Origin of the sequence: Burkholderia sp. NLJ2 (assembly GCF_049487195.1) — a bacterium.
GTDB lineage: Bacteria > Pseudomonadota > Gammaproteobacteria > Burkholderiales > Burkholderiaceae > Burkholderia > Burkholderia pyrrocinia.
This window is the reverse complement of sequence record NZ_CP137810.1, coordinates 2,794,238-3,021,492: the sequence shown is the minus strand read 5'-3', so window position 1 is coordinate 3,021,492 and position 227,255 is coordinate 2,794,238. Positions and strand designations below refer to the sequence as shown.

Here is a 227,255-nt window from a genome sequence, read left to right as displayed (position 1 = left end):
ATTCGCAGCAGGAAGTCGTGCACGCGGGCAAGCTCGCGGTGCTCGGGCAGATGGCCGCCGGCCTCACGCACGAGCTGAACCAGCCGCTCGTCGCGATCCGCACGCTGTGCGACAACGCACGCACGTTCTTCGAGCGCGGCCAGCCGGCGCCGGCGTATGCCAATCTCGAACGGATCGGCAAGCTCGTCGACAGCATGGCGGTGCTCACCGGCGAGTTGAAAACCTTCGCGCGCAAGCCCGATGTCGAGCGCGTCGCGGTGTCGCTGAACGAGGCCGTCGCGCATGCGCGGCTCATCTACGACGCGCGGATCCGCGACGAAGGCGTGCGGCTCGACGTGAACATCGCGCCCGGCACGGCGGTGTCGGCCGAATCGAGCCAGTTGCAGCAGGTGATCGTGAACCTGCTCGGCAACGCGCTCGACGCGGTGCACGACGCGCCCGTGCGCCGCATCGTCATCGAAGCGGCCGGGCCGGACGAAGCCGGCCGCGTGCGCTTCACGATCGCCGACAGCGGCGCCGGCATCGCGCCCGAGGTGCTGCCGCACCTGTTCGAGCCGTTCGTCACGACCAAGCCGCGCGGCCAGGGCCTCGGGCTCGGCCTCGCGATCACGTCGCGCATCGTCGAGGCGTTCGGCGCGAAGATCGCCGCGACGAACCGCGACGAAGGCGGCGCGCAGTTCAGTATCGAATTCGCGGCGGCGACGCTGCAAAGGACAGAGCATGGAAGATGAGATTCGGGTGCTGGTCGTCGAGGACGATGAAAACGTCCGGATCGGCGTCGAGCAGGCCGTCGCGCTCGCCGGGTTCCCGGTCGACGCGTTCGCGTCGGCCGCCGACGCGCTCGCGCACGTCGCGCCCGGCGCGCCGGTGGTGATCGTGTCGGACGTGCGGATGCCGGGCATCGACGGGCTGCAGTTGCTCGACCGCGTGATGGCCGTCGATGCGCAGATCCCGGTCGTGCTGATCAGCGGCCACGCGGATATCTCGACGGCCGTCGGCGCGATGCAGGTCGGCGCGTACGACTTCATCGAGAAGCCGTTCTCGTCCGACGTGATCGCCGGCCGCGTCGCGCGCGCGGTCGAGAAGCGCCGCCTGACGCTCGAGGTGCAGGGGCTGCGCGCGGCGCTCAACAACTGGCAGGGCATCGAGGCGTTCGTGCTCGGCAAGTCGCCCGCGATGGCCGACGTGCGCAAGAAGATCCTGCGCCTCGCCGATACGTCGGTATCGGTGCTGATCACCGGCGAAACCGGCACCGGCAAGGAACTGATCGCGCGCAGCCTGCACGACTTCGGCGGCCGGCGCGACGCGCATTTCGTCGCGCTGAACTGCGGCGGCCTGCCCGAGCAGATCTTCGAGAGCGAACTGTTCGGCCACGAGGCCGGCGCGTTTACCGGCGCGATCAAGAAGCGCATCGGCAAGATCGAATGGGCGCAGGGCGGCACGCTGTTCCTCGACGAGATCGAGACGATGCCGATTCAGTTGCAGATCAAGATGCTGCGCGTGCTGCAGGAGCGCGTGGTCGAACGGCTCGGCGCGAACGAATTGATTCCGGTCGATTGCCGCGTGGTCGCCGCATCGAAAGCCGATCTCGCGGAACTCGCGGCCGACGGGCGCTTTCGCGCGGACCTGCTGTATCGCCTCAACGTCGCGCAGATCGAACTGCCGCCGCTGCGCGAGCGGCGCGAGGACGTGCCGCTGCTGTTCGAGCATTTCGTGCTCGCGGCCGCGCGGCGCTTCGGGCAGCCGGCGCCGGTCGTCACGGCTGCGCAGGTGTCCGAACTGATGACGCACGCGTGGCCCGGCAACGTGCGCGAACTGCAGAACGTGGCCGACCGCTTCGTGCTCGGGCTGACCGGCGACAGCCTGCTGTCGTCGGGCGACGCACCAGCCGTGGGCGGCACGCTCGCGGAACAGCTCGCGTATTTCGAACGGATGCTGATCGAGGACATGCTGCAGCGTCACCACGGCAACGTTTCGGACGCCAGCGTCGCGCTCGGCATGCCGAAGAAGACGCTCTATCACAAGCTGCGCAATCTGCGGATTCCCGCGCGCGGCGACGCGGCGGCCGACGGCGGCGAATGACGCGAACGAGGACACGCACAACAGCATGGATCGCATCGAAGTCTCCGAACACGGCCGCATCCACGGCCACCTGATCCGCGGCGTCACGCGCGCGCAGAAGACCTTCCGCCCGAGCGACTGGCCCGAACGCCTCGCGGGCGTCATCACGCTGTTCGTCGGCGAACGGCGGCCCGGCTATCCGTGCGCGCTGTCGCGGCTTGCGATGCCGGTCGTCGACGGCGGCGCCAAATGCCTGTTCGTGTCGGACGAATTGCGCGACGTATGCGCGGACGCGTTCGACTTCGCGATGCAGTTCGCGGCCGACAACGACCTACCCGTCGAGCTTCAGGCCGCGCCGGCGTTGGCGGTGCGGTGATTCACGCGAAACCTGGAATAACGATTGCAAGTCGTTTCATCTGTTACCCGTACGACCAATCGATCAGACCACGTAGGTAGCGAGATGAAACAGAATCGCTAACAAGGTCACGATGACGAACGCGATGCGCCATTTGCGTAATGACCAACGTCTATAAGCAATAGCATTGAGCACAGCGCAGGCGATCGATGGCCATAGAAGAATGAAGAGCATAGTCGCGACCAAACCAACGTGAAATGCGCAGGACTCTCCGCAACCGGCTGCAGGGAGTGATGGCTTGGGCCAATCCATGCGGTTGAAGACATAGAATGATGCCCCCGTCACTAGAAGTCCCCACACGAAGCCTAGAACAGCGAAAGCTATACGCTTCATTTCACTTCCCAAAATAAAATCTCTTTGGATTCCGCAAGGTCCGATATCCAGTTCTCGTTCCTGCCGGGACGAAACCAGGACCGTAGGTCCGGCATCGTTCGCCTACCCAGGCGAAACCGCCAGAACGACGCAAAGGACGGCGTAAGCGTGTCCTTGTTCCATAGGTCGATATGGCCGCCGCTCAGTGCATCGGCGGAATCTCCCTCCTGACGCCAATATCCGAAGAAGTAGATGATACCGGTTCGACCATCAATCTTTTCTTGCCAATCCGGACCGGTAATGTTTTCGGGTTTTCCAAGCCCAAGGAACGGGCGAAGCTTCAACCATTCCGCCAGTTCGTAAGCGCGCGTCGCCGTTGCTCTGCCGCCAAGTATCAGACGGCCCAGCGTCTTCTTGCCCGGCATCGGCTTCAACACGTTTTGAGAAAACGACTTCATGTCGCTTCCGATGCTGTGAAACGTGACGCTCATGCGAATGGCGCATTGATTCTCATATTCGCCAGTGGGGTCATCGTAGGGGTCTTTCTTCGGGTACGCGTTCCAAAGCGCTTGAAAGGACAGGGCTTGTAGTTGTACGGACTTCTTTGAATTTGGTGTGTCGTTCGTGCGGACCTTCGTGGGAGGATTAGGCATGGCTTACCTCGCCGTGTTTTTTTCGATGGCTTCGTCACCCCAATAGACGGTGTAGTCTCCTGATCCGTCGCCGGTGTTGACGCGCGGTAGCTCGCCGCTTGCATCGAGTGCCCCAGAATGGATGCGGCCGTCTGCCGTCTCGATGTAATAGCGATAGCCCTCATGGCCGTCGGTAGCACTGCCGCGAGTCGCCGCCTCGATCTGTTCATCAAATGCGTCCTTCTTGAGCAACGTGACCCCGCCCGTTGCCGTGCGGCTCGAAACGACTTCCCCGAGACTCTTTAGCCCATCGTCACACCACGCTTCGCCCGCAAGTACCGCGACGATGCTCGGTGACGTGGAGCAGCCACACAGGACAATATCGCGGTCGAGTGCAACCTCTCCCTGAAACTTGAGTCGATATGGTCCGCCAGCCTTTGCGATGATGCCGATGCTCTGACACGCGGTGCAGAAGGCACTACCGCCAATCAGGGCTGCCTGATGTCCGCGAACCAGGAATCGTGGTCCGTTATATGAGCTGATTGTTCCGCCGCTTGAAAGACTATCTCCAACAACCGCAATTCTTCTATTCATTGACCGGCCCTCTTAGAAAGCCGTCATCGTAACTTCGCTGCGCGATTGTATATCTCGATATTATTCGGATATCTTAATAAATCGAACTTAGAATCACCAATTTTCTGGTGAGAAGCTGTCTTTTCCTTCATTAACGTGCGGCGCTCGGCTTTGTATTACCCCAATTCTCGCTCTCGTTCTGCATCCATCAACGCAATGCGTGATTTTGTGGCCGACACAGCGAGCCGGGCAGGCCGAAACGTCGAACCAGATCCGGATGAGGTCCGTGATCGGCAAGCCGTTGCGGTAGACGACGCCTCGCCCCGAGGACCGGGGAAAGCCGGACTGCTGCAAGAAGAGCACCGTCACGAGATCGGCGCGACCCTCGTTGAACGTCTTGAGGTTCGCAACGTGCGTTTGATTTTGATCGTTGCTCAGGATGAACTCCCGACATGCTCCGGTGCGGTCATCTCCTCCATCACGCGGCACCCATCTGCTTTTTCGAACTGCGTTCAGAAGCATCAAGCATCAGACGCCGCGACATTTGGTTCCGCAAAGATCCCATTTGTGTTCACTTGGCCATGTGAAATCACCCGGCCGCGTTAAATAACACGCCCACGTCATGCCGATCTCCGGCGCGCCCCAAGCCTCGCCCGACCAAGTGCCACTTCCACACTGTCACCGTTGCCGATAGGCATCCGGCCGGAGTCTTCACATATAGGGGCTGAACATCGCCACGTCGATGCTGTAAGCAGATCGTGCTGCCTCGCTCCGACAAGGGTTTTCAGCCGAGCCATCAATAAAATTGATCGTCACGATGAAAATTATGCGTTTTCCTTGCAGGTCGCCGTGATGCATAGTTGCGTCGTGTTGACGCACCTTTGAGTCTTTCAGTCATGAACATGCGAATCGAGCCGTCCGTGCTCGCGAACCCCGACCTGCAATTTGCGACGCTTTCGTCAGGCATCAGCCTGCCGTATGTCGAGCGGGGCAGCGGCGCGCCGATGGTGTTCGTGCACGGCTCGCTGTGCGACTACCGCTACTGGGATCCGCAGCTTGCGTCGCTGTCGGCCCACTACCGCTGCATCGCGCCGAGCCTCAGCCATTACTGGCCGGCCGTCGAAGCGGGCATCCAGGACGAGTTCAGCTGGCAGAACCACGTTGACGAGCTCGCCGAATTCATCGACGCGCTCGATCTCGGCCCCGTGCATCTGGTCGGCCATTCGCGTGGCGGCAGCGTCACGTTCAACGTCGCACGCCAGCATCCCCATCTCGTCGAATCGCTGACGCTCGCCGATCCGGGCGGCCCGCTGCAGCAGCCGGGCGTGCGCGAAGCCGCGCTGCCGGCCGCCGCGCTCGCGCTGCGCACGAAGGCCGTGAACCTGATCGGGCAAGGCGACGTCGAATCCGGCCTCGAGATGTTCGTCGATTCGGTGAGCCTGCCGGGCGCATGGAAGAAGAGCACGTCGCGCTTCCGCACGATGGCGATCGACAACGCGAGCACGCTGCCGAAGCAGCTGCGCGACCCGCTGCCCGCGTATTCGCAGCACACGGCCGGCGATATCGCATGCCGCACGCTGCTGATCGACGGCCAGCGCAGCCCGAAGATGTTCCGCAACAACGTCGACACGCTGTCGCAGTGGATCGGCGATGCGCAACGGCAGACCGTCGCCGGTGCGTCGCACGGGATGAATGCGGCGAGCCCCGCCGTGTTCAACCGCTACGTGCACGAGTTCATCGCCGCGTAATTTCCTGGGCGGCGTTCGTTCCGCCCGGTTGTCCTGCTTCATCCGGAGACGGTGCGGGCCTGGTCCGCGTCGCCTTCCTGCCGCTCGCTGTCCCGCATCGGCGCATCCGCTGCGTTGATTCGAATTCCTCTGCACCCTCCGCATCCGCGCGCCGGACACCGGCGACGCGCGTCGCGTCATGCGGTCGCGTTGGCCTTGCGCGTGACCGCATCCGGCAGCCCGAACACGCTGTCGAACGACCAGTTGTACACGAACGTGAAGATCGGGAAGAACACGATCAGCACCGCGTCGAACAGGAACGCCTGCACCAGCGACACGTCGAGCCACCACGCGATCAGCGGGATCAGGAACGTCACGAGCGCGACCTGGAACCCGACCGCATGCACCACGCGCCGCCCGACGGTGCGCGTCGTCGCCGCGCGCCGCCGCTCCCACGCCTCGAATGCGAGGTTGTACAGGAAATTGACGGTGACGCCCGTCGTCGAGATCATCACGCCCAGCAGGCCGCTCGTTTCGGCGCTCGCGCCGCTCAGCATGCCGAGCACCGACGATGCGATCAGGATGCCGAGCACCTCGAACATCACGACGTAGACTATGCGTCTCTTCCATCCTTGCATGACCATCCACCTTCTATCGAACAAGGTGGCGAGACTAGCAGCGGGTACCCTGTCCGCAAAAGTCAGGTCCTTTCAATTTTTCTGACAGGAGGCAACGCATGCTGACCAGCGACCACATCGACATGCTGCTGACCGTCATCGACAAAGGCTCGTTCTCGGCGGCCGCACGCGCGCTCGGCCGCACGCCGTCGGCGGTCAGCATGGCGATCGCGAACCTCGAGGCCGAACTCGATCTCGTGCTGTTCGACCGCGGCACGCGCGAGCCGACGCCGACCGCCGCGATGGCCGCGCTGTTGCCCGACGCGCGGTCGATCGCCGAACGGCTGCACGCGCTGCGCGCGCATGCGCAGCACCTGTCGGAAGGCGTCGAGGACACGCTGCGGCTCGGGCTCGCGGCAGAACTCGACGGCGCACCCGTCGCCCGCGCGCTGACGGCCGTCGCCGCGAAATATCCGGCGCTCGCGATCAGCATCGTCACGGCACCGCAAGACGCGATCGTCGACGCGCTGCATCGTGGCGCCATCGACCTGTGCGTCGCATACGGCGGGCTCGACCTGCATCCGCAGGAACAGATCCACGCGCTGTGGACCGAGACGCTCGTCGCGGTCGCTGCGCCGAGCCATCCACTGATCGCCGAAGCCGCGCATCCTGAAGCGATCGAGCGACTGTCGGGTTTCCGGCAGATCGTGATCGCCGATCCGGAGCGGCCGCTGACCGACGTGCGGCCGTTGATCGGCAACCGCACGTGGAAGGTGACCGACATGGCCACGGCGATCGCGCTCGTGACAGCCGGTCACGGCTGGGCGAACCTGCCCGCATCGATGATCGGCCGCTACGTCGCGGCAGGCGAACTCGCGCCGCTCGCGTTTGCGAACATCCGCAACGGGCTGCCGCTGCCCGTGTACTTGCGGCGGCCGAAACACACGGGGCTCGGCAAGGCGGCGAGCGAACTCGTGCGGGCGCTGCGCGCTGCCGGCGACAACCAATAATCGGCGCGGCGGCGATCGCCGCCGCGCCGTCGGTCAACGCACGACCGCTCGACCGTTAGTTGCAGTTACTGCGCAGCCGCCGCACTCTGGATCGAATCGACAAGCGATGCGTTGTCGTAGCGTCGTCCGGCAATGCCCCATCCACCATCGACGGCATGGACGACATTCACCCACACTTGCGCCGGAGTCAGCCGCCCGCCGGCCCGGCGCAGCACGATCGCGGTCGCCCGTTCGACGAATTGCCGCTGTGTGTCGGGCGCCGCGAGCGCCACGGCGGGAAGCTTCAGTTCGACGAATGCGGCGGGCTGTGCCCGTCCGTGCACGAAGGTCCGGTGCCGCGGCAGCACGTTGAGCGTGCCAACCACGTTCGGCGCCAGGAACGCATTCCCGGTCAACCCTTCGACATCCAGCAGCGCATCGGTCAGCTCGGCAAACACCGGCCCTTCGTCGTCCGGCGTGAAAACCCCTTCAGTCACTGTCAGCGTGATCGGCATCGCACTTTCTCCTGGTCAGGTCATCGGAATCGTGACGTGATATAAATATCAATCACTCTCTATACATTAGACACTGATTGCTCTCTATGCAAGCGTTAAAGAGCAGTCGCTCTGAAGCGAGCCTGTCATGCGTTATTCCGTCGAGCACAAGCACGAAACCCGCGCGCGCATCCTCGATGCCGCGAGTCGCCTGTTCCGTCAGGAGGGGTATGGCGGTTCCGGCATCGGTCCGCTGACGAAAGCGGCCGGCGTCACCAACGGTGCGTTCTACGGGCATTTCAAATCGAAGGGCGAAGCGTTCCGCAGCGTCGTCCTCGCGGGCCTCGACCAGCTCCGCCAGGGTATCGCCACGCTCAAGGCCGAGCATGGCGCGCGCTGGCGGCGCCCGTTCGTGTCGTTCTACCTCGGGCCGCGGCGCACCTGCGAACTCGGCGAAAGCTGTGCGCTGCCGAGCCTGTCCCCGGAAGTGATGCGCGCCGACGACGACACCCGCGACGCGTATGAACAGGCATTGCGGCAGATCGTCGACGAAGTGTCGTCCGGACTGGGCGACACACCCGACGACGACCGTGCGATCGCATTCCTCGCGCTGCTTTCAGGCGGCGTCACGCTCGCCCGCGCGGTGCGCGACCCCGTGCTGGCGGAACGCATCGCCGATGCGGTCGGCCGATATGCGGTGGTGATCGCGGAACGCACGGACGTGCAACCGGAGCAGCAGGCATAGCAAACGGCCGATAAAAGCCCAATAAAAAAAAACCCGATCCGCGTCATCGCGGATCGGGGTTTTTCGAGCGACCACCTGTTACGGCGGCCCGTCGCGGGCCGGCATCTCAACGCACGGCAACTTCCTGCCTGGCCGTCGCCGCATCGCCGACCGCCGTCGGCGCCGCCCCCCACCCGCCGCCCAACGCACGGATCAGGTTCACGGTCGACACGGCCTGCGCGCCGGTCAACTGGTTCGCCTGCAACTGCGACAACAGCACCGACCGCTCGCTGTCGATCACGTCGAGATAGGCAACCTCGCCCTCCTGATACTGCGTGCGCGACAGCGTCGCCGCGCGGCGCGACGCATTGACGGCCGCATCCTGCGCGCGGATCTGGTCGTCGAGCAGGCGCAGATCGGCGAGATTGTCCTCGACCTCGCGGAATGCGACGAGCACCTGCTGCCGGTAGTTCGCGACCTGCTCGTCGTACTGCGCGTTTGCCTGCTGCACGCCGGCCGCACGGCGCCCGCCGTCGAACAGCGGCAGCGTCAGCGCGGTGCCAGCGAACGGCCCGAGCAGGAACGTGCGGCTCGACCACAGGAACAGGTTACCGAGCGTCGACGCCTCATAGCCGAACGCCCCCGTGATGTCGAGCTTCGGGAAATACGCCGACTTCGCGAGGCCGATCCGCGCATTCGCGGCCGCCATCGCGCGCTCGGCCGCCGACACGTCCGGACGGCGTTCGAGCAGCGCGGACGGCAGGCCCGGCGGAATCTTCACGCCGACCGGCACGATCGGCGTTTCCTTGAACGCGAAATCCGCGGGCGCCTTGCCGAGCAGGATCGCGAGCGCATGCTCGGAGGCCGCGCGCCGGCGCGCGACGCCGACCGCATCGGCCTGCGCGGTGGCCAGCTCGTTCTTCGCACGCGACACGTCGAGCTCGCTGATGTCGCCTTCGTTGAAGCGGCGCTGCACGAGCTTGAGCGCCTGATCGCGCAGTTCCACCGTGCGGCGGTACAGGTCCTGGTCCGAGTCGAGCTGGCGCAGTTCGAAGTAGTTCTGCGCGACGTCCGCCTGCAGCGCGAGCTGCACCGAACGGAACAGCGCTTCGCTCTGCGCCTGGTCGGCACGCGACGCCTCGACGTTGCGGCCGACGCGGCCAAACAGGTCGGCCTCGTAGGACACCGTGCCCTGCGCGCGCCACAGCGTCGCGTTGGTCGGGCCCGTGCCTTGCGGCTGGAGCTGCGACGCCGACGACAGCCCTTCGCGCGTCGGCCCGAAACCGGCGCCGATCTGCGGGAACCATTGCGAGCGCGCCGAACGCGTCGCCGCGCGTGCTTCCTCGACACGCGCAGCCGCGGCCTTCAGGTTCTGGTTCGCGGCGAGCGCCTGCGTCTCGAGCGAATCGAGCACCGGGTCGCCGAACACCGTCCACCATTCGCCGCGATGCGCGCCGTCCGACGGCTCGGCCGTCTTCCACGTGCCGGCCTGCTCGCCCTGGGCGAGTGTCGGCGCTTCCTTGAACGCGGCGGGCGTCGACGCATCCGGGCGCTTGTAGTCGGGGCCCACCGCGCACGCGGCGAGCAGCGTCGCGAGCAGGGTGCTCGCGGCCGCCACCTTCGCGAAGCGCATCAGGCCATTCGAGTTGTGCATGTTGTTCATCTTTCTATCCTCAAGCATCCGTTGCCGGCACGCCCGGAGCCGGTACGCCCGGAGGCGTCACGCCATAACCCGCCGAGTCCTTGCCGGCGACGTGGATCTTGCCGCCCGCGAGCGTACGCAGCACGACGTAGAACACCGGTGTCAGCATCAGCCCGAACAGCGTCACGCCGAGCATCCCGAAGAACACCGCGACGCCCATCGCGTGCCGCATCTCCGAACCCGCGCCGGTCGACGTGACCAGCGGCACGACGCCCATGATGAACGCGATCGACGTCATCAGGATCGGGCGCAGCCGCATCCGGCTCGCCTCGATCGCGGCCTGGAGCGGCGTCCTGCCGTCGTGCTCCAGTTCACGCGCGAATTCGACGATCAGGATCGCGTTCTTCGCGGACAGCCCCACCAGCACCATCAGGCCGATCTGCGTGAAGATGTTGTTGTCGCCCTGCGTGAGCCACACGCCTGTGAGCGCCGACAGGATGCTCATCGGCACGATCAGGATCACCGCGAGCGGCAGCGTCAGGCTTTCATACAACGCGGCGAGCACGAGGAACACGAGCAGCACGCTGATCGGGAACACGACGATCGCCGCGTTGCCCGCGAGAATCTGCTGGTACGTGAGATCGGTCCATTCGAACCGCACGCCGCGCGGCAGCGTCTCGTGCGCGATCCGCTCGATCGCGGCCTGCGCCTGGCCCGACGAGAAGCCGGGCGCCGGGCCGCCGTTGATGTCGGCCGCCGTGTAGCCGTTGTAGCGCACCACCATTTCCGGGCCGAACGTCGGCGTCACCGTGACGAGCGACGACAGCGGCACCATCTCGCCCTTGTCGTTGCGCGTCTTCAACTGCAGGATGTCGTCCGCGCGCTGGCGGAACGGCGCATCGGCCTGCACGCGCACCTGGTACACGCGCCCGAAGCGGTTGAAGTCGTTCACGTACAGCGAGCCGAGATACACCTGCATCGTGTTGAACACATCGGTAACCGGCACGCCGAGCTGCTTCGCCTTCACGCGGTCGAGATCGACGTTGAGCTGCGGCACGTTGATCTGGTAGCTCGTAAACAGCGGGCCAAGCTCCGGTGCCTGCTGCGCGCGCTTGATGAAGTCGTTGGTCGCATCCGCGAGCCGCGCATAACCGACCGCGCCGCGATCCTCGATCTGCATCTTGAAACCGCCGAGCGTGCCGAGACCAAGCACCGGCGGCGGCGGGAACACCGCGACGAACGAGTCCTTGATCGCGCCGTACTGCTGGTTCAGCGCACCCGCGATCGCGCCGGCCGACAGCGCCTTGCCGTGCCGTTCGGAGAACGGCTTCAGCGTGACGAACACGATGCCCGCGCTCGAGCTGTTCGTGAAGCCGTTCACCGACAGCCCCGGGAACGCCACCGCGCTCTCGACGCCCGGCTGCTTCAACGCGATCGAGCCCATGTCGCGGATCACCTTCTCGGTGCGGTCGAGCGATGCACCGTTAGGCAATTGCGCGAACGCGATCAGGTATTCCTTGTCCTGCGCCGGCACGAAACCGCCCGGCACGACCTTCGTCACCAGCACGGTCGCGCCCACCAGCACGAGGTACACGCCCAGCATCAGCGTCTTGCGCGACAGCACGCCGCGCACGCCGCGGCCATAGTTCTCCGCGCCGCGATGGAACACCTTGTTGAAGCCGCGGAAGAAGCCGCCGAGCACGCGGTTCATCACGCGCGTGAGCCAGTCTTCCTTGTCGCCATGGCCCTTCAGCAGGATCGCGGACAGCGCCGGCGACAGCGTCAGCGAGTTGAACGCCGAGATCACCGTCGAGATCGCGATGGTCATCGCGAACTGCTTGTAGAACTGGCCGGTCAGGCCCGACATGAACGCGAGCGGCACGAACACGGCGACGAGCGTCAGCGCGATCGCGATGATCGGCCCGCTCACTTCCTGCATCGCCTTGTAGGTCGCCTGCCGCGCGTTCATCCCGCTCTCGATGTTGCGCTCGACGTTCTCGACGACGACGATCGCATCGTCGACCACGATCCCGATCGCCAGCACCATCCCGAACAATGACAACGCGTTGATCGAATACCCGAACGCGAGCAGCAGCGAGAACGTGCCGATGATCGACACCGGCACCGCGATCAGCGGAATCAGCGACGCGCGCCAGGTCTGCAGGAACACGATCACGACGATCACGACCAGCGCGATCGCTTCGAGCAGCGTGTGCACGACGGCCTTGATCGACGAACGCACGAACTGCGTCGGGTCATAGACGATCTTGTAGTCGATGCCCGCCGGCATGTCCTGCTTCAGCTCGGCCATCGTCTTGCGCACTTCGTCCGAGATCTGCAGCGAGTTCGCGCCCGGCGACTGGTTGATCGCCATCGCGACCGCCGGCTTGTTGTCGAGCAGCGAGCGCAGCCCGTATTCGGACGCATCGAGCTCGATCCGGGCGATGTCGCGCAGGCGCGTGACGCCGCCGTCCGGCGTCGTCTTCACGACGATGTCGCCGAACTCGTCTTCCGTCTGCAGACGGCCGCGCGCGTTCACCGACAACTGCAGCGGCGTGCCGGGCAACGACGGCGACGCGCCGATCACGCCGGCCGCGACCTGCACGTTCTGCTCGCGGATCGCCTGCACGACGTCCTCGGCCGACAGCCCGCGCTGCGCGACCTTCTGCGGATCGAGCCACACGCGCATCGCGTAGTCGCCCGAACCCCACAGCTGCACCTGGCCGACGCCCTGGATCCGCGACAGGCGATCCTTCACGTTGATCAGCGCGTAGTTGCGCAGGTAGGTCATGTCGTAGCGGTTGTCCGGCGAGATCAGGTGGACCACCATCGTCAGCGTCGGCGAGCTCTTCACCGTGGTGATGCCGAGCCGCTGCACGTCTTCCGGCAGGCGCGGCAGCGCCTGGTTCACGCGGTTCTGCACGAGCTGCGTGGCCTTGTCCGGATCGGTGCCGAGCTTGAACGTGACGGTGATCGTCATGTTGCCGTCGCTGTTCGCCTGCGACTGCATGTAGAGCATGTCCTCGACGCCGTTGATCTGCTCTTCAAGCGGCGACGCGACCGTCTCGGCGATCACTTTCGGGTTCGCACCCGGGTACTGCGCCTTCACGATCACGGAAGGCGGCACGACTTCCGGATATTCCGAAATCGGCAGCAGGAACATCGCGATCACCCCGCCGAGCAGGACGATCACCGATAGGACTCCTGCAAAGATCGGTCGGTCGATAAAGAATTTGGAAATGTTCATGTGTGGCTCTGTCTGGTTGAACGCGGAAAACGTAGCGGCGGGCCGCTTACGAATCCGCCTTCGCCGGCGCGGCCGGCTTCGCGTTGTCCGCCAACGGCGCGGACGGCGCATCGCCTCCCGTCATCGGGACCATGTGCGGCTTCACCTGTTCGCCGGGGCGCACGCGCTGCGTACCGTTCACGACCACGCGATCGCCGGCGGAAAGCCCGCTCACGATCACGCGCCGGTTGCCGTGCTGCATTCCTTGCTGCACTTCGCGGTACGACACGCGGCCCTGCTGGTCGACGACGAACACGAACTTCTTGTCCTGGTCGGTGTTGATCGCCGCGTCGTCCACGAGCAGCGCCGGGTGCGGCGCGCTGCCGCCCACCTTCACGCGCGCGTAGAGGCCCGGGACGAGCGCGCCGTCCGCGTTGTCGAAGCGCGCGCGCACGCGGATCGTGCCCGACGACGTGTCGAGCCGGTTGTCGACCGAATCGATCGCGCCGCTGCGCGAGTAGCCGGTTTCGTTCGCGAGGCCGAGCTCGACCGGCACCTTGCGGCCGTCGCGCGCGCCGTTGATGTATTGCAGGTAGGTCTGCTCGTCCGCATCGAACGACGCATAGATCGGCGACACCGAAACCAGCGTCGTCAGCGGCGCGGCCGATGCGCCGGCCGACACGACGTTGCCGACCGTGATCTCCGCGCGCGACACGCGGCCCGACACCGGTGCGGTGATCCGCGTATAGCCGAGGTTGATGCGCGCCGTTTCCAGCGCGGCATCGCCCGCCTTCACGTTCGCCGCCGCCTCGCGGGCCGCGTTCTGCTTCTCGTCGTAATCGCGCTTCGCGATCGCGTTGTCGCCGATCAGCCGCTGCGCGCGCTGCCAGTCGGTCTGCGCATAACCGTTGCGTGCCTGGGCAGCCGCGAGCTGCGCAGCCGCGCGGTCGACTTCGGCCTGGTACGGGCGCGGGTCGATCACGAACAGCACGTCGCCCTTCTTCACGAGCGCGCCGTCCTTGAAATTCACCGCGACGATCGTGCCCGACACCTGCGGGCGTACGTCGACCTTCTCGATCGCTTCGAGGCGGCCCGAATAACTTTGCCAATCGGTCACGGTCTGCGGCACGACGGTCGCGACATCGACTTCGGGCAGCGGCGCGGCCGCCTTTTCGGGTGCGTTTGCGTTCACGCGCATTGCGCCGAACGTTCCGAGGCCGACGACGGCGAGCGTCACGATCGCCGCTGTCGCGATTCGGGAACGGGAGGTGCGTAGGATGGCCATGTGGATCTCCAATAAACGTGGATTGGTTCTGGTTATTCGGAACGGTTCGGCTGGCGCGCCTGGAAGCGGCACTGGAAGAAGCGCACGGCTTCCTCGAATGCGGCTTCGTGCGTCGCGAGCGCGGCATGCGTGATATCCGGATAGCGGATCACCTGCGTCAGCACGCCCGACGAAATCAGGCAGCCCGCATATTTCTCCGCTTCGACGTGCAACACGTCGTTCTGCGCGGTGACGACGAGCGTCGGCGGCAGCCCCGCGAGGCGCACCGATTCGAGCGGCGCCGCGTACGGGTGCATGCGCTGCGCCGCCTGCGGCAGATACGCGCGATAACATGCCGCGCATTCGCGCGCGGTGATGTCCGACGCGAGGCGCTCGGCGTCGCCGATGCGCGTCATGCTCGGGTCGAGCATCGGCCCGAACAGCGCTTGCGCGGCGATCGACACTTCGCCGCGGTCGCGTGCGATGAATGCCAGACAGTTCGCGAGCTGACCGCCCGCGTCGTGGCCCGCGACACCGATCTTCTTCGGATTGCCGCCGAACGCGCGGGCACGCGTCGCGGCCCACACGGCCGCGCGATACGCATCCTCCGGCGCAGCCGGAAAAGGAAAGGCCGGCGCGAGCGAATAATCGACCGACACTACGAGAGCTGGTAAGCGTTCTGCTAAAAAACGCGCGGCGAAATCGGCGTCTTCGAGCGAACCGCGGACGAAACCACCACCGTGGAAATAAAGCACTACTGGCAGCCCGGTCTTGTCCGGGCGGCGATAGAGGCGCAGCACGATGTCCTGCGCGTAGCCGGGAATTTCCACTTCGGCGACCGTCAGCGCCGCGCCCGCCAAGGCTTGGGCGGGCAACGCGGCTTTCAGGAATTTGCTGAATTCAGAAGCGTCCATGACGATGCAGCATCCATTTCGAGATGGAACGAATTCTGGGTCCGGCAGACATTGGGATAAATGCCTATAATCCGGCAACACAATTCAACGCCCCCGAACAATCCGAGGCTGCGTTCACCCACGAGGTAGCGCAGCCTTGTTGTTCCGGCGGCAAATTAGATTGCGGAGGTTGTGATGGACCGGCTTCAGGCCATGCAGGTGTTTACTCGCGTCGTCGATACAAGCAGCTTCACCAAGGCAGCAGAAACGCTCGGCTTGCCGCGGGCGTCCGTCACGACGATCATCCAGAATCTAGAAGCGTTCCTCGGCGTGCGGCTGATGCACCGGACCACGCGCCGGCTGTCGCTGACGCCGGACGGCGCCGCGTACTACGAAAGATGCGTGCGGATCCTCGCGGACGTCGAGGAAACCGAAGCGAGCTTCCAGGCCAACAACCGGAAGCCGCACGGAAAGTTGCGTATCGACATGCCGGGTTCGATCGGGCGGCTGCTCGTGATTCCGTCGCTGTGCGAATTTCACACGCGCTATCCGGACATCGACCTGCAGCTCGGGCTGTCCGATCGCCCGGTCGACCTGCTGCAGGAAGGCGTCGACTGCGTGATTCGCGTCGGCGCGCTGCAGGACTCGTCGCTCGTCGCGCGCCGGGTCGGCCTGTTCGAAGGCGTGACGGTCGCCGCGCCGTCGTATCTCGAGCACTTCGGCGAGCCGAAGACGATCGAGGACCTGAGCCAGCACAAGGCCGTCAACTATTTCTCGAGCCGCACCGGCCGCACGATCGACTGGTCGTTCCTGATCGACGGCAAGGAAACCGAGATCAAGATGGAAAGCATCGTGTCGGTGAACGACGCGGATGCGTACGTGACCTGCGGGGTCGAAGGCTTCGGGCTGATCCAGCCGCCGCTCTTCATGGTGCTGCCGCACCTGCGCGAAGGCCGGCTCAAGGAAGTGCTGCCCGGCATCAAGCCGCTGCCGATGCCGATTTCGGTCGTGTATCCGCACAGCCGCCATCTGTCGCCGAAGGTGCGCGTGTTCGTCGACTGGATCGCCGAAGTGTTCGACCGCTGCCCGCTGCTGAGCGGCAAGGGCAGCCTCGACGCGACGTGCAGCAAGCGCACGTTCGAGGAAGCCGAACGCGCACCGGCGCTCGATACGCCGGTCATCAACGAGTGGGTCGCGTAATCGTCTGAACCAGCACGCGCGGGCTGCGAGGCCCGCGCGTCGTCCCGCCTTCGTGCCGCGCTCCCGCGCGGCGCCCGCCATCTTTCCCGAATCCGCAGCAATCCTTTGTGCCGAACGCGGCAATCGTCCGCGTGCGTCGCGGCGCGCCGTCGTCGCATCCGCGTGAGCCCCGCTGCATGGGGCTAGCGGCGATTTCCGCATAACCCTGCCGGCCATGCGGATGACGATTGTTCCACTGACACGACAATTCAATTCGCGTCTGCCGCATTTATCGCGACGGAACAGATACCTAGAGTAAACCCTGTCGCGCACCTCGTTGCGCATCGGACAGATCCCACTTGATGGGACCGGAGTCAGCGCTCAAGCGCCAGCTCCGACATCTCTAGGAGTCATGCCATGAACCGCCGCCACCTTCTCTCCGCCCTGGCCCTCGCACTCGCCGTGTCCGCACCGGCCTTCGCCGATTCGGGCACACCGCACGCCGGCGACTACGGCAACACGTCGTGGTACTCGCAGCACAACGGCCCGCGCACGCGCGCCGAAGTGAGCGCGGAAGTCGAACAGGCTCGCCGCGACGGCACGCTCGCGTACCTGCGCAAGGCGACTTCGTATCCGCAAGGGCTCGAACTCGCGCAAGGCCCGTATCGCTCGATGCCGGAAAGCAACCAGCTCGCCGGCGGAGGCCGGTAAACGCGCAACGCCGCGCAGCGGGTCGCCCCGTGCGCGGCGTCGCGAAACACCCATCGACGACTCGCTGAGTCAGCTAGTTGCAGGAGCACATGATGAACGACCAACTTCCTTCGCCGCTCGATCACTGGGACGACACCACGCCGGTCTGGACGCCGTTCCGTTCGGCCCCGCACCCGCATTGACCGCCGGCTGAGTCATCGTCCGGCCATCAGCGGCGCGGCACGCCGTCGCGCCATTCGCCCCAGTGCGTCACGATGTCCTGCACGAGCGGGTTGCCCGCGCGGTACAAGTTCTCGGTCGCCGGCGCGAAACCGCCCTGGTCCGCGTAGTTCAGCAGGTTGTCGACGCTCGTCTGCCCCGCATACGGCCGGTCGAAATCGGACCCCGTGCGCAGCACCGCAACGCGCGACAGGTCGACCCGCTTCACGCTCGCCGCGCGCTTGAGCGCTTCGTACGTCGCGTTGTCTTCCTGCGCGGTCATGCAGTAGGTGCCCTTGCCGTCCGTCAGGATCTTCGTCCACTGGCGCGCGCGCTCGCCGATCAGCGTGCCCGAGAACCACGTGTTGCCCGATGATGTGTCGCACTGGATCACCGTCGGCGGCCGGTTCGCCGGCGCATACGTGAACTTCGCGCGCGCGGCCTGCGCCTGTGCACTGTCGGCGAGCACGACGTTGCGCGACAGCGCGTACGCGGCGTCGGTCAGCTGCGGATTGAGCTGGAACACTTCGGTGCGGTAGTCGAGCGGCGGCTTGTCGTTCGGGCTCTTCGTGTTGATGCCGAGAAAGCCCGTGTTCCAGCCGGCCGGAATCTCGCGTGCATCGAGCTCCCACTGCAGGCTGAAATCGACGAGATATTTCGACCACGCGGCCGAACCGACCGTGCCTTGGGCAGGGTCGACGCCCGCGATGCCCGAGATCAGGAAATATGTTCGGCGCAAATCGAAGCGCTGCGAGAACGTGAGCGCCATGATCGTCGCCGACGCGTTCGCATAGCCCATGCCGGTCGTCACCACGCACACGTCCTGCTTGTTGCAGTGAACGGCCGGATAGTCGGGCGACAGGCCCGGCACGGCAATGTCGCGCCACGGGCCGATCCGGTCGAGCCAGGCCTGGCCCTCCGGACCGAACATCGTGATGATCATGACCTTGACCGGGCGGCCCTGTGCACCGGTCTCGGCAAATGCAGCGTTGCCCGCGTTGTTGCCCTGGTTGTCCTGCGCGATCGACGGCGCGGTCGCACAGGCCGCGAGCGAGAAGGCGGCGGCGGAAAGAATGGAGCGAGTCAGCATCGGCGTTCCTTGTTTCGATGATGTTGGGTGAGAACGGCTCTCGGAGACTGCGCGAGGGAGTATAGAACGGGCCCGCGCGATGCGGAACCCGACTACGAAACGACGTCCAATGTTTCGTGCGACCGTGCGCGTGTTGCGCAATGCGATGTGTTCCGTTGGATTCGCACCGTCGCCGTGCATGACAACCGTCAGGAATGCTATCCGGTTGGCAGGAGCGAATGCCCGGCGACATACCGCTGCGTATCGCACCCGTCGACGTCGCCTTCTACTTCGGCCAGCTCCCGAACCGCTACACGCGAACGAGCCCCGCGACGCCGTAACCGAGCACGACCAGCGCGGCGACGACATGGCTCGCCGCGAGCCACCCCGGCGATTTCACGATGCGCCCGATCGTGCTGCCGCCGAACGCGAACACGAGCTGCCCCGCGAGGCTGCCGGCAAACACGCACGCGGCGCCGAACAACCAGTGCCGATGCGCACCGGCGGCAGCCGTCGCATAGCCATAAAACAGCAGGATGGTGAGCGGGTTCGCGAGCGTGACGAAGAACATCGACGTGAACGGGCGATTCCCCAGCGGCGGCGCATCGCCGTCGAGCGTCCGGCGCCGATCCCGCAGCGCCTGCCACAGCATCCGTGTGCCCATCGCGAGCAACACGAACGCGCCGACGACACGGAACAGCGACAGGTGCGACGCGAGCGTGCTCGCGAGCATCGCGCCGATCGTGAACGCGACGACCGCATAACAGCCGTCGGCAGCGGCGACGCCCACCGCCGCGCGCACGCCGGTGGCGGTGCCGGCGCGCATGCCGTAGTTCGCGATCATCAGCGCGACGGGCCCGACCGACAGCGCGATCATCAGCCCGAACAGGAAGTCGTTCATCGGTCGTCGACGCCTTCGAGGGAAGGCATCGATTCTAGCGACCGCACAATAATCCGGCGTGGAAAATCCGCGTCAGGCGACGTCGACGCGCGCGGGCCCGTCCACCATCTCGCCGATCACGGCCGCGCGGTCGAAGCCGTCGGCGCGGAAGCACGCGAGGACTTCGTCGACCGCTTCCGGCGCGCACGCGACGAGCAGGCCGCCCGACGTTTGCGGATCGGTCAGCAGCGCCTGTGCGACGGGCGGCAGGCCGTCGGCGAGCCGCACGTCCGTGCCGTACGCGGCCCAGTTGCGACCCGATGCGCCGGTGAACACGCCGTCGGCGACGAACGCCTCGACGCCCGCGAGCCACGGCAGCGACGCGTAATGCACGCGCGCGGTGAGATGCGCGCCGCGCGCCAGTTCGAGCGTATGGCCGAGCAACCCGAAGCCCGTGACGTCGGTCAGCGCATGCACGCCCGGCAACGCGGCAAGCTCGGTGCCCGGCCGGTTCAGCTTGGTGGTCGTCGCGACCATCTGCGCGTAGCCCGCGGCATCGAGCTGGCTCTTCTTCAGCGCGGCCGACAGCACGCCGACGCCGAGCGGCTTGCCGAGCACGAGCACGTCGCCCGCGCGCGCGGCTGCGTTGCGCTTCACGCGCGACGGATGCACGACGCCGATCGCCGCGAGCCCGTAGATCGGCTCGACCGAATCGATTGAATGGCCGCCCGCGACCGGAATGCCGGCGTCCGCGCATACCGCTTCGCCGCCGCGCAGCACGGCCGCGATCGTCTCGTGCGGCAGCACGTTGATCGGCATCCCGACCAGCGCGAGCGCAAGGATCGGCTTGCCGCCCATCGCATAGACATCGGACAGCGCGTTGGTCGCCGCGATGCGGCCGAAGTCGAACGGATCGTCGACGATCGGCATGAAGAAATCGGTGGTCGCGACGATCGCCTGCTCGTCGTTGAGCCGGTACACGGCTGCGTCGTCGGACGTCTCGGTGCCGACCAGCAGATCCGGGAACAGCGCGGGCGGCGTCGCGCGCTTCAGCAGCTCGGACAGCACGCCCGGCGCGATCTTGCAGCCGCAGCCGCCCCCGTGCGACAGGCTCGTGAGGCGCGGAACGGCAGGCTGGGCTTGGGTGGCTTCGGTCATCGTCGGCATCCGGTGAATAACAACACTCCATTATCGACAATTCCGCGCGAGCGCGCCCGATACCCACATAATCGTCGGCGCCCGCCCTCGTCCGCCCCCTCGTTCATGGATCACCTGTTCATCGGCCTCGTGCTGTGCTCGGCGCTGCTGCACGCCATCTGGAATGCGTTCCTGCACGTCAGCGAAGACCGGCTCGTCCAGCTCGGCACGATGTCGCTGCCGTATCTCGCGTTCGGCGTCGCCGGCACCGTCATGCTGCCCGCGCCGGCGCCCGCCGCGTGGCCGTACGTCGCCGCATCGGCCGCGCTCGAGGTCGCGTACTGCTTCACGCTCGCGCGCGCTTACCGCAGCGGCGAGTTCGGGCAGATCTACCCGATCGCGCGCGGGATGTCGCCGCTGCTCGTGTCGGTGCTCGCGTTCGCGATGCTGCACGAGCAGCCGACGCCGTTCGGCTTCGCCGGCATCGCGCTCGTGTCGTTCGGCATCATGTCGCTCGCGCTGCGCCGCGGCTTCCGGTTCTCCGGGGAAGGCGTGCCGTATGCGCTGCTCACGGGCGTGTTCATCGCCGCGTATTCGATCTGCGACGGCGTCGGCTCGCGCGTGTCCGGCAGCGCACTCGGCTACATCGCGTGGGTGTACCTGCTGTGGAGCGTGCCGCAGCTCGTGCTCGTCTGCGCGGTGCGCGGCGGCCCGCGCGCGGTGCTCGGCTCGCGCGCCGCGCTCACGCAGGGCGCGATCGCCGGCACGATCTCGCTCGCCGCGTATGGGATCGTGATCCTCGCGTACCGGCACCTGCCGGTCGCGACCGTGTCGGCGCTGCGCGAAACGAGTTCGATCTTCGCGGTCGCGATCGGCTGGTTCGTGATGCGCGAGCGGCCCGGCGCGCAGCGGCTCGCCGCCTGCGCGCTCGTGGTCGCGGGCGCGGTGCTGATCCGGCTGTAAGCCGCACGCGCGCACGCGGCGTGCCGCATCAGAACTTGTGGCGGATGCCCGTCACCGCGACGATCTGCGTGCGCGTGCTCGACGGATTCGAGATCCCTTCGATCGCGGCCACCGTGTTCGACGACGCGCGCTGGTAGAACGCATTCACGTAGATATCGGTACGCTTCGACAGGAAATACTGCGCGCCGACGCTCGTCTGCAGGTAGTGCGAACTCGGCTTCGGCCCCTGCGACGCGAGCACCTGCGTGTAGGTTTCGCCGAGCGCGAACTGCAGCGCAGGCGTCATCATGTAGCGCACGCTGCCCTCGTAGTTGTTGAAGCGTAGCGCGCCGCCCGTCTGCAGATTGAACAGCGAGCTGGTGTACAGCACCCCGAACGTCGCGACGCCCCATGCATACGCGCCACCCGCGCCCCAGATCTGCTGGCGCGTCACGCCCTTGATGAACGTGTAGTAGTTGTCGGATGCTGCCGCGCCAGTGGTGTCGAGCGCCGGATGATCGACGCGCACATAGGCCGCGCCGAGTTGCAGCGGCCCGTTCTCGTAGCTCGCGCCGAGGCTCCACACGCGGTTTTCCGCGAACGACGTCGAATTCGAGAAGCCGTACAGGCCGACCGCGCGCAGCCCGTACCACGTGGGTGTCTGGTACTGCACCGAGTTGTTGGTGCGGAACGTGTTGTTCAGGTCGTCGGTGTCGAACGGATGCAGCGCGTACTGCGTGAGCGCGGTGGTCGCGCCGATCTGCAGCGGCTCCAGCACCTCCTGCGCCGCGTTGTACTGGCGGCCCATCGTCAGCGTGCCCCAGCGGTCGTTTTCCAGCCCCACGTACGCGCGGCGCCCGAAGATCCGGCCGCCCTGGCTCGCGGCGCCGCTCTCGATGTTGAAGCCGTTCTCGAGCCGGAACACCGCGCGCGTGCCGCCGCCGAGTTCCTCCTTGCCGAGCAGCCCCCAGCGCGTGCCCTGCTCGTTGCCGCCGGTCGCCTGCCACGCAGCGTGCCCTTTCTGGTTGTTCGTGTACGTGATCCCCGAATCGACGACGCCATACAGCGTCACGCTCGACTGCGCCTGCGCGTACGTCGCGCCCGCCGCGATTGCGACGCCTGCCAGCGCGACCGCCATCTCTTTCCGCTTCATCTCCGACCCCTTTTGTCGATTGAATATGGGGAGCGATTTATTTCGCCCGCAACGTGTTTTATTGAATAAAACATCGTCTTATTCATTGTCGAATTCGGTGATTTTAAGCGTCAAGCCATACCAAAAATCGCACGAGGGAGTCGAAACGACCTCACTCGCAACGCGTTTCGAAGAATGAAACAAACTCAATAACGGCGGGCATCACAAGCCGATCGCAACGCGTAATGCCCTCGTCGAAAAAAGCCCTTGACCGCAATTTTCTGCCGTTGTGAAATATTGATACGCTGTTTTAATGATTAAAACAAACGAGCAAAACGCTTCGAGACACTAGGTAAAGAACCTGATCCCCATGCTGACGTTTAATTGCAACAACGCGACCGACGGCGAATCGCCCGCGTATTTCGTCGCAGCGCCGACGGCGCCCGCGCTGCCGATCGTCGTGGATTCGCCGCACAGCGGCATCGCGTATCCGCCCGACTTCTCCCCCGTCGCGCCGCACGATGCGATCCGCACGACGTGGGACGCATACATCGACGAACTGTGGGCCGGCGCCCCCGCGCGCGGCGGCACGCTGCTCGGCGCGACGTTTCCGCGCGCGTACATCGATCCGAACCGCGCGGAAACCGACATCGACGCGACGCTGCTCGCCGAGCCTTGGCCCGCACCGCTTTCGCCGCAGCCGTACACGCAGCGCGGGATGGGGCTGATCCGGCGCGACGCGCTGCCCGGCGTGCCGCTGTACGACCGCAAGCTGTCGCTCGCCGAAGTGCGCCACCGGATCGACGCGTACTACCGGCCGTACCGCCGCGCGCTCGGCGGCATCGCCGAGCCGCTGCACACCGCGCACGGCGCGCTGTGGCACATCGACTGTCATTCGATGAAGTCGCGCGGCAACGCGATGAACGTCGACGCGGGCGCGCTGCGGCCGGACGTGGTCGTCAGCGACCGGCGCGGCACGACCGCCGACCCGGCCTTCACCGCGTGGACCGCGCAGTGGTTCGCCGACGCCGGCTACCGCGTGCAGATCAACGACCCGTACCAGGGCGGCGACCTGCTGACCGCGCTCGCCGATCCCGCGCGGCAGCGTTACAGCATCCAGATCGAATTCAACCGCGCGCTCTACATGGACGAAGCCGCGTTCGCGAAACACGCGGGCTTCGCCGCGTTGAAGCGCTCGGTCGACGCGTATCTCGACGCGCTCGCCGATTACGTGCGTGCGCGCGTCGCATCGCCGGGAGATGCCGCATGACGACCTATATCGTCGACGCCGTCGACAGCGCGCTGAAGTTGCTGACCTACGTGGCCGAGCATCCGCACCTCGGCGTGACCGAACTGGCGTCGCAACTCGGCATCAACAAGTCGCGCACGTACCGGATGCTGTGCACGCTCGAACTGCACCGCTTCGTCGTGCAGGACGCTCGCACGTCCACCTATGCGCTCGGCCCGCAGGCGTTCGTGATCGGCGTGGCCGCATCGCAGCAGAACGCGCTGGTGCGCGCCGCACACCGGCACATGCTCGCGCTCAACCAGGCGATCAACGAAACCGTCGTGCTGCGCGTGCGCGAAGGGCTCGAATCGGTGTGCGTCGCACGTTGCGAAACGACGCACGCGGTGCGCACCGTCGGCTCGGTCGGCAACCGCCGGCCGATCAATTTCGGCGCATCGGGCAAGGTGCTGCTCGCGTTCGCGCCCGATGCGGTGCGCGACGAATATCTCGCGCAACTGCGCAGGAGCGGGCTGGCCGACGACCTGCCGAAACTCGCCGGCGAACTCGACGCGGTCGCGCGCAAGGGCTACGCGGTGAGCAGCGGCGAGGTAACGCCCGGCGCGGTCGGGATCGCGGTGCCGGTGCGCGACCTGACGGGCGCGACGGTTGCGTCGGTCAGCGTGACGGGCCCCGAGGTGCGCGTGAGCCACGCGGACATCCCCGACTATCTCGAACGCCTGCAGGCGTGCAGCCACGCGATTTCCGCCGAACTCGGCTATGTCCCGGCGCGCGCCGCGCTGCAACCGGCATGACGGCCCCGCTTCCTTCACCGACGAACCGACCCGACGAGGATCCGATGTCCGCCTCTTCCCCGAACCCCGTCGGCGCGCACGGCGCCGACGCTACCGCAATCGCGGCCGGCGATCCGGCGGCCGGCGACCCGGCGGCGCCCGCCGGCCACGCGCCGCATCCGCACGGCAAGATGCTGCACCCGGTCGTGATGATGCTGTGGGTGCTGGCCGCCGCGATCGCGCTCACGTGGAGCGTCGACTCCGGCCACTTCGCGCGCAACGGCCGGCTCGTCATCCCGGGCACCTATCAGGTGGTGCCGAAGACGACCTCGCTCGCGACGCTCGTCGCGCCGGCCGTCAGCCACAGCACGCCCGCGCACGCGCTGCCGGCAAGCCTCGTGTCCGCGTTCGTCGCGGTGCCGGAAGGCCTGCTGAAGAACGCGCCGCTGATCGTGATGGTGATGTTCGTCGGCGGGATGTTCGGCGTGATGCGCCGCACGGGCGTCGTCGATGCCGGCATCGACCGGCTGCTGCAGCTCACCGGCAACAACGCGTACCTGCTGACGCCGATGCTGATGATCCTGATCGGGCTCGGCAGCACGCTGCTCGGCTTCATCTCCGAATACCTCGTGATCATTCCGATGGTCGTCGTGATCGCGCGGCGCCTCGGGCTGTCCGACCTGTTCGCGGTCGCGCTCGTCGCGATCGCCGCGAAGATCGGTTATATCGCGTCGGTCACGAACCCGCTCGCGCTCGCCGTCGCGCAGCCGCTCGTCGGCGTGCCGCTGTTCAGCGGCGTTGCGCTGCGCGCGGCCGTATTCGTCGTATTCCTGACGATCGGCATCCTGTACTTGCTGCGCTACGTGCGCAACACCGGCTACCGGGCGGGGCAAACCGCGGCGGGCAACACCACGCACGCAACCGCGAAACTGTCGCTGCGCCATAAGGCAACGCTGGTCGTATTTGCCGCGGCCGTCGCGATGCTGATCTACGGCACGCGCGAACTGAAATGGGGCAACGTCGAACTCGCGGCGTTCTACGCGGCCGTGAGCATCGCGACGGCCGTGATCGGCCGGCTCGATTCGCGCAGCGCGGCCGATGCGTTCGTCGACGGGATGAAGAACATGATGCTCGCCGCGCTGCTGATGGGGCTCGCCGCATCGGTCGAGCTGCTGCTGCAGAACAGCCTCGTGCTCGACACGCTGATCCACTTCTTCACGCGGCTCGCGGACGGGCAGTCGCCGGTGTGGGTCGCGAACGGTCTGATGGGCGTGCAGATGCTGCTCGACGTGTTCATCCCGTCGGTGTCGGGCAAGGCCGCGGTCAGCATGCCGATCATCGGGCCGATCGCGCAGCTTTCCGGCGTGAGCGGCCAGACGTCGGTGCTTGCGTTCGTGCTCGGCGGCGGACTGACGAACCTCGTCACGCCGACGTCCGGGATGCTGCTCGCGTATCTCGCGACCGCGCGCGTCGACTTCGGCGCGTGGATCCGCTTCGTGTTGCCGCTGTTCCTGACGCTGCTCGCGCTGTCATGCGTCGTGCTGACGTTCGCGGTGTGGATCGGGTATTGAACGACGGGAAAGACGGGGTCGCACGTCAGGTGCGATCGTCCAGCCGCCCCCCATCCGAGGCCCCGCCGTGCAGGCGCTCATCGTCGAACATCGTTTACCCGAATCGCCCTGTGCTTCTTCGCCGCGTCCGCATATAACGTCTACTCAGAAGCCTGTTCGACGACACGCGCGCACGACGATCACGCGGCGCATCGAACAAAAAGACGAAAAACAGCACGGGGGCGCGCATTCGGTGGCGATGCTGAATCCGGGGGATTGTTGCGGGTTCCGTTTCGACGCATCGGGCATTCGTTCGCCTCCGTTCCGGATCGGGGGAAGCCATGTCGAACGAAGCCGTCGAGGAGTTGCGACTCGCACTCGTGATGAATGGTGGCATCAGTCTCGCCGTATGGATGGGCGGAGTCACCAACGAGATCCACCGGATCGTCACGCGCAGCCATCCCGTCTATGCGGCCCTGCTGGACATGACGCGCACCACCGCGCGCGTCGACGTCATCAGCGGCACGAGCGCGGGCGGGATCAACGGCGCGGCGCTCGCGATCGCGCTCGCATACGGCGGACGCTTTGCGCAACTGCGGGACGTCTGGAAGGAAATCGGCGCGTTCGACCGCCTGTTGCGCCCGCCGCTCGCCCGCAATCCCGGCTCGCTGCTGATGGGCGACGACTATTTCCTGCCGGAATTGACGAAGGCATTCCAGTCGCTCGCGCACGGCACCGGCACGCCGGTCGATGCGCCGCTCGATCTCTATCTCACGACGACACTGCTGCAAGGTCGCCCCGCCTGTACGGTCGACGATCTGGGATCGCAAGTCGGCGACGTCGACCACCGTGCCCGCTTCCATTTCGTCCGTTCCCCGCGACGCGACGATTTCCGGGAAGCCGACCCGCTGCTCGCCGCGCTGTCGCGCGCGGCACGCTCCACGGCGTCGTTTCCGCTGGCATTCGAGCCGTCGAGGATCGAGACCGACGACATCGCCGGGCACCCCACGTTCGTCGACGTCGCCGGCGAGCCGCTCGACACGCCGCGCTACGTGATCGACGGCGGCGTCCTCGACAACAAGCCGTTCGACGGCGCCCTGCAGTCGATCTTCTCCATGCCGGCCGAACGCGGCGTGCGACGCGTGCTCGCCTACATCAATCCCGATCCGGGCAATGGCACGCGCGATGCGTCGGATGCGTCGCCGCCCGATGCGGCAGGCGACATGCCGCCGCTCGGCTCGGTGCTCGCATCGAGTGTGTGGAGCATCCCGCAATCGCAGACGATCGCGGACCAGCTCGCGGCGATCCAGCGGCACAACCATACAGTCCGGGAACGACGCAACGACGTGCTCGACCTGGTCCGTTCGAGGTCCGCACCCGAGCTCGAAGACCTGGCCACGCAATTGTTCGATCTTTATCGAAAGCGCCGCATCGCCAACACGTTCGAGTCGTTCGTCTATTCGTCCTTCCCTGCAGCTGCGGCCGGCAATCCGGCCGCCAGCGCAGGACAGCAGTTGATCGGCAAGCACGGCAAGGAAGCGATGCGCATCATGTTCGGCAAGATCGCGTGGGACCAGTGGATTCCGCCGGCATGGCCGCAAGCCTCCACGAACGACGCGTTCGAACGATCGTCGCAGTGGGCGTGGGGACTGGCGCCCGTCGATTTCGCGGCGAAGGTGCTGCTCGACATGTTGCGCCTCATGCAGCGGTTTCATGCCCTGATCGCATTGCGCGAGTCCGAGGATGCGCCGCTCGCGGACACGCCGAACGTCGACCAGCCGTGTGACGACTGGTCCGATCCGGACGTGCCCGTCTCGCCGCCACACCTGTCGACGGAACGGCAGGAAAACGAATCGTCGAATCTCCTCACATCGCTTTGGCAGGATGCCTACCACGAAGTGACGGCCGTCACCCGGTTCCGGCACGCCGAGGAGTCGCGCTGGAAATCGCATGCACAAACACTGCTCGCGACGATCGGCAAGCGCGCCGGGCCTGCTGCGCGCAAGAAGATGGAACAGCCCGAAGCAAAACAGGCGATGCCCGATTCGACCTTGTTTGCGCCCGATGACCTCGAGGCAATGCTCGCCTTCGTGACGACGCCGCTGCGCCGCGCGCGATGTGCGCGGATCGTCCACCGAATCGCAAGCATCATCTGCGAGGCAGGCGACCTGGCGAAGCTCATCCTGAGCGAGCTCGACGCGCTCGAGCTGAACGCGGCCGATACCGAACGCGCGCTCGGCCTGCGGCGCCTGGTTGAATTCCTGGCGCCCGAGCGCACACCCAGGTTCCTGCTTTCACGCACGCGACAAGCGCCGGACAATGTCAGGCGCGGTACGTTGTTCCGCCTGATGCAGCTCGAGGTCATCCAATATGCGTTCAACGATCGAGATGCACTGTCTGAAGATTCACTGATCGAGCTCGTGCAGATCAGCGGCAATGCATCGAGCCCGCTCGCGCCTGACCGGGCCGATGCGCACAAGAAGCTGCTGGGTTTGCAACTCGCGCATTTCGGTGGCTTCTACAAGAAATCGTGGCGCATCAACGACTGGATCTACGGGCGGCTCGACGGAGCGGAACGCCTGGTCAAGGTGCTGCTCAATCCCGAGCGACTGCAATATGTCTACGCCAACCGGCCGGATGCCGCCCGGCTCGCCGCACAGGACATCCGGCGAATCGCCGTGGATTCCGCGCCTTCGAGCGTGCTGCGGAACGTGCTCGACAAGGCCTGGCAGCGCAACGGCTGCCGGGAACTGATCGCCACCGAGCTGGTGTTTCTCGACCACCCGGACAGCTCGCCGCCCGACATGCTGCGCGCATGCGCGGATGCCATCACGCTGCGACTGCATTACGGAATCCTGCAGGAGGAACTCGACGTGCTGTCGCAAGCGATCACGGAAGACGTGAGCGACGGTGCGGAAGATCTCGGCCCCGGACGGACGATCCACCAGATCTGGGCTCCGCCCGCCCCGCGCCGGCGGATCCCGACCCCGCCCCCGCGCCATACCCCGCAAGCGGCCGAGGCATGCCTGCGGCTCGGGCTGCTCGCCGACGAGAGCCTGCCGACCGAGGCGGGATCGGACCTGTTTACGCGCACGATGTCGCACACGGCAGCCGCCTTGCAGAGCACGCTGGCCAGCAAGGGGGCGAAGCTCGGGCCGATCAGCGCACTGTTCGCGTCGCTGCGCGTGCCGATCCTGGGTTTTTATTTCGTCGTCCAAGGGCTGCTGCACCGCTCGCGCACGAGCGCGGCGCTCAACGGCGCGCTGCTCGCGGTGGGTTTCGCGATCGTCGTGCTGCAATTCGCCTGGTCGCAGCAAGAGCTCGGCGACGCGGCCCGGCTGCCGCACGCGATCGTGTTGCTTGGCTGGGCCCTGTTCGCCTATGGCATCGTCCTCTCGATGCTGCGCACGCCGATGCTGTTTGTGGCACTGCTGCTGGTCGTCGCGCTTGGCGTCTTCACGGCCATGCCCGGCGCCCTGATCTGGGCTATCGCGATCCTCGTATTTGCGCTCGCGCTCTCCTTGAGCCCCCCGGTTTCCGTGGCTGCAGTGGACGATCGGGATCGCAGCGATCGTGTTCGCCGGCCTGCTGGGAAGCGGTCAGTTCGACGTCGTCAGGGATCAGGTATCGAACAAGTTGCACGGCGCGCCGTTCACGCGCGCACTCGCCGCGTCGACCTCGCCCGGCGACCGGCCGGTCACGCCGATGCATCCGGATCGCGAAAAATGCGCCGCAGCCCCGCTCGGGACGCTCGACGACTGTCGAACGTGCGCGCGGCTGACGGCCGCTGCCGTGCCGGCGGCGTCGGCCTGCTTGAACGTGCAGGCTGCCGCGCGTGAACGCCGGTTCGACTGGCGGCACCCCGTGTTTGCGCTGAGCCTGCTCGTCGCGCTGTCGACGCTGCTCGCCATGTGCCAGGCAACGACGGTCTGGTCCCGGTTCGAGTGGCGCGTGAAGCATGCGTTCGGGTGGTTTGCGCGGCGCAGGTAGACCCGCCGGCCGTGCCGCGTCAGACCACCAGCGGGTCCGCGCGAAACGCCCGCTCGTCGATCGCCTCGGCGAGCGTCGCGAACGCCGTCGCGATCTCGTCCTCCGGCACGCACGCATAACCGAGCAGCAGCCCCGGCGCCGCGCGCTCGCGATCCGCGTAATAGCCGGACAGCGGCCGCACGACGATATTGCGTTCGAGCGCGGCCTGCGCAACCGTGCGATCGTCGACGCCGTCCGGCAATCGCGTGACGAGATGCAGCCCCGCGTCGCTGCCGAGCGCCTGCAGCGTGTCGCCGTAGCGGCGCGCGACCGCATCGAGCAGCACTTCGCGGCGTTGCCCGTACAGCGTGCGCATCTTGCGGATATGCGACACGAAATGCCCTTCCGCGATGAACTCGGCGAGCACCGCCTGCTGCAGCAACTGCCCTTCGCGATACAGCTCGGCGCTCGCGGTCGCGAAGCTTTCCGCGAGCGGTTCCGGCGCGACCAGGTAGCCGACCCGCAGCCCGGGGAACAGCGTCTTGCCGAAACTGCCGACGTAGATCACCTGCCCGGCCGTGTCGAGCCCCTGCAGCGACGCGAGCGGCCGGCTGCCGTAGCGGAATTCGCTGTCGTAGTCGTCCTCGATGATCCAGCAGCCGTGCTGGCGCGCGTATTCGAGCAGCATCCGGCGCCGCGCGAGGCTCATCACCATCCCGAGCGGATACTGGTGCGACGGCGTGACGAGCATCAGCTTCGGCGGTTCGGCGAGATCGGCAGCCGACGGCGCGATGCCTTCCTCGTCGACCGGGATCGGCCGCGTGGTCAGCCCCGACACGTTCAGCACGCTGCGCACGCCCCAGTAGCACGGGTCCTCGGTCCAGATCGCGTCGCCGGGATCGGTCAGGAGCCGCACCGCGAGGTCGATCGACTGGTGGATGCCGGTCGTGATCACGATCTGCTCGGGCGTGCAGCGCACCGAGCGCGACGTGCGCAGGTAGTCGGCCAGCGCCTCGCGCAGCAGCGCGAGCCCGCCGCCCGGCGCATAGGTCAGCAGGTCGGGGCGCAGGCGCCGCCAGTACTTGTTGTGCAGCCGCGTCCACACGCGCGCCGGAAATCGCGACACATCGGGCACGCCCGGCATGAACGCGCCGCCCTGGCGCTTCGACACGCCAGCCCCTTCGACGAGCCGCGTGCCGCGCGCGGACAGCCGCCGCGCGGACGGCAGCACCACGGCCGGGCCGGCCGCCGCGTCGGGCGGCGCACCGACGATCTCGTCCGGCGCGCTGTCGGCGACGAACGTGCCGCGGCCCGTCGCCGAGTTCACATAACCTTCGAGCGCAAGCTGTTCGTAAACCTGCGTGACCGTGTTGCGCGCGATCCCGAGCTCGGCGGCCAGGAGCCGCGACGACGGCACGCGCGTGCCGGCCGGCAGTTCGCGCGACAGGATCGCCTGTTGCAGCAGCCGGTGAAGCTGCCGGTAGATCGGCTGTTCGCCGCCGCGCACGAGGCGCTGCGCCAGCCAGTCCGACAACACGCTCGCGCGCATGATTGGCTCCTGAATATTTATTGAAATGGCTCTGATTGTCAGAGCCAAATGTGATTATAGTCGCCTCCATGGGCTGCCAACGCGCCCGATTTTCTACCCACCGGACAGAACATCAAGGAGATGACCGTGAAGAATGCCGACCTGCAGGCCCGCAAGAACGCCGCCACCCCGCGCGGCGTCGGTGTGATGTGTGATTTCTACGCAGCCCGCGCCGAGAACGCGGAACTGTGGGATGTCGAAGGCCGCCGCTTCATCGATTTCGCCGCCGGCATCGCGGTGCTGAACACGGGCCACCGCCACCCGAAGATCGTCAAGGCGATCGCGGATCAACTGAACAACTTCACGCACACCGCTTACCAGATCGTCCCGTACGCGTCGTACGTCGAGCTGGCCGAGAAGATCAACGCACGCGCGCCGGGCGATTTCCCGAAGAAGACTGCGTTCTTCACGACCGGCGCCGAAGCCGTCGAGAACGCGATCAAGATCGCGCGCGCTTCGACCGGCCGTCCGGGCGTCATCGCGTTCTCGGGCGGCTTCCACGGCCGCACGATGATGGGCATGGCGCTGACCGGCAAGGTCGCCCCGTACAAGCTGAACTTCGGCCCGTTCCCGGGCGACGTGTTCCACGCGCCGTACCCGAACGCGCTGCACGGCGTGACGACGGCCGACTCGATCAAGGCGATCGAGATGCTGTTCAAGGCCGACATCGATCCGAAGCGCGTCGCCGCGATCATCTTCGAACCGGTCCAGGGCGAAGGCGGCTTCTACGCGGCGCCGGCGGAATTCGTGCGCGCGCTGCGCAAGATCTGTAACGAACACGGCATCCTGCTGATCGCCGACGAAGTGCAAACGGGCTTCGCGCGTACCGGCAAGCTGTTCGCGATGCAGCACTACGACGTGCTGGCCGACCTGATCACGATGGCGAAGAGCCTCGCGGGCGGCATGCCGCTGTCGGGCGTCGTCGGCCGTGCCGACGTGATGGACGCGGCAGCGCCCGGCGGCCTCGGCGGCACGTATGCGGGCAACCCGCTGGCGGTTGCGTCGGCGCACGCGGTGCTCGAGATCATCGACGAAGAGAAGCTGTGCGACCGCGCCACGCAACTCGGCGACGTGCTGAAGGCGAAGCTGAGCGCGCTGCAGGCCGACGTGCCGCAGATCGCCGACGTGCGCGGCCCGGGCGCGATGATCGCGGTCGAGTTCCTGAAGCCGGGTTCGGGCGAGCCGGATGCGGAATTCACGAAGCGCGTGCAGACGCGTGCGCTCGAGCGCGGCCTGCTGCTGCTCGTGTGCGGCGTGTACTCGAACGTCGTGCGCTTCCTGTTCCCGCTGACGATTCCCGAGGCCGTGTTCGACGAAGCGCTCGTGATCCTCGAGGAAGTGCTGAAGGAAACGGTCGGCGTGCCGGCCTGAGTTCCCGTCCACTGAATGCGCCGCCGCCGTCGTCGAGACGGCGGCGGCCTTTTCATCCGTCATCTTCAAAGCAGACACCGGCATGAGCATTGTTCAAGAATCCCTGGCACTGAAGGACCCGTCGCTGTTCCGACAGCAGGCGTACGTCAACGGCGAATGGCAAGGCGCAACGAACGGCGAGACGTTCGAAGTCCGCAACCCGGCAACGGGCGGCCTGCTCGGCACCGTGCCGGCGATGGGCACGGCCGAGACGCGTCACGCGATCGACGCCGCGAACGCCGCATGGCCGGCGTGGCGCAAGAAGACCGCGAAGGAACGCGCGGTCATCCTGCGCAAGTGGCACGACCTGATGATGGAAAACGCCGACGATCTCGCGCTGATCCTGACGACCGAGCAAGGCAAGTCGCTGGCCGAAGCGAAGGGCGAGATCGGCTACGCGGCGTCGTTCCTCGAATGGTTCGCGGAAGAAGGCAAGCGCGTGTACGGCGACACGATCCCGACGCCGGCGAGCGACAAGCGCATCGTCGTGACGAAGGAAGCGATCGGCGTGTGCGCGGCAATCACGCCGTGGAACTTCCCGGCGGCGATGATCACGCGCAAGGTCGGCCCCGCGCTCGCCGCAGGCTGCCCGATCGTCGTGAAACCCGCCGAGGCAACGCCGTTCTCCGCGCTCGCGATGGCCGTGCTGGCCGAGCGTGCGGGCGTGCCGGCCGGCGTGTTCAGCGTCGTCACCGGCGACCCGAAGGCGATCGGCGGCGAACTGACGTCGAACCCGATCGTGCGCAAGCTGTCGTTCACCGGCTCGACGCCGGTCGGTCGCCTGCTGATGGCGCAATGCGCGGCGACGGTCAAGAAGGTCTCGCTCGAGCTCGGCGGCAACGCGCCGTTCATCGTGTTCGACGACGCCGATCTCGATGCGGCCGTGCAGGGTGCGATCGCGTCGAAGTACCGCAACAGCGGCCAGACGTGCGTGTGCACGAACCGTTTCTACGTGCATGAAGCCGTGTACGACCAGTTCGCGCAGAAGCTCGCGACGGCGGTCGGCCAGCTGAAGGTCGGTCGCGGCACCGAGCCGGGCGTGACGCAAGGCCCGCTGATCAACGAAGCGGCCGTGCTGAAGGTCGAGGCGCACATCGAGGACGCGCTCGCGAAGGGCGCGACTGTCGTGACGGGCGGCAAGCGCCACGCGCTCGGCCACGGCTTCTTCGAGCCGACCGTGCTGACGGGTGTCACGCCGGCGATGAAGGTCGCGAAGGAAGAGACGTTCGGGCCGCTCGCGCCGCTGTTCAAGTTCGGCAGCGACGACGAGGTGATCCGCCTCGCGAACGACACCGAATTCGGTCTTGCCGCGTACTTCTACAGCCGCGACATCGGTCGCGTGTGGAAGGTCGCCGAAGCGCTCGAATACGGGATGGTCGGCGTGAACACGGGCCTGATCTCGAACGAAGTCGCGCCGTTCGGCGGCGTCAAGCAGTCGGGCCTCGGCCGCGAAGGCTCGCACTACGGCATCGACGACTACGTCGTGATCAAGTACCTCTGCCTCGCCGTGTAACGGTTCAGGGCCTGCCGCTTACGTGACAGGCCCTGACCGCCCGGCCGGAACCGGGCGGTCCAACGCGGGCCGGTACCCCTCTCCGCCGCACCCGCGTCACCTCGCGTCTCCTCAATCACCGAAACACGTTCACCGCATCGACGAGCCGCGTCGCCTGCTGCTTCAGGCTCTCCGACGCCGCCGTGCTCTGCTCGACGAGCGCCGCGTTCTGCTGCGTGATGTTGTCCAGGTGCACGACCGCCTGATCGACCTGCGCAACCCCCGTGCTCTGCTCGGCCGTCGACGAGCTGATCTCCGCGATCAGGTCCGACACGCGCTTCACCTGCGTGACGATGTCCTCCATCGTCTTGCCCGCGCCGTCGACGATCCGCGCGCCCGACTCGACCCGCTCGACGCTCGCGCCGATCAGCGTCTTGATCTCCTTCGCCGCGTTCGCGCTGCGCTGCGCGAGCGCCCGCACTTCGCCCGCGACCACCGCGAAGCCGCGCCCCTGTTCGCCCGCACGCGCGGCTTCGACCGCCGCATTCAGCGCGAGGATGTTGGTCTGGAATGCGATGCCATCGATCACGCCGATGATGTCGGCGATCTTGCGCGAGCTGTCGGTGATGTCGTTCATCGTCGTGACCACTTCGCTCACCGCCTTTCCGCCGCGCTCGGCCACATCGCTCGCCGACACCGCGAGCCGGTTTGCCTGCAGCGCGGTTTCCGCGTTGCTGTCGACCGTCGCCGTCATCTCGGCCATCGACGCGGCCGTCTCCTGCACGCTCGACGCGGCCTGCTCGGTGCGCGCGCTCAGGTCGTTGTTGCCCTGCGCGATCTCGTTGCTCGCGCGCTGCACGTTGTGCACCTGTTCGCTGACGTCGTCGACGAGCCAGCGGAACATCAGCCCGAGCTGGTTGATCGTGCGCAGCGTCATCCCGATCTCGTCGACGCGGTTCATCCGCACGCCGCGCCGGCTCTCGCCGGTCGCGACGTTCAGCGCCTGGTCGTGCAGCCGCTTCAGCGGACGCACGATCTGCGTGTCGAGCCATAGTCCGGCCGCAGCCGTCACGCCGACCGTCACGCCGGCAAATGCGGCAAGCCCGCCGCCGGCCAGCCCGCATGCCCAGCCCGCGCCGACGACAACCGGCGCCAGCACGCACAGCGCCGCATGAACGCGCGCACGCACCGACATCGTCTGCGACAGCGACGCGATGCGCAGCAGCCCGGTGCGGATGACCAGCCCCTTGTGGAACCGGCGCTGGCCCGCCTTGCCTTCGCGAAACGCGCGATACACCGCGTCGGCAGCCTCGGACTCGTCGCGCGGCGCCTTCGTGCGCACCGACATGTAGCCTTGCGGCTCGCCGTTGCGCATCACCGGGATCGCGTTCGCGCGCACCCAGTAATGATCGCCGTTCTTGCGGCGGTTCTTGACGAGCGCGGTCCATGGCTCGCCGCGCCGGAGCGTCGCCCACATGTCGGCGAATGCCTCGCGCGGCATGTCCGGGTGGCGCACCACGTTGTGCGGCTGGCCGACGAGCGCCTCGTTCGAGAAGCCGCTCACCTGCGCGAACGTCGTGTTCGCGTACGTGATGGTGCCGTCTGCATCGGTCGTCGACATCAGCGTGACGTCGTCGGGAAAATCGAATTCTTGTTGGGTAACAGGCTGGTTATTGCGCATGCAAGGCTCCGAAAGGCGGATCTGTCGTCCGCGCCGCGCTGAAATCACGCTCAGTAGCCGAAAAACGGTTGATCGCTTTACGACGGTCTTCATCTTTACTGTCGGCAATCCGGCGGAAAACCTTACCCTTGCCGCGCATAAAATAAGCAATTCGGCCGCCGCTATGATTTCGATCAAATAATCCGTCGATAATCGCCGCGCGCGTTTATCCGCATGTCACAACGCGCTGTCCGGAAACGCCGCATGGCGCGCCAATGCCGGCAGCCATTGCGCGCGGCGAAACGATTCGATCTATCCTGCTCCATTCAACCGGTATTCGAATTCGATGAAAAAGGCATTGCACGAACTGAATCGGCTGTCCTGGAATACGGCGACGGTCGCGCATAACAGCCATAAAGGCGATCAGGCCGCATTTTTCCGCGATGGCGGCTCGACGCTGTTTCCGGAAGAACGCGAACTGCTCGGCGACGTCACGCACCTGCAGTGCAACGCGGGGCAGGACACGCCGAGCCTCGTGCGCGACGGCGCGGATGCGACGGGCGTCGAAAACTCCGACAAAGCGATCGGCTTCGCGCGGTTCGAGCGCGCCGACGTGCCGCGCCTGCCGCTGATGTACGCGATCGCCGCGCACCGGGCGGCCGCATGATGCGCCGTACCGCCGCCGAACGCGACGCGCTTTGCGCACGCGCGCTCGCGCGCGACGAGGTGCCGCTCGTGTGGACCATCGACCGGCGCGAGATCATCGAGCACCTGTATGTGCTGCGCGACGGCGCGCTGCATCTCGTTCCGGCGTTCTACGATGTCGCCGGCTGGCCCGCCGGCGAAGCCGATCACTACACGCCGATCCTGCTCGACTGCCATGATCGCGGCGGCTGGTTCCTCGGCATGTTCGACGGCGCACGGCTCGTCGCGGCGGTCGTCGTCGACAGCCGCCCGCTCGGCCCGCGACACGACATGCTGCAGTTGAAGTTCCTGCATGTGAGCCGCGACTGGCGCGGCTGCGGGCTCGGCGAACAGCTCTATCGCGCGGCCCACGCGCAGGCGCGCGCGATGGGCGCGGAACGCCTGTATGTGTCGGCGACGCCGTCGCAGCGCACGATCGACTTCTACCTGCGGCTCGGCTTTACGGTCAGCACATCGCCCGACCCGGCGCTGTACGCACTCGAGCCGGAAGACATTCATCTGGAAGGGCAGACGGCCTGACGCACCGGCATGCGGGTGACGCGTAGAATTTCCCGCGTCGCCGCGGCTGCCATCAGCCAACACGGAGAGCGAAATTGCAAAACGAACCGCCGCCGCAAGCCATGCCGAAGATCCTCGTGAGCATGTGCGTGGTCGGTCATCCAGTGCGTTACAACGGCTCGGCCAAGACCGCCGCGCACGAGGCGCTCGAACGGTGGCAGCGCGAAGGGCGTCTCGTGCCCGTCTGCCCCGAACTGGCGGGCGGCTTCAGCGTGCCGCGCCCGCCCGCCGAAATCGCGGATGGCGAATCCGGGCAGCAGGTTCTGTCAGGCGCCGCACGCATCGTCGACGTGAACGGCACCGACGTGACGGCGCTGTTCGTCTCCGGCGCGCAAACCGCGCTGGCACTCGCGCGTGCGCACGATTGCCGCTTCGCGATCCTGGCCGACGGCAGTCCGTCGTGCGGCAGCACCTTCATTTATGACGGGAGTTTCGCGAACCGGCGGCATGCGGGCGCCGGTGTCACGGCGGCGTTGCTGCGCGAGCACGGCATCGAGGTGTTCGCGGACACCGAGATCGACGCGCTCGACGCGCGCCTCAGGCAGATATCGCAGGCCGGTTAACGACGATGCGCGACACGACGATTGTCGTGCCGCGCATCGTTTGGGGAACGGCGAAGCGGAAAAACAGCGAAGCGGCGCAAGTCCGGCCGCTTCTCCGCGTCACGCGTATCAGACGCGTTCGATCGCGATCGCGATGCCCTGGCCGACGCCGATGCACATCGTGCACAGCGCAAAGCGGCCGTTCGTGCGATGCAGCTGGTACATCGCGGTCGTCACGAGACGCGCACCCGATGCGCCAAGCGGATGGCCAAGTGCGATCGCGCCGCCGTTCGGGTTCACGCGCGGATCGTCGTCGGCGACGCCGAGCATGCGCAGCACCGCGAGACCCTGCGACGCGAACGCCTCGTTCAGCTCGATCACGTCGAACTGGTCGATCGTCATCCCGAGCCGCGCGAGCAGCTTCTGCGTAGCCGGCGCGGGGCCGATACCCATCACGCGCGGCGCGACGCCGGCCGTCGCGATGCCGAGTACGCGCGCACGCGGCGTCAGACCGAAGCGCTTCGCGGTTTCTTCGTTCGCGAGCAGCAGCGCGGCGGCGCCGTCGTTGACGCCCGACGCGTTGCCGGCCGTCACCGAGCCGTCCGGGCGCACGACGCCCTTCAGCTTCGCGAGCGTTTCGAGCGACGTCTCGCGCGGATGTTCGTCGCGCGACACGACCACCGGATCGCCCTTCTTCTGCGGAATCGTGACCGACACGATTTCCTCGGCGAGCGTGCCGTCCTGCTGCGCGCGCGCGGCCTTCTGCTGGCTGCGCAGCGCGAACAGGTCCTGGTCGGCGCGGCTGATGTTGTAGTCGACCGCGACGTTCTCGGCCGTCTCCGGCATCGAATCGACGCCGTGAAGCTGTTTCATCAGCGGATTGACGAAGCGCCAGCCGATCGTCGTATCGTAGATGTCGGCCTGGCGTGCGAACGCGCTCGCGGCCTTGCCCATCACGAACGGCGCGCGCGTCATGCTCTCGACGCCGCCCGCGACCATCAGCGCGGCCTCGCCCGACTTGATCGCCCGCGCGGCCACGCCGACCGCATCCATCCCCGAACCGCACAGCCGGTTGATCGTCGAACCCGGCACGCCCTGCGGCAGGCCCGCGAGCAGCGCCGACATGCGCGCGACGTTGCGGTTGTCCTCGCCGGCCTGGTTCGCGCAGCCGTAGATCACGTCGTCGATCGCCGTCCAGTCGACGTCGCGGTTGCGCTCGACGAGCGCCTTGAGCGGCACCGCGCCGAGATCGTCGGCGCGCACGCCGGACAACGCACCGCCGTAACGCCCGATCGGCGTACGGATCGCATCACACAGAAAAGCTTCGGTCATCAGTGTCTCCAGTCGGCCGGAGGTGGCGCTTTGGCGCTTACTCCGGTCCCATGCTTCGCGGTCGGCCGGCGTGGGCGCGCTAGCGCTGGCTCCGGCCACATGCAAGGCTGGGAAATGAACGGGGCGCGCCCCTTGCATTGCCCGCCGGGATGCGCTTAAATGTTCTATATACGAACATAAGATCGTGTATCGAACGTTCAACGCATCATAGGGAGTGCGGGGACGACCTGTCAAGCGCCCGGTCCGCCGTGCGGTTGGCGTGTCAGGCCCCATGCGCTATCTTCTCGGCTGCACGACATTCCAACCGCTCATGACACCCGAAGACACCCAGACAAAACCCGGCGACTCCTATGTGCAGTCGTTCGCGCGCGGCCTCGCGGTGATCCGCGCTTTCGACGCGGCACGCCCGGAGCAGACGCTCACCGAGGTCGCGTCGGCGACCGGCCTGACGCGCGCGGGCGCACGCCGGATCCTGCTCACGCTGCAGACGCTCGGCTACGTCGAGGCCGACGGCCGGTTGTTCCGGCTCACGCCGAAGATCCTCGAGCTCGGCTTCGCGTACCTGACGTCGATGCCGTTCTGGAATCTCGCCGATCCCGTGATGGAACAATTGTCCGCGCAGATCCACGAAAGCTGCTCGGCCGCCGTGCTCGACCGCACCGAAATCGTCTATGTGCTGCGCGTGCCGACGCACAAGATCATGACGATCAACCTGTCGATCGGCAGCCGGCTGCCCGCGTACTGTACGTCGATGGGCCGCGTGCTGCTGTCCGCGCTCGACGACGCGGCGCTCGACGAAACGCTCGCGCAGAGCAGCATCCGCGCACATACGCCGCGCACGATCACGGACCTCGGCGAACTGAAGGCGACGATCGCGCAGGTGCGCCAGCAGGGCTGGGCCGTGGTCGACCAGGAGCTCGAAGTAGGCCTGATGTCGATCTCCGCGCCGATCCGCAACCGGCGGGGGCAGATCATCGCGGCGATGAACATCAGCGGCAACGCGCAGCGGCATACCGCGAAGCAGATGGTGAAGGAGTTTCTCGGGCCGCTGCAGCAGGCCGCGCAGACGGTGTCGGAGCTGGTGGCGCGACGGGGGTGAGCGTCCAGCTCGATTGTCGTATCAGCGATACGACAATCCACTCATGAAAAAAGGCGGGCAGCACAAGCTGCCCGCCAACTCTGACTCTTTTTCAACGTTCTTCTCACGGAACACGGAGCAAACTCCGCGCCGCACAATTTAGTGACGCGCTGAAGCCCGGTCAATTTGACGAGAACGAAATTGCACGGAGCCTATCGGACTCGGTGCCAGCCGCACCCGTCACGCGCCGAGCAACAGCCCCGTGCGCACCGGCACCGTGCCCGTCACGCGGCCGAGCGGCGCACCGGCCGTCACGAAACGGATCGCGCGCCGCATATAGAACACCCCATCGGTCCCGCTCGAGATTGTCGTGATCGCATCCGTCAGCGGATCGACGATGTCGAACAGCGGATCGCCAGTGCGGATCGTCGCGCCGATCGCCGCACGGTGCACGAGAATCCCGCTCACCGGCGCGTAGAACTGCTCGCTGCCCGCGAGCGGCGTGGCCGGCGCGGCAAGCGGCGGCAGCGGCGCGCGTTCGCCCCGCACCGCGCCGCGCCACACCAGATAGTCGACGAGCGCATCGGCATCGCGTTCCGCATATTCATACGTCACGTCGCGCTGGCCGCGGCACTCGACCGTCACGGCCACGGTGCCGGCCGCCATCGGCGTGCCGTCCGGCAAGTGCTGCCGCAACTGCGACCACAGCAGGTGATGCGCATCGTCGAACGCATGCCCGCCGGAATCCTCGGCGAGCAGCGATACGTCCGCGCCGAGATAGTGCGCCAGCGGCTCGACCTCCGGCCACGCGGTGTCGCTCGTGTACACGTGCATCACCGCTTCGAGCGAACAATGCAGGTCGATCACGACATCGGCGTCATGCGACAGCTTCAGCAGCGCGCGCTGCAGCGCGTCGAATTCGGTGCGCGGCGCGATATCGTCGAGCGCCGCGCCGACGCATTCGCGCACGATCGCGCGATTGCGTTCGGGGTCATCGCCTAGCCGGTCGCGCGCACGCGCGGCGATTTCCGCGAGCGGCAGGAAGCCGCGATTGAAGTTGCGGCCGCTCGCGAGGTCGAAACGGCCGATGAATTGCCCGAGCAGATGATGATTGAGGCCGACCGGGTTCGCGACCGGCACGAGCACGATCCCGGCCGCGAGCCGGCCTTCGGCATCGAGCTGCGCGAGACGCTGCTTCAGCACGAACGCCGCGAGCATCGCAGGCGTCTCGTCCGCGTGCAGCGCGGCCTGCAGGTAGATCTTGCGGCCGGTATCGGCCGGCCCGAAATGAAAGCTCGTCAGCGTGCGCTGCGTGCCGATCGACGGCGACAGGAGCGGCGTGGTGCGAATCTGCATCGATGGTCTCGAACGGTTGAAAGCGAAGAAATCGGAGGAATCGGCGCGCACGGCACTCAGTCGCCGTACGGGTTGAAATCGAAGTACTGCTTCGCGATCCTGTCGTAGGTGCCGTCCTTCAGCATCGACGCGATCGCGCCGTCGATCGACGCCTTGAGCGCCGTGTCGGACTGCCGCATGCCGATACCGACACCGCGATCGCCCATGTCGAGCGGCGCGCCGACAAACGCGAAGCCCTTGCCGCGCGGCTGGCGCAGGAACCCGTAATCGGCTTCCACCGTGCCGAGCAGCGCGGCGTCGAGCCGGCCGTTGACGAGATCGGCGAACACGTCGTCCTGGCTCTTGTACGGCACCACGCCGACGCCGGCCGGCGCCCAGTGCGCAAGTGCCCACGATTCGAACTGCGTGCCCGACTGCACGCCGACGCGCTTGCCGGCCAGCGACGCCGCCGCGCTGTCGAGCCCGGTCCCGGGCCGCGCGACGAGCCGCGACTTGAAACGGAACAGCTTCGACGAGAACAGGATCTGCTTCTCGCGCTTCTCGGTGATCGCCATCGACGACAGGATCGCATCGATCTTGCGCGCCTGCAGCGCGGGGATCATCCCGGAGAACTCGAGCTCGACCCACTGGCAGCGCAGTTGCGCGCGACGGCAGATTTCGTTGCCGAGATCGACGTCGAAGCCCTTCAGGCTGCCGTCGGGCGCCTTCGCGTCCATCGGCGGATAGGTCGGGTCGATACCGAGGCGCACGACATGCGCGTCGAGCGCGCTGGCGGACGTGGCCGCCAATCCGATGCACAGGGAAACGAGCGGGACGAGGAAGCGTTTCATGGTCGACGGGAGGCAGGAAGAGGGGCAAACGGCATGAGCCGGACTGCCAGCGATCGTAGTGCGCACGCGCCGCCGCCGGAATCATCGGCTGCCTTATCATGATCACCAATTTCGATCACCGGCATCGCGCTTGCCCATGGCGTTCACGCTATCCCAGCTTCGCATCTTCCAGGCCGTCGTCGAGCACGGCAGCCTGCGCGCCGCGGCGCGCGCACTCGATCTCGCGCAAAGCGGCGTCACGCAGCAACTGCAAAGCCTCGAGGCGACGCTCGGCGCGACGCTGTTCACACGCACCAATCGCGGCATCGTGCCGACGGCCGTCGGCCAGCGACTGCTCGCGCGCTCCGGTTCGATCCTCGGCGAATGCGAGCAGGTCGAGCGGGAAATCCGGCAACTGAGCGGCGCATACGAAGGCACCGTCACGCTCGGACTCGTCACCGAACCCCTGATCGACGCGTTCGCGCCCGTGCTGACCGCGTTTCGCGCGCGCTTCGACAAGGTCGACGTGCACCTGCGCACCGGCACGTCGAGAATGATGATCGGCTGGCTGCGCGAAAGTGCGATCGATTTCGCGATCTCGCACGTCGCGAAGCAGACCGACACGACCGACCTCGCGGTCACGCCGCTGCATGCGTCGGCGCCGGTGGTCGTGTGCCGCACCGGGCATCCGGCGATGCACGCGCAATCGCTCGCCGAACTGGCCGGCTACGCGTGGGTGTCCACGCGCTCGCCGAACCTGAGCGCCGACCCGGTCGTCAACCGGCTGCTCGCGTACTTCGACGCGCATGGCCAGCCACCGCCGAAGATTCTCGCGACCGTCGAAGGGATGTTCGAGACGCTGCAGCTCGTCACGCAGACCGATTGCCTTGCGCTCGAAACCGAAGCCATCACGCGGCATGGGCCGTTCGCCGGCGCGCTCGCCAAGGTGCCCGTGCGCGAGCAGGCGGAATCGCAGGACGTCTGCCTGCTGCAGCGCGCGGCCGTGCCGCTGGCGCCGGCCGCGCAGGAACTGGCGACGATGCTCGCGTCGTATCTGAGGATGGTGCGCGGGCGGTAGGCGCGTATTGCCGCTTGCCTCCGCCGCCCGTCGCCGGACGCCCGAGGCACCGCACGTCAGTCCATCGACTCCTGCGCCGTCTCGCGCAGCATCGCGACCGCGATCAGCGACAGCACCACGCACGCGGCCACGTAGCCGGCCGGCGCGAGCTTGCTGCCGGTCGTCTTCACGAGCCCGGTCGCGATCAGCTGCGCGGTGCCGCCGAAGATCGTCACCGCGAGCGCATACGCGATCGAGATGCCCGTCGCGCGCACATGGCGCGGCAGCGACTCGCACATCAGCGCCATCTCCGACGCCGAGCCGAGCGAATAGAACAGCAGCATCAGTGCGGTCAGCGGCAGGATCACCGACAGCGTCGGATGATGGTTCATCAGCCAGAACGCCGGGAACAGCAGCACGACCAGCACGCCGCGGCCGACGAAGATCGGCACGCGCCGGCTGCCGATCCGGTCCGACAGCAAGCCGAACAGCGGGCACGTGACCAGCATCACGCAACCCGATGCAACGCCGACGAACATCGACAGCTTCATCGGCAGGCCGAGCGTGTGGATCGCATAGGTCGGCATGTAGAAGGTCAGGATGTAGGTCGACACCGTGCCGCCCATCACCGTGAGCATCAGCAGCAGCACCGTGCGCGTGTGCTTCGAGAACAGCTCGTGCAGCACGCCGCGCTCGATGCCGTGATGGCTGTCGCCGGGCGCATCGTCCGCGAGCCGGCGGCGCAGATACATGCCGACCGGCGCGATCAGCACGCCGACGAGGAACGGCAGCCGCCAGCCCCAGCTTTCCAGCGCATCCTTGGTCATCGTGTTCGACAGCAGCGCCGCGAAACCCGAGCCCATCAGCGCGGCGCCGCCCTGCGTCGCGAGCTGCCAGCTTGCGCGGAACGCGCGGCGGGACGTGCCGCCCTGTTCGAGCAGCGTCGTGGTCGCCGCGCCGAATTCGCCGCCCTGCGAGAAGCCCTGCATCAGCCGCGCGAACACGACGAGCAGCGGCGCGGCCATGCCGACCTGCGCATACGTCGGCGCGATCGCGATCAGGCCCGTGCCGAGCGCCATCAGCATGATCGTCAGGTTCAGCGCGGCCTTGCGCCCCTTGCGGTCCGCGTAGACGCCGAGCACGACGCTGCCGAGCGGCCGCGTGAAGAAGCCGGCGGCGAACGTCGCGACCGACAGCAGCAGCGACGTGGTCGGATCGCTCGACGGGAAGAACAGCTTGCCGATCAGCACCGCAAAAAAGCCGTACACGGTGAAATCGAAGAATTCCAGCCAGTTGCCGATCACGGCCGCCGCGATCGCACCGCGCCGCGTGACGGCGGGCGCGCCGGTTGCGCCGGTTTCGACGGCCCTCGTCGATGCGGGGTGCAGCGCGAGATGGTCTTTCTGCATCGTTTTATGCTCCTCTCAATGCGGCCGGAAGCGCCGGCCGCGCGCCACCGCGATCACTGCCCCAGGTAACGCTCCACGAGACGCGTCCAGAACGCCGCGCCGATCGGCAGGTTGCGATCGTTGAAGTCGTATTTCGGGTTGTGCACCATGCAGCCGTCCTCGCCTTCGCCGTTGCCGAGCCGCACGAACGAGCCCGGCCGCTGCTGCAGCATGAACGCGAAATCCTCGCTGCCCATCAGCAGGTCGGTCTGCTCGACCACGTGCGCATCGCCGACGAGCTCGCGCGCGACCTGCGCGGCGAAATCCGTTTCGGCATCCGTATTGACGACGACCGGGTAGCCTTCGATGTACTCGACGTTCGCGCTCGCGCCGTAGCTCGCGGCCTGCGTTTCGGCCAGCTCGACGATGCGGCGCTTGAGCAGCGCGCGCACGTCGGGGCTGAACGAGCGCACGCTGAGTTCGAGGCGCGCGCCGTTCGGAATCACGTTGTTCGCGGTGCCCGCGTGCATCGAGCCGACCGTGACGACCGCCGGCTGCGCGGGGTCGACGTTGCGCGCGACGATCGTCTGCAGCGCCATCACGATGCTCGCCGCGACGACGACCGGGTCGACCGTCAGGTGCGGCCGCGCCGCGTGGCCGCCGACGCCTTCGATCGTGATGATCGCCTTGTCGCCGGCCGACATGAACGGGCCGCGCCGCGTGAGGAAGACGCCGGGCGCCGCGCCCGGATGGTTGTGCATGCCGAACACGGCGTCGCACGGGAAGCGTTCGAACAGGCCGTCGTCGATCATCTTCTTCGCGCCGCTGTCGACGCCGTGTTCTTCCGCCGGCTGGAAATACAGGTGCACGGTGCCGGAGAAGTTGCGCGTCTTCGCCAGATGCTGCGCGGCGCCGAGCAGCATCGTCGTGTGGCCGTCGTGGCCGCACGCGTGCATCTTGCCGTGCGTGCCGCTTGCATAAGGCAGGCCCGTCGCCTCGACGATCGGCAGCGCATCCATGTCGGCGCGAATGCCGATGCTGCGCGTGCCGTCGCCCACGCGCAGCGTGCCGACGACGCCCGTCTTGCCGACCCCGCGCGTCACCTGCCAGCCCCATTGCTCGAGCTTGTCCGCGACGAGCGCGGCGGTGTCATGCTCTTCGTACGCGAGTTCGGGATGGTGATGGATGTGGTGACGGATCTCGCGCAGCCCGCCGGCGGCGGGCAGCAGATCCTCGATTTCGGTGAAACGGACGTCGGTGGTCATCAAGCGGCTCCTGCTGAGTGTCAGCGTGTCAGCCGCACGCGGACGGTGCGTGCGGGAAAGCGAGCCACTATATCGAGCCGATATCCGTTCAATAAGATGCGGAATTTTTCACCGCGATAAGGTTTATTAATCAGGGTTAGTACGGGGGGGCGATCGCGTATCGCGCCCCGTCACGGTGGCCGGTATCTGCTTGTCCGGCTGCTCGCATCGGACCTGCCGCTACGCACGGCCCGCGCCGCCGCGCGGGCAGCGCACTGCCGCGCTCACTACACGCGCTTCAACGCCTCCAGCCCCGCCGGCAGTTGCGCATCCGGAAACTGTGTCGACAGCGTCGCATCGCGCCACCGCGCCGCTTCTTCCGCGCGCTGCGTTTCCGCCTGTTCGCACACGAACAGCGCATCGCCGCCGAGCAGCAGACGCATCGGCACGTCGTCGCGACGCGACAGCTCGACGATCAGCTTCGCGATCCGCACCGGATCGCCGACCTCGCGGCCGCCATACGCGCCGAGCAGCTCGAGAATCTTCCCGACCGACGGCTCATAGTCGGGCAGCAGGTCGTCGATGCCACGCTTCGCCTGCGCGGCCCAGTCGGTCCGCATCCCACCGGGCTCGAGCGTGCACACGCGCACGCCGAACGGCGCGACTTCCTTCGACAGCACGTCGCTGAACCCGCCGACCGCCCACTTCGCCGCCTGGTACGCGGACAAACCGGGCGTCGACGTGCGCCCGCCGACCGACGACACCTGGAAGATGTGCCCCGCGCGCTGCGCGCGCATCGTCGGCAGCACCGCGCGCGTCAGGTTGATCACACCGAACAGGTTCGTTTCGATCTGGTCGCGGAAGTCATCGGCGCCCATCTGCTCGAACGGCGCCGTATGGCCGTAACCCGCGTTGTTCACCAGCACGTCGATGCGGCCGAACGCTTCGCGTGCCGCCGCGACAGCCTGCGCGGCCGCCGCTTCGTCGGTGACGTCGAGCGCGACCTGCAGCAGCCGGTCGCCATGACGCTCGGCCAGATCGGCCAGCCGCACGGGATCGCGCGCACCGGCCACCAGCCGGTCTCCCGCCGCCAGCACCGCTTCCGAAATCGCTCGCCCAAGACCGCGCGCGGCCCCTGTTACCAGCCAGACTTTCGACATTTTTCCGCTCCTCGAAAAGATGAAACCACCAAAATGAATGATTACTCACTCATTAATATCGACGATGCATCGATGATTCGCGCGATGCGTCGTCCTGCCTGAAACCGTCCTGCCTTCCGTCGCACGGCACACGGCACACGCACTGCCTATGCCGTCACGACTGCCAACCCTTCCGTCACATCGTTCGCCTCACGCTCACACCACGTGCAGCACAGCCCACAACGCCCGAAACCCGGCTTCCCGGTACGCATCGGCCCGCGCAGGATCGCGCGCGACCGACTCCATCGCCGTTTCCGCAATCGACGTAAACAGCGCCGCGCAGAACGCATGCGCCTCGTCGGGTTCCAGCCCGCGCGACGCGACGATCTGCTCGCGCAGCAGCGAGCGGATCGTGCCGAAGCCTTCGGCGCCGGCCGCGCGATGCGCGTCGTCGATGCGCCCGCTCACGCCGAGCTGCTGCAGCGCGCGCCGCCCGTCCGGATTCGCAACGCCCCACGACACATAGCCGTTCCACGCATGCCGCACGGCCTGCTCGGCCGCCGCGCCCTCCGGAAAGCCGGTCATCATCGCTTCGCGCATCCCGGCCTTCAGGCTCAGATACAGCGCGTTCAGCAACGCGTCCTTGGTCTCGAAGTACGTGAACACCGTGCCTTCCGCCACGCCGGCAAGCCGCGCAATGCGCGCGGTCGTCGCGGTCGCGCCGTCCTCCGCGAGCGCGCGGGCGGCGGCGGCGAGGATGGCGTCGTGCTTGTCGGGACTGCGCGGTCGGGCCACGTTCGATTCCTTTAATGAGTGAGCGCTCAATCATAATCAAGCCGCCCGACGGAATGCAAGCCCTGTTACATCTGGGGGAACGCATACGCAATCCATCAAAACCGTGCACTATTATCGTTTTGCCGTACCGGTGCCGGCACATCGGCGCCCGATGCCCTCGACGTTCGTTTCACGTTCACCGTTTCAAACCGCGAACCTCCCATGACGAATCAACCTACCCAGACCGCGGCCGACCGGCCCGTCGACATGATCATCTTCGGCGGCGGCGGCGACCTGGCCGCCCGCAAGCTGTTGCCCGCGCTGTACATGGCGCACCTGCACTGCAACCTTCCGCCCGAAACGCGCATCATCGCCGTCGGCCGCCGCGACTGGGGCATCGACGGTTATCGCAAGTTCATGGAAGAGCAGTCGCGCCCGTTCATCGACGAGAAGGCGTTCAACGCCGACGCGTGGAGCCGTTTCCTCGACCTGTTCAAGTACGTGCTGATCGACGTGAGCGCACCGGACGACTACCTGCGGCTCGCCGAAGCGGCGCGCGGCGATGCGATCCGCGTGTTCTACCTGTCGACGTCGCCGGAGCTGTTCACGACGATCTGCGACAACCTGTCGGCCGCGCGCCTCGTCGACGCGCGCTCGCGCGTCGTCCTCGAAAAGCCGCTCGGCCACGATCTCGCATCCGCGAAGGCGATCAACGATGCGGTCGGCAAGCACTTCGAGGAATCGCAGATCTATCGGATCGACCACTATCTCGGCAAGGAAACCGTGCAGAACCTGATGGTGCTGCGCTTCGGCAATCCGATCTTCGGGCCGCTGTGGCAGGCGCCGAACATCCGCAGCGTGCAGATCACGGTCGCGGAAACGGTCGGCGTCGGCAGCCGCGCGGGCTTCTACGACCATACGGGCGCGCTGCGCGACATGGTGCAGAACCACCTGCTGCAGCTGCTGTGCATCGTCGCGATGGAGCCGCCCGTGTCGCTCGACCCGGACGCGGTGCGCGACGAGAAGCTGAAGGTGCTGCGCTCGCTGCGGCCGATGGCGCTGTCGGACGTCGCGCGCGAAACGGTGCGCGGCCAGTACACGGCCGGCGCGGTCGACGGCCAGCCGGTCAAGGGCTATCTCGAGGAAGACAACGTGCCGGCGGACAGCCGCGCGGAAACCTTCGTCGCGCTGCGCGCGCACATCAACAACTGGCGCTGGGCGAACGTGCCGTTCTTCCTGCGCACGGGCAAGCGGCTGCAGCGCCGCCAGTCGGAAATCGTGATCGAGTTCGCGGACATGCCGTTCTCGATCATCCCGACCGGGCCGCGCCATTACGGCAACCGCCTCGTGATCCAGCTCCAGCCGGAAGAGTCGATCCAGTTGCAGATGCTCGCGAAGGAACCGGGCAGCGGGATGAACATGGTGCCCGTGAGCCTGAACCTCGACCTGCAGCAGGCGATTCCGGAGCGGCGCGCGGAAGCGTACGAACGGCTGCTGATCGACGTGATCCGCGGCCGCCTCACGCACTTCATGCGCCGCGACGAACTCGAAGCCGCATGGTCGTGGGTCGAGCCGATCCTCGACGGCTGGAAGCAGCTCGGCGACCGGCCGCGCCTGTACACGTCCGGCACGTTCGGGCCTGCGGCCTCGTCGGCGCTGCTCGCACGCGACGGCATGTCCTGGTCCGAAGAGGCGTAACCGACGTACGACGGCGTGCCGCCACGCGGCACGCCGGGCCAATCGGGGCGTATGCCCGCCCCGCCTTTCTCCGTCTTCCTCCGTCTCCCCCCGCAGGCCGCCCGCCGCCGCTACCGCGGCGCCAGCCACGCGGCCTTGCGCCGCGCCGGCGCATCGCTGCCGCTGCCGCCGCCCAGCACCTCGATCATGTAGTCGACGAACGACGCGATCCGCGACGAGATCGCGGTATTGCGGTAGTACACCGCATGGATCGGCTGCTCGACGTCGAGCGTCTGGCGCGCGAGCACCTGCACGAGCCGCCCGGCTTCGCGATCCTGCGCGGTCATGAAATCCGACAGGCAGACGATGCCCGCGCCGTCCAGCGCGAGCTGCCGCAGCGTCTCGCCGCTCGACGACCAGATGCCCGGCTCGATGCGGCACGGCTCGCCGTCGGTGCCGAGGATCGGCCACACGTTCAGCGATTCGGGCTGCGTGAAGCCGACCAGCGTGTGCTTGCCGAGATCCTCGACCTTGCGCGGCTGGCCGTGCGCTTCGACATACGCGGGGCTCGCGAGGATGCGCAGCCGGCTGTTGCCGATGCGCCGGCTGTGCAGCGTCGAATCCTTCAACCGGCCGATCCGGATCGCGACATCGGTGCGCCGCTCGAGCAGGTCGATGATCCCTTCGTTGCTGTTCAGCTCCAGTTCGACTTTCGGGAAGCGTTCGCGGTAGCCGCGCACGAGCGGCACGATCACGTGCAGCATGAACGGCGTCGCGGCGTCGACGCGCAGGCGCCCCGACGGCATCTCGCGGCGCGCGAGCATCTGCTCCTCAGCGTTCTCGACCGATTCGATGATCGCGCGCGCGTCCTGCAGGAACGCGCGCCCTTCCTCGGTCAGTTCGAGCCGCCGCGTGGTCCGGCGCAGCAGCGTGGTCTTCAGCTTCTCCTCGAGCCGCGCGAGCGTGCGGCTGGTGGCCGAAACCGTGAGGTCGAGCTGCTGCGCGGCAGCGGTGATCGAACCGGTGTCGACCACGGCCGCAAAGGCCTGGAGTTCGTCGAGCGTGACTTTCATTGTTGATTTGAAATCAAAACAATTTGGTTTATAGACCAGTTTTTCCGCAAAAGTAAAGGCGCCACACTGCGATCCGTCCTCACTGGAACCCGGATCCCATCATGCCACTCGCCCTGCTTGCGCTGACCATCAGCGCGTTTGCCATCGGCACCACCGAATTCGTGATCGTCGGGCTGATTCCGACGATGGGCGCCGACCTCGGCGTCAGCCTGCCGTCGGCCGGCCTGCTCGTCAGCCTGTACGCGCTGAGCGTCGCCATCGGCGCGCCGCTCCTCACCGCGCTCACCGGCCGCGTGCCGCGCAAGACGCTGCTCGCCGCACTGATGGCGCTCTTCACCGTCGGCAACCTCGTCGCATGGCAGGCGCCCGGCTACGAATCGCTGATCGTCGCGCGCATCCTCACCGGCCTCGCACACGGCGTGTTCTTCTCGGTCGGGTCGATCATCGCGACCACGCTCGTGCCGAAGGACAAGGCGGCCAGCGCGATCGCGACGATGTTCAGCGGGATGACCGTCGCGTTCGTCGCCGGCATTCCGCTCGGCACCTTCATCGGCCAGCACTTCGGCTGGCGCGCGACGTTCCTGATCGTCGCGCTGTTCGGCCTCGTCGCGTTCCTTGGCGCGGTCGCATTCGTGCCGCGCGGGCTGCCGCAAACGCCGCCGGCGCCGCTCGCCCGCCAGCTCCGCGTGCTCGCGCAGCCGCGCCTGCTGCTCGTCTTTGCGATGACGGCCGTCGGCTACGGCGGCTCGCTGATCGCGTTCACGTACATGGCACCGCTGCTCGAACAGATCGCCGGCTTCACGCCGTCGCAGGTCAGCCTCGTGCTCGTCGGCTACGGCGTGTCGGTCGCGTTCGGCAACGTGTGGGGCGGCAAGCTCGCGGACGCCGTCGGCCCCGTGAAGGCGCTCAAGCGGATCTTCCTGCTGCTCGCGATCGTGCTGCTCGCGCTGACCTTCACGATCCACGTCAAATGGCTCGCGGTGCTGACGATGCTCGCGTGGGGCGCGGTCGCGTTCGGCAACGTGCCGGGGCTGCAGGTGTACGTCGTCAAGCAGGCGCGCCACTTCGCGCCGGACGCCACCGACGTCGCATCGGGCTTCAACATCGCCGCGTTCAACCTCGGCGTTGCCGGCGGCTCGTCGCTCGGCGGCCTGATCGTCGCGAACGTCGGCCTCGGCCACACGCCGTGGATCGCCGCGGTCGTCACGCTCGGCGCGTTCGCGCTCACCGCACTGAGCGGCCGTCTCGACCGCCACCACGGGCTGCCGGAACGCACGGCCGAACCCGTCGAACTCGCCCATTGAACGTCACCTTTTGCAGGAGCTGATCAGCATGAACGCATCGACCCAGCGTCCGCCGTTCGCCGGCAGGACCTTCGAAGTCCGTTACGACGGCCTCGCCGCGCTCAACGCGTACGACGAGGACGGCCGCCGCATGCGCTACGAAATCACCGAAGGCGCCTACGCCGGCGCGAAGGGCGAAGTCGCCTGCACGTGGCAGCACATCGCCGGCGAAACCTACGCGATCTCGTGGCAGGAAGCCGACCGCGCGACGGTCGTGCACATCGACGATTTTGCCGCCGGCACGTCGCGCGCGTTCTTCACCGCGTCGTCGCTCGATTTCCATCGGCTCGAAGGCAGCCTGCGCGCGGTTTGAACGGAGCCCGACCATGTCCACTTCTCTCGACACACTCGCCGACGGCGGCTTCAGCGTCGGCATCGAACTGCCGCTCGACAACGACTGGTCGCCGGCCGGCGACGCAAAGCGCCAGCATGACGGCCGCCGCCCCGGCGTGCCCGACCTCGCCATCCACGCGGAGCTCGCGCAACTGGCCGACACGCTCGGCTTCCGCGCGCTCTGGGTGCGCGACGTGCCGGTGTACGACCCGTCGTTCGGCGACGCCGCGCAGGTGTTCGAAACGTTCTCGTATCTCGGCTACCTCGCCGGCATCACGCGCGACATCCTGCTCGGCACGGCGGCCGTCGTGCTGCCGCTGCGCGAACCGCTGCTGACGCTGAAATCGGCCGCGACGATCCAGGAACTGAGCGGCGGCCGCCTGCTGCTCGGCGTCGCGAGCGGCGACCGTCCCGTCGAATATCCGCTGTTCGGCCGCGACTTCGCGTCGCGCGGCGCGAATTTCCGCGACCAGATCGCACTGCTGCGCGACGGCGCGCGCGGACACCTGCCGCCCGGCCTCGACGTGCTGCCCGCGGCCCGTTCGCCGGTGCCGCTGCTCGTCGCGGGCCTCGCGCAGCAGACGCCCGCATGGATCGGCGAGCACATGGACGGCTGCCTCGCGTATCCGGGCACGCCGGCCGACCACGCGCAGCGCGCCGCGAACTGGCGCGCGGTGGCAGGCGACAAGCCGTACGTGAGCTTCATCCACCTCGACCTCGCGGAAGACCCGCACGAACCGCTGCAGCGGCACCGCTTCGGCGCCCGCGCGGGACGCATCGCGCTGACCGAGGAACTCGCGGCGATGCGCGACGCCGGCGTGCGGCACATCGGCCTGCATTTCCGCCGCAACCGCCGCCCACTCGACGAGACGATGGCCGAGATCGCAGCGGAGGTGCTGCCGGCGTTCCATGCGAATGCGAGCACGCAAACGCGCGTCGCATAAGGCCGGCGACGGCCCGCTGCGGGCCCGGTTCACGACCGATATTTGAATTCAAATCAAATATTTTTGACCTCTAAAGGCGTTTATCTCATCAGTCCCAAGCGCCAGAATGACTCGCATACCGCAACCGTTCCCCTCTCCCAGGAGCACACGATGAGCAAGATTCCCGCATTCGGCCTCGGCACTTTCCGCCTGCAAGGCCAGGTCGTCATCGACTCGGTCCTCAACGGCCTCGACGTCGGCTACCGCGCGATCGACACCGCGCAGATCTACGGCAACGAAGCCGAAGTCGGCGAAGCGATCGCCGCATCGGGCGTGCGCCGCGAAGACCTGTTCCTCACGACGAAGATCTGGGTCGACAACTACGCACCGGACAAGCTCGCGCCGAGCCTCGAAGAGAGCCTGCGCAAGCTGCGCACCGACCATGTCGACCTGACGCTGATCCACTGGCCGGCCCCGGGCAACGACATGTCGATCGACGCGTTCATGACCGCGCTGGCCGATGCGAAGGCCAAGGGCCTCACGCGCCGGATCGGCATCTCGAACTTCAACATCGCACTGACGAAGGAAGCGATCGCGGCCGTCGGCAAGGAGGCGATCGCAACGAACCAGATCGAACTGAGCCCGTACCTGCAGAACCGCAAGCTCGTCGAGTTCCTGAACGGCGAAGGCATCCACGTGACGTCGTACATGACGCTCGCGTACGGCAAGGTGCTCGGCGACCCGGTGATCGGCGCGATCGCGCAACGTCACGACGCGACGCCCGCACAGGTCGCACTCGCATGGGCGCTGCAGCTCGGCTTCTCGGTGATTCCGTCGTCGACGAAGCGCGAGAACCTCGCGAGCAACCTGCTCGCGCAGACGCTGCGCCTGACCGACGAAGACATGGCGCAGATCGCCGCGCTCGAACGCAACGGCCGCGAAGTCGACCCGGCCGGCCTCGCGCCGACGTGGGACTGACACGCCGCCCGCCATTCGACATTCGACCCGTCCGCGGCCAGCCGGCCGCGGCACCGACAGGAATTCATCATGACCCAGGACCCGCTTTTCCAACCGCTGCGACTCGGCGCGCTGACGCTGCCGAACCGCATCGTGATGCCGCCGATGACGCGTTCGCGCGCGAGCCAGCCCGGCGACGAAGCCAACGAACTGATGGCCGCGTATTACGCGCAGCGCGCGAGCGCGGGCCTGATCGTCAGCGAAGGCACCTATATCGCGCCGCTCGGCAAGGGCTACGCGTGGACGCCCGGCATCCACACGCCGTCGCAGGTCGCCGGCTGGCGCAAGGTGACGGACGCCGTGCATGCCGCGCACGGCCGCATCTTCGCGCAGCTGTGGCACGTCGGCCGGCTGAGCCACACGAGCCTGCTCGGCGGCCGGCAACCCGTGTCGTCGTCGCCGATCCAGGCGAAGGGCGTGAACGTGTTCGTCGCCGCGGAAGACGGCAGCACGCCGGGCTTCGTGCAGGCGTCCGAGCCGCGCGCGCTGACGATCGACGAGATCCGCGAGATCGTCGGCCAGTACCGCGCCGCCGCGCGCCACGCGATCGAAGCCGGCTTCGACGGCGTCGAGCTGCATGGCGCGAACGGCTATCTCGTGAACCAGTTCATCGACTCGAACGCGAACACGCGCACCGACGCGTACGGCGGCTCGCTGGAAAACCGGCTGCGCTTCCTGCGCGAAGTCGCGCAGGCGCTGATCGAAGGCACCGGCGACGCGTCGCGCGTCGGCATCCGCCTCGCGCCGCTGACCACGCTGAACGGCTGCGTCGACGACGATCCGGAAACGACCTACCTCGCCGCCGCGACGCTGCTCGGCGAACTCGGCGTCGGTTACCTGCACATCGCGGAAGCCGACTGGGACGACGCACCGCTGATGCCGGTCGAGTTCAAGCGGCAACTGCGCGCCGCGTACCCTGGCGTGCTGATCTATGCCGGCGCCTACACCGCCGAGCGAGCGCGCGATGCGATCGCCGCCGGCTGGGCCGACCTCGTCGCATTCGGCCGCCCGTTCGTCGCGAACCCCGACCTGCCCGAGCGCCTGCGCACCGGCGCGGTGCTCGCACCGCACGACCGCAACACGCTGTTCGGCGGCGGCGCACCGGGCCTCACCGACTATCCGACGCTCGCGCAAGCCGCCGCGTGAACGATCCACAGGAATCCGACATGAGAATCACGCTCCCTTCCCGCCTGGGTTTCGGCACGGCGCCGCTGGGCAACATGTATCGCGACATCCCGAACGAAGAAGCATTGGCCACGGTCGACGCGGCATGGGCAAGCGGTATCCGCTACTTCGACGCGGCACCGCTGTACGGCGCCGGCCTCGCCGAACTGCGCCTCGGCGAAGCGCTCGCCGGCCGTCCGCGCGACGAATATTCGCTCGGCACCAAGGTCGGCCGGCTGGTCCTCGACGAACACGAGGATGCGTCGCAACGCGATCTCGGCGAAAAGGGCGGCCTGTTCCGCCATGGCCTGCCGAACAAGATCGTCTACGACTACACCGAGGACGGTACGCTGCGCTCGATCGAAGCGAGCCTCGAGCGGCTGCGCACCGACCGGCTCGACACCGTGTGGATCCACGATCCGGCCATCGACTTTCATGGCGAGCGCTGGCTCGACGTGTTCGACGTCGCGATGTCGGGCGCGGCCAAGGCGCTCACGCGACTGCGCGACGAGAAGGTCATCAAGGGCTGGGGCCTCGGCGTGAACCGGATCGAACCGTGCGAGCTCGCACTCGAACGCGCGGATCCCGACGGCTTCCTGCTGGCCGGCCGCTACACGCTGCTCGACCATGCAGGCGCGCTCGAACGGCTGATGCCGGCAAGCGCCGCACGCGGGCTCGGCATCATCGTCGGCGGTCCGTACAACTCCGGCGTGCTCGCCGGCGGCACCCACTTCGAGTATCAGCCGGCGACGCAGGACATGCTCGATCGCGTCGCGCGCATCCGGCAGATCAGCGAACGGTTCGGTGTCGACGTCCGCGCGGTGGCGCTACAGTTCTCGCTCGCGCACCCGGCCGTCGCGGCCGTGATCCCCGGCGCGAGCCGGCCCGATCGCATCGACGAAAACCTGCGGCTCGCGTCGGCGCCGATTCCGGCCGCGCTGTGGGACGCGCTGAAGGCCGAGCGCCTGATCGCCGAACACGCGCCGACGCCGGCCGGCGCGGCCTGAGCCGGTTCCGCGCGACCGCCGCGACGAGCGGTCGCGCAGATCCATTTCGTGGCAATCGTGGCGACTATCGCCGCGATTGCCATTTCCGAATTGCAGCCTGCGCAATCGCCGTCTAACGTTTACGGGATCGACTCCGCACGACCGTCACCCGACCTGAAAGGACGCCCCGCGATGCCAAGCCGCTCCCCGAAACGCGACATGCTGCGGGCCCTTGTGGCCAGCCTATCCTTCGCCGCTTGCACCGTGCCGGCTTACGCCGACGATGCAGCCGGTCTCGCGCCGCCCCAGCCGGCGTCGCCGGTGCTGTCGACGACCGCGACCGGCGTGCAGATCTACTCATGCGAATACGACGCCGAACACCGGCTCGCGTGGGCGTTCCAGCGCCCGGAAGCGATGCTGTTCGACGCCAGCGGCGCGCTCGTCGTCCGGCACGGCGCGGGGCCGTCGTGGGAAACGCTCGACGGCAGCCGCATCACCGGCAAGAAGCTCGCGGAAGCGCCGAGCGCGCGCCCGGGCAGCATTCCGCAGCTCCTGCTCGCCGCGACGCCGGCCGCAACCGGCACGCTCGCCGGCGTGCGCTTCGTACAGCGGCTCGATACCGCGGGCGGCACGCCGCCGGAAGCGACGTGTGCGACCGAGCATGCGATCGGCCGCTTCCCGTATTTCGCGCGATACGTGTTCCTGAAGTAACGCGCGGCGGCGTCCCGAAGCGCGGACGCAGCCATCTCGTCGCTCGCCGCGCGTCCATTTGATCAGTTATCCTGCATTTACCGATCGGATGCCCGGCGTCTTCATCGTCATCGTTCCGGCTATGACACGATGCGCGCGCGTCAGCGCGTCCGCATCGACAGCTCGACGTCGCCGCCGAACGGGACCGACAGATAGCCGTTTTCCGGCGCGCGCACGTAGGCGAGGTAGTCGGGGCTGTATTCCGCGTTGTCGGCAATGACGAACGCGCCGGGCCGCAGCCGGCGCTCGACCAGCGCGAGCACGTCGGGATACAGCGCCTTCGCACCGTCGAGCAGCAGCAGGTCGACCGTGTCCGGGAGATCGGCGGCCAGCGTGCGCAGCGCATCGCCTTCGCGGATCTCGACGAGATCGGCCAGCCCGCCGGCCGCCAGGTTCTCGCGCGCCCGCGCGACCTTCGACGCTTCGAACTCGCTCGTGATCAGCCGGCCACCGCCGTTGTCGCGCAGCGCGGCCGCGAGATGCAGCGTCGAGATGCCGAACGACATGCCGAATTCGACGATCGCACGCGCGCCGCTGCTGCGCGCCAGCATGTACAGCAGCGTGCCCGTGTCGCGCGACACAGCCAGCGGAAAGTCCTTCAGGCGCGCATAGAAATCGACGTAGTCGGTCTTGCTGCACATCAGCCGCGCATGCTCGTCGTGCGTCATGCCGGCGAACGCCGGGCTCGTCGCGGGCGACGACGCGTCGGCCTCGTCGAACAGGCGGTCCAGCAGCGAGGCAAGCGGGTCGAGAATCAGGGTGGTCATGCGAATCTCCGGGATCGGGTTGAGTGCGTCGTTGCACCCGATTAGAATATGACGAACTATTCAGGTTTTACTATTCGCATTGGCAAACCGCTCATGACCGACCGCCGAAATGCCCGGATCGCCACGCGCAAACAGCCCCAGCAGGCGCGTTCGACCCGTCTCGTCGAAGACGTCCTCCAGGCCGCTGTTCAGGTTTTGGCGAGCGAAGGCGCGCAGCGCTTCACGATGGCGCGCGTCGCCGAGCGCGCCGGCGTGAGCGTCGGCTCGCTGTACCAGTACTTCCCGAACAAGGCGGCCGTGCTGTTCCGGCTGCAGCACGACGAATGGCGGCAGACGTCCGAGATGCTGTGCGGAATGCTGCAAGACACGCAGAAGACGCCGCCCGAGCGGCTGCGCACTGCCGTCCACGCGTTCATCCGTTCGGAATGCAACGAGGCGAGCATGCGCATCGCACTCGACGACGCCGCACCGCTCTATCGCGACGCCCCCGAGGCGCAGGCAGTGAAGGCCGAGAGCAACCGGATCTTCAGCGCGTTCATGCGCGAAGCGCTGCCCGGCGTGTCCGACACCACCCATGCGCTCGCCTGCGAGCTGATCAAGACGACGCTCACGACGGCCGGCAAGGCGTTCTCCGAAACCGAGCGCACGCCGGCGGAAATCGATGCCTATTCGACCGCGATGGCCGACATGTTCTGCGCGTATCTCGAGCATCTCGCCCGCCGTTAACGCCCGGACGAACGCGAGCGCCGCGCGCGCGACGCGCCGTATCGTCCGGATGCAGGTTGCGTGCGGCCGCGACGCGCGTCACGCACGCCCTGTTCCACCGGCCTTCACCGTCACAATGAAAGATTTTCGTAATACCCGATGCACCACCCGCTTCCGCCCTGCCCGCCGACCCCGCATTCAAATAATCGCCTTAACGGATTCGAACTAGGCGTATACACGCGTTCCGGCACGACGGAGCCCCGTCGCACGCCGATATAAGCGCTGCGACATGCGCTGCATGCTTTTCCCCCAATGGGACGTGATGGGCGGTTCGCCTAACCTTCGCTACGGCAAAGCACACGTGACGGGGTCGACCACACCACGCGTCGTACGACGCGACACCCTCGCGATCGTTTCGATTCGCACGTAACGACACGGATCACGCGTCATTCGTCCCCACGACGTTGCCGACAATCCCAACCAGATTCGAGACACCCTGACGACGGCTCGCAACGAGCCGTTTCAGCATGCTGATAAAGGAGCAAGCTCATGAGTGATACCCCGGTGCAGCCGACGGTCGGCGTCGGCGCGGAAGAAACTGACTTTGGCACCAAGGGAGTCATCGACCGGTACTTCGACATTTCGTCGCGCGGCAGCACGCAGCGCCGCGAAATCATTGCGGGCGTGACCACCTTCCTCGCGATGGTCTATTCCGTGTTCGTCGTGCCCGGCATGTTCGGCAAGGCCGGCTTCGACACGAGCGCCGTGTTCGTCGCGGTCTGCCTCACCACCGCGTTCGGCTCGCTGCTGATGGGCCTGTGGGCGAAGCTGCCGATCGCGATCGGCTGCGCGATCTCGCTGACCGCGTTCACCGCGTTCGGCCTCGTGCTCGGCAAGGGGCTGCATCCGACGGTCGCGCTCGGCGCCGTGTTCCTGATGGGCCTCGTGTTCACCGGCATCTCGGTCACCGGCGTGCGTTCGTGGATCCTGCGCAACCTGCCCGCGGGCGTCGCGCATGGCACCGGCATCGGCATCGGCCTGTTCCTGCTGCTGATCGCGTCGAACGACGTCGGCCTCGTGATCAAGAACCCCGGCGCCGGGCTGCCGGTCTCGCTCGGCCAGATCACTGCGTTCCCGGTCATCATGTCAGTCGTCGGCCTCGCCGCGATCTTCGGCCTCGAGAAGCGTCGCGTGCCGGGCGGCATCCTGCTCGTCGTGATCGCGATCTCGGTGTTCGGCCTCGTGTTCGATCCGGCCGTGAAGTACCACGGCATCTTCGCGCTGCCGTCGCTGAGCGCACCGGGCCACGCGTCGCTGATCGGCGCGATGGACATCAAGGGCGCGCTGTCGATGGCCGTGCTGCCGAGCGTGCTGGCGCTGGTGATGACCGCCGTGTTCGACGCGACCGGCACGATCCGCGCGGTCGCCGGGCAAGCCGGCCAGCTCGACGAGAACGGCCGCATCATCAACGGCGGCCGCGCGCTGACCGCCGATTCGCTCAGCTCGATCTTCTCCGGCTTCCTCGGCGGCGCGCCGGCGGCGGCCTACATCGAGTCGAGCGTCGGCGTCGCCGCGGGCGCGAAGACGGGCCTCGCAGCCGCCGTGGTCGGCCTGCTGTTCCTCGTCGTGATGTTCTTCTCGCCGCTCGCGGGCCTCGTGCCGTCGTACGCCACGGCACCGGCGCTGATGTACGTCGGCCTGCTGATGCTCGGCAGCGTGAGCAAGCTGCACATGGACGACATGGTCGATGCGATGTCGGGCCTCGTGTGCGCCGTGTTCATCGTGCTGACCGCGAACATCGTGACGGGCATCATGCTCGGCTTCTCGACGCTCGTGATCGGCCGCATTGCGAGCGGCGAATTCCGCAAGCTCAACGTCGGCACCGTGCTCATCGCGGCCGTGCTCGTCACGTTCTATCTCGGCGGCTGGGCAATCTGACCGCGGATCATGCGCGACGTCGCCGGCAGAAGGACGGCGCGCATCGGGACGACAACGTCTCCTCCACCATCATCGTTGATGGTCTCCAGGCCTGGGAACGCGAGTTTCCAGGCTTTTTTTGTCGATGCGGCGCGATCGGCGCAGCGGCCCGGCATCGACGCGGCGCGAATCCGCGCCCGGTGCTACGATCGCATTTTGCCTTCAGGAGCCGCCATGAACGCGCTCGGTATCGTCTCCGAATCGAGTACCCGGACCTCGGCGCGCAAGCCGCCGTTCATCCCGTCGTTCGGCTTCCACGAAGTGCATGAATCGCAGCCGATCGATGCGCCGCCGGCCCGCATCATCGACGCGGTCGCGTCGCTCGACATGCGCGCCGATCCGGTCATCGATGCACTGATGACGGTGCGCGAATTCCCGACGGCCGTCGTCGACGCGCTTCGCAACGGGCCGGCCCGAAATGAACGCACGCGCTTCGGCTTCCACACGTTCACGCTGCTGCACCGCGACGACACGTCGCTGTCGCTCGGTCTCGTCGGACGCTTCTGGCGCCCGACGACCGACGTGCGCACCATCGCCGATGCAACGGCCTTCGTCCGGCACGACGACCCACGCGACGCGAAGCTGGTGCTGCGGTTCGAAGTCGTCGGGCGGGCATCGGGTGCACACATCCTGCGCACCGAAACCTTCATCCACTGCCCGACCGCACAGACGCGGCGGCTGTTCACGCCGTACTGGCTCGCGATCCGGCTGGGGAGCGGCTGGATCCGGCGCCGCATGCTGGCGACGGTCGAAACGGTGCTGGCGTAGGTCCACGCATCAAAACGGCTTGATCACGACCAGGCCGACGACGATCCCCGTCGCGACCACGACAGCGCCCGCTGCCTGACCGAGCCATTGCGCAGGCACGACGACGAGATCGTCGCGTTCCATCCGCCGCAACGTGCCGGCCAGCATCCCGTGCAGTGCCGACAGCGCGGTGACGACCGCGAGCTTCACCGACAGCCACGCGGCGCCGAACCAGTGTCCGCTCAGCGCGATCGCAATCCCCGTGATCCAGACGAGCGCGAGCGCGGGCGCCGTCACCGAACGATCCCAGCGCCGCACCGCGCGATGCACGGCGAGGTTGGCGATACGGACGCCGACGGACAACGTCAGCAGCCCGCCGACGAACGTGACGACGGCGACGACATGCGCGGCCTTGAGCAACAGGTAAATCATTGCGCGTGCCTCCTGCGTGCGATCCATCCGGCGCTCGCCAGCCCCGCAAACGGCACGACGGCCGACAGCACGAGCCGCGCGACGTCGCCCCTGCTCCACAGCCCGCTCGACGCGGTACCGACGACCGCCCACACGTACATCGCGAAAGCGATGCCGTGAATCGGCCCCATGATCGACACGGCGACCGGATAACCGGCCAGATGCTTGAGCGGCACGGCGACGCACACCAGCACGACGAGCGTGGTCGCCTCCAGCAGCGACAGGTACTGCAGGTTGCGCAACGCATTGCGATCGTCTTGTTTCATCGATGGGCCCCCACGGTTGGTCAGCCGCAATTATGGCGTGTGGTACGGGCCCGATCCATTGGCTAGAATGCCATCTTTAAACGGATTCTGGCCACGGCCTCGAACGCCATGCATACGGTCGCCGTCCTCGCTTTGCCCGATGTCGTCCCGTTCGATCTGGGCGTCGCATGCGACACGTTCGCGCGCGTGCGTTCGCCCGGCGTCGAGCCTGCGTACCGCGTGCGCGTGTGCAGCGAGCATGCGCGCGTCGCCGGCGACCTGTTCGAACTGCGGCCCGCGTTTCGACTCGATGCGCTCGCCGACGCCGACACGATCGTCGTCCCCGGCACGTCCGTGCCGCTCGCGCCGACGTCGCGCCGCGTGATCGCGGCACTGCGCGCGGCCGCCGCGCGCGGTTGCCGGATCGCGTCGATCTGCAGCGGCGCGTTCGTGCTCGCGGAAGCCGGGCTGCTCGACGGCCTGCGCGCGACGACGCACTGGCTGGCGGCCGGCGAACTCGCGCGCCGCTACCCGAACGTGACGGTCGACCCGAACGTGCTGTTCATCGACAACGGGCAGATCCTGACGTCGGCCGGCGCAGCGGCCGGCCTCGATCTGTGCCTGCACATGATCCAGGCCGACTACGGCGCGGCGGTCGCCGTCGACGCCGCACGCTACGCGGTGGCGCCGCGCGTCCGCGAAGGCGGGCAGGCGCAGTTCATCGCGCCGGAATGGCCGACCGGCACCGACGGGCTGCAAAGCCTGATGGACTGGCTGCAGGCGAACCTGCGCAAGCCGCTCACGCTCGACGCGATGGCCCGCCAGGCATCGACGAGCGTGCGCACGCTGACACGGCGCTTTCAGGAGCAGACGGGCACGTCGCCGCGGCAATGGCTGCAGACCGCGCGCGTCAGGCATGCGCAGCAGTTGCTCGAAGTCACGGAGCTGTCGATCGAACATGTGGCAACGGAGGCCGGGTTCGGCTCGGTCACCGCGTTTCGCGAGCGGTTCGCGCGCATCGTCGGCACGTCACCGCAGCGCTATCGTCACGCGTTCCGCGCGCGGTCCGGCGCATGACGCTCGCTGCACATCGGCACCCGATGCGTCGCTCCGACGACGTGAATCCATGCGCGCACAATCGTCAGGATCGCTACCGAAAAGCGCCGCTGCCCCGCCTCGCCCGCCCAAGCAACACTTTCGCGCCAACCGGACCCGACCGATGACCCGCATCCGCAATCCCCTGAACATCGCGCAGCTCCAGGCGTTCGTCTCCGCCGCGCATCACAAGAGCCTGCGCGCCGCCGCGCGCGAACTCGGCGTCACGCAGCCCGCGATCACGCACACGATCCGCGAACTCGAAACGGCGCTCAACGCGGAGCTGCTCGCGCGCAGCGTGCGCGGCGTCGAGCTGACCGCGTGCGGCCATGCGCTGCTGCCGCGCGCCGAGCAGTTGCTCGGCGACATCCGCCGCACGGTCGAGGCCGTCGAGCAGGTGAAAGGCGAGATGTCGGGGCGCGTCGCGGTCGGCACGATGCCGTCGATCGCGCTGACGGCGCTGCCGCACGCGGTGACGGCGTTCCGCCGGTCGATGCCGAATGTCAGCCTGCATCTCGAGGAAGTGACGGTGCCCGACGCGCTCGCACAGTTGCGCAACGGCACGCTCGACATCGCGGCGATGCACCATGTGCCCGCGCTCGACCGCGATTTCACGCAATCGCCGCTGCTGTCGACCGAATTCACCGTCGTGATGCGCGAAGGCCACCCGCTCGCGCATGCGCGCCGTTTAGAGGAACTGCTCGACGCCGAGTGGATCGTCACCGTCGGCGCCGAGCAGTTTCCGCACAGCGTGATGGTCGGGATGTTCGAGGCGCACGGGCTACCGCTGCCGAAACGCCTGCTGCGATCGCCGATGTCGTTCGCGGTGACGCTCGGGCTCGTCGCGCGCTCGGACGTGATCGGCTGCTTCACGCGCCCGCTCGCCACAATGGTCGCGCCGCTCGGCATCCGCACGGCCGAACTCGACGAAAGCATGCCGCGCTTCGACCTGTCGATCATCGCGCGGCGCGACATGCTGCCCACGCCCGCCGTTTCGCAATTCGTCACGTGCCTGCAACGGGCGGTCAACGAAACGCTCGGCTGAATCGTTCCTGTGTGTGAAACGGCGGCGCACCCGACGCGCCGCCGCCGGGCCCGGTATCGGGGCTTGTCCTAGGCGCCCTGCCGGTATTTTGTCTTGATAATCTCCGCACGTCGCGCGCCCGCATCGGGCGGGCGAAACGGACAGTCCGGCGCGAAGCCGTGCCGGACCGAAGGCTTACGGCGCGGCACAACCGCGCACCCATCGAACAAAACGAGGAGTCACCGAGTGAAAAAGATTCTTGCGGCTGTGACCGTGGCCCTGCTTGCCGTATCGGCCGGCAGCGCGTATGCGAAGGACTGGACGACCGTGCGGTTCGGCGTCGACGCGAGCTACCCGCCTTTCGAATCGAAAGGCCCTGACGGCAAGGTGGTCGGCTTCGACGTCGACCTCGGCAACGAAATCTGCCGCCGCATGAACGCGAAGTGCGTGTGGATCGAAAACGACTTCGACGGGATGATCCCGGCGCTGAAGGCCCGCAAGTTCGACGGCGTGCTGTCGTCGATGTCGATGACGCCGGCGCGTCAGGAACAGATCGCGTTCTCGGCGAAGCTGTTCAACACGCCGACGCGCCTCGTCGCGAAGAAGGGCGCGGGCCTGCTGCCGACGGCCGAATCGCTGAAGGGCAAGTCGATCGGCGTCGAACAAGGCACGATCCAGGAAACCTACGCGAAGACCTACTGGGCGGCGAAGGACGTGAAGGTCGTCCCGTACCAGAACCAGGACCAGGTCTATGCCGACCTGATCGCGGGCCGCCTGGACGGCGCGCTGCAGGACGCGGTGCAGGCCGAGATCGGCTTCCTGAAGACGCCGCGCGGCGCGGGCTTCGATTTCGCCGGCAAGGATATCGACGATCCGAAGACGCTCGGCAACGGCGCCGGCATCGGCCTGCGCAAGGAAGACGCCGACCTGAAGGCGAAGATCGACGGCGCGATCGCCGGCATGCGCAAGGACGGCACGTACGACAAGATCGCGAAGAAGTACTTCGACTTCGACGTCTACGGCAAGTAATACGGCACGCAAGCGAGCGATTCGCTTCGACGCAAACGGGCTCCGCAAGGAGCCCGTTTTTTTTGCGCACGGCGCCGGAAACGTTATTTTTTCCGCGCCAACCCGATGATTCTCAAAGAAAAACTACGTGTTCCGGTACCGGTTTGATGGCGGCGACGCAGGCAACGTACAATCGATCTTCCACGCACACCGGATCATTCGCGGCTGCGCCGCACTCCCCTCATCATGCAAACGCAGACCCATCCGCTGATTTCCCCCGCCGTCGGCACCGAACGCCAGATCACGAGCTTCCACTACGGCCCGCGCGGCGGCAAGAAAGTCTATATCCAGTCGTCGCTGCACGCGGACGAACTGCCCGGCATGCTGGTCGCCACGTTGCTGCGCCGCAAGATCGCCGCGCTCGAGACCGCCGGCAAGCTGCGCGGCGAAGTGGTCATCGTGCCCGTGCCGAACCCGATCGGCCTGTCGCAACACGTGTTCGGCGATCACCTCGGCCGCTTCGAGCTCGGCTCGATGCAGAACTTCAACCGCAATTTCTACGATCTCGCGGCGCTCGTGCTGCCGCGCGTCGAAAGCCGGCTCACGAAAGACGCGCATCACAACCTCGTCGCCGTGCGCGCCGCGATGCGCGAAGCGCTCGACGAGCAGAAGCCGCGCACCGAGCTCGACTCGCAGCGCCTCGCGCTGCAGAAGCTGTCGTTCGATGCCGATATCGTGCTCGACCTGCACTGCGACAGCGATGCGGTGATGCACCTCTATACGAATCCCGATCTGTGGCCGGACGTCGAACCGCTGTCGCGCTATCTCGACGCGCAGGCATCGCTGCTCGCGCTCAATTCGGTCGGCAACCCGTTCGACGAGATCCACAGCTTCTGCTGGTCGGATCTGCGCAACCGCTTCGGCGACCGCTTCCCGATCCCGAACGGCGCGATTTCCGTCACGGTGGAACTGCGCAGCGAACGCGACGTGTCGTACGAGTTCGCCGAAAAGGACGCGCAGGCGATCGTCGAATACCTGACCGAGCGTGGCGTCGTCGACGGCACGCCGGCGCCGCTGCCGCCGCTCGCGCACCCGGCCACGCCGCTTGCGGGCACCGATCCGCTCGTCGCGCCGGTGTCGGGCGTGATCGTGTTCCGCACGCCGGTCGGCGCGATGATCGAGGCCGGCCAGGAAGTGGCCGACATCGTCGATCCGCTGACCGATCGCGTCGTCACGCTGAAGAGCAGCGTGTCGGGCGTGCTGTATGCGCGCCAGATCGTGCGCTTCGCGACGGCCGGCATGGAAGTCGCGCGGATTGCCGGCGCGACCGCGATCCGCACGGGTTCGCTGCTGTCGGCCTGAGCGATCGGCCCGCGCGCCGGCTAACGGCGCGCATCGACACGCATCGACGCGTATCGACATGCATCAACGAAATCGCCCGCTTGCGCGGGCGATTTGCTTTCCGGATCGCCGGATGCCGACGATCCGGCCGTCCGGTACGCGTGAACGATCAGAACGCCGGCACGATCGCGCCGCCGAACTTCTGGTCGATGAACTTGCGCACGTCGTCCGATTCATAGGCCGCGACGAGCTTCTTCACCCACGGCTTGTCCTTGTCCTGCGCGCGCACCGCGATCAGGTTCGCATACGGCCCGCGCAGATCCTCGATCGCGATCGCATCCTTCACCGGCGTGAGCCCCGCCTTCACCGCGTAATCGGTGTTGATCGACGCGGCATCGACATCCGGCAGCGCGCGCGGCAACTGCGCGGCATCGAGCTCGACGATCTTGATCTTCTTCGGATTTTCGGCGACGTCGAGCGGCGTCGCGTTCACGCCGTTCGTGCCGGCGCCCGGCTTCAGCTTGATCACTCCGTATTTCTGCAGCAGCAGGAGCGCGCGGTTGCCGTTCGACGGATCGTTCTGGATCCCGACCTTCGCGCCCACCGGCAAGTCCTTCAACGACTTGATCTTCTTCGAATAGAAGCCCATCGGCGCCGTATAGGTCAGCCCGACGTTGGCGATCCTGTAGCCGCGCTGCTTGATCTGGCTGTCGAGAAACGGCTGGTGCTGGAAGCCGTTCGCGTCGAGGTCGCCCGAATCGAGCGCCGCGTTCGGCTGCACGTAGTCGTTGAATTCGATGACCTTGATCGCGAGGCCTTCGCGCGCGGCCACTTTCGTCACTTCGGTCCAGATCTGTGCGTCGGGGCCGCTCATCGTGCCGATCTTCAGGGTTTGCGGGTCGGCGTGCGCGCCGGGCGCAGCAAAAGCCAGCGCCGCGGCGAGTGCGCCGAGGCCGGTCAGGATCGAACGTCGCATGGTGTCCTCTTGTCCCGTGTCGTTGTTGAAGCACGGATCGTGGCACGGGGCCCGAACACCACCAACCAAGCTTATTTCATGTGCATATTCCTGATCCTGATCGAATCTCAGCCGAATTCGGTATAACCCCCAATGGCGCAACCGGGCAGAATTTCAGGGCCTGCTTGCATATGGAACGTACATGCGAATGCCCGAAATCGCTCGCAGGGCAAGGAGTGAGGAGCGCCGTTTGGCCGAGCCAAACAAGTGACGAGCGACGCCGCCATGCGGGCGATTTCGGGCATTCCCGTGACATGAATTTTCTAATTTGGGGTTGCCCCGAGAACGACCGCTCGCCGCGTTGCGCTTCTTGCGAATACGTCAGTATTCGCGGCGTCGCGCGCCTCGCGAGCGGCCGTTCTCGGGGCAACGCATGTACGTTCCATATGCAAGCAGGCCCTAATGTCGCATCGACGCCACACATTCTTCATATGACAGTCGCTGTCATATTCATTACGTGGCCCGCCGATAAAGTTGCCGCCGGTACGTGAAAGCGCCCAGAGAGAGCGCCTGAACCGCAACTGGACACGCCTTTTATTCGCTCGGAGAATCCTTTGAACAAGAAACTGTTGACCATCGCCGCCCTGGCAGCAACGGCCGGCACGGCACATGCACAAAGCAGCGTGACCCTGTACGGCGTCATCGATGCCGGTATCAGCTACGTGAACCACAGCAAGACCGCCAACGGCGGCACGGGCAAGCTGTTCAAGTACGACGACGGCGTTGCCCAGGGCAGCCGTTGGGGCCTGCGCGGCACCGAAGATCTCGGTGGCGGCCTGAAGGCGATCTTCGTGCTCGAAAACGGCTTCAACAGCGGCAACGGCACGCTCGGCCAGGGCGGCGCGATGTTCGGTCGCCAGGCTTACGTCGGCCTGAGCCAGTCGCAATACGGCACGGTCACGTTCGGCCGTCAGTACTCGTTCTCGACCGACATCCTCGGCTCGAACTACTCGACGGGCGGCAACACGGTCGCGGGTAACTACGCGTACCACGTGAACGACCTCGACCAACTTACGTCGAGCCGCATCAACAACTCGGTGAAGTTCCAGAGCGCGAACTACTCGGGCTTCACGTTCGGTGCGTTGTACGGCTTCTCGAACTCGACCGACTTCGCAGGCGCACCGGCCACGACGGCGGGCACGACGACGACGGCAGGCTCGTCGCGCGCATACAGCTTCGGCCTGAACTACGCGAACGGCCCGGTCTCGGTCGGCGCCGCTTACACGGACATCCGCTTCCCGAGCCAGTCGTCGCCGGCATTCTCGACGACGATCGCGAACATCAGCACGGGCAACGTCCGCGACCTGCGCACCTACGGCGTCGGCGGCCGCTACGTGTGGGGCCCGGCAACGGCATGGCTGCTGTGGACGCGTACGCAGTTCTCGACCGTTTCGGGCGCGGGCGGCACGTTCTTCAACGCATATGAAGCAGGCGGCAAGTACGCGTTCACGCCGGCTCTGTCGGCTGGCCTCGGCTACACGTACACGAACGCGACGCAGAACGGCAACTCGTGGCACTGGAACCAGGTCAACGGCATCGCCGACTACGCACTCAGCAAGCGTACGGACGTGTACGGCCTGGTGGTGTACCAGCAGGCATCGGGCAAGGGCGTGCAAGCGCAGATCGGTTCGAGCACGAGCTACTTCAATACGTCGGGCACGGGTTCGAAGAACCAGATCGCCGCACGTATCGGTATCCGTCACAAGTTCTAAAGCATCCGCTTAACTCGCGGATCACGACGGCAAGAAGCGCCCCGCTCCACGCGGGGCGCTTTTTTATGTGCTTTTAAGTTTCGCTTAATTCTGGGCTGAGAGGATGCTCTCACCCCCCCTGTTGGCCGCCTGAACATCGGCGGCTTTTTTTTTACATGCCGACGGCGCCGCCATCGATTGCCCACAAGACAGGATCGGAGGCCATGATGATCGAAGATACCGTTTTCAGCCATCTGCACGCGATTCTGACGTGCCAACACTCGATGCCGGTCCAGAGCTGCCGCGTATCGGTCGAAATGCAGCGCCCGTGGGGCCGCCCGTACCGGCTCGTCGAATGGACGATGCATCTCGACGCGCCCGCGCGGCGCCAGATCGTGCCGGCCGAATCGACCGACGAAGAGATCGCCGAGGTCGTCGCATCGCACGTGCCGGGCCGGCTTTACGGCGACGGCCGGCTGCAGTTCTGAACGCCTCCCCGTTCCACCCGCTTCGCGTATTCCGGCCGCCCCGCACGCATCGTGCGGCAGTCGGTCTCGTTTGACGCGGCAACGAAACCTGCTACGCTGCGCGTTTTCGTCCACGCAACACACGATGGAAAACGCATTCAACGAACGCGGCGTCATGATCACGCGCAACGGCCTGTCGGCCGCCGGGCAGGTATTCGCACTGCGTGACATCCGCCACGTCGACGTCGTCAAGATTCCGAAGAACCGCCTCGTTCCGTCGCTGATCGCGCTGATCGGCGCGGCCATCGCCATCGCAGGCGGCATCGGCGCATCGAGCGCCGCGCTCGTCGTCGGCGTGATGCTCGCCGTCGTCGGTTATCTCGCATGGACCACGCAGGACGTCACGTATCGCCTGATGGTCGAGATGCCCGACGGCAAGCGCGAAGCGCTGTCGAGCGTCGACGCCGAGTTCGTCGAACGCGTCGCGCAGGTCGTGCGCGATGCGCAGGCCGCGACGGCTGCCGGCTGATTCCGTTCGCATCCCTGCACGCTTCGGCTCGCGGTCTGCGGATGCGCGCGGCGCGCTTCGGCTCGCGCGGTGCATCGCTACATCGGGCCGACGCGTCTTTATCGAATCGCATTCCCGCCGCATCGTCGCAAGCCCCGCGCCTGCGCTGCGTACGCCGACCGCCTAGTATGGAAAGAGCGGCCCGCCGCCGCATCGTCCGAGGAGGTCGGCATGAACGTTCAATTGCTGTCCGGCATGCTTCGCGCGCAGGAACTGCTGCTCGTGTCGATGATCCGCGCGCTTCCCCTTGACGAACGCCGAGCGCTCGTCGACCTCTATACCGAACAGATCGCGTTCGCCGAACAGGCGGGCCTCGAAAGCCACAGCGATCGCGCGACGCACGATGCATTCATCGCGCATGCGCGCAACCTGCTGATCCGCATCGAAGCGCTCGCCTAGCGCTGGCGCGCCGGCGCGCTTCTCCCGAATTCCCCGCCGCGACTCGCCCGAGCCGCGCAGGTAAGCGCTCGCCCACATGCGCCGCTTTCCGTTCTTGTATTGATAATAATTCTCATTTACACTGGTAAAGTTATCAGTTGCCTTTCAATTCGCCGTTCGCCGCATGCCGCGCGCGGACGGGCCAGCCAGGTGAACGCGTCACCCAGCCAGCCTTCGGGCTTGTTTTCGTCAATGGGAGACCACCTGTGCATTGCTATCCGCTGGCGCGGCGGCCGATCTGCGCCGCGCTGTTCGGCGCGTTCGGCCTGTCCGCCGCCCCGGCTCACGCCGATTCGTCGCCGCAAGGCGCCACCCCGCCTTCTGCCGTCCTCGTCGCCGCGTCCACGCGCGGCGATGCGGCGCTGCTCGACCCCGTCACCGTCACGGCCACCCGCACCGCCACCGCCGCGAGCCGCACGGCGGCGTCCGTGTCGGTGATCACCGACGAGGATATCGAGGAGCAGCAGGCCACCAACATCAAGGACGCACTGCGCTACGAGCCGGGCGTCACGGTGCGCCGCACCGCGTACCGGCCCGGCAGCGCCGCGCTCGGCGGCGGCCGCGACGGCGATTCGAGCATCAACATCCGCGGCCTCGAAGGCAATCGCGTGCTGCTGATGGAAGACGGCATCCGCCTGCCGAACGCGTTCTCGTTCGGTCCGCTCGAAGCGGGGCGCGGCGACTACGCCGATCTCGACACGCTCAAGCGCATCGAGATCCTGCGCGGGCCGGCCTCTGCGCTCTACGGCAGCGACGGCCTGACCGGCGCGGTGAATTTCATCACGAAGGATCCCCGCGACCTGCTGTCGATCTACGACAAGCCCTACTACTTCTCGTTCCGGCCGAGCTACGACTCGGCCGATCGCAGCATCGGCGCGACCGTGTCGGCCGCGGGCGGCAACGACCGCGTGCAGGGGATGATCATCGCCGACGGACGGCGCGGCCACGAGGTCGACACGCGCGGCAGCAACAACTCGGCGAGCACGCTGCGCACGACGTCGAATCCGCAGGACGTCTATTCGGAATCGCTGCTCGGCAAGCTCGTGCTGACGCCCACCGCGCGCGACACGGTCAAGTTCACCGCGGAAACCGTGCAACGGCGCGTGAGCACCGACGTGCTGTCCGCGATCAATCCGCCGAACACGCTCGGCCTCACGACGAACGACCGGCTCGAGCGCAACCGCTTCAGCGTCGACTACGACTTCCGCGACGACGCGTTCCGCTGGTTCCAGACCGCGCACGTGCAGTTCTACTACCAGGACGCGAAGCAGGATCAATACGCGTTCGAGACGCGCGGCGCGCCGCTGAAATCGCGCTCGCGCGACAACCAGTACAAGGAACGCACGTTCGGTGGCTCCGCCTTCGCCGAAAGCGGTTTCGCGACCGGCCCGCTCGCGCACAAGCTGCTCTATGGCGTCGACGGCAGCCTGTCGCGCGTGACGAACAGGCGCGACGGCACGGTGCCGGGCGTCGGCGAAGCGTTCCCGAACAAGGCGTTCCCCGACACCGACTACACGCTGTTCGGCGCGTTCGTGCAGGACCAGATCGGCTACGGCCGCCTGCTCGTCACGCCGGGCCTGCGCTTCGACACGTACCGGCTGAGCCCGACCGAAAACGATCCGCTGTTCACCGGCAAGGCAGTGTCGACGAGCGCGAACGAACTGTCGCCGCGCGTCTCGGTGCTCTACGAGATCACGCCCGCGCTGATTCCGTACGTGCAGTACGCGCACGGCTTCCGCGCGCCGACGCCCGACCAGGTGAACAGCAGCTTCTCGAACCCGGTGTACGGCTACACGTCGATCGGCAACCCGAACCTGAAGCCCGAGACGAGCGACACGTTCGAAGCCGGCCTGCGCGGCAAGGCCGGCACGGGCTACGGCGTCGTGCGCTACAGCGCGGCCGCGTTCACGGGCCGTTACCGCAACTTCATCTCGCGCACGACGATCGCCGGCAGCGGCCGGCCGGCCGACCCGTTCGTATTCCAGTACGTGAACTTCGCCGACGCGCGCATCCACGGCCTCGAAGGCCGCGCCGAATGGGCGATGCCGAACGGCATCACGTTGAAAACGGCGATGGCGTTCACGAAGGGCTCGACGCAGAACAACGGTGCGGCCAGCCAGCCGCTCAATACGGTCAACCCGTTCTCGGCCGTGTTCGGCGTGCGCTACGAGCCGGGCGAGCGCTGGTTCGTGCAGACCGACCTGCTGTTCCAGGCCGCGAAACGCGACAAGGACATCGACAAGTCCGACTGTTCGAACAAGGCGTGCTTCGCGCCGCCGTCGTCGTTCGTCGTCGACCTGCGCGGCGGCTACCGCTTCAACAAACATGTGAGCGCAACGATCGGCATCCACAACCTGTTCGACCGCAAGTATTGGAACTGGTCGGACGTGCGCGGCATCGCCGCCGATTCGCAGGTGCTCGACGCATATACGTCGTCCGGACGCACGGTCGCCGTCAGCATGAAAGTGGATTTCTGATGCGCGACGCCCGCGCTACCACCCCAACCGTTTCTTGAAGGAGTCCGACATGATGCAATCCGCCCTTCCCGGTCAATCGGCCGGCCCGGCCCGCGCGGCCGCCGCATTGCGCGACGCGTTCATCAAGCTCAAGACAGAGCGCCAGCTGCGCAACCGCGACGTCGCGCAAGCGCTCGGCGTCAGCGAAGGCGAAGCGCTCGCCGCGTTCGTCGGCGAGCACGTCGTGCGGCTCGACGCGCGTTTTCCGGCGATGTTCGAGGAAATGCCGCGCCTCGGCCGCGTGATGGCGCTCACGCGCAACGACACGGCCGTCCACGAAAAGGACGGCGAATATGCGCAGATGAGCCATGACGGCCCCGTCGGACTCGCGCTCGGCGACATCGACCTGCGGATCTTCTATCGCCACTGGGTGTCGGCGTTCGCGGTGCGCGACGAGACCGCGCACGGCCCGCTGAAGAGCCTGCAGTTCTTCGACGCGCAGGGCCACGCAATCCACAAGGTGTACCTGCGCGCGCACAGCGACCACGCCGCATACGACGCATTCGTCGAACGCTGGCGCGCGCCGTCGCAGGAGCCGGGCCTCGACGTCGTGCCCGCGTCACCGAAGACGCCCGAACGCGCCGACACCGAGATCGACGTCGCGGGCTTCCGCGCCGCGTGGGAAGCGATGACCGATACGCACCAGTTCTTCGGCATCACGCAGCGCTTCGGCGTGAGCCGCATGCAGGCGCTGCGCCTCGCCGATCCGCAATACGCGTATCCGGTCGAAACCGCGCATGCGCTGCGCCACGTGCTCGAACGGGCTGCGCAGAGCGGCCAGCCGATCATGGTGTTCGTCGGCAATGCGGGAATGATCCAGATCCATACGGGCCCCGTCGCGAACGTGCGCGAGGTCGGCGCCTGGATCAACGTGCTCGACCCGGGCTTCAACCTGCACGTGCGCGAGGACCTGATCGCCGCCGCATGGGTCGTGAAGAAGCCGACCAGCGACGGCATCGTCACGTCGCTCGAACTGTTCGACCGCCAGGGCGACCACGTCGCGCTGCTGTTCGGCGAGCGCAAGCCCGGCAAGGTCGAACGCGACGACTGGCGCGCACTCGTCGCGACGCTGCCGCCGGCCGCACGCGGGGGCGCGCGGTGAGCGCGCGGTCGTTCGATCCGCGGCGCCGCGCGGTGCTGGCGGGCGCGGCTGCCGGCGCGCTCGCGGGCGCGCTGCCGGGCAGCGTGTTTGCACAAACTGCGCAGGCCGCACCGAAGCGCGTGGTCGTGATCGGCGGCGCGCTCGCGGAAACCGCGTTCGCGCTTGGCGGCGCCGAGACGCCCCGCTACCGGCTCGTCGGCGCCGACACGACGTGCACCTACCCCGACGCCGCAAAGCGTCTGCCGAAAGTCGGCTACCAGCGCGCGCTGTCGGCAGAGGGGCTGCTGTCGCTGCGGCCCGATCTCGTGCTCGCGTCGGCGGAAGCCGGCCCGCCGACCGCGATCGCGCAGGTGAAAGGCGCAGGCGTCGCGGTGACGACGTTCGACGAACGCCACGACGTCGAGTCGGTGCGCGCGAAAATCACCGGCGTCGCGCAGGCGCTCGACGTTCGCGATGCGGGCGTCGCGCTGCTGCGGAGCTTCGATCGCGACTGGCAGGCCGCACGTGACGCGGTCGCCGCGCGCGCGCCCGGCGGCGCGCAGCCGCCGCGCGTGCTGTTCGTGCTGAACCATACCGGCAATCAGGCACTCGTCGCCGGCCAGCGCACGGCCGCTGACGCGATGATCCGCTACGCGGGCGCGCGCAACGCGATGCAGGGCTTCGATCACTACAAGCCGCTGACGACCGAGGCGCTCGCGGCCGCCGCGCCCGACGTCGTGCTGATCTCCGACGAAGGGCTCGCGGCCGTCGGCGGCCGTGCCGCGCTGCTCGCCACGCCCGGCTTCGGTGCGACGCCGGCCGGCCGTGCGCAACGCGTGGTATCGCTCGATGCGCTGTTCCTGCTCGGGTTCGGCCCGCGCCTGCCGCTCGCCGTCACGACCCTGCACCGACGCCTGTCGGATGCGCTCGCCTGATTCCGGACTGCCCCGATGCCCGCTCACGCTTCGCCTTTCCCCGCGCCGTCGCCCGCCTCGCGCTCCGGCGCCGCGCGCGTCGGCACGTCGCGCCGCTTCGCGCCGTTCGCGCTGGCCGCGCTCGCGTGCCTCGTGTGCGCGATGTCCGTCGTCGCGCTGTGCGTCGGCGCGTATCGCATTCCGCTCGCGGAGGCATGGGCCGCGCTGACCGGCGATGCGGCCGCGCAGCAGACACGCGCGGTGCTGCTCGACATCCGCGCGCCGCGTGTCGCGCTCGCGCTGCTGGTCGGCGGCGGCTTCGGCGCGACCGGCGCCGCGATGCAGGCGCTGTTCCGCAATCCGCTCGCCGATCCGGGGCTCGTCGGCGTGTCGAGCGGCGCCGCACTCGGCGCGACGACGATGATCGTGCTCGGCCCCGCCCTCTTTGCCGCACACGTGAGCGCGGCCGCGTTGCCCGTCGCGGCCTTCGCGGGCGCGCTCGCGGTCGCGGCGCTCGTCTATCGGCTCGCCGCATCGCGCGGCCGGCTCGCGCTACCGCTGCTGCTGCTCGCCGGCATCGCGATCAACGCGCTAGTCGGCGCAGCGATCGGGCTGCTCACGTTCGTCGCCGACGACGCGCAACTGCGCTCGCTGACCTTCTGGAGCCTCGGCAGCCTCGGCGGCGCGCAATGGTCCGCGCTGGCGGCCGTTGCGCCGTGCGTCGCGATCGGCTGCGTGCTGCTCGTGCGCGAACGCGATGCGCTGAACGCGCTGCAGCTCGGCGAAACCGAAGCGCTGCATCTCGGCGTGCCGGTGCAGCGGCTGAAGCGGCGCGTGCTCGTCGCGGTTGCGCTCGCGGTCGGCGCGCTCGTGTCGTGCGCGGGCATCATCGGCTTCATCGGGCTCGTCGCGCCGCATTGCATACGGCTCGCGTGCGGCCCCGACCAGCGCGTCGTGCTGCCCGGCGCCGCGCTGCTCGGCGCGTTGCTGACGCTCGCCGCCGACCTCGCCGCGCGCACGATCGCCGCGCCCGCCGAAATCCCGCTCGGCGTGCTGACCGCGCTGCTCGGCGCGCCGTTCTTCCTCGCGTTGCTGTGGAAAAGCCGCGGCGCGCTCGGCTAGGACCTGTTCCCGCGAATAACGGGCTTGCGAACGTGCCTGTTCGCCCGTAGGGCAAGGAGGGAGGAGGCGCAATAGCCGCAGCTATTGCAACGACGAACGGCGCCGCAATGCGGGCGAACAGGCACGTTCCCCTGTTTGGAAAAAATCATTCGCGGGGCTGGCCCCCAGAAGGGCCGATCGCTGCGTCATATTCCTTGCGAATACGTCGAGTATTCGCTTCGTCGCAATCCTTGCGCTCGGCCCTTCTGGGGGCCAGCGCAAGCCCGTTATTCGCGGGAACAGGCCCTAACCCTTCCGTCACGACGACCATGCTGACCGCCCACCATCTCGACGTCGCCCGCCGACACAACGCCATCCTTCGCGACCTGTCGCTGTCGATCGAACCCGGCCGCGTAACCGCGCTGCTCGGCCGCAATGGCGCGGGCAAAAGCACGCTGCTGAAGACCTTCGCCGGCGAACTGACCGGCAGCGTCGCGCCGAACGGCGTGCGCGTGACGGGCAACATCACGCTGAACGGCGAACCGCTCGCGCGCATCGACGCGCCAAGGCTCGCGTGCCTGCGCGCGGTGTTGCCGCAGGCCGCACAACCGGCCTTCCCGTTCAGTGTCGACGAAATCGTGCTGCTCGGCCGCTATCCGCATGCGCGGCGCAGCGGCGCGACGTCGCACCGCGATCGCGACATCGCGTGGCGTGCGCTCGAACGCGCGGGTGCCGACACGCTCGTCGGCCGCGATGTCACGACGCTGTCGGGCGGCGAACTCGCACGCGTGCAGTTCGCGCGTGTGCTCGCGCAGCTGTGGCCGGACGAGGACGACGGTATCGCAAGCGGCCCGCGCTACCTGCTGCTCGACGAGCCGACCGCCGCGCTCGATCTCGCGCATCAGCACCGCTTGCTCGACACCGTGCGTGCAGTCGCACGCGAATGGCGACTCGGCGTGCTCGCGATCGTCCACGACCCGAACCTCGCCGCGCGGCACTCGGATACGATCGCGATGCTCGCCGACGGCACGATCGTCGCGCACGGCACGCCGCGCGACGTGATGACGCCCGCGCATATCGCACGATGCTACGGATTCGCGGTGAAGATGGTGGAAACCGGCAACGGTACGCCGCCGGTGATGGTGCCCGCGTAGCGCCGACGCATCCTGCATGGTCGTCGCGTCGCTCGATGTCCTGCCCTGCCGTCAACAGCGACTTTCACCCGACATCATGCGTGCATCGCCTTCGAGGAGACCCACATGAGGAAACCCACATGCCACTTCCGATGACCCGCATCATCCTGTACGTTCGCAACGTCGCGTTGCTGAAGGCGTTCTACCAACGATATTTCGACCTGCCCGTCATCGAGGAAATCGACGGTGAATGGGTCGTGCTCGACGCGGGCGCTGTCGAACTGGCGCTGCATCGGGCGGGCCCTGCGTTTCGCCAGGCAGCCTCATCCGCGCATGCGAATGCCGACGCAAGCACCGTGAAGCTCGTCTTCTCGATCGATGCCGATATCGACGCGCACCGCGACCGGCTCGCCCGCGACGGCGTGACGGTACGCGATCTCAAGCGCTACGACGGCTTCGCGTACCGGATGGTCGACGGCCTCGATCCGGAGGGCAACGTCTTTCAGGTCATGCAGCCGGACTGAATGCCGGTGCGCGTGCCACGCTCAATGCTCGACATCCGCCGCGCCGAAGGTCCGCATCTTCCACCCGAGCCGTACCGCAAGCATCCGCATCGAGAACCCGGCCGCGAGCGCGACCACCGTCGCGAGGCCCGCATCGATGCCGAGATGCGGGATCCCGACATACAGCGTGCCCGTGACGAACGCGACGCTCGCGTACAGCTCCTCGCGCAGGATCAGCGGCATCTCGTTGCACAGCAGGTCGCGCAGCATTCCGCCGCAGACGCCCGTGATCGCGCCGGCCAGCACGACGATGATCGGCGCCGTGCCGGTCGATGCGCCGATGTCGCAGCCAATGATCGTGAACGCCGCGAGGCCGATCGCGTCGACGGTGACGAACAGCGTCTTCATCCGCGCGACATGCCGGGTGGCCCACGACGCGACCGTCGCCGCGACGAGCGTGATCACGAGGTATTCGGGATGCGCGATCCAGCCGAGCGGGTAATGGCCGAGCAGCACGTCGCGCACGGTGCCGCCGCCGAGCGCCGTCACCGCGCCGACGAGCGCGAGCCCGAAGCGGTCCATGCCGCGCCGCATGCCCATCAGCGCCCCCGACATCGCTTCCGCGACGATTGCAATCAGATAGAGCGTATGCATCGCGCGCGTCAGTCGTCGGTCCGGAACAGGTCGAGCACGCGTTCGCGCTCGGCCGCATCGACCGCGGCGGGCATCGGCTCGTCGGCCTTGCCGTGGTCGGCCGGCGCGGCCGACGCGTCCTGTACAGCCGCGCCGCCGCATGCAAAGCGGCTGCGGATGTACGGCGGCACGTCGGCCGTGCACGAACCGCGCGTGTATTCGGCGTAGACGAAGTCGCCATCGACCAGCGCGACGTCCTGCGGCGGCGAAGCATCGACCGGCGTGCGCCCGTCGACGGCAGTCTTCATGTAGTCGAGCCAGACCGGCAGCGCCAGCGTCGCACCGGTCGCGCGCCCCATCGGGCGCGGCGTGTCGTAACCGAGCCACGCGACCGCGACGATGCCCGACGAGTAGCCGGCGAACCAGACGTCCTTCGATCCGTTCGACGTGCCCGTCTTGCCGGCCGCGTCGTCGCGACGCAGCGCGAGCGCGCCGCGCGCGGTGCCGGAGCGCACGACGTCGCGCAGCATGCTGTCCATCACGAACGCGTTGCGCGCCGACACGACGCGCTCGCCTGCCGGCGCGGTCGCCTCGTACATCGCGCCGCCGTGACGCTGCTTCACCGACAGGATCAGGCGCGGTTCCATCCGCGTCCCGCCGTTCGCGAACACGCTGTACGCGCTCGCGAGTTCGAGCGGCGTCACCGCGCCCGCGCCGAGCGCGAGCGGCAGCGATGCCGGATTGCGCTGCGCGTCGAAGCCGAAGTGCACCGCGTGCTGCTGCACGTAACGCGCATCGGTGGCCTGCATCAGGCTGACCGCGACCAGGTTCTTCGAGCGCACGAGCCCGCGCCGCACCGGGATGAAGCCCTCGTAGCGGTTGCCGAAATTGCGCGGACGCCACGGTCGCGCGCCGGTTTCCTCATGCGTGAGCGTGCGCTGCGTATCGTCGACGAGCACGCCGGGGAAGTAACCCTTCTCCAGCGCCGCCGAATACACGAACGGCTTGAAGCTCGAGCCCGGCTGGCGATACGCCTGCAGCGCATGATCGAACACGTTGCGATTGAAATCCGCGCCGCCGACGAGCGCGAGCATGTCGCCCGTCGCCGCATCGAGCGACACGAGCGCGCCTTCGAGTCCGCTGCGCGCATCGCGCTTCGCGCGTGGCTGCCGGCTCAGCGTGCGGTCGAGCGCGGCTTCGGCCGCGCGCTGGTCGCGCATCGAGACCGTCGTCGTCACGTCGAGGCCGAGCGTATAGGCGTCGTCGTGAAAGCGCTCGACCATCATGCGGCGCGCGCGCTCGGCAACGTACGGCGCGGCGACGATCCCGGGCGGCGGCGTGGTCGCCAACGCGATCGGCGCGTCGACGGCAGCGCGGTACGTCGCGTCGTCGAGCTGGCCGAGCGCATGCATCCGGCCGAGCACATAGTTGCGCCGCGCGGTCGCGCGCGCCGGATTGACGACCGGGTTGAACGCGGACGGCGCCTTCGGCAGCCCCGCGAGCACGGCTGCCTCGCCCGCGCTCAGCGCGTCGAGCGGCTTGCCGAAATACACGTTCGCGGCGGCCGCGAAACCGTACGCGCGCTCGCCCAGGTAGATCTCGTTCATGTACAGCTCGAGCAGCTTGTCCTTGCTGTATTCGCGTTCGAGCTTGGTCGCCATCAGGATCTCGGCGAGCTTGCGGCTCAGCACCTTGTCGCGCGTCAGGTAGAAGTTGCGCGCGACCTGCATCGTGATCGTGCTGCCGCCCTGCCCGGGCTGCCCCGTCACGACGTTCGCGAACGTCGCGCGCGCGAGGCCGCCGACATCGATCGCGCCGTGCTGATAGAACTTCGCGTCCTCGGCCGCGAGCAGCGCTTGCCGCATCAGCGGAGGAATGCGTTCGAGCGGCACGAACTCGCGCCGCTCGACGCCGTATTCGGCGAGCAAGTCGCCGTCGCGCGAGAAGATCCGCAGCGGCAGCGCGGGACGATAAACGGCCAGGTGCTCGACGGACGGCAACTGCGTCCAGATGCGCTGGATCGTCCATGCGCCGATGCCCGCGCACGCGAGCGTCAGGCCGAGCAGCGCGCCCGCGAGCGTGCGCCACACGCGTCGGTGGCGCGGCGGCGCGGGTTGCGGCGGAGGGGATGCGGTGTGGTCGGTCATGTCGGGCTCCTTCTTCGATGCCGCGACGGCCGGTGCGCGATAAGCGCCGACCGGTCACGGAAGGCGCGCATTGTCGAAGGGATGGCGCGAAACCGGAACATTCTTTAGCCAAAGTTTGGCCGGCTAAATTTTATTTAGGAAAGCGCGCCGGGGCCGTTCGCGCGTCTCGCGTCGGGCGCGTACCTGATCGACGTCGCGCGCGGTGATACAGGTCGCGCCAGCCGAGCGGCGGCATGCCGCAGGCGATCACGTGACGGGTGCCCGACCGGATCTTGCGGCCGCGGCAGCGGGGATGAAGGGAGGTGGGGGAGTCGTTCATGGCACGTCGCCGCTGACGGGAAGCAACGAGCGACGCACGGGGGAACCCGAGCGGGAATGCGCGGCGCGACCGGGGCCCGGCGGCCGTTGCTGCACCGCTTCCACGCGTGAACCCCATCCGGCCCGATATCGCGCCGGATTGCGCCTATCATGAAATCTCGGGTCATCGGCCGCACATGATCCGGCGTCTTGGCAGCCGCGCGCGATCGCGGGTTCGGCAGACAGATCGGCAAACGAGGGAGTCGTCATGGCAGACCCACATGATCCACAGCGCCGTCACCTGATGCAGGCCGCCGCCGCTGGCGGCCTGCTGGCCGTCGGCGCAAGCTGGTATCGGCGCGCATGCGCGGCCGACGCGGTCACGCTGCCGTTCGAGAACGGGCTGCGCGAGCTGACCCATGACTTTCCGCAAAAGGGCGAAATGCTGCTGGTGCGCGTCCGCCCCCCACTGCTCGAAACGCCTTTCTCCGTGTTCGATGACGGCGTGTTCACGCCGAACGACCGGTTCTTCGTGCGATGGCACCTCGCCGACATCCCGGCGCGGATCGACGCCGGCGCGTTCCGGCTCGCCGTGCACGGGCTCGTCGACCGCCCGCTCGAACTGAGCCTGCGCGACCTCATGAGCGGCTTTCCGCGCGTCGAAGTCGCCGCCGTCAATCAGTGCGCCGGCAATTCGCGCGGCTTCTTCAAGCCGCGCGTCGCCGGCGGCGAATGGGGCAACGGCGCAATGGGCAACGCGCGCTGGACCGGCGTGCGGCTCAAGGACATCCTCGATCGGGCGGGCGTGAAGGCGGGCGCGGTGCAGGTCCGCTTCGACGGCCTGGACAAGGGCGTGCTGCCCGCCACGCCGGCCTTCATCAAGGCGCTCGACGTCGACCGCGCGCGGGACGGCGAAGTGATCGTCGCGTTCGGGATGAACGGGCAACCGCTGCCGCTGCTCAACGGCTTCCCGCTGCGCCTCGTCGTGCCGGGCTGGTATTCGACGTACTGGGTGAAGATGCTGCACGACATCGAGGTCATCGACCGGCGCGACGACAATTTCTGGATGGCGAAGGCCTATCAGATTCCCGACACGCCGCACGCGAGCATTCAGCCCGGGCAGGCCGGCGTCAAGACCGTGCCGATCAGCCGGATGGTGCCGCGATCGTTCATCACCAACCTCGACGACGGCGCCGTGATCGCGCTGGACCGGCCGCAGACGGTCCGGGGCATCGCGTTCGGCGGCGACACAGGCGTGCGCAAGGTGCTGTTCTCCCATGATGGCGGCGCGTCCTGGGCGACGGCGCGCCTCGGGAAGGACTACGGCAAGTACAGCCTGCGCCGCTGGGAAGCGCAGTTCACGCCGCACCGCGCCGGACAGGCCGTGTTGCAGGTCAAGGCGATCAACGACGGCGGCGTCGAGCAGCCGGACACGCCAAACTGGAACCCGGCCGGCTACATGCGCAACGTGGTCGAAACGACGCATGTATTCGTCGCGTGAGGAGCCGATCATGATGAAGACGAGTGCCGCGATCCTGCTCGCAGCGGTGACCTGCGCGGGAAGCGCCGCGATGGCGCAAACGGGCAAGACGGCGCGCGCCGCGCCGACCGGAACGGTCGAAGTCGCGTTGCCCGGCGACACGCAGAAGTTTCCGCCCGGCCCGGGCGCCGATCTCGCGAACCTGCATTGCCTGATCTGCCATTCGGTCGACATGGTGACCCGGCAACCGCCGCTGTCGTTCCAGGAGTGGAAGGCGGAGGTCGTCAAGATGCGCACGGTCTATGGCGCGCCGTTGCCGCCCGAAGCGATCGACGACCTCGCGCGATATCTGACCGCGATCAACGGGAAGCCGTGACGTATCGCAACGGGCGTCGCACGCGCGCGCCGCCCACGCGCATGTCCGCGATGTCGGGATCGCGGTTCAGCCCGGCTCACGGTCCACCCATGTCCGCTTGCCTGCGGCCGCCTCCGCGCCTCGCCGCCGTCACGGCAGGCGAGCGCGCGGCCGGCATCGATCTGCAGCGCCACGCATTCGCAACGTTCGGAATCCGCACCATGAAAAAAAGCCCGCCGGCATGTACCGGCGGGCTTTCGTATTCGACTGCCGACGCGCCGCTTAGCGCGCGGGGTTCAGCGTCAGGTTCATGTGACGGTTCACATCCTTGTACAGCAGGTAGCGGAAGCGGCCAGGGCCACCCGAATAGCACGCCTGCGGGCAGAACGCACGCAGCCACATGAAGTCGCCCGCTTCCACCTCGACCCAGTCCTGGTTCAGGCGATAGACGGCCTTGCCTTCGAGCACGTACAGGCCGTGCTCCATCACGTGCGTTTCGGCGAACGGAATCACGCCGCCCGGTTCGAACGTCACGATGTTCACGTGCATGTCGTGGCGCATGTCGCTCATGTCGACGAAGCGCGTCGTCACCCACGCGCCGTTGGTGCCCGGCATCGGGATCGGCTCGACGTCCTGCTCGTTGGTCACGAAGGCTTCGGGGAGCGGGATGCCGTCGACGGCCTGGTAATGCTTGCGAACCCAGTGGAAACGCACCGCGGCATCGCTGACGTTGTGCAGCGTCCAGTCCGCGCCCGGCGGAATGAACGCATAGCCGCCCGGCTTCAGCACGTGCTTCGAGCCCTGCAGCGTCAGCTCGGCTTCGCCTTCGACGACGAACAGGACGGCTTCGGCGTTCTTGTCCTGCTCCGGCTTGTCGCTGCCGCCGCCCGGGTTCACTTCGACGATGTACTGCGAGAAGGTTTCGGCGAAACCCGACAGCGGGCGGGCGATCACCCACAGACGCGTGTTCGTCCAGAACGGCAGCCAGCTCGTGACGATGTCGCGCATCACACCCTTCGGGATCACCGCGTACGCCTCGGTGAACATCGCCCGATCGGTCAGCAGATCGGTCTGCGGCGGGTGGCCGCCATGCGGCGCGTAATACGTTGTCTTAGACATAGTGCATCCAGGCAATGGGTTGGTCCGGCCCCGGGCGCTGACGGCATCGGCCGGCACACCTGCGCGTGGGTCGCGCAGGCGGCGGCGGGACATCGTTGCCGGGGTGGCTTGAAAGCGCATGCGCCTTCGTTCGGTCGGCCAGGCTTCGCGACGGATCCGTCCGGTTGATCGGACGCGGCGCCCCATGCTGGTGGGTGCGGCGGCCGGGCCGCGGCGCTCGCGATCATGCGACGAGGCGAGACGCAGCGGACGGCACGGTTCGATTCCGTACGCGGGCATCGTCGACGATAGCGAAGTCGATCTCAATCGACCAATTAAATGTTGTGATGCCATCCATTCGATTTCCCACTACCCGCCGGCACCCGCGATGCGCGGTGAAACGGCTTGGCGCGGCGGCCTGCGTATCAGGGAAATCCTGACGGCCGGCGTATTGCGGACGAAGCACCGGGACGATCGATGCGGCGCCTCCGATCGCAGCCATACCGGCGGCGCGATGCAGGTCGCGATCATCTGGTTACGCGGATGGCAGACGGTCGATTTGCGCTCGGGTGCGGGCGGCTCCGCTCCCGATGCAAACCTTCACCATGCCGGAACGGATTGACGCGACGAACGCGAACGGAAAGTGGATGGCGTTTGCCAATTCTGCGCAGTCGCATTCAGGCGCGACAGGCTGTGTAGTCGGGAAGCGGGGAAATACGACGAGGGGGGAAATGGCCGGCCCGTCGATCGGGCGCATGGCAGCGGCTGATGAAGCCGGAAAGGGTCGCCGGTCTGGCCGGCGATGGCGGCCCGGCAGGCCGCCGGGCCGATTCTCGCGTCGGGTGCCGACGCCGTCGGCACGACGGGGCGCAGGTCGCGCACCGTGCCGCGCCAGCGGCGATCAGTCCCAGTCGCGGTGGTGATGATGCTTGTGGCGACGATAGCCGCGATCGCCGCGATAACCGCGATCGCCGTAATCGCGTTCGTACGAGCTGCGCGACATGTTGCCGCCGAGCGCCGCACCCGCGCCACCGCCGACCGCCGCGCCCAGCAGGCCGCCCGTTCGGCCACCCATCGCGTTGCCTGCCGCGGTACCTGCGCCGCCGCCGAGTGCGCCGCCGATGATCGCGCCGGTGCGCTCGCGACGGTTCGACGTCACCGCGCCACCCGCGCCGCCGCCGATGGCGCCGCCGATTACCGAGCCGGTGCTGCCACCGACCGCGCCGCCGACCGCTGCGCCGGCTACCCCGCCGAGCGCGCCGCCAAGCGCGTTATTCAAGTCACCTGCCAATGCCGGCAGTGCAGTCGTGCCGGTCAGCGCGGCGACGACGAGAGCGGGGGCGATTTTCTTCCACATTCCCGTATTCTTCCTTGTTCGCAATCTGGTTATCGAAGGTCCGCTCGGTACGACGATCTGAATCGATCGACGTCGGTTCAGGCATTGTGCCGAACCCCGGACCAATTCATTTCAACGAGCTTGCGGCGAAGAATAGCACCGGTCCCACACCCTTGCCGTGGACATTCTGGTAACAAGTTGTTTGCGAATAACGGACGTCCAACGCGCTCACCGAAATCGCCTGAAACCCGCGCCGGCATTGGCTCCGGGCACGGTCCGGCCCTGCGGAACGGCAGGCTCGCCACGCGCGGCGTCGCACGTTTGAGACACACGTGGCAACACATCGGGCACGTGTCGTGAGCGCGCGCCGAAACGACGGTCGGGGGCGGGATGAAGGGTCAGTACACGCCGGGCAACAGCCGCCAGGTCCGCGCGCAATACGCGTCGTAATCGGCGCCGAATTGCGAACGCAGCAGCGCTTCCTCCGAACGGATGCGCGCGACCAGCGGCACCATCATCAGCGCGACCAGCAGCACGCCGACGCCCGAGCGGAACGCGAGCGCCCAGCCGATCGAATTGACGAGCAGGCCGAGATAGCTCGGATTGCGGATGCGGCGGTAGATGCCGTCGGTCACGAGCGTATGGCCCGGCTGGATCGCGACGAGCCCGCTGAAGCGCTTGCCGAGCACGAACACGGGCCAGATGCGCAGCGCGCCGCCCGCAATGTACAGCGCGACGCCGAGCCATCGCACCGCATCGCCGCCGAAGGTCCAGACATCGAGCCGGTCGGTCAGCGCGGGCAGATACGCGAGCAGGAAGCCGCTCACTGCGAATGCCGCGAGCACCCAGCGGTTGTCGCGGTTCTCGCGCTCGCCGGTGCTGAGGTTGCCTTCGGTGAACATCGCGACGACGGTCATCGCGAGTGTCGCGACGACGATGACGGTCAGCGGCGGATGCGAGAAAAAGGCGGCGAACCCGCCGAAACCGAGCACGGCGAGCCCGAGATAGACGAGCGTGGATACGCCCGACACCACAGCGACCTTGCGTGTGACCGACATGGCTACCTCACCGGAGTTGCGCTTTCCTGTGAAGTATAGGAACCGCGCGCACGATGCGAGGCGCGCCGTCGTCATGCGGCGCGAATTCGCGCGAATCGTCCGGCGCAGGGCAGCGAACCGGTGCGGGCAGCGCCCGCGCCGGGTGCCCGATCAGCGGATGCGGAAGTTGCCGCCGATCCCGACGCTGACGGGCGGCGCGTAATACGCCGGCGCGTAGCCGTAATAGGCCGGCGCGGGAGCGTAGTAGCCGTACGGCGGCGCGACGTAGCAGCCGGACAGGCCGCCGATCAGGGCAAGCGTGATGAGAAGTCTGGACATGGCTCGATTCCCGGCGCGAAAGACGAATGACACCTAGCGGAGACCACACCGCCGCGGGAGGCGGTGGCCGGCGCGAAGAGGCGATCCGCTCTTCCTGTCGCTCGATGAAGTCATGCGCGGAGTCTAGCGCCGGGCTTGCCGGGCCGAGTTTCGCCGGCGGTTACAGGTGTTACTTCGCGTGACCGCCGAAACAGGCCGCTGCAGCGCGACGGCCGGCATGTGCGCCGTCGCCGCGCCGCATGCGAACGCGCCGTTACACGAAACGCGCGCGAATCCGCTGGGCGATCGATTCGAGCGTCGCCGCATCGGCGATGTCGCGTGCATGCATCCGCAACTCGGCGCCTTCCCAGCGCGGGATCACGTGGAAGTGCACGTGCGGGACCGTCTGGCCCGCCGCCGCGCCGTTGAACTGGCCGATGAACACGCCGTCCGGCTCGAGCGCCGCGCGCACGGCCGCCGCGACACGCTGCGTCATGCGGATGCCGGCCGCGGCCGCGTCGCCGGACAGCTCGAAAATCTGCGCGGCCGGCTCCTTCGGGATCACGAGCACGTGACCGTCGGCCTGCGGCATCAGATCCATGATCGCGAGGGTTGCGTCGTCTTCCGCGACCTTCACGCACGGCAGTTCGCCGCGCAGGATTCTGGCGAACGGGTTGTTGTTGTCATAGGACATGGCGATTTCCGATAACGGTTGGAATGGGTGAGCGTTCGATGCCGGACGATTATCGACCTTCGGCGGGCAGGATTTCAACGTGTCAGGTCGTGTCTGCATTGCAGCGAACAATGGCTGCCGGTGCGCGTGCAACGAGTGCAACCGGATGGAATAAACCGCCGTCGCCATCCGTTTATTTCGAGCGTGGGCTCGCGCGGCAAGATCGCGAACCGGCGCCGGACACCCGTCGGCTGCGCTGGCCGGCAGCCGGGATGACTGCTCGCTTTCGTCAACCGGAGTCATGCCATGGACCCTCTCCCTTCCTGTCGTTCACCCGCTTCGACCGTCTTCGCCGCGCACCCGCCGGTGTTCGCACGCGCGTCGCACGCGATCGCGCGCACGTTACGCCGTGCGGCATGCGCCGCCGGGCTGGCCGCCTTGTCGTCGACGTTCGCGTGGGCCGGCGGCAACGACATCATCCTCCCGGTTTCATCGGTCACTGCATCGACCGTGCCCGCCAACGGCGATCTCAATCCGTACGGCATCGCGTTCGTGCCGCACGGCGTGCCGACCTGGAGCACGTTGAAACCGGGTGACGTCGTCGTGTCGAACTTCAACGCGGCGTCGAATCTGCAAGGCACCGGCACGACGATCGTGAAGCTGTCGCCCGGCAATACGCCGACAACGTTCTTCCAGGGCAGCAATCTGGGCCTGACGACCGCGCTCATAGTGCTGCGCAGCGGCTTCGTGCTGGTCGGCAACGTGCCGACGCCGGACGGCAAGACCGTCGTCGCGCCGGGCTCGCTGCTCGTCATCAATCCGGCGGGCCATCTCGTCACGCAACTGGTCAGCGCCACGCTGCTCGACGGGCCGTGGGACATGACCGTGATCGATCGCGGCCAGCGCGTGACCGCGTTCGTGTCGAACGTACTGAACGGCACGGTCGCACGGATCGAACTGGCGATCGGCAACGACGGCGTCACGATGCTGTCGGGCTCGCGCATCATCGCGTCGGGCTACGTGAACCGGACCGATCCCAATGCGCTTGTCGTCGGCCCGACCGGCCTCGCGTACGACCCGAACATCGACGTCCTGTATGTCGCGTCCACGGGCGACAACGCGGTGTTCGCGATCCAGAACGCCGCGTCGACGAAACACGACGGTGGCGTCGGACGGATGATCTACTTCGACGCCAAGCACCTGCACGGCCCGCTCGCGCTGGCGCTCGCGCCGAACGGCCATCTCGTGACCGCGAACGGCGATGCGGTCAACCCCGACCCGCTGCAACCGAGCGAGATCGTCGAATTCACGGTGGACGGACGCTTCGTCGCGCAGATGCAGGTCGATACCGCGCCGGGCTCGGCATTCGGCCTTGCGTTCGGGCATGGCAGCAAAGGCCAGTCGCAATTCGCGGCCGTCGACGACAACACGAATACCGCGACGGTCTGGACACTGCGTTCGGACAACAACAACGCGCAATGACGCACCATGTGAACGGGCCGCATGCGACCCGTTCACATGCGCGATCGACACATACGCTTCACACACGCCGGGCAACCTCCGCCCGACCGACGCCCCCTGGCGTCACAAGCACCCGCGATTGCCACCGCTTGCCCGAACCTGCGACACTGCCGGTTCATGGCCCGCCCGCAGACAACCGAGGACGCCCGCGCATGACGACACCCATCAAGCCGTTGATCCGTCGGGGCGCCGCCCTGGTGCTGCTGGCCGCGCTCGGCTATGCGGGATACATGCTGTCGCGGCTCGCGCCGATCGCGACCGGCTATGCGGCGAAGGCACTGTGTTCCGGCGTGTACGTGTCGGGCCGCCCGGCCGCGTCCGTGATCGACGTCGACATCATGGCCGGCGTGCATCCGCTGCTGAAACTGGTGCGCCCGTCGCTCGATCCCGACCATCATCGTGCGGTGGCAACCTTCGCCGGCTTCGCCGAGCGCGAAGCCGACTTCCGGCCCGGACTCGGCTGCACGCTCGCGCTCGGGCCGTCGCCCGGCGCGCCGTCGGCCGCATTACCGGCCGCGTTGCCGGCCCTCCCCGATCCGCCGCCCGTGCAGCCGGCACCCGTCGCGCCACCCGCCGGCATCGACGCACACAAGCTGCAGACCGCGCTCGACCGCGCATTCGACGAACCCGATCCGGCGCGGCCGCGACGCACGCGCGCGGTCGTCGTGATGTGGCGCGGCCAGGTGATCGCCGAACGCTATGCGCCCGGCTTCACGGCCGACACGCCGCTGCCCGGCTGGTCGATGACGAAGACCGTGACGGCCGCGCTGGTCGGCATGCTCGTCGCACAGCACACGCTGTCGCCCGATGCATCGGCGCTGCTGCCCGAATGGCGCGGCAGCGGCGACCCGCGCGCGGCCATCACGCTCGACGAGCTGCTGCGGATGACGAGCGGCCTGCAATTCAACGAGGACTATGACGACCCGCTGTCCGATGTCGCCGTGATGCTGTTCACGCAGCCGGATACCGCGCGGTTCGCGTCGGCGAAACCGCTCGCCGCGACACCCGGCAAGCAGTGGTACTACTCGAGCGGCACGAGCGCGATCGTCGCGCGCGTGATGCGCGCAGCGATGGGCGGCAGCGAGGACGACTACCTCGCGTTTCCGCGCCGCGCGCTGTTCGCGCCGCTCGACATGCGCAGCGCGGTGTTCGAGCCCGATGCGTCCGGCACGCTCGGCAGCCCGTCGTACATGTATGCGAGCGCGCGCGACTGGGCGCGCTTCGGGCAGCTTCTGCTGCAGGACGGCGAATGGAACGGGCAGCGGTTGCTGCCGGAAGGCTGGGTGCGCTATCTGACGCGCGCGACGCCACAGTCGTCGCGCCAGGAGTTCGGCGCGCATCTGTGGGTCAAGGTGCCGGAGCCGTTCAACGATCGCGATCCGCATGCGAGCGCGATGCCGGCCGACGCGTTTCATGCGGTCGGCCATGAAGGCCAGTTCGTGAGCGTGGTGCCGAGCCGTCAGCTGGTGGTCGTGCGGCTCGGGTTGTCGCGGCCGGAATCCGCGTGGAATCACGAGGCATTTCTCGCGCGCGTGCTCGACGCGATGCCGGCACCCGGCGCGTGACGACGGGCCCGCGGCGCCCGTGCTTGCGGGTGGCGACGCGGCGGCGATTGCAACGCCGCCGCGCCGCGCGCTACCTGCGATGCGTTACGGATTCGCGCTGCCGGCGTAGGTCTTGAACCCTTCGCGCGTCGCAAGACGCTCGATATAGCGCGACACCGCCGGGAAATCCGGATGCTCGAACGGCGTGCCGAACCAGCGGTTCACCGACAGGCCGATCGGAATGTCCGCGAGCGTGAAGGTGCCGCCGGCCACGAACGCATCGGTCGATTCGAGCTGCGCGTTCAGCACGCGCATGTGCTTCGTCCAGTCCGCGATCGACCGCGCGATGCCGTCCGGATCCTGATGATCGGGCGATTTCCGCACGAGGCCGAGGAACGCGCCGACCCACGAACGGTTCAGGTCCGTGCCCTGCCAGTCGATCCATTGATCGACCCGTGCGCGCGCCTGCGGCTCGGCCGGATAAAGCGCGTCGCCGCCATAGCGGTTCGCGAGGTAGCGGATGATCGTGTTCGATTCCCAGAGCACGAAATCGTCATCCTTGATGACGGGCACGAGCGCATTCGGATTCAGCGCGCGGTAGGCCGGATCGTCGGTCGTGCGGAAGCCCGCGCCCCAGTCTTCCTGTTCGAACGGCAGGTTCAGCTCGGTGCACAGCCACAGCACCTTGCGGACGTTGATGGACGGAATCTTGCCGAGGATGTGCAGCATGCAGTCTCCTTGTGAGGTCGGATGCGGAGCGCCCGGGACGCACGACACGTCCCGAACGCGGTCACGTCGAATTTATACACGACGTTGCGGGAAACGGCAGGCCGGCCGCGCGAAATCGGCGTGCGGCCGATTCGTCAGGTCACGCAGCGCGTGCTCGGCGGTCGGGAACCGGAACATGAAGCCGTCCTGATGCAGCCGCGCCGGCATCACCCGCTGCCCGTCCAGCAGCAGCTCGGCCATCTCGCCCATCGCGCAGCGCAGCGGCGCGGCCGGCACGTGCAGCCATGCGGGGCGGCGCAGCACCTTCGTCACGGCCTGCACGAACTCGCGCTGGGTCAATGCACCGGGCGCCACCGCGTTGTAGACACCGTGCATGCCCGCGTTCGACATCGCGCGCGCGATGATCCGCAGGACGTCGTCCCGGTGGATCCAGCTCATGACTTGCGCGCCGTCGCCGAAGCGTCCGCCCATCCCGAAGTAATGCGGCAGCAGCATCGGTCGCAACGCGCCGCCGGGGCCGAACACGATGCCCAGCCGCAGCACCACCGTGCGCACCCCATGGCGCTCCAGCGGCTGCGCGGACCGCTCCCACTGCCGGCACAGCTCGGACATGAAACCGGTGCCGGCGCTGCTGCCCTCGTCGAGCCGTTCGTCGGCCGGACGCACGCCGTAGTAGCCGATCGCGGATGCCTGGATCCACGTGCGCGGCTTGACCTCGGCGGTCTCGACCCAGCGCATCAGCGACTCCGTGACGCCGACGCGGCTGGCGAGCAGCAGCGCCTGCCGGCGCTTGCTCCAGCGCGCGCCCAGCACCGGCGCGCCCGCAAGATTGATCACCGTGTCGAAGCGCTCGTGCGGTCGCAACTGTTCGATGGACGTCACGCTGCGCACGCGGCCCTGGAACAGGTAGGCCGCGCGCAGCGGATCGCGCGCCAGCAACGTGACCGTATGCCCAGCATCGAGCAGTTGGTTCACGAGGGTTTCGCCGATAAAACCGGTGCCGCCGGTGACGAGCACGTTGCCGGCCGGCTGCCCCGCGAACGGATTGGCGACCGGAGCGCGTCGCGCGATGCGGCACGCGGCAATCCCGTCGCGGATACCCGACACCGTCACGCCGACGGCGAACAGGCTGAGCAGCCAGCCGCGCCAGCCGACGTCGATCGCGTGCAGCGCGGTCGGTTCGTGCGCCCAGACGGCCAGTTGCATCGCGAGCAATCCGAACAGCGCGCCGCCGTTGACGGCCAGCAGCGTGTGCAGCACGCGCTCGGTCGCCGGCAGCTTGCGGCTTTGGTCCTCGACGACGAAATCCCACAACGTCAGCACCACTTCGACGAGCACCACCGCCGCGATCGCCGCGACCCAGGCGCCGTGAAACGCGACGTTCGCGATCGATGCGAACACGAGGCCGTAGAGCACGGAACGCACCGCATGAATCGCCAGTTCGAGCCGCGCGCGCGGGCTGTGCGGCAGGTCCTGCGTGAGTTCGTGGTGATAAAGCGTATCGAATGCGCCCATCGCGCCCTGCACGATCAGCAGGTTGAGCGCCCAGTCGAAGGCAGGCAAGGTGTTCATACGGTATCCCTCCTCAACAGCCAGACAAGCGGCGGAACCATCGCGACGAGTGCGGCCGCGTCGATCGCCACATGGCCCCACACATGGGCCTGCAATGAAAACAGCATGTCCTGCGGCGCCCAGACCAGCAGGCCGGCCAGCAGCCATCCCCATACTTCCCGCGTGCGCAACCGGTTGCCGAGGTGGACGAGCGCGAGCATCCAGACCGACGCGCACTGCACCGTCGCGCCGATCAGCGACATCCACCAAATCTGCTGGGCACGCGCCGGTTCCGGTGCCGCGCCGGCCCAGAAATGCAGCTCGATGCCGCGGTGATACGCATCGGCGAGCGGTGCGCCGGCGAGCCACGGAACGGCCACGCCGACGAGCAGATGCACGATCGCCGCGACATACATCCAGCGCACGACGATGCGGCGCGCGGTGTCGCGCGCAGGGCGATCCGCCGCCGTGCTTTCGGCTGCCGTGCCGATGCGGCACGCCTGCCCGTCGCAGTGCGCTTCGGCGTGATAGCCGAGCCATCGCGAAACGGCGTGCCGGTTGCGTGCGAAGCGACGATACAGCGGCGCGAGCGCGTCGCGCATCGCCGGCACGCGAAGCGGCCAGACGAGCCAGCGGCGCCCGACCAGCGTATAGGCGGCCAGGATGCTGTCCATGCCGGTCAGCATGCGTCCGTCGGGCAGACGCGCGTGCAGCTCGCGATTCAGCGCGGGCAGGTCGACGCCCAGCGGCACCGGATCGAAACCCGGCTCGGCGATATCGACGAACGCCAGCCGGTGTCGCGTATTCCATGCCCCGAGACGCCGCATTTGCGCGACGCATAACGGACACCGTCCGTCGAAGTACAGCACGAGTTCATGTGAATCCATGATTTGCACTCCTTCTTGTTATCGCAAGCATCATGAATCGATCGATTGACTGTTTTCAGGTGCGCCGCACCGCCGCTCCCGTGCGGCGGCGACGCGCCTACATCGGCTTGATCACCATCAGGAAGTAGACGGACAGCATCGCGAAGAACGCCGGATAACCGAGCAGCTCCCAGCGCTTCGCATAGCGCCAGTAGCGCTCCGGCAAGGCGGCGGCGCCGTTCACGTAAGCGAGCTTCGCCATCGCGGCGAGTTCGACCTGCAGCCACACGACCGGCAGCCAGCACGCACCGGCGATCGCGTACAGCACGATCGACGCGACGAGCCATGGCGTATGCCACGGCCAGCCGGCCGTATGCGCGAGCCACAACCCGGACGCCGGCTGGAAGATCACGGCCGGTGTGGTGAACCACCAGTCCGCGCGCACCACGAGCCGCGACACGGCCGCAATCGCGGGCACCGACCGCGTGCGGTTCGCGAAAAACAGATAAAACGCGGTGCCGAACCCGGTGCCGACCAGCAGCACCGAGGACAGGATATGCAGCGCCTTGACGACGAGATAGGTATTCATACGTGTTCTTCTTCTGAAAACAGGATCAACAGGATCGCGAGAATCGGCACGTTCTTGAGCACGGGGCCGAACGGTTCGGCCAGCAGGCCCGGCATCGTGACCGCGATGACGGCCGAGTACGCGACGATCAGCGCGGCTTGCGCAACCCACAGGCGGCGCGACGGCGCGGCGACGGTCGCGATGCCGAACGCGAAGTCCAGCGCGCTTGCCGCGTAGAGCGCCACCAGCGCAGGCAGCCCCGTCAGGTGCGCATGCGCGAGCAATGCGAGGCTCGCTTGCAGCGGATGGATGAACGCGCTTGCGATGGCCGTCCAGATCCACACGATCGCGAGCGCGCCCAGCAGCAACGGGCGCCGCCACATCGCGAGCGCGTCGCGACGCAGCGCGGCCGCGTCCGCGCCGATGAAACCGCCGATGCCGCGCGGCGGCCGGCCGAGCACGGCCGCGGCAGCCGCCGGATCGCCGGTGTTTCCGCCGCGCAGCATCGTCCACGTGTCGCGAGTGAGCATTGCGCCCGGCAGCGTGCCGAGCAGCGCGGCCGCCGCGCCGACCAGCGGGCCCGGCAGCGTGACGCCGGCGGCCGGCGGAAACCCGAGCGCGGCGCGGTAGCGGGCCAGCATCTCGCGGTATTCGACTTCGTCGTTGCCGACCACGTCGATCACCGCGCTGCCGGCCGCAGGCGAATCGAACGACTGAGCGACGAGCCGCGCGACGAGTTCGGCGAGGTCGTCGACGTGCACGGGACGTAGCCGTTGATGGCCGCCCGCCGGCAGTGCATGCACGGGCAGGCTCGCGAGCATCCGGAAAAACCGCGCCGACGTGCCGGCCGCGCCGTAGACGAGCGCGGGACGCACGATCCGGAAGTCGATCGGCAGCGTCTGCAGGAAACGGTCGGCTGCGTGCTTGCTCGCGAAGTACCGCGTATCGCCGCGCTCGACGCCGAGCGCCGAGATCTGGATCACGCGCCGCACACGCGCACGGCAGCACGCGGTAAAGAGCGCGCACGGCGCGGCGCGATGCACGGCGTCGAGCGTCGCGCCGCGTTGATCGGCGAGGATGCCGACCGCATTGATCACCACGTCGACGCCCCTCAGCCGCGCGAGCCACGCGTCGGGATCGACGTCCTGCGCGAAGTCGATCGCGACGTCGCGCGGGCCGGCCGCATCGCGCACGCCGCGCAGCACGCGATGGCCGCCGGCTTCGAGCTGCGCACACAGTGCCCGTCCGATGAAGCCGTTCGCGCCGCAGACGAGGACGGTCATGCGGCGTTCCCCGGTGCGGCCGCTCTGGCCGGTCGACGGCAAGACTGCGTTCATTTTCATCCTATTTTTACAGTTATTTCTGTACAGACAGAAATATCAATCCCGAAAAAAGCGGGCTGCGTGCCCGCACTTCCGTTACCGCTTACTTCGACGGCTTGCGCCTGACCGTCTGGCTGATCTTCGCGCCGATGCCGAGCGCCTTCATCAGCGTATCGGGCTTGAGCCGCAGCATCTCGTCCGACCAGGTCGTGAGCGTCTCGACGAACTGCAGCGTGTCGCGGATGCGCTGTTCGGTCTCGCGGCTCTCGTTGGCGATCTCCGGGCTCGTCAGGCAATCGCGCAGCACCGTGAGCGTCGGCTCGATCTCGCGCTGCCGCCGCCCTTCGACGATCAGCTTGAACAGTTCCCAGATGTCGGTCGACGTCTCGAAATGGTCACGGCGATCGCCCAGCACATGCACGACCTTCGCGAGCCGCCACGCCTGCAGCTCCTTCAGGCTCGTGCTGACGTTGGAGCGCGCGACGTTGAGCGTCTCGGCGATCTCGTCGGCCGCGACCGGCCGGCCGGCCAGGTAGAGCAGCGCGTGGATCTGCGAGACGGTTCGGTTGACGCCCCACCGCGAGCCCATTTCGCCCCAGTGGAGAATGAATCGTTCGGCAATCGGTGTGAGTTCCATGTCGGGAAATTTATTCATTTCAGTTATTTCTGTCAAGAGAGAAATAACCGGACGATCCGGCACCTTCCGGTCGCGCCCGCCCGCGATCCGCCGCTTCCTTTACAATGCGCGGGATTTTTCCGATTTCAGGCCGTTTCTGCCTTACTGACTAGAGGGTTTCCATGATCATCAAACCGCGCGTGCGTGGCTTCATCTGCGTGACGACTCATCCGGTCGGCTGCGAAGCCAACGTCAAGGAACAGATCGACTACGTAACTTCGCACGGCCCGATCGCCAACGGCCCGAAGAAGGTGCTCGTGATCGGCGCGTCGACCGGCTACGGCCTCGCCGCCCGAATCTCGGCCGCATTCGGCTCGGGCGCGGACACGCTCGGCGTGTTCTTCGAGCGCGCCGGCAGCGAATCGAAGCCCGGCACGGCCGGCTGGTACAACAGCGCCGCGTTCGAGAAATTCGCCGCCGAAAAGGGGCGCTATGCGCGCAGCATCAACGGCGACGCATTCTCCGACAAGGTCAAGCAGGTCACGATCGACACCATCAAGCAGGATCTCGGCAAGGTCGATCTCGTCGTCTACAGCCTCGCGGCACCGCGCCGCACGCACCCGAAGACGGGCGAAACGATCAGCTCCACGCTCAAGCCGATCGGCAAGTCGGTCACGTTCCGCGGCCTCGACACCGACAAGGAAGTGATCCGCGAAGTCGCGCTCGAACCGGCCACGCAGGAAGAGATCGACGGCACCGTCGCCGTGATGGGCGGCGAGGACTGGCAGATGTGGATCGACGCGCTGGATGAAGCCGGCGTGCTGGCCGACGGCGCGAAAACGACCGCGTTCACGTATCTCGGCGAGCAGATCACGCACGACATCTACTGGAACGGCTCGATCGGCGAAGCGAAGAAGGATCTCGACAAGAAGGTGCTGTCGATCCGCGACAAGCTGGCTGCGCACGGCGGCGATGCACGCGTGTCGGTGCTGAAGGCCGTCGTCACGCAGGCCAGCTCGGCGATCCCGATGATGCCGCTGTACCTGTCGCTGCTGTTCAAGGTGATGAAGGAAACCGGCACGCACGAAGGCTGCATCGAGCAGGTGTACGGGCTCCTCAAGGACAGCCTGTACGGCGCGACGCCGCACGTCGACGAAGAAGGCCGCCTGCGCGCGGACTACAAGGAACTCGATCCGCAGGTGCAGGCGAAGGTCGCCGCGCAGTGGGACCACGTGACGAACGAGAACCTGTACGAGCTGACCGACTTCGCCGGCTACAAGACCGACTTCCTGCGACTGTTCGGCTTCGAGATCGCCGGCGTCGACTACGACGCGGACGTGAACCCGGACGTGAAGATCCCGGGCATCATCGACACCACGGCCTGACGGCACGGCCCGCCGCGCGCACAGCGCGGGCGGCGGGCCGAGCTTCCCGGCGGCGTCAACGCGGCGCCGGTTCTTCCAGATAGACGCCCGACGACAGCGTGGCCTTCACGTGGCGCGTGAATTCGTCGGTCGACACTTCCTCCGCACCCGCTTCGATCGCGTCGTAGGCCTGGCGCACGACGTCGTCCGGCGTGGCCTTCGGCACGTCGAGGCCGCGCGTCAGGTCGGTATCGATGAAACCGGCATGCAGCCCGACGACCTGCGTGCGCTGCTCGCGCAGCGAATGACGCAGCCCGTTGGTCAGCGCCCACGCGGCCGATTTCGACACGCCGTAGCCCGCCAGGATCGGCCGGTTCACCCAGCTCGCGACGGACAGGATGTTCAGGATCGCGCCGCCGCCATGGCCGGCGAGGGTTCCGGCAAACGCCCGCGACATCGCCAGCATCCCGAACACGTTGGTTTCGAAGTGATCGCGCAGTGCGTCGGGCGCGCCGTCGTCCGTCAGGCTGCCGAGCCGCGCGATGCCTGCGTTGTTGATCAGCAGCGTGACGTCGCGCGCCGCGTCGGCCGCCGCGGCGACGGCCGCCGGATCGGTCACGTCGAGCTTGACGGGCACGACGCCCGGCAGCGCCACGGTGGCCGGATCGCGCGCCGCCGCATAGACCTTCCGCGCCCCTCTTGCGAGCGCCTGCTTCGCGAACTCGAGCCCGAGCCCGCGGTTTGCGCCCGTCACGAAAACGACTGCACCTTCGATCTTCATGATCGTTCCTTTCGCATGATGAATCGCCTGCGCGCCGGCTCGTCGCGCGCGTGAGATCCGGTGGAAAACGAGGCTGCCATTGCGTACCGAATTGCTGCGCCGCCGGGGGCAGACGGTGAGCCGTCCGCTGCCCGTCATCCGGCGGCGCCAAAGACCTCGACCGATTTCCATCCGTGTTCCGGCCGTGGCTTCGCACTGCCCGCCAAGTCGGCTACACTCGATATCAATGTCGATCACCATTGTCTTTGCGGTGCATTGTGTTCGCGCCGCCTAGGCATGTCAATTGTGATCGCCATTGTGTTTCTCAATCGACGCGATCAGCAGAATCAGGGAGGGATCGATGGGCGTATCAAGACAGCAGGCTGCCGAGAACCGGAGCGCGATCGTCGCGGCTGCCGAGCGGCTGTTCCGCGTACGCGGCGTCGACGCCGTCGGGCTGACGGAGCTGATGAAGGAAGCCGGTTTCACGCAGGGCGGCTTCTACAACCACTTCAAGTCGAAAGATGCGCTGGTCGCCGAGGTGATGGAAAAGGCGATGCAGGACCGCGCGGATTCGCCGAATGCCGGCAGTCTCGCCGCGCAGGTGGCGTTGTATCTGTCGGCAGCGCATCGCGACAATGTCGAGGCCGGGTGCCCGCTGTCCGGCTTCGCGGGCGACGCGCCGCGACTGACCGACGCGGCGCGCGCGTGCTACGCGCACGGCCTGACAGCGTATCTCGACCGGCTGGAACGGATGGTGGCGACCGAAGGCGCGACGCCGGCGCAGACGCGCCGCGACGCGCTCGCAGTCTTCAGCCAGATGGTCGGCGCGCTCGTGCTGTCGCGTGCGATCGCCGGCACCGATCCCGCGCTGGCCGACGAGATCCTCGACGCGGGACGGGATACGCTCACCGACGGACGCGACGCTCCTGTTGCGCCGGCGTAACGAAGCGCGCAGCGGCGCGCCGCGCTTCCCGTGTTCCCGTGTTCCCGTGTTCCCGTGTTCCCGTGTTCCCGCGCTATTCGACCGCCCGCGCGGCATCCCACAGCGGCTGCCCGCCCAGCGCCGCATGCCACGCATCGAAACGCGTGCGCCACGATTCGAACGGCTCCGTCAGCGGATGGCGCGGATCTTCGCTGAGCGAATACGCCATCCCTTCGATCAGCCAGCGCGGCTTGGTCGCGACGGCCAGGTTGCCGAGCACTTCGGCCTGTCGGTGATGGATCAGCTCGTGCGCGAGAAAGTAGGTCTGCCAGCCGCGCGGCGCCACGGCCACGCCGAAATTGCCGAGCGTCAGCGCCGCGCGCTGGCCGAGGCCGAATGCGTCGGCGCACGCGCGCGTCGAACAGAACACGACGCGCGGCGCGGCGCGGAACCCGCCGACGGCCGCCGCCGCACGCGCATAGCCGTCGCGATAGAGCTGCTGCGCGTCGCCGAGCTTCGCGACATCGTCAGTGCAAATGTCGGCGCTCGGGCAGGACACGCCTGGGATCAGCGCGGGCGCGACGATGCGCAGCGGCTTGACGAGCGCGTACGCGGCAATCGGCAGTGCGACGAGCAGGCCCGCGAGGGCGAGAGCGACATGGGAGCGTTTCATCGAGGCGGCGGGTCCGTGGCGTTTTGTTGGCGTTCTTCCTGCGTGAATATATCGGACCGGCGACGCTTCCGGCCCTGCTTTTCTTTTCGGCCGGCCTCCGGCGCGGCCCGCCGCCCGCCGCCCGCCGCCCGGCTCTCGGCTCTCGGCTCTCGGCTCTCGGCTCTCGGCTCTCGGCTCCCGGCTCCCGGCTCCCGGCTCCCGGCTCCCGGCTCCCGGTTCCCGGCTCCCGGTTCCCGGCGAGACCGGGGACGTGTCCCGGCGCTCGCCGGCATCGCGATCGTCACGGCCGGCATGGCCGTCAGCCTCGCCAGTCGGTGGTGCGCGGGAGAACGCCCGGCCACCCGGCGCTCGAACCCCGCCGCGCACGGCTGAAGCGGGCGACGCGCGTCACCGGGCGTGCCCCGTGGGCGCGTCACCGGCGCCCGCCCCCCATCGGCTCCAGCGAATGCCGAGCCACAGGAGCACGGCGCTGCACGCGAACAGGATCGCCTCGACCAGCACGGTACCGACATGCCAGTACCGCGTCAGCAGCACGACGGCGAGGTCGATCACGAAATGGATCGCGATCGCATACGCGAGCCAGCGCTTCGTGCCGCGCACGAATGCCTGCAGCACGATCAGCGACAGCCCGACGTGCGCGGCCAGCGCGCTCGTGCGTTCGAGCAGCGCGAGAAACGGCGACGCGAGCGTCATGCCCGCGAACTGCGACCCGATCAGCGACTGCACGCCCTCAGGCACGACGACGCCCGCATGCGCGAGCAGGTAGCCCGTGCCGAGCGCGAGGAATCCGACACCGACCAGCAGCATCGCCTCCAACCCGCCGTGCCCGAGCCCGAGCATCACGGCCGTCTGCGCGTCGCGCCGCTTCGGCAGCAGATACCGGAACGCGACCCAGCGCCCGCATTCCTCGAACAGCCCGGCCGTCAACGCCGCGAACACCAGCATCGGCACATGCCAGCGCGGGTCGTGAGCGAGCCAGCGGTACAGCGGAACCTGCCACGACATGCGCAGCACCGGCTGGAACACGAAGAAGGTCAGCATGCCGTAGAAAAACACGCGCAACGGCACCTGCGTGCGGCGTCGCCACGCGACCGCGAGCAACGCAGGCGCGAGCCACGCGAGGACACCGGCCGCCAGCGTGACGAACAGGAGCGCGGGGGCGACGGGATGCATGGCGGATGCCGATGCGCGACGTGAATGCCCGCCGCTACGCGAGCTGCTTGTGGAAGAACGTCGTCGCGCAAAGCGCGCCGTCGGGCATCAGCGCAAAGTTCGGCACGACGCCGACGCGCTGCCAGCCGGCCCGCTCGTACAGCCGCTCGGCGTCGCCGCCCGTCACGGTGTCGAGCACGAGCACGGTCTTGCCGGCGTCGCGCGCGGCCGCGTCGGCCGCCGCCATCAGCCGCGCGGCGACACCCTGCCGGCGCGCGTGCCGCGACACCAGCATCTTCGCGATATCCGCGCGATGCGGCTGGTTCTCGGGCTGCCCGGTCACGACCTGCACGGTGCCGACGATCCGGCCGGCCGCGTCCTCGGCGACGAGCAGGATGCGCTCGCCGTTCTCCACGCCATCGGCCACGCGCGTCCAGAACGCGACGGCGGTCGGCCGCTCGATCGGCAACATGAAACTGACGGACGCGCCGCCCTCGACGCAATCGATCAGCACGTCGGCCAGCGCGTCGACACAGGCCCTCGCGTCGCGCGCGCCGACGCGGCGGACGGTAACAGGTTCGGTCATGCCATCTCCGGTAATCAGCCCGGCCGCACGCGTTCGTTCGTCATGCGCCCGGATTGGAAAGAACGCCAGCCGGTCGTCCACGCTTGCGCAACGGCGGCAGGTGTCCGGCAACGCGGCGCGGGTTGGCGCGTGTTACCGCCCCATCATCCTACGCGACGAAAATTCCCGCTGCATCGCCTATACTTAGCCGCATGGCTAACTTTCAACCCGGCATCAGCGACGTCTTCCACGCCCTCGCCGACCCGACGCGCTGCGCGATCGTCAGCGCGCTCGGCCAGGGCGAGCGGACCGTCTCCGCGCTGGCCGAGCCGTTCGACATGGCGCTGCCGTCGTTGATGAAGCATGTCGCCGTGCTCGAGCGCAGCGGCCTCGTCCAGACCCGCAAAACCGGCCGCTCGCGCACCTGCGTGCTGGTCGGCAGCCGGTTGACCGAGGCCGAGGCATGGCTCGCCGCGCAGCGCGCGCTGTGGGAAGCGCGATCCGATCGTCTCGTCGAATTCGTCGAACGCCGCCATCAGGAGGAGCACGATGTCAGCAAGCCACGTCGAACCCGCTGAAGCCCACGATCTCGTCATCACGCGCACGCTGCGCGCGCCGCGCCAAGCACTGTGGCGTGCGTGGACCGACCCCGAACTGCTCAAGGAATGGTGGTGCCCGAAGCCGTGGACCACCGAGGTGCGCGCGTTCGACCTGCGGCCGGGCGGCGCCTTCCATACGTTCATGCGCGGCCCCGATGGCGGCACGAGCGACAATCCCGGCTGCTTCGTCGAAATCGTGCCCGAAGCGCGCATCGCGTTCACGTCGATGCTCGCGGGCGGCTGGCGGCCGCAGGTGCCGTGGCTCGGCTTCACGGCGATCGTCACGATGGCAGACGACGCTGCGGGCAGCCGCTACGAGGCGCGCGTGATGCACCCCGATGCCGCGACGCGCGAGCGCCACGAGGCGCTCGGCTTCTTTGAGGGCTGGAACACCTGCATCACGCAACTCGACGCATTCGCGGCCACGCTGCGCTGAACGCGGGTGAGTGCGCGTGCGCGGTCATTGCATGCCGCCCCGCCCGCGCCTACGATTCCTGAAGGAAGCGTGACGACACGCCGGCATCCGGCGTGCACCGTCGCGCGCGCTCCGCGGGAGGCGACATGTTGCACACGCACACGCATTCGACCCGGGTCAGCCGGCACCTGAACGCCCCGCGCGGGCGCGTCTACCGCGCGCTGCTCGATCCGCATGCCGTCGAGCAATGGAAGGTGCCCGACGGCATGACGTGCCGCGTGCATGCGTACGATGCGCGCGAAGGCGGCGCGCTGCGCGTGTCGCTGAGTTACGACGCGCCGTCGGCCGACACCGGCAAGACCACCGCGCGCACCGATACCTACCACGGCCGCTTCGTCACGCTCGTGCCGGACCAGCAGGTCGTCGAGATCGACGTGTTCGAGACCGACGATCCGATGCTGCGCGGCGCCATGACGATCACGATCACGCTGTCCGACGAAGCGGACGGCACGCGCGTGGATGCCGTGCAAGACGGGATACCGCCCGGCGTGCCGGCCGCCGACAACGAGACCGGCTGGCGCATGGCGCTGGCGAAGCTCGCGGCGCTGGTCGAGGCAGGGTGAGCGCGGGCGTGCCGTGACGCGCCGTCAGCCCAGCCGGTAAGCGCGCGTGACCGTGCCGCGGAACAGCGCGTCGCGCTCGTCCGGGCTCGCATGCGCGGTCAGCCGCTTGAACGCATTCCAGCCGTTCACGAACGAATACGAGCCCTTGTCGACCGGGAAATTGCTCTCGAACATGCAGCGCTCGGCGCCGAACGCTTCGATACAGGTCAGCATCCACGGCTTCCACGCGTCGGCGAGCTGCCCGGAAGACGGCGGCCGCGCGCCCTTTTCGAAATCGAAACCGTTGATACGCATCCCGAGCCCGCCGACCTTCACGTACACGTTCGGCAGTTGCGCGAGCGTGCGCATCGATGCCGACCAGCGCTCGAACACCTCCGGCCGCTTGTCCGCATAGCTGGCGATCCGCACGACGCCGCCGCAGTGATTGACGATAATCCGCGTATCGGGATTCGCCTTCGCGAGCTCGAACAGCTCGGGCAGTTGCGGAAAGAACAGCCACGCGTCATACGACAGCCCGAGCGACGCGAGCTGCGCGACGCCGGCCCGGTACGCGGGATCGAGCAGCAGCCCGCGCGGCACCGCCGACAGCGGATTGGCGAGCGTCGGATCGGCATCCCACGTGGTCAGGTGCCGAACCCCGCGAAACCGCCCGCGCCCCGCTTCGAGATGCGCTTCCAGCACGTCGCGCACGCGCTCGCCGAGCCGCAGGTCCGCGTGGCCGACGATGCCTTTCGCGACGGCCGGACGGCCGTGCTGCAGCGGCTCGGTCACGCCGGCGACATAGGCCGTCTCGCCGGCCGGCTTCAGCTCGGCCGGGCCGGAATCGCGATAGCGCGTCTGCGCCTGCATGTAGACGGACGCCTGGATGTTGTGGCCCGAGCGCGCGTCCTGCAGATAGTCGTCGAGCAGGTAGATCCAGCCCGGCCGTTCATAGAAATGATGATGCGCGTCGACGATCGGCAGGTCGGGCTCGAGTGCGGGTTCGAGCGCCGACGCGAGCCAGTCGGGGCGGACCGCGAGATAGTTGCCTTGCGTCGTCATGCGGGAAGCTCCATCGTGGGCCGGCGCTTGCGTATCGGCGAACGCAGGCAGCGCGAGCGACGCGGCGGCCGCGCCGAGCAGCCGGCGTCGCTTGATCGAAATCGTCGTGTCCATGTCATTCGCTCCGGTCGAACGCATACAGCGACAGCGTGAGCAGCGTCGTGATCGCCAGGACGATCGCGAGGCCGAGCATGCCGGCCGTGAAGGTGCCGAAGCTGTCCTTCAGGTAGCCGACGAGATAGGGGCCCGCGAAGCCGCCGAGCGCGCCGATCGAGTTGATCAGCGCCAGCCCGCCGGCCGCGGCCTGGCCGGACAGGAATCGCGACGGCAGCGTGTAGAAGATCGTGCGGCCGGCGATCGTGCCGATCAGCGCGAGCGTGATGCCGACGAGCGCGGGCCCGAGCGTCAGGAAATGCGTCGACACGCCGAGCGCCACCGCGCCGATGAACAGCCCGATCGCCAGGTTCGCGACCGGGCCGCCGCGACGGTCCACCCGCTTCGCCCACCACAGCAGCGCGACCGTCGCGAAGAAATACGGTACCGCGGACAGCCAGCCCGTCTGCATCGTCGACATGCCGTGCGCCTTCAGCATCTGCGGCAGCCAGATGCCGATCCCGTACGAACCCATCGTGAAGCCGAACGAGATCAGCGCGAGCACGTACACGCGCACGTCGCGCAGCGCGACGCCGAAACGCTTCTTGCGGCCGGCGGCCGCGCCTTCGCGCTCGAACGCGCGCTGCAGCGCGGCGCGCTCGTCGTCCGACAGCCACGCGGCATCCGCCGGCGAATCGGACAGCAGCTTCAGCACGAAAAAGCCGAGCACGCACGCAGGCAGCCCTTCGACGATGAACATCCACTTCCAGCCCGCGAGCCCGAGCGCGCCGTCGAGCTGCAGCAGCCACGTCGACAGCGGGCCGCCGATCAGCGACGACAGCGGCGTCGACACGGTGAACCACGCGAGCACGCGCGTGCGGTAGCTCGCCGGAAACCACACGGCGAGGAAGAAGATCACGCCCGGAAAGAATCCGGCCTCGCCGATGCCCAGCAGCAGCCGGATCGCGTAGAAGCTCGTCGGCCCGGTCGCGAGCGCGGTCGCGGCCGCCATCAGCCCCCACGTGACCATGATGCGGGCGAGCCAGCGGCGCGCGCCGAAGCGGTACAGCGCGAGATTGCTCGGCACCTCGAACACGCAGTAGCCCGCGAACATGATCCCCGCGCCCCAGCCGAACTGCGTCGCGGTCAGCCCGAGATCGCGGTTCATCGTGAGCGCCGCGAACCCGACGCTCGTGCGGTCGAGGTAGTTGAAGAAGTAAGCCAGCGCGAGCAGCGGAATGAAGCGCCATGCGGCCTTGCGCACGGCCCGTTGCTCGACCGACGTGTCGGTCTCGCGATCGGCGGCCAGCGCCGGGGAAGCGGATGTCATGGTTGTCTCCGTGGATGCGGCGATCCGCGCCCGCGCGTGGCGCGGCCGGGTGCCTTTGTTCGTTCGATGGATCGCGGCCGCGCTATGCGCTCGCCACTTCGTTCGGCGAAGGCGCGCCGCCCGGCCCGTCGCCGTGCGCTGCACCGTCCGCGCCGTACTGTCCCGCGACGACGCCCGCTTCGATCAGCGCACGCGCGTCGTCCGGCGCATAACCGAGCTCGCCGAGCAACGCGTGCGTGTCCTGGCCGAGCGCGGGCGGCGCCGAGCGCAGCCGCAGCCGCTCGCCCGCGAGCGTCAGCGGCAGCAGCGCGGTGCGCGTGTCGACCGGCCGGCCTGCGCAGCTCGCGTCGGCCGGCAGCGTCACCGCTTCGAGGCCGCCGGTCGCCAGCAGATGCGGATCGTCGAACAGGTCCTGCGGCTGCGTGATCGGCGCATACGGCAGGCCGATCGCTTCGAAGATCGCGCCGATCTCCGCGGCCGAATGCGGCGCGAGCCGCGAACGCAACTCGGGCAGCAGCCACTCGCGCGCCTGCACGCGCTGGTTGTTGGTCGCGAGGCGCGGATCGTCCTTCAGCGCCGCAAAGCCGAACGCGTCGCAGAACAGCGCCCACTGCGTATCCGACACGACCGCGAGAAAGATCTGCTCGCCGTCCTTCACGGAGAACACGTCGTAGACGGCCCATGCGGAAATCCGGCTCGGCATCGGCGACGCGGCCTGCCCCGTCACCGCGAACTGCATCATGTGCTGCGCGACGAGGAATACGTTGTTCTCGAACAGCGAGCTCTGCACCTGCTGGCCGCGGCCGGTGCGCTCGCGCTGCGCGAGCGCGGCCATCGCGCCGATCGCGCCGAACATCCCGCCCATGATGTCGTTCACGCTCGCGCCCGCGCGCAGCGGCCGGCCCTCGGGGCCCGTCATGTAGGCCAGGCCGCCCATCATCTGCACGACCTCGTCGAGCGCGGTGCGATGCTCGTACGGCCCCGGGAGGAAGCCCTTGTGCGACACGTACACGAGGCGTGGATTCAGCGAGTACAGCGCGGGATAACCGAGGCCGAGCCGGTCCATCGTGCCGCTCTTGAAGTTCTCGCTGAAGACGTCCGCCGTCCCGACGAGCCGCAGCACGATTTCCAGCCCGCGCGGATCCTTCACGTCGACCGCGAGGCTCTTCTTGTTGCGGTTGAACATCCCGAAGAAGCCCGCGCCGGAGCCGCGCAGCGCACGCGTGCTGTCGCCCGCGATCGGTTCGATCTTGATGACTTCCGCGCCGAGATCCGCGAGCAGCATGCCGCAGGTCGGGCCCATCACCATGTGCGTCATCTCGATCACGCGCAGGCCGTCGTACGGCAGCGGCGCAGCTGGTTGACGATCGTTCATTGCGCGACTCCCGCCAGACATCCTTCCGGCTGAGCCGCCGCCGGAGCGCGGCCGTCCGCATAACGAAAGCCCTTCGGCAACCCGGCGTCCGGTACATGGCCATACAGCGCCTCGGACGGCAGCGCGTCGTGCAGGATCGCGCGCGCGGCGAGCAGCGCGTCGACGTCGACTCCCGTGTCGACCCCCATCGATTCGAGCAGGAACACGAGATCCTCGGTGACGATGTTGCCGGTCGCGCCCGGTGCATACGGGCACCCGCCGAGGCCGCCCTGGCTCGCATCGATCGTCGTCACGCCCGCGTCGAGCGCCGCGACGACGTTCGCAAGCCCCTGCCCGCGCGTGTTGTGGAAATGCGCACCGCCGGCCTTGTCGCCGACTTCGCGGCGCAGACGCGCGAACAGCCGGCGCACCTGCGCCGGGTTCGCATAGCCGCTCGTATCGGACAGACCGATCTCGTCGACGCCGCACTCGGCCATCGCGACGGCCATCGCGATCGTCTCGTCGTCGCTGACGGCGCCCGCGATCGTGCAGCCGAACGCGACCGACACGCCCGCCTCGATCTGTACCGACGGAAACCGCGCATCGCGCAGCGCGACGATCGCGCGCACCTCGTCGATCATCTGCGCGGGCGTCTTGCGGATGTTCGCCAGCGAATGCGCTTCCGTCACCGATACCGGCAGCGTCAGCTTGTGCACGCCCGCGTCGAATGCGCCCTCGGCGCCGCGCAGGTTCGGCGCGAGCGCGGCGACGTGCAGCCCGGGAATCGCCAGCGCGTGCGCGACGACTTCGCGCACATCGGCCATCTGCGGCAACAGTCTGGCCGGTACGAACGACCCCACCTCGATCTCGCGCAGGCCGGCCGCGGCCAGCGCGGCGATCCAGCGCAGCTTGCCGGCCGTCGGCATCACGGTCCTGATGCTCTGCAGGCCATCGCGCGGCCCGACCTCGCTGACCAGCACCTTCGGATATTCGGAAACGCTCATTCGACACCCCATCGTTCTATCTGAAAGAATATAGTTCTGTTAGATAGAACTCTAGACGCGCATCGAATGAGCTGTAAGCGGGGTATACCCGTGAAATTGCGACTTTCTGGAACTTGTGTTCTGCCAGACAGAACGATATAGTCGATCGACCATCATCCGAAGGAAGCAGGCAGTGCCTACGACTCAAGCAGATCACGCCGGCGACGGGCCCGATTCGTCGGCCGAGGAAGCCTCCAGCGGCGTCGCCGTGCTCGATCGCGCGTTCGCGATCCTCCGTGCATTCGGACCGACCGACGACCGGCTGTCGCTCGCCGAGCTGTCGCGCCGCACCGGGCTGTACAAGAGCACGATCCTGCGCCTGCTCGCCGCGCTCGAACATGGCGGCTTCATGCGCAAGCTCGACGACGGCCAGTACGCGGTCGGACACGAGCCGCTGCGGCTCGCCGCGCTGTACCAGCGCTCGTTCCGGGTCGGCCCGGTGGTCGAGCCGCTGCTCGAGACGCTGAGCCGCGAACTCGGGGAAACGGCATCGTTCTACGTGCGCCAGGGCGACATGCGCTCGGTGCTCTACCGCGTCGAGCCCACCCGCGCGGTGCGCGTGTCGATTCGTGTCGGCGAGGAGTTTCCGGTTCGCCAGGGCGCGTCCGGGAAGGTACTGCTGGCGTTCACCGACACGCAGGACCCACGCTGGAACGACCTGCGCGAACAACTGTGGGCCACGTCGTACGGCGAGCGCGACCCCGAGACGGCGTCGGCGTCCGCGCCCGTGTTCGATGCTGCCGGCGCATGCGTCGGCGCGCTGACGGTGTCGGGGCCGAAATCGCGGCTCGCCGCCGCGCCGACGATGGCGGCGGCACTCGCGATGCTGCTGCCGCTTGCGCAGAAGGCCACCGTCGCGCTCGGCGGCGCGGGCGCACGCTACGACACGGCCGCCGTGCGCGACAGTCTCGCGCGGCTCGCGTCGGCGTCGGTGCCAACGCCGGGCGACAGCGCGCAACCGTAGCCGGCGACGCGCGGCCGCTCCCGCCCGGATGCGGCGAATCTCGTTCGCCGCACCGCTCGTCCGCCGCGCAACAGCGCAAAACGCCACCGCGTGCGACACTCGCTGCACCCCGCATCGCGCGCCGCCTGGCCGGCGCGCGACGACACGACCGTCGATCGGCCCCGCACGAGGAGACATTCGCCATGACTGCCGCGCACACCGCGACCTGGTATTTCGATTTCGTTTCGCCGTTCGCCTACCTGCAGCAGGAGCAATTCGACCGCTTGCCGCCGGCTGTCGCGTTCGAGCCCAGCCCGATCGTGCTCGGCGCGCTGCTCGCGCACTGGGGCCAGAAAGCGCCCGCCGAAATCGCCGCGAAGCGCCTGTTCACCTATCGCCACGCGCAATACCGCGCGGACAAGCTCGGCATCCCGTTCCGGATGCCGCCGGCACACCCGTTCAACCCGATCAAGCCGCTGCGCCTCGCGATCGCGATGGGCAACTCGCCCGATGCGATCCGGCGCATCTTTCGGCACATCTGGCGCGACGGGAACGACGTCGGCTCGCCGGAAGGCTTCGCCGCGCTGTGCGAAGCCGTCGGCTTTCCGGAAGGCGTGACGGCCGTCGACGCGCAGCCGGTGAAGGACGCGCTGCGCGCGAACACCGATCGTGCGATCGCGCACGGCGTATTCGGCGTGCCGACCTTCGAACTCGACGGCGACCTGTTCTGGGGCGAAGACGCGACCGACATGTTCGTCGACTGCGCGACGTCGCGCGCGTGGCTCGACTCGCCCGAGGTGCGGCGCATCAGCGCGCTGCCCGAAGGCATCCGGCGCGGCTGAGCCTGCGGACCGCGGGCCGGATGCGCTTCGCGACGTCCGCCCGATTCCGCCGCGCGCCGGCCGATCCGCCGCCGCAATTGTCATCCACAAGACAACTTCCGCCCGCCGCGCCGCCTACACTCGCGGCATCACAACCCGGGAGGAGACGCCGATGCGCTACGCGAACAAGGTGATACCGGTCGACGACGCGCTGTCGCACGTGCACTCCGGTAGCCGCCTGATGCTCGGCGAATTCGTCGGCGCAGGCGAAGCCGCCGTCTGCATCGAAGCATTGCTGCGTCGCGACGTGAACGGATTGACGCTGATCGCCAACACGCCCGGCCTGCGCGGCGGCTTCCTCAAGGCGCGGCTGTTCGCGTCCGGCCAGCTCGCCGAATTCATCGGCACGCACGTCGGCACGACCGACGAGTCGACGCACGCGTACCTGACCGACGCGGTGCGCGTGACGGAGTTCTTCCCGATGGGCACCTGGACCGAGAAGGTGCGCGCCGGCGCGATGGGCCTGGGCGGCGTGCTCGTGCCGGTCGGCGTCGGCATCCTCGACCAGCCGGGCATGTTCCCCGCCCTCGATGCGCCCAAGCGGAAGATCGAGATCGACGGCCGCACGTGCTTCGTCGAGCCGCCGCTCACCGCGGACGTGTCGATCATCAAGGGCTGGCGCGCCGACACGTTCGGCAACGTCGAGTTTCGTGGCACGTCGCTGCAGAACCAGCGCGACATCGCGATGGCGGGCCGCTATACGATCGTCGAAGTCAACGAGATCGTCGAGGTCGGCGCGATTCCGCCCGAGCGGGTCGGTTGTCCCGGCGTGTTCGTCGATGCGGTCGTGCACGGGCTGACGCTCGACGAACAGCACGCGCTGTACCGCCGGCAATGGACGAAGCTCGGCCGGCTGCCGACCGCCGACGACGCAGCGCACGCCTGATCGACGCGCCCCCGCACACGCCTTGAAGGAGACCGCCATGCCCGCCCCCGCGCTGCCCACGCATCCGAAACAACGCATCGCCGCCCGCTGCGCGCAGGAATTGCGCGCGGGCGAAGTCGTCAACCTGGGGCTCGGCATCCCCACGCTGACCGCGAACTATCTCGACGCCGACGCCGGCGTGATCTTCCATACCGAGAACGGCGCGTTCGGCTTCGGCGGCCGGCCGTCGCTCGACGCACTCGACAGCGACGTCACCAACGCCGGCTGCGAACCGATCACGTTGCCGCCCGGCGCGGCGCTGATGGATCTCGCGACGTCGCTCGGCGCGATGCGCAACGGCTACATCGACGTCACGATCCTCGGCGCGCTGCAGGTCGACGCGCAGGGCAACCTCGCGAACTGGGCGTGCCGGCGCGACGGCAAATGGTGGCCCGGGATCGGCGGCGCGATGGACCTGTGCCACGGCACGCGCAAGGTGATCGCCGCGCTCCAGCACACCGACAAGCACGGCCGCCCGAAGATCCTGCCGCGCTGCACGCTGCCGCTCACCGGCAGCGGCTGCGTGAAGGTGATCGTCACCGAACATGCTGTGTTCGACGTGACGGACGACGGCCTGGTGCTGCGCGAAATCCTGTCGCATGCCACACTGGATGACATCCGCGCCATGACCGGCGCGCCGTTCACGCTGGCGCCGACGCGGCACGTGCAGGCCGCGCCGGCAACCCCGGAAGGACTCGCGCGATGAGCCCCGAGCAAACCGCCACGTGGTATTTCGATTTCGGTTCGCCGTTCGCGTATCTGCAGCTCGAGCAGTTCGACCGGCTGCCGCGGACGCTGAGCGTCGAGCCGCGCCCCGTCGTGCTCGGCGCGTTGCTGAAGCACTGCGGGCAAAAGGGCCCCACCGAGATCGCCGCCAAGCGCGGGTTCATCTATCGCTACGCGCACTACCGCGCCGGGCAGCTCGGCATCGCATACCGGATGCCGCCCGCGCATCCGTTCAATCCGATCAAGCCGCTGCGGCTCGCAATCGCGATGGGTGGCTCGCTCGATGCGATCCGGCGCATCTTCCGCCATATCTGGCGCGACGGGCATGACGTTGCGTCGCCGGAGGGCTTCGCCGCGTTGTGCGACGCCGTCGGCTTCCCCGAAGGCATGACCGCCGTCGATGCGCAGGAAGTGAAGGACGCACTGCGCGCGTATACCGACGACGCGATTGCGCGCGGCGTGTTCGGCGTGCCGACGTTCGGACTCGACGGCAACCTTTTCTGGGGCGAGGACGCGACCGCGATGTTCGTCGATTGCGTCGCGTCGCGCGCGTGGCTCGATTCGCCCGAAGTACGCCGCATCAGCGCGCTGCCCGAAGGCATCCGGCGTGACTGAGCCGTCCGTCCCCGGCACCGGCACCGCGCGCCCCGGCATCGGCCGCGCGCGGCTCGCGCATATCGCCGCGTGGTCGATCGAGCTGCCCGACGACGAGGCGGAGCGCGCCTGCGCGGGCATCGTCGAGAAGACGTTCGCGCGCGGCGCGTGCATCTGCCCGAAAAACACCGTGCTCGAAAGCTGGACCGGCGTCGTGACCGGCCTGATCAAGATCGGCACGGTGTCGCCGGAAGGGCGCAGCGTCACGTTCACCGGCGTGCCGGCCGGCGGCTGGTTCGGCGAGGGCACCGTGCTGAAGAACGAGCCTCGCCGCTACGACATCGTCGCGCTGCGCGACACGCGCATGGCCTTCATGGACCGGCCGACCTTCATGTGGCTCGTCGAGCACAGCGTCGCGTTCAACCGCTTCCTGGTCCGTCAGCTCAACGAACGGCTATCGCATTTCATGGCGCTGCTCGAATACGACCGGCTGCTCGATGCGACGCCGCGGCTCGCGCGCTGCCTCGCGTCGCTGTTCAATCCGGTGCTGTATCCGGGCGGCGGCGATCATCTCGACATCACGCAGGAAGAGCTCGGCCTGCTGTCCGGCATCACGCGGCAAGTCGCGAACCAGTCACTGAAGACGCTGCAGAAGGAAGGGCTCGTGCGGCTCGAATACGGCGGGATCACCGTCGTCGATCTCGCGCGCTTGCGTTGCTACGGCGCGTGATGCACGCCGAGCGCGCCGAGCGCGTCATGCGTCGCGCCCTTCGACGAGCCCCGGCACGGCCTCGCGCATCATCGCGACGAACCGCACGAGCCGCGACGGGTAGAACTGCGCATGCGGATAGGTCAGGTAGACGGGCAGCGGCGCGGCCTGCCACTCGGGTGCGAGGTGCACGAGCTCGCCGCGCGCGAGGTGGTCGGCCAGCATCCATGAAGAACCGACGCACGCACCGACGCCCAGCAGCGCCGCACTGCGCAGCGCGTACAGGTTCGCGGTCGTGATGCGCGGGCGGATCGCGATGCGCCGCGTCTCGCCGGTGACGGCGTGCGTCAGCGCCAGCTCGGTGCGGTAATACGTGCGCAACGCGAGCCATGGCAAAGCGGCCAGCGCGTCGGGGTCCGCCGGCAGGTCGGCGCCGTTCAGCACCGACGGCGCGGCGACCACGAAGCGCGGCACCTTCGTCAGCCGGATCGCGACGACGGACAGATCGGTCGGCTCGCCGACCTGGATCGCGCAATCGATGCCGCTGCCGACGAAATCCTTCACGTCGTCCTGCAGCAGCCACTCGACCGACACGCGCGGATAGTCGCGCAGGAACTGCGCGAGCGGCCCGACGAAACGCTCCTGCCCGAACGCGTGCGGCACCGCGACCCGCAGCAGCCCGTCCGGCTCCTCCTGCGCGCCGCGCAGATCGGCCTCGAACGCCGCCCAGTTTGCCAGCAGTTCCTTCGCGCGCTTGAAACAGCGCTCGCCGTCGACGGTCAGCCGCATCGTGTGCGTCGTCCGTTGCAGCAGCCGCATGCCGAGCGAGCGTTCGAGCGCCTGCAGCCGCCGGCTGATCGTCGGCTGCGTCGTATGCAGTTGCGCGGCGGCGGCCGACAGGCTGCCGGCCTCGACTATGCGTACGAAGGTTTCCATCAGCTCGAAGCGATAACCGGCGCCGTCCACCGGCACCGCCTGAATGCGCTGAGAGCCGCCAGCAGCGGGAGAAGCGGAAGATTTTTCGTTCATTCGTGAAGCGTATAACAAATCTGCACGAGGCGGCACTACCGTCGCCAGCCGCGCGCCGCCACACTCGCGTCCATCCCGTTATCCAACCCAGGATGCACGCCATGTCCACTCCGACCCGTCTCGACGCCGCGCCCCATGTGGCGCACACCACGGCCCACCCGGCCGCCCATTCGATGCCCGATCGCCGGCTCGTGCTGCTGCTCGCGGCGGCTGCCGGCCTCGGTGTCGCACCGCTCTACTACGCGCAGCCGATGCTCGGCGCACTCGGGGCCGATCTCGGCGCGTCGACGCGCGCGATCGGCTTCGTGCCGACGCTCACGCAGCTCGGCTATGCGCTCGGCATCCTGCTGCTCGCGCCGCTCGGCGACCGCTTCGACCGGCGCCGCGTGATCGTGACCAAGGCCGCCGCGCTGGTCGTCGCACTGCTGCTCGCCGCCGTCGCGCCGTCGCTCGGGCTGCTGCTCGCGGCGAGCTTCGCGATCGGCCTCGCCGCGACGATGGCGCAGGACGTCGTGCCGGCCGCCGCGACGCTCGCACACGACACGCATCGCGGCCGCATCGTCGGCACGGTGATGACGGGGCTGCTGCTCGGCATCCTGCTGTCGCGCGTCGTGGCCGGCTTCGTCGCCGACACGGCCGGCTGGCGCGCGATGTTCGCGCTCGCAGCCGCCAGCGTCGCCGCGATCGGCATCGTCGCCGCGCGCGGGCTGCCGCGCTTCGAACCGACCACGCGCCTGCCGTATCGCGCGCTGATCGGCTCGCTCGGCGCGTTGTGGCGCGATCATCCGGCACTGCGCCGCGCCGCGCTCGCGCAGGGGCTGCTGGCCATCGGGTTCAGCGCGTTCTGGTCGACGCTCGCGGTGATGCTGCACGGCGCGCCGTTCCACCTCGGCAGCGCGGCCGCGGGCGCATTCGGCCTCGCGGGTGCCGCCGGCGCGCTGGCTGCGCCCATCGCCGGCCGTCTGGCCGACCATCACGGCCCCGAGCACGTCACGCGCATCGGCATCGGCATCGCGACGCTGTCGTTCGCGTCGATGGCCGCCGCGCCGCTGATGCCGCCGCATGCGCAGCTCGTGCTGCTCGCGGTCGCGACGATCGGCTTCGATCTCGGCGTGCAGGCGACGCTGATTGCGCACCAGGCAATCGTCTACCGGATCGATCCCGCGTCGCGCAGCCGCCTCAACGCGGTGCTGTTCGTCGGCATGTTCATCGGGATGGCAGCCGGTGCCGCGATCGGCAGTGTGTTGCTCGCGCAACTGGGCTGGAATGCGGTGACCGCGCTGGCCGTCGCGACGTCGCTGGCCGCGCTCGCCGCGCGGGTCTGGCGCAACTGAATCTCGGCATCGCGCAGCCAAGGCGGACGGGCCCACAGGGCTTGCCCGCCTTTTCTTTTATTTTCGATCGGCGCATGCATCATGCGGCGCGGCCTGACAGATTCGCACCGGGCGACACCCGCGATCGCTCATCCGGCGCAAGATCCGCACCGCCTGCGGAATTGCCCAGTTCAACCAAATATTTTTCCGGCGGCCGCGCGCATCGACGCACAAACGTCGGACGATTCGACCGTACCCCGCCGCTCGGCGCTCTCCCATCCGGCCCCACCGCGCAGCCCCGTTTTATCAGGGGATTCCCGGTATTTTTTTGGATTTTCTTCGAAATAACGGGTGACATACTTGCCCCCCGTTGCGCTCCGGTGCGAGCGCGCTTCCAGATCCTGCCGGCCGCGCGCCTCGTGCTGCGCGTCCGTCGGGGGCACAGAACATGAACAATTTCGACACCACGATCCAGATCTTCCTCACCCACATGACGTTCGGCCCGCTGATGAATCACGTGATCCGCGTGATCGCAGGCCTCTACACGTTCAAGGGCTTCGTGCTCATTCCGGTGCTGTGCTGGCTGTGGTTCCAGCCGGGCCCGAACCGCGAGCGGCAACGCGAGCTGGTCGTCGCGACGGTCGCGAGCGGGCTCATCGCGCTCGCGTTCGGCCGGCTGCTCGCGCAGGTGCTGCCGTTCCGCGTGCGGCCGATCTACAACCCCGACCTGCACCTGCACTTTCCGTCGGCCGGACTGCGCGCGGCCACGCTGCAGGCGTGGAGTTCGTTTCCGAGCGATCACGCAATGCTGTGGATGGCGATCGCAACCGGCATCTTCATCATCGCGCGCCGCGTCGGCGTGGCCGCGCTGCTGTATTCAGTCGTGTTCATCTGCCTGCCGCGCGCGTATCTCGGCTTTCACTACCCGACCGACCTGATCGCGGGCGCCGCGATCGGCATCGCGATCGCGTGGCTGCTGACGCGCGACGCGATCCGGTCGCGCTTCGCGCCGCAGGTGCTGGAGATGATCCGGCGCTTCCCCGCGCCGGCCTATACGCTCGCGTTCCTGCTGTGCTTCGAGTTGATCACGCAGTTCGACGAACTGCTGACGCTCGCGCAGTCGGCCACGCACCCGATGTGACGGGCAGGCGCCGCGATGCTCCCGCTGCTTTCTTTCCGTCGCCCCGGCACGCGCTGCCGGCCATGCGCGGTGTCGGCACGCCGCGCGACGGCCGCACCAATCAATCTCGATCGGGCGCGCCGAGCGGAAAGAACGAGCGAAACGGCCGCGCCTCGTCGACCGCTCGCGCGAACGACGGCCGCGCAAGCAGACGCTTGCGGTACGCAATCACGTTCGCGAACGACGGATCGATCCGGTGCGTCCAGTCCGCGTAGAACAGGAATGGTGCCGCGCCGCAATCGGCGAGGCTGAAGCGGTCGCCGGCCGCCCATTCGCGATCGGCCATCTTCTTGTCCAGCCACGCATACGACGTATCGAGCATCGTGCGCGCATCGGCGACACCGCGCGCATCGCGCTCGGCTTCCCGCCGTAGCGCGTCGTGCACGACCTTCTGCTGCGGCGTCGACACGTAGTTGTCGAAGAAGCGATCCATCATCCGCACCTCGAGCGCCGCGTGCGGATCGTCGGGCAGCAGGCGCACGGGGCCCGGATGGTTCAGGCCGAGATACTCGATGATAATCGACGCCTCGATCACCGTGCGGCCCGCATCGACGAGCACCGGAAAACGCTTCAGCGGCCACAGCGCGGTCAGCTCCTGCATCGGCTTCGGATCGTCGTGCGCGAGCAAGCGATACTCGAACGGCGTGCCGTTCTCGTACAGCGCGGTCAGCACTTTCTGGCAGTAGGACGAAAAGGGATGGGCGTAAAGCGTCGGCATCATCGTGCGGCCTCTCAGGGTTTCGGCGCCGCGTCATGCGGCGCCACATGATCTCGGATACCTTGACGACGAACGGCGCCCGGCCGTTTCGACATCGGTCCGGAAATTTTTATGCGCGGCCTCGGACGCTACGACCGGCCGTCCATCACGACGCGCCCTTCGGCGCGCCAGCGCAGCATCCCGCCGCCGAGATTCGCGACTGCGTCGAAGCCGGCCTTCAGCAGGATCACGTTCGCCTGCGCGGACCGCCCGCCGGCCCGGCACACGGTCACGACCGGCCGGTCGCGCGCGATCTCGCCGGTGCGCGCGGCCAGTTCGCCGAGCGGAATCGGCACCGCGCCAGGCAGGTGGCCGAGCGGGCCCGTGAATTCGTCCGGTTCGCGCACGTCGACGACCTGCACCGCCGGCAGATGATCCTCGAGCCACTGCGGATCGATTTCCCAGAAGCCGGCGAACGTGTAGACGAGCGGCGCCCAGTCGGGTGCCGCCTGCGCTTCGGGCGCGTTCGCGGCGACGCCGCACTGCAGGTTCGCCGGCACCGCGACGTCGATCTGGCGCGGGTGCGCGAGCCCGAGGTTGCGCATGTAGCCGGCGAAATCGTCTTCGCTGAGATCGCCGCCGAGGCGCGGATTGAAGCGCCGCTCCTCGCCGACGCTCGTCACCGTGAGCCCGCGATAGTCGTGCGCGGGATACAGCAGGCACGCGGCCGGCAGCGTGAAGAGCCGGCCGTGCACCGCGCGATACAGCGCGCGCGGGTCGCCCTGCTGGAAGTCGGTGCGGCCCGTGCCGCGGATCAGCAGGCAATCGCCGGTGAACGCCATCGATTCGTCGTCGAGCACGAGGCTGATGCAGCCGCTCGTGTGGCCGGGCGTCGTGCGCACGGTCAGGTAGCGCGCGCCGAATGCGCAACGGTCGCCGTCGTTCAGGTAGCGGTCGGCGCCCTGCGCGCCGCTCGCGGCCGAGATCGCGATCGCGCTGCCCGTGCGCTGCTTCAGCAGCCACGCGCCCGTCACGTGATCGGCATGCACGTGCGTGTCGACGGTCGCGACGAGCCGCAGCCCGAGCTCGTCGAGCAGCGCCACGTCGCGGCGCACCTGCTCGAACACCGGATCGATCAGCAGCGCTTCGCGCGACGCGCGGTCGGCGAGCAGATACGTGTAAGTCGACGATTGCGGGTCGAAAAGTTGCCGGAAGATCATCGCGAAATTGCTCCGTCGCCTGTTCAGGTGGGTGTTGTACGGCCCACGTGCCGTGCGTCGCCGACGCGCGGGCCAGTGGGTGCGAGTGCCGCCACGTTCGTATGCCTGCCGCGGTGCATGATCCGGAAGTTCACGGCTGCGTCTGCTGCGCATCGACGTCGGCATGATGACATCGCCGCCGGGCAACCGGCATCGCACCTGCCGCGTTTCACACGTCCATATAGCGTAGATCAAAATGCACGCGCCGCCGGCGTCCCATACACGGCAACCGATTCCGATGACGAATGTCGCGCGGCGGGGCGATTCGCCGCGCCCGGACGGTGGCGCGCGCTGCGTTGCACTACGGCCTGTTTTCGTCCGCGCTCACAGGAGTTCCGTCGACACGTCGCTGACGATCGATCACAGACAAAGACGTGTGAACAACAGACCAAGCACCGGCTCGTGGCGAATGAAGCTCGACTTCTTCAGCCGCCATCAACGACAAATCTGGATCCGGCGGGATTTCTCAATCTTTATCGAAAATTGCTCACAATGCATGGGCTTGAATCCGGGCGATCAGAGTATTTTGCATTTTTGACGTCTGCGATTTTTACCTGTTTCCAGTCGTCTGCGATCTGCTTCCAAGCGACCGCACGATCCACTTCGATTTATTGATCTGTTTTTTTCAAACACTTGCCGAGCCATACCCCAAAAAATCCGGGGCATCCGATTCTGGCCGTTTCGACTCGGGCAGCTTCTTCATTTTCACCAGTACCGGTAGTTCCGACGCTCAACCCGGCAAGGCGGCGTGACGCGAAGGAAGAGACGGGATATCTCTCGGCAAACCGCGCAGGTTTTCAGATGCCAGTCGGTGCGCAATGCCCGATGCTGTCGGTGTTTCGTCTGAAAATATCGATATTCGATATTATTCCGAGGGGCCGAAATCCCCCTATTCCACACATGAAAGTTTCGCAACATGCATTGTGAACTGCGACCCCGTTAGTATTTACCGATCAAATGTAAAAGGAAGTGACTCATCAATCGGTGCCCGAATCCAAGTCAGAACAATTCGGCATACTCCAGATTGGCGGAATTCGCGCCCGGGTCGGACCCTTCCCCCACCCCATTCCTCGGTAGTTACGCTCTTTGCATTTCGTAACAAGTCGGGTTGATTCGTCGGGGCGTGCTGTTTTAAATTTCGCCGGTCGCCCAGCAGCATCCGGCAGTTGGGCGACGTTTCATTCTACAAATCGCGACATGCCGGATACCTGGGTGGTCAGCCATCCGACACTGCAAGTCTGCACGCTGTGCGGGCTTGATCAAGTGGTCGAACTCGCAATGGGTATCGATTCGACTACATGCAGCCCGTTGGGACCCGACGTGCCGTAGTTGGCTCGCCGAGTTGTTCATGTCATGCCGAACTGGAGCCAGCTTGATAGCTGAATCCACGATCGAATCTTGATATTTGCGTCGTACTCCTAATGTATCGCCGGGATTCACCCGGATTTGTGAGGGTACAACTTAACTTTGCGCAACGCGCCGAAAAGGACAGAAAATGGAATTCGTACGAATGGGAATCGTCTTTGTTCATCTCATAGCCTGCTGTGTCGCGATTGGTCTCGTGCTGACCAGCGACATTGCCATGGTCAGGCAACTTTTGGATTCTGACGCACCTACCGATCGTGCCCAGGTCCACCTGGCCAGCCTGCAGCGCACCGTCACGTTGGCGCTGACGGTGCTTTGGATCACCGGCATCGCGATCATTGCGTTCGATATGCGGACTCAGGGTCTCGGGTATCTCGGCAATCCCAAGCTGCAGGCCAAGATAGGCATCGTCGCCTTGCTGACCTTCAACGGTATCGCATTGCACTCCGCGGTCCTCCCGGCAATGCAGAAAGCGGGATCCTTGCTGAAGCTTTCCTTCGAACGGCGCATGGTTGCCATTTTCGCGGGCGTGATTTCCGCCGTTTCGTGGTTCTATGCGGCAATGCTTGGCGTCGGTCGCCCGCTGAGCTGGAAGTATTCACTGATCCAGATCCTCGCGGCTTACCCGGCACTGATCGCGGGTGGAATCGCCGCCATGTTCTTTATCACGGCAGTGGCGAAATCCAGGACGCGCGTTGAACGACGGAATACTGAAAACGTAGCGGCCTATTGATCGCCGACACCCGAGGGATGCGCACTGCTCGCAGCAGTGTGCATCCTGTCGTTGCACATTCCGCGTCTTGACCGGCGTCGGATCCCGGATTTTCGGGTGCACGCGAACACTCGCCGGAGCCTGCGCGGCTGTTTCCCCCCGGGACATCGAGCAGGTACGGCCCAACCCCTTGCTGGTTGGGTTTCCTTTGAGAGACTCAATGGGTCACGCGGCGATCGATCGAGCCAACGAGCACGCGGTGCCACCTGCGTACCGACCCGCCGAACACTTTCCCCGATGGCCAGCAGCTCCATGGGCGTGTCCTGGTTAATCAGCGGATACCCGATCGAATCACCTTCCGACGCGCTGCGCGGCCGACTCGACGTGCGATTGCCGGACGGTCGCACTGCCCCCCTTCGCTTCCATGACGCATGCATCATGCGCCGACATTGCGTCGCTGACGGAATTCACGCAGCGCATGCCGTTCTTCGTCCCGACATTCGACTGACTCGTCGATCAAGATCTCTTGCCTGCCTCCACGGACTCGTAAGCGCAATGCCGGCGCGATAGTCCGCGCCCGCATCATGGGTTCGGGTTTGCGACCGGGCTTAAACAAGCCAACATTCTCGGCCTCGAATGGCCGCAGCTCGATCTGGTTGCTCGTCGCGCATGGATTCATCCAGATCACGCGAAAGCGGATAAGTCGATCGGCGTTCCTCTGAGCAGCGAGGCCATCGCACTGATCCGCAGGCAGATCGGCAAGCATCACCGGTTTGTATTCGTCCAGAACGGCAAGCGGATCACGTCGTGGGATCGAGAGCAATGGCTCGCCGCATGTGCTCGGGCAAACGTCGAGAATTTTCGATTCCACGCTATGCGGCACACTTGGGCTGGCTGGCACGTTCAGAGTGGAACCGGGTGGATGGTCGAGTGACGACATGGTTCTCCGGTATGCGCACCTTGCGCCAGACCATCTGGCACATCACGCCGAATCGGTCACGGTTTGGTCCCAGGGTATGGCCGATTTCAATGTCGCAATCGATCGCCAGGCGTCATAATCGGCCGCAACGCCATGACTAGCAGGGCTTCATCGTTTTGAGCACAACAATCCGTCTCGGTCCATCTGATCCATGTCGCTGACGATCGATCCGAAGCAGGCCGCCGCGCTGCTGGCCGTCGCCGATACGGGCAGCTTCGAGCAGGCGGCCGTGCGCCTGCACGTGACCGCATCCGCCGTCACGCAGCGGGTCCGCGCGCTGGAGGCGAGCCTCGGCACGCCGCTCGTGCTGCGCACGCGGCCGTGCCGCCCGACGGTGGCCGGGCAGCGCGTGCTGCAGCACCTGCGCCGCGTCGCGCTGCTGCAGGCCGACCTGCAAAGCACGCTCGCGACCGAGCGCGAATCGCCGATCTCCGTGACGATCGCGCTGAACTCCGACAGCCTCGGCACGTGGTTCCTGCCCGCGCTGACCTCCGTGCTCGCGGGCGAGCGCATCCTGTTCGAACTGATCGTCGAAGATCAGGACCACACGTTCGCGCTGCTCGAAAGCGGGATGGCCGTCGGCTGCGTGACGACCGAGCCGAAGCCGATGCGCGGCTGCATCGCGACGCCGCTCGGCACGATGCGCTACCGGCTGCTCGCGGCCGCCGCGTTCGCGGTGCGCTGGTTTCCGCGCGGGCTGAACCGCGCGAGCGCGCGCAACGCGCCCGTCGTCGCGTATTCGCGGCGCGACACGCTGCAGTCGTCGTTCCTGAAGGAGAAGTTCGGATTGCCCGAAGGCGCGTACCCGTGCCACTACGTGCCGGGCACCCATTCGCACTTCGCGGCGGTGCGGCACGGGCTCGGCTACGCGATGGTGCCGGAGCCGCTGATCGGCACCGCGCCGCTCGACACGCAGGGGCTCGTCGATCTCGCACCCGCGCATCCGACCGACGTCACGCTGTACTGGCACGCGTGGACCGTGCAGTCGCCGACGATGGCGTCGCTGTCCGCGCGGGTGGTCGAGGCGGCGCGCCGCTTGCTCGCGCCGCTGCCGACATGACATGAGCCGGTGACGGGCCCGGCTCGTGGCGGTTACGCGCGACGCTGCGAGAAATATGCGCCGACCGCATCGAGGAACGTGTCGATGTCCGCGCGCGACACGTCGCAGTGGGTGACGAAGCGCGACGCGTACAGCATCTGCGTGAGGATCCCGCGCGCCTTGAGCCACGCCTCGAGCGGCGCGCAATCGGCTTCGGGGAATTGCGCGAACACCATGTTCGTCGCGTGCGACAGCACCTTCACGGATTCGATGCGCGCGAGGCCTGCCGCGAGATGCGCGGCGTTCGCATGATCGTCCGCAAGCCGCTCGACGTTGTGGTCGAGCGCATACAGGCACGCCGCCGCGAGTATGCCCGACTGCCGCATCCCGCCGCCGAGCACCTTGCGCCAGCGCTGCGCGCGCTCGATCAGCACACGGCTGCCGACCAGCACCGAGCCGACCGGTGCGCCGAGCCCTTTCGAGAAGCAGATCGATACGGTATCGAACGGTGCGCACAGCTCCGCGATCGGGCGCTCCGACGCGACGGCTGCGTTGCATACGCGCGCGCCGTCGAGGTGCGTGGACAGCCCGCGGCTGCGCGCGAACGCGACAGCTTCCTGCACATAAGCATCCGGCAAGACCTGGCCGCCGATCGTGTTCTCGAGCGCGAACAGGCGCGTGCGGGCAAAGTGATTGTCGATCGGCTTGATCGCCGCGGCGACCTTCGCGAGCGGCAGCGTGCCGTCCGGCGCGTTCTCGATCGGCTGCGGCTGGATGCTGCCCAGCACGGCCGCGCCACCGCCTTCGTACTTGTAGGTGTGTGCGAGCTGGCCGACGATGTATTCGTCGCCGCGCTCGCAATGGGACATCAGCGCGGCCAGGTTGCTCTGCGTGCCGCTCGGGAAGAACAGGCCGGCTTCCTTGCCGGCCCGCTCGGCCGTGACCGCCTGCAGGCGCAGCACGGTCGGGTCGTCGCCCCATACGTCGTCGCCGACTTCGGCGGCAGTCATCGCGGCCAGCATCGCCTGGCTCGGACGTGTCACGGTATCGCTGCGTAAATCGATCATCTTCGTGCCCTGAGTAAACGCGGACCGGAACCGATGCGCCCGGCCCTGCCGAAACGAGACTCAGAGTGTACGCAATTCACGCAGCGCGTGCCGGCGGTCGAGCGTCGATCGCGCACCGGCCCGCGGCCACCGGCGCGTGCATTGCGCACACGCCGGCGCGACGGGCGAACGCCCCCGTCAATACCGCGGCGGCGGCGGCTGGACACCCGCCGGCGGCATCGGCGGCATCGGCGGTGCCACGCGCGGCGGGCCGCCATCTCCGCCGCCCCCCGCCGCCGCTCATCCCGCCCGGCACCGGCACGCGATTGCCCGTCGCAACCACGCATTGCAGGTACGTGTAGTCGTAGCGGCGCTGGATGTCGTAGGCCGAGCCCTGCGCGGCGCCCGCGCCGACGGCTGCACCGGTGCCGCATGTGCAAAACCGTTCCGATGACGCGACGCGCCATATTGACGCACGTGCGTCAGACCGCCACGCCGTGGCCGCACGCGCCGCGAACGGCCTTCTTGATACGAATCAACGATTTATCCCGAAATCACGCGCGGCGGGCTGGACATCTGCGACGAGTTGGCGCATTTCGCGGTGCAACATCGCGGCACATACTCCAGCCAACCTCGCCGCCCGTCGGCCGGGGTCCGCCGGCACCCGCCGGCGGGTATCGTCAGCTTCGGTCATCTGGTATGGACACCGCACTTTCGGCCCTCGATCTGGCCCGCCTGCAATTCGCGTTCACCGTCTCCTTTCACATCGTCTTTCCGGCGCTGAGCATCGGCCTCGCCAGCTTCATCGCCGTGCTCGAATATCGCTGGCTCAAGACCGGCAAGCAGTACTACAAAACCCTCTGTCTGTTCTGGTCGAAGATCTTCGCGGTCGCGTTCGGGATGGGCGTCGTCTCCGGCGTCGTGATGAGCTACCAGTTCGGCACCAACTGGTCGGGCTTCTCGAGCTTCGCCGGCGCCGTCACCGGGCCGCTGCTGATGTACGAGGTGATGACCGCGTTCTTCCTCGAGGCCGGTTTCCTCGGCATCATGCTGTTCGGCTGGAATCGCGTGAGCCCGCGCGCGCACTTCGGCGCGACGCTGATGGTCGCGGTCGGCACGCTGATCTCGACGTTCTGGATCCTCGCGTCGAACAGCTGGATGCAGACGCCGCAGGGCTTCGAGATCGTCGACGACCGCGTCGTGCCGACCGACTGGTTCGCGATCATCTTCAACCCGTCGTTCCCGTACCGCCTGTTCCACATGGCGATCGCCGCGTTCATCGTCGCCGCGCTGGTCGTGGCCGCGACGGGCGCGTGGCACCTGCTGAAGGGCCGCCGCGACAAGAGCGTGAAGAAGATGTTCTCGATGGCGCTGTGGCTGCTGCTCGTGCTCGCGCCGCTGCAGGCCGTGATCGGCGACCAGCACGGCATCAACACGCTGAAGCACCAGCCCGCGAAGATCGCCGCGATCGAAGGGCTGTGGGAAACCGAGAAGGGCGGCACGCCGCTCAACCTGTTCGGGATTCCGGACATGAAGGCCGAAACGACCCGCTACGCGGTGAAGGTACCGCACCTCGGCAGCCTGATCCTCACGCACAGCTGGGACGGCGAGATCCGCGGGCTGAAGGAATTCCCGCCCGAGGACCGCCCGAACTCGACCGTCGTGTTCTGGAGCTTCCGGATCATGGTCGGCCTCGGCTTCGCGATGATCGGCCTCGCCGCGCTCGCGTGGTTCCTGCGCCGCCGCGGCCGCCTGTATGAATCGAAGTGGTTCCAGCGCTTCGCGCTCGTGATGGGCCCGACCGGCTTCGTGTCGCTGCTCGCGGGCTGGGTGACGACCGAAGCGGGCCGCCAGCCATGGGTCGTGTATGGCGTGATGCGCACCGCGCAGGCCGTGTCGCCGCTGTCGGTGCAGCAGGTCAGCCTGTCGATGATGACGTTCGTGATCGTGTACTTCCTCGTGTTCGGCACCGGCGTGTACTACATGCTGAAGCTGATGAAGGCCGGCCCCGCGCTGCCCGACGCGAAGCACGACCCGAAACACGACATGCCCGACACGCGCCCCGATCACACCGCGCGCCGCCCGATGTCGGCCGTCGACGAGCTGATCGAGACCGTCTGAGCCCACCCCATCCGCACACGAGAAAACCTATGGACGTCACCGTAATCTGGGCCGCGATCATCGCATTGGGGCTCTTCATGTACGTCGTGCTCGACGGCTTCGACCTCGGCATCGGCATCGTCTTCCCGTTCTTCCCGGACGAGAAGGAACGCGACCTGATGATGAACACGGTCGCACCCGTGTGGGACGGCAACGAGACGTGGCTCGTGCTCGGCGGCGCCGGGCTGTTCGCCGTGTTCCCGATCGTCTATTCGACCGTGCTATCGGCGCTGTACCTGCCGCTGATCTTCATGCTGGTCTGCCTGATCTTCCGCGGCGTGTCGTTCGAGATCCGCGCAAAGGCGCGGCGCACGAAGCAACTGTGGGATCTCGCGTTCATCGGCGGCTCGGCCGGCGCGACGCTGTTCCAGGGGATCGCGCTCGGCGCGTTCCTGCAGGGCATCAACGTGAAGGACGGCGTGTTCGCGGGCGACGCGTTCGACTGGCTCACCCCGTTCAGCCTGCTGACGGGCCTCGGCCTGATCGTGACCTATGCGCTGCTCGGCTGCTGCTGGCTCGTCGCGAAGACCGAAGGCGACCTGCAGCGCCGGCTGCATCGGGTCGTGTGGCCGCTGACCGTCGTGCTGCTCGGCTTCATTGCGGTCGTCAGCCTGTGGACGCCGCTGCAGGATCCGGCCATCGCGCAGCGCTGGTTCGATTCGGGGTTGTTCTGGCGCCTGCTGCCGGTGCCGTTCCTGGTCGCCGGGTGCGCGGTGTGGATGCGTCGCGCGGTGCGCGACCGGCACGACATGACGCCGTTCGTGCTCGCGCTGGCACTCGTGCTGCTCGGCTACGTCGGCCTGCTCGTCACGCTGTTCCCGTATGCGATTCCTCAGACCATGACGATCTGGGAAGCGGCCGCGCCGCGTTCCAGCCAGACCTTCACGCTGGTCGGCGCAGCGGTTATCCTCCCGATCATCATCGCCTACACGACGATGGGTTACTGGGTATTCCGAGGCAAGGTGCGCCATGAAGACCAGCATTACTACCACCACTGATTCCGCCGATCGCCCGCCCGAGGCGCCCCGGCCACGGATGCGCGGCTGGATGTGGTTCGTCGTGCTGTGGGCGGGCGGCGTGGCCGGCGCCGTCACGCTCGGCTATGCGTTCAAGATCTTCATGAACCTGACGCTGTTTGCGGTGAAGTAAAGCCAGCGCGCCGGCCGGGCGATCGCGCCACGCGCGCGGCCCGGACGCGGCGCGCATCGATCGCCCGATGGATACGCGATCCGCTGCCTCTTCCTCGGCGTGCGTTATTGAGGCGCCCGCCGCACGACGCCGAGCTTCAATCCCAGCATGCCGAATATGCGGTTCATCGTTTGTACCGTCCCGTCGCTGCGGCCCTGCTCGATATCCTGAATCGTCTTCGTCGACACACCGGCGAGCTTCGCCATTTCGGCGCTCGTCAGCCGCATCGTCTGCGTCAGATGACGCACGGATTCGCGCAGCGACCACTCGGGATGCGCGAGAACGTCCTCGATCGCATGCCGCCGCAATGCAAGCTGTTCGGGAAGCGACACCGCGTTATAGCGTTTGTCCATCGTGCCGCCTCCCGTCCGTGCAACACACACATCTCAGCAGAAATCTATACAGATTGTGCCCACGGCTGCGGGCAATTTATGTAGATATCTATCGAAACAGGAATCCTTGGCGTTGCGCTCGGCGGGAGAGACGCCGGAATCGCAACGACGACTTACCGCCGCTCGCGCAGCGCCGCTTCGATCTTGCGATCGGTCTTGTACTGGCTCAGCGCATACACCGACCAGATCGCAGCCGGCAGCCAGCCGACGATCGTGAGCTGCAGGATCAGGCAGATCACGCCGGCGATCGGTCGGCCGATCGTGAAAAACTGGAACCACGGCAGCAGCAGGGCAAGCAGAAGGCGCATCGGGAATCCTCTGGAGGCGTCGTTGAAAGTTCGTGCGCAGCCAATATGGCGGGTTGCTCCGCCCATTTCAAGTCCGCACCCGCATGATCCGGGCGATCGACCGGACGAAAAAAAGCCCTCGCGACATGCGAGGGCCAATCGAATTCGCCGGAGAGCGATCGTGCGACGATCAGAACGTATGCCGCATGCCGATCCGCACGAGCGTCTGCGTGTTGCCGGCGGACGAGATGCCGTTGCCGACGTCGCCGACCGACGCCGTCGCGGCGACGACGTTGCCGTACGGGTCGAGCGTCTTGCCGCTCGCCTTCTGGTAGCCGACGAGACCGTAGAGCGCGGTCCGCTTCGACAGGTAGTAGTACGACGCCAGGTTCAACTGGTGATACTTCGGCGCGGCTTCCCCGCCGACCGAACTGCCGCGCGTGAAGTCGTAGCCGGCCGCGACGCGCAGCGCCGGCGACACCTGCCACGACGCCGTGCCGCCGACCGAGTTGTAGGTCGCGTTGCCCCGGAACGTCGAGAACGCGCCCGCCCGGTACTGCGTGTTGCTGTACGACAGGCCCAGCGTCGCCGCGCCGATCTGGTAGGTCGACGCGGCCGCGACGATCTGCATGCTCTTCGACGACGCAAAACCCTCGTTGATCGACGACGCGAAGGTGCCGTCGTACGAGCCGGTCCATGCGCCGCCGTTCGCGCCGAATGCGTTGGTCGCATACAGGTAGGCCGCGCCGATCGCGAACGGCCCGTTCACGTACTGGCCGCCGACGCTCCACGTGTTCTGGTTCTTCGCGCTGCCCGCCTGGTTGCCGAAGCCGTACAGCCCGCCGAACGTGAAGCCGCCGAACGACGGACTCACGTACTTGACCGAATTGTTCTCGCGCGACTGGTTGTCGATGTTGTCGAGATCGCCCGGATGCGCACCCATGCCGGTCAGGAACGAGCCGGGTCCGATCGAGCCGACGAAATCGACGATCGGATCGTACTGGCGGCCCATCGTCAATGTGCCGTAGCGCGTGCTCGACAGCCCCATCCACGCCTGGCGGCCGAACATCCGCCCGCCCTGGCCGAGCTGCCCGGTGCCGATGTTGAAGCCGCTCTCGAGCTGGAAGACGGCCGCGAGCCCGTCGCCGAGATCTTCCTTGCCCTTCAGCCCCCAGCGGCTGCCGGACCACGTACCGCTCGCGAAACTGTAGCTCGACGCGCCGCGATACGCGACCGGCGAACCGAGCGCCCCCTTGCTCGTCGCGACGCGCTGGTTGCTCGCGTACCCCAAACCCGCGTCGACGATCCCGTAGAGCGTGACGGTGCCTTGCGCATGCGCCGCCGTGCAGAGGCCGCCGGCAACGCAAAGCGCAAAAGTGATCTTCTTCATGTAGAGGATTCCTATTTATCCAATCGATACCAACCGAGACGATGCATCCGGTTACCCGGAATGCCGACCTACGCCGAACCGGACAGCCACTGCGCGACCCGCGCGACGAGCAGGTCCGCTTCGTCGAAGTTCTCGACGCCCGCCACCTGCGGCGCGTCGCAAATCGTGAACACCGGCTTGCCCCATTGCAGCCCCAGCGCGATTTCGGACAGCGTGCCGAGACCGCCGCCGACCGCGACCAGGCACAGCGACGCGCGAGCGATCAGCGCGTTGCGCGTGATGCCGAGCCCGGTCGGCAGCGCGACGGTCAGATACGGATTCGCGTGCTGCGCATCGTCCTCGGGCAGCAACCCGATCGCGCATCCGCCCGCCGCCTGCGCGCCACGCGCGGCGGCTTCCATCACGCCCTGCTTGCCGCCGCCGACGATCGCGACGCCCGCGCCCGCGAGCCCGTGCGCGATTCGCTCGGCGATAGCGAGCTGGGCGTCCGTCGCATCGCGCGGGCCGATCACGCCGACCGGCATCCGGTGCCGGGTCGCGCCGCGCTGCCGTTGCGCGAGTTGCTCCAGCGCGTCGCGCGCCTGGTTCGACCATTCAATGATGTCGTTGCCGTGCAAGTCCTTCCCCCAATGCAAGAACACAAGTGCAGAGCGCCGTCAGCACGATCGACAGCACGGCGGCCTGCGAGAAATCGGTCTGTCCGTCGGACAGCTTCAGGTACATCAGCAGCGGCAGGATGTTGATCTGCGTGCCGGCCAGCGCGAGCGCCGTGCCGTACGTGCCGAGCGCGATCGCACTGACGAGGCACCACGCCGACGCGATCGACGGCCACAGCTCGCGCCACGCGACGTCGAACCACGCGCGCCACGGCCGCGCGCCGAGCGTCAGCGCCGCCTCGAGCGGCCGCCTGTCGAGATTCGCGAGCGCCGGGTAGAGGATCAGCGCGACGCGCGGGATCAGGTAGTACGCGTACGCGAACGCGAGCCCCGGCATCGTGTAGATCGCGCCGCCGACCACGGTCGGGTCCGCGCCGAGCGACGCCAGCAGCGTCGTCACGAAACCGGCGCGGCCGAACACGAGGATGAAGCCGTACGCGATCACGAGGCCGGAGAACGCGAGCGGCACGCCGAGCAGCGCGAGCGACCAGCGGCGGCGCGCCGGCGACTGCCCGGCCAGCACGAATGCGACCGGCACGCCGACCGCGACGGACAGCGTGCCGGCACCGATCGCGAGCGCCAGCGAACGCACGATGGCGTCGGCGACGAGCGGATCGCCGAATACCGCGGCGAACGCACGACCGCCGCCGTCGAACGCGGCGCCGACGAGCGCGGCGAGCGGCAGCGCGAAGCACACCGCGAACAGCCCGGCCGCCGGCACCGCGCCGTAGCGGCGCAGGACGCCGCGCTGCATGGAAGAGCCCCCCATCGCGCGCCCCTTACTTGCCGAGCGTGGCCTGCGACCAGAGCTGGTCGACCTCGGCCTTGCGCGTCGCGGCCTTCGCGACGTCGAGCGGACGCACCTGCGGCGCGTTCGGCAGCTTCGCGGCAACCTCCTGCGCGACCGGCGTGCCGGGTACGGCCGGGCGCACGTAGCCCTGCGCGAACAGCGCCTGGCCGACATCGCTCATCACGAGGTTGAGCCACAACTGCGCAGCGGCCGGGTTCGGGCCGTTCTTCACGAGACTCATCGCGTACGGCGCCGATACGCTGCCGTCCTGCGGAATCACGACTTCGGCCGCGTCGCCCATGCCGTCCGTGTACTTGGCCTTGAGCCCGTCGTTCTCGTAGCCGATCAGGATCGGAATCTCGCCCTTGACGAACTTCGCGTACGGCGTCGTCCCCTCGACGCGCAGCACGTTGCCCGCCTGCTTCAGCTTGCCGAAGAACTCCGCGCCCGGCTTCGGGTTGTCGACGCTGCCGCCGTTCGCATAGGCGGCAGCGAACACGGCGACCTGCCCCTGCCCGGTCGAACGCGGGTCGAGATAGACGACCGCATTGCGATATTCAGGCTTCAGCAGGTCGGACCAGCGCTGCGGCACGTTCTTCACGAGCTTCCGGTTGACGAGCAACGCGATGTTCAGCGAGTGCACGGCGAACCAGCGGCCATCGGCTGCGCGGAACACCGGCGGCAGCTTGTCGAAATTGACCGGCTTGAACGGCGTGACGACGTCCTTGGCCGTCGCGTCGAGCGCCGACGCCGCGAAGTAATACGCGGTGTCGGCCTGCGGGCGACGTCGCGACTTGTCGAGCGCGACGACCGTTGCCGCCGAGCCGATGTCGTTGTACGTGATCTCGACCTTCGGGTAGCGCTTGCGGAATTCGGCGAACAGCGATTTCCAGTTCGCCCATTCCGGGCCCGTGTCGAACGACACGACGAGCCCTTCGTCGGCGGCCTTCTCGTACAGCGCGTCCTCGCCGGAATACAGCGGCGCGGCATGGGCCAGCGCCGGCGCGAGGGTCGCGAACGCGCAGAGCGCCAGCAGGCGGCGGCGCGTCGCATGAAGGAAATGGCGGCGTGCAGACATCGTGATTCTCCGTTGAATGAATAGGGTCGCCCGCGCTTATGCGGCGGGCAGCACGAGCAGGTGGCGCGGCTCGATCGACACGCAGCGCGCCGGAAGCTCGCGCCCTTCGCCGAGCAGCGCGTCGCTCGCACCGGCCGGCACGAAGTCGAAGCGCTGCGTCGCGCCGAAATAGCGCACCTCGCCGACCCGGCCGTCGATGCGGTTCGCGACGTATTCGGGCGGATCGGGCTGCAGGTGTTCCGGCCGGACCAGCACGTCGACCGAGTCGCCCGGCCGGTGCGCGCCCGTGTCCGCGCACAGCGTGGTGAACCGCACGTCGACTGCGCCGTGCGCGAGCACGCGGCCGCGCAGCAGTGTCGAATGGCCGACGAAGCGGGCGACCTGCGCGGTCGCCGGACGCTCGTACAGGTCGCGCGGGGTGCCGGCCTGCAACATGCGTCCGCCGTCGACGATCGCCACACGATCGGCCATGCTGAGCGCCTCGTCCTGGTCGTGCGTGACGAGCAGCGTCGTCGCGCCGCAGGCGCGCTGCAGCGAGCGGATCTCGTCGCGCAACTGGTGGCGAATACCGGCATCGAGCGCCGCGAGCGGCTCGTCGAGCAGCAGCAGCTTCGGTTCGATCACGAGCGCGCGGGCCAGCGCGACGCGCTGCTGCTGGCCGCCGGACAGCAGCGCCGTGCTGCGGTCGGCCTGCGCGCCGAGGCCGACGCGTTCGAGCATCCCGAGCGCGCGGCGGCGGCGCAGTGCCGCCGTCATGCCGCGCATCTTCAGGCCATAACCGACGTTGTCGACGACCGACAGGTTCGGAAACAGCGCGTAGTGCTGGAACACCATCCCGATCTCGCGCTGCCACACCGGCACGCCGGCCATGTCGCGGCCAACGATCGCGATGCGGCCGCGGTAGCCGTCGAGCAACCCGGCGGCGAGGCGCAGCAGCGTCGATTTGCCGGAGCCGCTGCGGCCCATCACGGCGAGCAGTTCGCCCTGGGCCGCGGACAGCGTGACCGCGTCGACGCCGTGACGGGCGCCCGGATACTGAAAGCTGACGTTTTCGAAATCGAGACTCATGACGGTTTCACTTCAGTCGTTGCACGGTGAAGACGGATGCGAGCGTGGCGAGCACGGCGAGGACGAGCAGCACGACGGTCGCCGCACAGGCCATCCCCGACGCGCCGTAGAACGCCTGCAGCAGCACGATCGGATAGTTGCGATAGCGGAAGCCCGCGATCAGGTTCGAGATCTGGAATTCGCCAATCGACAGCGCGGCGACCATCACGAGGCCGGAAAACAGGCTGTGCCGCAGGTTCGGCACCACGATCGTGAAGAACTGGCGCAGCGGCGTCGCGCCGAGCGTCGCCGCACACGCCTCGAGATGGGCGAGGCCCAGGTGGCGCAGGTCGCTCAGCAGCGTCTGCAGCAGGTACGGCAGCGTCAGCACCGCGTGCGCGGCGATCATCAGCGGCAGCGTGCCGAGCCACGGCAGCGCATCGCCGCTGAAGATCGCGATGTAGCCGAACCCGAGCGTCAGCGCCGGCACCGCGATCGGCATCAGCATCACGACGCGCGCCGCGAAGCCGCGGCCGGCCAGTGCGCGGTGATGCAGCGCATACGCGAGCGGCAGCGCCAGCACGGCATTGATCGCACAGCAGGCGAGCGCGACGACGAGGCTCACGCCGAATGCGCGGGTAAAGCTGCGATTCGCGGCCAGATCGGCGAACCAGTGCGATGTGATGCCGGACGGCAGCAGCGTGTTCGTCCACGACTGGCCGACCGAGCCGATCAGCAGCAGCGCGATCGGCAACGCGAGGTACAGCGCGAAGGCCGCGACGAATGCCTGCAGCAGCAGGCGCCCCGCCATCGCGTGCGGCCGTTTGTTACGACGAATCGGAATAGCTTCGGCAAGGGCCGGAGCGGATGGCGGATGCATGGCGAAACTCGCTGACGGACACGGAATGGGGCACGCAACGCCCGCCGGACAGGGCCGGCATGCATTGTCGTGACGGACGCAGTGTGCGGATCCGACATGGCATCGTCATGAAAAAAACGTACAACGCCCGCATCGATCTGTGCGCGCAAGGAATAGTTCGCCGTGAAGCACCTGTTTCCCAACATCGCGGAGCTGCACGCGTTCGCGAGTTCCGTGAAGTACCTGAACTTCTCGTATGCGGCCCGCGAACTCGGCCTGACGCCGAGCGCGGTCAGCCGGCAGATCGCGAATCTCGAGACGCTGTTCGGCGTCAAGCTGTTCGTGCGCGAGGGGCGCAATCTCGCGCTCACGCGGGCCGGACAGGTCTATCACGCGCGCGTGATCGGCCCGCTGCGCGAGATCGGCAACGCGTCGATCGAATTGCTGAGCGCACGCGAGGACAGCGATCTGCTGACGATCGCGAGCGTGCCGACCTTCACGACGAAGTGGCTGGTGCCGCGGCTCGCGCGCTTTCTGGCTGGCGCGCCGGGCGTCACGCTGAGTTTTCGCCGCCATCTGGCTCACGGCGACGTGTTTCCGTTCGGACTCGACGCGGCGATCCGCTACGGCGACGGCGCATGGGAAGGCGTCCGCTGCGATTACCTGGACGGCCGGACGTTCGTGCCGGTCTGTTCCGGTGAATTCGCGGCGCGGCATGCGCTGCGCACGCCCGCCGACGCGGCATCCGCGCCGCGGCTCGTGCACGAGCAGGCGGAAATCGCGTGGTCCATGTGGGCGGAGCGCCATCGCGCGGCACACATGAACGCGCTGGCGGGGCCGCGCTTCGAACAGTATTCGGTGCTGATCCAGGCCGCGCAGGCCGGGCTCGGGCTCGCGCTCGTGCCGCGTTTCCTGATCGTCGACACGCTAGTGACCGGCGCGCTGGTCGAACCGTTCGACGCCCCCGTCGACGTCGACGCGCAAGGGCACTACCTGTGCTACGCGCCGGAGCGGCTGGAGACGAGCGCTGCGCTGCGGCGCTTCAGGGAATGGATGCTCGACGAATGCGCGAACGGATGAGCCACGCCCGGCACGGCCGGACAGGCTCGGACGGCGTGGGGCCGGGCAAGCCCGGGCGGCATGGCCGGGTAGGCTCGCACGGCATGTGACCAGGCAAGCCCGGGCGGCATGGCCGGACAGGCTCGGACGGCATGTGACCAGGCAAGCCCGGGCAGCACGGCCGGGCAGGCTCGCACGGCATGGGGCCGGGCAAGCCCGGGCAGCACGGTCGGGCAGGCTCGGACGGTATGTGACCAGGCAAGCCCGGGCGGCATGGCGGCGCCGGTAGCGCGACGCCACGCCACCCGTCACGCTCAGCGCCCGATACCGAGCCCCGGCAGCACGCGCGTGTTCTCGGCCACGACCGCATGCAGCAGGCGCGGATCAGCGCCGAGCAGTTCGAGGATCGTCGGCGCGACCTGCTTCGTGCCGACCAGATCGTTCACGGTGCGCGCGCGATGGATCCCCGGATACGACACGAGCAGGCCGAGGTGGCTGTCGTCCGGCGCGTTGCCGCCGTGCTCCTCGTCCTTCTTCGTGCTCGACGTGTAGATCACGCCCGGATTCGGCTGGACGATGATGTCCGGCGTGCGGCCGTTGGCCGGATCGCCGAAGCGGTCGGCGAGCGCCGCGCCGTACAGGACGTAGGCCTGCGAACCGTCCGCGCAGATCCCCGGCGCGTTGCAGCCCAGGTTCGCCTTCAGCGTCTGCACGACGGCCGTGCGCTGGCTGCGGTCGCGCAGCCAGATCAGGCCGACGTCGTCGGTCTGCACGAAGCCCGTGCCGACCAGGCCCGACCCGTCGTTCAGGTTGCCCGTCGTCGTGTTGTTCTGGCCGAAGTTGCCGTTCGGATCGAGGTAGTTGTTCGCTTCGAGCAGCTTCGACAGCGTGTCGCCGTTCTTCACGAGCTTCGTGTGGTCGCTCGGCGACTGGCCGTGCTTCGCCGTCACGATCACGGCCGTCGACGTGTACAGGTTGGCCTGCTTCAGCGCCGCGACGACATGGCCGATCGAGTTGTCGACATACGTGATCGCGTTCGCGACCTGACCGTTCGGCGTGAAGTCCGCGTCGAGATATCCGCCGCCCTTCGCGACCGGCGACTTCTGCGCGACGCTCAGCGTCTGGAAGTCGGCGCCGAACAGCGTCGGCACTGGCGCGCTCTTGGTGCCCGTCGAATCGCGGCCTTCGATCTGGTTGATCAGCGCCTGCACGTGCAGGTTGTCGAAGCGCGCGGTGTGCGAATAGACGTCCGAGTAGTCGGTGTTCGTCGCCGGGTCGATCGAGTTGATCTCGGTGCGCATCAGGTCGTCGACGCCGGTGCCCGACGGGCCGTTCAACCAGTCGTAGCCCCACGCGTGCTTGTCGGCCCACGCGGTGTGCGCATTCGGCACGCCGGCCTTCACGGCTTCGAACACCGTGTTGGTCTTCACGTAGTTGTGCGGATAGACCGGCACGCACTGGCCGCCCACGCGCGCGTGCGGGATCGCCTGCGGGTTGAACGCGCCGCCGCCGTCGAGGTGCACGAGCTTGCCGCCGTTGATCGCGTCGATGCCGGTCGTTTCGTCGAACACGACGTTCCAGCCCTGCTTGCCCGAACACGTCGTATCGCTCGGCGCATACAGGTTGCGGTCGTACGACACGTCGTAGAACAGGCCGGCCGTCTTCGGCGAGCCGCCCGTCACGAGCGCCGCGAGGCCCGGGAACGAATCCGACAGGCCCGGCGTGTACGCGTTCGTGTACGTCACGCCGCTCTTGGCGAGCACTGCGATGTTCGGACACGTGTTCGCGCCGATGCAGCGCGCGAGATCCTGCTCGTGCAGGCCGTCGACGCTGATCAGCAGCACGTGCTTCACGACCCGATGCGCATTGCCGCGATCCTCGCCCTGACCGTTGCCGTCCTGCTGCACCGCGTGCGCGCCCGCGCTTGCGAGCGCCAGCGCGCCCGCCACCATCGCCGCCATCTTCCGCTGCTTACCGAAAAACGAAATCATCACCCCACCTCATCGATTGATGTTGAACTGCGTGACTTGCCAACCGGCGCGCAAAATATCGCCGGATCGTGCGGCGGTCGGATGAAGCGAGGCTTTCTGTTCTCTGTCAAACGTAACCAAACGCAAGCGACATGAAGCGGTCGCAATGCGATCCGCTCCGTGCGTCGACCCGTACGGCCGGATTTTTTTTCGGCTTGGCCTGCGACTATTGGCGTGTGATAAAGGGTTTTCCCTGACCCGGAGCACGAGTATGTCGACCCTGGAAGCTCTCCGGTTCGTGCTGGACGATGCACGTACCCCCGAAATCATTCGCCATCACGTCGTCGACGCGCTGCAGTACGCGCTGCGCAACCACGGACAGGTGTTCACTGCGAAGGAAGTCGAATGGCTGACGCAGTGGGACGACGCGCGTCTGCCGCTGGCCGCGAGGAAGGAACTGGAGAAGCGCGAACCGGAAATCGCCGCGCGCTGAAAAAAAGCCGCCGCGCCCGGCTTGCGCGGACGCGGCGGCAGCAGATGAAGCGACGGCTTACTGGAGCCCGAAGTCGACGCGGGTCGTCGCGCCCTTGTCCTCGATGCCCTTCGCATCGAGCTTCGGCGCGACGACGAACACGCGGCTCGAATCGATCTTCCCTTCGAGGTACTGGCGCACGGCCTGCGCGCGCTGCTGCGCGAGCGCACGCAGTGCGTTGTCGTCGGCCGGTGCGTGTTCGGCCAGCGCCTGCTTCATGTCCGCATCCGGCAGCGTCTTCTGCAGGCCGACCAGGTTGCGCGGCTTCTTGAAGTCGGCAGCCTTGTACGCGCGCGTCAGGTATTTGGAATATTCGGCCTGGTCGACCTTCACCGACATCGGGTCGATGCTCTCGCCCTGGCCGACCACATCCTTCAGCTTCTGCTGCCGAACCAGCCGCTCGACATACGCGTCGCGCAGCCCCGGCGTGTCCTTCGCCGGATCGACGCGGCCGATCAGGTCGAGGCGGATCGACGCCTTCTCGGTCAGCATCTTCACGACGGTGTCGAGCTTCTGCTGCTGCGCGTCGGTCAGGTCGTACGAGCCCGGCGCGAACTCGACGTAGCCGAGATCCTCGCCGCCGCCGCCGAACGCATTCGCGAGCAGCGTGAACGGCGACGTGACGGCCTTCGCGATCAGGTTCAGCACCGCATGCCAGATCAGCCCGCCGATGCTGAACTCCGGATTCGACAGCGAACCCGACACCGGCAGGTTCACGTCGATCTGGCCGCGCGTGTTCTTCAGCAGCGAGATCGCGAGCTTCACCGGCAGCTTCGTCGCCGTGTCGTTTTCGACGTGGTCGCCGAACGTGAGCTGGTCGATGAAGATGTGGTTGTTCGCCGACAACTGGTCGTTCGCGAGCTGGTAGTGCAGGTCGACGTTGAGCTTGCCCTTCGTGATCGGATAGCCGGCGTACTTCGCCGAATACGGCGTCAGGTTGGTGAGCTCGATGTCGTGCGCGGTCGCCGTGAGGTCGAGCGCGGGTTTCTCGATCAGCGGGTTCACCGAGCCCTTGATCGAGATCGGCCCGTTGCCCGCCAGGTTCGCGGCAACATCGACCGGTGCGGACGTCGTCGAATCCGTGCCGAACGCGCCGACCGTGCCCTTGATCGCGACCAGGTTCGCCGTGTAGTTCGGCTTGATGAAGTTGTCGGTGTACGTGACGCGGCCGTCCTGCAGCACGAGCTGACCGAAGTGCATCCGCACCGGGTTCTGCGGCGGGGTCGCGGCCTTCACGACCGCCGGCGCGGACGCCTGCTGCGCGACCGCTGCCGATGCCGCCGGTGCGGCGGCCGGCGGCGTCATGCCCGGCGACAGCGGCACCGGTTCGCCCTTGCTCGCATCACGCGTCAGCGACTGCGCGGGGCCCGTTTGCTTCGCGACGACGTCCTTCAGGTTCAGGCGCCCCTGCGCATCGAGCAGCACGCGGCCGTAGAAGTTCGAGAACGTCACGCGCGCGGCGTCGACGTCGGTGCCCTTCTCGTCGTAGTTCGCCTTCAGGTTCGACAGCGCGAGCGAGCGCCAGCCGGCGAACGGGTCGGACGTCGCCTTGTCGAGCATCCGCACGTCGACGAGCGCAACGTCGCCGCGATAGGTGGCGCGCGGCGTGTCCTTCACCTGCGCGAACGTCAGGTTGCCCTGCGCGTTGAGCAGCGCGCTCGCGATCGTCACGTTCAGCGCGCTGCCGAAATACGGCTCGAACGCGGCCGCGTCGAGGCGGTTGCCGTCGATCTTCAGGCCGGCCTTCAGCGGCTGCGCGGTCACGTCGCCCGCGACGTTCAGCGAGCCCTTGCGGTTCAGCGTCGCCTTCAGTTGCACCGGCAGCGGCTTGGTCATGTCGTCGCTGAGCTTCTGCACCGACAGTTCCAGCGGCTTGATCGCCAGCTTCACCGGGCGCGGCGTCGACAGGTCGGTGAAGTTCGCGGACGAATCCTTCACGTTCAGCGCGTCGATCCGGTAATGCCACGACGGCGCGGCGGCCTCGGCCTTGCGCGCGACCGTGCGCTTCGGCACCGACGCCTGCGCGGGTTCGGCCAGCGCCGCGAGGTCGATCTTGCCGTCCTTCAGGCGCTGCACGTCGAGCGCGAGCCCGCTCGCGTCGACGCTCGCGATCTCCGCGGTGCGCGTGGCGACGTCGACCTTGGTGATCTTCGCGCTCGCGTCGGGCAGCACGATCGCGGGCGCCTTCGCGTCGGGCGTCGCGATCTTCAGCGATTTCAGGCTCACCGTGCTGTCGGCGACCTGCGCGGCGAGCGGCGTCTTGCCCCAGTCGGCCTGTGCGTTGACGGTTGCGCCGAGCGTGCCGTCGAGCACGCGCGCGCGCGTCGCTTCGCCGAGGTACGGCTGCAGCGCCGGCAGCGCGAGCGCGGCGACCGTCAGCTTCGTGTCGGCCTGCTTCGCCGCGAGATTGAAGGCGCCTTCGGCCGTCACGTCGCCGCCGCGCGACAGCGACGTCGACAGCGTGTACTTCGCGGGCGCCTTGCCCTGCAGCGAGAAACCATCGAGCGTCGCGGCGAGCTTCGTGAGCGACAGTGCGGACGGCGGCGCCGGCACGCGGTCGTCGACGTTGACCGTGCCGCCGTCGATCGCGAAATGACGGATCGTCAGGTCGAGCGGCGGCGCCTGCTTCGCAGCGGCCGCGGCAGTTTCGGCCTGCGCGCCGCTGGCTGCTGCAGCGACGGTGCCGGAAGCGGCTGCGGCACCCGACGCGGCCGGCTTGCCGGCTTCGGCCTTCGGTGCGGCGGCCGGCTGCGCGGCGAGCTTCTCGACGTTCAGCACGCCCTGCTTGTCGCGCGACAGGTCGACCACCGGCTGGTCGATCCGGATCTCGTCGAAGTGCATCGCGTTGCGCAGCGGCTCGAGGCTGGCCGCCGCGACGTGCACGCCGCGCGCGGCGAACAGCGGCGCGGACGCGTGGTCCGTCACCTTCGCGTCGTTCAGGTCGACGGTGCCCGATACACGCAGCGCGGGCGTCTCGCCGCTCATCACGAAATTGATCGCGAGGTTGCTGCTCAGCAGGCCGCTCGTCACGGCCACCGGCAGCTTCGCCGGCACGTACGAGATCAGCTTCGGCACGTCGAGACGGTCGAACTTCAGCGCGATCTCCGACTCGCGCGACTTCGCGAACGGCTTGGTCCTGCCGTCGATCGCGATCGGGCTGCCGTCGAAACGCATGCGCAGCTTCGGCTCGACGAAGATGTCGGTCTTCGACGCCAGCGTCGCGATATACGGGATGCCGAGCGTCCAGTTGTCGACGATGTGCTTTTCGTTCAGCAGGCGATCGTCGAAGTCGATCCGGCCGTCGTTCACCTGGATGTTCGACACCGAAAACTGCGTCGGCTTGCTTTCGGGTTTGGACGGCGTCGAGAACTTCTCGATCAGGTCGGTGAAGTTGAAGCGCTGCGCGTCGTAACGGACGATGTGAAAGCGCAGCGAATCGAGGCGGATTTCATTGACGATCGGCGCGCCCCGGAACAGCGACGACCACGACGGCCTTACGACGAGCTTGCCGATGTCGATGAAGTCGCCCCGGCCGCCGCGCTCGCCGACGCGGATGCCGTCGGCTTCGAGGTTCAGCGTGTACGGGTTCAGCGCGATGCGCTGGATCGTGGCCGGCCGGTCGAGCTGCTTGCTCAATTGCTGTTCGGCGACATGGCGGATCAGCGGCGGCGCCGCGAAGAACCCGAGCAGTCCGAATAAAACCAGGAAGATCAGTGCGCCGATGCCGATACGCCGGGTCCGGTGCGAGCGTGCAACGCCGCCGAGGGCATGGAGGGTCGAGGATACGGTTTTCTTGTCTGCGCTTGCCATGCTTGAATATCTCGGGAATGGATGCCGGGCCGCGCCGGAGAACCGGGCGGCCGCGCACGCTATCCCGAAAGTATAGGCTCAGGAGGTGACGGTACGGAGGTCGGGCGCCGCCGCCGCGCCCGCCGGTCGGACAACGGCGACGGTCAACCGTTCATTTCCGGACGACGACGGGCGGCATCCACGTTCCGTCGCTCGCCTGCGGCTTCGGCGCGTACAGGCGCAACGCGAGCGCGAAATCGGCGCGCGGCGCCGGCAACCAGTTGCCCGCATACGCGCCGCCCGGCGACGCCGACACGACGATGTCGATCGAGCCGTCGTGGTTGCGGCGCAGCCGGTCGCGATCGCCGAGCGAGCGGCGCGCCGCCCCGAGGTCGGGCAGCGCGCCGTTCGTCGAATAAGGCGTGAGCGTCCAGAACGCGCGCGCCGGCGGCAGCGCGCCCGGCGCGAAATGCAGCACGTAGCGGTTCGCGCCGTTCAGCGGATGGCCGTCGCTATCCACGCGGACGACCGCGAGCGTCTCGTCGTCGCGCGTCGCGGTGCCGAACTGCGTGTAGGCCGCGTACGCGCGCAGCGCATAGTCCTGGCCGTACTTGCCGGCCGTGTCGCCGATCCAGCTCCAGCCGTTCGCGTTCAGCAGGTTCGACGGCGGCGTCGCGAGCCGCGCGCGCGCCTCGGCGACGCCCGCCGTCGCGGCCGCGAGGCGGTCGCCCGTCCACAGCACCGGGTAGCCGGCCGACACGCCGATTTCGCCGAGCAATTCCTGCGCGTGCGCGTCGTCGGCCGGCGGCGGGTTGTCCTGCAGCGCCTGTGCGAAGCGCGCGAAGAACGCCTTCGGGTCCAGCGCGGCCACCTGCTCGGCCGGCGTGCCGCCGCCCACCGCTTCGGACGGCGCGCTGCCCGCATGGACCGCGACCGACGCGCCGCGCGCCGCGCCTGTGTAAACAGAAAGCGGCACCACGCGGATCGCGCGCTGCAGCTTCTTCACGTTCGTCAGGTCGCGCCCGCCGCTCGTCTGCAGCCGCACTTCGAGCCATGCATTGCCCGTCGGCACGTCGACGCGCTGCGCGCCCTTCGGCAGCGTGCCCTGCCAGTCCTTCGCGGCAAAGGCAATCGTTTGCGATCGCGCGCCGCCGCGTGCACCGTGTGCCGGCACGCTCGACGACGACCACAGCACGTTCGTCCACATGTCGAGCGCACGCGCATCCCAATAGCGGCCGCGCGTGTCGGGCAGCGTGACGATCACGGGTTCGGCGGCGACGTCGAGCCAGCCGGTCGAGTCGAGCGTGTCGACGCCCGGCAGCGGCGGATTGACCGCGCCGACGGGCGGCAGTGCCTGCGCGTGGCGCAGCGTGTTGAGCGGCGCCTGCCCCGGTTGCGCACCATCGCCGCCCGTCGCAGCTTCCTTCGCGACGTCCATCAGCACGAGCGGATACGCATAGACATAGGAGTCGGCGACTTCCGCGCGCATCCAGCCGGTTTTCCGCTGGATCGCGTCGGGTTGCGACGCGCACCCCGCAAGCAACGCCGCAATGGCCAGCGACGCGCACGCGCGCCGCAGAGAAACTGATTCTCGCTGGTTTTCAATCATCGATTACTGGCCGAATATCGTTCTTTTCAGTCAACACCTCGTTCGACTCGCGAATGGCGAAAACAAGGCACCTCAGCCTGCCCGGATAGCCGTTTCGCGGCGGCGGGCGCTGATGTCAGGCCGGTATCATAGCGCCTCGGGGCAATCCCTAATGTGCCGAATAGCGGGGTGAACGCTGGCCGCACTGTCGACGAATTCGAAATAGTTCGAGAGATTCATCACAAAACCGGAGATATCGGAACGAAACGCGCACGCGCCGAAACAATCGCGGGCGGAAGGAGCGAATTCCGGATTGACGAATGGTGTCAATATTGACACCATTCGGTATGGCTAGCGTATCGACGATCCTCGAACTGATGAGGCGCGAGCCCGCGAATGTGCGATTCAACGATCTGTTCAAGGTCTGCGAGGCACACTTCGGAGCGGCCCGCCAATCCGGTTCGAGCCACGCTATTTTCAAGACACCGTGGCAAGGCGATCCTCGAGTGAATATCCAGAATGATCGCGGGAAAGCGAAGGCCTATCAGGTGCGGCAGGTTCTCGACGCGATCGATCGACTGAAGGAACAGAAATCATGACCCAAGACCACTTTACGTACCGCGTAACGTGGTCCCCGGAGGACGGGGAGCACGTCGGCCTCTGCGCGGAGTTCCCGTCTCTTTCATGGCTCGACGAAACGCCGGAAGGCGCGCTGGCCGGCATTCGCCGGCTCGTCGCCGATGTCGTGCGCGACATGGCCGCGAACGGGGAAAAGGTGCCCGAGCCGATCGCCGACCGAACCTACAGCGGTGAATTCAAAGTTCGCATCCCTCCGCAGGCGCACCGCGCGCTGGTGATCCAGGCCGCCGAACAAGGCGTCAGCCTGAATCGTCTCGCGAGCGCCAAGCTCTGCGCCTGACCGCGCAATCGAGCGCAAATGCACGACCGCCCGGCTGTCCGTCTGGAAGCCGGGCGTCGGCTTTTTCCGGGATGTGACAACCTATGTGCATCGACAGCGTCGCATCGTCGCCACCGCTTGACCTTACCATCATGGGAATGTTGATACTGGAACCATTCGCGGCTCGAACCGCGCTTTTGGGGAATCCGACATGACTGAACCACTTGCCTCCGCCGCGCTGCAAACGATCGAACTGACCGTCGACGGCATGCATTGCGGCGGCTGCACGGGCCGCGTGCAGCGCGCGCTGGCCGCCGTGCCGGGCGTCGTCGATGCGGCGGTCGATCTCGGCACGCACACGGCGACGGTGACCGCGCAGGAAACGGTCGAGCCCGGCCAGCTCGTCGACGCGGTCGGTGAGGCCGGCTACCGCGCGGCGGTACGTGAAGCGGCGGTCGAAACCGTCGCCGCCGCGCCGGCGGCGCACGCGCTGCGCGACGAAGCGCCGCCTGTAACGGCGGCATCGCTTCCTGCGGCGACGGCCACAATCGAATTCGATATCGAAGGGATGACCTGCGCGTCGTGCGTGTCGCGTGTCGAGAAGGCGCTCGCGAAAGTGCCGGGCGTCACGCACGCGTCGGTCAATCTCGCGACCGAACGCGCCACGGTCGACGCCGCGGCAGGCGTTTCCGCATCGCAACTGGTAGATGCAGTGAAGCAGGCCGGCTATGGCGCGACGCCGACAGCGCCCGATGCGACCATCCCGCCGGCCACCGCCACCGCCACCACCTCCACCACCTCCACCACCACCACCGCCACGCCTGCCGCACCCGCCAGCATCGAACTCGATATCGACGGGATGACCTGCGCGTCCTGCGCCGGCCGCGTCGAAAAAGCGCTGGCCGCCGTACCGGGCGTCACGCGCGCGTCGGTCAATCTCGCGACCGAACGCGCCACGGTCGACGCCACGGCAGGCGTTTCCGCGTCGCAACTGGCGGACGCCGTGAAGCAGGCCGGCTATGGCGCGACGCCGGTCGCCGGCGCCACCCCGCCGGCAGAATCCGCCGCATCCGCCGATCTCGAACTCGACATCGGCGGCATGACCTGCGCGTCCTGCGCCGGCCGCGTCGAAAAAGCGCTGGCCGCCGTACCGGGCGTCGCACGCGCGTCGGTCAACCTTGCAACCGAGCGCGCGTCGGTGCACGGCGCCGGCGCACTCGACGCCGCCACGCTGATCGCCGCGGTCACGACGGCCGGCTACCGCGCGTCGCTCGCCGCCGCGCCGTCGGCCGGCGCAACGGCCGGCGCCGACGCGCAACCGGCCAGCCCCGCGCAGGATCCCGACGCCCGCAAGCGCCGCGAAGCGGTTCGCGAACGCAACCTCGTGATCTGGTCGGCGGTACTGAGCGCGCCGCTCGTCGCGCCGATGCTCGTCGCGCCGTTCGGCATCGACCTGATGCTGCCCGGCTGGCTCCAGCTCGTGCTCGCGTCGATCGTGCAGTTCGGCTTCGGCGCGCGCTTCTACCGCGCGGCCTGGCATGCGGTGAAGGCGCGCGCCGGCAACATGGACCTGCTCGTCGCGCTCGGCACGTCGGCCGCGTACGGACTGAGCCTGTGGATGCTGCTGCGCGATCCCGCGCATCCCGGCCATCTGTATTTCGAGGCGTCGGCCGTCATCGTCACGCTCGTGCGCTTCGGCAAATGGCTCGAATCGCGCGCGAAGCGCCAGACTACCGAAGCGATCCGCGCGCTGAACGCGCTGCGGCCCGATCGGGCGCGCGTCGTCGAACACGGCGTCGAACGCGACGTGCCGCTGTCGCAGGTGCGCGTCGGCACGAACGTCAGCATCCGCCCCGGCGAACGCGTGCCGGTCGACGGCCGGATCGTGTCGGGCCGCTCGCATATCGACGAATCGCTGATCACCGGCGAAAGCCTGCCCGTGCCGAAGGATGACGGCGATGCCGTCACGGCCGGCTCGATCAACGGCGAAGGCGCACTCGTCGTCGAAACCACCGCGATCGGCGCGGAAACGACGCTCGCACGCATCATCCGCCTCGTCGAATCCGCGCAGGCCGAGAAGGCGCCGATCCAGCGGCTCGTCGATCGTGTCAGCGAAGTGTTCGTGCCGGCGATCCTCGGCATCGCACTGCTGACGCTGGTCGGCTGGCTGATCGCCGGCGCCGGGACCGAAACCGCGATCCTCAACGCGGTCGCGGTGCTCGTCATCGCATGCCCGTGCGCGCTCGGCCTCGCGACACCCGCCGCGATCATGGCCGGCACGGGCGTCGCAGCCCGGCACGGCGTGCTGATCAAGGACGCTCAGGCGCTCGAACTCGCACAGCGCGCCACCGTGATCGCGTTCGACAAAACCGGCACGCTGACCGAAGGCAAGCCGTCCGTGACGGCGTTCGAAGCCGTCGGCATGCCACGCGACGAAGCGCTCGCGCTCGCGGCGGCGGTGCAGCGTCAGAGCGACCATCCGCTCGCACGCGCCGTGGTTGCCGCGCACGAGGCCGGCGTGGCCGCGCACGACGCTGCAGCGCCGTCGGCCGCTGCAGTCGCCGCAGCCGATGCGCGCGCGGTGGCCGGACGCGGCGTGGAAGCGCGCGTCGGCGGGCAGTTGCTCGCGCTCGGCAGCACGCGCTGGCGCGACGAGCTCGGCTTGGCAGTGCCGCCGGCACTCGACGCTCGCGCGGCGGAGCTCGAACGCGCGGGCAACACGATTTCGTGGCTGATGCGCGCCGATGCGCCGCGCGCGCTGCTCGCGCTGATCGCGTTCGGCGACACCGTGAAGCCGGGCGCGCGCGACGCGATCGCGGCGCTGTCGGCGCGCGGCGTCGCGAGCGTGCTCGTGACGGGCGACAACCGCGGCAGCGCGGCGGCCGTCGCGGCGTCGCTCGGCATCGGCGAAGTACATGCGCAGGTGCTGCCCGACGACAAGGCGCGCGTCGTCGCCGAACTGAAGCGCACGCACGGCGGAATCGTCGCGATGGTCGGCGACGGGATCAATGATGCGCCCGCGCTCGCCGCGGCCGATGTCGGCATCGCGATGGCGACCGGCACGGACGTCGCGATGCACACGGCCGGCATTACGCTGATGCGTGGTGATCCGGCGCTCGTCGCCGACGCGATCGACATCTCCAAACGCACGTACCGGAAGATCCAGCAGAACCTGTTCTGGGCGTTCGTCTACAACCTGGTCGGCGTGCCGCTCGCGGCGCTGGGCTTGCTGAACCCGGTGATCGCAGGCGCGGCGATGGCGTTTTCCAGCGTCAGCGTCGTGACCAACGCGTTGCTGTTGCGGAGATGGAAAGGCCGCGCGCGCTGATGCGTGCAGGTGGCGCGTGCCGGACGGCCGTTTGGCGTTTGGCGTTTGGCGTTTGGCGTTTGGCGTTTGGCGTTTGGCGTTTGGCGTTCGGCGTTCGGCGTTCGGCGTTCGGCGTTCGGCGTTCGGCGTTCGGCGTTCGGCGTTCGGCGTTCGGCGTTCGGCGTTCGGCGTTCGGCGTTCGGCGTTCGGCGTTCGGCGAACAGGAAGGATCGGGAAGGTGGCCGGTGTTGCCCGTCAGCGGTGTGTCGAGTCGATCGCGCGTGACGACGCGGCGCCGACCAGCGAATTCAGCCCGGGATAACCGGCTTGATCAACGTCGTCGTGATCGGCGCGAAGCCGCACGCACGATACAGCGCACGGGCCGCCGTGTTGTGATTGAACACCGACAGCCCGATCTCGGTGATGCCGTACCGGCGCGCCTCGGCGTCGAGCGCTTCGAGCGCGCGCGTGGCCCAGCCCTGGCGGCGCCGGGCCGGGACGATGTCGAGATCGTAGATGAACAACGTGCGGTTCGGCCCTTCGGGCACGATCGCGTACCAGAGGTCGCCCACCGCGTCGCCGGTGGCGCCGTCGATGAGCATGACGAGTATCTGGCCGGATGTCCGCAGGCCGTCCGGCAACAGCGTGTCGAAACAGGCGCGCGCACGATCGGCCGCGTCTTCGACAGCATTTTGTCCGGATGAAACGAGATCGCGCGCGTAGCCGTCGATGGCTCGCGTGCGGTACGCGTGGAATTCGCCGGCCGTCATCGACCGCATCTGGAGCATGGTCCGGTCGCCGTGAACACAATCGGACTTCCAGTGTAGCGGGACGGTCGCACCGACGCGCGATGCGGCGGCGGAAAGCGGGCGGACAGGTGCGGCAGGCGCCGCGCCGAATCAGCGAATCAGCGAATCAGCGAATCAGCGAATCAGCGAATCAGCGAATCAGCGAATCAGCGACGATACAGGACGATCGGCGCGAGATGCGCACGGCGCACGCGCTCGGCTTCGGCACGACGTGCAGCGTACGAGTATTCCGCGTCGAGCGGCAGGTGCGGCGACATGAACAGGTCGTCGATCTTTTGCAGCAGGGCAAGGATGAAGCTCATGTGAGACTCCTGACAGATGTGGCTAGGGTTTTCCCTTAGATTGACTGCATTCTAAGGGTTTTCCCTGAATTCTGCCAGCGCACCGCATCAGTTTGCCGCACACGCGCCGCCGCCGATCACAGGCGCGGAACGGCGATCCTTGCCCCGTCGGGCTTCCAGGATAGGGCCGGAACGATCAGCGCGTGCGGCGGGCACGCTTCGCGACGGCCGCCTCGCGGTTCGCATTGCGCTGAAGCCGGTCGACCTGCGACAGCAGCGCTTCGTGGTGCTCCTCGAGCGTCATCAGCGTCGCCTGCTGCGTCGACAGATCGGCCGCGAGGCGATCGATCCGCTGTTGCTTGGTTGCCGCGTCCTGCTTCAGGTGCGCGATCTGCCGCGTTTGCAGCATCAGCGCGACGAGCCCCGCCAGCACGACGACGGCCAGCGCCAGCAGCAGGCGGTTGACGCGGCGCATCTCGCGATCGGCCGTGCGCGTCAGACCGTCCACATCGGACTGCAGCACCGCGAGCCGATCCGTCAGCGGGCGCAGGTGCGTGTCCGGATCGAAGGCCGGCACAGCCGGTTGCGCGCGTTCCGCCGACGGCTTGGTCACGAAGGACGCGGCGGAAGCCACGGGCTGTGCGACAGGCGACGGTGAGGCGTCGGCAGGGGCAGCGTCACAGGTGTTCGCGGTGTTCGCCGCCTCGACCGGCAGTACCGGCGTCTGCGGCTCGACCGTCGAAACAGCGTCCGGCGTCGGGTTCGATCCGGCCGCTTCCAGCGGCGTGTCGACGCTCGCCGCAACCGGCACGGAGTGCACCGCCGTCGCTTCGCTCGCACCGGCGGCCGCCCGGCGTTTGCCGCCCGACGACGACGCGCGGCGCTCCTTCACGGCGTCGCCGGAAGATCGTCCTCCGCGGGACTTGACGGCCGCGGCTTCGACAACAGGCTTCGCGACTTCGCTATCGGCCGCTTGCAGTTCGGACGTCTTCGCCGAAGCGGCGTCGGCCGCTTGCCGCTCGGTTGCCGACACCGTAGCGCCATCGACCGCAGGCACATCGGCTAGCTTGATTGCGGCACCATCGGCAGCAGGCACATCGCCGGCGTTCGAGGCATCGCCGTCTTCAGGCGCCGAAACGCCGTCGGCTGCCACCGCGACATCCGGCCTTACCGGGCTCTCAGCTTCCGCATGCCCCGCCGCACTCGCGGCCTCCGGCGCGCTGAACCCGTCCAGCGCCGCTTGCCGCCCCGCGGCCACGTCATCGGCGACACCCGCCGCCGTCTCGGCTTCCGCAACCGCTTCGTCGCGCGCGGCGGCCGGCATACGCTCACCCGGCTCAAGCACCGGATCGCCGAACAGGTCGAACGTCCGTTCGTCCCGCGACGCATCGCCGGCCGGCGCGCTACCGGACCGCGCCGTCGCCCTCGCGGACGTACTGCTCGCGGCAGCAGCCGAGCGCTGTCGGGCACGGGCCGATGAACGGTTGGAACGGGAGGGGGAGCGAGGCGTGGAAACGAATTCGGTCACGTCTGCCAAATCATTGTCCGAGAACATCAATCGATAGCCCAATTATCTTCAAACAAATCAATAATTTGCATAACAAATTCGCCCACTATGCTCTCACGCCATCCAGCGCTATCCATTGATTCCCGATGGGCTGCATGATGGGCTGAAAACCGATGCTAACCGACAAACAAGCCAAAGCGCTCAAACCGGCCGACAAACCCGCCCTCGACGGGAAAGTGACTGGACGGCTGCCAACCCCGACCAGGTCTTCGCCCAGTGCGTGCGCGATCCGGTCGATCTCACTACTCCCGGGGCACCGCGCATCCGGGGCACGCTGGACGGTCCGTGACCCACACGCCAGTTGCGCTCTACCGAACCCTGCCACCAGCAGAGGCTCGCCACATCCCGCAGCAAATCGAATGCCACCAGCACGCCCAAACACGCCAGTTGGCTCAACATGGTCGAGATCGAAATCGGCGTGCTGCAAAGCCAATGTCTGAATCGCCGCACCGGCTGCCGCGACCGGCTGATCACGGAGATCGCGGCTTGGAAGCAACTGCGGCACGCCATCGGCGCTCGCATCAACTCGATGTTCTCTACCGAAACGGCCCGGAAAAAATTGGCCAAAACCCAACCAGTATCGGCCTTTGATAAACCGTCATAACCTCGGTGCGAAGGTACTGGTGCTGTCGCCGCTGCCCTGACGTTCGAGAAAGCCGCTCGCCAATTTCATGAAAGCCAATTTCATGAAGAACCGAAACCAGGCTGGAAAAGCGAGAAGCATGCAATCCAATAGATCAGCAGTCTGGAAACTGATGTCTTTCCCAAGCCAGGCAATCGCAAGCTCGATGCAATTCGCCGTGATGACTGTGCTGACATCCTGCGCCCAATCCGGCTGACGAAGACTGCTACAGCCAGCCGCACGCGTCGACGTATGCAGCAGTCAGCAGTGGGCCTGGACACACGGCCACATCGCAGCGAACCCTGTCACGGTCGTCGAACGGAGCTTGCTCCATTTCCATTCAACGCATATACATATGATTGCGCTCGAACGTTTCACCTGATTCGCACCGTCGCATTGATTTCGGAATCCGCATCATCCGCAAAATATATTATTCAAACCAGCATTACCGTTTCTGCATCACGATATTCGACGAATTATCCCTCTCGGTGTTTTGATTCAATAAATAATCTGCAGTGGATATTGACAGCGACGCGGCACCGCTATCCCCGCGAAACTGATACGCAGGCATGCATCGATTTCGTCGCTTCCTGCGCGCAACGATTCACGGATTCCACGTACTGCCTCGCCGGTCAACTTGATGCTCCTTTTGATAACAATTTCGGGTAATGCAATAAAAACTGAAAAGGATCTGAATATGTTCCATCGACACCAGCTCGGATGTGCATGCTGCAGCCCCCATTTGTTGGCGGGCGCCCTTGGACAAAACGAGAGCGCATGGCAGGAACTGCTCAAGGAATTGAGCCAGCTTGAAGCGCAAAGCACGCCCGAGGCCGTCATCTTTCACGGCGGGCACATCTACCCGGACCCGGAGGATTGCAACACGCGCGTCGAAGCGCTGGGTATCGCCGAGCACAAGGTCATCGCCACCGGTGCGCTCGACGAGGTGCGCCGACGCATGCGGGACAGCTACCCCGAGGCACGCGAGCAGGGGCTCGAACCCGATCAGACCTTGCTTCCCGGCTTGATCGAACCGCACGCACATCTGCTGCCCAGCGCGGTTTTCCTTACCCCGCCCTGGCACGACCTGTCACCGTTCGACGGTCAAAAACTGAATCTCGCCTATAGCGCCGAGGCTATCCGTGACAAGCTCACGGGATTGGCGCGCGACGCGCAGGACAAGGGGGAAAAGTGGGTATGCGGCAGCGGCGTCGACCCGTCGCTGATGCGCGATTGGGTGGATATCGACCGTGACTGGCTGGATGGGATCAGCAAGGACGTGTGCCTGTTCCTGATCAATGCCTCCGGGCATCTCGGTTATGCCAACGGCGCCGCGTTGCAGGCCGCCGGCCTCGAAGCCGATTTCCCCAAGGGTGTGCTGACCGAATCGAAAGTCACCCAGATGACGAACACCGTCCCGCGCCCGCAGCCTGCCGATCTGCTGATCGCCATGCGGAAGGTGATGTCGACTGCGAACCAGCACGGCATTACCACCCTGTTCGACGCCGGCGTGGGGATGGGTCTGGGGTTCTATGAAGTCGTCCTGTTGCAGGCGTTGGCGAGCACGCCATGGATGACGGTTCGCATGGGCGGGGCGTTGTTCGGCAATAACGACCTCTGGCCGTTGTGGCTCAACCAATTCAAACCGCAACTGAACAGCCCGCCCGAGTCGTTGTTTACCATCCGCGCAATGAAACTGATTGCCGACGGCTCCAACCAAGGCTTGTCCGGCTTGCAAAGGACGCCATACAAATGCTGCGCCGAGCACAGCGTTCCCGGCGTCGGGCCGAATGGTCTTTTCAACTTCACGCCGATCGAATCGCTGGCGCAGATCATGCAGCAGGTCGATGCGGCGGGATGGCCGATCATGGTCCATGCGAACGGCGATGAGGGGATCGCCAATGTATTGGCCGCATACCAGCTGGTGCTGAGCAAGGTTCCCGAGCCCGTTTCGTGTCCGCCCGGGCCGGAAGCGAAACGGGAGCCGTTGCGCCATCGGCTCGAGCATGCGTCGCTGCTGGACGACGACGATCTCCGCACGATGAAGCGGCTGGACATCTCGCCCAGTTTCCTGATCGGCCACGTGGGCTATTGGGGACGCGCATTCCGGAACACCATTCTGGGTGAAGAACGCGCGCAAAAGCTCGATCGATGCAAGTCGGCGCTGCGCGAGGGCCTGCGTGTCAGCCTGCACAGCGATCACTTCGTCTCTCCGCTAGGGCCGTTGCGCTATATGGATCAGGCAATGTGGCGGGTAATGGAAGCCGACCCGGAGCTTGCGGTACTCAACGAAGCCGAATGCCTGAGCGCGCCCGAGGCGCTGCGCGCGGTGACCATCGACGCGGCATGGCAATGCCACCTCGATGATCAGGTCGGTTCCCTGAAAGAGGGAAAACAGGCCGACCTCGTGATTCTGCAACACGATCCCCTGCACGTTAAGCCGACCGATCCTTATCAACTGCGCGAAATCGACGTGCACGAAACATGGGTCAGCGGGCGCAAGGTTTACGCAGCCCCCAAGCCGGCGGAAAACAAATAGGCGGTCGCGCCCTGTGCGCGGCCCGAAGCGAAGCGGCATTCGTATCCCTCTCACTGGACAAGGAGAAGCACGATGACCTTCAAGATTCTCAGTTGCGACGGCGGCGGTATTCGCGGGTTGATCACCGCCCTGCTCATCCAGGACCTCGACAAGCGAAGCCAGATCATCGCGAAAGCGGACGGCTTTGCCGGCACGTCCACGGGCGGCCTGATCGCCCTGGGGCTCGCGCGTGGCGCACCCATTGCGGAGATCGTCGACATCTACCGCACGCAGGGCTCGGCGATCTTCAAGGAAAACGGCGCGTGGTTGACGCAACAGCAAGCGCCCGAGCAGGGCGCCGAGCTGGCCGGACCGGGCCTGTTCGCGTGCCAGTATGTCAACACCGGGCTTCAGCAGATCGCCAGGAAGCTGCTCGGCACCGGCAAGCTGGCCGATCTGTCCCGCTTCGTCGTGGTCAACTCGGCGCGCTTGTGGGATCCGTCCGCGAAAAGCTGGGCGCCCTGCACATTCTCCAATGGCAGCAAGAACCCCTATCGGGACATCCGCATGCTCGACGCCGCGCTTGCGACATCGGCCGCGCCGTCCTATTTCCCGCCGTACGAAGTCAACGGCCTCGGCTACTTCGCCGACGGCGGCGTGTTCGCGAACAATCCTTCCGTGGCCGCCATTGCCGAAGCGTTGGGCAACGGGCAGGCAGGCAACCTGAACGATGTTCGCCTGCTGTCCCTCGGCACCGGGATGAGCCCGCAAGGCATTGCGCCGGATGCGATCGGCACCCCGTTGAACTGGGGCGTCTCGAAGTGGCTGTGGCCGGCCACTAGCGAGAACGTTCCAGCCGCGGCGTTGCTCGGGCTGACGATGGACACCACGGCGGCGATTGCCGCACGCCAGGTCGAACAGATACTGAACAGCGGCTATCAGCGCGGAAATTTCCTGCTCGGACAACCCATCGGTTTGGACGAGTGGGAAAAGGTGCCGGAGATGGAGAAGGAAACCCGGGCGTACATGAATTCCACCGCGTGGCAACACGTTTGCGATTGGGTGGAGACGAACTGGCGCTGATCGCGCGTGATCACCGGCCGTCGCTCGCGACGGGTGACGGCCGGTGTCACCGACGCCGGCACTGCTCGACACGCACTTCAACCGAATCCCCGGGCACCGTCAGCCGCGTGCGGCCGGACAATGCGTCCGCGGGCGGGCTGCCATTGGGGGTCAACGGCCGCAATGCCGCCCATCACCGATCATGAGATCGCCTGGGCGGCTGAACTGATTATTGATTGACGGGCCTGGCGAGCCCCCCCAAAAACCATCGCAATCCATTGAATTTACGTGAATTTCCGTCAAATCACGGCGAAGATCATGGAAATCGGATCACGGGGCCCGCGAGCGCGGAACCGGATGTCGAACGGAATCGGTGGCCGGCCATTGGCGCACGCGCCGCAACCGATTCAGCCTACTCGTCGCCCGACAGCCCGTTCCCCTCTTCGAAACGCGTGACGCCCCGCAACGCGCGCAGTTTGTCGCAGATCGCCCGGTATTCGAGTTCCGACACCCGCGCGAGCGCGATGCGCACCTCGTCGTGCTCGCCCGTGTCGTCGGCACGCTGCAAGATGAACTGCTTCACGCGCGCGCTGTCGGGGCCGAGCGCCGCGTGCAGCGAATCGAACGTCAGCGCGCCGCTCACGACCGTCAGCGCGAGCTGGCGCCGCTGGCGTACCGTGAAGTAGCGCCGCTCCAGCGGCTTGATGCCGGCCAGGATGATCAGGATGATGATCGTCGCCGAAATCGACGCGACATAGAGCCCGCCGCCCACCGCGAGGCCGATCGCGGCGACCGACCACAGGCTCGCGGCGGTCGTCAGCCCGCGCACGATCTCGCCGCGCAGCAGGATCGAGCCCGCGCCGAGGAAACCGATGCCCGACACGACTTGCGCGGCGATCCGCGACGGATCGAGCACGATGTGCTCGCTGCTGCCGAGCACGTCGGCGAAACCGAACGCCGACACGATCATGATCAGCGTCGAGCCGACGCACACGAGCATGTGCGTGCGCAGGCCGGCCGCCCACGACAGGCGCTCGCGCTCGAAGCCGATGACGCTGCCGAGCGCCGCCGCGAGAACGAGCCGCATCACGAGTTCCAGGTTGCTGAGCATCGGTTTTATCTCCTTTTTTTGTGCCGTCCGCGCGGAATGTTTTATCCTTGGCCCCGGCCGCGCCGATCCTCCGGGTCGCGCCGACACGTTCAGATCCAAGCGCTCAACCCCGTCATGTCCGTTTCCGACTCCGCTTCCGCCCAGGCCGCCCAGCTGCGCCACCATTTCGCGCACATCGTCTTGCCGATCTGGCGGGGTTCAGGCTTCGACCACACGTTGCAGCTGCCGTTCGAGGCCGTCGACCCGGCCACCCACGCGCCGCTGCCCGTCACCCGTTATCGCGCAATGGCCTGCGCGCGGCAACTGTTCGTGTTCGCGCAGGCCGGCGACGCCGCGCACGCAGCCACGCTGTTCGACGCGCTGTGCAGCCGCTTCCGCGACGCGCGCCATGGCGGCTGGATCTACAGCGTCGACGCGCAGGGCGCGCCGCTCGATACCACCAAGGATCTCTATACGCACGCGTTCATCGTGTTCGCGTGCGCCGCGTGGCATGCGGCGTCGGGCGACGCCGCCGCGCGCACGGTGGCCGAGGACACCGCCGCGCTGATCCAGGACCGCTTCGCGCCGCGCCGCGGCGACGCGCTGCTCGATGCGGCGCGCCACGCCGATTTCTCGTCGTCCGGCAGCGGCGCGCTGCAGAATCCGCTGATGCACCTGACCGAAGCGTGGCTCGCGGCCGCCGACGCATTCGGCGACGCGGCGTTCGACGATGCGCTCGCGCGCACCGCGCAGGCCGTCGAGCGCACCTTCGTCGACACGGCGACCGGCTGCGTCGCCGAGCTGCCTCTCGGGGCGGCCGACAACCGTTTCGAGCCCGGCCATCAATTCGAGTGGTTCTATCTGGTCGACGCGGCCGGCGCCCGGCTCGCGCAGACCGGGCTCCCCGGCGCGCTGTCGCGCGCATTCGCGTTCGCGGAGCAATACGGCGTCGATGCGCGGACGGGCGGCGTCTGCGCGGCGCTCGACGCGCAAGGCGCGTGCATCGACGGCACGCAGCGGATCTGGGCGCAGACCGAGTACCTGCGCGCGCTCGCGACGCACGGCGGCACGCCGGCCTCGGCGCCGCTCGCGCAGCAGATCGAGCGCTTCGCCGCGCGCTTCCTGCATCCGCGCGGCTGGTTCGAGTGCAAGACGGCGGACGGGCAGGTGTCGCGCGCCGACCTGCCGTCGACGACGCCCTACCATCTCGCGACCGCCTACGCGGCGCTGCCGGCCGGTTCGTAACCCGCGTCGGCGAACGACGGCGCCGCGCGTTCGCCGCGTGCGGCGCGCGCATCGCCGAGTTCGAACACCGACACCGCCTGCATCAGGTGCGCGGTCTGGTCGTTCAGCGACGCGGCCGCCGCCGCGACTTCCTCCACCAGCGCCGCGTTCTGCTGCGTCAGCTGATCCATCTGCGTGACGGCCTGGTTCACCTGCTCGATCCCGACGCTCTGCTCGACCGACGCCGCGGTGATCTCGGACATCGTCTGCACGACGCGCGTGATCGACGCCGACACCGTCCGCATCGCGTCACCGGCGCGCTCGACGAGTTCCGCGCCGCCGTTGATCTGCGCGACCGAATCCTCGATCAGCGCCTTGATCTCCTTCGCCGATTGCGCGCTGCGCTGCGCGAGCGAACGCACTTCGCCCGCGACGACCGCGAAGCCGCGCCCCTGTTCGCCGGCCCGCGCGGCCTCGACCGCCGCGTTCAGCGCGAGGATGTTGGTCTGGAATGCGATACCGTCGATCACCGAGATGATCTCCGCGATCCGCCCCGAGCTCTGCGCGATGCCGCGCATCCGGTCGATCACGCTGTCGACCACGCCGCCGCCGTGACCCGTCGCTTCGAGCGCCGCGTCGGCCAGCGCGCTGGCCGCGCGTGCGCTGTCGGTGTTCTGCCGGACGGTCGCGGTCAATTCCTCCATGCTCGCGGCCGTTTCCTCGAGCGACGCGGCCTGCGTGCCCGTGCGCGCCGACAGGTCGGCGTTGCCGCCCGCGATCTCGCCCGCGCCGAGGTGGATCGCATCGGACGCGTGGCGCACCGTGCGCACGGTGCCCGCGATGCTCGTCTGCATCGTGGCGAGGCCGCGCAGCATCCGGTCGATCTCGAACACGCCGCCCGCCCGCACGGCTTCGTCGAGCCGGCCCTGCGCGATCCGCTCGAAGTGGCGGCCCGCTTCATCCAGCGGCGCGACGACCGCGCGCCGCGCGGCTGCGTAGATCGCCGCGCTCGCCGCGAGCATCGCCACCAGCAGCGCGATGCCGACCGACTTGAACCAGAGCATGCCGCCGTCGATCGTGTCGAGCGCCGTGCGGCTCGATGCGCTGCCGTATTCGGCGAAGCGGTGCAGTTCGGCGATGTAGGCGTCCTGGATGCCTTGCGTCGGCTGGTCGAGGAACGCCTGGATGTTGTCGGCGTCGAGGAACTGCACGAGTTCGCCGAGCGCGCCGCGCAGCGCGCGATAGCGCTCGGCGAGCGCCGCAACGCGCGCGCGGTTCGTGTCGTCGACCGGCTGCGCGGCCGTCAGCGCGGCGAACGCCTTGTCTGCTTCGGCAAGCGAAGCGCCGGCATGGCGGATGATGTCCTCCGGCTTCGGGCCGCCGCGCACCATCCGCGTGCCGGCGCGCGACAGGTTGATGCGTGCGTCGAGCAGGTGCTCGGTCGCCTGGTTGGCCGCGTTGACCTGCGAGATCGCGACGTTCGACAGATCGTCGACGCCGCTGCGCGTCGATGCGAGCGCCCAGAAGCCGAGCGCTTCGATCGCGAACAGGAAGAGGCAAAACACGGTCAACACGCCGAGCAGACCCGACGCGAGCTTGATTTTTCCGAACATGGGGAGATTCCTGGAGAGCGGACGATGAGGCAATGCCCCGGCATTAGCGGCATTTCTTCGTCGGACTTTAGGAGCGGGTGCTCAAGTGCGGCCGGCGCGGTGCGGCCAGCAACGCGGGCCCGTGACGCGCATCGCTCGCGCACTTCCGCCGAATCGCCCGCAAACAAGGGCAACTCCCGCGTTCGACGCAATAATCGCGTCGCATCGCGCCGGCAATTGCAGGTAACGCGGACGAATTTCCTTGCTTATCCGCAGCCCCCTTCCTAGAGTTCAGCGCAAGCGGGCACTCATTTCGAGGAAAGTCGATGACCGACATCACGGACCACGCGCGCGGCGCATTGCGTGCGCAACCGTTCAGCATGCTGCTGGGCACGGAGCTGATGCATATCGGCGACAACGAGGTGTCGCTGTGCCTGCACGTGCGCGACGAACTGCGGCAGCAGCACGGGTTCGTGCACGGCGGCGTCATCAGCTATCTCGCCGACAACGCGCTGACGTTCGCCGGCGCGCTCGTGCTCGGCCCGCGCGTGATCACGGCCGAATACAAGATCAACTACCTGCGGCCGGCCGTGAACGGCACGCTCGTCGCCCGCGCGAAGCTCGTCTACGCAGGCCGGCAACAGGCGACCTGCCAGTGTCATGTGTTCGTCATCGACGGCGATCACGAGCGGCTCGTCGCGATCGCGCAAGGCACGATCAACCGCGTCGGCGACGGCAAGGTGCCGGATATGCCGGAGGAAACGGCCTGAGCGGCCGCCCGGCCCGAGGTCAATGAGAGAAGACCGAACACGCAGCGCGTGTCGCGCTAGCGCTTCATCGCAGCGAGATAGACCGCATCGTGCTCGCGACGCCCCACCGCGACAACCAGCACGACGACCTCCGCCTCGCGCACTTCGTACACGAGGCGATAGCCGACACTGCGCAGCTTGATCTTGTAGCGGTCCGGATGACCGTGCAGCTTCGCCGATGGAATGCGAGGATTCTCGAGCCGTTCGGCGAGCCTGGCCTTGAACTGATCACGAACGGTGCGATCGAGCCTCTTCCACTCCTTCAACGCAGCTTCGAGAAAGGCGAGCTCAAAGGTCATTCAGCTTGACCTTGACAGCTTTCTCCTTGGCGCGCGAGTCGGCCAGCGCGTTGTCTTCGATATCTTCGAGACGTTCGACCATCGCCTCCCATGTCTTCGCCGGGATGCAATAGAACGCGGGTTCGTTGTGATTCAGAATCGCGACCGGGAAGCCCTCTCCCGCCGCCACGGTTCCCATCGGGTTCCGCTTCAACTCCGAGACGCTCGCCGTCACGCTGGCCAGGATGGTGTGGGGCATGTCCGCTCCTTCTTCGATCGAATTTCTATTGTACTTTATTTAGCACCATATTCAGTATGATTTCGGGTGCTATGCAGGCGATACCGAATTCGCTCTCGAGCCGTGAAGTTCGACACACCTACTCAGCCCCACCGCCCGCCAACGGCAGGAACCGCGGCGCCACGCGCGCCCGCACGTTGCCGTTCTCGTCGGTACGGTAGATCCCGCGCGCCGCGTTGTGCGGATGCCGCGCCGCGTCGGCCACGCTCAATACCGGTGCGAAACACGCGTCGGTGCCCTCCAGCAGCGCGCGCCAGTGCGCGGACGGCTGCTGCGCGAACACGTCGGCGAAACGCGCCTTCAGCGCGGGCCAGTGCGCGCGGTCGTACTGCGACGCCGGATCGACGTCGGTGAGCCCGAGCCGTTCGACCAGCAGCGCATAGAACGGCGGTTCGAGCGCGCCGATCGTCACGCATTCGCCGTCTGCGCAGCGATACACGTCGTAGAACGGCGCGTCGTGAAAGAGGCTCGGCTGCGCGCCGTCGAGTTGCCCGTTCGCACGCGCCCATAGCGCAAGCGAACCGAGCATCGACACGATGTCGACGATCGCGCCGTCGACCACGCGCCCTGGCCCGCCGCCGCGCACGTCGAACAGCGCGCAGACGATCCCGAACGCGAGCCCGAGCGCGCCGCCCGCATCGCCGACGACGGTCGGCGGCAGGCCCGGCCGGCCGTCGTTCGGCGCCGATAGCGACAGCAGCCCCGTCAGCGCGACGTAGTTCAGGTCGTGCCCGGCCGCGGCCGCGAGCGCGCCGTGCTGGCCCCAGCCGGTCATCCGCCCGTACACGAGCGTCGGGTTGCGGCGCGCGCAATCTTCGGGCCCGAGGCCGAGCCGCTCCATCACGCCGGGCCGTAGCCCCTCGATCAGCGCGTCGGTCTGCGCGATCAGTTCGAGCGCCGCGTCGCGGCCGGCAGGCGCCTTCAGGTCGAGTTCGACGACCGTCTTGCCTTCGCGCAGCAGGTCGCCGTCGCGGCCCCGCAGCGCGTCCGGCGCGCTCGTGCGGCCGGACGGGCGCGCGATCAGCGTGGTCCGCGCGCCCATCCCGGCGAGCATCCAGCCCGCGAGCGGGCCGGGGCCGAGACCTTCGAATTCGACGATGTGGATGCCGGAAAGCGGCGCCTCAAGCGACATGCGATTCTCCTGTCGACCCGCGTTAGCGCTTCAGCGCTTACGCGGGTCCCATGGCGTGGCTGGATGGAGTTAGCGCTTCAGCGCTTACTCCATCCCCACGGCGGTCGACCCGCGTTAGCGCGTTAGCGCGTGCTTCGCAGGGATCGGGGTAACCAGCGCGCATACCGGTTGGCACGCCGGAACCGGCACGCGTCAGAACGCGTCGCCCGGCACCCGCACCCAGCCTTCCATCAGCACGCGTGCGCTGCGGCTCATGATCGCCTTCGTGACGGTCCACTCGCCGTTCTCCTGCTGCTGCGCTTCCGCGCCGACGCGCAGCGTGCCCGACGGATGCCCGAAGCGCACCGCGTTGCGTTCGCCGCCGCCCGCCGCCAGATTGACGAGCGTGCCGGGGATCGCCGCGGCCGTGCCGATCGCGACCGCCGCCGTGCCCATCATCGCGTGGTGCAGCTTGCCCATCGACATCGCGCGCACCAGCAGGTCGACGTCGCCCGCACTCACGCGCTTGCCGCTCGATGCGACGTAATCGGCCGGCTTCGCGACGAACGCGATCTTCGGCGTGTGCTGCCGCGTCGCGATTTCGTCGAGCGTATCGATCAACCCCATGCGCAGCGCGCCGTGCGCGCGGATCGTCTCGAACTTCTCGAGCGCCTTCGCGTCGCCGTTGATCGCGTCCTGCAGCTCGGTGCCCGTGTAGCCGATCGCCTCCGCCTCGACGAAGATCGTCGGGATCCCCGCATTGATCATCGTCGCCTTCAGTGTGCCGACGCCCGGCACCGCGAGATCGTCGACGAGGTTGCCGGTCGGGAACATCGACCCGCCCGCGCCGTCTTCCTCGGCAGCCGGGTCCATGAATTCGAGCTGCACTTCGGCGGCCGGGAACGTGACGCCGTCCAGCTCGAAGTCGCCCGTCTCCTGCACCGCGCCGTTCGTGACCGGCACATGCGCGACGATCGTCTTGCCGATGTTCGCCTGCCAGATCCGCACGGTCGCGACACCGTCGCGCGGCACGCGCGCCGGATCGACGAGCCCGCCGCCGATCGCGAACGGGCCGACCGCCGCCGACAGGTTGCCGCAGTTGCCGGTCCAGTCGACGAACGCCTTGTCGATCGCGACCTGACCGAACAGGTAGTCGACGTCGTGGCCGGGCCGCGTGCTCTTCGACACGATCACCGTCTTGCTGGTGGACGACGTCGCGCCGCCCATCCCGTCGATCTGCTTGCCGTACGGATCGGGGCTGCCGATCACGCGCAGCAGCAGCGCGTCGCGCGCGGCGCCCGGCGCCTGCGCCGCATCGGGCAGGTCCTGCAGCCGGAAGAACACGCCCTTGCTGGTGCCGCCGCGGATATAGGTCGCGGGAATCCTGATTTGAGGAATGTGAGCCATGTCTGTGTTCTCGATGTAACCCTGTCAGGCCGCCTGCGACGATTCGAGGAAGTCCTGCGCGAAGCGCTGCAGCACGCCGCCGGCTTCGTAGATCGACACTTCCTCGGCCGTATCGAGCCGGCACGTCATCGGCACCTCGACGCGCTCGCCGTTCCTGCGGTGAATCACGAGCGTCAGGTCCGCACGCGGCGTGCGCTCGCCGATCACGTCGAAGGTCTCGGTGCCGTCGATGCCGAGCGTCGTCCGGTTCGTGCCGGGCTTGAACTCGAGCGGCAGCACGCCCATCCCGATCAGGTTCGTGCGGTGGATCCGCTCGAACCCTTCGGCGGCGATCGCCTCGACGCCCGCGAGCCGCACGCCCTTCGCGGCCCAGTCGCGCGACGAGCCCTGGCCGTAGTCGGCGCCGGCGACAACGATCAGCGGCTGCTTGCGATTCATGTACGTCTCGATCGCTTCCCACATCCGCATGACCGTGCCTTCCGGCTCGACGCGCGCGAGCGAGCCCTTCTTCACCGCGCCGTCGACGACCGCCATCTCGTTGATCAGCGTCGGGTTCGCGAAGGTTGCGCGCTGCGCGGTCAGGTGGTCGCCCCGGTGCGTCGCGTACGAGTTGAAGTCCTCTTCCGGCAGGCCCATCTTCGCGAGGTATTCGCCGGCCGCGCTGTCCAGCAGGATCGCGTTCGACGGCGACAGGTGGTCGGTCGTGATGTTGTCGCCGAGCACCGCGAGCGGGCGCATCCCCTGCAGCGTGCGTTCGCCGGCCAGCGCGCCTTCCCAGTACGGCGGACGGCGGATATACGTGCTCTGCGCGCGCCAGTCGTACAGCGGCGCCGCGCGCTCGCCCGCATCGGCGCTACGCGCGAACATCGGCTCGTAGACCTTGCGGAACTGCTCGGGCTTCACGCTCGACGCGACGATCGCATCGATCTCGTCGTCGGTGGGCCAGATGTCCTTCAGCGTGACCGGCTTGCCGTCCTGGTCGTGGCCGAGCACGTCCTTCTCGATGTCGAAGCGGATCGTGCCGGCGATCGCATACGCGACGACGAGCGGCGGCGACGCGAGGAACGCCTGCTTCGCATACGGGTGGATGCGGCCGTCGAAGTTGCGGTTGCCGGACAGCACGGCCGTCGCGTACAGGTCGCGATCGACGATCTCCTGCTGGATCTTCGGGTCGAGCGCGCCCGACATCCCGTTGCAGGTCGTGCACGCGAACGCGACGATGCCGAAGCCGAGTTTTTCGAGTTCCGGCAGCAGGTTCGCTTCTTCCAGGTACAGCTCGACCGCCTTCGAGCCCGGCGCAAGCGAGCTCTTCACCCACGGCTTGCGCACGAGGCCGCGCGCGTTCGCGTTGCGCGCGAGCAAGGCTGCCGCGATCACGTTGCGCGGGTTGCTGGTGTTCGTGCAGCTCGTGATCGCGGCGATGATCACCGCGCCGTCGGGCATCTCGCCCGCCTTTTCTTCCCACTGGCCGGCGATCCCGCGCGCGGCGAGATCGGACGTCGGCAGCCGCTTGTGCGGGTTCGACGGGCCGGCCATGTTGCGCACGACGCTCGACAGGTCGAACGTCAGCGTGCGCTCGTATTGCGCATCGTTCAGCGTATCGGCCCACAGGCCCGCCGTCTTCGCATAGGTCTCGACGAGCTTCACCTGCTCGTCGCTGCGGCCGGTGAGGCGCAGGTAGTCGGTCGTCTGGCCGTCGATGAAGAACATCGCGGCCGTCGCGCCGTATTCGGGCGCCATGTTCGAGATCGTCGCGCGATCGCCGAGCGTGAGGCTCGCCGCGCCCGCACCGCGGAATTCCAGGTACGCGCCGACCACCTTTTCCTTGCGCAGGAACTCGGTCAGCGCGAGCACGATGTCGGTCGCGGTGATGCCGGGCTGGCGCTTGCCGGTCAGCTCGACGCCGACGATGTCGGGCAGGCGCATCCACGACGCGCGGCCGAGCATCACGTTCTCGGCTTCGAGCCCGCCGACGCCGATCGCGATCACGCCGAGCGCGTCGACGTGCGGCGTGTGGCTGTCGGTGCCGACGCAGGTATCCGGATACGCGACGCCGTCCTGCGCCTGGATCACCGGCGACATTTTCTCGAGGTTGATCTGGTGCATGATGCCGTTGCCCGGCGGGATCACGTCGACGTTCTCGAACGCCTTCTTCGTCCACTCGATGAAGTGGAAGCGATCCTCGTTGCGGCGATCCTCGATCGCGCGGTTCTTCGCGAACGCGTCCGGATCGAAGCCGCCGCATTCGACGGCGAGCGAGTGATCGACGATCAACTGCACGGGCACGACCGGGTTCACTTTCGCCGGGTCGCCGCCGCCGTCCGCGATCGCGTCGCGCAGGCCGGCGAGATCGACGAGCGCCGTCTGCCCGAGGATGTCGTGACACACCACGCGCGCCGGGAACCACGGGAAGTCGCGTTCGCGCTTGCGCTCGATGATCTGCTTCAGCGACTCGGCGAGGAGCGCCGGATCGCAGCGGCGCACGAGGTTTTCGGCGAGCACGCGCGACGTGTACGGCAGCGTGTCGTAGGCGCCGGGCGCGATCGCTTCGACCGCGGCGCGTGCGTCGAAATAGTCCAGCGACGTGCCGGGCAGGGGTTTGCGGTTGGCGGTATTCATCATGTGGGGGGCAAACTGGGTAGGACGTTCAGCGCGCGGCGGCCGTGCATCCGACATGCATCGGCCATCGCGCGCTGCTGGCGATCAACGCTTCTCGATCGGCACGAACTGCAGGTCTTCCGGGCCCGTGTAGTTCGCGCTCGGGCGGATGATCTTGTTGTCGATGCGCTGCTCCATGATGTGTGCGCTCCAGCCCGACGTGCGCGAGATCACGAACAGCGGCGTGAACATCGCGGTCGGCACGCCCATCATGTGATACGACACCGCGCTGAACCAGTCGAGGTTCGGGAACATCTTCTTCGCGTCCCACATCACCGACTCGAGGCGCTCGGCTATGTTGTACAGCTTCGTGTCGCCCGCTTCCTTCGACAGCTTGTGCGCGACGCCCTTGATCACCTTGTTGCGCGGATCGGAGATCGTGTAGACCGGGTGGCCGAAGCCGATCACGACTTCCTTGTTCTCGACGCGGCGGCGGATGTCGGCTTCGGCGTCGTCCGGCGAGCTGTAGCGGCTCTGGATTTCATACGCGACTTCGTTCGCGCCGCCGTGCTTCGGCCCGCGCAGCGCGCCGATCGCGCCGGTGATCGCCGAGTAGATGTCCGAGCCCGTGCCCGCGATCACGCGGCCGGTGAACGTCGACGCGTTGAATTCGTGCTCCGCGTACAGGATCAGCGACGTGTGCATCGCCTCGACCCACGACTTCGACGGCGTCTTGCCGTGCAGCAGGTGCAGGAAGTGGCCGCCGATCGAATCGTCGTCGGTTTCCGTCTCGATGCGCTTGCCGTTGTGCGAGAAGTGATACCAGTACAGCAGCATCGAGCCGAGCGATGCCATCAGGCGGTCGGCGATATCGCGCGCGCCCGGCAGGTTGTGGTCGTCCTTCTCCGGCAGCACGGTGCCGAGCACCGACACGCCCGTGCGCATCACGTCCATCGGGTGCGCGGACGCCGGGATCTGCTCGAGCGCCGCCTTCAGCGCGCTCGGCAGGCCGCGCAGCGCGCGCAGCTTGGTCTTGTACGCGGCCAGTTCGGTCAGGTTCGGCAGCGTGCCGTGCACGAGCAGGTGCGCGATTTCCTCGAATTCGCACGATTCGGCGACGTCGAGAATGTCGTAGCCGCGGTAGTGCAGGTCGTTGCCGGTCTTGCCGACCGTGCACAGCGCCGTGTTGCCGGCCGTCACGCCCGACAGCGCCACCGACTTCTTCGGCTTGAATGCGCCTGCGGCGGCCGGTGCTGCTGCGTCTTTCGTCTCGCTCATGTTTCCGTTCTCCAATATGTAGGTGTCGACCGGACTTGGCGCTTTAGCGCTTAGTCCGGTCCCATGCAGAGCTGTCGACCGGACTTGGCGCTTTAGCGCTTAGTCCGGTCCCATGCAGAGCTGTCGACCGGACTTGGCGCTTTGGCGCTTAGTCCGGTCCCATGCAGAGCGTCCCGGGAATCGTGTCCCGGCGCGCGGGCCGCGTTACTTCTTGCCCTGCGCGAACAGCTCGTCGAGCTTGCGTTCGTATTCGTGATAGCCGAGGAAGTCGTACAGCTCGGCGCGCGTCTGCATCGTCGGCACGGCTGCCTTCTGCGTGCCGTCGCGGCGCAGCGTCTCGTAGAAGTTCAGCGCGGCCTTGTTCATCGCGCGATACGCGCCGCAGCAGTACAGCGCGATGTCGACGTTCGCCTCGCGCAGTTCGTCGAGCGTGAACAGCGGCGTCGAGCCGAACTCGGTCAGGTTCGCGAGGATCGGCACCTTCACGGCCGCCTTGAAACGGCGATAGTCGTCGAGCGTCTTCATCGCTTCCGGGAAGATCATGTCCGCGCCGGCTTCGACGTACGCGACCGCGCGCTCGATCGCCGAATCGATCCCTTCGGCGGCGGCCGCATCGGTGCGCGCCATGATCACGAACTGCTCGTCGGTACGCGCATCGACTGCGGCCTTGATGCGGTCGACCATTTCCTCGGTCGGCACGACTTCCTTGCCCGGACGGTGGCCGCAACGCTTCTGGCCGACCTGGTCTTCCATGTGCACGGCCGCGACGCCGGCCTTGATGAACGAGCGGACCGTGCGCGCGATGTTGAATGCGCCGCCCCAGCCCGTATCGATGTCGACGAGCAGCGGCAGGTCGGTTGCGTTGGTGATCCGGTTCGCGTCGATCAGCACGTCTTCCATCGTGCTGATGCCGAGGTCGGGGATCCCGAGCGAATTCGCGGCGACGCCGCCGCCCGACAGGTACACGGCCTTGAAGCCGACGGCCTGCGCCATCTTGGCTGCGTATGCGGTGATCGCGCCGACCACCTGCAGCGGCTGCTCGGCCGCGACTGCCGCGCGGAATTTCGCGCCGGCGCTCTGAAGATGCGTGTTGCTCATGAACGGCCTCCTGAAGGAATGCCCGATAACAGCAAGGACCGGGCCAGCTCGCGAAACGTCGCTAACCCACTGATTCTTAAGCACCCGGCGCAGGCGACGCAGCGCCCGGCGATTTCAATTCGGCAATTTCGTGTTTCAAAAATGAAATCCCGCGCGCATAATCGATCGCCATGGACCTCTCCTCGACCAAGCCTGCCGGCCCGGCCGATCGCGCGGCACGCCCGCGCATCTGGGCGATGGGCATCAGCCGCCTGCGCGAACTCTTTCGCGAGATCGCCGGCGAATTCGACGAACGCGCCGACGTGCGCATCGTGACGCGCGCGTATGAGGATGCGCTCAGCGCGATCGCCGAGGCCGGCGCCGCGCGGCCCGACGTGATCGTCGCGGCCGGCTCGAACGGCGCCTTCCTGAAGACGCGTGCACAGGTGCCGGTCGTGGTCGTGTCGCCGACCGGCTTCGATGTGATGCAGGCGCTCGCGCGCGCCCGGCGCGACGCGTCGCGGATCGCGCTCGTCAGCGCCGGAGAAACGCCGCCCGAAGTGCGCCGCTTCGTCGCCGCGTACGGCCTCGACGTGCAGTTTGCGTCATATCAGTCCGCGCAGGAAGCGGAAGCCTGCGTGCACGACCTGCGCGACCGCGGCATCGAGACGATCGTCGGCCCCGGCCTCGTTACCGACCTCGCGGCCAGCGTCGGCATGGGCGCGGTGTTCCTGTATTCGCATGCGTCGGTGCGCAAGGCCGTCGATACGGCGCTCGAAGTCGCGTATGCGACGCACGCCGAGGCGTTCCGCCGCCAGCGGCTCGATAACCTGCTGCAACACCTGCGCGACGGCGTGGTCGCGCTCGACGCGCGTGGCCGCGTCGAGGCGATCAACGAGCGGCTCGCGTCGGCGCTCGGGGTCGAACCCGCGGCGGCCGTCGGCCGCGCGCTCGTCGACCTGCGGCCCGAGCTGCGCACGCTGCGCGGCGAGGACGGCGACGCGCTCGCGACCGTGCGCGGCGTGCGCTACGTCGTGCATCGCGGGCCGCTCGTCGATCGCGGCGTGACGTCGGGCAGCGTGCTGACGTTCCAGGAATCGCGCGCGGTCGAACGGCTCGACCGCGCATTGCGTTCGCAGCCGACCACGCAGCAGTTCGCGGCGCGCTATGCGCTCGACGACGTGATCGGCGCATCGGCGCCGATGGCGCGCGTGCGCGACCTCGTGCGCCGCTACGCGAAATCCGACGCGACCGTGCTCGTGCTCGGCGAAAGCGGCACCGGCAAGGAAATGATCGCGCAAAGCCTGCACGCGCTGTCCGCGCGGCGCAGCTACCCGTTCGTCGCGGTCAATTGCGGCGCGTTTCCGGAAGCGCTGCTCGAGAGCGAGCTGTTCGGCTATGAGGAGGGCGCGTTCACCGGCGCGCGGCGCGGCGGCAAGACCGGCCTGTTCGAGGCCGCGCACCGCGGCACGCTGTTTCTCGACGAGATCGGCGAGATGCCGCCGTCGCTGCAGAGCCGGCTGCTGCGCGTGCTGCAGGAGCGCGAGGTGATCCGCCTCGGCTCGACCGAGCCGATCCGCATCGACGTGCGCGTGATCGCCGCGACGCACCGCCCGCTGCTCGCGGCCGTCGAGGCCGGCACGTTCCGCGCGGATCTCTATTACCGGCTCAACATCCTGAACGTCGGCCTGCCGCCGCTGCGCGAGCGCGCGGCCGACATCCCCGCGCTCGCGGCGACGCTGCTCGTGCAGGCCGCGCGGCGCGAGCCGCGCCTCGCGGAGCGCCTGCGCGACGCAGGCGATGCCGCGCGCGTGCTCGGCGCGACGCAGGCAACGCTCGCGCGCTACCGGTGGCCCGGCAACGTGCGGGAACTGCAGAACGTGATCGAGCGCATCGCGGTGGAACTCGCCGAGGAAGCCGATGAAAACGATCCCGCCGCCGCGTGCGCCGCGCTCGATCCCGACGCGCTGCAGGCGATCGCGCCCGAGCTGTTCGCGGCGTCGCCCGACGCAGCCGATACCGACGATACGCAGACGCTGCACGCGCGCCGCCGCCGCGCGGAAGCCGACGAGATCCGCGCGGTGCTCGACGCGTGCGGCGGCGACCGCGACCGCGCATGCGCGATGCTCGGCATCAGCAAGACGACGCTGTGGCGGAAGTTGTCGGCGAAATAGGCAGGTTCGGGTTCGACACGCCCGTATGCGCGTGCCTGAACGGGCTTGTCAGTCGGCCTTGTGATAGTGGCGGTATGCCTTCGCGCGATTGCCGCATGACGACATCGAGCACCAGCGGCGACTGCCGTTCTTGCTGTCGTCGATGAACAGCCACTGGCATGCATCGTTCGCGCACCGCTTGACCTTCGCGAGCCGCGCGCCGCCGAGCAGGTCGATCGCCGACCACAGCACCGGGCTCAGCAACCCCGCGAGCGTTGCGCCCGCTTCCCCGATCCGCCACGCATAACCGCCGTCGACGCGCGCCAGCGCGACGCGCGGCGACGCCTCCGCCAGGAAGCCTCCGAGCAGCGCGAGATCGTCGGCCTGCGGCTCGCGCCGCTCGGCCTGCGCATGAAAGAGCCGATACAGCGCCTCGCGCAACGCGAGCGCACGCGCCAGCATCGCCGGCTCGTCCCCCGTCTCCTTCTCTTGTGCGCGGCACGCGTCGGCCAGGCCGGCCGGCACGCCCGCCTGCTCGCGGCACCACGCGAACAGGTCGTCCAGCGTGCCGAAGGTTTCGGTCGGCGGGTCGCTGCCACGCCAGTACAGCGTGTTCGCGAAATCGATGCTCAGGGTTTCGGGCGGCGTCGGAATCAGGCAGTCCATCGTGACGGAAGGTTGCGTTTTGCTCATGACGCAATCGTATCTAACCACCATGCCGGTTGACAAGCGTCCGGACGCTTTCTAACATAACCGGCATGGTAGTTATAAACAGGTTTGCCGCTCTGACGTCCCCTGTTCAGTTCATGGAGCCACAGGTGATCGATCGATTTTCCTGCGACGTTGTCCACACCAACCGCAGCCGCAGGTTCTACGACAACACGCTCGGCGCGCTTCGCTACAAGCGGCTGGCTTGGTGGTTGTAAACAGGTTTGCTGCTCTGACGTTCCCCCTTCAGTTCAAGGAGCCACAGATGATCGATCACCTTTCCTTTGGCGTTGCCCACATCGGCCGCAGCCGCGCGTTCTACGACAGCACGCTCGGCGCGCTCGGCTACAAGCGGCTGTATAGCGACGACGGATCCATCGGGTACGGCACGACCGAACCGAAGCTGTGGTTGCAGCACGCTGCCCGCCCGGTCGCCGCCGATCCCGAATCGGGGCTGCACCTGTCGTTCAAGGCCGCGTCGCCCGTCGAGGTCGACGCGTTCTACCGCGCCGCGCTCGAGCACGGCGGCCAGGACAACGGCGGGCCCGGCAAGCGCGAGCACTACGGCCCCGGCTACTACGCGGCGTTCGTCGTCGATCCCGACGGGTATCGGCTGGAAGCGCATTGCGAACTCGACAACGTCGTGTGATCGCGCCCGCGTCAACCGCGTACAAACGGCAAGGGCCCGATTCCGCGTCGCGCGGAATCGGGCCCCTGGTTTTGATACGTTGGTTTCGGCGTCCGGTTTCCGGCGACCGCCTGCAGCGGTCGCTCAACGGAATCGACGCTCGTGCGGTTACTGTGCGCCGCGCGTGTGCTGCAACTGCTCGCCGAGCCCGTCGATCCCCAGGCGCACCATCTGGCCGGCCTTCAGGAAAATGGGCAACGGCTTGATGCCCATGCCGACGCCCGGCGGCGTGCCGGTCGTGATCACGTCGCCCGGCTGCAGCGTCATGCAGGTCGACAGATAGGCAATCAACTGCGCGACGGTGAACACCATCGTGCGCGTGTTGCCGTTCTGATAACGATGGCCGTCGACTTCGAGCCACAGGTCGAGACGCTGCGGATCGGGCACTTCGTCGCGCGTGACGAGCCACGGACCGATCGGGCCGAACGTGTCGAAACCCTTGCCCTTGTCCCACTGGCCGCCGCGCTCGATCTGCCACTCGCGCTCGGACACATCGTTGACGACGCAATAGCCCGCGACGTAATCGAGCGCACTTGCTTCGTCGACGTCCTTGCACCGCGCGCCGATCACGACGCCCAGTTCGACTTCCCAGTCGGTCTTGACCGAACCCTTCGGGATGTCGATGCCGTCGTTCGGGCCGCAGATCGAACTCGTCCACTTGCCGAACACGACCGGTTCCTTCGGCACCGGCATGCCGGCTTCGGCCGCGTGATCGGCATAGTTCAGGCCGATGCCGATGAACTTGCCGACGTGCCCGACGCACGCGCCGATGCGCGGCTCGCCGGACACGAGCGGCAGCGTCGCCGGATCGATCGCGCGCAGCCGCGCGAGACCCGCGTCGGACAGCACATCGCCGGCAAGATCCGGCACGTGCGCGGACAGGTCGCGAATCCGGCCGGCCGTGTCGAGCATACCGGGCTTTTCCTGGCCGGATGGGCCATAGCGAAGCAGTTTCATCGTGGTCAACCTCTGTTGTCGGATGGGACAGGATACCGGCGACGCGGCCATTCGCGGCCGCACGCCGGACTGATTGTCGATCGTCGATTGCGCGCGTCGGCGCCGCATCCGGCATGCCGCCGACGCGCGAGGGTCGCGCGGGCGCAGCGATCGCGGCGCCGCACGGAAGCACGGCGCGCATCGAACGGGCGGCCGCCGGTCTGCGCATCGGCGACGACGGCCCGGCACCCGCGACGCGTGCCGGCCGATGCCGGCCGACTTCACGCGCGGCCGCACCGTCGCTGGCCCGCAAGCCTTTGTACCATCGGCCGCGCGCCGTGAAATGACGCGCGACGGATACCGACTATTGGTGCGCCCGCAGACGCTGCGGCGCAACATCGGACGCACCCGCGCAGCGCGATCCGCCGCGCATGCCGGCATCGCCTGCCATCGGGGCATGAATACTGGCTATTCGGGGTGCCCCTGTCATCTGAAACGTTTGCCAATCCGTTCTTGTCCGGTAATGATCGGTAAAAAGACGCTGAATTGCACACTGTTTGTTTATTGCTAAGCTCGTACGAATGGCTTTCATCGCCATACGCGGGCCCGACTTATGCGCGTGCAGAACCGGCCAGCGTGCGTCGCCAACCGATCGACGGTAATCCCCAACCCCACACCCAAAATGCAGACAACCAACGACCCGCTTCCCGGCAGCGACGCACGGGAATCGATGGCCGCCATCGACCGCTATCGCGCACCCGCGCTCGACAAGGGCCTCGACATACTCGAACTCCTGTCCGAGCAGAAAGAAGGACTCACCCGCACCGAAATCACGAAGGAACTCGGCCGCAACGCGAGCGAAATCTACCGGATGCTCGAACGCCTCGTCGCGCGCCGCTACGTGATGCGCTCGACCGGCGGCGACCGCTACACGCTCAGCCTCAAGCTGTTCGCGCTCGCGCACCGGCATCCGCCGATGAGCCGGCTGATTGCCGAGGCATTGCCGCCCATGCAGCGCTTCGCCGATGCCGCCGAACAGTCCTGCCACTTGTCCGTCTACGATCGCGGCAACCTGCTCGTGATCGCGCAGGTCGACGGGCCCGGCCCGTGGGGCGTGTCGGTCCGGCTCGGCTCGCGTGTCGGGCTGGCCGATACGGCGTCGGGGCGCGTGATGCTGTCGTTCCAGGGCCTCGAGCAGCGCGCGCACATGCTGGCCGAGCATCGCAAGGTCAAGGGTGAAGCGCCGCTGAACGAGCAGGAACTCACGTATGCGTGCCAGTCCATCCGGCAGGATGGCTACCTGCGTCAGGACAGCCGCCAGGCGTACGGCGTGACCGACCTGACCGCGCCGATCCTCGGGCCGTCCGGCCATGCGATCGCGGTGCTGACCTGCCCGTACATGCGCCGGATCGACGCGCACGCGGCGCCGTCCGTCGATGTCGTCGCAGAAGGGCTGCGCGACACGACCGCCCATCTGTCGATGGGCCGCACCGAGACCTGCTGACGCGCGAGTTCGACGAAGCGCACCGGGGCCGGCGCAGTAGCGCCGGCCCGGTCGCACGCGACACCTGTGCAGTGCGCGATGCGCGATGCCATATCGTGCGCTCACGACGCTACGCTAGAATAGCGGCCCTCTCAAAAACTACGGCGGCCGGTTGTCACGGTTGTCGTGTCCGATGGATGTCATGGCCAAACTTCTGAACGATCAAGAATTCCAGCGTTTCTCCGAACTTCAGCAGAAGCAGGCAAGCTTCACGATCACGCCCGAAGAGGCGGACGAGCTGCGCGATATCGTCGCGCGCGCGCAGAAGAAGCGCGACGATCGTACCGCCGCGATGCAGGCGATCGAGAACTACATCGAGCAGTTCGACATCACGCCCGACGAACTCTTCTCGCCCGAGCAGATCGGCGATGCGGCCCGCACCTACGGGCTCATCACCGCGACCAAGAAGGAACGCACGCTGCCGCCGTCGATCACGTTCAACGGCAAGCCGTACCAGTGGACCAAGACGCTTCCGGACGACGTGCGCGGCGCGCTGTTCGAAGCATTCACGTCCGGCGAGTCGGTCAAGCGCTTCATCGCGATGCCGAAGGACACCGCGCGTTGCGCGCTGACGATCGCCCGCCTCGAGCGCGAAACCGGCGCCGTCTATGCCGATCCGCACCTCGAGGAACTCGCGGTTTCGCGCGACCAGGTGAACGACGCGGCGTCGAAACTCGCTGCCTGAATCTGAGCGCGGGCACGGTTCATGCGTGCCCGCACCCGTGTGTGGCGCCGGCATTGGCCGGCGCCGCGCTCGCGGGAGCCGTGCGCCCGCATGCTCCCGAAAAGTCTCACCTTGGTGTCCCGCAAGCGCTCACCAGCACCTCCCGAAAAAGCTCACCCAAGGCTCCTGGAGACCCTCACCAAAGTCTCCCGAATGTCCTCACCGAGGCCTCCCGCAGACCCTCACCAACGCGTCCCGGAAAGGCTCACCAGCGCCTCCCGCAGGCGCTCACCGGCCGCTCCCGGGAAGGCTCACCGAACGCTCCCGTATCGGCTCACCACGCTTCCCCGGAAAAGCTCACTCGCGGCTCCCGAAAAGTCTCACCTTTGTGGTGATTCCGAATCGGCGAGGCCGGAATGCGGTTGCGAATGCACGTGAACACACCGCGTGAAACGGCCGTGCGGAGCGGATAGCGCGGCACGCAACAAGCGCCTCCTGAAGCTATGCGGGCATCGATATCGCCAAAGCGAACGGCCCCGATACGTCTGGGCGCTTCGTACTAGAGACCGGCTTGAATGCTTTGCACCCCTGAATGAACGGATGCGCAACGCGGCGAAGGCTTGGCGCGATCGACCGCATACAATGGCGCCGCGCTTCACGCGGCAGGCAGACGCTACTGCTGCAACTTCATCCTGAAGCCCACTACGCCGGGCTCCTCCGTCGTCGACACCGCAAAACCGCACGACTTCGCGAGCGAGATCATCGCCGAGTTCTCGCGCAGCGCCTCGCCGATCATCCAAGCGGTTCCACGTGAACGTGCGTAGTCGATGATGCGGGTCATCATCAGCCGGCCGAGCCCCTTGCCCTTCTGATCGGGCCGCACCGCGATCGCGAACTCCGCCGTCTCGTTGTCGGGATCGGCGACCGCGCGCGCGACCGCGAGCGTATGGTCACGCCCCGACATATCGGTGAATGACACGATGAACGCCATCTCACGGTCGTAGTCGATCTGCGTCATGCGCGCCACCTGCGAATGATCGAAGCTGCGCACCGCGCCGAAGAAACGCATTCGCAGATCGTCCGGCGTCATCGCGCCGAGCAGTTCGTTATGCGCGGCCTCGTCTTCCGGACGGATCGGACGGATCGTCACCGTCTCGCCGCGCCACTCGAGCGTCTGCTCGAGGTGGCGTGGATACGGCATGATCGCAAGCCGGCTGCGCCCCGTCGCCAGCGTGATGCGCGGCGCGATCACCTGTGCGCGGTCGGACAACACGCGCAGCGTGACGGACATCGCGACGACTTCGCGCACGTCGCAGACGACCTGTGACAGCGCCGTCAACGCATCGAGCGTCGGCTCGACGGGCGTGCTGCGCGCATACGGCGAGCGTTCCATCACCGCGCGGGCGAGCACGGTGTTCAGCGGCGGCAGGCCGTAGACGACGAACGGCGCCGACACGCCGTCCGCAGGCGGCACGGCATAGCGAAACACCGGCCCGAAGTTCGAATCGTCGTACATGTCGACCGTGACATCGACGACTTTCGCGCCGGCCGGCTCGCCTGCCTGCTCGCCCTGCAGGCCGAAATGGGACAGCCAGCGCAGCGCGGCGTCGCCGGCCAGTTCATGCTGGCCGGCTTCGACCATCCGGCGCGCGTCGGCCTGTGCGGACGCAACGCACTCGGCGGGCTGCAGTGGCGTGCCCTCGGGCGTCTGCATCAGCAGTTGCCGCCCGAGGCTGTAGTCGACGAGACGCGCATACGCGCGCGCGAGCCGCTGCGGCGTTGTGTGCACGGGAATGCCGTTCGCGTGCAGCGCATCGCGCGTCGCCGCGTCGACCGCACCGAAGAAACACGCGAGGATGCCGCGATGCGCGTGCTGTCGCGATTCGATCAGCGTGCGTGCGACCAAATCGGCCGGCGCGCTGTGGGACGTCGAATGGACGACGAACAGTGTGCCTGTTTGCGGGAACGGCGCGAGCGCCTTGATCGCCGCGGCGAAGTGCTCCGGGCGCGCATCGTCGCCCAGCGTCAGCGGATTGCCGGGCGCAGTCAGGTGCGGCAGCGCGGCCGATACGGCGGACGTTGCCGCCGGCGACCAGTCGGCCAGCCCGACGCGCACCTCCGCGACCGCATCGACCGCGAGTTTCGCGACGCCCGCGTCGCTCGTCACGAGCGTCGCCGCGCCGCGCGCCGAGACACGGCCGACGCCGAGGGTCTCGATCTCGTCGAGCAGATCGTCGAGCGCATCGACGCGCACCATCCCCGCGCGCTGGAACGCCGCCGTATAGAGTGCATCGCCGGGATCGGCGCGCCCGGTGCGCAACGCGAGCACCGGCTTGTTGCGTGCGGCCGCGCGCGCGGCCGACATGAACTTGCGCGCCGCGCGCACGGTATCGAGTTCGAGCAGGATCGCGCGCGTGCCGGGATCGCTCGCAAGATAATCGAGCACGTCGCCCGCATCGACGTCGGACTCGCTGCCGAGCGCGACGACATGCGAAAAGCCGAGGCCCCGCGCATCGGCCCAGCCGAGCACCGCGTTCGTCAACGCGTTCGATTGCGACACCCATGCGACGCCGCCCGAGCGCGCCGTATAGGCCGGTGCGCCGAAATGCGCATGCCGCGCGGGCGACAGCACACCGAGGCTGCCGGGCCCGACGATACGGAGCACGAACGGCTTTGCCGCCTTCAGCGTGCGATCGAGCGCGGTGAGATCGGCGTCCGTGCGCGCCTCACCGACGATCACCGCGACGCGCGTGCCGAGCTCGCCGAGCTTGCGCACGATGCCGGCCCAGGTCGCGGGCGGCGTGCAGATCACGGCTACCGACGGCGGCGCGGGCAGCCGATCGACGTCGGAGACGACCGTATGCCCGTTCAGCTCGCGGTATTTCGGATTGACGGGCCACACGGGCCCGTCGAACGCGCCGTCGAGCACGCGCGACCACACCATCGCGCCGATACTGCCCGCGCGCGACGACGCGCCGACGACCGCAACGGACTTGGGCTGGAACAACGCATCGAGATGGCGAACGGTCACATCGGCTCCCTGCGGTAACGAAAGACGACCCGAGCGGCATACGGCACGGACGGGCCGTGCGCCGCTCGACGCGAACCCCAAGCATAGGCGAAGCGCATGCGGCTGCCTATATGCCGAACGGCCGACTACCCGACGAACGTCAACGCTCGCACCATGGACCTGCAATACAGGCGCGGCCCGACATCGCAGCATGCCGCAAGCAACGCGGCGCGACGCTGCCGCCGCTTCCTCAAAGGTGAGGATTTACAGGAGCCATGGTGAGTATCTTCGGGAATTGCACGACACAACGCGCAAGCGCGCGAAAGGTGATGGGAATCCGCGGCGCATCTGCACCTCGGAAATCGCGAATGCCAATGCGCATGCACTGCGCAATTGCACGGTTGTTTACCGCAATTGACCGCGATAGTCAGCCGAATCGCGGCGAATTCGCAAAACGGGATCCGTTAATCGCGCGGCATTGCACTTCCATTCGTCAACGGGAATTGCACGGCAGCGGCACAAAAACAAAACGGTGCGGCGGCCGCGTGGCCGCTCGCACCGTCAGTCAACGCACGAAAGGTGAGGCTTTTCGGGAGTCAGTCCTTGATCAGGAAACGTGCGCGGTTCTTGCCGAGCCACACCGGCGCCCGCCCGCGGCCACTCCAGGTTTCGCCCGTCTTCGGGTTCAGGTATTTCGGCGGCAACGTACGCTTCGGCTTCGCGGTAGCCGCGGCAGCCCCCACCGGACGAAAACCGAGCTCTTCCGGCGTAATGTCGTATTCGTCGATTTTCGCGCGGATATCGGCAATCGCGTCGGCAATCGCCTTTTCGCGTTCCTTGTCGATCTTTTGCTGAAGCCGTTCGAGCTGCGCGGTCAGTTGCCTGTAGGTCGCCATATGGATGGGACTCCGTGAGTGTTATTCGTGAAAAATAGGTGACTCTAAGCAAACAGAAAAGCGCTTCGCCCGATCGTGGTCTCCTCAGCCGGTCATGTCGGGATCAATAACCGCTTTTCTTCTTGCATGCGAAGAGAAGGTTTCGCGAGGCGTCATCAGTCGATTGCTGGATCACTTCGAAATCCCCGTTGCAGATGGCCCGGGCATTGTCCGTGCAGTTGCTCCAGCCGCTGCCGGTGCATTGCACTTGCGTGGTCGGACGCCCGTCCGACGTGAACAGCGGCGCGCTGCCACCGCACCCGCCGAGCGCTGCAACCAGAGCCACCAATCCGGCCGCCCGAGGCCACCGACCGACCGACGCAAGCATGTGTTTCATTGTTCTTCCCGTCAACCATTTTTTGAATGTCGCGAGTATGCCATGCGTGGCCCTTCCGTCGTCAGTTCGGCGCGCGGCCAGGTTGCCCGCGCGCCTTGTACGGCAAGCTCCGGCGCGGATCGTCGGTGATGCGAACGAACACCTGCTCGACGTCCGGAAGCGCCTCGAGTTCGCGTTGCAACGCCTGGCGATCGAACGCCGTATCCGCGCATCCTTCGACATAGATAAAACGCCGCTGCACGGTGATCCACAGGCTCGTACCGTGCAGGCGATCGGTGCCAGCGAAGTGCGCCTTTGCGGCATCGCCGATCTCCGCGTCATACATATACGAGTTCGGTTTCGTGCAGCGGTGGGCGAGCCAGCAGGTCGTCCCGCGTTCGGCGCGGTAATGCGCGTCGTCCGTCATCTCGGCGCGGGTCATCCATGGGCCGAGCGGCAACGGGCATTCGGCCACGTCCTGCGACAGCGCAATGAACGGATCGTTGTACCAGTTGCGCCGCGCCTCGGGCGCGTTCGCGTCGCCGGACTGCGCGAACGCGGCGGTCGCCAGCAACATGGTCACGCACCCTGCGATGCCGATCCGCGTCATCGTGATCTCCTGTTCGATGCTTCACGTCCGACCGCATCGGCATCGCCGATCGGCCTACCGGTCGATACCCAACGCCGCCAGCTTCTTGTACAGCGTCGCGCGGCCGATCCCGATACGCGCGGCCGCTTCCACGACCTTGCCGTCACAGGCCGCCAGCGCGTCGGTCAGGAACTGACGCTCCCACGCCGCCAATGCATCGGCATACGAAGCGACCGGCACACCGGATGCACCGGTCGCGTCGCCCGCGCCCCGCTCGACCGGTGCCGCGGCAATCCTCGGCGTCGAGGTCGCGCCGTCCGTCGATACGCGCACCGGCCCGAGGAACGGCGCAAGTGCGCGCGCATCGATCACCGAACGGTCCGACAGCATCAGCGCGCGTTCGAGCGTATTGCGCAACTCGCGCACGTTGCCCGGCCACGGATATGCGCACAGCATCCGCAGCGCATCGTCGGTCAGCTCGCAATGCGCGGCACGCCCGTGCTGGGCGGCCAGTTCCTCGAGCGTCGCATAGACGAGCGCCGCGATGTCCGACGCCCGCTCGCGCAGCGGCGGCGCGTGGATCGTCAGCACGTTGAGACGGTAATAGAGATCCGCGCGAAAACGTCCGGCTTCGACGAGCGCCGGCAGGTCGGCCGACGTCGCGGCGATGATCCGGACGTCCGCGCGCACGATCCGGTTCGAGCCGACCGGCTCGAACTCCTTGTCCTGCAGCACGCGCAGCAGCTTGCCCTGCAACGGCAGCGGCATGTCGCCGATCTCGTCGAGAAACAGCGTGCCGCGATCGGCCAGCTCGAACTTGCCGATGCGCCCCTTGCGGTCGGCGCCCGTGTACGCGCCGGGCGCCGCGCCGAAGAATTCGGTTTCGAGCAGCGTGTCGGGAATCGCGGCAACGTTGACGGTCACGAGCGGCTGGAGCGCACGCGCCGACGCCGCGTGGATCGCATGCGCGAGCAGTTCCTTGCCGGTGCCCGTCTCGCCGAGCAGCAGCACTGGCGAATCGACCTGCGCGGCCCGCCGCGCCTGGCGCTTGGTTTCGAGGCTCGCGGCACTCGTGCCGACGAAGCTCGCGAACGTGTATTTCGCGCGGCGCGCCTGCGCGAGCGAACGCTGCGTCGCGATCAGTTGCTGCTGAAGCTGCGCGTAGCGGGAAAAGATCGGCGTAAGTGTCTTCAACTGGTCGAACAGCGCGAAACCGATCGCGCCGACCGTCTCGCCGGCCTCGTTCTTCAGCGGCAGGCGCGTGACGACGAGCGGCTCGCGGCCCGTCTCCATGATGTCGAGCAGGATCGGCTGCCCGGTCGACACGACCTCGCGCATCAGGCTGTTCGGAATCACGGCCTCGCAGTCGAGGCCGACGGCCTGCTGCGGATCGGCGAAACCGAAGCGCGCCGCGTAACGCTCGTTCATCCACACGACGCGCGCGTCGCGATCGACGACCACCGTGCCCGCGCTCGAATCCTCGAAGGTCCGGAACAGCGACTCGGCGGCACGCCGCAGCACGTCTCCGTAGTTGACGGGCAAGCGGGCCCAGTCATTCATCATCGTGTCTTCGTCTCCGTGTATTTTCGGCCGGATGTCTCCGGAACGAGACGGATTATCTCATTCCGGAGACACGCCACAATGCGTTGTCCGGGAAAGCCCTGCCCGATTTTGCGGGCTGGCCGGATGGCCATATCGTCTCCGGATCGAGACGTTTTCTGTAGAATCGTCAGACATGGACCGGCGCGGCCCCGCCGGTCTCCGGCGGACCCACGTCCGGCGGCGCAATCCGGCCGATGGCACGAAACCTGCACGAACCTGAGCCGGTCCGCGACACGTCGCGCGATCGAACAACTATCAAAGCCATTAGGAGACTCCCCTTGTCTTTCGTGATCGTCCTCGCCGCGCTGGCGTTCCTGATGTACGCCGCGTATCGCGGCTACAGCGTGATCCTGTTCGCGCCGATCGCCGCACTCGGCGCGGTGCTCCTGACCGAACCCGCCGCCGTCGCACCGGTCTTCTCCGGCATCTTCATGGAGAAGATGGTCGGCTTCGTCAAACTGTATTTCCCGGTATTCATGCTCGGCGCAGTGTTCGGCAAGGTGATCGAACTGTCCGGGTTCTCCGAGTCGATCGTCCATGCGGCGATCCGCTACATCGGCCGCTCGCGCGCGAATGCGGTGATCGTCGCGGTGTGCGCGCTGCTCACCTATGGCGGCGTGTCGCTGTTCGTCGTGGTGTTCGCGGTCTATCCGTTCGCGGCCGAACTCTATCGCCAGAGCAACATTCCGAAGCGGCTGATGCCCGGCGCGATCGCGCTCGGCGCGTTCTCGTTCACGATGGATTCGCTGCCCGGCACGCCGCAGATCCAGAACATCATCCCGACCACGTTCTTCAAGACCACCGCGTGGGCCGCACCGGCACTCGGCACGATCGGCTCGCTGTTCATCGTCGCCGTCGGCCTCTCTTATCTGGAATGGCGCCGCCGCTCGGCGATGGCGAAGGGCGAAGGCTACGGCACGTCGCTCGTCAACGAGCCGGAGCGCGTCGAGGCAACGTCGCTGCCGCACCCGGCGCTCGCGATCCTGCCGCTGATCCTCGTCGGCGTGTCGAACTTCCTGTTCACGAAGCTGATCCCGCAGTGGTACGGCGCCGCGTCGTACACGGTCGCACCGGACGTGCTGCCGGGCGTGCACACGCCGGTGACGACGTCGATCAAGACCGTCGTCGCGATCTGGTCAGTCGAGGCCGCGCTGCTGCTCGGCATCGTGCTGGTCGTGCTGACCGCGTTCAATCGGGTCAGCGACCGCTTCGCGGCCGGCTCGAAAGCCGCCGTCGGCGGCGCACTGCTCGCCGCGATGAACACCGCGTCGGAATACGGCTTCGGCGGCGTGATCGCCGCGCTGCCGGGCTTCCTCGTCGTCGGCGATGCGCTGAAAAGCATCCCGAACCCGCTCGTCAACGCGGCCGTGTCGGTCAGCTCGCTCGCCGGCATTACCGGCTCGGCGTCGGGCGGCATGAGCATCGCCCTCGCCGCGATGTCGGACCTGTTCATCAAGGGTGCGCAGGCAGCCAACATTCCGATGGACGTGCTGCACCGGATCGTCGCAATGGCGAGCGGCGGCATGGACACGCTGCCGCACAACGGCGCGGTCATCACGCTGCTCGCGGTCACGGGCCTGACGCACCGCGAGTCGTATCGCGACATCTTCGCGGTCACCGTCATCAAGACGCTCGCGGTGTTCTTCGTGATCGCCGTGTATTACACGACGGGGCTCGTGTAACGCGGAAGCGCCGGCCCGCCGCGCTTCGCGTGAAGGTCGATCGGGCATGCTCGATCGACCTTCACGAAACCGGCTCGCGAGAGCCGGCCACCGCCGCGGCGGCCCCGCCTGTCGGCGCAATCCGCGCAACCCGCCCGGCCCGCTCGCGCCATCGCACGACAGGCCCCGCATCATCGACGCAATCCGGCCCACCTACAGCGCGGCATTGGCCGACACGCAAACGGTGCCGCTCCCGGCCGTCACCCGATAGGTTTCCTTCCTCGCCGCATCGCCGAATCCGCAGAAGATGTCGATGTGCTTGCCCTTGATTCCGCCGCCCGTATCGGCGGCAGTCAAGATTCGGTCGCACCACGGTGCAGGCGCCGTCGGAATGCGAAGCACCGTACCAAGCTGAATCGCGTGAACGTCGACCGCCACGCAGCCGATTTCCAGATGCCCGTCGCGCGCATCCTTCGCGAAATCGGATTTCACCCAGTGGCCGCCCGACCAGCCGAGAAACCAGCCGTGTCGCGTTTCACCCCATCCCTCCATCCTGCAGGCGTCGAGGAATTTGGCGGGAAACGAATCCTCGCCCCATCCCGTCACTGAAGCAGGGCTGGCAGGGTCCTGGAAATCCGCTTCCGCCGGCAGGTAATAGCCCGTGATGCTCCACCCCGTCGTGCAGAAAAGCCGGGCAGGTCAATGATGTCGTTCGCCATCTCCATTCCCTTGTCGCGTCGTCAAACCGGAACCTAGTTCGAAAAATCCAGATAGCCATTCGGCCCTGCGGGGTCCGGCGCTTCGAGTGCGCCGGTCAAGAAGTTCTGTGTCGCAGCAACAGACGGATTGCTCGCGGAATATTGCTCGAGGGCGAGATAGGCCGACGCGAAGGCAATTCGCATCGCCGCACGCGAACTGATGGCCTTGATGGCCGTTCCGAGGGTCTGGTTGTCGCCGACCGAAATCTTGCCGAAGATGCCGAGCGATACGCCGAAACCGCCGGCGCTCTGCGCGATCAGCCCGTTCTCGAGTTGCGCGACATCACCCGCTCCCTTTGCGACATATCCGAGAACCTTCGCGTTCTTCGCGGTCACGCCGCAGCCGGCGGATATGTCCTTATAGGCGGCGACCTTCGAAACGAGTGCCGTCGGTTCCGCATCGCTGCCCCCCGGGTAGTAGGTCACGGTGCTGGCGCCATTCGCCGTCGACGTGACGCCGAACACCGGCGTCGTATCGACAAGATCGGCCAGGTATTCGACGAGCACCGTCAGCGCACCCGATATGTCCGCATCGGAAACGGTGATCGAAAGATCGATACCCTGCGCACCGCCCAGGTCAGGCAATTTCAATGCGGGTTTCGATATCTTCTGCCCGAAGCGATCGATAAACTTCCCGTCGTAATACGCCGAGAAATAGGCGGCAAATACGTTATCGTGTTTCGAATCTGCACTTTCCACGGGAGCGCGAAGCATCGGCCGCAATAGGGCGCGACTGATCCTGGCGGAAAAATCCTTCAATTCCCCGAGGCTGACCTTCAGGTTCGGCGAATAGGCCTGCACCTCCGCCACTTGCTTGTCGGCGCCGTTGATGCCGGCCGCAAACGCGAGCGAAGTCTGTGCCGCCGCCACCGATTTGATCATTGCCGACCGGAATGCGATGTAGACCGGATCGCCACGGATCACCGCCGGAACCCGCGCGTCGGCGCCCGCTTCGATCGCCGTCCTGAACGCATCGAACGTCTTCGCCGATTCGCGCGGAAGGCTACGCGAAAGTCCGCCGTCGGGCGTTGCCGCCTGCAATTGCTGAACCGTTCGACCCGTCGTCTGCGCAACGGCCGCCTGCGGCAACACATAGGCGAATTCGGCGTCCCGGCGCAGCACTTCGACGAAAGTGGACCGGTATATCTGCAAAGCCTGTCGTGGCGGCGCATCCGTCGCGGGCACGATCGGCGGCAACATCCCGCCGAAATCGAGCGACGTGCACCCCGCGAAGACAACCGTACCGGCAATGCATGACCGCAGCCAGATTGCTTTCTTGTTCACGATGAATCCCCGTTGTGCTTCTTTTGAACGTGAACAGCAATTTCAGATTGCTTGAGCTTAGGAGGTCGCCGATAAAAGTCAATTGTCATCGCCAGCGAACGCACGTCGCGTTTCTGCCCATCCGTTACCTCACGCATACGGCACAAACGGCACGACAACACACCAACACGTGATTTCGCGTATCGACGTGATTGATGGAAAACCCGGTCATCCGGCGTGCGGAATACCCCCCGGGTATTCCGTCTGGCATTTTCGTTGCCGCTCTTTTATATTGGCGCAAGACGAAGAAGCGTCATGCCGCACGCCATAGAAAATTGCAACGATCGAGCTTTCGAACAATAAGAAACCGGGGCATATCGTGTACAAAAACGAAACCAGGCAGCGCGCCGGGGAAGAGCGCTCTGTACGCAACGTTCGTCGTGCCGACACGCAAAACCTGACACGTCGGTCGACGCCCCTCAATGCATGGGCGGCGCCATTCCGGCGGATGCGGGGCCTGATCGCGGGCTTCGCCGCACTGGCACTGGCAGGATGCGCCACCTTGCCCGCGCCGCCATCGGGAAACAACCTTGCGGGTTACTATGGTTCGGGCACACCGGAGCTGACGATCGATAATCAATCCAGCCAGCAACCGGCGCTTTATCCGGTCCTGTACGGAACCAATCGAAAGCCGGTTTACGGGCCGGCGAACAAAGTACCGACCACCTACTCCGGAGAACGCGATCGGGAATTGCATTACGGTCGCGTATTCGTTTCCATTCCGAAACATCATCGCATCGGCTCGCAAGGCTCGTGGTGGGGAACCATGACCGGAACCGATCCGCTGCTCAAGATCGAGAAGATCGACGAAATGGCGGACCGCGACGCGTTCCTCTCGCTGGCCCGCCGGGCGCTGGGCCCGGTCACCGGGCCGCAGGACGGCTATGTCGTCGTCTACGTCCACGGGTACAACAATCCGTTCGACGATGCAGCAATACGCGCGGCCCAATTGGGCGCGGATCTCGACGTCCCGCCCAATCACATGATGCTGTTTTCCTGGCCGGCGCTGCACGATCCATTGAAATACACCGTCGATGAAGCAACGGTCGACGCCAGCGAGATATTTCTCAGGCAATTCCTGATCGACATTGCTGCTCGCGTCGCGCAGGGCCGCAAGATTCACCTGATCGCTCACAGCATGGGCAATCGCGCACTCCTTCGCGTCGTCCACGCGCTCGCGACGGACCCCGCTACCTCATCCATCAAGTTCGGCCAGATCATACTGGCCGCTGCCGACGTCGATCGGGAATTGTTCGGCGCACTCGGCGACAGCTACGTCAAGTCGTCGGACCGGACGACGGTCTATCTATCCCCGTACGATTTCGCCGTCGGCCTCTCGTCCAACGTCGTCCACGACTATCCCCGCGTCGGCTGCGGCGACAAGCCCCAGGTCGTCGTCCCTGGGATTGCCAACGTGGTGTCCACGCTGCCGGACGATTTTCCGTCGCACGGCTATTTCGGCGACACGTCCCTCATCCTGGCGGACATCAAGAACCTGCTCCTCAGAAACACGCCCGCGCGCTCAGGCACCGGCTGGGCGCGCTTCCCGACCTACTGGCAGGTCGGCAACGCGCCTGTCGCGTCACGCGTCGTCTGCACCACGCGCAACACCTTGACTGTCTCGCCGTGAACCGTCGCTGACCGCACGAATGCGGGCGGGATTGCACCCGGATCTTCATTCGATCCGGGCGCGCTCGTTTGCGCTCTTCTGCGGTCGCCCGGCCTCCCGCGACCGGCACGGCTTCACCTCGCGCCAATCCTCCCGATCGACATGCCGCAGCCCGCCCATTGTTGCCCGCAACAAAACACTGCGTTGGGCGCGATCGCATTTTTCGCACGTCCGCCCCGGCCTACACTGGGTCCAACGTAGCCCGGCGCTTCGACGAACGAAGCGCGGCGAATCACCGGAATCCTGGAGGTCCCGATCATGAAGCGTCTGATCCAAGCCGTTGCCATTGCCCTGGTCGTATCGGCCCCGCTCGCCGCGCAAGCGCAGTCGAATCAGCCGCTGACACGCGCGCAGGTCCGCGCCGAAGTGAAGGCGCTGAAGCAGGCCGGCTTCCAGTCGAGCGACTGGTTTTATCCGGCCAGCATCGTTTCCGCCGAAGCGAAGATTGCCCGTCAGCACGACGCCGGCTACGGCAGCGATCGCGGCGCGTCGTCGGAGTCGGGCCAGTAATCCGTCGTCCGGCGCGCTCGACGATGCCTACGTGCGCCGTTACGCCTTCACGGGCTGGATCAGCTTCGCGCACGCCGCTGCCTGCGGATCGCCCGCGGGCAGCTTCCCGCAGACACCGTCGAACTGCTTCACGACCGACCGGACCGACGCATCGTGCGCGCCGCCGCTGCGCCAGCGGTTCAATTGCGTGACGACCTTTGTCAACGCGCGCAGGTTCGCACCGTAGAACGCGTCCCGGGTCTTGTCGGCCTGCGCGAGCACGCTTGCGGCAATCCCTTCGATGCGCGCCGAATCGTCCGGCGCCAGTTCAACCGCATTCGCAAAATAGGTCGCGCCCCAGCGCAGCTTCGTCGCCGGCCCGCTCGCCGAGTCGTATGCCTTGCGATACCAGTCGAGTGCCGCGGTCTTGTCGCCGCGCGCCTTCGCATTCGCGGCCAGTCCCGACATGAAGTAGTACGGCGTTGACGAACGCGGCAGCTCGGCCTTCAGCAATGCATCCGACTCGTCGTACAGCCCCGCGTCGGTCAGCGTGTCCGCGCCTTCGCTGACGAGCGCCTGCCGTTCATACGCATTCGCGGCGCCCTGCACCGACGCGGCAATCTGCTTGCGCGCGGTGTCGGCCAGCGCCGGCGCAGCGAGCGGTGCGCCCTTGCGCGCGTCGCCGCGCGCGAGCAGCACGCGGCCGTGCAGCGCCATCAGCCGGTCGATCGACGACAGCGTGGTGTCGGTCGACAGGCGCGCGAGCGCCGTGTCGTACGCGCCGCGCAATGTCGCGCGCTGCGCGTCGTCGCCGCCGAGATACGCGACCACGCGTGCGGGCGCCGCGACCAGCACGTCCGAATCGGCCCGCGACAGCGCGGAATCGCGCAGCACCGTGCGCAGCGAATCGGCGAGCGCCGCCTTGTCGAGCGCGCCGGCCTGCGCCGGATCATCCGACGCGGCGACCACCGCCGACTTCAGCGCGAAGCGCGCCGATTCGGCCTTCGCACCCGCCGCCCGCGCGCGTTGCGCGAGCGACTGCAGCGTCTCGGCGACACGATCGGCCGGCACCGGCAGCGCGCCGTCGGTATCCCACGAATAATCGGCCAGCAGGCGCCATTCGTCCGGCGTCAGCGATGCGCCGTTCTTCAGCGCAGTTGCGAGCGTCTGCCGCACCGGATGCGCGGCCGTCATCCCGAGCGACAGCGCCTGCATGTAGCGGTCGAGATCGGCCTCGCCCGGCAGCCGCGTCACTTCGGTGCCGTCGGGGCGGAACAGGATCATCGTCGGATAGCCGTGCACCTTGAAACGCTCGCCGAGCTTCTGCGCGCTTTCGGTATCGCCGTCGAGATACACGGGCACGAAGAACGACGAGCGGGTCTTGAATGCCTGCTGGCTGAAGATCGTCGACTTCACCTGGTTGCACGACGGGCACCACACCGCGCCCCAGTAGAGCAGCAGCGGCTTGCCGGTGCGCTTCGCCAGCGCGAAGGCGGCATCGACATCGCCGTGCTGCCACGCGATGCCGGGCGGCAGATGCGCGCCTTCGAGCGACGCGCTCGACACGGGGGTGCCCGCAGGTGCGGCAGCGGCAAACGCCGCACCCGCGGCGGCGAACAGACAGGCGGCAGTCAGATTCCGGAGAGCGGTTTTCATCGAAGCGGGTTCCGTTGAAAGAGACGGTTGCGGGAAGGTGTGTCACGCGAAACGATGACCATGAAGCGTTGTTCACGAAACGAAGAAGCGTACCGACGTGTGGCAAGACGCAGGCCGGAATGCGGCGGCGCATGGCGCGCGCAACGACGCAAAAAGCGGACGCCGGCCGAAGCGACCGGCAAATCGATCAACGATACGACCAGCGCAGCCCGCGGGAAACGAACAAAATCTCGAATGAATATGACGCGCGACACTGCAGAAGCGCGTTCCGTCACGCGTGCGCCGATCGCCCGTTCACGCCCGGCCCTTGATCCGCGCCATGTGATACACGGCCTCGTGCACGCCGTCGCGCAATGCATAGCCCGGCGATTCGCCTTCGATCCGGAAACCGTGCTTCTCGTAGAGCGCGATTGCCGCGCGGTTGTCGGTGAACACGGTCAACTCGAGACGCGTGATGTTCAGCCAGTTTTCCGCGAGATCGATCGCGGCCGCGAGCAGCCGGTGGCCGACGCCGCGCCCGTGATGGGCCGCATCGACCATCATGCCGAGCCCCGCCGCATGGCGCCGGCGCGGATTCGGCTCGACCTGCAGGCCGAGATGGCCGACCACCGCGCCGTCGATTTCGGCGACGAGGCTCACGCCGCGCTCGTGCACGTTTTCGAGCCGCTTCTGCCATTTCTCGAGCGACGGAAACGGATGCTGCAACGTATTCATGTACACCGCGGGATGGGCGGCGATCTGCCGGATCGCGTCGACGTCGTGCGTCTCGCTGTGCCGGATCTTGATGTCGGTCATGGGTGGGCCGGTCCGAAAAGTCGCACCTGCGGTGCGGACTGCGCACATGCGCAGCAACTTTTCGAGCTTATCCGATTTCACGCATTTGAAACATGGGCGTCACGTCGTCGCGCGATGCCGTTGCATCCGCAACGACACGCAATCACGCTGCCGGCCGCGATTCGGAAAAATATGACCGATTCCGCTTGCGGCGATCGGCAATTCCTTACCCCCTTCCGTCATGCATCGCGCCCGAACCAATCGTTGCGAACACAACGTCACGCGCGCGACATGCGATGTCATTTCTTCATCACGTCGACGTCATGCCGTCTCCCTGGACTGGGTGCCGCCCAGTCCGGCATGCGTCGGCCCGGTGTGTGCCGACGTCCTGGCCCGCGCGTGCCGATGTGGATCGTGTCGCTGTGGAGCCGCGGCGGCTGGGTCAACTCGCAGGTGTTCGACCATACGTCGACGCTGCTCTTCCTCGAGAAGCGCTTCGGCGTCGCGGAGCCGCAGATCAGCGCGTACCGCCGCGCGGTGTGCGGCGACCTGACGAGCGCGTTCAACTTCCGCTCGCCGAACCACGAACCGCTGCCGACGCTCGCGGGCCATACGACGAAAAACCAGGTCGACGCGCTGAGCGCCGCGCAGCAAACCGCGCCGAAGATCGTGCCGCCGGCCGCGCCGGCGCTGCCTGCGCAGGCCACCGGCGTGCGCCCGTCGCGCGCGTTGCCGTACGAGCTGCATACGAGCGCGCGGACCGATGCCGGCACCGGCACGGTCACGCTGAAGTTCGCGAACACGGGCCGCGCCGCCGCCGTGTTTCACGTCTACGACAAGCTGCATCTCGACCGCCTGCCGCGGCGCTATGTCGTCGAGCCGGGCAAGACGCTGCACGGCGACTGGGCCGCGCGCGCCGACAACGCCGGTAAATATGACCTGTGGGTGCTCGGCCCGAACGGCTATCACCGCCGCTTCACCGGCGACCTGAGCCGCCTGGCCGGTGCGCGCGCGCCGCATCCGGAAGTTCGCGTCGGCTATGCGGGCGCGAGCGGCAACCTCCACCTGCGGCTGCGCAACGACGGCGGCGGCACGGTGCGCTTCACGGTGAAATCGAACCAGGTTTACGGGCCGCTGTCCGGCCGCGGCGCGAACGGCGATCGCGGTCATGGCCACGGCAACGAGGACGGCAACAGCCAAGGTCACCATTACGGCAATGGCAACGGCACGGGCACCACGTGGACCGTCACGGTGCGTGCCGGCGACCAGTCCGAACTGCACTGGAAGCTCGACTCGACCGGCCATTGGTACGACTTCATCGTCACCGCGGACAGCGACGCGAGCTTCTCGCGCCGCGTGGCCGGCCGTGTCGAAACGGGCCGCCACTCGGTCAGCGATCCGGCAATGGGGTTGGCCGACCGCTTCTGACGCTGCTGCGGCGACGCGCGTTGCACCGCGTGTCGCCGCCCGCGCCGGCGCGGCCGCGAAAGCCGGTCGGGCGCCGGCCGCGGCCGCGCCCGATCCGGCTGAAACGCCCGCCTGGCGCGGGTCAAACATCAGAGGGATCGGTGGTTCAGCCCTCATTTCGCCCCACGAAAATGCTCCGTGTTGCGGCCCGTTCGCGTTAAACTGCGACAAGCTGTATTCAACAAAGACATCTTTGCCGCTACGGCATCCACGACACGAGGATAGGTTCGATGCGCACAACCGGCTCATCCGGGGCAATGACCCTGCTCACCGAACACGACCCGGCCGACGGCCGCGAACTGCGGTCGCTCCGGCTCGAAGCAACCGGCGACGGCAAGAGCGTGCTGCTGATCGAGATCGACGAACGCAAGCCCGGCATCCACCGCGAGGTTCGCTACGAGATCACGCCGGCCGAACTGATCGCGGCGATCCGCTCGCACGGCGCCGAGCTGCCCGGCGAAAACCACGGCGCCGCGTCGCTCGCCCGCACGTCCTCCTGATTTCGACCGGTGAGCCCGCGCGCAGCGCGCCGGCTCACCGGTATCCCCCTGCCGCCGTCAGGCGCTTTCCGTCATTCCCGCCGCTGTCTTGAAAATGGCCGATAATCGGCCCATCTGCGTTTCCTGCCCACGCATTTCCTTTTCGGCCAAGCCGTCATGCTCCGTGACCTCGTCGCCCAATACGGGCCGCTTCTCGTCTTCGCCAACGTGCTCGCGGCGGCCGTCGGCCTGCCGGTGCCCGCGATGCCGACGCTCGTACTGTTCGGCGCGATGTCCGCGATGCATCCGGAGATGATCGGCTCGCAACTGGTGACGGTGGTGGCGCTGTCGGTGCTCGGCGCGCTGATCGGCGACACCGTCTGGTACGTCGCCGGGCGGCGTTACGGCGGCACGACGCTGAAGACGATCTGCCGGCTGTCGCTGTCGCGCGATACCTGCGTGAGAAAGACCGAGCGCTTCTTCGGCCGCTACGGCGTGCGCGTGCTCGCCGTTGCACGCTTCATCCCCGGGCTGTCGCTCGTGTCGGTGCCGATGGCCGGCGCGCTCGGCACGCGCTATCGTACGTTCGCCGGTTACGACGCACTCGGCGCCGCACTGTGGACGATCGTCGGGCTGGTGGTCGGGATCGTGTTCTACCGGCAGATCGACTGGCTGTTCGCCGGCGCGAGCCACCTCGGCCACGCGGTGCTGCTGGTGATCGTCGCACTGCTGGCCGTGTACGCGGCGATCCGCTGGATGCGCCGCCGCACGCTGATCCGCCAGCTCGCCCATGCGCGGATCGGCGTCGACGAACTCGAAAATCTGCTGCGCGACGCCGCCGCGCCGGTGGTGCTCGACGTGCGCTCGCCCGAACATCGCAAGCTCGACCCGTTCTCGATTCCCGGTGCGCAGTTCGCCGACGAGCGGCAGATCGCCGACATCGTCGCGCGCTATCCGTTCTCGCAGAAGTTCGTCGTGTACTGCTCGTGCCCGAACGAAGTAACGGCCGCGCTGATGGCGAAGCGCCTGCTCGACGCAGGCTTCACCGATGCGCTCGCGCTGCGCGGCGGCCTCGACGCATGGCGCGATACGGGCCGCCAGGTCACGTCGCTCGCGGAAGAGATGCCCGCCGCGTACGATCCGGTCGCGGGGTTGCACAAGCCGGCCTGAGCGCACTGCTCGCAGGCCGGCCGCGCGATGCGGGGGACTCGGCGTCCCCCTTCGATCAGAACGCGTGCAGCGGCAGGTTCACGACCAGACGGTACTCCTTGTTCGTCGCGTCGGAGTAGTGAGTCGAACCGGTGTGCCACATCGCGATGAACGTGACCTTCGTGTCCTTCAGCTTGCCGCTCTGGAACGTGTACGACGGGATGAAGCCGAACTCGTGGTGACGGCCCTGCACCGGCGCGCCGTTGCTCCAGTAGATGCTCGACTTGGTCGGGTCGTTCGCCGCGCCCGCGCTGCCGTCCGCACCCCAGCCCGTCACGCCCCAGACCATTGCCTTGAAGCCCGGCAGGCCCGCTTCCTTGCCGTAGAACGTGTAACGCAGCTGCAGCGACTTTTCGTGCGGCGCGTTGTAGTCGACGTCCATCGAGTTGGTCAGGAAGATGCCGTTCGTTTCGTTCAGGTAGTCGAAGAACTGGTCGCCGAGCACCTGCTGGAAGCCGAGCAGCAGCTCGTGCGGGCCGTGCTGCGCGGCCACCGACAGGCTGTATGCGTTGTTGTCGATCTTGCCCTGCCGCGCGTCGCCCGTGTCGTGCGTCGAGTAGACGTTGCCGAAGCCGGTCCACTTGATCGTCTGCGGGCTGCCGATGCTGTGCTTCACCGACGCGTAGTACTGGTGCCACACGTCGTCGGCCTGGTTCGCGTACAGCGCGACTTCACCGTTCGGCGAGTAATCCCACGTGCCGCCGACGTAGGTCAGGCGATCGATGCGCGTGCCGCCGTATTGCGTCGTCAGGTTGGTGAGCGTCGTATGACCGCGCGCGTCGGTCTTCGTGAAGCTGCCGGCCTCGAGCATCACGTTCTTGAATTCATTGCTGACGATCGTCGCACCGAGGAACGTCGGCGGCAGCGCACGGTTGTCGTGCTGCTCCATGAACGGGTTGTCGACGGCCTGCAGACCGTACTTGACCACCGTGTTCGAGATGCGCGCCTTGATGTCGTAGATGCCCGGGTAGGCCCACGCGAGCTGGTTGCCGCCGCCGCCGCCCTTCGCGATGTGCACCATGCTGCCGGCGCCCTGGCCGCCGTCGAGCTTCAGTGCCGCATACAGCGACGCGTCGAAGCCGATACCGATCAGGCCGGTCGTATAGCCCGACTCGAAGTTCGCCATCGCGCCCTGGACCCATGCGTGGCGATGCGGGCCGCCCTTGCTGTCGAGCACGTCCGCATAGTTGCGGAACAGGAAGTCGAGATGGCTGTCGGCAATGAAGCCCTTCGACTTCGACTGCGCCGACGGCTCGTCGGGCGGCGTGACGGCCTGGGTCGCCTCGGCATTGATAATGGCGTTCGGGGTCGTTGCCTGCGCAACGGTCATGGCGGGTCCGGCGGCCGGTGCGGCCTGCGCGACCGTCAGCGGCGCGGGGGCCGCGTCGTCGGCGTGCGCCACGCCCGTCAGCGAGACGCCGGCGAGTGCCGGCAGTCCCCATGCAAGCAGCATCTTCGATGCCGTCCCGATCGTCTTCTGTTTTGTCATCGTCATTCTCGTCTTGTGTTGATATCGTCCACGCCGGTCGCGATCCGCTCCCGGCCCCCCGGCGCGCCCGGCTAAGGACGCGCCTGTACCCCGCGACGCGAAGATCGTTCGCGCCGCACCTGCCCCTGTTGACCAGCCTTGGTTTTGTTTGCCGCGTTACTTCAAATCACGCCGCGCCCGCACGAATGCACGCGACACGCGCCGCCGACCCCTGCCGCACTTCCGGCAGCGGCACGTCCTGCGCGCACGCGTCGATCGCGACCGGGCAGCGCGTGCGGAACGCGCAGCCGGACGGCGGGTTGAGCGGCGAGGGCATCTCGCCCGCCAGCAGCATCGGACGGCGAGCACGCTCGCGCGCCGGCTCCGGCGTCGGCGCCGCATCGAGCAGCGCCTTCGTGTACGGGTGCTGCGGCACGCCGTACACGTCATGCCGCGTGCCGAACTCCATCACGCGGCCGAGATACATCACGAGCACACGCTGGCTGATCGCCTTCACCACGGCGAGATCGTGTGCAACGAACAGATAGGACAACGACAGTTCGCGCTGCAGGTCGCGCAGCAGGTTCACGATCTGCGCCTGGATCGACACGTCGAGCGCCGAGACAGGTTCGTCGCAGATCACGAGCTTCGGCTCGCCGATCAGCGCGCGTGCAATGCCGACGCGCTGGCACTGCCCGCCCGAGAATTCGTGGGGATAACGCAGCAGGTGATGCGCGTTCAGGCCGACGCGTTCGAGCATCGAGACCACGCGGCGGCGCACTTCGGTGCGGCCGAGGCCGGCCTGATGCGTGACGAGCGGCTCGGCGACGACCTGCTCGATCGTCATGCGCGGATCGAGCGATGCGAGCGGATCCTGGAAGATCATCTGCACTTCGCGCCGCATCGCGTTGCCGCGCAGGTGATCGGGCGCAACGGCTTCGCCGCGCCATTTCACGGTGCCGGCCGTCATCGGCACGAGGCCGATCAGCGCACGCGCGAGCGTCGACTTCCCGCAGCCCGACTCGCCGACGAGCCCGACCGTCTCGCCGCGCTTCACGTCGAACGACACACCGTCGACCGCACGCAGCGTGCCCTTCGGCGACCACGGATAGCCGCCGAGCGGCACGCGGAAATGCACCTTCAGATCGTCGACGGACAGCAGCGTGTCGTCCGTCGCGCCGGCATGGCGGCGTTCATCGACGCTCATCGCAGACCTCCCGTCAGATCGGCCACGGGGCGGTGGCACGCGCGCACCGCGCCCACGGCGCCAAAGGTTTCGAGCGCGGGGCGCGCGGCGCCGCAGCGTTCTTCCGCATACGTGCAGCGCTTCGCGAATGCGCAGCCGGCCGGCGCGGTGCCGGGCATCGGCGGATTGCCGGGAATCGCGACGAGCGGCGCGTCGTCCGCGTCGGTCAGGCGCGGCAGCGCGTTGAGCAGGCCGATCGTGTACGGATGCGACGGCGCCGCGAAGATCGAATCGGCCGGCGCGTATTCGACGGTGCGGCCCGCATACATGACCATCACGTCGTCCGCGAGGCCGGCGACCACGCCCATGTCGTGCGTGATCAGCACGATCGCGGTGCCGCGCTCGCGGTTCAGCTCGCGCAGCAGGTCGATGATCTGCGCCTGCACGGTCACGTCGAGCGCGGTGGTCGGTTCGTCGGCGATCAGGATTTCGGGCTCGGACAGCAGCGCCATCGCGATCATCACGCGCTGGCGCATGCCGCCCGAGAACTCGTGCGGATACATGCGGATGCGCCGCGCCGCGTCGGGAATGCGCACCGATTCGAGCGCCTCGATCGCGCGCTTGGTCGCCGCCTTGCGCGACAGCTTGCGATGCAGCTGCAGCGTCTCGGTCATCTGCCGCTCGATCGTCAGGAACGGATTGAGCGACGTCATCGGATCCTGGAAGATCATCGCGATCCGGTCGCCGCGCACCTTGTTCAGCGCGCGCGTATCCATGTCGAGCAGGTTGTCGCCGCGATACCGCGCGGCGCCGGTCGTCGTGCCGTTGCCGGCCAGCAGGCCGAGCAGCGCCATCACGGTCTGGCTCTTGCCCGAGCCCGATTCGCCGACGATGCCGAGCGTCTTGCCGGCTTCGAGCGAGAACGACACGCCGCTCACGGCGTCGATCGGCGGCGCATCCTTGCGCGTGAAGCGCACGCCGAGGTTGTCGACTTCTAGTAGTGCACCCATTTCAGCGATCCTTCGGGTCGAGCGCGTCACGCAGGCCATCGCCGACGAAGTTCACGCAGTAGAGCGTCACGCACAGCATGACGGCCGGGGCCAGCAGCAGCCACGGCATCGATTCCAGTTTCTGCGCGCCGTCCTGGATCAGCACGCCCCAGCTCGTCATCGGCTCCTGCACGCCGAGGCCGAGGAACGACAGCACCGATTCGGTCAGCACGATGCCCGGCACCGACACGGTCGCGTACACGACGACCACGCCGAGCAGGTTCGGCACGACGTGGCGCAGCACGATCGACGTCGGCGTCACGCCGATCGCGCGTGCCGCGTCGACGAACTCGCGGCTGCGCAGCGACAGCGTCTGGCCGCGCACGACACGCGCCATGTCGATCCACGAGAACGCGCTGATGGTCAGCACGACCAGCATGAACGAGCGGCCGAACAGGGTCATCATCAGGATCGCGATCAGCAGGTACGGGATCGCGTACATCATGTCGACGATGCGCATCATCACGGAGTCGACGCGGCCACCCGCGAAGCCCGCGGTCGCGCCCCACGCGACGCCGAACAGGCCCGACACGAGCGTGCCGAGCAGGCCGACCTCGATCGACACGCGCCCGCCGATCAGCGTGCGCACGAGCAGGTCGCGGCCGAGCTCGTCGGTGCCGAACCAGTGCTGGTTCGCCCACGTCGGCGGCAGGCTGATCGAGCCCCAGTCGCTTGCAGCAGGGTCGGCCGCGAGCAACCACGGGCCGACGAAACACGTGATCGTGATCAGCGCGAGCAGCACGAGGCTGAACACGGCCGCGCGGTTGTGAAGGAAACGCGCCATCGCAAGCGCGAGCGGCGAGCGCGAACGCGGCGGCGAGTCGGTCTGCACGGGCAGGCCGACGACGGGAGTAGTCGGAGTCATCGCTGTGCCTCGCTCAATAACGGATGCGCGGATCGAGCCACGCGTACGCGAGGTCGACCAGCAGGTTGAACAGCACGGCGCAGACGGTGGTCAGCACGACGAGGCCGAGCACGAGCGTGTAGTCGCGGTTGATCGCACCGTTCACGACGAGTTGCCCGAGCCCCGGCAGCGCGAACACCGATTCGGTGACGACGGCTGCCGTGATCGACGAGATGCAGACCGTGCCGAACAGCGACACGACCGGCATCAGCGCGGGCTTCAGCGCGTGGCGCAGCACGATCGTCGAGCCCGGCAGGCCCTTCGCGCGCGCGGTGCGGATGTAGTTGCTCGACAGCGTCTCGATCATCGAGCCGCGCATCACGCGAGCGAGCAGCGACATGTTGATGAAGGTCAGCAACACGATCGGCAGCAGCCGGTACTCCCAGCCGCCGTCGCCCCAGCCGCCCGCCGGCAGCCAGCCGTTGCCGGCCGAGGTTTTCAGCAGGATCGCGAAGATCCACACGAGCACCGGGCCGAGCACGAACGGCGGCACGACGTTGCCGACGTTGCCGATCAGCATCACGATGCGGTCGATGAAGCTGTCGCGGCGCACGGCCGCGACGGTGCCGAGCAGCACGCCGAGCCCGATCGAGATCGGGATCGACACGCCGCCTACGCCGAGACTCACCGGCAGCGCCTTGCGCACGAGATCGTTCACGGACCAGTCGACATAGCGAAACGACGGACCGAGATCGCCGTGCAGCAGTGCGTCGAGATACAGCAGGTACTGCTTCCACAGCGGCTGGTCGAGGTGGTACTTCGCGTTCAGGTTCGCGAGCGTCGCCGCGGAAAGCTGCTTCTCCGTATCGAACGGACCGCCGGGTGTGAAGTGCAGCAGCAGGTAGCAGACGGTGACGACCGCGAGGATCGTCGGCACCGCCCACAACGTGCGTCTCAGTGCGTAGGCCAGCATGATCGCTCCGCTCAGTGCTTGATCAGGTACATGTCCTGCGAAGCACGCATGTCGATCACGTTCTTCAGCGAATAGCCGCCCACGTAGGGCTTCACGAGACGGTCGGCCGAGTACTGGAACAGCGGCACCATCGGCGTGTCGTTCAGCGCGAGGTCGTGTGCCTGCGTGAGCAGCGCGGTACGCGCCTTGTCGTCGAGCTTCTGGTTGCCTTCGTCGACGAGCGCGTCGGCCTGCTTGTTGCAGTAGCCGACGGTGTTCTGCGCGCTGCCGCAGCGCAGCAGGTCGAAGAACGTCATCGCGTCGTTGTAGTCGGCGAACCAGCCATCGCGCGCGATCTGCACCTTGCCGTCATGCCGCTCCTTCATCAGCACCTTGAACTCGACGTTCTCGAGCTTGGTATTGACGCCGAGCTTCGTGCGCCATTCCGACGCGGCGAACAGCGCGACCTTCTTGTGCAGGTCGTTGGTGTTGTAGGTCAGCGTGAACGCCAGCGGCTTCGCATCCGAGTAGCCGGCCTGCTTCAGCAGGTTCTTCGCCGTGTCGACGCGCTTGGCCATCGGCCACGACGCCCAGTCCGGCGTGAACGGCTGCACGCCCTTCGTGCCGTTCGGCATCAGCCCGTACATCGGCTTCTCGCCGGCCTGCGTGAGCTTCGAGGTCAGCACCTCGCGATCGAGCACCATCGACAGCGCCTGGCGCACGCGCTTGTCCTTCAGCGCCGGATCGCTGTTGTTCAGGTAGTAGTAGTACGTCGCGAGCTGCAGGCCCTGGCGCAGTTCGCCGCCGAACTGCTTGCTGACCTGCTGGAAGATCCCCGACGGAATCGAGTAGCTGTAGTCGATCTGGCCGGCCTGGTACATGCGCATCGCGGTCTCGTCGCTCTCGATCGGCAGGTACGTGACCTTGTTGATCACGACCTTCGGCGCATTCCAGTACTTCGCATCCTTCGAGATCACGATGCGGTTGTTCGGCTGCCAGTCGACCAGCTGGAACGGGCCGTTGCTGACGATGTTCCCCGGGCGCGTCCACGCGTCGCCGAGCTTCGTCACCGTGTCCTTGTTCACCGGCGCGAGCGGCACCATCGCGGTCAGCTCCGGGAAGAACGCGACCGGCACGTCGGTCGTCACCTCGAGCGTGTACGGGTCGACGGCGCGCACGCCGAGCGTCGACGGCGCGGCCTTGCCGGCGATGATGTCCTTCGAGTTCTTCACGAACTCGACGAGGATCGTGTATTTCGAGCCCGTCTTCGGATCGACGAGGCGCTGCCACGCATAGACGAAATCGGCGGCCGTCACCGGCTGGCCGTTGCTCCACTTCGCGTCGTGGCGAAGCTTGAAGATCCACGTCTGCGGCGTCTTGCGTTCCCACGACAGCGCGACGCCCGGCACGACCTGGCCGGCCGCATCGATGCGGGCAAGCCCTTCGAACAGGTCGAGCCCGATCGTGTTGCCGGTCCACGATTCGATGTGCGCAGGGTCGAGCGACTCGACCTCGGCGGGCACCTGTCGCGTCAGGTCCTGTTGAGGAGCGAGCGCGACGTTCGACGGAACGGTAACGGCGTGGGCGACGGGCGTCGTCAGGGCGAGCGCGGCCAGCACGGCCGACATGGCATGCAAGGATTTCATCGTGGCAGTCTTGAGAAAGTGAGTTCGGTGAGCGTCGCGCGGCGAATGCCGCGGCTTACGCGTGAGACGCTGACGGGTGCAGCGATTGAGGAGGCCCGTGATTCTCGTATTGCATTTTAGTATTCCTTACGTTTCTTTCGACAGGCATCCCGTCTTGGAAACGAAGGAATACCTGTGCGTTAGAACAGCCTCGGTGTACCGACCCAGACCACCACCGACTCGATCTTCGCGGTGTTGACCCAACTGTGCGGGACCGTCGACTGATAGTGCGAACTGTCGCCGGCCTGCAGGACGAACGTCTTGCCTTCCAGCGTCAGCGACACTTCCCCTTCAATCACATACAGGAACTCCTCTCCTGCATGTGTCGTCACTTCCGACCGCTTCTGCCCCGGCGGCAACCTCACGAGGATCGCCTCGAGCTGTCGCCCTTCGGATACGTTCGTCAGCCTCGCGAACAGGTTCGCCGAATCGGCAAACCCGAAGAAGCGCAACTGCTCGCCTCGGCAGACCGAGCGTTCCTCGCTCGGCGTATCCACGAAGTACTGCACCGTCACACCGAGCGCGTGCGCGATACCAGCCAGCGACGTCAATGACGGCGACGCGAGCCCGCGCTCGACTTGAGACAGAAACGGCTTCGAAATCCCCGCGGCGGTAGCGGTTTCGTCGAGCGTGCGCTTGAGTCGTTGGCGCAACGCGCGAATCTTGCTGCCCAGTACGGCGGCAGCGTCTGCGGACCGCGAGTTTTCAGTGGGGGGAACCATAGCAGGCCGAAAAGTGATCGTCAAAAAATGTTTGATGGAAAATAACTAAGTTAGATCGATATAGCTTAGTCTTCGGGTTCGCATACGTCTTCGATATCGAGCCCGGTGCACTAAACAGGGAACGAAGCGAGCGAAACGACGCGCTATCTTGCCAGACTCGCCGGCTTCACAGGCAAGCTGCAAGCGGCTCTCCGGGAATCTTCGGAGGCCCGGTCGACATGTTTACAAATAGATGACGAGACGAATGTTCCTGAAAGCTGCTGCCACATCGGGAGTTTCCCTGAGTGGCGCATACCTGACGCACCGGACCGGCGAACGTTACCATTCGCGCGCCGGTCGGGGCCACTCGCCGCCCTACCATGCGGTGTCCGACCCCGGCCCGGGCTAACCGCCCGACTGTTCCATCGCCAGCGCAAGACCTACCCGGCCCATTGTGCATCGGCGCCAGTTCGACCCCAAGACGACGCGCGATCCGTGCCGTCCGTTTCAACCGAGATTGATGATGCATTCACCTGTTTCACAAACCCGATCGTTTACGACGGTCTTCCTCATCGAAATGTGGGAGCGCTTCGGCTACTACGGCATGGCCGCGCTCCTGGTCCTCTTCATGGTCGACCGGCTCGGTTTCACCGACAGCCATGCGAACCTGACCTGGGGTGCGTTCACCGCACTCGTCTATGCGGCACCGTCGATCGGCGGCTGGATCGGCGACAAGGTGCTCGGCGCCCGTCGCACGATGATCATCGGCGCGGCCGTGCTGTGCACCGGCTACCTGATGCTCGCGGTACCGAACGACCAGCTCACGTACATGTATGCGTCGCTCGGCGTGATCGTCGTCGGCAACGGCCTGTTCAAGGCCAACGCGGCGAACCTCGTGCGCCGCATCTATGAAGGCGACGATGCGCGCATCGACAGCGCGTTCACGATCTACTACATGGCGGTCAACATCGGCTCGACGGTGTCGATGCTCGCGACGCCGTGGATCAAGGATCACTGGGGCTGGCATACCGCGTTCGCGGTCTGCTGCGGCGGCATGCTGCTCGCGATCCTCAACTTCATGCTGATGCACCGCACGCTCGCGCACGTCGGCTCGCAGCCCGACGACCAGCCGATTCGCTGGAAGCGCCTCGGCGCGGTCGCGGCAGGCGGCGTCGCGCTCGCGCTGATCACGCTGTACGTGCTGCAGCACAAGCAGCTCGCGGTCGCCAGCGTGTGGACGGCGGCGTTCGCGATCCTCGCGATCTTCGCGTACATGATCGCGAAGTCGGAGCGCTCGGAACGCGCGGGCCTGATCGCGGCGCTCGTGCTGATCGGACAGGTGATCCTGTTCTTCGTCTTCTACGTGCAGATGTCGACGTCGCTGACGCTGTTCGCGCTGCGCAACGTCGATCCGCGCTTCATCCTGTTCGACACGACGCTGTTCACGTGGAGCGCCGCGCAGTTCCAGGCGCTGAACCCGATCTGGATCATGCTGCTGAGCCCGGTGCTCGTGTGGGTCTACAACTCGGTCGCGAAGGGCGGCCGTGACCTGCCGGTCGCCGCGAAGTACGCGCTCGGCTTCGGCGCGGTCGCCGCAGGCTACCTGGTGTTCACGATCAGCGGCCGCTACGCGGTCGACGGCCGCGTGTCGTCGTGGTTCATGGTGTGGGGCTACGGCCTCTACTCGCTCGGCGAACTGCTGGTGAGCGGCCTCGGCCTCGCGATGATCGCCCGCTACGTGCCGGCGCGCATGAGCGGCTTCATGATGGGCGCGTATTTCGTCGCGACGGGCGTGTCGCAGTATCTCGGCAGCGTCGTCGCGAACTTCGCGCAGATGCCGTCGCACGAACTGCCGGCCACCGAATCGCTGCCGCTCTACCTGTCGCTGTTCGAGAAGCTCGGCTGGCTCGCCGCGATCGGCATGCTGCTCGCGCTGCTGCTGCTGCCGCTGATGAACCGCCTGTCACGCCAGCACCAACGTTGTGCGGAAGAGCGCCGCGAAGAAGCGCTGCAGGCGCAGGGCGCCGTCGCGGCCCAGTAAGTACTATCCCTTGGCGTGCGGCATGCACGCCACATTCTCCTGCCGGTTGCGCGATCGCGTCCTACACTGGTTGCAAGAAGCGCTTCAACCGAGACGCGCGACAGGCAGGGGAATACGATGAAAAGCAAGACCACGCGGATCCTGAGGATACTGTCGGACATCCGGCACGCCCAGCGCTGCACCGCGATTCGCGCCGCCCGGGCCGCAGCCGAAGTCGACGCGGTACTCGCGGAGCACGACGACCCGGCGCCGGACGAACGCGACGACGCCGAATCCGACGAAGCAACCGCCGCTCCCCGCTCCCGTATCGGCTCACCTCACTGACGCCGCGCGGCACGTTGCATGCCGCACGTGCCTCTTCCCGCGCCGCTCACGCGGCCGCACTGCGCCACCGCGCGATCCACGTTCCCGAACCGGCCACGGCCATCATCAGCCCGAGCGCGCATGCGTCGGCCACGAGGCCCACGCCGACATGCCGCAGATCGGCGCTGTGCGCGACCGGGTGCAGCAGCGAATCGATGACGAGCGAGATCGCCGCGCCCGCGACGAAGCAGATCAGCCCGCGCTGGCCGACCGCAACGACGGGCCGCACGCCCTGCGCGATCCGCGCGATCCAGCCGTAGCGCACGCAATCAGCCATCAGCCACGCGATGGCCGCGAAGCTCACGACGCGCGGCAGTGCGAGATCGCGCTTGAGCACGCCTTCGGGCAGCGGCAGCCCGGAGAACAGCTTGTAGCTCGCGCAACCGAGCACGACCGCGCACGCGACGCCGGTCGCCGCGGCGCCCCACCGCCCGAGCGCGATGTGCCGGTAGAACGGCTGGCAGCGCGCGAGCAGGCCGGCGACGAACAGCAGTTGCCATGCGAACGGGTTGAAGCTCCAGCGAAAGCCGTCGGTGTCCAGCAGCTCGGGGCCGAGCCAGCCCGCCGCCAGCCACGACGCGACGCTGAACGCGACCAGCAGCCACGGATGGCGGCGCGCGAACCGCATGAGCACCGGCGACGCGAGCGCGAACAGCACGTACATCGGCAGCACCGACGCGAGATACGGCTGGCGCTGGAACGTCAGCAATTCGGCGAGGCCCGTGAGTGGCGATGCGAGCATCACGCTGACGTCGTCGAGCGCGAGATTCGGCGCATCGATCCCGTAGTGATCGAGCACGGCCGATACGACGAGCATCAGCGTCGACGTCGCGAGAAACGCGCGGTAGATCTGCATCGCGCGGTGCACGAACCGGCGCTGCGCGGCGCGCGCGCCCTGCCGTTCGGCGATCGCGCCGTACGCGCTCGCGGTCGCGAAGCCGCCGAGGAAGACGAACACCTCGGCCGCGTCGCACAGCGCGAACGCGTGCAGCGTCACGTGCGACAGCACGCTCGCGCCGATGTGATCGACGACGATCATCAACAGCACGAGCCCGCGGAAAAAATCGACTTCGATCAGGCGGCCGCTGCGCGACGGCTGAACCGCGGCAGAAGACGGCATGCTCAACGACATGAGCGCACCTGCGCAACGGCGGCGCGACAGGCGCCGTGGAATGGATCGGGAAAGAGAAGGCGAGCGCGGTCAGCGGCGATACGCGTATGCCCGCATCGCGCCAACCCGGCCGGCCAGGCACGGGGATGACCGTTCATTGGAAAGCTGCATACGAAGGGAAGTCGGTCAGGCCAGTCTATGGCCGATCCGGGGAGACCCTAAGTAACAAAGTGCAACCGAATCTTCTGTTCGATTACAAGCGCGAGACCGGCGATATGAAGCAGGCAGTGTCGCCAGATTCACGCCAGCGCGACGCCAGTTTGCGGTCAGCATCGATGCGTTCGACCGCGGTTCGATCGTCGAGAGAAGCGCGATGCGCGGCGCGTTCCGTGCGACCACTGCACCGCAATCGGGATCGAAGCTTATCCGCGTGCGGGCAATCGCCGCATCAGCATTGTGCTGTGCCACGCGGTCAGCGCGACGGCGACCCAGATCGGCCCGTACGTCGCGAGCTTCGCGACGCTCAGCGTCTCGCCGAGCAGCAGCAGCGACACCGCGACCAGCAGCACGGGCTCGACGTAGCCGAGAATCCCGAACAGCGCCATCGGCAGCATCCGGCTCGCCTTCAGGTAGCTTGCGAGCGCGAGCGTGCTGAGCACGCCGAGCCCCGGCAGCAGCGCGGCCCACAGCACCGGATGGCTCGCGACGCGCGTTGCACTCGTCGCGACCATCGCGAACGCGATCGGGCACAACAGCACGATCTCGACCGCGAACGCGGCGAGCGAATCGGCGTTGATCCGCCGGCGCAGCACGAAATACGGCGGATAGCCGAGCGCGACGACGAGCGTCGGCCATGCGAACGCGCGCGTCGCCCACACTTCGTGCGCGACGCCGAGCGCGGCGCACGCGACCGCCGCCCACTGCAGCGGGTCGAGGCGTTCGTGATAGTAGAAGCGGCCGACGAGCACCATCGTCAGCGGCAGCAGGAAATAGCCGAGCGACACTTCGAGCATGCGGCCGTGCAGCGGCGCCCACAGGAACAGCCACAACTGCAGGCCGAGCAGCGCCGCGCTCGCGGGCAGCGCGATCAGCAAACGCCAGTCGCGCACGCTGCGCCGCGCGAGCTCGGCGAGCGCGGGCCAGCGGCCGCGCAACGCGATCAGCGCGAGCGCGCCCGGCGCGGTCCACAATACGCGCCACGCAAAGATGTCGAGCCCGGTGAGCGGCGCGAGCAGTTTCGCGTAAGCCGACATCAGCGCGAACAGCGTCGATGCCATCACCGACAACATGAGGCCGCGCCCGGCTTCCGGATACCCCGTCATGGTTGTTGCGCGCCTGTTACTGCTGCTGGAAACGCTCGAAGCGCCTTTCGGTCTGACGTTCCTCGAACGTCACCTCGGTCACGTGCGCGGCCGGCGGCCCGTGGCGCAGCCACGCGAGCATCCGGTCGATCTGCGCGCCGGGGCCCTGGATCATCGCCTCGACGCTGCCGTCCTCGAGATTCGCAACCCAGCCGCGCAGCTTCAGCGCATGCGCTTCGCGCACCGTCGCATGACGGAAACCGACGCCCTGCACGACGCCGCGCACCCGCACGTGGTAGGTCTCGATCCGTTCGTCCAGTTCATTGCGGCTCATCGCGTCGCCCTCCCGTTGCATTCAAGCCCGGCATTGTAGTCGCGTCGGCCGCTTCGCACACGCGTCCGGCGGACCGGCCGCGCGGCGCCGGAGATGCTCGGCCCGCCCAGGCGCCGGCCTTGCGTCGCCGCGCGCGCCGACCACGTACAATCTCGCCGACGCTCAACCGCCGTGCCGCTCGCGCGCGGCCCTGAAGGAAACGCATGACTGATACCTCCCGCGATCTCGTTCTCGTCACCGGCGCGTCCGGTTTCGTCGGCTCGGCCGTCGCGCGCATCGCGCAGCAGAAAGGCTTTGCGGTGCGCGTGCTGGTGCGCCCGACCAGCCCGCGCACGAACGTCGCGGATCTCGACGCCGAGATCGTCACCGGCGACATGCGCGACGAGGCGTCGATGCGCGCCGCGCTGCGCGGCGTGCGCTACCTGCTGCACGTGGCGGCCGACTACCGGCTGTGGGCCCCCGATCCCGACGAGATCGAGCGCGCGAACCTCGAAGGCGCGGTCGCGACGATGCGCGCGGCACGCGCCGAAGGCGTCGAGCGGATCGTCTACACGAGCAGCGTCGCGACGCTGAAGGTCACGAGCGCGGGCGACCCGTCCGATGAAAACCGGCCGCTCACGCCCGAGCAGGCGATCGGCGTCTACAAGCGCAGCAAGGTGCTCGCGGAACGCGCGGTCGAGCGGATGATCGCCGACGAAGGGCTGCCGGCCGTGATCGTCAACCCGTCGACGCCGATCGGCCCGCGCGACGTGAAGCCGACGCCGACCGGCCGCATCATCGTCGAGGCCGCGCTCGGCAAGATTCCCGCGTTCGTCGACACGGGGCTGAACCTCGTGCACGTCGACGACGTCGCGCACGGCCACTTCCTCGCGCTCGAGCACGGCCGGATCGGCGAGCGCTACATCCTCGGCGGCGAGAACCTGCCGCTGCAGCAGATGCTGGCCGACATCGCGCAGATGACGGGCCGCAAGGCGCCGACGCTCGCGCTGCCGCGCTGGCCGCTGTACCCGCTCGCGGTCGGCGCCGAAGCGGTCGCGAAGTTCACGAAGAAGGAGCCGTTCGTCACCGTGGACGGGCTGCGGATGTCGAAGAACAAGATGTATTTCACGTCCGCGAAGGCCGAGCGCGAGCTCGGCTACCGCGCGCGCCCGTACCGCGAAGGGCTGCGCGATGCGCTCGACTGGTTCGGCTCGGCGGGGTACCTGAAATAACACAAAGCGGCGCGCTTCGCGCCGCGTTGCGCACTTTGTTACACGTCGCGCACGGACCGGCACCGGCGCAGCGGGTAAAATCGCGGGTCTTACGCAGAGAAGACACGCATGAACCTGAACGATCAGATCGATTCGCTCAACACGGGCGTCGATCAGCTCCTCCACGATCACCACGCCGCGCAGCAGGCGGCCCGCAGCGCGGAAGCCTTCGCGCGCGCCGCCGCAGCGGAAGCCCAGGCCGCCGCGCAACGTCACGCTGCCGCGGAAACCGAAGCGCTGGCCGCCGCGCAACGCCACACGGCGGCAGCCGCCGAGGCCGAAGCCGCGCAGCAGCGCCACGCGGAAGCCACCGCCGCCGCCGAAGCCGCCGCCCACCGTCATACGGATGCCGCCGCGCAAGCCGAAGCCGCCGTGCAGCGCCATACGGAAGCTACCGCACTGACCGAAGCGCTCGCGCAACGTCACGCGGACGCCGAAGCCGCATCGCAACGGCACGCTTCGGCGATCGCCGAAGCGGAGGCCGCCGCGCAACGCCATCACGCCGCCGCGACCGAAGCCGATGCGGCCGCGCAGCGCCATGCGGCAGCGACCGCCGACGCCGAGGCCGCCGCGAAGCGTCACGCGCAAGCGACCGCCGAAGCCGAAGCGGCCACGCAGCGTCACACGGAAGCGATTGCCGAAGCCGAAGCGCTCGCGCAGCGTCATACGGAAGCGATCGCCGAAACGCAGGCCGCCGCGCAGCGTCATGCCGACGCGGCCGCCGAGGCGGAAGCCGTCACGCAGCGCCATGCCGAAGCGATCGCGCAGGCCGAAGCCGCCGCGCAACGCCACGCCGACGCCACCGCGCAGGCTGAAGCCGTCACGCAACGCCATACCGAAGCGATCGCGCAGGCCGAAGCCGCTGCGCAGCACCACGCGAAGGCCATCGCCGACGCCGAGGCGCTGGTCGAGGCCGTCGTCAAGGAAGCCGCGACGAACGCAGTTGCCGCCACGGCCGTTGCCGCCGAAGTCGTCGAACCGGCACCGGCTGGCACGCCGGCGGCGGAACCGGCCGTGATCGCATCCGCGCCGGCTGCGGCCGATGCGGCCGATGCGACGGCCGACGCAGGAACCGCTGTCGTCGCGACGGCACAAGCCGAAGTCGCAACCGCGACTGAAACCGAAGCCGCTGCCAACCCGGCCGACAAATCGACGCTGCACGTGTCGCGTCCGACGCAGAACGAACTCACGCTGACCATCAACGGCGAATCGACCACGCTGAATCCGGAGCAACTGGGTCAGTTGATCGAGGAACTCGCGCATGTGCGCGCGTCGATGCAGCCGGAGCCGCCGCCGGGCATCCCGGCCGGCTGGCGTTTCGTGACGACGAAGAACCCGATGATGGCCGTGCAGAAGCAGTCGAACGGCGACCGCCTGCTGGTCGCCCGCCACACCGGCTACGGCTGGGTGCCGTTCACGTTCTCGCCGGACGTCGTGGTCCAGATGTACATGATGCTGACCCAGCGGTAAGCGCGGACGCATCGGTCCGCCATGGGCCGAAAACGAAACAGCCCGACCGGTTCACGATCGGGCTGTTTGCTGTCCGACTGCCGGGAAGGCAGCGTCCCGGGACGCGCGCCGGCGGCGCGCGAAACGCTCAGCGCTCCACCGGCGCCTGCACGCGCGCCTTCCACTGGCCGCCCTTGCCGCGCCAGTAGCGCCACGCGGACGCGAACGTCGCACCGACGTAGAACAGCGCGACGAGCGGCAGCGCGGGCGCCCACAGCGGCGAGCGCCGGTAGTAGCGCAGCATCGGCGCATACGCGGCGCACATCGACGCCCACGCGAGCCACGCCGGCCACGCGCGCGCGCCGTACGCGAGCGCCGCGACGGGCGGCACGAGGTAGATGATCGCCATCCCGAGCAGCGTGCCCGCCAGCAGCAGCGGCGAATAGTGCAGCTGCGTGAACGCGGTGCGCGCGATCATGTTCCAGATGTCGCGCCAGCTGTCGTACGGGCGCAGCGACACGCTGCGGTCGGCCAGGTCGAGCCGGATCGGATGACGGCCGTCGCCGCGATGCTTGATCTGCGCGGCGAGGCTGCAATCGTCGATCAGCGCGCCGCGAATCGACTCGATGCCGCCCGCTTCCTCGAGCGCCGTGCGCTTCACGAGCATGCAGCCGCCAGCGGCGCCGGCCGTCCGGTTGCGCGGGTTGTTGATCCACGAGAACGGGTAGAGCTTCGCGAAGAAGAACACGAACGCCGGGATCAGCGCCTTCTCCCAGAACGAATCGCAGCGCAGCCGCACCATCAGCGACACGAGATCGCGGTGCTCGGCCTGCGCGCGCGTGACGAGCTGTGCGACCGCGTCGGGCGGGTGGCCGATGTCGGCATCCGTCAGCAGCAGGTAGTCGGCCGGCAAGCCGAGCGTCTGCACCGCGGCGATCCCCTGCGACTGCGCCCACACCTTGCCCGACCAGCCGGCCGGCAGCGGTTTCGCGGCCAGCACCGTCAGCCGGTCGGCGCGGTTGATCGCAAGCGCCGCCGCGCGGGCCGCGTCGGCGGTGCCGTCGTCGCTGTGGTCGTCGACAATGATCAGATGAAAGTCGCCCGGATAATCCTGCTCGAGCAGCGAAGTCGCCGCACGGGCGATCACGTCCGCCTCGTTGCGCGCCGGCACGACCGCGACGACGGCCGGCCAGCCGGCCTCGGCCGCCGCGCCGCGCGCGTCGGGCGGCAGCGGCCGCGCGGGCACCGCGCGCCAGAAGCCGCCGCGCGCGACGAGCAGCACGATCCAGATCATCAGCGACAGGCCGGACACCAGGAAAGCGATCGCCAGCATCATTGGCGCGCCTCCTGCCGGGCGCCGGCATTGCCAATGGGGGTCAGAAACAAAACGCCCGAAACCGCACGGGCGGCCAGGCAATACGCGTAAGAATCGACGGTCATCGAATGGCCTTGAAATGAGCGCGACGCCGGGCAGCCGGAGCGGCCGCCCACGAAACCGCGTAGTTTACTGGGTTCCGCGCGCGCCAGCGCCGACGCGGCTATCCCGCAATTGCAACAGCGCCGACACGGCACCAGAGCAAGGACTGCCCGATAGGGTTAAAATGCGCGATTAATTCGGGGTTCCGGGGCCTGGCCTGGCCGGTTCGTTCCTGCCTTCATAACTTCAAGCCGGGGCGAGCGAGCGGTGCCAGCTCCTCGAACCCCGGTGTCTGTCGTCGGAGTTCGCTTACCTATGCGAGTCATCCTTGCCCAGCCCCGCGGCTTTTGTGCGGGGGTTGTCCGTGCGATCGAGATCGTCGATCGCGCGCTGCAACAGCACGGTGCGCCGGTCTATGTGCGTCATGAGATCGTTCATAACCGGCATGTCGTCGAAAATCTGCGTAATAAAGGGGCACGATTCGTTGAGGAACTCGACGAGGTGCCTCACGGCGCTGTCGCGATCTTCAGCGCGCACGGTGTCGCCCAGACGGTCGAGCGTGATGCGGAGACGCGCGGGCTCGACGTGCTCGACGCGACCTGCCCGCTCGTCACGAAGGTGCACGTGCAGGGCCGCCAGTACGCTGCGGCGGGCCGCCGGCTGATCCTGATCGGCCACGCGGGCCACCCGGAAGTCGAGGGTACGATCGGCCAGATTCCGGCCGAGGTGATCCTCGTGCAGAGCGAAGCCGAAGTCGATACGCTGACGCTGCCCGTCGATACGCCGGTCGCGTACATCACGCAGACCACGCTGTCGGTCGACGACACGCGCGGCATCATCGAAGCGCTGCAGCGCCGGTTCACCGACCTCGTCGGCCCGGACACGCGCGACATCTGCTACGCGACGCAAAATCGCCAGGCCGCCGTGCGCGAGCTGAGCGAACAGGTTGATGTGCTGCTCGTCGTCGGCGCGACGAACAGCTCGAACTCGAACCGCCTGCGCGAGATCGGCACCGAAAGCGGTGTGCCGAGCTATCTCGTCGCCGACGGCTCGGAAGTGAAAGCCGAATGGTTCGCGGGCGTACAGACGGTCGGCCTGACCGCCGGTGCGTCGGCGCCCGAAGAGATGGTCGAGGATGTAATCGGCGCGCTGCGCGCGCTGGGGCCCGTCGATGTCGCGACGATGGCGGGCCGTGAGGAAAAAGTCGAATTCAAGCTGCCGGCGAAGCTCACGCAAGCTGTCGCCCGCGAAGTTTAAGGAGGACATCCCTTGTCTATTCCGCTGCTCCAGCAAGTCCGTGTCGGCGCGTACATCGTGCGCCAGCACCTGTCCGGCAACAAACGCTATCCGCTCGCGCTGATGCTCGAGCCGCTGTTCCGCTGCAACCTCGCGTGCAACGGCTGCGGCAAGATCGATTATCCGGATCCGATCCTGAACCAGCGCCTGTCCGTCGAGGAATGCCTGCAGGCCGTCGACGAGTGTGGCGCGCCCGTCGTGTCGATCGCCGGCGGCGAGCCGCTGCTCCACAAGGAGATGCCGGAAATCGTCAAGGGCATCATGAAACGCAAGAAATTCGTGTACCTGTGCACGAACGCGCTGCTGATGGAAAAGAAGATGGACGACTACGAGCCGAGCCCGTATTTCGTCTGGTCGGTCCACCTCGACGGCGACCAGCAGGCGCACGATCACTCGGTGTCGCAGGAAGGCGTGTACGACAAGGCCGTCGCGGCGATCAAGGAAGCGAAGCGCCGCGGCTTCCGCGTGAACATCAACTGCACGCTGTTCAACGACGCGGTGCCCGAGCGCGTGGCGAAGTTCTTCGACACGCTGGGGCCGATCGGCGTCGACGGCATCACGGTGTCGCCGGGCTACGCATACGAGCGCGCGCCGGATCAGCAGCACTTCCTGAACCGCGACAAGACGAAGAACCTGTTCCGCGAAATCCTGAAGCGCGGCGAAGGCGGCAAGCGCTGGTCGTTCAGCCAGTCGTCGCTGTTCCTCGACTTCCTGGCCGGCAACCAGACGTACAAGTGCACGCCGTGGGGCAACCCGGCGCGTACGGTGTTCGGCTGGCAGAAGCCGTGCTACCTGGTCGGCGAAGGTTACGTGAAGACCTTCAAGGAACTGATGGAAACGACCGAGTGGGACAACTACGGCGTCGGCAACTACGAGAAGTGCGCGGACTGCATGGTCCACTGCGGCTTCGAGGCTACCGCCGTGATGGACACGATCGCGCATCCGCTGAAGGCGCTGCAAGTGAGCCGCAAGGGCATCAAGACCGACGGCCCGTTCGCGCCGGACATCTCGATCGCGAAGCAGCGTCCGGCCGAGTACGTGTTCTCGCGCCACGTCGAGATCAAGCTCGAGGAAATCCAGCGCGCCGGCAAGGGCAAGCTGCAGAAGCCGGCGAAGCCGGCAACGGCGGCTTAAGCGCGTTTCGCCACGCGGGGGTCAAGCCTCCGCGCAGGCACAGCATGAATGAAGCGCCACGGAGTTCGCTCCGTGGCGCTTTTGTTTTGGGCCGCTGGATTTGCCCGCACCACGTTGCCGCGGCAGCCGCGCAATCGCCGACGTCGCGCGATTGCATCGGCCGCGCCGGTGCGGCCGGCCCTGTCTCCTCCATCCTCCCCGCGAAACCGGTTGTGGCGCTATGCGGCCAGCGATTCGGCCGCGTGCATGCGCATCTTCTCCGCCGCGCTCGCCACGAGCGCCAGCTGGCCGCTCGACGCGAACGTGCAGACGTGACGCCACAGCTCGGCAAGCCGATGCCGCGTCAGCATCGCGATGCAGGTGTCGTGCGCCGCGAGCACGCGCTCGAGCACCACGCATTCGTCGTCGCGCAACGCCCATGCACCGCTTTGCGCCGCGCGCGCCACGCCTGCATCGAGCGCACGCTCCGCGTCGACGCACAGGTCGATGTCCGCCGCGGGGCACACCGCGTCGTCGAGCGCCAGGAACACCAGATACACGCTCGTGCGCAACCGCATCAGCAGCGCCTCGTTGCCGTGCTCGCCGCGCAGCGCGACGAGCGCCATGTGGCATTTCAGCGAGATGTCGCGTGCATGCGCGGGCGGTAGCGGCAGCAGCCACTCGCGGGTCAGCGGCACGTGGCGACGGTTTTTGCGGGTGGCTTTCATGAGTCGCGCCCGCCTGCGGCAGCGTCGCTCGCCGCGAAAACCGGCGACGCGATGCGGCATGCGACAGCGCCACGGCCTGCATGGCGGTTGTGCTTCGCACGACATCGCGCGCCGTGCATGTCGTTGCGTCGCCGCGTCGCTCGCGCCACCGGCAGCCAGTGCGGTGCCGACGCGCGCACGACGTCGGCGAATCGGATCGCGCAAACCATGCTCGTCTCCTGCATCAGAACGTGTTCTCGCCCTTCAGGTAGTACGCGGTCTTCACGAAGAACGCCTTGACCGGATGGCCTGCTTGCGCGTCCCGGGCCGCGCGCGCCTCCATCGCGGCCCGCTCTTCGCGCGACCGGTCGGGCACCGGATTGCGGACACGTTCGAGCGCACGCTGCATCGCGAGCGGATAGTTCTGGTTGCCGGCCGTCGTCGCGCGATAGCCGGCGCGCGTCATCTGCATCAGTTGCGCGTCGGTTTCGGCACGCGCCGCCGACCAGCTCAGCCGTGCGGTATTCGGCAACCAGTCGGAACCAGCCGACTGCGCGAAGCTGACGGCGGGCAGCGCAACGAGTGCGCAGGAAAGAACAGCAACGGGAACGAGGGATCGCATGGTGGCCTCCAGATGGTTGTCCCCGCATCGATCGCGATCGTCGATGCGTTGAAACCATCGTATGTCGCGCCGCATTCCGCTTGAATAGCCGATTTCGCAATTGATATTTTCGGCTTTGCATTCGGCGCGCGATCTGCGTCATTCACCCATCCCGCCGAATCGGAATTTCTTTATTTCATTCAACTACCTGATCGCACTTTTCCGGGTGCCCCAAAGCACGCGCACACCGCTTTTTCAATTTCCGAAATGACGTGTTGCCTGTGCAATTGCTGCCAGCGCAAGTGCTGACAAGGCTTCCAGCGTGATATCGCACACGCGGATACCACAAGCCCGGTTTCATCGGATCAAATGATTCCTCTGATACAGGACAAATCATCGGCTTCGGATTGCCGGACCGTGACACGACGCATACGGCAAGGACGCGCGATAATCACGCATCGGCCGTTTCGCACGGCGCCTCATGCATTCCCCTTTTTTATCGAGTCCTTCCATGGCTGCCCTCGACACTACCGCCATCGACAGTTGGCACGCGCACGTCTATTTCGATGCGGCCAGCCGCGACGCGGCCTGGGCGTTTCGCCAGGTCGTCGACGAACGGTTCGGCGCGGTCATCGAACTCGGCCGCTTTCACGAACGCCTCGTCGGCCCGCATCCGGCCTGGTCGTACCAGATCGCGTTCGACGCCGCGCGATTCGACGACATCGTGCCATGGCTCGTGCTGAACCACGGGGCGCTCGATATCTTCCTGCACCCGAATACCGGCGACGACCTGCGCGACCATCGCGATTGCGCGGTGTGGATCGGGAAGTCGTATGTGCTGAATCTCGACGCGCTGGCGGGATAAGGGCCGGAGAAAAGCAGTTTTCAGCGACGGCGATGCAACCGCCGCGCGCGATCAGTCGATGTCGTTCGTGCGCGCGTTGCCGACCATCCGTTCGAGATTCGCGGTCACGCGTCCGAGCAACGCCGCAAGCTGATCGCGCTCCGCGTCGCTCAACCCGGCGAGCGCCTGCTCGCTCGCCCCGTCCATCACGGCCCGCCCCTTGGCGAGCCCCTTCGCCGCCGAATCGGTCAGCGAGATCAGCCGGCTGCGCCGGTCGTCCGGATCGGGCACGCGCAGCACGAGACCATCGCGCTCCATCCGGTTCAGCAACTGCGCCATGCTCGGCTGCTCGACCTGCGCGCGCCGCGCGAGCTCCGTCTGCGACAGCGCGCCCGCCTTCTTCAACGACACCAGCACCGGCAACTGGCTCACCGCGAATCCCAGGTCACGCAGCGGCCGGTCGACCACACGCGTGAACAGCCGGTAAGTGATGCCGATCAGCGGCAACGGATTCGTCTTCGTGTCAGCTTCGCTCATGTTGACATTCCATAGGAGGCTATGTTTTTATATAGGCACCTATGTTATCAGATCGTGAGCGAACCATGGACACGCGCTTTCGTGTTGCCATCGTCGGGGGCGGGCCCGGCGGCCTGACGCTCGCCCGCCTGCTGACGCTCGGCGGAATCGAGGCGATCGTGTACGAACGCGACACCCATCCGCTCGAGCGCCCGCAGGGCGGCACGCTGGACCTGCACGAGGAGTCGGGCCTGCTGGCGCTCGAGCAGGCCGGCCTGACCGACGCGTTCCTGGCCGTCGCCCGCTACGAGGATCAGGGTTCGCGCCTGCTCGATCGCTCGGGCCGTGTCCTGTTCGACGACGACGGCGCCGGCGGCAACCGGCCCGAGGTCGACCGGACCGCGTTGCGCGCGCTGCTGCTCGACGCATTGCCGCCGGATTGCGTGCACTGGGGCCGCACGGTGCGCGATGTCGGCATGCTGCCCGATGGGCGGGCGATGCTGGCGTTCGAGCACGGGACGGAAGGCCCGTTCGATCTCGTGGTCGGCGCCGACGGTGCGTGGTCGCGCATCCGTCCGCTGCTGTCGCCGTATCAGCCGCAGTACAGCGGCCTCACGTTCATCGAATTCGGCATCGACGACATCGATCGGCAACATCCCGCACTGTCGCGGCTCGTCGGCCGCGGCAAGATCGGCGTGCACGGAAACGGCAAGGCGATCATCGCGCAACGCAACGGGCACGCGCACGTGCGCGGCTATGCGATCTTTCGCGTGCCGCTCGACTGGGTCGCGCGGCGTTTCGACTTCGCGGCACCCGATGCGATGCGCGTCGCGCTGATCGCCGAATTCGACGGTTTCGCCGACGCCATCCACGACTTGTTCCACGCCAGCGGCGACCGGTTCGCCGAGCGGCCGATCTTCGCGCTGCCGGTCGGTCACTGCTGGGCGCATCGCCGCGGCGTCACGCTGATCGGCGACGCCGCTCACGTGATGTCGCCGTTCGGCGGCGAAGGCGTGAACAACGCGATGCGCGACGCGGCCGAACTCGCGGCCGGCCTCATCGCCGATGCCGACCGCGACGCGGCCGTCACGGCCTTCGAGCAACGGATGTTCGCGCGCGTGACCGAATCGGCGCGAGAGGCCGCCGATGCCGCCGCGACCCAGCTTTCGCACGATGCCGAGGCACTGACCCTCGCGCGGTATCACGACCTGCACACAGCTTGAGCGGCACGCGGGCCGCGCGTCGACATCCACGTTTCGAGCCGACGTGAAACGTCTCGCGGGGTCGCGCCCATACAGTGAGTTCCGTTATCGACACTTCCGGGACCCCGCCATGACTCACGCCGACGCCGATGCCCGGCGCATCCATGAAAGCTGGCACGCCGCCGTCGTCGCTCGCGACCTCGATGCGCTGATGTCGCTGTACGCGGACGACGCGGTACTCGAAACGCCGCTCGTCGTCGTCACGCTGCCCGCGCACGGCTCCGGCGTACTGCACGGCAAGGCCGCGATCGGCGAATTCTTCGCGGCCGGCCTGCGCAACCCGGGCAACCGGCTCGGACGCTGGTACCGGACCGGGCTGTTCTTCTCGAACGGCCGCCAGCTCACGTGGGAATATCCGCGCGCCACGCCGGAAGGCGACCAGGTCGATCTCGTCGAGGTGATGGATCTGCGCGACGGGTTGATCGTTCATCATCGCGTGTACTGGGGATGGGTCGGCTTTCTCGCGCTGCAGGCCGCCACGCCGGCGCCCGACCGCGCATGACGGCCGCCGCGCCGAACCGGGCCGCGGCCCGCCGCGTGCTCGCCGCGACCTGCGTGAGCTATACGCTCGTGCTGCTCGACGCGTCCATCGTCAACGTCGCGCTCACCGACATCGCGCACACGTTCGGCAGCCGCGTGGCCGGCCTGCAGTGGATCGTGAACGCGTACACGCTCGCGTTCGCCAGCCTGCTGATGACGGGCGGCACGCTCGGCGACCGGCTCGGCGACCGCACCGTCTATGTCGCGGGGCTCGCCGTATTCGTCGCCGCGTCGGCGCTGTGCGGCTTCGCGCCGAATCTCCCCGCACTCGCCATCGCCCGCGCGTTGCAAGGCGTCGGCAGCGCGCTGCTGGTGCCCTGCTCGCTCGCGCTGATCAACCGCGCATTTCCCGAACCGGCCGCGCGCGCATCGGCGATCAGCGTGTGGATGGGCTGCGGCGGCATCGCGATGGCGTCGGGCCCGCTGATCGGCGGCCTGCTGATCGACCTGTTCGGATGGCGCAGCATCTTCGTCGTGAACCTCCCGCTCGGGCTCGCCGGCATCTGGCTCGGACGCACGGTCGCGCGCGCCGCCGTCGATGTATCGCGGCATTTCGACTGGGGCGGCCAGGCGGCAGCCATCGTCGCGATCGCGGCGCTGATCGGCACGCTGATCGAAGGCCCGTCGCTCGGCTGGCGCTCGGGGCCGATCGTCGGCGGCGCGGTGACGAGCGTCGTCGCGTGGATCGCATTCATCGCGATCGAAGCACGGCGCCGCGAGCCGATGCTGCCGCTCGCGTTCTTCCGCAACCGGCTGTTCGCGGGATCGACGTTCGTGTCGATGGCGTCGGCGTTCGTGTTCTACGGCTTGCTGTTCGTGCTCAGTCTGTTCTATCGGCAGGTTCGCGGCGCAAGCCCGCTCGACACGGGGCTCGCATTCCTGCCGATGACCGCGATGGTCGCGCTCGGCGGGCTGGGTTCGGGACGGCTGGTGGCGCGCTTCGGTGCGCGTGGAACGATGTGTGCGGCGTTCGGGCTCTACGCGGCCGGTGCGCTCGGCATGACGGCCATGAGTGCGACGACGCCCGCGTGGCTCGCCGTCGCGCCGATGCTCGCGATCGGCTTCGCGTCGGGATTCATCTCGCCGGCCGCGACGTCGCCGGCGCTCGGGACGGTCGACCGGCGCCGCACCGGCGTCGCGGCGGCCGCGCTGAACGCGGCGCGGCAGACCGGGTCGGCGCTCGGTGTGGCGATCTTCGGTGCGTGCATCGCGACGCTGCAGCCGTTTCCGGCTGCGATGCGGGTGGCGCTGGGGATGGCGACCGGATTGTCGGCGCTCGCCGCGGCGGTGTGGTGGGTCGCGGCGCGGGCGGTGCCGGCCGCCAGCGAGCGGGCCGCGCCCATGCAGACCGCCGCGCGCCGATAGCGCATTTCCCGGCAGGCGCGCCCTTGGCGCGTCGTCACCTGCTCAACACGGCATTCCATTCACGCGACATACATCGCGACACTGACGAACTGGCACAGGCTGCCGGCCAGCACGAAAAGGTGCCAAATTCCGTGCCCGTGGCGGATGCGCTCGTCGTTGATGAAGAAGTAGATTCCCGCGCTGTAGATCACGCCGCCGGCCACGAGCCACGCGGTGCCCACCGGCGGCAGCGCATGGATCAGCGGGCGTACCGCGACGAGCGCCAGCCAGCCCATCAGCACGTACAGGATCATCGACAGGATGCGCGTGCGCCGACCGAGCGTCAGTTCCTGCACGATGCCCAGCACGGCGAGTCCCCAGCTCACGCCGAACAGCGACCAGCCCCACGGGCCGCGCAACGTGACCAGCGTGAACGGCGTGTAGCTGCCGGCGATCAGCAGGTAGATCGCCGAATGGTCGCATTTCTGCAGGATCGCTTTCAGGCGCGGGTTGCGCACGCTGTGGTACAGCGTCGAGATCGCATAGAGCAGGATCAGCATCGCGCCGTACACGCTGAAGCTCACCACCTTGTACGGGTCGCCTTCGAGCGCGCCCATCGTCACGAGCGCCACGAGGCCGGCCACCGACAGCACCGCGCCGACGAGATGGGAAATGCTGTTGAAACGCTCACCGACATGCACGACGTGTTCTCCTGCGGGTCCATCGGGAAAAATGAACCCTATGATACCGGCGGCCGGAGTTTGCCGTGCTGCGCGCCGGCAAACAGCGAAGCGACAGCAGTGCGATACGCGCCGCCGTACCCGCCAAATAAAAAGCGCCGCGAAATCCGTCGCGGCGCTCCTTTTCCCATCACCGAACCGTTTCACCGGCCCGGTTGGTTCAGCAACACTTCCCTGCTCCCGACCCGTACCGTGCGTTCTGACGCTCGCGGAAAAATTCCTCGTACGTCATCGGCTCGCGGTCCGGATGGGTCTCGCGCATGTGCGCGACGTAGGTGTCGTAGTCGGGCAGGCCGACCATCAGCCGCAACGCCTGCCCGAGGTAACGCCCCGCGCTGCGCAGGTCGCTGCCAAGATCGCTGAACATCGCGGCCTCCCCTTAACGTCCGCTGCCGAGCGCCTGCGCGGCCGGCATCGCTTCGTACGGTGTCTCGCGCACGGTCGGCTTCGACTCGCGGCGCGCGCGCAGCACGGCGATCACGCCGTACACCGCGATGCTCACGACGACGAAGATGAACAGCCCGGCCAGCGCCGCATCGATGTAGTCGTTGAAGATGATCCGCTTCATCTGCGCGATCGACTTCGCCGGCGCAAGCACCTTGCCTTCGTCCACCGCGGCCTGCAGCTTCGCGGCGTGCGCGAGGAAGCTGACCTTCGGGTTCGCATCGAAAATCTTCTGCCAGCCGGCCGTCAGCGTGCAGATCAGCAGCCACGCGGTCGGCACCATCGTCACCCATGCATAGCGCTCGCGCTTCATCTTGAACAGCACGACGGTGCCGAGCACCAGCGCGATCGCGGCGAGCATCTGGTTCGAGATGCCGAACAGCGGCCACAGCGTGTTGATGCCGCCGAGCGGATCGACCACGCCCTGGTACAGGAAGTAACCCCACGCGGCCACGCACAGCCCGGTAGCGACCAGGTTCGCGGGCAGCGACTCGGTGCGCTTGAGCGCCGGGTGGAACGTGCCGAGCAGATCCTGCAGCATGAAGCGGCCCGCGCGCGTGCCGGCGTCGACGGCCGTCAGGATGAACAGCGCCTCGAACAGGATCGCGAAGTGATACCAGAACGCCATCATCGCTTCGCCGCCGATCACCTGGTGCAGGATGTGCGCCATGCCGACGGCCAGGGTCGGCGCGCCGCCCGCGCGCGCGATGATCGTCGTTTCGCCGACGGCCTTCGCGGTTTGCGTGAGCATGTCGGGCGTCAGCACGAAGCCCCACTGCGTAACCGTGTTCGCGACGGCTTCCGGCGTCGAGCCGAGCACGGCGGCCGGCGCGTTCATCGCGAAGTAGATGCCCGGCTCGATCACGCACGCGGCGACCAGCGCCATGATCGCGACGAACGATTCCATCAGCATCGCGCCGTAACCGATGAAGCGCGCGTTGGTTTCGTTGTCGATCAGCTTCGGCGTCGTGCCCGACGAGATCAGCGCGTGGAAGCCCGACACCGCGCCGCACGCGATCGTGATGAACAGGAACGGGAACAGGTTGCCCGCCCACACCGGGCCCGTACCGTCGACGAACTTCGTCAGCGCGGGCATCTTCAGTTCAGGCGCGACGACCAGGATGCCGATCGCGAGACCGAGGATCGTGCCGATCTTCAGGAACGTCGACAGGTAGTCGCGCGGTGCGAGCAGCAGCCACACCGGCAGCACCGATGCGACGAAGCCGTAGCCGATCAGGATCCACGTGAGCTGCGTGCCGCTGAACGTGAACCATGCGGCGAGCGTCGGCGACGCGGCCACGTTCTGGCCGAACGCGATCGCCGCCATCAGCCCGAAGAAGCCGATGACCGACACTTCGCCGATGCGGCCCGGACGGATGTAGCGCGTATAGACGCCCATGAACAGCGCGATCGGAATCGTCGCGGCGACGGTGAACGTGCCCCACGGCGAATTGGTCAGCGCCTTCACGACGATCAGCGCGAGCACCGCGAGGATGATCACCATGATCAGGAACGCGCCGAACAGCGCGATCACGCCGGGCACCGTGCCGAGCTCCATCTTGACGAGATCGCCGAGCGAGCGGCCGTCGCGGCGCGTCGAGATGAACAGCACGATGAAGTCCTGCACCGCACCGGCGAACACCACGCCGGCCAGGATCCACAACATGCCGGGCGTGTAGCCCATCTGCGCGGCGAGCACGGGCCCGACGAGCGGCCCCGCGCCGGCGATCGCGGCGAAGTGATGGCCGAACAGCACGTACTTGTTGGTCGGCACGTAGTCGAGGCCGTCGTTGTACTTGACCGCCGGCGTCATCCGCAGCCCGTCGAGCTGCATAACCTTGCTGGCGATGAAACGGCTGTAGAAGCGATACGCGATCAGATACACGCAGACAGCGGCGATCACGATCCAGAGGGCACTGACGCGCTCGCCGTGCGCGAGTGCAATCGTTCCGAACGAGAACGCGCCGAGTAGCGCGACCGCGATCCAGAGCAGGGTACTGGAAGCCCGATTCATGGCGTCTCCTGGTCTCCAATGTGGTTTTGATGGCATGCGGCGAGGTGGCCGCACACGCGTGACGTCGATGCGTCGCGCCGCGGTCTCGCAAAGGCCGCGGCGATGGGCCGTAGTATTCCGTGCGATGGGGGCGGCTTACAAGCGGATAATTACGTATGCCTGGCTACGTAGAATTACGTAGGCACACGTTGCAGGCACGTTGCACGCGCATCGTTCGGCCGCGATTGATCGCAGTCGGCAAGCCACGTACAGTGTTCGCCTGCCTCGATTCCGGAACCGCCATGCCGATCCGATTTCAGAAGATGAACGCGAATGGCGATGACTTCGTCATCGTCGACCTGCGCGGTCAGGATCAGGATCACGCACATGCGATCGACCGCGACCTCGTCCGGCACATGGGCGACCGGCATCGCGGCATCGGCTTCAACCAGCTCGCGGTGATGTCGGACTGCGACGACGCGGCCGCTCGCGTCGCGTTCTGGAACCCCGACGGTTCGGCGCTCGATACGTGCGGCAGCGCGACGCGCGGCGTCGCGTGGAAGTTGATGCGGGAAACCGGCGCGGCGTCGGTCGTGCTGCGCACCAACCGCGGGCGCCTGCTCTGTTCGCACGATGCGCACGGGCTGATCACGGTCGAGATGGGCGGGCCGCGCGTCGGCTGGCAGGACGTGCCCGTCGCCGAAGCCGTCGACACGCTCGCCCTCCCGCTGCCCGGCGCACCGGCCGCGTGCAACATGGGCAATCCGCACTGCACGTTCTTTGTCGACGATCTCGATGCGATCGATATCGAAACGCTCGGCCCGGCGATCGAAACGCATCCGCTGTTTCCGCTGAAAACCAACGTGCATTTCGTGCAGGTCATCGGCCGCACGCATGTTCGCCTGCGCATCTGGGAGCGCGGCGGTGGCGTACCGCTCGGTTCGGGCTCGTGTTCGTGCGGCGCGGTGGTCAACGGCATCCGGCGCGGGCTGCTCGACGATGCCGTGCGAGTGACATGCGACGGCGGCGACGTCACCGTTCAATGGGACGGCACCGGCAGCGTGTTCCTGAGCGGGCCGGTCGCGTTCGGGTTCAGCGCGGTGTGGGCGGACGGGGAGCAGCCGGCGATCTGAACGCCGGCATGTGCGGCATTCGAGGCATCCTCGGCGTAGGGCGAATCTCCACATCGACTGCCACGCGATGCGCAGCCGCCTCGTCATCGATCGTCGAGGCGATTCGTTCGGCGCCATGATGCGGCGCCGGGCCTCCGACGTTCGCGCCGACTCGCGGGGCCATCGACGGCCCGCGGTTCGTCAGCCGCGGCGCTGCGCGCGCCGGGCTGCCAACCATCGACGATCAGTGCTTGTCGTCGAGCTTCTTCGGCTTCGGCGGCGACGGCACCTTTGCGTACTGGAACGCCGGCGTCGCCTTCAATGCGTCCTTCGTCGCGCCCGGCAGGTAGATGTTGCCGTTGCGCACGTCGAGCGACGCGATCGGCACCGCGACGTCGTGCGCGGCCACGCCGAGGAAACCGCCGGCCGACACGATCGCCGCCGACACCGAGCCGTCCGGCGCGACGATCAGGTCGCGCACGGTGCCGACCTTCTGGTTCTCGTCGTTGTAGACCGCCTTGCCGAGCACGCTCTTCTTCACGCTCCAGCCTTCGAGCAGCGCCTGCGATTGCTCGACGGTGACGCTGATCGGCTGCGCGCCGGCGATCTGCGCGTGCGCGCTGACGCTCGATGCGAGGACGGTTGCTGCGATGAGGGTTTTGTAGAACGCCATGCTTTTTTGCACTCCGGTGAATTGTTGTCGGTATCGGCGGCCGGCCTCGCCGCCTCCGTGCGCGACACATCGCACCGGCCCATGTTAGCGCCACTCGCGAGATGCTGCATCGAACGCGATGACGCAGCACCCGTCGCACCGCCCGCGCGATTCGCCGCGTGACGGACAACGCAGCGAATCGCGTACCTGCCGGAATTCACGCAGATAACGCGCGCCGTTGCCGCACCGCGTCCGCCAGCACATCGAGTACCGGCTCCGTCTGCGTCCAGCTCAGGCACGCATCGGTGATCGACACGCCGTACTTCAGCGGCACGCCCGGCTTCAGGTCCTGGCGTCCGGCCTCGAGATGGCTCTCGACCATCACGCCGACGATCCGGTGCTCGCCCTGCGACAGTTGCCGCGCGAGATCCTGCGCGACGTCGATCTGCCGCTCGTGCGACTTGTTCGAGTTCGCGTGCGAGCAGTCGACCATCACCTGCTCGCGCAGCCCGGCCTTGCGCAGCACCGCGCAGCACGCCTCGACATGTTCGGCATCGTAGTTCGGGCCGGTCTTGCCGCCGCGCAGGATCACGTGCGCGTCGTCGTTGCCGCGCGTCTCGAAGATCGCGGCCATCCCCATCTTCGTCATCCCCATGAACGCATGGCTCGCGGCCGCGGCGACGATCGCGTCCGACGCAACCTGCACGCCGCCGTCGGTGCCGTTCTTGAAGCCGATCGGGCAGCTCAGGCCCGATGCGAGCTGGCGATGGCTCTGGCTCTCGGTCGTGCGCGCGCCGATCGCGCCCCACGCGATCAGGTCGGCGATGTACTGCGGGCTCAGCAGGTCGAGGAATTCGGTCGAGGCCGGCAGGCCGAGCGCGTTGATGTCGAGCAGCAGTTGCCGCGCGGCGCGCAGCCCTTCGTTGATGCGGAAGCTGCCGTCGAGGCGCGGATCGTTGATGTAGCCCTTCCAGCCGACCGTCGTGCGCGGCTTCTCGAAGTAGACGCGCATCGTGATCAGCAGGTCGTCCTTCAGCGCGTCGGCGGCGGCCTTCAGGCGGCGCGCGTAGTCGAGGGCCTGGTCGTGATCGTGGATCGAGCACGGGCCGACGACGAGCAGCAGCCGGTCGTCGCGACCGTGCAGGATGTCGCCGATCGCGCGGCGCGTATCCTCGACGAGCGTCTGCGTGGCGGCCGGCACCGGCAATTCGTCGAGCAGCAGTGCCGGCGAAATCAGCGGACGCACGGCGCCGATGCGGACGTCGTCGATGCGCGTGGTGTCCTGCGTCGCGTCGGCGCTGCCTACCTCGCGATCGTGGGAAGGATTGTCGAGGTTCTGCATGGTGATTCTCCGGGGGACGTCTGGAATGATGTGCAGGCTCGATTATGGCACCCGGGAGCGACGGCAGAGGGTTGCGGCAGGGGAATGCGTGCGGCGGCGGTCGGGGCAACGCGACCGACGTCAAAAGGTGGAATGAAAAAGGGCGACCCGCGGAGGATCGCCCGGCCATTCGCCGTGTTGCCCGGCGCGCCTAGTGCAGCGTCTCGGGCGCCAGCGAATTGCTCGGCAGCAGCGCCGTCAGCCAGCAATTGCTCGGCGCGGCCTTGCCGTTGAAGCGGTCGTAGAGCCACGGCAGCATGCCGGCCACCCACGGCACGATCGCGCCCGCATGTTCGAGCGGATATTCGGTGTACACGACCGGCACGCCGCTCGAGCAGAACTTCTGCGCAAGCGCGCGCACGTCGTAGGCCATCATCACGCCATCGCCCACCTGGCTGCTGAAGGTGCCATCGAGCGCGCCTGCCGTGCCCTGGCCGATATACATCGGGATCGTCGGCGACGCGGCCAGCCCGGCATTCACCTTGTTCGCATACGTCACATACACCGGAATGCTGTTGATGTCGTTCGCGTATTGCGGCTTGAACAGCGTCGCCCAGTGCAATCCCGTGTACTTCGGCAGGATGTAGGCGAGCGACTGGTTCTGGATGTCCTTGAACACGGCGACGCCGGTGTCGCTGAGATAGGGCGTCAGGTCGAAGTTGTAGCCGCGCGCCAGCCCGGCGAGCGCGGCCGCCGCGACGCCGCCCCAGACGATGCTGCCGTCGACATAGCGCAGATTGTGCGCGGGGTCGACCAGCACGCCGCCTTCGGCCGCGCCGACGAGCCGCCTGTTGATGTCGGGCGCATAGCTCGGCGCGAGTTGCGCGGCCCAGTTCGTCGCGATCGCCCCGCCGGAATAGCCGATCATCGCGACCTTGCTCGACGGGTTCAGGCCGGTCGACGGCGTGTTGAGCGCCGCGCGGATCGAATCGAGTGTCGTCATCCCGTATTCGGGGCCCGCAGCGAAGTCCGCCGTCTGGCCTTCCGTATCGGGCACGATGATGTTGTAGCCCAGCAGCAGCAGTGTCGACAGCGGAATCGATTCCGCGCTGTAGAGCAACGTGCCGACGTTGATGACCTTGGTGACGTCGCGGTCGCCGGCGATCACCTGCGACGGTTCGTCGTACGGGTTCAGCGAATCGTAGGCCGACTGGTACGAGATGGCCTGGCCGTTGCTGACCGCGCTCCGGATCACGGACGTCACGTTGACGACGGGCTGGTTCTGCGCGTTGTTGGTGCGATACAGCAACTGCTGCGCGGTCAGCGCGGTCGGAATGCCGGCCACGTGATAGGTGACGTTGCGCGTCTTCAGCACCGTGCCCGGTGGAATCGATGCCAATGGCGTATCGCCGGTGTACGTATAGAACGGATCGGACACGGTCGGCGCGGCGGCGCCGGCCGGCGGTGCGGCGATGGCCAGCGCGGCGGACACGGTGGCCGCGGCCATCATGAAACGTGTGGAGGACATGGGTGGGGGCCCCTGGGATAACCAGCTTTCATCGAAGGAAGTTCGGCGGTGTTGCAGACCATCGTGATTGCCGCTTCAAAACCGTTTCGGTGCCATCGACTGTCTCCTGTGAATGAATCATCCGGATTGTTCTGAATATGTCGTTTTAGTAGGAGTACAAACCGGATGAATTGAAGCACAACGGGAACGCGATCGACGTGCGTTTTCCGTTGTTTGAAGGTAAACGTCTAAATCCCGATACGACGTATCGTGCCGACAGGCCGGTGTCCTGTGCCGCGTATTTCGCGGCAGTTGCGTATCGCAGCGAGCGTCTGGCCGTTTGGCCGACTGCCGGCTCGCGGCCTGAGCGCCGTACGATCACGTCTGGCCTGTCGTTCGTCGCGGGCCTGCCGACCGCCTGCCTCCGATCAATCGTTCCCTGACCCAACCGACCTGCCACAATGACCGTATCCGAACTGCTCCGCGCCATCCGCGAGCCCTACGTCGAACTGCTCGCGAAAGCGGCGGCACAACCGGCAGCGATCGTCGAACCGGCCCACCGGCAGGCCGACGGCACGCTGGCCACCGAAGGGCCGCTGGCGCTGCCGTGCCGGGCCGACATCATCCCGACCGAACGCAGATCGGCCGGCCATCCCACGATGATCGACTCGGTCACGCAACTGAATTTCGAACCGTTCGCGTTCGAACTCGATGCGGCGGCGATCTCGATCCGCCCGTTCGTGTGGGACTGGGCCGCGATCGAGGCCGACGGTCTCGACGAAAGCGCGGCGGTCGACGCGTTCAAGACGTGGTTCCTCGCGTGGTTCGATGTCGACGACGAGAACACGCCGGCCGAAGACGGGCTGCATGGCATCGTTCACTACCTGTCGGAACCGGTTCGCACGGAACAGGGGTGGCGGGTCAATGCGGATCTGGGCTCCGCGCCCGAGACGGCCGTCGAGGATCTGCTGTTCCGGCTCGTCGATGCCGGGGCGACGCGGATCAGTGTCGGTTGAAATGCCGCTTTATCTCTTGCACACCACCATCATGAAAAAAGCTCTCGCTGCGGTACTGCTCTGCATTTCATTGCCCGGCTTCGCGAAGGTTTCCACGGACGTATTCTGCTTCAAGTCGGACGGCGACAAGCCCGTGCGCTTCGAAATGCGTACCTACTATGACGACGTAGTCAAATGGTCGGGAGGCATGGTCCGGTATGCGCAATCGAAAACGGCCATCCCGTTGGTGATCGGGCACGAGGAGGAGGAAGTGCTCGCCGAGGACCGCCCGCACCAGTTCACGACGACCTGGGTCGAAGTGGTCGACGGCAAGGTCAACGGACAATACGAAATGATGTCACAGGGCGCCCGAATCTATACGATGACCTACACCAACGCGCGCACCGGCAAGAAAACCGATTTCACGTGGGCGTTCGACGTCGACGCATCCGAGAAAACGGGATGCCGCTGGTAACGCGGGCATCGTTGTCACCCACACCTCATCTCGTCGAAAGGATCGCCATGAAGCTGTCGGTTCCAATTACCCTGACGTTGCTCGCGCTTCACGCGGGCTTCGCGTGCGCCGCGCCACGCATCGTCTATCAGGGCACGCTTCAAGGGGCCGGCGAAGTCGTGATGGAACTCGACGGGCGGACGGCGGCAGACGGCACGATCTCGGGCCGCTATTTCTACACGCAGTACGGCGTCGACATTCCGCTGCATGGCAAGCCCGCACAGCTCGTCGAACCGCTCGGGCGAACGGATATTCCGGCTGACGTGCGCAACCAGTCGAGCTACAGCGATCAGGCCGATTTCGATCAGGTCGCGGCAACCTGGCGCGGTACGCAGGAGAGGGACGGCTATCGGGGACGCTGGACCGATGCACGCTCGGGCAAGACGCGCACCTTCGCGTTGCGGCGTGTCGCCGAATACGATCCCGACGCGGTTGCGCCAGGCTCCGTCGAAGCCATCACCGATCGCATCGCCGGCGGCGTAGGCAGCGGCATCGCACGCGGCGTGGACATCGACATGAAGCACGCGCCCTATGCGACGCTGAAGCTCGCCGGGCACGCGCAGCCGGTCGGCCCCGAGATCGGCGACGGTATGGTCGCCTACCGGATGTGGCGCGATCCGCGCACGCAGTTCCTGTATCCGCGACTGCGCCGCCATCCCGATCCGGCCGTCATGGCGCGAGTCAACCACCTGCTGGAGCAGCGGCAGTGGCAGATGAGCCTCGCTGCGCTCGAATGCGCGTCGACCCGCTATACCGACGACGGGCCGGCAGCCGGTTCGCTCGGCGGTTACGACGACGATCGCGTGACGGTCACGTGGTTATCGCCCTCGGCACTCGGCATCGTGGAATCGGGCAGCACGTTCTGCGGCGGTGCGCATCCGAACAACCACTATGACCCCGTGACATTCGACCTGCTGCGCGGCGCGTATCTCGACTGGAATCGCGTGATCGACGCTTTCTCGCCGGGCAAGGACGGCATACCGGAAACCAGCCCCACGCTGGCGCGCTTCATCACGCAGCTACGCGACGCGGCGAAGCCTGGCGACCGGCCGACCGATGGCGAAGGCGATTCGATCTCGTGCGCCGACGTGCTCCCCGAATATCTCGCGTTCGAGTTCGATGCACCGGGCAAGCTGTCGTTCAGCGTGTCCGGCATCGGTCACGCACTGGGCGCGTGCCTCGGGCCGCAACTCGACGCATCGTTCGCGGCGCTGACACCGATCCTGAAACCAGGCGGGGCGCGTTATCTCGTACCGGGCGTCAAGTTGCCGTAACGCGTAACGGGCGCCCCGCCCGGCACAGCGTCAGGAAGCGTCGCCCTGCGCGGCGTCGACTTCGATCCCCAGTTCGCCGGCCATCCGGTGAACCAGCGCACTCA

Annotated in this window: 211 protein-coding genes and 6 pseudogenes (2 of these 217 running past the window's edge); 107 read left to right on the top strand and 110 right to left on the bottom strand. The window is 67.3% G+C overall.

Annotated elements, in window-relative coordinates; translation table 11 throughout:
• The 3 genes in view from R9B84_RS36105 to R9B84_RS36095 are tightly spaced (at most 25 nt apart) and all read left to right on the top strand, a layout consistent with a single transcriptional unit that may run on beyond the window.
• Positions 1–731, top strand: partial view of a sensor histidine kinase gene (locus R9B84_RS36105; protein WP_423762117.1) — the 3' portion only. 1,153 nt of this gene lie to the left of the window's left edge; the window shows 731 of its 1,884 coding nt (coding positions 1,154–1,884); the start codon falls outside the window, past its left edge; its stop codon occupies positions 729–731.
• On the top strand, positions 721–2,082 hold the full coding sequence (locus tag R9B84_RS36100; RefSeq protein ID WP_423762116.1) for a sigma-54-dependent transcriptional regulator: 1,362 nt from the start codon (positions 721–723) through the stop codon (positions 2,080–2,082). Before R9B84_RS36105 ends, R9B84_RS36100 begins: the two co-directional genes overlap by 11 nt.
• A 25-nt stretch (positions 2,083–2,107) precedes the next feature.
• On the top strand, positions 2,108–2,437 hold the full coding sequence (locus R9B84_RS36095) for a DUF3579 domain-containing protein (protein ID WP_423762115.1): 330 nt from the start codon (positions 2,108–2,110) through the stop codon (positions 2,435–2,437).
• Positions 2,438–2,805: 368 nt separating this feature from the next.
• Here the strand turns inward: R9B84_RS36095 and R9B84_RS36090 are convergent, their stop codons facing one another.
• The 3 genes from R9B84_RS36090 to R9B84_RS36080 all read right to left on the bottom strand — a co-directional run bounded on the left by R9B84_RS36090 (position 2,806) and on the right by R9B84_RS36080 (position 4,518).
• The gene (locus R9B84_RS36090) at positions 2,806–3,441 is read right to left on the bottom strand and encodes a type VI secretion system amidase effector protein Tae4 (protein ID WP_423762114.1); all 636 of its coding nucleotides are present in this window, start codon (positions 3,439–3,441) and stop codon (positions 2,806–2,808) included.
• A 3-nt stretch (positions 3,442–3,444) separates the two neighbouring features.
• Positions 3,445–4,014 carry a PAAR domain-containing protein gene (locus R9B84_RS36085; protein WP_423762113.1) on the bottom strand — a complete coding sequence of 190 codons (570 nt, stop codon included), beginning with the start codon at positions 4,012–4,014 and terminating at the stop codon, positions 3,445–3,447.
• Positions 4,015–4,107: 93 nt separating this feature from the next.
• Positions 4,108–4,518, bottom strand: a complete 411-nt coding sequence (locus R9B84_RS36080; protein WP_423762112.1) for a hypothetical protein — start codon at positions 4,516–4,518, stop codon at positions 4,108–4,110.
• A 371-nt stretch (positions 4,519–4,889) separates the two neighbouring features.
• Between R9B84_RS36080 and R9B84_RS36075 the strand changes: the two genes are divergently transcribed.
• Positions 4,890–5,741, top strand: a complete 852-nt coding sequence (locus R9B84_RS36075) for an alpha/beta fold hydrolase (protein WP_423762111.1) — start codon at positions 4,890–4,892, stop codon at positions 5,739–5,741.
• Between the two features lie 176 nt (positions 5,742–5,917).
• Here the strand turns inward: R9B84_RS36075 and R9B84_RS36070 are convergent, their stop codons facing one another.
• Entirely contained in the window at positions 5,918–6,358 is a 441-nt protein-coding gene (locus tag R9B84_RS36070; RefSeq protein ID WP_423762110.1) for a PACE efflux transporter, read from the bottom strand.
• Between the two features lie 98 nt (positions 6,359–6,456).
• Between R9B84_RS36070 and R9B84_RS36065 the strand changes: the two genes are divergently transcribed.
• Complete coding sequence (locus tag R9B84_RS36065) at positions 6,457–7,347, top strand: LysR family transcriptional regulator (RefSeq protein WP_423762109.1); 891 nt, start codon at positions 6,457–6,459, stop codon at positions 7,345–7,347.
• 65 nt (positions 7,348–7,412) lie between these two features.
• Here R9B84_RS36065 and R9B84_RS36060 read toward each other — a convergent pair whose 3' ends face one another.
• The gene (locus tag R9B84_RS36060) at positions 7,413–7,841 is read right to left on the bottom strand and encodes a Tautomerase enzyme (RefSeq protein ID WP_423762108.1); all 429 of its coding nucleotides are present in this window, start codon (positions 7,839–7,841) and stop codon (positions 7,413–7,415) included.
• Between the two features lie 127 nt (positions 7,842–7,968).
• Between R9B84_RS36060 and R9B84_RS36055 the strand changes: the two genes are divergently transcribed.
• Positions 7,969–8,565: a TetR/AcrR family transcriptional regulator gene (locus R9B84_RS36055; RefSeq protein WP_423762107.1), complete on the top strand. Its 597-nt coding sequence runs from the start codon at positions 7,969–7,971 to the stop codon at positions 8,563–8,565.
• Between the two features lie 106 nt (positions 8,566–8,671).
• On the opposite strand, the gene opcM is transcribed toward R9B84_RS36055, so the two are convergent.
• From opcM to R9B84_RS36035, 4 genes are read right to left on the bottom strand one after another with little or no spacing between them, the layout of a single operon-like run.
• Positions 8,672–10,207, bottom strand: coding sequence for a multidrug efflux transporter outer membrane subunit OpcM (opcM, locus tag R9B84_RS36050; protein WP_423762106.1), 1,536 nt, complete (start codon positions 10,205–10,207; stop codon positions 8,672–8,674).
• 10 nt (positions 10,208–10,217) lie between these two features.
• Positions 10,218–13,433, bottom strand: a complete 3,216-nt coding sequence (gene ceoB, locus R9B84_RS36045) for a multidrug efflux RND transporter permease subunit CeoB (protein WP_423762105.1) — start codon at positions 13,431–13,433, stop codon at positions 10,218–10,220.
• Positions 13,434–13,479: 46 nt separating this feature from the next.
• A complete protein-coding gene (ceoA, locus tag R9B84_RS36040) occupies positions 13,480–14,697 on the bottom strand; it encodes a multidrug efflux RND transporter periplasmic adaptor subunit CeoA (RefSeq protein ID WP_423762104.1) in 1,218 nt (405 codons plus the stop codon).
• Positions 14,698–14,729: 32 nt separating this feature from the next.
• Positions 14,730–15,590, bottom strand: a complete 861-nt coding sequence (locus R9B84_RS36035) for an alpha/beta hydrolase (protein WP_047902337.1) — start codon at positions 15,588–15,590, stop codon at positions 14,730–14,732.
• A gap of 174 nt (positions 15,591–15,764) precedes the next feature.
• On the opposite strand from R9B84_RS36035, the gene ceoR reads away from it, so the two are divergent.
• Complete coding sequence (gene ceoR / locus R9B84_RS36030; RefSeq protein ID WP_423762103.1) at positions 15,765–16,769, top strand: putative multidrug efflux transcriptional regulator CeoR; 1,005 nt, start codon at positions 15,765–15,767, stop codon at positions 16,767–16,769.
• A 396-nt stretch (positions 16,770–17,165) separates the two neighbouring features.
• On the top strand, positions 17,166–17,459 hold the full coding sequence (locus R9B84_RS36025; RefSeq protein ID WP_072444545.1) for a DUF4148 domain-containing protein: 294 nt from the start codon (positions 17,166–17,168) through the stop codon (positions 17,457–17,459).
• A gap of 208 nt (positions 17,460–17,667) precedes the next feature.
• Here R9B84_RS36025 and R9B84_RS36020 read toward each other — a convergent pair whose 3' ends face one another.
• The 3 genes from R9B84_RS36020 to selD all read right to left on the bottom strand — a co-directional run bounded on the left by R9B84_RS36020 (position 17,668) and on the right by selD (position 20,764).
• Complete coding sequence (locus tag R9B84_RS36020; RefSeq protein ID WP_423762102.1) at positions 17,668–18,747, bottom strand: purine-nucleoside phosphorylase; 1,080 nt, start codon at positions 18,745–18,747, stop codon at positions 17,668–17,670.
• Between the two features lie 289 nt (positions 18,748–19,036).
• Positions 19,037–19,627 (bottom strand): LysE family translocator, encoded by a 591-nt coding sequence (locus tag R9B84_RS36015; RefSeq protein ID WP_423762101.1) that lies wholly within the window; start codon positions 19,625–19,627, stop codon positions 19,037–19,039.
• 72 nt (positions 19,628–19,699) lie between these two features.
• Entirely contained in the window at positions 19,700–20,764 is a 1,065-nt protein-coding gene (gene selD / locus R9B84_RS36010) for a selenide, water dikinase SelD (RefSeq protein ID WP_423762100.1), read from the bottom strand.
• 105 nt (positions 20,765–20,869) lie between these two features.
• Here selD and R9B84_RS36005 point away from each other — a divergent pair, with 105 nt between their 5' ends.
• A complete protein-coding gene (locus R9B84_RS36005; protein WP_423762099.1) occupies positions 20,870–21,706 on the top strand; it encodes an EamA family transporter in 837 nt (278 codons plus the stop codon).
• A gap of 28 nt (positions 21,707–21,734) precedes the next feature.
• Here the strand turns inward: R9B84_RS36005 and R9B84_RS36000 are convergent, their stop codons facing one another.
• A complete protein-coding gene (locus tag R9B84_RS36000; protein ID WP_423762098.1) occupies positions 21,735–22,838 on the bottom strand; it encodes a porin in 1,104 nt (367 codons plus the stop codon).
• Between the two features lie 349 nt (positions 22,839–23,187).
• Here R9B84_RS36000 and R9B84_RS35995 point away from each other — a divergent pair, with 349 nt between their 5' ends.
• The 5 genes from R9B84_RS35995 (at position 23,188) to R9B84_RS35975 (ending at position 30,376) form a co-directional block, all read left to right on the top strand.
• The gene (locus R9B84_RS35995; protein ID WP_423762097.1) at positions 23,188–24,087 is read left to right on the top strand and encodes an N-formylglutamate amidohydrolase; all 900 of its coding nucleotides are present in this window, start codon (positions 23,188–23,190) and stop codon (positions 24,085–24,087) included.
• A complete protein-coding gene (locus tag R9B84_RS35990; protein WP_423762096.1) occupies positions 24,084–24,857 on the top strand; it encodes an IclR family transcriptional regulator in 774 nt (257 codons plus the stop codon). Before R9B84_RS35995 ends, R9B84_RS35990 begins: the two co-directional genes overlap by 4 nt.
• Positions 24,858–24,901: 44 nt before the next feature.
• Complete coding sequence (locus R9B84_RS35985; protein WP_423762095.1) at positions 24,902–26,407, top strand: YfcC family protein; 1,506 nt, start codon at positions 24,902–24,904, stop codon at positions 26,405–26,407.
• A 320-nt stretch (positions 26,408–26,727) separates the two neighbouring features.
• A complete protein-coding gene (locus tag R9B84_RS35980) occupies positions 26,728–30,225 on the top strand; it encodes a patatin-like protein (RefSeq protein WP_423762094.1) in 3,498 nt (1,165 codons plus the stop codon).
• Positions 30,200–30,376, top strand: a complete 177-nt coding sequence (locus tag R9B84_RS35975; protein WP_423762093.1) for a hypothetical protein — start codon at positions 30,200–30,202, stop codon at positions 30,374–30,376. The genes R9B84_RS35980 and R9B84_RS35975 overlap by 26 nt, the downstream gene beginning before the upstream one ends.
• Before the next feature lie 19 nt (positions 30,377–30,395).
• On the opposite strand, the gene R9B84_RS35970 is transcribed toward R9B84_RS35975, so the two are convergent.
• Positions 30,396–31,904, bottom strand: coding sequence for a PLP-dependent aminotransferase family protein (locus R9B84_RS35970; RefSeq protein ID WP_423762092.1), 1,509 nt, complete (start codon positions 31,902–31,904; stop codon positions 30,396–30,398).
• Between the two features lie 126 nt (positions 31,905–32,030).
• On the opposite strand from R9B84_RS35970, the gene R9B84_RS35965 reads away from it, so the two are divergent.
• Positions 32,031–33,314 carry a 4-aminobutyrate--2-oxoglutarate transaminase gene (locus tag R9B84_RS35965; protein WP_423762091.1) on the top strand — a complete coding sequence of 428 codons (1,284 nt, stop codon included), beginning with the start codon at positions 32,031–32,033 and terminating at the stop codon, positions 33,312–33,314.
• A gap of 82 nt (positions 33,315–33,396) precedes the next feature.
• Positions 33,397–34,866: an NADP-dependent succinate-semialdehyde dehydrogenase gene (gene gabD / locus R9B84_RS35960; protein WP_423762090.1), complete on the top strand. Its 1,470-nt coding sequence runs from the start codon at positions 33,397–33,399 to the stop codon at positions 34,864–34,866.
• A 115-nt stretch (positions 34,867–34,981) separates the two neighbouring features.
• On the opposite strand, the gene R9B84_RS35955 is transcribed toward gabD, so the two are convergent.
• Positions 34,982–36,526: a methyl-accepting chemotaxis protein gene (locus tag R9B84_RS35955; RefSeq protein ID WP_423762089.1), complete on the bottom strand. Its 1,545-nt coding sequence runs from the start codon at positions 36,524–36,526 to the stop codon at positions 34,982–34,984.
• Between R9B84_RS35955 and R9B84_RS35950 the strand changes: the two genes are divergently transcribed.
• From R9B84_RS35950 to R9B84_RS35935, 4 genes and pseudogenes are all read left to right on the top strand, one after another.
• Positions 36,525–36,707, top strand: coding sequence for a hypothetical protein (locus R9B84_RS35950; RefSeq protein WP_423762088.1), 183 nt, complete (start codon positions 36,525–36,527; stop codon positions 36,705–36,707). The genes R9B84_RS35955 and R9B84_RS35950 overlap by 2 nt on opposite strands.
• Before the next feature lie 144 nt (positions 36,708–36,851).
• Positions 36,852–37,121: pseudogene (locus tag R9B84_RS35945) on the top strand (SAM-dependent methyltransferase); the annotation flags it as partial.
• Positions 37,122–37,168: 47 nt separating this feature from the next.
• The gene (locus R9B84_RS35940) at positions 37,169–37,729 is read left to right on the top strand and encodes a GNAT family N-acetyltransferase (RefSeq protein WP_423762087.1); all 561 of its coding nucleotides are present in this window, start codon (positions 37,169–37,171) and stop codon (positions 37,727–37,729) included.
• A gap of 101 nt (positions 37,730–37,830) precedes the next feature.
• Positions 37,831–38,331, top strand: coding sequence for a DUF523 domain-containing protein (locus R9B84_RS35935; protein ID WP_423763549.1), 501 nt, complete (start codon positions 37,831–37,833; stop codon positions 38,329–38,331).
• Positions 38,332–38,439: 108 nt separating this feature from the next.
• Here the strand turns inward: R9B84_RS35935 and pcaF are convergent, their stop codons facing one another.
• Entirely contained in the window at positions 38,440–39,642 is a 1,203-nt protein-coding gene (pcaF, locus tag R9B84_RS35930) for a 3-oxoadipyl-CoA thiolase (RefSeq protein ID WP_423762086.1), read from the bottom strand.
• Between the two features lie 310 nt (positions 39,643–39,952).
• Between pcaF and R9B84_RS35925 the strand changes: the two genes are divergently transcribed.
• Positions 39,953–40,741 (top strand): IclR family transcriptional regulator, encoded by a 789-nt coding sequence (locus R9B84_RS35925; RefSeq protein WP_423762085.1) that lies wholly within the window; start codon positions 39,953–39,955, stop codon positions 40,739–40,741.
• Between the two features lie 219 nt (positions 40,742–40,960).
• On the opposite strand, the gene R9B84_RS35920 is transcribed toward R9B84_RS35925, so the two are convergent.
• Positions 40,961–42,076: a succinylglutamate desuccinylase/aspartoacylase family protein gene (locus R9B84_RS35920; RefSeq protein ID WP_423762084.1), complete on the bottom strand. Its 1,116-nt coding sequence runs from the start codon at positions 42,074–42,076 to the stop codon at positions 40,961–40,963.
• A 56-nt stretch (positions 42,077–42,132) separates the two neighbouring features.
• Positions 42,133–42,906, bottom strand: coding sequence for a transporter substrate-binding domain-containing protein (locus tag R9B84_RS35915; RefSeq protein ID WP_423762083.1), 774 nt, complete (start codon positions 42,904–42,906; stop codon positions 42,133–42,135).
• A gap of 136 nt (positions 42,907–43,042) precedes the next feature.
• Here R9B84_RS35915 and R9B84_RS35910 point away from each other — a divergent pair, with 136 nt between their 5' ends.
• Positions 43,043–43,963: a LysR family transcriptional regulator gene (locus R9B84_RS35910; protein ID WP_338640562.1), complete on the top strand. Its 921-nt coding sequence runs from the start codon at positions 43,043–43,045 to the stop codon at positions 43,961–43,963.
• Positions 43,964–44,019: 56 nt separating this feature from the next.
• Here R9B84_RS35910 and R9B84_RS35905 read toward each other — a convergent pair whose 3' ends face one another.
• The 4 genes from R9B84_RS35905 to R9B84_RS35890 all read right to left on the bottom strand — a co-directional run bounded on the left by R9B84_RS35905 (position 44,020) and on the right by R9B84_RS35890 (position 48,508).
• Complete coding sequence (locus tag R9B84_RS35905; protein ID WP_423762082.1) at positions 44,020–45,351, bottom strand: MFS transporter; 1,332 nt, start codon at positions 45,349–45,351, stop codon at positions 44,020–44,022.
• A 53-nt stretch (positions 45,352–45,404) separates the two neighbouring features.
• A complete protein-coding gene (locus R9B84_RS35900; RefSeq protein ID WP_423762081.1) occupies positions 45,405–46,595 on the bottom strand; it encodes a M20 aminoacylase family protein in 1,191 nt (396 codons plus the stop codon).
• 266 nt (positions 46,596–46,861) lie between these two features.
• Positions 46,862–47,734 carry an SDR family NAD(P)-dependent oxidoreductase gene (locus R9B84_RS35895; RefSeq protein WP_423762080.1) on the bottom strand — a complete coding sequence of 291 codons (873 nt, stop codon included), beginning with the start codon at positions 47,732–47,734 and terminating at the stop codon, positions 46,862–46,864.
• Positions 47,735–47,929: 195 nt separating this feature from the next.
• Positions 47,930–48,508, bottom strand: coding sequence for a TetR/AcrR family transcriptional regulator (locus R9B84_RS35890; RefSeq protein WP_423762079.1), 579 nt, complete (start codon positions 48,506–48,508; stop codon positions 47,930–47,932).
• A 201-nt stretch (positions 48,509–48,709) separates the two neighbouring features.
• Between R9B84_RS35890 and zwf the strand changes: the two genes are divergently transcribed.
• Complete coding sequence (zwf, locus tag R9B84_RS35885) at positions 48,710–50,185, top strand: glucose-6-phosphate dehydrogenase (RefSeq protein WP_423762078.1); 1,476 nt, start codon at positions 48,710–48,712, stop codon at positions 50,183–50,185.
• A gap of 110 nt (positions 50,186–50,295) precedes the next feature.
• On the opposite strand, the gene R9B84_RS35880 is transcribed toward zwf, so the two are convergent.
• On the bottom strand, positions 50,296–51,237 hold the full coding sequence (locus R9B84_RS35880) for a LysR substrate-binding domain-containing protein (protein WP_423762077.1): 942 nt from the start codon (positions 51,235–51,237) through the stop codon (positions 50,296–50,298).
• Between the two features lie 101 nt (positions 51,238–51,338).
• On the opposite strand from R9B84_RS35880, the gene R9B84_RS35875 reads away from it, so the two are divergent.
• The 7 genes from R9B84_RS35875 (at position 51,339) to R9B84_RS35845 (ending at position 57,714) form a co-directional block, all read left to right on the top strand.
• Entirely contained in the window at positions 51,339–52,541 is a 1,203-nt protein-coding gene (locus R9B84_RS35875) for an MFS transporter (protein ID WP_423762076.1), read from the top strand.
• A gap of 28 nt (positions 52,542–52,569) precedes the next feature.
• Entirely contained in the window at positions 52,570–52,893 is a 324-nt protein-coding gene (locus tag R9B84_RS35870) for a MoaF-related domain-containing protein (RefSeq protein WP_423762075.1), read from the top strand.
• Between the two features lie 13 nt (positions 52,894–52,906).
• Positions 52,907–53,857: an LLM class oxidoreductase gene (locus R9B84_RS35865; protein ID WP_423762074.1), complete on the top strand. Its 951-nt coding sequence runs from the start codon at positions 52,907–52,909 to the stop codon at positions 53,855–53,857.
• Positions 53,858–54,007: 150 nt separating this feature from the next.
• On the top strand, positions 54,008–54,814 hold the full coding sequence (gene dkgB / locus R9B84_RS35860) for a 2,5-didehydrogluconate reductase DkgB (protein ID WP_423762073.1): 807 nt from the start codon (positions 54,008–54,010) through the stop codon (positions 54,812–54,814).
• Positions 54,815–54,883: 69 nt separating this feature from the next.
• Entirely contained in the window at positions 54,884–55,999 is a 1,116-nt protein-coding gene (locus R9B84_RS35855) for an alkene reductase (protein WP_423762072.1), read from the top strand.
• A 20-nt stretch (positions 56,000–56,019) separates the two neighbouring features.
• On the top strand, positions 56,020–57,024 hold the full coding sequence (locus R9B84_RS35850; RefSeq protein ID WP_423762071.1) for an aldo/keto reductase: 1,005 nt from the start codon (positions 56,020–56,022) through the stop codon (positions 57,022–57,024).
• A 171-nt stretch (positions 57,025–57,195) separates the two neighbouring features.
• The gene (locus R9B84_RS35845; protein WP_423762070.1) at positions 57,196–57,714 is read left to right on the top strand and encodes a DUF3455 domain-containing protein; all 519 of its coding nucleotides are present in this window, start codon (positions 57,196–57,198) and stop codon (positions 57,712–57,714) included.
• A 140-nt stretch (positions 57,715–57,854) separates the two neighbouring features.
• Here the strand turns inward: R9B84_RS35845 and R9B84_RS35840 are convergent, their stop codons facing one another.
• Positions 57,855–58,520 carry an O-methyltransferase gene (locus R9B84_RS35840; protein WP_423762069.1) on the bottom strand — a complete coding sequence of 222 codons (666 nt, stop codon included), beginning with the start codon at positions 58,518–58,520 and terminating at the stop codon, positions 57,855–57,857.
• A 48-nt stretch (positions 58,521–58,568) separates the two neighbouring features.
• Here R9B84_RS35840 and R9B84_RS35835 point away from each other — a divergent pair, with 48 nt between their 5' ends.
• From R9B84_RS35835 to R9B84_RS35825, 3 genes are all read left to right on the top strand, one after another.
• The gene (locus tag R9B84_RS35835; RefSeq protein WP_423762068.1) at positions 58,569–59,246 is read left to right on the top strand and encodes a TetR family transcriptional regulator; all 678 of its coding nucleotides are present in this window, start codon (positions 58,569–58,571) and stop codon (positions 59,244–59,246) included.
• Positions 59,247–59,774: 528 nt separating this feature from the next.
• Entirely contained in the window at positions 59,775–61,163 is a 1,389-nt protein-coding gene (locus R9B84_RS35830; RefSeq protein ID WP_047902301.1) for an NCS2 family permease, read from the top strand.
• A gap of 213 nt (positions 61,164–61,376) precedes the next feature.
• A complete protein-coding gene (locus tag R9B84_RS35825; protein ID WP_423763548.1) occupies positions 61,377–61,970 on the top strand; it encodes a hypothetical protein in 594 nt (197 codons plus the stop codon).
• Between the two features lie 9 nt (positions 61,971–61,979).
• On the opposite strand, the gene R9B84_RS35820 is transcribed toward R9B84_RS35825, so the two are convergent.
• Positions 61,980–62,381, bottom strand: a complete 402-nt coding sequence (locus R9B84_RS35820; protein WP_423762067.1) for a CopD family protein — start codon at positions 62,379–62,381, stop codon at positions 61,980–61,982.
• A complete protein-coding gene (locus R9B84_RS35815; protein WP_423762066.1) occupies positions 62,378–62,686 on the bottom strand; it encodes a DUF3817 domain-containing protein in 309 nt (102 codons plus the stop codon). The genes R9B84_RS35820 and R9B84_RS35815 overlap by 4 nt, the downstream gene beginning before the upstream one ends.
• Before the next feature lie 108 nt (positions 62,687–62,794).
• On the opposite strand from R9B84_RS35815, the gene R9B84_RS35810 reads away from it, so the two are divergent.
• The 4 genes from R9B84_RS35810 (at position 62,795) to R9B84_RS35795 (ending at position 67,154) form a co-directional block, all read left to right on the top strand.
• A complete protein-coding gene (locus tag R9B84_RS35810; protein WP_423762065.1) occupies positions 62,795–63,742 on the top strand; it encodes a GlxA family transcriptional regulator in 948 nt (315 codons plus the stop codon).
• A 142-nt stretch (positions 63,743–63,884) separates the two neighbouring features.
• Positions 63,885–64,805: a LysR substrate-binding domain-containing protein gene (locus tag R9B84_RS35805; protein ID WP_423762064.1), complete on the top strand. Its 921-nt coding sequence runs from the start codon at positions 63,885–63,887 to the stop codon at positions 64,803–64,805.
• A 225-nt stretch (positions 64,806–65,030) separates the two neighbouring features.
• Complete coding sequence (locus tag R9B84_RS35800) at positions 65,031–65,813, top strand: ABC transporter substrate-binding protein (protein ID WP_262546555.1); 783 nt, start codon at positions 65,031–65,033, stop codon at positions 65,811–65,813.
• A gap of 225 nt (positions 65,814–66,038) precedes the next feature.
• The gene (locus tag R9B84_RS35795) at positions 66,039–67,154 is read left to right on the top strand and encodes a succinylglutamate desuccinylase/aspartoacylase family protein (RefSeq protein ID WP_423762063.1); all 1,116 of its coding nucleotides are present in this window, start codon (positions 66,039–66,041) and stop codon (positions 67,152–67,154) included.
• 148 nt (positions 67,155–67,302) lie between these two features.
• Here R9B84_RS35795 and R9B84_RS35790 read toward each other — a convergent pair whose 3' ends face one another.
• The gene (locus R9B84_RS35790; RefSeq protein ID WP_423762062.1) at positions 67,303–68,109 is read right to left on the bottom strand and encodes a MetQ/NlpA family ABC transporter substrate-binding protein; all 807 of its coding nucleotides are present in this window, start codon (positions 68,107–68,109) and stop codon (positions 67,303–67,305) included.
• A gap of 593 nt (positions 68,110–68,702) precedes the next feature.
• On the opposite strand from R9B84_RS35790, the gene R9B84_RS35785 reads away from it, so the two are divergent.
• The 10 genes from R9B84_RS35785 (at position 68,703) to R9B84_RS35740 (ending at position 78,581) form a co-directional block, all read left to right on the top strand.
• Positions 68,703–69,860, top strand: a complete 1,158-nt coding sequence (locus R9B84_RS35785) for a porin (protein WP_423762061.1) — start codon at positions 68,703–68,705, stop codon at positions 69,858–69,860.
• 206 nt (positions 69,861–70,066) lie between these two features.
• Entirely contained in the window at positions 70,067–70,327 is a 261-nt protein-coding gene (locus R9B84_RS35780) for a DUF2866 domain-containing protein (RefSeq protein ID WP_011353838.1), read from the top strand.
• A gap of 124 nt (positions 70,328–70,451) precedes the next feature.
• Positions 70,452–70,835 carry a DUF6232 family protein gene (locus R9B84_RS35775; RefSeq protein ID WP_423762060.1) on the top strand — a complete coding sequence of 128 codons (384 nt, stop codon included), beginning with the start codon at positions 70,452–70,454 and terminating at the stop codon, positions 70,833–70,835.
• 210 nt (positions 70,836–71,045) lie between these two features.
• Positions 71,046–71,273 (top strand): hypothetical protein, encoded by a 228-nt coding sequence (locus R9B84_RS35770; protein WP_034181704.1) that lies wholly within the window; start codon positions 71,046–71,048, stop codon positions 71,271–71,273.
• A gap of 245 nt (positions 71,274–71,518) precedes the next feature.
• The gene (locus R9B84_RS35765) at positions 71,519–73,789 is read left to right on the top strand and encodes a TonB-dependent hemoglobin/transferrin/lactoferrin family receptor (protein ID WP_423762059.1); all 2,271 of its coding nucleotides are present in this window, start codon (positions 71,519–71,521) and stop codon (positions 73,787–73,789) included.
• A gap of 49 nt (positions 73,790–73,838) precedes the next feature.
• A complete protein-coding gene (locus R9B84_RS35760) occupies positions 73,839–74,930 on the top strand; it encodes a hemin-degrading factor (RefSeq protein ID WP_423762058.1) in 1,092 nt (363 codons plus the stop codon).
• Complete coding sequence (locus tag R9B84_RS35755; protein ID WP_423762057.1) at positions 74,927–75,844, top strand: heme/hemin ABC transporter substrate-binding protein; 918 nt, start codon at positions 74,927–74,929, stop codon at positions 75,842–75,844. The genes R9B84_RS35760 and R9B84_RS35755 overlap by 4 nt, the downstream gene beginning before the upstream one ends.
• A gap of 15 nt (positions 75,845–75,859) precedes the next feature.
• The gene (locus R9B84_RS35750) at positions 75,860–76,945 is read left to right on the top strand and encodes a FecCD family ABC transporter permease (RefSeq protein ID WP_423762056.1); all 1,086 of its coding nucleotides are present in this window, start codon (positions 75,860–75,862) and stop codon (positions 76,943–76,945) included.
• A gap of 308 nt (positions 76,946–77,253) precedes the next feature.
• Positions 77,254–78,078, top strand: coding sequence for a heme ABC transporter ATP-binding protein (locus R9B84_RS35745; RefSeq protein WP_423762055.1), 825 nt, complete (start codon positions 77,254–77,256; stop codon positions 78,076–78,078).
• Between the two features lie 119 nt (positions 78,079–78,197).
• Entirely contained in the window at positions 78,198–78,581 is a 384-nt protein-coding gene (locus tag R9B84_RS35740; protein WP_423762054.1) for a VOC family protein, read from the top strand.
• Between the two features lie 21 nt (positions 78,582–78,602).
• On the opposite strand, the gene R9B84_RS35735 is transcribed toward R9B84_RS35740, so the two are convergent.
• The 3 genes and pseudogenes from R9B84_RS35735 to R9B84_RS35725 all read right to left on the bottom strand — a co-directional run.
• A complete protein-coding gene (locus R9B84_RS35735) occupies positions 78,603–79,214 on the bottom strand; it encodes a trimeric intracellular cation channel family protein (RefSeq protein ID WP_423762053.1) in 612 nt (203 codons plus the stop codon).
• Positions 79,215–79,222: 8 nt separating this feature from the next.
• Positions 79,223–81,340 (bottom strand): penicillin-binding protein 1A, encoded by a 2,118-nt coding sequence (locus R9B84_RS35730; RefSeq protein WP_423762052.1) that lies wholly within the window; start codon positions 81,338–81,340, stop codon positions 79,223–79,225.
• Between the two features lie 196 nt (positions 81,341–81,536).
• Positions 81,537–81,659: pseudogene (locus tag R9B84_RS35725) on the bottom strand (Inward rectifier potassium channel); the annotation flags it as partial.
• 246 nt (positions 81,660–81,905) lie between these two features.
• Here R9B84_RS35725 and R9B84_RS35720 point away from each other — a divergent pair.
• Positions 81,906–83,138, top strand: a complete 1,233-nt coding sequence (locus R9B84_RS35720; RefSeq protein WP_423762051.1) for a molybdopterin-dependent oxidoreductase — start codon at positions 81,906–81,908, stop codon at positions 83,136–83,138.
• A gap of 10 nt (positions 83,139–83,148) precedes the next feature.
• Entirely contained in the window at positions 83,149–83,493 is a 345-nt protein-coding gene (locus R9B84_RS35715; protein ID WP_423762050.1) for a cytochrome c, read from the top strand.
• Between the two features lie 261 nt (positions 83,494–83,754).
• Here the strand turns inward: R9B84_RS35715 and R9B84_RS35710 are convergent, their stop codons facing one another.
• Positions 83,755–84,591: a bifunctional allantoicase/(S)-ureidoglycine aminohydrolase gene (locus R9B84_RS35710; protein WP_034181695.1), complete on the bottom strand. Its 837-nt coding sequence runs from the start codon at positions 84,589–84,591 to the stop codon at positions 83,755–83,757.
• A 118-nt stretch (positions 84,592–84,709) separates the two neighbouring features.
• Between R9B84_RS35710 and R9B84_RS35705 the strand changes: the two genes are divergently transcribed.
• Positions 84,710–85,192, top strand: a complete 483-nt coding sequence (locus R9B84_RS35705; RefSeq protein ID WP_423762049.1) for a hypothetical protein — start codon at positions 84,710–84,712, stop codon at positions 85,190–85,192.
• Positions 85,193–85,471: 279 nt separating this feature from the next.
• Here R9B84_RS35705 and R9B84_RS35700 read toward each other — a convergent pair whose 3' ends face one another.
• The 4 genes from R9B84_RS35700 to R9B84_RS35685 all read right to left on the bottom strand — a co-directional run bounded on the left by R9B84_RS35700 (position 85,472) and on the right by R9B84_RS35685 (position 87,955).
• The gene (locus R9B84_RS35700; protein ID WP_034181694.1) at positions 85,472–85,927 is read right to left on the bottom strand and encodes a hypothetical protein; all 456 of its coding nucleotides are present in this window, start codon (positions 85,925–85,927) and stop codon (positions 85,472–85,474) included.
• A 377-nt stretch (positions 85,928–86,304) separates the two neighbouring features.
• Positions 86,305–86,964: a methyltransferase family protein gene (locus R9B84_RS35695; protein WP_423762048.1), complete on the bottom strand. Its 660-nt coding sequence runs from the start codon at positions 86,962–86,964 to the stop codon at positions 86,305–86,307.
• A 150-nt stretch (positions 86,965–87,114) separates the two neighbouring features.
• Complete coding sequence (locus tag R9B84_RS35690; protein ID WP_193099666.1) at positions 87,115–87,282, bottom strand: hypothetical protein; 168 nt, start codon at positions 87,280–87,282, stop codon at positions 87,115–87,117.
• A 253-nt stretch (positions 87,283–87,535) separates the two neighbouring features.
• Complete coding sequence (locus R9B84_RS35685) at positions 87,536–87,955, bottom strand: HIT family protein (protein WP_034181692.1); 420 nt, start codon at positions 87,953–87,955, stop codon at positions 87,536–87,538.
• A gap of 285 nt (positions 87,956–88,240) precedes the next feature.
• On the opposite strand from R9B84_RS35685, the gene R9B84_RS35680 reads away from it, so the two are divergent.
• Both R9B84_RS35680 and R9B84_RS35675 read left to right on the top strand, forming a co-directional pair.
• A complete protein-coding gene (locus tag R9B84_RS35680) occupies positions 88,241–89,416 on the top strand; it encodes a hypothetical protein (RefSeq protein ID WP_423762047.1) in 1,176 nt (391 codons plus the stop codon).
• A gap of 191 nt (positions 89,417–89,607) precedes the next feature.
• Positions 89,608–91,020: a serine hydrolase domain-containing protein gene (locus tag R9B84_RS35675; RefSeq protein ID WP_423762046.1), complete on the top strand. Its 1,413-nt coding sequence runs from the start codon at positions 89,608–89,610 to the stop codon at positions 91,018–91,020.
• Positions 91,021–91,104: 84 nt separating this feature from the next.
• On the opposite strand, the gene R9B84_RS35670 is transcribed toward R9B84_RS35675, so the two are convergent.
• The 6 genes from R9B84_RS35670 to R9B84_RS35645 all read right to left on the bottom strand — a co-directional run bounded on the left by R9B84_RS35670 (position 91,105) and on the right by R9B84_RS35645 (position 96,672).
• Positions 91,105–91,728, bottom strand: coding sequence for a glutathione S-transferase family protein (locus tag R9B84_RS35670; RefSeq protein WP_423762045.1), 624 nt, complete (start codon positions 91,726–91,728; stop codon positions 91,105–91,107).
• Between the two features lie 72 nt (positions 91,729–91,800).
• Positions 91,801–93,300, bottom strand: coding sequence for a TIGR01777 family oxidoreductase (locus tag R9B84_RS35665; RefSeq protein WP_423762044.1), 1,500 nt, complete (start codon positions 93,298–93,300; stop codon positions 91,801–91,803).
• Positions 93,297–94,166 carry a thiol-disulfide oxidoreductase DCC family protein gene (locus R9B84_RS35660; protein WP_423762043.1) on the bottom strand — a complete coding sequence of 290 codons (870 nt, stop codon included), beginning with the start codon at positions 94,164–94,166 and terminating at the stop codon, positions 93,297–93,299. The genes R9B84_RS35665 and R9B84_RS35660 overlap by 4 nt, the downstream gene beginning before the upstream one ends.
• 97 nt (positions 94,167–94,263) lie before the next feature.
• Complete coding sequence (locus R9B84_RS35655; protein WP_423762042.1) at positions 94,264–94,734, bottom strand: DUF2269 family protein; 471 nt, start codon at positions 94,732–94,734, stop codon at positions 94,264–94,266.
• Positions 94,731–96,050, bottom strand: a complete 1,320-nt coding sequence (locus R9B84_RS35650; protein ID WP_423762041.1) for an SDR family oxidoreductase — start codon at positions 96,048–96,050, stop codon at positions 94,731–94,733. Before R9B84_RS35650 ends, R9B84_RS35655 begins: the two co-directional genes overlap by 4 nt.
• A gap of 88 nt (positions 96,051–96,138) precedes the next feature.
• On the bottom strand, positions 96,139–96,672 hold the full coding sequence (locus R9B84_RS35645) for a GbsR/MarR family transcriptional regulator (RefSeq protein ID WP_011548968.1): 534 nt from the start codon (positions 96,670–96,672) through the stop codon (positions 96,139–96,141).
• Between the two features lie 161 nt (positions 96,673–96,833).
• Between R9B84_RS35645 and fabV the strand changes: the two genes are divergently transcribed.
• A complete protein-coding gene (gene fabV / locus R9B84_RS35640) occupies positions 96,834–98,036 on the top strand; it encodes an enoyl-ACP reductase FabV (RefSeq protein ID WP_423762040.1) in 1,203 nt (400 codons plus the stop codon).
• Between the two features lie 55 nt (positions 98,037–98,091).
• On the opposite strand, the gene R9B84_RS35635 is transcribed toward fabV, so the two are convergent.
• The gene (locus tag R9B84_RS35635; RefSeq protein ID WP_423762039.1) at positions 98,092–98,796 is read right to left on the bottom strand and encodes an SDR family oxidoreductase; all 705 of its coding nucleotides are present in this window, start codon (positions 98,794–98,796) and stop codon (positions 98,092–98,094) included.
• A gap of 340 nt (positions 98,797–99,136) precedes the next feature.
• Here R9B84_RS35635 and R9B84_RS35630 point away from each other — a divergent pair, with 340 nt between their 5' ends.
• Positions 99,137–99,721, top strand: coding sequence for a TetR/AcrR family transcriptional regulator (locus R9B84_RS35630; protein ID WP_423762038.1), 585 nt, complete (start codon positions 99,137–99,139; stop codon positions 99,719–99,721).
• A 73-nt stretch (positions 99,722–99,794) separates the two neighbouring features.
• On the opposite strand, the gene R9B84_RS35625 is transcribed toward R9B84_RS35630, so the two are convergent.
• From R9B84_RS35625 to R9B84_RS35615, 3 genes are all read right to left on the bottom strand, one after another.
• Positions 99,795–100,373: a hypothetical protein gene (locus R9B84_RS35625; RefSeq protein WP_423762037.1), complete on the bottom strand. Its 579-nt coding sequence runs from the start codon at positions 100,371–100,373 to the stop codon at positions 99,795–99,797.
• A gap of 387 nt (positions 100,374–100,760) precedes the next feature.
• On the bottom strand, positions 100,761–101,546 hold the full coding sequence (locus R9B84_RS35620) for a YhfC family intramembrane metalloprotease (protein WP_423762036.1): 786 nt from the start codon (positions 101,544–101,546) through the stop codon (positions 100,761–100,763).
• Between the two features lie 34 nt (positions 101,547–101,580).
• A complete protein-coding gene (locus tag R9B84_RS35615; RefSeq protein ID WP_423762035.1) occupies positions 101,581–102,111 on the bottom strand; it encodes a GNAT family N-acetyltransferase in 531 nt (176 codons plus the stop codon).
• Between the two features lie 191 nt (positions 102,112–102,302).
• Here R9B84_RS35615 and R9B84_RS35610 point away from each other — a divergent pair, with 191 nt between their 5' ends.
• The 3 genes from R9B84_RS35610 (at position 102,303) to R9B84_RS35600 (ending at position 103,727) form a co-directional block, all read left to right on the top strand.
• Entirely contained in the window at positions 102,303–102,668 is a 366-nt protein-coding gene (locus R9B84_RS35610; protein WP_423762034.1) for an ArsR/SmtB family transcription factor, read from the top strand.
• Positions 102,640–103,125: an SRPBCC family protein gene (locus R9B84_RS35605; protein WP_423762033.1), complete on the top strand. Its 486-nt coding sequence runs from the start codon at positions 102,640–102,642 to the stop codon at positions 103,123–103,125. The genes R9B84_RS35610 and R9B84_RS35605 overlap by 29 nt, the downstream gene beginning before the upstream one ends.
• Positions 103,126–103,250: 125 nt before the next feature.
• The gene (locus tag R9B84_RS35600; protein ID WP_423762032.1) at positions 103,251–103,727 is read left to right on the top strand and encodes an SRPBCC family protein; all 477 of its coding nucleotides are present in this window, start codon (positions 103,251–103,253) and stop codon (positions 103,725–103,727) included.
• A 24-nt stretch (positions 103,728–103,751) separates the two neighbouring features.
• On the opposite strand, the gene R9B84_RS35595 is transcribed toward R9B84_RS35600, so the two are convergent.
• The 4 genes from R9B84_RS35595 to R9B84_RS35580 form a co-directional block, all read right to left on the bottom strand.
• Positions 103,752–104,882: an amidohydrolase family protein gene (locus R9B84_RS35595; RefSeq protein ID WP_423762031.1), complete on the bottom strand. Its 1,131-nt coding sequence runs from the start codon at positions 104,880–104,882 to the stop codon at positions 103,752–103,754.
• 1 nt (position 104,883) lies between these two features.
• Positions 104,884–106,191, bottom strand: coding sequence for an MFS transporter (locus tag R9B84_RS35590; RefSeq protein WP_423762030.1), 1,308 nt, complete (start codon positions 106,189–106,191; stop codon positions 104,884–104,886).
• A gap of 82 nt (positions 106,192–106,273) precedes the next feature.
• The gene (locus tag R9B84_RS35585; protein ID WP_423762029.1) at positions 106,274–107,566 is read right to left on the bottom strand and encodes a CaiB/BaiF CoA transferase family protein; all 1,293 of its coding nucleotides are present in this window, start codon (positions 107,564–107,566) and stop codon (positions 106,274–106,276) included.
• A complete protein-coding gene (locus R9B84_RS35580; protein ID WP_423762028.1) occupies positions 107,563–108,549 on the bottom strand; it encodes a hydroxymethylglutaryl-CoA lyase in 987 nt (328 codons plus the stop codon). Before R9B84_RS35580 ends, R9B84_RS35585 begins: the two co-directional genes overlap by 4 nt.
• Before the next feature lie 172 nt (positions 108,550–108,721).
• Here R9B84_RS35580 and R9B84_RS35575 point away from each other — a divergent pair, with 172 nt between their 5' ends.
• The 6 genes from R9B84_RS35575 to R9B84_RS35550 all read left to right on the top strand — a co-directional run bounded on the left by R9B84_RS35575 (position 108,722) and on the right by R9B84_RS35550 (position 113,387).
• Positions 108,722–109,552: an IclR family transcriptional regulator gene (locus R9B84_RS35575; RefSeq protein WP_423762027.1), complete on the top strand. Its 831-nt coding sequence runs from the start codon at positions 108,722–108,724 to the stop codon at positions 109,550–109,552.
• 182 nt (positions 109,553–109,734) lie between these two features.
• Positions 109,735–110,373, top strand: coding sequence for a 2-hydroxychromene-2-carboxylate isomerase (locus R9B84_RS35570; protein ID WP_423762026.1), 639 nt, complete (start codon positions 109,735–109,737; stop codon positions 110,371–110,373).
• Between the two features lie 151 nt (positions 110,374–110,524).
• The gene (locus R9B84_RS35565) at positions 110,525–111,298 is read left to right on the top strand and encodes a CoA transferase subunit A (RefSeq protein WP_423762025.1); all 774 of its coding nucleotides are present in this window, start codon (positions 110,525–110,527) and stop codon (positions 111,296–111,298) included.
• A gap of 37 nt (positions 111,299–111,335) precedes the next feature.
• A complete protein-coding gene (locus tag R9B84_RS35560; RefSeq protein ID WP_423762024.1) occupies positions 111,336–112,043 on the top strand; it encodes a 3-oxoacid CoA-transferase subunit B in 708 nt (235 codons plus the stop codon).
• Positions 112,040–112,678: a 2-hydroxychromene-2-carboxylate isomerase gene (locus R9B84_RS35555; protein WP_423762023.1), complete on the top strand. Its 639-nt coding sequence runs from the start codon at positions 112,040–112,042 to the stop codon at positions 112,676–112,678. The genes R9B84_RS35560 and R9B84_RS35555 overlap by 4 nt, the downstream gene beginning before the upstream one ends.
• Entirely contained in the window at positions 112,671–113,387 is a 717-nt protein-coding gene (locus R9B84_RS35550) for a Crp/Fnr family transcriptional regulator (protein WP_423762022.1), read from the top strand. Before R9B84_RS35555 ends, R9B84_RS35550 begins: the two co-directional genes overlap by 8 nt.
• Positions 113,388–113,411: 24 nt before the next feature.
• On the opposite strand, the gene R9B84_RS35545 is transcribed toward R9B84_RS35550, so the two are convergent.
• Positions 113,412–114,395: a LysR family transcriptional regulator gene (locus tag R9B84_RS35545; protein ID WP_423762021.1), complete on the bottom strand. Its 984-nt coding sequence runs from the start codon at positions 114,393–114,395 to the stop codon at positions 113,412–113,414.
• A gap of 101 nt (positions 114,396–114,496) precedes the next feature.
• On the opposite strand from R9B84_RS35545, the gene R9B84_RS35540 reads away from it, so the two are divergent.
• Together R9B84_RS35540 and R9B84_RS35535 are read left to right on the top strand one after the other, a co-directional pair.
• Positions 114,497–115,729 (top strand): MFS transporter, encoded by a 1,233-nt coding sequence (locus R9B84_RS35540; protein WP_423762020.1) that lies wholly within the window; start codon positions 114,497–114,499, stop codon positions 115,727–115,729.
• A 427-nt stretch (positions 115,730–116,156) separates the two neighbouring features.
• Entirely contained in the window at positions 116,157–116,849 is a 693-nt protein-coding gene (locus R9B84_RS35535; protein ID WP_423762019.1) for a phosphatase PAP2 family protein, read from the top strand.
• A gap of 100 nt (positions 116,850–116,949) precedes the next feature.
• Here the strand turns inward: R9B84_RS35535 and R9B84_RS35530 are convergent, their stop codons facing one another.
• Both R9B84_RS35530 and R9B84_RS35525 read right to left on the bottom strand, forming a co-directional pair.
• Positions 116,950–117,609: a glutathione S-transferase family protein gene (locus tag R9B84_RS35530; protein ID WP_423762018.1), complete on the bottom strand. Its 660-nt coding sequence runs from the start codon at positions 117,607–117,609 to the stop codon at positions 116,950–116,952.
• A 125-nt stretch (positions 117,610–117,734) separates the two neighbouring features.
• On the bottom strand, positions 117,735–118,805 hold the full coding sequence (locus R9B84_RS35525) for a rhodanese-like domain-containing protein (protein ID WP_423762017.1): 1,071 nt from the start codon (positions 118,803–118,805) through the stop codon (positions 117,735–117,737).
• A 1,534-nt stretch (positions 118,806–120,339) separates the two neighbouring features.
• On the opposite strand from R9B84_RS35525, the gene R9B84_RS35520 reads away from it, so the two are divergent.
• Positions 120,340–120,942, top strand: a complete 603-nt coding sequence (locus R9B84_RS35520) for a hypothetical protein (protein ID WP_423762016.1) — start codon at positions 120,340–120,342, stop codon at positions 120,940–120,942.
• A 276-nt stretch (positions 120,943–121,218) separates the two neighbouring features.
• Positions 121,219–121,305: pseudogene (locus R9B84_RS35515) on the top strand (DUF4123 domain-containing protein); the annotation flags it as partial.
• Positions 121,306–121,357: 52 nt separating this feature from the next.
• On the opposite strand, the gene R9B84_RS35510 reads toward R9B84_RS35515, so the two are convergent.
• Positions 121,358–121,861 carry a hypothetical protein gene (locus R9B84_RS35510; protein ID WP_423763586.1) on the bottom strand — a complete coding sequence of 168 codons (504 nt, stop codon included), beginning with the start codon at positions 121,859–121,861 and terminating at the stop codon, positions 121,358–121,360.
• 190 nt (positions 121,862–122,051) lie between these two features.
• Here R9B84_RS35510 and R9B84_RS35505 point away from each other — a divergent pair, with 190 nt between their 5' ends.
• Positions 122,052–122,960 (top strand): HTH-type transcriptional regulator ArgP, encoded by a 909-nt coding sequence (locus R9B84_RS35505; protein WP_047902256.1) that lies wholly within the window; start codon positions 122,052–122,054, stop codon positions 122,958–122,960.
• 32 nt (positions 122,961–122,992) lie between these two features.
• On the opposite strand, the gene ltaE is transcribed toward R9B84_RS35505, so the two are convergent.
• Together ltaE and R9B84_RS35495 are read right to left on the bottom strand one after the other, a co-directional pair.
• Positions 122,993–124,006, bottom strand: a complete 1,014-nt coding sequence (gene ltaE / locus R9B84_RS35500; protein WP_423762015.1) for a low-specificity L-threonine aldolase — start codon at positions 124,004–124,006, stop codon at positions 122,993–122,995.
• Positions 124,007–124,183: 177 nt separating this feature from the next.
• Positions 124,184–124,409, bottom strand: a pseudogene (locus R9B84_RS35495) (hypothetical protein); the annotation flags it as partial.
• Positions 124,410–124,684: 275 nt separating this feature from the next.
• On the opposite strand from R9B84_RS35495, the gene R9B84_RS35490 reads away from it, so the two are divergent.
• From R9B84_RS35490 to R9B84_RS35480, 3 genes are read left to right on the top strand one after another with little or no spacing between them, the layout of a single operon-like run.
• Complete coding sequence (locus R9B84_RS35490) at positions 124,685–126,106, top strand: cytochrome ubiquinol oxidase subunit I (RefSeq protein WP_423762014.1); 1,422 nt, start codon at positions 124,685–124,687, stop codon at positions 126,104–126,106.
• A gap of 29 nt (positions 126,107–126,135) precedes the next feature.
• Positions 126,136–127,143, top strand: coding sequence for a cytochrome d ubiquinol oxidase subunit II (gene cydB / locus R9B84_RS35485; RefSeq protein WP_034187693.1), 1,008 nt, complete (start codon positions 126,136–126,138; stop codon positions 127,141–127,143).
• Positions 127,115–127,294: a hypothetical protein gene (locus R9B84_RS35480; RefSeq protein WP_174383389.1), complete on the top strand. Its 180-nt coding sequence runs from the start codon at positions 127,115–127,117 to the stop codon at positions 127,292–127,294. The genes cydB and R9B84_RS35480 overlap by 29 nt, the downstream gene beginning before the upstream one ends.
• A 104-nt stretch (positions 127,295–127,398) precedes the next feature.
• Here R9B84_RS35480 and R9B84_RS35475 read toward each other — a convergent pair whose 3' ends face one another.
• The 8 genes from R9B84_RS35475 to R9B84_RS35440 all read right to left on the bottom strand — a co-directional run bounded on the left by R9B84_RS35475 (position 127,399) and on the right by R9B84_RS35440 (position 133,853).
• Positions 127,399–127,686 (bottom strand): helix-turn-helix domain-containing protein, encoded by a 288-nt coding sequence (locus R9B84_RS35475; protein WP_423762013.1) that lies wholly within the window; start codon positions 127,684–127,686, stop codon positions 127,399–127,401.
• 152 nt (positions 127,687–127,838) lie between these two features.
• Positions 127,839–128,033, bottom strand: a complete 195-nt coding sequence (locus tag R9B84_RS35470; RefSeq protein ID WP_105390536.1) for a YqaE/Pmp3 family membrane protein — start codon at positions 128,031–128,033, stop codon at positions 127,839–127,841.
• A gap of 169 nt (positions 128,034–128,202) precedes the next feature.
• Positions 128,203–129,402, bottom strand: a complete 1,200-nt coding sequence (locus R9B84_RS35465; protein WP_423762012.1) for a porin — start codon at positions 129,400–129,402, stop codon at positions 128,203–128,205.
• A 68-nt stretch (positions 129,403–129,470) separates the two neighbouring features.
• On the bottom strand, positions 129,471–130,019 hold the full coding sequence (locus R9B84_RS35460) for a TIGR00725 family protein (protein ID WP_423762011.1): 549 nt from the start codon (positions 130,017–130,019) through the stop codon (positions 129,471–129,473).
• Positions 129,997–130,827: an ABC transporter permease gene (locus R9B84_RS35455; protein ID WP_423762010.1), complete on the bottom strand. Its 831-nt coding sequence runs from the start codon at positions 130,825–130,827 to the stop codon at positions 129,997–129,999. Before R9B84_RS35455 ends, R9B84_RS35460 begins: the two co-directional genes overlap by 23 nt.
• A gap of 10 nt (positions 130,828–130,837) precedes the next feature.
• Positions 130,838–131,926 carry an extracellular solute-binding protein gene (locus tag R9B84_RS35450; protein WP_423762009.1) on the bottom strand — a complete coding sequence of 363 codons (1,089 nt, stop codon included), beginning with the start codon at positions 131,924–131,926 and terminating at the stop codon, positions 130,838–130,840.
• Positions 131,927–131,962: 36 nt separating this feature from the next.
• Positions 131,963–132,994 carry an ABC transporter ATP-binding protein gene (locus tag R9B84_RS35445; protein WP_423762008.1) on the bottom strand — a complete coding sequence of 344 codons (1,032 nt, stop codon included), beginning with the start codon at positions 132,992–132,994 and terminating at the stop codon, positions 131,963–131,965.
• A 7-nt stretch (positions 132,995–133,001) separates the two neighbouring features.
• Complete coding sequence (locus tag R9B84_RS35440; RefSeq protein WP_096473304.1) at positions 133,002–133,853, bottom strand: ABC transporter permease; 852 nt, start codon at positions 133,851–133,853, stop codon at positions 133,002–133,004.
• A 162-nt stretch (positions 133,854–134,015) separates the two neighbouring features.
• Here R9B84_RS35440 and R9B84_RS35435 point away from each other — a divergent pair, with 162 nt between their 5' ends.
• Positions 134,016–134,912, top strand: coding sequence for a LysR family transcriptional regulator (locus R9B84_RS35435; RefSeq protein ID WP_423762007.1), 897 nt, complete (start codon positions 134,016–134,018; stop codon positions 134,910–134,912).
• Between the two features lie 293 nt (positions 134,913–135,205).
• Here R9B84_RS35435 and R9B84_RS35430 read toward each other — a convergent pair whose 3' ends face one another.
• Positions 135,206–136,882: an alkaline phosphatase family protein gene (locus R9B84_RS35430; RefSeq protein WP_423762006.1), complete on the bottom strand. Its 1,677-nt coding sequence runs from the start codon at positions 136,880–136,882 to the stop codon at positions 135,206–135,208.
• 250 nt (positions 136,883–137,132) lie between these two features.
• On the opposite strand from R9B84_RS35430, the gene R9B84_RS35425 reads away from it, so the two are divergent.
• Entirely contained in the window at positions 137,133–137,354 is a 222-nt protein-coding gene (locus R9B84_RS35425) for a hypothetical protein (protein ID WP_423762005.1), read from the top strand.
• A 57-nt stretch (positions 137,355–137,411) separates the two neighbouring features.
• Here R9B84_RS35425 and R9B84_RS35420 read toward each other — a convergent pair whose 3' ends face one another.
• On the bottom strand, positions 137,412–141,203 hold the full coding sequence (locus tag R9B84_RS35420) for a DUF748 domain-containing protein (RefSeq protein WP_423762004.1): 3,792 nt from the start codon (positions 141,201–141,203) through the stop codon (positions 137,412–137,414).
• A 151-nt stretch (positions 141,204–141,354) separates the two neighbouring features.
• Positions 141,355–142,791, bottom strand: a complete 1,437-nt coding sequence (locus R9B84_RS35415) for a DUF1254 domain-containing protein (RefSeq protein ID WP_423762003.1) — start codon at positions 142,789–142,791, stop codon at positions 141,355–141,357.
• A gap of 326 nt (positions 142,792–143,117) precedes the next feature.
• On the opposite strand from R9B84_RS35415, the gene R9B84_RS35410 reads away from it, so the two are divergent.
• From R9B84_RS35410 to R9B84_RS35400, 3 genes are all read left to right on the top strand, one after another.
• Entirely contained in the window at positions 143,118–143,369 is a 252-nt protein-coding gene (locus tag R9B84_RS35410) for a toxin HicA (RefSeq protein WP_423762002.1), read from the top strand.
• Positions 143,366–143,689, top strand: coding sequence for a type II toxin-antitoxin system HicB family antitoxin (locus R9B84_RS35405; protein WP_047902238.1), 324 nt, complete (start codon positions 143,366–143,368; stop codon positions 143,687–143,689). Before R9B84_RS35410 ends, R9B84_RS35405 begins: the two co-directional genes overlap by 4 nt.
• A gap of 190 nt (positions 143,690–143,879) precedes the next feature.
• Positions 143,880–146,996 carry a heavy metal translocating P-type ATPase gene (locus tag R9B84_RS35400; protein WP_423762001.1) on the top strand — a complete coding sequence of 1,039 codons (3,117 nt, stop codon included), beginning with the start codon at positions 143,880–143,882 and terminating at the stop codon, positions 146,994–146,996.
• A 287-nt stretch (positions 146,997–147,283) separates the two neighbouring features.
• On the opposite strand, the gene R9B84_RS35395 is transcribed toward R9B84_RS35400, so the two are convergent.
• The 3 genes from R9B84_RS35395 to R9B84_RS35385 all read right to left on the bottom strand — a co-directional run bounded on the left by R9B84_RS35395 (position 147,284) and on the right by R9B84_RS35385 (position 149,593).
• Positions 147,284–147,763, bottom strand: coding sequence for a GNAT family N-acetyltransferase (locus tag R9B84_RS35395; RefSeq protein ID WP_423762000.1), 480 nt, complete (start codon positions 147,761–147,763; stop codon positions 147,284–147,286).
• A 167-nt stretch (positions 147,764–147,930) separates the two neighbouring features.
• Positions 147,931–148,086, bottom strand: coding sequence for a hypothetical protein (locus tag R9B84_RS35390; protein ID WP_262546714.1), 156 nt, complete (start codon positions 148,084–148,086; stop codon positions 147,931–147,933).
• A gap of 175 nt (positions 148,087–148,261) precedes the next feature.
• The gene (locus R9B84_RS35385) at positions 148,262–149,593 is read right to left on the bottom strand and encodes a flagellar hook-length control protein FliK (RefSeq protein ID WP_423763547.1); all 1,332 of its coding nucleotides are present in this window, start codon (positions 149,591–149,593) and stop codon (positions 148,262–148,264) included.
• A 247-nt stretch (positions 149,594–149,840) separates the two neighbouring features.
• Here R9B84_RS35385 and R9B84_RS35380 point away from each other — a divergent pair.
• The 4 genes and pseudogenes from R9B84_RS35380 to R9B84_RS35365 all read left to right on the top strand — a co-directional run.
• Positions 149,841–150,236, top strand: a pseudogene (locus R9B84_RS35380) (transposase); the annotation flags it as partial.
• A 132-nt stretch (positions 150,237–150,368) separates the two neighbouring features.
• On the top strand, positions 150,369–150,923 hold the full coding sequence (locus tag R9B84_RS35375; RefSeq protein ID WP_423763546.1) for a phage integrase central domain-containing protein: 555 nt from the start codon (positions 150,369–150,371) through the stop codon (positions 150,921–150,923).
• Between the two features lie 28 nt (positions 150,924–150,951).
• Entirely contained in the window at positions 150,952–152,793 is a 1,842-nt protein-coding gene (locus R9B84_RS35370; RefSeq protein WP_423761999.1) for an amidohydrolase, read from the top strand.
• Positions 152,794–152,865: 72 nt separating this feature from the next.
• Positions 152,866–153,855: a patatin-like phospholipase family protein gene (locus R9B84_RS35365; RefSeq protein ID WP_423761998.1), complete on the top strand. Its 990-nt coding sequence runs from the start codon at positions 152,866–152,868 to the stop codon at positions 153,853–153,855.
• A 391-nt stretch (positions 153,856–154,246) separates the two neighbouring features.
• On the opposite strand, the gene R9B84_RS35360 is transcribed toward R9B84_RS35365, so the two are convergent.
• Complete coding sequence (locus tag R9B84_RS35360; protein WP_423761997.1) at positions 154,247–154,945, bottom strand: MgtC/SapB family protein; 699 nt, start codon at positions 154,943–154,945, stop codon at positions 154,247–154,249.
• Positions 154,946–155,059: 114 nt separating this feature from the next.
• Between R9B84_RS35360 and R9B84_RS35355 the strand changes: the two genes are divergently transcribed.
• Positions 155,060–156,169 (top strand): AGE family epimerase/isomerase, encoded by a 1,110-nt coding sequence (locus R9B84_RS35355; protein WP_423761996.1) that lies wholly within the window; start codon positions 155,060–155,062, stop codon positions 156,167–156,169.
• Here the strand turns inward: R9B84_RS35355 and R9B84_RS35350 are convergent.
• Positions 156,142–157,761 (bottom strand): methyl-accepting chemotaxis protein, encoded by a 1,620-nt coding sequence (locus tag R9B84_RS35350; RefSeq protein ID WP_423761995.1) that lies wholly within the window; start codon positions 157,759–157,761, stop codon positions 156,142–156,144. The genes R9B84_RS35355 and R9B84_RS35350 overlap by 28 nt on opposite strands.
• Positions 157,762–158,066: 305 nt before the next feature.
• Between R9B84_RS35350 and R9B84_RS35345 the strand changes: the two genes are divergently transcribed.
• Positions 158,067–158,510 carry a PaaI family thioesterase gene (locus tag R9B84_RS35345; protein WP_423761994.1) on the top strand — a complete coding sequence of 148 codons (444 nt, stop codon included), beginning with the start codon at positions 158,067–158,069 and terminating at the stop codon, positions 158,508–158,510.
• Between the two features lie 56 nt (positions 158,511–158,566).
• Here the strand turns inward: R9B84_RS35345 and R9B84_RS35340 are convergent, their stop codons facing one another.
• The 7 genes from R9B84_RS35340 to prpB all read right to left on the bottom strand — a co-directional run bounded on the left by R9B84_RS35340 (position 158,567) and on the right by prpB (position 166,617).
• Positions 158,567–158,848, bottom strand: a complete 282-nt coding sequence (locus R9B84_RS35340; protein ID WP_423761993.1) for a type II toxin-antitoxin system RelE family toxin — start codon at positions 158,846–158,848, stop codon at positions 158,567–158,569.
• A complete protein-coding gene (locus tag R9B84_RS35335) occupies positions 158,838–159,086 on the bottom strand; it encodes a type II toxin-antitoxin system Phd/YefM family antitoxin (RefSeq protein WP_047902230.1) in 249 nt (82 codons plus the stop codon). The genes R9B84_RS35340 and R9B84_RS35335 overlap by 11 nt, the downstream gene beginning before the upstream one ends.
• Positions 159,087–159,204: 118 nt before the next feature.
• A complete protein-coding gene (locus R9B84_RS35330) occupies positions 159,205–160,257 on the bottom strand; it encodes a CaiB/BaiF CoA transferase family protein (RefSeq protein ID WP_423761992.1) in 1,053 nt (350 codons plus the stop codon).
• A gap of 192 nt (positions 160,258–160,449) precedes the next feature.
• Positions 160,450–161,643, bottom strand: coding sequence for a 2-methylaconitate cis-trans isomerase PrpF (prpF, locus tag R9B84_RS35325; RefSeq protein WP_423761991.1), 1,194 nt, complete (start codon positions 161,641–161,643; stop codon positions 160,450–160,452).
• A gap of 24 nt (positions 161,644–161,667) precedes the next feature.
• Positions 161,668–164,262 carry a Fe/S-dependent 2-methylisocitrate dehydratase AcnD gene (acnD, locus tag R9B84_RS35320; RefSeq protein WP_423763545.1) on the bottom strand — a complete coding sequence of 865 codons (2,595 nt, stop codon included), beginning with the start codon at positions 164,260–164,262 and terminating at the stop codon, positions 161,668–161,670.
• Between the two features lie 84 nt (positions 164,263–164,346).
• Positions 164,347–165,519, bottom strand: a complete 1,173-nt coding sequence (gene prpC, locus R9B84_RS35315) for a bifunctional 2-methylcitrate synthase/citrate synthase (RefSeq protein WP_423761990.1) — start codon at positions 165,517–165,519, stop codon at positions 164,347–164,349.
• Between the two features lie 204 nt (positions 165,520–165,723).
• Positions 165,724–166,617, bottom strand: a complete 894-nt coding sequence (gene prpB / locus R9B84_RS35310) for a methylisocitrate lyase (RefSeq protein WP_047902226.1) — start codon at positions 166,615–166,617, stop codon at positions 165,724–165,726.
• 170 nt (positions 166,618–166,787) lie between these two features.
• Between prpB and prpR the strand changes: the two genes are divergently transcribed.
• A complete protein-coding gene (gene prpR / locus R9B84_RS35305; RefSeq protein ID WP_423761989.1) occupies positions 166,788–168,770 on the top strand; it encodes a propionate catabolism operon regulatory protein PrpR in 1,983 nt (660 codons plus the stop codon).
• Positions 168,771–168,818: 48 nt separating this feature from the next.
• On the opposite strand, the gene R9B84_RS35300 is transcribed toward prpR, so the two are convergent.
• Positions 168,819–169,466, bottom strand: a complete 648-nt coding sequence (locus R9B84_RS35300; protein WP_423761988.1) for a CGNR zinc finger domain-containing protein — start codon at positions 169,464–169,466, stop codon at positions 168,819–168,821.
• Positions 169,467–169,722: 256 nt separating this feature from the next.
• Here R9B84_RS35300 and R9B84_RS35295 point away from each other — a divergent pair, with 256 nt between their 5' ends.
• Positions 169,723–170,106 (top strand): VOC family protein, encoded by a 384-nt coding sequence (locus R9B84_RS35295; protein ID WP_423761987.1) that lies wholly within the window; start codon positions 169,723–169,725, stop codon positions 170,104–170,106.
• Positions 170,107–170,253: 147 nt separating this feature from the next.
• Here R9B84_RS35295 and R9B84_RS35290 read toward each other — a convergent pair whose 3' ends face one another.
• Positions 170,254–171,102: an ureidoglycolate lyase gene (locus R9B84_RS35290; RefSeq protein WP_423761986.1), complete on the bottom strand. Its 849-nt coding sequence runs from the start codon at positions 171,100–171,102 to the stop codon at positions 170,254–170,256.
• A 247-nt stretch (positions 171,103–171,349) separates the two neighbouring features.
• Between R9B84_RS35290 and R9B84_RS35285 the strand changes: the two genes are divergently transcribed.
• The 3 genes from R9B84_RS35285 (at position 171,350) to R9B84_RS35275 (ending at position 173,309) form a co-directional block, all read left to right on the top strand.
• The gene (locus R9B84_RS35285) at positions 171,350–171,652 is read left to right on the top strand and encodes a hypothetical protein (RefSeq protein ID WP_423761985.1); all 303 of its coding nucleotides are present in this window, start codon (positions 171,350–171,352) and stop codon (positions 171,650–171,652) included.
• 111 nt (positions 171,653–171,763) lie between these two features.
• The gene (locus R9B84_RS35280) at positions 171,764–172,585 is read left to right on the top strand and encodes an IclR family transcriptional regulator (protein ID WP_423761984.1); all 822 of its coding nucleotides are present in this window, start codon (positions 171,764–171,766) and stop codon (positions 172,583–172,585) included.
• A 172-nt stretch (positions 172,586–172,757) separates the two neighbouring features.
• A complete protein-coding gene (locus tag R9B84_RS35275; protein ID WP_423761983.1) occupies positions 172,758–173,309 on the top strand; it encodes a hypothetical protein in 552 nt (183 codons plus the stop codon).
• A gap of 652 nt (positions 173,310–173,961) precedes the next feature.
• Here R9B84_RS35275 and R9B84_RS35270 read toward each other — a convergent pair.
• From R9B84_RS35270 to R9B84_RS35250, 5 genes are all read right to left on the bottom strand, one after another.
• Positions 173,962–176,319 (bottom strand): GNAT family N-acetyltransferase, encoded by a 2,358-nt coding sequence (locus R9B84_RS35270; protein ID WP_423761982.1) that lies wholly within the window; start codon positions 176,317–176,319, stop codon positions 173,962–173,964.
• 575 nt (positions 176,320–176,894) lie between these two features.
• Positions 176,895–177,194: an H-NS family nucleoid-associated regulatory protein gene (locus R9B84_RS35265; protein WP_423761981.1), complete on the bottom strand. Its 300-nt coding sequence runs from the start codon at positions 177,192–177,194 to the stop codon at positions 176,895–176,897.
• Positions 177,195–177,297: 103 nt separating this feature from the next.
• Entirely contained in the window at positions 177,298–177,570 is a 273-nt protein-coding gene (locus R9B84_RS35260; protein WP_082146193.1) for a hypothetical protein, read from the bottom strand.
• A gap of 61 nt (positions 177,571–177,631) precedes the next feature.
• A complete protein-coding gene (locus tag R9B84_RS35255; protein ID WP_423761980.1) occupies positions 177,632–178,159 on the bottom strand; it encodes a BON domain-containing protein in 528 nt (175 codons plus the stop codon).
• A 54-nt stretch (positions 178,160–178,213) separates the two neighbouring features.
• Positions 178,214–179,701, bottom strand: a complete 1,488-nt coding sequence (locus R9B84_RS35250; protein ID WP_423761979.1) for a sigma-54 interaction domain-containing protein — start codon at positions 179,699–179,701, stop codon at positions 178,214–178,216.
• A 317-nt stretch (positions 179,702–180,018) separates the two neighbouring features.
• Between R9B84_RS35250 and R9B84_RS35245 the strand changes: the two genes are divergently transcribed.
• Positions 180,019–181,422 carry a GntP family permease gene (locus R9B84_RS35245; protein ID WP_423761978.1) on the top strand — a complete coding sequence of 468 codons (1,404 nt, stop codon included), beginning with the start codon at positions 180,019–180,021 and terminating at the stop codon, positions 181,420–181,422.
• A gap of 192 nt (positions 181,423–181,614) precedes the next feature.
• On the opposite strand, the gene R9B84_RS35240 is transcribed toward R9B84_RS35245, so the two are convergent.
• Together R9B84_RS35240 and R9B84_RS35235 are read right to left on the bottom strand one after the other, a co-directional pair.
• Positions 181,615–181,953, bottom strand: coding sequence for a 3D domain-containing protein (locus R9B84_RS35240; RefSeq protein ID WP_423761977.1), 339 nt, complete (start codon positions 181,951–181,953; stop codon positions 181,615–181,617).
• Positions 181,954–182,153: 200 nt separating this feature from the next.
• Complete coding sequence (locus R9B84_RS35235; RefSeq protein ID WP_423761976.1) at positions 182,154–183,443, bottom strand: hypothetical protein; 1,290 nt, start codon at positions 183,441–183,443, stop codon at positions 182,154–182,156.
• Between the two features lie 358 nt (positions 183,444–183,801).
• Here R9B84_RS35235 and R9B84_RS35230 point away from each other — a divergent pair, with 358 nt between their 5' ends.
• Complete coding sequence (locus tag R9B84_RS35230; protein WP_423761975.1) at positions 183,802–185,112, top strand: alpha/beta hydrolase; 1,311 nt, start codon at positions 183,802–183,804, stop codon at positions 185,110–185,112.
• A 297-nt stretch (positions 185,113–185,409) separates the two neighbouring features.
• Positions 185,410–185,661: a DUF4148 domain-containing protein gene (locus tag R9B84_RS35225; protein ID WP_423761974.1), complete on the top strand. Its 252-nt coding sequence runs from the start codon at positions 185,410–185,412 to the stop codon at positions 185,659–185,661.
• Positions 185,662–185,700: 39 nt separating this feature from the next.
• Here the strand turns inward: R9B84_RS35225 and R9B84_RS35220 are convergent, their stop codons facing one another.
• Both R9B84_RS35220 and R9B84_RS35215 read right to left on the bottom strand, forming a co-directional pair.
• The gene (locus R9B84_RS35220; protein ID WP_423761973.1) at positions 185,701–187,296 is read right to left on the bottom strand and encodes a thioredoxin family protein; all 1,596 of its coding nucleotides are present in this window, start codon (positions 187,294–187,296) and stop codon (positions 185,701–185,703) included.
• A 294-nt stretch (positions 187,297–187,590) separates the two neighbouring features.
• Positions 187,591–188,091, bottom strand: a complete 501-nt coding sequence (locus tag R9B84_RS35215; RefSeq protein WP_423761972.1) for a GNAT family N-acetyltransferase — start codon at positions 188,089–188,091, stop codon at positions 187,591–187,593.
• A 366-nt stretch (positions 188,092–188,457) separates the two neighbouring features.
• Between R9B84_RS35215 and R9B84_RS35210 the strand changes: the two are divergent.
• The 3 genes and pseudogenes from R9B84_RS35210 to R9B84_RS35200 form a co-directional block, all read left to right on the top strand.
• A pseudogene (locus R9B84_RS35210) lies at positions 188,458–189,498 on the top strand (phospholipase domain-containing protein); the annotation flags it as partial.
• A gap of 269 nt (positions 189,499–189,767) precedes the next feature.
• Complete coding sequence (locus R9B84_RS35205; RefSeq protein WP_011353737.1) at positions 189,768–190,037, top strand: hypothetical protein; 270 nt, start codon at positions 189,768–189,770, stop codon at positions 190,035–190,037.
• A gap of 156 nt (positions 190,038–190,193) precedes the next feature.
• Positions 190,194–191,186, top strand: coding sequence for a DedA family protein/thiosulfate sulfurtransferase GlpE (locus tag R9B84_RS35200; RefSeq protein ID WP_423761971.1), 993 nt, complete (start codon positions 190,194–190,196; stop codon positions 191,184–191,186).
• A gap of 55 nt (positions 191,187–191,241) precedes the next feature.
• On the opposite strand, the gene R9B84_RS35195 is transcribed toward R9B84_RS35200, so the two are convergent.
• The 7 genes from R9B84_RS35195 to R9B84_RS35165 form a co-directional block, all read right to left on the bottom strand.
• Positions 191,242–192,714: an OprD family porin gene (locus R9B84_RS35195; protein ID WP_423761970.1), complete on the bottom strand. Its 1,473-nt coding sequence runs from the start codon at positions 192,712–192,714 to the stop codon at positions 191,242–191,244.
• Between the two features lie 166 nt (positions 192,715–192,880).
• The gene (locus R9B84_RS35190; protein WP_423761969.1) at positions 192,881–193,900 is read right to left on the bottom strand and encodes an ABC transporter ATP-binding protein; all 1,020 of its coding nucleotides are present in this window, start codon (positions 193,898–193,900) and stop codon (positions 192,881–192,883) included.
• Positions 193,897–194,889 carry an ABC transporter ATP-binding protein gene (locus tag R9B84_RS35185; RefSeq protein ID WP_096473271.1) on the bottom strand — a complete coding sequence of 331 codons (993 nt, stop codon included), beginning with the start codon at positions 194,887–194,889 and terminating at the stop codon, positions 193,897–193,899. Before R9B84_RS35185 ends, R9B84_RS35190 begins: the two co-directional genes overlap by 4 nt.
• A gap of 1 nt (position 194,890) precedes the next feature.
• Entirely contained in the window at positions 194,891–195,793 is a 903-nt protein-coding gene (locus tag R9B84_RS35180; protein WP_096473270.1) for an ABC transporter permease, read from the bottom strand.
• Positions 195,794–195,806: 13 nt separating this feature from the next.
• Positions 195,807–196,745, bottom strand: a complete 939-nt coding sequence (locus tag R9B84_RS35175; RefSeq protein ID WP_262546797.1) for an ABC transporter permease subunit — start codon at positions 196,743–196,745, stop codon at positions 195,807–195,809.
• Positions 196,746–196,756: 11 nt separating this feature from the next.
• The gene (locus R9B84_RS35170; protein ID WP_423761968.1) at positions 196,757–198,370 is read right to left on the bottom strand and encodes a peptide ABC transporter substrate-binding protein; all 1,614 of its coding nucleotides are present in this window, start codon (positions 198,368–198,370) and stop codon (positions 196,757–196,759) included.
• A 179-nt stretch (positions 198,371–198,549) separates the two neighbouring features.
• Positions 198,550–199,131, bottom strand: a complete 582-nt coding sequence (locus R9B84_RS35165; RefSeq protein ID WP_423761967.1) for a cupin domain-containing protein — start codon at positions 199,129–199,131, stop codon at positions 198,550–198,552.
• A 499-nt stretch (positions 199,132–199,630) separates the two neighbouring features.
• On the opposite strand from R9B84_RS35165, the gene R9B84_RS35160 reads away from it, so the two are divergent.
• Both R9B84_RS35160 and R9B84_RS35155 read left to right on the top strand, forming a co-directional pair.
• Positions 199,631–201,151, top strand: a complete 1,521-nt coding sequence (locus R9B84_RS35160; protein WP_423761966.1) for a peptide MFS transporter — start codon at positions 199,631–199,633, stop codon at positions 201,149–201,151.
• A 117-nt stretch (positions 201,152–201,268) separates the two neighbouring features.
• Positions 201,269–201,475, top strand: coding sequence for a hypothetical protein (locus R9B84_RS35155; protein WP_423761965.1), 207 nt, complete (start codon positions 201,269–201,271; stop codon positions 201,473–201,475).
• Positions 201,476–201,521: 46 nt separating this feature from the next.
• Here the strand turns inward: R9B84_RS35155 and R9B84_RS35150 are convergent, their stop codons facing one another.
• From R9B84_RS35150 to R9B84_RS35140, 3 genes are all read right to left on the bottom strand, one after another.
• Positions 201,522–202,646, bottom strand: a complete 1,125-nt coding sequence (locus R9B84_RS35150) for an OpgC domain-containing protein (RefSeq protein ID WP_423761964.1) — start codon at positions 202,644–202,646, stop codon at positions 201,522–201,524.
• 401 nt (positions 202,647–203,047) lie between these two features.
• Entirely contained in the window at positions 203,048–203,947 is a 900-nt protein-coding gene (gene rarD / locus R9B84_RS35145; protein ID WP_423761963.1) for an EamA family transporter RarD, read from the bottom strand.
• 16 nt (positions 203,948–203,963) lie between these two features.
• A complete protein-coding gene (locus R9B84_RS35140; protein ID WP_047903726.1) occupies positions 203,964–204,260 on the bottom strand; it encodes an acylphosphatase in 297 nt (98 codons plus the stop codon).
• 203 nt (positions 204,261–204,463) lie between these two features.
• Between R9B84_RS35140 and hpnA the strand changes: the two genes are divergently transcribed.
• Both hpnA and R9B84_RS35130 read left to right on the top strand, forming a co-directional pair.
• Positions 204,464–205,471: a hopanoid-associated sugar epimerase gene (hpnA, locus tag R9B84_RS35135; protein WP_423761962.1), complete on the top strand. Its 1,008-nt coding sequence runs from the start codon at positions 204,464–204,466 to the stop codon at positions 205,469–205,471.
• 108 nt (positions 205,472–205,579) lie between these two features.
• Positions 205,580–206,980: a phage tail protein gene (locus R9B84_RS35130; RefSeq protein WP_423761961.1), complete on the top strand. Its 1,401-nt coding sequence runs from the start codon at positions 205,580–205,582 to the stop codon at positions 206,978–206,980.
• Positions 206,981–207,107: 127 nt separating this feature from the next.
• Here the strand turns inward: R9B84_RS35130 and R9B84_RS35125 are convergent, their stop codons facing one another.
• Positions 207,108–208,295, bottom strand: a complete 1,188-nt coding sequence (locus tag R9B84_RS35125) for a glycosyltransferase (RefSeq protein WP_423761960.1) — start codon at positions 208,293–208,295, stop codon at positions 207,108–207,110.
• A gap of 396 nt (positions 208,296–208,691) precedes the next feature.
• Between R9B84_RS35125 and ispH the strand changes: the two genes are divergently transcribed.
• Entirely contained in the window at positions 208,692–209,633 is a 942-nt protein-coding gene (ispH, locus tag R9B84_RS35120; protein ID WP_047902197.1) for a 4-hydroxy-3-methylbut-2-enyl diphosphate reductase, read from the top strand.
• 12 nt (positions 209,634–209,645) lie between these two features.
• Entirely contained in the window at positions 209,646–210,806 is a 1,161-nt protein-coding gene (hpnH, locus tag R9B84_RS35115; RefSeq protein ID WP_423761959.1) for an adenosyl-hopene transferase HpnH, read from the top strand.
• A 218-nt stretch (positions 210,807–211,024) separates the two neighbouring features.
• On the opposite strand, the gene R9B84_RS35110 is transcribed toward hpnH, so the two are convergent.
• Both R9B84_RS35110 and R9B84_RS35105 read right to left on the bottom strand, forming a co-directional pair.
• Positions 211,025–211,513 carry a hypothetical protein gene (locus tag R9B84_RS35110; RefSeq protein WP_423761958.1) on the bottom strand — a complete coding sequence of 163 codons (489 nt, stop codon included), beginning with the start codon at positions 211,511–211,513 and terminating at the stop codon, positions 211,025–211,027.
• 223 nt (positions 211,514–211,736) lie between these two features.
• Complete coding sequence (locus R9B84_RS35105; RefSeq protein WP_423761957.1) at positions 211,737–212,114, bottom strand: hypothetical protein; 378 nt, start codon at positions 212,112–212,114, stop codon at positions 211,737–211,739.
• Positions 212,115–212,604: 490 nt separating this feature from the next.
• On the opposite strand from R9B84_RS35105, the gene R9B84_RS35100 reads away from it, so the two are divergent.
• On the top strand, positions 212,605–212,958 hold the full coding sequence (locus tag R9B84_RS35100) for a DOPA 4,5-dioxygenase family protein (RefSeq protein ID WP_072440019.1): 354 nt from the start codon (positions 212,605–212,607) through the stop codon (positions 212,956–212,958).
• Between the two features lie 51 nt (positions 212,959–213,009).
• Here R9B84_RS35100 and R9B84_RS35095 read toward each other — a convergent pair whose 3' ends face one another.
• On the bottom strand, positions 213,010–213,474 hold the full coding sequence (locus tag R9B84_RS35095; protein ID WP_423761956.1) for a MarR family winged helix-turn-helix transcriptional regulator: 465 nt from the start codon (positions 213,472–213,474) through the stop codon (positions 213,010–213,012).
• A 65-nt stretch (positions 213,475–213,539) separates the two neighbouring features.
• Here R9B84_RS35095 and R9B84_RS35090 point away from each other — a divergent pair, with 65 nt between their 5' ends.
• The 3 genes from R9B84_RS35090 to R9B84_RS35080 all read left to right on the top strand — a co-directional run bounded on the left by R9B84_RS35090 (position 213,540) and on the right by R9B84_RS35080 (position 216,620).
• The gene (locus R9B84_RS35090) at positions 213,540–214,676 is read left to right on the top strand and encodes an FAD-dependent oxidoreductase (protein WP_423761955.1); all 1,137 of its coding nucleotides are present in this window, start codon (positions 213,540–213,542) and stop codon (positions 214,674–214,676) included.
• A 109-nt stretch (positions 214,677–214,785) separates the two neighbouring features.
• Positions 214,786–215,217: a nuclear transport factor 2 family protein gene (locus R9B84_RS35085; protein WP_423761954.1), complete on the top strand. Its 432-nt coding sequence runs from the start codon at positions 214,786–214,788 to the stop codon at positions 215,215–215,217.
• Positions 215,214–216,620 carry an MFS transporter gene (locus tag R9B84_RS35080; protein ID WP_423761953.1) on the top strand — a complete coding sequence of 469 codons (1,407 nt, stop codon included), beginning with the start codon at positions 215,214–215,216 and terminating at the stop codon, positions 216,618–216,620. The genes R9B84_RS35085 and R9B84_RS35080 overlap by 4 nt, the downstream gene beginning before the upstream one ends.
• 59 nt (positions 216,621–216,679) lie before the next feature.
• Here the strand turns inward: R9B84_RS35080 and trhA are convergent, their stop codons facing one another.
• From trhA to R9B84_RS35065, 3 genes are all read right to left on the bottom strand, one after another.
• Positions 216,680–217,300 carry a PAQR family membrane homeostasis protein TrhA gene (gene trhA, locus R9B84_RS35075; RefSeq protein ID WP_423761952.1) on the bottom strand — a complete coding sequence of 207 codons (621 nt, stop codon included), beginning with the start codon at positions 217,298–217,300 and terminating at the stop codon, positions 216,680–216,682.
• A gap of 199 nt (positions 217,301–217,499) precedes the next feature.
• Complete coding sequence (locus tag R9B84_RS35070) at positions 217,500–217,706, bottom strand: YbdD/YjiX family protein (RefSeq protein WP_006480280.1); 207 nt, start codon at positions 217,704–217,706, stop codon at positions 217,500–217,502.
• A gap of 12 nt (positions 217,707–217,718) precedes the next feature.
• Positions 217,719–219,797: a carbon starvation CstA family protein gene (locus R9B84_RS35065; protein ID WP_048246132.1), complete on the bottom strand. Its 2,079-nt coding sequence runs from the start codon at positions 219,795–219,797 to the stop codon at positions 217,719–217,721.
• Positions 219,798–220,078: 281 nt separating this feature from the next.
• Between R9B84_RS35065 and dapF the strand changes: the two genes are divergently transcribed.
• Positions 220,079–220,909, top strand: coding sequence for a diaminopimelate epimerase (gene dapF / locus R9B84_RS35060; RefSeq protein ID WP_423761951.1), 831 nt, complete (start codon positions 220,079–220,081; stop codon positions 220,907–220,909).
• A 223-nt stretch (positions 220,910–221,132) separates the two neighbouring features.
• Here dapF and R9B84_RS35055 read toward each other — a convergent pair whose 3' ends face one another.
• The 3 genes from R9B84_RS35055 to R9B84_RS35045 form a co-directional block, all read right to left on the bottom strand.
• Entirely contained in the window at positions 221,133–221,561 is a 429-nt protein-coding gene (locus R9B84_RS35055; protein WP_046548755.1) for a PRC-barrel domain-containing protein, read from the bottom strand.
• Between the two features lie 196 nt (positions 221,562–221,757).
• Entirely contained in the window at positions 221,758–222,882 is a 1,125-nt protein-coding gene (locus R9B84_RS35050; protein WP_423761950.1) for a 3-deoxy-7-phosphoheptulonate synthase, read from the bottom strand.
• A gap of 190 nt (positions 222,883–223,072) precedes the next feature.
• Positions 223,073–224,389: a lipase family protein gene (locus R9B84_RS35045; protein WP_423761949.1), complete on the bottom strand. Its 1,317-nt coding sequence runs from the start codon at positions 224,387–224,389 to the stop codon at positions 223,073–223,075.
• A 440-nt stretch (positions 224,390–224,829) separates the two neighbouring features.
• Here R9B84_RS35045 and R9B84_RS35040 point away from each other — a divergent pair, with 440 nt between their 5' ends.
• The 3 genes from R9B84_RS35040 to R9B84_RS35030 are packed head-to-tail and all read left to right on the top strand — an operon-like array spanning position 224,830 to position 227,151.
• Positions 224,830–225,384: a hypothetical protein gene (locus R9B84_RS35040; protein ID WP_423761948.1), complete on the top strand. Its 555-nt coding sequence runs from the start codon at positions 224,830–224,832 to the stop codon at positions 225,382–225,384.
• Position 225,385: 1 nt separating this feature from the next.
• A complete protein-coding gene (locus R9B84_RS35035) occupies positions 225,386–225,838 on the top strand; it encodes a hypothetical protein (protein WP_423761947.1) in 453 nt (150 codons plus the stop codon).
• Between the two features lie 47 nt (positions 225,839–225,885).
• Complete coding sequence (locus R9B84_RS35030) at positions 225,886–227,151, top strand: hypothetical protein (RefSeq protein ID WP_423761946.1); 1,266 nt, start codon at positions 225,886–225,888, stop codon at positions 227,149–227,151.
• A 30-nt stretch (positions 227,152–227,181) separates the two neighbouring features.
• On the opposite strand, the gene R9B84_RS35025 is transcribed toward R9B84_RS35030, so the two are convergent.
• A protein-coding gene (locus R9B84_RS35025; protein WP_423761945.1) for a YceH family protein crosses the window boundary here: on the bottom strand, positions 227,182–227,255 show its final stretch. Its footprint extends 637 nt past the window's final position; 74 of the gene's 711 nt are visible here — the last part of the coding sequence; its start codon lies beyond the right edge, outside the window; its stop codon occupies positions 227,182–227,184.

Bases quoted from the DNA above. Each gene is read 5' to 3' on its own strand.
- R9B84_RS36100 (WP_423762116.1), top strand. From the start codon at position 721: ATGGAAGATGAGATTCGGGTGCTGGTCGTCGAGGACGATGAAAACGTC.
- R9B84_RS36095 (WP_423762115.1), top strand. From the start codon at position 2,108: ATGGATCGCATCGAAGTCTCCGAACACGGCCGCATCCACGGCCACCTG.
- R9B84_RS36090 (WP_423762114.1), bottom strand. From the start codon at position 3,441: ATGCCTAATCCTCCCACGAAGGTCCGCACGAACGACACACCAAATTCA.
- R9B84_RS36085 (WP_423762113.1), bottom strand. From the start codon at position 4,014: ATGAATAGAAGAATTGCGGTTGTTGGAGATAGTCTTTCAAGCGGCGGA.
- R9B84_RS36075 (WP_423762111.1), top strand. From the start codon at position 4,890: ATGAACATGCGAATCGAGCCGTCCGTGCTCGCGAACCCCGACCTGCAA.
- R9B84_RS36070 (WP_423762110.1), bottom strand. From the start codon at position 6,358: ATGCAAGGATGGAAGAGACGCATAGTCTACGTCGTGATGTTCGAGGTG.
- R9B84_RS36065 (WP_423762109.1), top strand. From the start codon at position 6,457: ATGCTGACCAGCGACCACATCGACATGCTGCTGACCGTCATCGACAAA.
- R9B84_RS36060 (WP_423762108.1), bottom strand. From the start codon at position 7,841: ATGCCGATCACGCTGACAGTGACTGAAGGGGTTTTCACGCCGGACGAC.
- R9B84_RS36055 (WP_423762107.1), top strand. From the start codon at position 7,969: ATGCGTTATTCCGTCGAGCACAAGCACGAAACCCGCGCGCGCATCCTC.
- opcM (WP_423762106.1), bottom strand. From the start codon at position 10,207: ATGAACAACATGCACAACTCGAATGGCCTGATGCGCTTCGCGAAGGTG.
- ceoB (WP_423762105.1), bottom strand. From the start codon at position 13,433: ATGAACATTTCCAAATTCTTTATCGACCGACCGATCTTTGCAGGAGTC.
- ceoA (WP_423762104.1), bottom strand. From the start codon at position 14,697: ATGGCCATCCTACGCACCTCCCGTTCCCGAATCGCGACAGCGGCGATC.
- R9B84_RS36035 (WP_047902337.1), bottom strand. From the start codon at position 15,590: ATGGACGCTTCTGAATTCAGCAAATTCCTGAAAGCCGCGTTGCCCGCC.
- ceoR (WP_423762103.1), top strand. From the start codon at position 15,765: ATGGACCGGCTTCAGGCCATGCAGGTGTTTACTCGCGTCGTCGATACA.
- R9B84_RS36025 (WP_072444545.1), top strand. From the start codon at position 17,166: ATGAACCGCCGCCACCTTCTCTCCGCCCTGGCCCTCGCACTCGCCGTG.
- R9B84_RS36020 (WP_423762102.1), bottom strand. From the start codon at position 18,747: ATGCTGACTCGCTCCATTCTTTCCGCCGCCGCCTTCTCGCTCGCGGCC.
- R9B84_RS36015 (WP_423762101.1), bottom strand. From the start codon at position 19,627: ATGAACGACTTCCTGTTCGGGCTGATGATCGCGCTGTCGGTCGGGCCC.
- selD (WP_423762100.1), bottom strand. From the start codon at position 20,764: ATGACCGAAGCCACCCAAGCCCAGCCTGCCGTTCCGCGCCTCACGAGC.
- R9B84_RS36005 (WP_423762099.1), top strand. From the start codon at position 20,870: ATGGATCACCTGTTCATCGGCCTCGTGCTGTGCTCGGCGCTGCTGCAC.
- R9B84_RS36000 (WP_423762098.1), bottom strand. From the start codon at position 22,838: ATGAAGCGGAAAGAGATGGCGGTCGCGCTGGCAGGCGTCGCAATCGCG.
- R9B84_RS35995 (WP_423762097.1), top strand. From the start codon at position 23,188: ATGCTGACGTTTAATTGCAACAACGCGACCGACGGCGAATCGCCCGCG.
- R9B84_RS35990 (WP_423762096.1), top strand. From the start codon at position 24,084: ATGACGACCTATATCGTCGACGCCGTCGACAGCGCGCTGAAGTTGCTG.
- R9B84_RS35985 (WP_423762095.1), top strand. From the start codon at position 24,902: ATGTCCGCCTCTTCCCCGAACCCCGTCGGCGCGCACGGCGCCGACGCT.
- R9B84_RS35980 (WP_423762094.1), top strand. From the start codon at position 26,728: ATGTCGAACGAAGCCGTCGAGGAGTTGCGACTCGCACTCGTGATGAAT.
- R9B84_RS35970 (WP_423762092.1), bottom strand. From the start codon at position 31,904: ATGCGCGCGAGCGTGTTGTCGGACTGGCTGGCGCAGCGCCTCGTGCGC.
- gabD (WP_423762090.1), top strand. From the start codon at position 33,397: ATGAGCATTGTTCAAGAATCCCTGGCACTGAAGGACCCGTCGCTGTTC.
- R9B84_RS35950 (WP_423762088.1), top strand. From the start codon at position 36,525: ATGCAAGGCTCCGAAAGGCGGATCTGTCGTCCGCGCCGCGCTGAAATC.
- R9B84_RS35955 (WP_423762089.1), bottom strand. From the start codon at position 36,526: ATGCGCAATAACCAGCCTGTTACCCAACAAGAATTCGATTTTCCCGAC.
- R9B84_RS35940 (WP_423762087.1), top strand. From the start codon at position 37,169: ATGATGCGCCGTACCGCCGCCGAACGCGACGCGCTTTGCGCACGCGCG.
- R9B84_RS35935 (WP_423763549.1), top strand. From the start codon at position 37,831: ATGCCGAAGATCCTCGTGAGCATGTGCGTGGTCGGTCATCCAGTGCGT.
- pcaF (WP_423762086.1), bottom strand. From the start codon at position 39,642: ATGACCGAAGCTTTTCTGTGTGATGCGATCCGTACGCCGATCGGGCGT.
- R9B84_RS35925 (WP_423762085.1), top strand. From the start codon at position 39,953: ATGACACCCGAAGACACCCAGACAAAACCCGGCGACTCCTATGTGCAG.
- R9B84_RS35920 (WP_423762084.1), bottom strand. From the start codon at position 42,076: ATGCAGATTCGCACCACGCCGCTCCTGTCGCCGTCGATCGGCACGCAG.
- R9B84_RS35915 (WP_423762083.1), bottom strand. From the start codon at position 42,906: ATGAAACGCTTCCTCGTCCCGCTCGTTTCCCTGTGCATCGGATTGGCG.
- R9B84_RS35910 (WP_338640562.1), top strand. From the start codon at position 43,043: ATGGCGTTCACGCTATCCCAGCTTCGCATCTTCCAGGCCGTCGTCGAG.
- R9B84_RS35905 (WP_423762082.1), bottom strand. From the start codon at position 45,351: ATGCAGAAAGACCATCTCGCGCTGCACCCCGCATCGACGAGGGCCGTC.
- R9B84_RS35900 (WP_423762081.1), bottom strand. From the start codon at position 46,595: ATGACCACCGACGTCCGTTTCACCGAAATCGAGGATCTGCTGCCCGCC.
- R9B84_RS35895 (WP_423762080.1), bottom strand. From the start codon at position 47,734: ATGTCGAAAGTCTGGCTGGTAACAGGGGCCGCGCGCGGTCTTGGGCGA.
- zwf (WP_423762078.1), top strand. From the start codon at position 48,710: ATGACGAATCAACCTACCCAGACCGCGGCCGACCGGCCCGTCGACATG.
- R9B84_RS35880 (WP_423762077.1), bottom strand. From the start codon at position 51,237: ATGAAAGTCACGCTCGACGAACTCCAGGCCTTTGCGGCCGTGGTCGAC.
- R9B84_RS35875 (WP_423762076.1), top strand. From the start codon at position 51,339: ATGCCACTCGCCCTGCTTGCGCTGACCATCAGCGCGTTTGCCATCGGC.
- R9B84_RS35870 (WP_423762075.1), top strand. From the start codon at position 52,570: ATGAACGCATCGACCCAGCGTCCGCCGTTCGCCGGCAGGACCTTCGAA.
- R9B84_RS35865 (WP_423762074.1), top strand. From the start codon at position 52,907: ATGTCCACTTCTCTCGACACACTCGCCGACGGCGGCTTCAGCGTCGGC.
- dkgB (WP_423762073.1), top strand. From the start codon at position 54,008: ATGAGCAAGATTCCCGCATTCGGCCTCGGCACTTTCCGCCTGCAAGGC.
- R9B84_RS35855 (WP_423762072.1), top strand. From the start codon at position 54,884: ATGACCCAGGACCCGCTTTTCCAACCGCTGCGACTCGGCGCGCTGACG.
- R9B84_RS35850 (WP_423762071.1), top strand. From the start codon at position 56,020: ATGAGAATCACGCTCCCTTCCCGCCTGGGTTTCGGCACGGCGCCGCTG.
- R9B84_RS35845 (WP_423762070.1), top strand. From the start codon at position 57,196: ATGCCAAGCCGCTCCCCGAAACGCGACATGCTGCGGGCCCTTGTGGCC.
- R9B84_RS35840 (WP_423762069.1), bottom strand. From the start codon at position 58,520: ATGACCACCCTGATTCTCGACCCGCTTGCCTCGCTGCTGGACCGCCTG.
- R9B84_RS35835 (WP_423762068.1), top strand. From the start codon at position 58,569: ATGACGAACTATTCAGGTTTTACTATTCGCATTGGCAAACCGCTCATG.
- R9B84_RS35830 (WP_047902301.1), top strand. From the start codon at position 59,775: ATGAGTGATACCCCGGTGCAGCCGACGGTCGGCGTCGGCGCGGAAGAA.
- R9B84_RS35825 (WP_423763548.1), top strand. From the start codon at position 61,377: ATGAACGCGCTCGGTATCGTCTCCGAATCGAGTACCCGGACCTCGGCG.
- R9B84_RS35820 (WP_423762067.1), bottom strand. From the start codon at position 62,381: ATGATTTACCTGTTGCTCAAGGCCGCGCATGTCGTCGCCGTCGTCACG.
- R9B84_RS35815 (WP_423762066.1), bottom strand. From the start codon at position 62,686: ATGAAACAAGACGATCGCAATGCGTTGCGCAACCTGCAGTACCTGTCG.
- R9B84_RS35810 (WP_423762065.1), top strand. From the start codon at position 62,795: ATGCATACGGTCGCCGTCCTCGCTTTGCCCGATGTCGTCCCGTTCGAT.
- R9B84_RS35805 (WP_423762064.1), top strand. From the start codon at position 63,885: ATGACCCGCATCCGCAATCCCCTGAACATCGCGCAGCTCCAGGCGTTC.
- R9B84_RS35795 (WP_423762063.1), top strand. From the start codon at position 66,039: ATGCAAACGCAGACCCATCCGCTGATTTCCCCCGCCGTCGGCACCGAA.
- R9B84_RS35790 (WP_423762062.1), bottom strand. From the start codon at position 68,109: ATGCGACGTTCGATCCTGACCGGCCTCGGCGCACTCGCCGCGGCGCTG.
- R9B84_RS35780 (WP_011353838.1), top strand. From the start codon at position 70,067: ATGATCGAAGATACCGTTTTCAGCCATCTGCACGCGATTCTGACGTGC.
- R9B84_RS35775 (WP_423762060.1), top strand. From the start codon at position 70,452: ATGGAAAACGCATTCAACGAACGCGGCGTCATGATCACGCGCAACGGC.
- R9B84_RS35770 (WP_034181704.1), top strand. From the start codon at position 71,046: ATGAACGTTCAATTGCTGTCCGGCATGCTTCGCGCGCAGGAACTGCTG.
- R9B84_RS35760 (WP_423762058.1), top strand. From the start codon at position 73,839: ATGATGCAATCCGCCCTTCCCGGTCAATCGGCCGGCCCGGCCCGCGCG.
- R9B84_RS35750 (WP_423762056.1), top strand. From the start codon at position 75,860: ATGCCCGCTCACGCTTCGCCTTTCCCCGCGCCGTCGCCCGCCTCGCGC.
- R9B84_RS35745 (WP_423762055.1), top strand. From the start codon at position 77,254: ATGCTGACCGCCCACCATCTCGACGTCGCCCGCCGACACAACGCCATC.
- R9B84_RS35740 (WP_423762054.1), top strand. From the start codon at position 78,198: ATGCCACTTCCGATGACCCGCATCATCCTGTACGTTCGCAACGTCGCG.
- R9B84_RS35735 (WP_423762053.1), bottom strand. From the start codon at position 79,214: ATGCATACGCTCTATCTGATTGCAATCGTCGCGGAAGCGATGTCGGGG.
- R9B84_RS35730 (WP_423762052.1), bottom strand. From the start codon at position 81,340: ATGACCGACCACACCGCATCCCCTCCGCCGCAACCCGCGCCGCCGCGC.
- R9B84_RS35720 (WP_423762051.1), top strand. From the start codon at position 81,906: ATGGCAGACCCACATGATCCACAGCGCCGTCACCTGATGCAGGCCGCC.
- R9B84_RS35715 (WP_423762050.1), top strand. From the start codon at position 83,149: ATGATGAAGACGAGTGCCGCGATCCTGCTCGCAGCGGTGACCTGCGCG.
- R9B84_RS35710 (WP_034181695.1), bottom strand. From the start codon at position 84,591: ATGTCTAAGACAACGTATTACGCGCCGCATGGCGGCCACCCGCCGCAG.
- R9B84_RS35705 (WP_423762049.1), top strand. From the start codon at position 84,710: ATGCGCCTTCGTTCGGTCGGCCAGGCTTCGCGACGGATCCGTCCGGTT.
- R9B84_RS35700 (WP_034181694.1), bottom strand. From the start codon at position 85,927: ATGTGGAAGAAAATCGCCCCCGCTCTCGTCGTCGCCGCGCTGACCGGC.
- R9B84_RS35695 (WP_423762048.1), bottom strand. From the start codon at position 86,964: ATGTCGGTCACACGCAAGGTCGCTGTGGTGTCGGGCGTATCCACGCTC.
- R9B84_RS35690 (WP_193099666.1), bottom strand. From the start codon at position 87,282: ATGTCCAGACTTCTCATCACGCTTGCCCTGATCGGCGGCCTGTCCGGC.
- R9B84_RS35685 (WP_034181692.1), bottom strand. From the start codon at position 87,955: ATGTCCTATGACAACAACAACCCGTTCGCCAGAATCCTGCGCGGCGAA.
- R9B84_RS35680 (WP_423762047.1), top strand. From the start codon at position 88,241: ATGGACCCTCTCCCTTCCTGTCGTTCACCCGCTTCGACCGTCTTCGCC.
- R9B84_RS35675 (WP_423762046.1), top strand. From the start codon at position 89,608: ATGACGACACCCATCAAGCCGTTGATCCGTCGGGGCGCCGCCCTGGTG.
- R9B84_RS35670 (WP_423762045.1), bottom strand. From the start codon at position 91,728: ATGCTGCACATCCTCGGCAAGATTCCGTCCATCAACGTCCGCAAGGTG.
- R9B84_RS35665 (WP_423762044.1), bottom strand. From the start codon at position 93,300: ATGAACACCTTGCCTGCCTTCGACTGGGCGCTCAACCTGCTGATCGTG.
- R9B84_RS35660 (WP_423762043.1), bottom strand. From the start codon at position 94,166: ATGGATTCACATGAACTCGTGCTGTACTTCGACGGACGGTGTCCGTTA.
- R9B84_RS35655 (WP_423762042.1), bottom strand. From the start codon at position 94,734: ATGAATACCTATCTCGTCGTCAAGGCGCTGCATATCCTGTCCTCGGTG.
- R9B84_RS35650 (WP_423762041.1), bottom strand. From the start codon at position 96,050: ATGAACGCAGTCTTGCCGTCGACCGGCCAGAGCGGCCGCACCGGGGAA.
- R9B84_RS35645 (WP_011548968.1), bottom strand. From the start codon at position 96,672: ATGGAACTCACACCGATTGCCGAACGATTCATTCTCCACTGGGGCGAA.
- fabV (WP_423762040.1), top strand. From the start codon at position 96,834: ATGATCATCAAACCGCGCGTGCGTGGCTTCATCTGCGTGACGACTCAT.
- R9B84_RS35635 (WP_423762039.1), bottom strand. From the start codon at position 98,796: ATGAAGATCGAAGGTGCAGTCGTTTTCGTGACGGGCGCAAACCGCGGG.
- R9B84_RS35630 (WP_423762038.1), top strand. From the start codon at position 99,137: ATGGGCGTATCAAGACAGCAGGCTGCCGAGAACCGGAGCGCGATCGTC.
- R9B84_RS35625 (WP_423762037.1), bottom strand. From the start codon at position 100,373: ATGAAACGCTCCCATGTCGCTCTCGCCCTCGCGGGCCTGCTCGTCGCA.
- R9B84_RS35620 (WP_423762036.1), bottom strand. From the start codon at position 101,546: ATGCATCCCGTCGCCCCCGCGCTCCTGTTCGTCACGCTGGCGGCCGGT.
- R9B84_RS35615 (WP_423762035.1), bottom strand. From the start codon at position 102,111: ATGACCGAACCTGTTACCGTCCGCCGCGTCGGCGCGCGCGACGCGAGG.
- R9B84_RS35610 (WP_423762034.1), top strand. From the start codon at position 102,303: ATGGCTAACTTTCAACCCGGCATCAGCGACGTCTTCCACGCCCTCGCC.
- R9B84_RS35605 (WP_423762033.1), top strand. From the start codon at position 102,640: ATGTCAGCAAGCCACGTCGAACCCGCTGAAGCCCACGATCTCGTCATC.
- R9B84_RS35600 (WP_423762032.1), top strand. From the start codon at position 103,251: ATGTTGCACACGCACACGCATTCGACCCGGGTCAGCCGGCACCTGAAC.
- R9B84_RS35595 (WP_423762031.1), bottom strand. From the start codon at position 104,882: ATGGACACGACGATTTCGATCAAGCGACGCCGGCTGCTCGGCGCGGCC.
- R9B84_RS35590 (WP_423762030.1), bottom strand. From the start codon at position 106,191: ATGACATCCGCTTCCCCGGCGCTGGCCGCCGATCGCGAGACCGACACG.
- R9B84_RS35585 (WP_423762029.1), bottom strand. From the start codon at position 107,566: ATGAACGATCGTCAACCAGCTGCGCCGCTGCCGTACGACGGCCTGCGC.
- R9B84_RS35580 (WP_423762028.1), bottom strand. From the start codon at position 108,549: ATGAGCGTTTCCGAATATCCGAAGGTGCTGGTCAGCGAGGTCGGGCCG.
- R9B84_RS35570 (WP_423762026.1), top strand. From the start codon at position 109,735: ATGACTGCCGCGCACACCGCGACCTGGTATTTCGATTTCGTTTCGCCG.
- R9B84_RS35565 (WP_423762025.1), top strand. From the start codon at position 110,525: ATGCGCTACGCGAACAAGGTGATACCGGTCGACGACGCGCTGTCGCAC.
- R9B84_RS35560 (WP_423762024.1), top strand. From the start codon at position 111,336: ATGCCCGCCCCCGCGCTGCCCACGCATCCGAAACAACGCATCGCCGCC.
- R9B84_RS35555 (WP_423762023.1), top strand. From the start codon at position 112,040: ATGAGCCCCGAGCAAACCGCCACGTGGTATTTCGATTTCGGTTCGCCG.
- R9B84_RS35545 (WP_423762021.1), bottom strand. From the start codon at position 114,395: ATGAACGAAAAATCTTCCGCTTCTCCCGCTGCTGGCGGCTCTCAGCGC.
- R9B84_RS35540 (WP_423762020.1), top strand. From the start codon at position 114,497: ATGTCCACTCCGACCCGTCTCGACGCCGCGCCCCATGTGGCGCACACC.
- R9B84_RS35535 (WP_423762019.1), top strand. From the start codon at position 116,157: ATGAACAATTTCGACACCACGATCCAGATCTTCCTCACCCACATGACG.
- R9B84_RS35530 (WP_423762018.1), bottom strand. From the start codon at position 117,609: ATGATGCCGACGCTTTACGCCCATCCCTTTTCGTCCTACTGCCAGAAA.
- R9B84_RS35525 (WP_423762017.1), bottom strand. From the start codon at position 118,805: ATGATCTTCCGGCAACTTTTCGACCCGCAATCGTCGACTTACACGTAT.
- R9B84_RS35520 (WP_423762016.1), top strand. From the start codon at position 120,340: ATGGAATTCGTACGAATGGGAATCGTCTTTGTTCATCTCATAGCCTGC.
- R9B84_RS35510 (WP_423763586.1), bottom strand. From the start codon at position 121,861: ATGTCGTCACTCGACCATCCACCCGGTTCCACTCTGAACGTGCCAGCC.
- R9B84_RS35505 (WP_047902256.1), top strand. From the start codon at position 122,052: ATGTCGCTGACGATCGATCCGAAGCAGGCCGCCGCGCTGCTGGCCGTC.
- ltaE (WP_423762015.1), bottom strand. From the start codon at position 124,006: ATGATCGATTTACGCAGCGATACCGTGACACGTCCGAGCCAGGCGATG.
- R9B84_RS35490 (WP_423762014.1), top strand. From the start codon at position 124,685: ATGGACACCGCACTTTCGGCCCTCGATCTGGCCCGCCTGCAATTCGCG.
- cydB (WP_034187693.1), top strand. From the start codon at position 126,136: ATGGACGTCACCGTAATCTGGGCCGCGATCATCGCATTGGGGCTCTTC.
- R9B84_RS35480 (WP_174383389.1), top strand. From the start codon at position 127,115: ATGAAGACCAGCATTACTACCACCACTGATTCCGCCGATCGCCCGCCC.
- R9B84_RS35475 (WP_423762013.1), bottom strand. From the start codon at position 127,686: ATGGACAAACGCTATAACGCGGTGTCGCTTCCCGAACAGCTTGCATTG.
- R9B84_RS35470 (WP_105390536.1), bottom strand. From the start codon at position 128,033: ATGCGCCTTCTGCTTGCCCTGCTGCTGCCGTGGTTCCAGTTTTTCACG.
- R9B84_RS35465 (WP_423762012.1), bottom strand. From the start codon at position 129,402: ATGAAGAAGATCACTTTTGCGCTTTGCGTTGCCGGCGGCCTCTGCACG.
- R9B84_RS35455 (WP_423762010.1), bottom strand. From the start codon at position 130,827: ATGGGGGGCTCTTCCATGCAGCGCGGCGTCCTGCGCCGCTACGGCGCG.
- R9B84_RS35450 (WP_423762009.1), bottom strand. From the start codon at position 131,926: ATGTCTGCACGCCGCCATTTCCTTCATGCGACGCGCCGCCGCCTGCTG.
- R9B84_RS35445 (WP_423762008.1), bottom strand. From the start codon at position 132,994: ATGAGTCTCGATTTCGAAAACGTCAGCTTTCAGTATCCGGGCGCCCGT.
- R9B84_RS35440 (WP_096473304.1), bottom strand. From the start codon at position 133,853: ATGCATCCGCCATCCGCTCCGGCCCTTGCCGAAGCTATTCCGATTCGT.
- R9B84_RS35430 (WP_423762006.1), bottom strand. From the start codon at position 136,882: ATGATTTCGTTTTTCGGTAAGCAGCGGAAGATGGCGGCGATGGTGGCG.
- R9B84_RS35425 (WP_423762005.1), top strand. From the start codon at position 137,133: ATGTCGACCCTGGAAGCTCTCCGGTTCGTGCTGGACGATGCACGTACC.
- R9B84_RS35420 (WP_423762004.1), bottom strand. From the start codon at position 141,203: ATGGCAAGCGCAGACAAGAAAACCGTATCCTCGACCCTCCATGCCCTC.
- R9B84_RS35415 (WP_423762003.1), bottom strand. From the start codon at position 142,791: ATGATTGAAAACCAGCGAGAATCAGTTTCTCTGCGGCGCGCGTGCGCG.
- R9B84_RS35410 (WP_423762002.1), top strand. From the start codon at position 143,118: ATGGCTAGCGTATCGACGATCCTCGAACTGATGAGGCGCGAGCCCGCG.
- R9B84_RS35405 (WP_047902238.1), top strand. From the start codon at position 143,366: ATGACCCAAGACCACTTTACGTACCGCGTAACGTGGTCCCCGGAGGAC.
- R9B84_RS35400 (WP_423762001.1), top strand. From the start codon at position 143,880: ATGACTGAACCACTTGCCTCCGCCGCGCTGCAAACGATCGAACTGACC.
- R9B84_RS35395 (WP_423762000.1), bottom strand. From the start codon at position 147,763: ATGCTCCAGATGCGGTCGATGACGGCCGGCGAATTCCACGCGTACCGC.
- R9B84_RS35390 (WP_262546714.1), bottom strand. From the start codon at position 148,086: ATGAGCTTCATCCTTGCCCTGCTGCAAAAGATCGACGACCTGTTCATG.
- R9B84_RS35370 (WP_423761999.1), top strand. From the start codon at position 150,952: ATGTTCCATCGACACCAGCTCGGATGTGCATGCTGCAGCCCCCATTTG.
- R9B84_RS35365 (WP_423761998.1), top strand. From the start codon at position 152,866: ATGACCTTCAAGATTCTCAGTTGCGACGGCGGCGGTATTCGCGGGTTG.
- R9B84_RS35360 (WP_423761997.1), bottom strand. From the start codon at position 154,945: ATGCTCAGCAACCTGGAACTCGTGATGCGGCTCGTTCTCGCGGCGGCG.
- R9B84_RS35355 (WP_423761996.1), top strand. From the start codon at position 155,060: ATGTCCGTTTCCGACTCCGCTTCCGCCCAGGCCGCCCAGCTGCGCCAC.
- R9B84_RS35350 (WP_423761995.1), bottom strand. From the start codon at position 157,761: ATGTTCGGAAAAATCAAGCTCGCGTCGGGTCTGCTCGGCGTGTTGACC.
- R9B84_RS35345 (WP_423761994.1), top strand. From the start codon at position 158,067: ATGACCGACATCACGGACCACGCGCGCGGCGCATTGCGTGCGCAACCG.
- R9B84_RS35340 (WP_423761993.1), bottom strand. From the start codon at position 158,848: ATGACCTTTGAGCTCGCCTTTCTCGAAGCTGCGTTGAAGGAGTGGAAG.
- R9B84_RS35335 (WP_047902230.1), bottom strand. From the start codon at position 159,086: ATGCCCCACACCATCCTGGCCAGCGTGACGGCGAGCGTCTCGGAGTTG.
- R9B84_RS35330 (WP_423761992.1), bottom strand. From the start codon at position 160,257: ATGTCGCTTGAGGCGCCGCTTTCCGGCATCCACATCGTCGAATTCGAA.
- prpF (WP_423761991.1), bottom strand. From the start codon at position 161,643: ATGGCTCACATTCCTCAAATCAGGATTCCCGCGACCTATATCCGCGGC.
- acnD (WP_423763545.1), bottom strand. From the start codon at position 164,262: ATGAATACCGCCAACCGCAAACCCCTGCCCGGCACGTCGCTGGACTAT.
- prpC (WP_423761990.1), bottom strand. From the start codon at position 165,519: ATGAGCGAGACGAAAGACGCAGCAGCACCGGCCGCCGCAGGCGCATTC.
- prpB (WP_047902226.1), bottom strand. From the start codon at position 166,617: ATGAGCAACACGCATCTTCAGAGCGCCGGCGCGAAATTCCGCGCGGCA.
- prpR (WP_423761989.1), top strand. From the start codon at position 166,788: ATGGACCTCTCCTCGACCAAGCCTGCCGGCCCGGCCGATCGCGCGGCA.
- R9B84_RS35300 (WP_423761988.1), bottom strand. From the start codon at position 169,466: ATGGTGGTTAGATACGATTGCGTCATGAGCAAAACGCAACCTTCCGTC.
- R9B84_RS35295 (WP_423761987.1), top strand. From the start codon at position 169,723: ATGATCGATCACCTTTCCTTTGGCGTTGCCCACATCGGCCGCAGCCGC.
- R9B84_RS35290 (WP_423761986.1), bottom strand. From the start codon at position 171,102: ATGAAACTGCTTCGCTATGGCCCATCCGGCCAGGAAAAGCCCGGTATG.
- R9B84_RS35285 (WP_423761985.1), top strand. From the start codon at position 171,350: ATGCCGGCCGACTTCACGCGCGGCCGCACCGTCGCTGGCCCGCAAGCC.
- R9B84_RS35280 (WP_423761984.1), top strand. From the start codon at position 171,764: ATGCAGACAACCAACGACCCGCTTCCCGGCAGCGACGCACGGGAATCG.
- R9B84_RS35275 (WP_423761983.1), top strand. From the start codon at position 172,758: ATGGATGTCATGGCCAAACTTCTGAACGATCAAGAATTCCAGCGTTTC.
- R9B84_RS35265 (WP_423761981.1), bottom strand. From the start codon at position 177,194: ATGGCGACCTACAGGCAACTGACCGCGCAGCTCGAACGGCTTCAGCAA.
- R9B84_RS35260 (WP_082146193.1), bottom strand. From the start codon at position 177,570: ATGAAACACATGCTTGCGTCGGTCGGTCGGTGGCCTCGGGCGGCCGGA.
- R9B84_RS35255 (WP_423761980.1), bottom strand. From the start codon at position 178,159: ATGACGCGGATCGGCATCGCAGGGTGCGTGACCATGTTGCTGGCGACC.
- R9B84_RS35250 (WP_423761979.1), bottom strand. From the start codon at position 179,701: ATGATGAATGACTGGGCCCGCTTGCCCGTCAACTACGGAGACGTGCTG.
- R9B84_RS35240 (WP_423761977.1), bottom strand. From the start codon at position 181,953: ATGGAGGGATGGGGTGAAACGCGACACGGCTGGTTTCTCGGCTGGTCG.
- R9B84_RS35225 (WP_423761974.1), top strand. From the start codon at position 185,410: ATGAAGCGTCTGATCCAAGCCGTTGCCATTGCCCTGGTCGTATCGGCC.
- R9B84_RS35220 (WP_423761973.1), bottom strand. From the start codon at position 187,296: ATGAAAACCGCTCTCCGGAATCTGACTGCCGCCTGTCTGTTCGCCGCC.
- R9B84_RS35215 (WP_423761972.1), bottom strand. From the start codon at position 188,091: ATGACCGACATCAAGATCCGGCACAGCGAGACGCACGACGTCGACGCG.
- R9B84_RS35205 (WP_011353737.1), top strand. From the start codon at position 189,768: ATGCGCACAACCGGCTCATCCGGGGCAATGACCCTGCTCACCGAACAC.
- R9B84_RS35200 (WP_423761971.1), top strand. From the start codon at position 190,194: ATGCTCCGTGACCTCGTCGCCCAATACGGGCCGCTTCTCGTCTTCGCC.
- R9B84_RS35195 (WP_423761970.1), bottom strand. From the start codon at position 192,714: ATGACAAAACAGAAGACGATCGGGACGGCATCGAAGATGCTGCTTGCA.
- R9B84_RS35190 (WP_423761969.1), bottom strand. From the start codon at position 193,900: ATGAGCGTCGATGAACGCCGCCATGCCGGCGCGACGGACGACACGCTG.
- R9B84_RS35185 (WP_096473271.1), bottom strand. From the start codon at position 194,889: ATGGGTGCACTACTAGAAGTCGACAACCTCGGCGTGCGCTTCACGCGC.
- R9B84_RS35180 (WP_096473270.1), bottom strand. From the start codon at position 195,793: ATGACTCCGACTACTCCCGTCGTCGGCCTGCCCGTGCAGACCGACTCG.
- R9B84_RS35175 (WP_262546797.1), bottom strand. From the start codon at position 196,745: ATGCTGGCCTACGCACTGAGACGCACGTTGTGGGCGGTGCCGACGATC.
- R9B84_RS35170 (WP_423761968.1), bottom strand. From the start codon at position 198,370: ATGAAATCCTTGCATGCCATGTCGGCCGTGCTGGCCGCGCTCGCCCTG.
- R9B84_RS35165 (WP_423761967.1), bottom strand. From the start codon at position 199,131: ATGGTTCCCCCCACTGAAAACTCGCGGTCCGCAGACGCTGCCGCCGTA.
- R9B84_RS35160 (WP_423761966.1), top strand. From the start codon at position 199,631: ATGATGCATTCACCTGTTTCACAAACCCGATCGTTTACGACGGTCTTC.
- R9B84_RS35155 (WP_423761965.1), top strand. From the start codon at position 201,269: ATGAAAAGCAAGACCACGCGGATCCTGAGGATACTGTCGGACATCCGG.
- R9B84_RS35150 (WP_423761964.1), bottom strand. From the start codon at position 202,646: ATGTCGTTGAGCATGCCGTCTTCTGCCGCGGTTCAGCCGTCGCGCAGC.
- rarD (WP_423761963.1), bottom strand. From the start codon at position 203,947: ATGACGGGGTATCCGGAAGCCGGGCGCGGCCTCATGTTGTCGGTGATG.
- R9B84_RS35140 (WP_047903726.1), bottom strand. From the start codon at position 204,260: ATGAGCCGCAATGAACTGGACGAACGGATCGAGACCTACCACGTGCGG.
- hpnA (WP_423761962.1), top strand. From the start codon at position 204,464: ATGACTGATACCTCCCGCGATCTCGTTCTCGTCACCGGCGCGTCCGGT.
- R9B84_RS35130 (WP_423761961.1), top strand. From the start codon at position 205,580: ATGAACCTGAACGATCAGATCGATTCGCTCAACACGGGCGTCGATCAG.
- R9B84_RS35125 (WP_423761960.1), bottom strand. From the start codon at position 208,295: ATGATGCTGGCGATCGCTTTCCTGGTGTCCGGCCTGTCGCTGATGATC.
- ispH (WP_047902197.1), top strand. From the start codon at position 208,692: ATGCGAGTCATCCTTGCCCAGCCCCGCGGCTTTTGTGCGGGGGTTGTC.
- R9B84_RS35110 (WP_423761958.1), bottom strand. From the start codon at position 211,513: ATGAAAGCCACCCGCAAAAACCGTCGCCACGTGCCGCTGACCCGCGAG.
- R9B84_RS35105 (WP_423761957.1), bottom strand. From the start codon at position 212,114: ATGCGATCCCTCGTTCCCGTTGCTGTTCTTTCCTGCGCACTCGTTGCG.
- R9B84_RS35100 (WP_072440019.1), top strand. From the start codon at position 212,605: ATGGCTGCCCTCGACACTACCGCCATCGACAGTTGGCACGCGCACGTC.
- R9B84_RS35095 (WP_423761956.1), bottom strand. From the start codon at position 213,474: ATGAGCGAAGCTGACACGAAGACGAATCCGTTGCCGCTGATCGGCATC.
- R9B84_RS35090 (WP_423761955.1), top strand. From the start codon at position 213,540: ATGGACACGCGCTTTCGTGTTGCCATCGTCGGGGGCGGGCCCGGCGGC.
- R9B84_RS35085 (WP_423761954.1), top strand. From the start codon at position 214,786: ATGACTCACGCCGACGCCGATGCCCGGCGCATCCATGAAAGCTGGCAC.
- R9B84_RS35080 (WP_423761953.1), top strand. From the start codon at position 215,214: ATGACGGCCGCCGCGCCGAACCGGGCCGCGGCCCGCCGCGTGCTCGCC.
- R9B84_RS35070 (WP_006480280.1), bottom strand. From the start codon at position 217,706: ATGTTCAGCGATCTTGGCAGCGACCTGCGCAGCGCGGGGCGTTACCTC.
- R9B84_RS35065 (WP_048246132.1), bottom strand. From the start codon at position 219,797: ATGAATCGGGCTTCCAGTACCCTGCTCTGGATCGCGGTCGCGCTACTC.
- dapF (WP_423761951.1), top strand. From the start codon at position 220,079: ATGCCGATCCGATTTCAGAAGATGAACGCGAATGGCGATGACTTCGTC.
- R9B84_RS35055 (WP_046548755.1), bottom strand. From the start codon at position 221,561: ATGGCGTTCTACAAAACCCTCATCGCAGCAACCGTCCTCGCATCGAGC.
- R9B84_RS35050 (WP_423761950.1), bottom strand. From the start codon at position 222,882: ATGCAGAACCTCGACAATCCTTCCCACGATCGCGAGGTAGGCAGCGCC.
- R9B84_RS35045 (WP_423761949.1), bottom strand. From the start codon at position 224,389: ATGTCCTCCACACGTTTCATGATGGCCGCGGCCACCGTGTCCGCCGCG.
- R9B84_RS35040 (WP_423761948.1), top strand. From the start codon at position 224,830: ATGACCGTATCCGAACTGCTCCGCGCCATCCGCGAGCCCTACGTCGAA.
- R9B84_RS35035 (WP_423761947.1), top strand. From the start codon at position 225,386: ATGCCGCTTTATCTCTTGCACACCACCATCATGAAAAAAGCTCTCGCT.
- R9B84_RS35030 (WP_423761946.1), top strand. From the start codon at position 225,886: ATGAAGCTGTCGGTTCCAATTACCCTGACGTTGCTCGCGCTTCACGCG.